Source organism: Alkalimarinus alittae (assembly GCF_026016465.1).
In the GTDB taxonomy this organism is placed as follows: domain Bacteria; phylum Pseudomonadota; class Gammaproteobacteria; order Pseudomonadales; family Oleiphilaceae; genus Alkalimarinus; species Alkalimarinus alittae.
The window spans coordinates 3,652,672-3,820,000 of the sequence record NZ_CP100390.1 but is presented as its reverse complement, the minus strand read 5'-3'; the positions used below and the strand labels follow the sequence as shown (position 1 = coordinate 3,820,000).

The following is a 167,329-nucleotide window of genomic DNA, read 5'->3' as shown; positions in this document are numbered from 1 at the left end:
GGTAGCGCCTCGTGAATTACCATTGGGGGTAGAGCACTGTTTCGGCTAGGGGGTCATCTCGACTTACCAACCCGATGCAAACTCCGAATACCGATGAGTACAATCACGGGAGACACACGGCGGGTGCTAACGTCCGTCGTGGAAAGGGAAACAACCCAGACCGCCAGCTAAGGTCCCAAAGTGTATGTTAAGTGGGAAACGATGTGGGAAGGCACAGACAGCTAGGAGGTTGGCTTAGAAGCAGCCATCCTTTAAAGAAAGCGTAATAGCTCACTAGTCGAGTCGGCCTGCGCGGAAGATGTAACGGGGCTAAAACATACCACCGAAGCTGCGGATGCGTGTTTACACGCATGGTAGAGGAGCGTTCTGTAGGCTGTTGAAGCGGAATTGAGAAGTTCCGTGGAGGTATCAGAAGTGCGAATGCTGACATGAGTAACGATAATGCGGGTGAAAAACCCGCACGCCGGAAGACCAAGGGTTCCTGCGCAACGCTAATCGGCGCAGGGTGAGTCGGCCCCTAAGGCGAGGCTGAAAAGCGTAGTCGATGGGAAACAGGTTAATATTCCTGTACCGCATATAACTGCGATGGGAGGACGGAGAAGGCTAGGCCAGCAACCTATCGGATGGTTGTTTAAGGTCGTAGGCTGGACACTTAGGCAAATCCGGGTGTCCATTAAGGCTGAGAACTGATGACGAGGTCTCTTTTACGAGACTGAAGTGGTTGATGCCATGCTTCCAGGAAAAGTCCCTAAGCTTCAGGTTATATGAGACCGTACCCCAAACCGACACAGGTGGTCAGGTAGAGAATACCAAGGCGCTTGAGAGAACTCGGGTGAAGGAACTAGGCAAAATGGTGCCGTAACTTCGGGAGAAGGCACGCTGTTGAGGGTGATCGGACTTGCTCCGTAAGCTTTTGACAGTCGAAGATACCAGATGGCTGCGACTGTTTATTAAAAACACAGCACTCTGCAAACTCGTAAGAGGACGTATAGGGTGTGACACCTGCCCGGTGCCGGAAGGTTAATTGATGGGGTTAGCTTCGGCGAAGCTCTTGATCGAAGCCCCGGTAAACGGCGGCCGTAACTATAACGGTCCTAAGGTAGCGAAATTCCTTGTCGGGTAAGTTCCGACCTGCACGAATGGTGTAACGATGGCCATGCTGTCTCCACCCGAGACTCAGTGAAATTGAAATCGCTGTTAAGATGCAGTGTATCCGCGGCTAGACGGAAAGACCCCGTGAACCTTTACTATAGCTTCACAGTGAACTTTGAGCCTACTTGTGTAGGATAGGTGGGAGGCTTTGAAACCCGGACGCTAGTTCGGGCGGAGCCACCCTTGAAATACCACCCTGGTATGTTTGAGGTTCTAACTCAGGTCCGTAATCCGGATCGAGGACACTGTGTGGTGGGTAGTTTGACTGGGGCGGTCTCCTCCCAAAGAGTAACGGAGGAGCACGAAGGTGTGCTAAGCATGGTCGGACATCATGCGGTTAGTGTAATGGCATAAGCGCGCTTAACTGCGAGACAGACACGTCGAGCAGGTACGAAAGTAGGTCATAGTGATCCGGTGGTTCTGTATGGAAGGGCCATCGCTCAACGGATAAAAGGTACTCCGGGGATAACAGGCTGATACCGCCCAAGAGTTCACATCGACGGCGGTGTTTGGCACCTCGATGTCGGCTCATCACATCCTGGGGCTGAAGCCGGTCCCAAGGGTATGGCTGTTCGCCATTTAAAGTGGTACGCGAGCTGGGTTTAGAACGTCGTGAGACAGTTCGGTCCCTATCTGCCGTGGACGTTGGAAATTTGAGAAGAGTTGCTCCTAGTACGAGAGGACCGGAGTGAACGAACCTCTGGTGTTCGGGTTGTTACGCCAGTAGCATTGCCCGGTAGCTATGTTCGGACAGGATAACCGCTGAAAGCATCTAAGCGGGAAGCCCCCTTCAAGATAAGATTTCCCTGGAGCTTCGAGCTCCCTAAAGGGCCCTTAAAGACTATGAGGTTGATAGGCTGGGTGTGTAAGCGTTGTGAGGCGTTGAGCTAACCAGTACTAATTGCCCGTGAGGCTTGACTATATAACGCCCAAATAGTTTTGAGTCTGAAACGATCAAAACGAAAATATTTACCGGATAATGTGATTATGATCCGATATGTTATAAAACTTAATTTACTTGCTAAATGTTAAAGACATTGCGAAATTGTTGTTAACTGATCAAAAAGATAAATCATCTTCGATCAGCTAGCCAAGGTTTTGCCTGATGACAATAGCGAACTGGAACCACCTGATCCCATCCCGAACTCAGTCGTGAAACGGTTCTGCGCCGATGGTAGTGTGGGGTCTCCCCATGTGAGAGTAGGTCATCGTCAGGCATCTAAATACGAAACCCCGGTAGGTCATCCTACCGGGGTTTTTTATTGTCTGGAAGAAAGTGGCGTGAGATGTAGGCTTAAACTAGTGGGGCTGCGATACGCTAGGGGCACTTCACCGTAGCCTTGATGCTGCGAAGCGGAATAAGGGGGGAGGCTCATGTAGAAGCGTCCCGAGTATAAAGATTAACAGAGGGAGTTTTATAATTGACTATTGGCAGCCTTCATTGCATGCCATTGAGCCATGCGTGTTTTATAACGTTCTATCGAATCTCTAATATCTTGTTCTGTTGCCGTAACTTCGGTTTTAACTAATACGATGATTGCCTTTGCGTTAATCGGACTAGTAGCTATAGGGTTACAGATAACCTCGTTCTCATGGTCTATGTATGCCATAGCAGTACCAAGGTTTGACTGGATTAAGGCACATACGATTTCAGACCAGTTCATCTCTGTGACCTCAACTTCATAACGGTGAGGATGATCGTTTTCATGTGTAAATAGGTCTTCTAGTACCTTTTCACTGCCGGGTGCTATTAACGCTCGGATGATGATTTCTGGGTATGTTCTGACTGGGCGAAGAATGGATTGTGCGCCTAATTTAGCAAGTCGACTACGGTTTTCGTCATCTACGCATTCAACAATGCATCGTTTAGATAAATTGAATTCAGACAAACGGTGCAATGTATCAAAGGTATCACTATCCGATGAAATATCATTCGAGTCTTTTGCTAAGATAATTATATGTTTTGCTTCATGCACATTGACTGCTGACAGGTCATGTAAATTTGTACCAGAGCCGTGAAAATGCGCGACACCTAATTCAGCAAGCTCAGGAGGAATGCTGTCTGAGAAGTCTGTTGTCAGAATCTGTATTGGTGTGCTTTTGTAGTCACTATTTGCTCTCAGTTGTTGCACAAACCGCATGTAATACTGAGTACCTCCATATTTTGGGGCATTAATTAGCAGTATGTGGTTGACCATATTCCATCTCCATCTTCCAGTTCTAATACGTTCTCTACGATAAAAGCGATAATCAACATAGTCACTAAATATTAGCGTAACTAATGTAATGCCTGTTATATACATTAATACAACTGTTGCTATCTGTCCGGCTGGAGTAGTAGCAGAAAGATCGCCGTAGCCAACTGTTGTAATGGTTGTTAATGTAAGCCATGCAGCTTGTTGAAGGCTCATCGACTCGAGGGTTACCATTGCAAATACGTGAAGTAAGAGCAGGCAAAAAAGAATTAAGAATAAACGCTGAATACGCTTTTTTAACTGCCAGTCTGTTTGATATATGGCGCGACGGTGTGGTCGACCGGGTTTATCTCGATAGGGATTCATTATTTAGGATTCATATCAATCATGGGTGACTATTCTAATGCTAATCTTAGATCATTGTTATAGTTTAAATATAGTGTTTTTATACCTATTTGATAGTTTGTGAGGGTGATGTGATTGAGCAGCTAAGAGCACTAATTTCAGTTCAAGAGCCAATATTCCAAGAAAAGCTATTATTAACGTTATCTAACCTTGAGCAAAGCTTAGTCCAGCTAGACTCAGTAGATAGTAAGGCCTGGGATACAGCGGTGCTTACAAGTATCGTGTCTGCTTGGTGTTTAAGTGATTTTGTTGCAAATGCTACGTCCCGTTTCCCATTATTACTTTCAGACTTAATTAATAGTGGTGACCTGTTTTCAAGCTATGATAGTGGTTCAATAAACAATAGATTGGCCGAAGAAATTAAGCATGTTAGCACTGAAGATGAATTAGTCATGACTCTCAGGTTATTTAGACGCCGTGAGATGGTAAGAATAATTTGGAGAGATTTGTTAAAGGTATCCGATTTATCAGAAACAACTCGAGACATGAGCCGTTTAGCGGATGAGACTATTGATCAAACTTTATCATGGCTGCATCAAGATTGTTGTGACAAGTGGGGCGTTCCAGTTGGGCAAAGCTCTGGTACTCCTCAGCAAATGGTTGTGTTGGGAATGGGTAAATTAGGCGCTTTTGAGCTGAATGTATCCTCTGATATCGACCTTATTTTTGCTTACCCTGAGAATGGAGAAACCGCCGGAGCCAAAAGAAGTATTGAAAATCAGGCCTTCTTTATACGGCTAGGTCAACGTCTAGTCAGCGCATTGGATAAGACTACTGCAGACGGGTTAGTATTTCGTACTGATATGCGGCTTCGCCCTTATGGGCAGAGCGGTTCTCTTGCGCTTAGTTTCGCCGCCATGGAAGAATATTACCAAAGCCAAGGGCGAGAATGGGAGCGCTATGCGATGATTAAAGCGCGAGTCGTAGCAGGAGACTTTGAACAAGGGCAAGCGTTGATGCAAAGCCTCAAACCTTTTGTTTATAGGCGTTATATTGATTTCTCTGTATTTCAGTCGCTTCGTGATATGAAAGATATGATTAGCCGAGAAGTTAGGCGTAAAGGCATGGAGTCCAATATAAAGCTTGGGTCCGGCGGCATTAGAGAAGTTGAGTTTATTGTCCAAGCTTTTCAGCTTATTCGCGGAGGCCGAGACACTCGCCTACAGCAACCTGAGCTAATGGCTATCTTGCAAGTATTAGAGGAGGATGGCTTGCTACCCCCTCAAGCTGTTAAAGAGCTTCGAGAGGCATATATATTTCTCCGTAATATTGAGCACTCTATTCAAGGGATTAGCGATCAGCAGACTCAAATGCTGCCTGAAAGTCAAATTGACCAAAGGCGTGTTGCTTTAGCAATGAATTTTGATAATTGGGAGCTGATGTTCGAAAAGCTTAGTGTTCATCGGCAAAATGTGAGTCGACATTTTTCAGATATTATAGCGCCTGAAGAGGATAGGGCGTCTGAGGTTTATGAGTCGAAAGCATTTCTCGGGTTATGGTTAGGAGAGCTTTCAGATGAGGCCGCAGTTGAAACGTTGCAAGAATATGGTTTTGAAGCGCCAGATGACAGTTATCGGTTGCTCGCTAATCTTAGGAAACAGCGAAATGTACAAATGATGCAGACTCAAGGAAGAGAGCGGCTAGATTCTTTCATACCCTTGTTACTAACAGAAATAGCGAGTCAGAAGAATCGTTCGTTAACGCTTCAGCGAATTTTATTGTTAATAGAAGCAGTGCTTCGTCGAACGGCTTATTTTGTTTTACTTAATGAAAATCCAGGTGCTCTAAAACAGCTTGTATGGCTGTGTTCCGAGAGCCCTTGGATTGCCGAGCAGCTTGCCTCAACCCCTTTGCTATTAGACGAACTACTAAACTCTGAAAGTTTATATAGCCCCCCTAAGAAGGAAGCGCTTCAAGACGAATTGAGACAGCAGTTGTTACGTATACCTGAGGAAGACTTTGAAGAACAAATGGAGGTTCTTCGCTATTTTAAGAAAGCGCATGTTTTACGGGTTGCGGCATCAGAAGTGCGCGGTACATTGCCTTTGATGAAAGTAAGTGATTACTTAACTTGGATAGCAGAAGCAGAGCTTGATCAAGTTATAAAAATAGCTTGGCGACATCTAACAGAAAAGCATGGTTTCCCTGTTAAAACGGATGGAAGTATTTGCGATCTAGATTTTGCAATAATTGCTTACGGTAAAATGGGTGGGATTGAGCTAGGTTATACCTCTGACCTTGATCTCGTTTTTTTACACTCCGGTGATGCAAATAAACCTACCACCGGAGAGCGGTCAGTCGATACCGGTGTATTTTTCACTCGTCTCGGGCAGCGGATCATTCATATACTAAACACTCAAACTGCAGGCGGGCAAATTTATGAAGTTGACATGCGCCTTAGGCCATCAGGTAACTCTGGTCTTTTGGTGTGCTCGCTAAATGCTTTTGAAGAGTATCAAAAAAATAATGCATGGACATGGGAGCATCAAGCACTGACTAGAGCTCGTTTTGTGGCGGGCAGTGATTCATTAGGCAAAGATTTTTATGCGGTCCGTAGTCGTATATTAAACCAATTTAGAGGCTTAGAGACTCTTCAGCAGGATGTTATCGTTATGCGAGAGAAGATGAGAGACTCGCTAGGCTCTAAAGCGATGGATGCGGATCAGCATAAAAACTTTCATATAAAGCATGACTCCGGTGGGATCATAGATATTGAATTCCTGTGTCAATTTGCAGTACTTGGTTGGTCACATAAATACCCAGAATTAATGAAGTGGTCAGACAATATACGTATTCTTGAGGAAATGGGACTGTGCGGTTTACTACAAGTAAATGAGGCCGAAAAGTTATCAGAAATATATAAGTTGATGCGCTCTTTGATTCATAAGCGGGCACTGCAAAAACTGAACAGCGAAGTAAGCTCTGAGGTTTTTATAAATGAAAGAGCTTTTGTTGCATCAATGTGGGATAAATTTGTGGTTCGCTGCCAGTAGGGCTAACTCTGAGGGAGCTAAAAAAAATTATAAGTGATGTCTATTTTTAGAAGCCAGCATTAATGGTAAGCTGTCTTCAAATTCAATAATTAAAGCCTGATAGCTGCAGGTTAATTTGATGAAATGGCTAAAATCTTTTTAGTCGGGAGTCTATAAACAATGACTAGAGACTTGTGGGAAATTTGACTACAAAAAAAACACTCATAGTTTGGTTTTTTACGGACGATAAACCAGGGCATTTAAACCAACTAAAGGGTTTAGAGTCGCGTTTATCTGCTCATACTGAAATTAAATCTCGCTGGCTTTCAGTCCCAAGTAAAAACATAAGTTGCTTTAACATTTTGATCAAGCGATTTAGCCTAGAGGGTGATTTCGTGCCTGATCTTGTTGTTGGTGCGGGAAGCAAAACACATAAGTATTTAGTGGCTGCTAAATATAGTTATAATTGTTTTTCGCTTGTTTTGATGAGGCCCTCTTTACCTTTAAGTTTGTTTGATGGAGCTGTGATCCCCGAGCATGATAACCCTCCGGTAAACGATAAAATATTGGTCACATTAGGTGTGCTTAATAATATAGAGCCTAGAGCTCCTCGGTTAAGTGGCGTTACAGAAAACGTACGTGGTTTGATTCTTATTGGCGGAGAGTCTAAGCATTATGTTTGGGATGATACCCTCATATTAAAGCAACTCGAGCAGGTCTTAACCGGTTCAGTAAATGTGAAAGAGTGGGTATTAAGTAACTCTCGTAGAACACCTAGTTCTTTTTTAGTTAAGCTTAAAGAAAGAAATTTTCCAAATATTAGTATTGTTGAGCATCAAGATACTGAAAGCTTATGGTTGCCGGAGCAAATGGCCAAGTCTGAACAGATATGGGTTACACCTGATAGCGTCTCTATGATCTATGAATCTATCACCTCTGGGGCTGCTACATACGCTTTTGATCTTCAGGCAAAGAAAGAATCGAGGGTGGTTAGAGGGATTAAGGTGTTATTAAAAAAGAAACTGCTTTCTCAGTGGCCGGACATAGAACCCAAAAGTCAGCCGTTTGTGTTGTGGGAAGTAGAACGTGTTGTGAATTGGCTTCTTAAACGTATGTCTCTATAGGGTTTGTATGAAAGTTTGTCAGTTTTTAGCTTCAGGTGATTCTGGGGGGTTGGCAAAGCACCTCGTAGATTTAACAAATGGCTTATCTGAGGCTCATGAGGTTTCAGTTATTGCGCCAGAATCTATGAAACCACTCCTAGCGGATAGTATTAATTTTTGCGCAATAGACTTTTCATCTGGTCCGCTAAAATCATTTTTTAGCTTGTTCCAAATGTATCGATTTTTGAAGCTCACTGCTCCTGATGTTGTTTGTGCGCACGGAAGTAAAGCTGCAAAAAAACTCGCCTTTTTAAAGCCTTATATTCAGCCCGCGTGTATCGGTACCCTCCATTGGATAGAAAAGAAAAAGAAATATTTTGAGCGATTAGATGGTGTAATTGGCGTTAGTAATGCGGCCTTGGATGGATTGAAGCTTAATACTCAGAAGGTTATTTATAACGGGGTCAACATTAGTGATAATATTAGGCAGGAGTCGCTTCTGGCTTTTGAGGGGTTAGGGATACAAAAAAATAATCCTACTGTGATAGCAATAGGACGGCTAGTTAAGGTAAAAGGGTTTGATGTTCTGGTAAATGCTTGGCAACAAGTTAATGCGAATTTGTTGCTAGTGGGGGATGGGCCTCTTAAACAAGAGTTGCATGACTCAATTGTAGAAAAAGGTTTAACTCATAAGGTTTTTTTATTGGGTCATGTTGATCAGGCTCATGAGCTAATTAGAAAGGCGGAGCTTGTCGTCATCTCATCACTGCATGAGGGCTTCTGTTACGTTTTGGCTGAGGCTCTACGCTACAGGGTTCCTGTTGTTTCTACGGATGTGGCTGCCGCCAATGAAATTTTACCTAATAAGTTGTTGTGTCCAATTGATGATGCGACGTCTCTGGAACGTAATTTGAATATTCAATTGCAACGCTTGCCTGAGTTGCGTGAAGATTTAGATCGTATATTTGACTGGGCTGAGGTGTCTTTATCTGTAGCGCATATGGCAGAGGAAACCGCCCGATTTTATTCTTTTGTTATTAATGAAAAAATGAATAGTGGCCGAAATACAAAATCTTAGCTTTGTTTTTTGAGTTCGGTTTTTTGTATTATAGTGGTATTGTATTCTTTGACAGAGTGTCTTTATGGCGGTACTAAGTAGGCAAAAATTGCGAATTGTGCAGGTTCTTCCTGAGCTCAATGCAGGAGGGGTTGAAAGGGGAACTGTAGAGTTTGCTCGAGAGTTAGTTAAAGCAGGGCACGAGTCGATTGTTATCTCAAGTGGGGGAAGGCAAGTTCCTAAGCTCGAGTCAGAAGGATCTCGTCATATAACCGCTCTTGTACATAAGAAATCGCTGGCATCTTTTTTCCAAATACGCCCAATGAGACGTCTGTTGGCAGACCTAAAGCCTGATATTGTTCATGTTCGGTCAAGGATGCCTGCTTGGATTGTTTGGCTTGCATGGCGAAAAATGAACCCTGAAATTCGGCCTAAGTTGATTTCTACTTTTCATGGAATGTATTCGGTTAATGCCTATAGTGCGATTATGGCAAAATCTGAACACATTATTTCTATTTCAGATTGCGTGAGTGATTACATTTTCAGGAATTATGCAGTTTCTCCCGACAAGTTAACTAGAATTTACAGGGGCTTGGACCGAAATTCATTTTCTGAAGGTTCAAATATAGATAAATGGAAAGACGAACTGTTTCTTAAGTACCCACAGTTTAAATCTAAAAAATTGATCCTTATGCCTGGCAGGCTTACGCGATGGAAAGGGCAAGAGGCCTTTTTAAGTATGATGAATGTTTTGGTTGGTATTGACCCTCGGTGTCATGGCATTATTGTCGGAGAGGCAGAATCTAACAAAGAACATTATCTTCAAGAGTTAACAGTGCAATGCTCGCGCCTAGGCTTAGATGATAAGGTAACGTTTGTGGGGCATCGTTCAGATATTAATAATTTCTATTCTTTGTCAGCAGTGGCATGTCATATGTCTAATAAAGCTGAACCCTTTGGTCGAACGGTTACCGAGGCGCTTGCATCGGGAGTTCCCGTTGTTGCTTACGATCGGGGAGGTGCCAGCGAGTCTTTAAGGGCTGGATTTCCAGAAGGGCTAGTTGCTGCAGACGATATAGCTGCATTTGCCCATAAAGTTTCGGCTTTATTGGATTCAGAGGCTAATATACAACTACCGGACGAGTTTTATCTGGACTCTCAAGCACGAGAGACACTTAATGTTTATTATCGAGCGCTTGAAAGTTGATTGTTCGTTAAAATTAAAGAGATATTATATTTATGAGAGTTCTTCATGTTGCTTATCAGCAGTTGCGACGATTCGGTAACACTCGTGTTAGTTGGGCGCAGAAATTAACTTTCGGTTTAATAAAAAATGATCACTATGTTTTGAATTTTAGTGATCGCGACATTGCTTCGTATGAGGCTCCTTTTGGTATACGTGAACTTGGTCATGCTAAAGCAAATAAGAGGCTTTTAGAGACTGTTGATGCGATGCAGCCTGATCTCATTATTGCAGGCCATTGTGACATTATCACCAATGATACGTTGTTAGAAATAAAGAGACGATATCCTGCTATAGTTATTGCTCACTGCAATCTAGACCCTTTGTTTATGCCTGATAACGTAGAAAAAATTAAGCAGAGAGCAAAAGTTGTTGACGCTTCATTTGTATCAACAGGTAGGAGAGAGTTAGTGCAGTTTGAGGGCAGTAATGCTCGGATTTATCACTTCCCTAACCCAGTGGAGCCATCAATTGAAACGAGTGACTGTTCAGAGAAGAGCGCTCATGAATTAGATATTGATTTGATATTCTGCAGTAATAGTAATGAGCGTAGTAAGCGTTTAGAGCTCGTTAAATATTTAAAAGGTGCGCTAGAGGGTGACCTTAACTTTAAAACTTTCGGTAGTTTTGGCGAACCCCCTATTTGGGGACGAGATTATGACCAAGCACTACTTCGATCTAAGATGGCGCTTAACCTTAATCGACAAGAAGGTGATTATTGGTATTCGTCAGAGAGGATGATGCAATTAACTGGAAATGGTATTTTAACATTTACTGATGCCGCTAATAAATTTGATGAGCTATTTCCTGACGAAACACTGGTTTACTTTAACAATAAAGAGCATCTTAGGGATTTGATTTTAGAATTTCATAACGATGATGAGAAACGCATGACATGGGCTAAGAACGCTAGGACTTTCGTTCACCAGGAAATGAATACAACGTTGTTTTCTCAATATATAGTTGAAGCTAGTATGAAAATTCCTTTTTCGCATGATTATGTTTGGGCTCGCGATATCAATCTTGATGGAAGCATTAAGTAAATTAATAAAGTAAACAGGTAAGCCTGCAATGACTCTTTTGCTGAAATCAACAAAGCCTTTTGCCCAGGGTGGAAATAGACTTTGTTTCGTTCACCCTAACGACCTAAATCGATGCATAAAGGTTCGGAGGCCTGATTTTACGCTGGAAGACCTTCGGCGTAGAAAAGGCTTCCCAAAAAATATGAAACCCCTTTCCAGTTTTGATGATAATGCTGAAGAGTATAGAGTCATGAGAGGGCTTTATAAGCGGTTTGGTAATCTCCTTCACGAGCACGTTAGTGGCTGTTTTGGTTTTGAAGAAACAGATATGGGTAAAGGGCTAGTTTCTGACTTGATTCGGGATGATAATCAGAGGGTTTCACATACATTGAAGCAGTATATTTGGGATAATGGGTACACCGGAGACTGTAGGCGTGCGGTGGATCGTTTTTGCAGTTACTGGGAGTCTTTGTGTGTACCATCTCGTGATTTGCTTCTCCATAATATTGTGGCTCAAAGAAATGCTGAAGGCTCAATTGTTCGCTTGGTTGTAATTGACGGGTTAGGAAGTTCGAGTTTATTTCCAGCTTGGATGTTACCCCCAATTTTTTTCAAAAAGAAAGCAAAGCGCAAAACTGAAAATTTAAGGCAGCGTATTGAATTGCTCTTAACCGAGCGTGAGAAGGGAGGGGGGTTTCCTGGCTATTATGGTTTGTTAATGCATGACGGCACTTCTTCGGGAAGGGCTCAGAAATAACTGCGCTTAAATTGTATAGACTTTTTTAAATTGGGTTAAGTATGAATGATCAAACTATTCGAATTGCGCAAGTTTTGGCTGGTGCAGAAAGGGGGGGGGCAGAGAATTTCTTTGTTCGTTTGGTTAAGGGGCTTAACCGTAGACCAGAATGTCAGCAAAAAGCTTTTATTCGCGATCATGCTCATCGGGTTGAGGATTTAAGAGGTGCAGGCGTAACTACTCAAGGGTTCAGTTTTGGCGGGAGGTTGGACTATTTTGGGCGTGCGAAGTATCACCGCAGTCTTAAGGACTATAATCCTGATATAGTTTTAACTTGGATGAACCGGGCTAGCGGAAGCACTCCAGCTGGAAAATACATCTTAATCAATCGCCTTGGCCATTATTATAATCTCAAATATTATCGCCATGCTGATTATTGGATTGGTATAAGTAAAGGTATTTGTAAGCATTTGATAGACGGTGGTATGCCTAAGGAAAAAGTGTTTCATATCCCCAACTTTGCAGATGAAAAGCCTGTTAAACCCCTTCCTCGCGATAGCTATAATACGCCACTTGATAAACCGTTGATATTAGCCGCGGGCAGGCTTCATGTGAATAAAGGCTTTGATATATTATTGAAGTCATTGGTAAATATCCCTGATGCAACTTTATGGTTAGCAGGTTCGGGGCCTGAAGAGGATTCCCTAAAGGCGTTATGCTCAAAGTTGGGACTTAACTCGCGAGTAAAATTTTTAGGTTGGCGGGATGACGTGACTGCGCTAATGAGAACTGCAGATGTGTTCGTTTGTCCTTCCAGGCACGAAGGTTTAGGCTCTATTGTTATGGAGTCTTGGGCACATCGCTGCCCTATTATTGCCACTCGATCTCAGGGGCCTGGGGAGGTTATAGAGGATGGTTATAGTGGTTTACTGACCGATATCGATGATGTTAATCAGTTAACTCAAGCGATAACCTCGCTATTAAGCGATGACACGTTAAAGCAGCAGTTGATTGAAAATGCGTCTAAAGTCTACGCTGAGGGTTATAGTGAGGATTATATTGTTAGTGAATATATTAGGCTTTTTAGTTTGATAAAGGCTAATAAAAATTTTAAATAAATTAAGAGTTGGAAGTGGCTCCATGCGTTACTGAGAGTAAAGTCGCTCCAATAAATTATACTTGTCGAATACGGCCTTTATTTTAGGGTCATTACCTTCTTCTCTAGATTTATTTTTTCTTTTTAATGAGTACTTTTGTGACCCTTCAATGATGACATTCCTAGGCTCCCAAGGTCTTTCGTCCAAAACTTTTTGGCAATAAGTCCCTTTTTTGAGTGACATTGCTTTCAACCAAACATCGTCTGAATTTGGGGCAAGCTTTAAAAATTCACCTTTATTAAAAATCTCATCGTCGAAGCAATTTGGGAAGTATAATACACCCCCAACGCCAGTGGGAAATATGTCTAGCGCGGGTGATTTTTCTTGAGTTACTTTCTCCCATTTTTTATAAGGAAGCAATTGACCTGTTTTATCAAGTAGCATTTTATGAGCTCGAAGACAATGGATGGTCTTTGGGTCTTTAAGGTAAGCTCTATAGAGTAAATCGATGGTATCGTTTGCGTATAAAATATCATCATCAACAGTAACTATAAGGCTTTCAGGGTGTTTTTTTAGTGTGTAGAAAAACTTAGTATAAGGTCCCAGATCCTCCTCGCAAAAAGCAATCTCAAGCCCTCTTTTTGCTTGTTTTTTAAGGATGGAGGGGATATCTAGTTCTTTGTTAGGAAAGTCTCGAGTAGATAGCCAGAGAATAATTCGACTAGCTTTAACTGACTGCTGAAATAAACTTTCGATTGTTAGGTGTACATCATTAACCCGATAGCCGAAAGTTGTGAGTGATATAATAATTTCATGCTCGTTGGTGTTGCAAACGCCTAGGGTTTCTTTATTTAATGAAAAGTCCTGATACCTCAGAGCTAAATATAAAGACTTTTGCTTAAGTAATTGTGTGTTTAGAAGTGCTTGCTGTTTCTTTTTGTTTGTTAGTCTTAGCATGATTACATTCAGATTTTATAGTAAAATAAATAAGCTAAGTGTAAGCTTTGTTTTATTCAATATCTATGGGGTATTGAAAGAATATGGGTAATACTTTACTGCTATGAGTGTTATGGTTATTGATATGTAAAAATAAGGTGCCGTTAAGATAGGTAATGTTTGAAGTTATACTATCAGTGTAGTGAATCGGTTGAAGTATAAGGTACGGTATACGGATTAATATGAATTTAGTTGGTTTTTTTCGGGATTCGTCGCTTGAACCTCGCTTCTGGTCTGCATATCTCTTGTATTCCACGTTGATTTTTTTGGTTCTTTCTATAAATCAAAACTATGATGACTTATCTCGGGCGTTTTATTTTATTGGGGTTTTACCAGCCATTTTATTACTGCTCTTAAATGAAGGGAATAGGAGAGTAGTTAAACAAGATATTACTTTCTGGCTAATAGTTTTGCTCCTAACAAGCTTGTATTTGACGGTGTACTGGGGGAGGGAAGAGTTATCTGGGGATGTCATTAGGCGTTATAGTCGGTGGTTTTTTATTACCTTGGTATTTGCTACGGCCATGTATTTTTATGGTTTTCATAAGTTAAATGAATTAAAAGTTCATTATTATATATTACAGTTATCGGCTGCAATTGCTGCGGTTTCTGCAATTGCTATTTATTTTGCTGAGGCACGATATCCACAACGGTTAGTAGGGATGGGGCTACTGGATCACCCGATCCTCGGAAGTGGGGTCTTGATTATGGTTTGGGTCATGTCATTGCTAGGCGCTAACTTGGATAATAAAAAAGATATTATCTCTACTGTTCTAAGCCTAACGGCGGTGTCTTTTTTTGTGTTTCTAAGCCAGAGTCGAGGACCTATAATTGCAACAATTATATTATGGCTAGGCATAATTTGGCTCATCAAAACAATGAAGGCTAGAGTTTTAGTTGGTTTTTTTTCTACTTTTGTCGCTTTGGGCTTATATTTATTTCTTGATTTAGGGTCCGTTATTCAAAGTATGATTGAGAGGGGTAGCTCATACCGATTTGATATATGGTCCGCTACTTTATCCAATATGAATGAGTATTTTTGGTTTGGCATTGGGGTTGCTACGGATTTTTCTCATACTCAGACTGGTATGGCTGTGGCCGCATCTGTGGGTAATATAGTTATAGATCACCCTCATAATTTATTTCTCTCGATGTGGGTTTATGGCGGTATTATACCAGTGCTTTTGTTGAGCTTAGTCTTTTGTTATATTTTTTTTAGAGCACTTCAATTAAGGGGGAAGAAGCGAGACTCGGTGCTAATAATCTTTTTTACTGTATTGGCCCTTTCGATAACTGATACCTATAAACTGATCTCTAGCCCTCAGGAGATATGGTTGATTTTTTGGCTTCCTATTGGGGTATTGTGCGGGTATCTTAATGCTCAGAAACGAGTACTTGTTTAGTGGGGCGAAATTTTTACAGCGTACTCTTTTATTTAATAACTCCATTTATTTTGCTCAGACTTTTGTATCGAGCCTGGAAGGCACCAGCTTATGCTGCACGCTGGCTAGAGCGCTTTGCACTTTTCCCTCAACAATCCCTCAACAAGCCTATTTGGGTACACGCTGTATCAGTGGGGGAAACGATCGCCGCTGCACCTTTGATAAAGTCTCTACAGCAACGCTATCCAGAGCGCGATATTGTTGTCACGACTATGACGCCAACGGGCTCTGAACGCGTGCAGGCGCTTTTTGGCGACTCAGTCTTTCATGTTTATGCGCCTTATGATTTGCCTAGTTCAGTTAAACGTTTTCTCAGAAAGATAAAGCCTGAGATGTTAATCATTATGGAGACTGAACTTTGGCCCAATATTGTGCATTGCACCGCGCGTTCGGGCGCGCCGGTCATTCTCGCCAATGCGAGACTATCTGAACGTTCTGCGCGAGGTTATCAGCGAGTTCGTTTTATTGCACAGCCGATGTTACGAGGGCTAAGTCGTATTGTGGCTCAAAATGCAGCCGATGCTGACCGTTTTAAATTAGCGGGTGCTGAAGAGGGGCGTGTTGTTGTTTCTGGGAGTATCAAGTTTGATTTTTCTATTGATTCAAGTATCACGACTAAAAGTCATGATCTAAAGCTGCAGTGGGGGAAGAATCGACCTGTTTGGATTGCTGCGAGCACGCATCAAGGCGAAGACCAACCTGCATTAGATGCTCACAAGAAACTGCTAAAGCAGTGGCCTGATGCCTTGTTGATTATTGTACCTCGGCACCCAGAGCGCTTTAAAAGTGTTTATCAACTTTGCACCCGTGCGGGTTATAAAACCGCAAAGCGAAGTTCAAAGGATATGCTAGATGAAACGGTGCAAGTCTTGCTGGCTGATACTATGGGTGAGTTGATGCTGTTTTATGCTGCGGCCGATGTGGCGTTTGTTGGGGGTAGTTTAATTGAAAGTGGTGGGCATAACCCCTTGGAGCCGGCTGCGTTAAAAATGCCTGTTATTATGGGGCCTCACATTTTCAACTTTGAAGGAATTTGTCACGAATTATCAGCGGCGGGAGGGCTTAAGTTTGTTGGGTCTGCAGAGCTATTAGCTGATCGGGTCGGTGAGTTTTTTGAAGATGAGCCATATAGGCAAGAAGTTGGATTGGCGGCTAATGTGGTGGTTGAAGCCAACCGAGGTGCGCTTGATCGGTTGTTGAGTGAAATTGACGCCTGTATGTTGCCAAAAACGTAATGTGCAGGAGCGCCACTTTGGCGTTAAAAACTAAAAACGCGCCAAAGTGGCGCTCCTGCAAGGGTTCTAGCGTGATTTATAATGGCTCTTTTAAGGCTGTTTCTGAGTCGTTACCTGTAACCACTTATTCAAGTCAATCAAATCTTGTGGGCTAAGTGTTCCTGCAGCCTGCTTGATTGAAAGGCTATCAATAACGTAGTCAAAGCGCGCATTCGCGTAATCTCGTAATGCTACAAAGTAATTTCTTTCAGCATCCAGAACTTCAACAATATTTCGTGTACCAACACTGTAGCCTGCACGTGTTGCTTCTAAAGCACTTTCACGAGATACGATATTTTGCTTTTGTGATGCAACGGTATCGATATCGGTTTTAATGGCGGTATAGAGGCTGCGGGTGTCTAGTTTTACATTACGTCGAGTGGTTTCAAGAACCTGACGAGACTGTTCAACTAAAAAACGTGACCGGCGAATGCTAGCTGATGTGCCGCCGCCTTGATACAGCGGTAGCTCGAATACCAGTGCAATGCTTGCACTATCCCTAGCAGCGTCGGGTTGAACTGCGCCATCAAAATCATTAACGGTATAGCTAGCAGATAGGTCAAGCGTGGGGTAATGCCCTGACTTTTCCGTTTTAAGCTGTTCATCTAGAGACTGTAAGGTATATTCAGCCGACTTTATTGACCAATTTTGTTGGTATGCTGTGTTAACCCACTCATCTGCATTGCTAGGTGTAGGTTGGGCGATAGGGAAGCCTTCATCTAGGTTGTTAACGTCGTCGTAAACCGCGCCCGTTAGGCGAGATAGCGTTTCCTTTGCAATTTGTAAGTCGCCTTCACTTCTGATTCTAGATGTCTTGATTGAGTCGTATGAGGCTCTGGATTCATGAACCTCTGTTATTGCGATCAAGCCAACATCAAAGCGTTCTTTTGCTTGTTCCCACTGGCGCTTAAAAGCAGCTTCTGCAGAGATGGCTGTGGCTAGGTTTTCTTTTGCTCTCAATACGCCAAAATAAGCAGTTGCTGTCGTAAGAATAAGATCTTGCTGTGCTTTCGCAAAGTCTGCTTCAGCGCGTTGGCTATTATATTGGCTCGACTGATAATTGAACCAAGCATTTGCCCTGAAAATCGGCTGAGTTAACGATACGCCATACTCTGAAGACTTAAAGCTATCATCAATACTTGCGTTATTTTTGTATTCCTGGTCTGTATGAGCAGTGTTTGCACTTGCAATTACATTAGGAAGCAAGAATGCCCTCGCTTGGTAAGCGCTTTCTTGCTCTGCTTGATAAGCCGCTTTTGATGCCGCTATATTTGAATCATATTGCACCGCTTGTTCATAAACAGTGACGAGGTCTACGGCAAAGGCCGAAGAAGACGCTAGTATGGTGCTAATGGCTGTGGCAAGGAGTTGTTTTGTCTGTTTCATTGAAAATCCTGTATTTTGTCCATTTGGACTAAACGGAAGATACTCAGATGTTGACGAGGCAGTTACGATATCTGCCGCGAACTCTCTGTTTATGTTGTGAAATTTTCTATATTTCTTGATTCTAGCAGCATTATGGACAATTTTGCCTTATATCTCTACACTTGACTCGTCTTGTCGGGGTGCTTTTCAAAAAGCTGAGACTGAATACTCAGAACCCGTTGACCTGATCCGGTTAGTACCGGCGTAGGGATTCGAGATCAAATATAATTTGATATCTCTCTCCCCATCTCTTTTATTTAATTCAATGTTCATTTTTTTGGGGTATATCGTATGACTGCTAGTCCAACAAACTTTTTGAGCGACTCAGCTAAAGTTGACCAAGCATCTGTGGCACCGCTACCAAATTCTAAGAAAATTTATATCGAAGGCAGTCGGCCTGACATTCAAGTACCGATGAGAGAGATTAGTCTGGCAGACACACCTACCGATTTGGGTGGAGAGAAAAATGAGCCTGTCACTGTTTATGATACCTCTGGCCCCTATACTGACCCTGCTGCACAAATAGATATCAGAAAAGGGCTTAAGCCTATTCGGTCTGCTTGGATAGAAGAGCGCAACGATACAGAAACCTTAACAGGGTTTACGTCAGAATTTACCAATCGGCGCATGAAAGACCTAACCCTTGATCACATGCGGTTTAACCTATTTAGTGCGCCTAGAAAAGCTAAAGCAGGTAAAAACGTCACGCAATTGCACTATGCGCGACAAGGTATTATTACCCCAGAAATGGAGTTTATCGCTATTCGTGAAAATATGCGCTTAGATGAAGCACGTGAACGAGGCGAGTTAGATCAGCAGCACCCTGGTCAGTCTTTTGGTGCGGCTATTCCACAACAAATTACCCCTGAGTTTGTTCGAGATGAAGTGGCGCGAGGACGTGCAATTATCCCTTGTAATATTAACCACCCAGAACTAGAACCGATGATTATTGGCCGTAACTTCTTAGTGAAAATTAATGGCAATATCGGTAACTCAGCGGTTACGTCGTCAATCGAAGAAGAAGTGGAAAAACTCACATGGGGTGTTCGCTGGGGGTCCGATACGATTATGGATCTTTCAACCGGTAAAAATATTCATGAAACCCGCGAATGGATTGTGCGCAACTCGCCGGTACCTATTGGTACTGTGCCAATTTATCAAGCGCTTGAAAAAGTCGGTGGAGTAGCCGAAGACTTAACCTGGGAGATATTCCGAGATACCTTGATAGAGCAGGCAGAGCAGGGCGTGGATTACTTTACGATTCACGCGGGGGTACTGCTTAGGTATGTTCCGATGACGGCTAAGCGGGTGACGGGCATTGTTTCTCGTGGTGGCTCGATCATGGCTAAATGGTGCTTAGCACATCATAAAGAAAACTTCCTATACACACATTTTGAAGATATCTGTGAAATCATGAAGGCCTATGATGTGTCGTTCTCATTGGGTGATGGCTTGCGCCCAGGCAGTATTGCCGATGCGAATGATGAAGCGCAGTTTGGCGAATTAGAGACATTGGGCGAACTGACCCAGATCGCTTGGAAACATGATGTGCAAACCATCATTGAAGGTCCTGGGCATATCCCCATGCACATGATCAAAGAAAACATGGACAAGCAATTGGTTGAGTGCGGTGAAGCACCTTTCTACACCTTAGGCCCATTAACGACGGATATTGCCCCAGGCTATGACCACATAACTTCGGGTATTGGTGCTGCAATGATCGGTTGGTATGGCTGTGCAATGCTATGTTATGTGACACCTAAAGAGCACTTGGGGCTGCCTAATAAAGACGACGTTAAGACGGGCATTATCACCTATAAGATTGCAGCGCATGCCGCAGACCTTGCGAAAGGGCACCCGGGCGCTCAAATCAGAGATAATGCTATGTCGAAGGCTCGATTTGAGTTCCGCTGGGAAGATCAGTTCAACCTAGGCTTAGACCCTGATACGGCTCGGTCTTACCATGACGAAACATTGCCTAAAGACTCAGCTAAAGTTGCACACTTTTGCTCCATGTGCGGACCTAAATTTTGCTCGATGAAAATCAGCCAAGAGGTTCGTGATTACGCCGCGGATAAAGCGTTATCAGATATTGATAGCGCACTAGAAACGGGCATGAGTGAAATGTCTGAAGAGTTTCGTAAGCAGGGCAGTGAAATTTACAGTAAGGTATAGTTTAAAGGAGAGGCGCGATAATGATGAACGATATTAAACAGCCGTTTGATGAGTCTGACGTTAAGGTTCTTTCGAGAGAACGGGCGTTTAATGGGTTCTTTAAAATAGATCGTTATCGCCTGTCTCACCGGCTGTTTGAAGGTGGCTGGTGCAAAGAGCTACAGCGCGAGTTGTTTGTGCGGGGCGAGTCTACTTGTGTGCTGCCTTATGATGCAAAAACTGATCAAGTGGTGCTGCTTGAACAATTTCGCGTGGGCGCGCTAGATCATGGACAAAGCCCGTGGCTGCTAGAGCTGGTTGCGGGTATTAACGATGAAGGTGAAACACCTGAAACCGTTGCTCGGCGTGAAGGCGTTGAGGAGGCGGGTATCGAGCTGGGTGAGTTACGTCCCATCTGCCAGTACTTGGTTTCCCCTGGCGGTACCAACGAAAAAGTTCATCTGTATTGTGGGCAGGTTGATGTCTCGACGGCTCAAGGCATTCATGGCTTAGAGTATGAAGGTGAAGACATTAAAGTGCATGTGGTTCAAGCGAGTCAGGCGTTTGATTATGTAGCCAGTGGAAAAATTAATAACGCCGCGTCGATTATTGCATTGCAGTGGTTGCAATTGAATCGTGATATATTGAGGGCTGACTGGTCTGAACGCTAGCGTTATGAGTAATAACGGTGAGGTGGACTGTTAGGAGGTCGATGCGCTACGGTTTTTAGTGGGGAATGCATGAATTTTAAACGTCGATATGTTCCAGATATTACGCGTCTTGGGGCTTTGGGTGACGGTAATTACCTACGCTTGTTAAAGCTAATACCTCGTGATTTTGATGATAAGGTCGCGGAATTTCAACTCTCTTCAGATACCCAGTATCTTGGCCGTGTGCGAATTAAGTTAATAGAAACCTGCAAATATACCGACACGGTTTATCTTGAACAGATACACAACTCCGGTAAATGGCTTAATAACCCGCAAATGACCGTGCGACTATATCATGATGTAGGCATGGCCGAAGTTATAAGCTGTCGTCGCCACAGGCGAATTCAGGCGGTGAACGATTACCCCAACCGTTTTATGCATCACCCCGATGAAAAAATTCAAATTAATGCCTTTCTTGCGGAATGGTTAGACTATTGTCTGAAATTTGGGCACGCAATTTGCGACCTGACTAGCAAAATGTGAATGCTACACTGGAAAAGTGTCCTCGCAATTTATAAGGTGATGGTTAAATTCACATCATATCTACGAATGCCGACGCGATCTTAATAATCAATAAGATAAAAAATAATAAAATAAAAATAATAGCGCATCGGATAAGGTTATAGGGGAGGCTGAGCTAGGGTATGAATATTGCCGACGAAGATCATCCAAAGAAACAGAAAATAGCAGAGTGTTCGCCATCTGATGATGCATTATTGATTATTCAGATTACCGACCCTCATTTACGTAAAGAAGAAGACGGTAAGCTGCTGGGCATGAACACGCGCTCTAGTCTTGATGCCGTGCTTCAGCTTGTTAAGCAAAACCATACTACGCCTGATGCTGTCATTGCTACAGGCGACCTTGCGCAAGATGGATCAAGTGAGGCCTATCGTTGCTTTGAAGAAAAATTAAGCGGTTTTGATTGCCCTGTTTATTGGTTTACGGGTAACCACGATAACCGAGAGACAATGAAGGATGTCGCAGGCACTAACGGTGCGCTTGAAAAAGTCGTTCGTATGGGTGAGTGGCAGTTTGTTTTTCTAGACTCATTGCTTGATGGCGAAGTGCATGGCCATCTATCTGATACTGAATTGCAGTTGCTAGATGATGCGCTCTCTGAAAGACCTGATTTGCATAGTCTCGTGAGCTTCCATCACCACCCCGTCGATATTGATTGTAAGTGGCTAGATGCTATAGGCTTAAAAAACAGGGATCAATTATTAAGCATTATTGACCGGCATGCTAACGTAAGAGGATTGGTGTGGGGGCATATCCACCAAGAAATTGATGCTGTCAGAAAAGGGGTTCGGTTGTTAGCTTCGCCGTCTACCTGCGTCCAGTTTTTGCCGAAATCTGAATCATTTGCGGTGGATAATCTGGCGCCAGGCTATCGTTGGCTACAGTTAAAGGCTGATGGCTCGATCAATACTGGTGTGGAGCGCGCGGACCATATTGAGTTTTTGGTAGATTACACCAGCAAAGGGTATTAAAAGGCTTGGCTAGTGTGACCGGGCAAAAGCCTAACGCTCAAAACAATAAGACGCCAACAGCGACCTTAATTTATCTCCATGGATTTAACAGTTCGCCTGAGTCGCATAAGGCTCAGTTTCTAAAAGGCTATCTTAATCAATCAACCTACTCATGCCGTTACTTAGTTCCTCGACTGTCATACTCGCCTGCACAGGTTGAGTGTTCAATATCGGCTCTAATTGAGGAGCAGCTAGCATTAGGGCCGGTTTCGCTGATAGGCAGTTCATTAGGGGGGTATTACGCGATTTATTTTGCAGAGAAATATTCCCTCAAAGCCGCATTAATCAATCCAGCCGTTAAACCTTACCAACTTTTAGCTGATTACCTTGGCGAGAATCAAAACTTGTATAGCGGCGAGCGCTATACGCTTACGACAAGTCATATGGATCAGCTGTTAGCGTTAGATATCGATAAAGTATCGCGACCTAAAAATTTACTGCTTCTAACTCAAACCGCTGATGACACGCTTAATTATCGTGAAGCTTTGCTGAAGCTTGGAGATTCCCCAGCGTGGATTCAAACCGGCGGAAGTCATGAGTTTTCAAGTTTCGAGGTTGTGATTCCGGCGCTGATGGCGTTTCTAGGGATAAAAAAATAAATCTGCTTACCTAAAACCTTGTATTACCAGTCAGTTTTTACCTATTCATTGAACGCACTATATCGGGTATTATAGGCGCCGCTAAATGGCCGTGCCATTTTCATCAATGACAGCTGAAGAGTTGTGATAAAATCGCATTTTTGTGATTCAACAACATTCGATAATTAGCAAAAGGCTTAGTTATGGGAAATAAAACCGCACTTTATGACACTCACGTGGCTTGTGGTGGAAAGATCGTCGACTTTGGTGGTTGGGATATGCCCATTCATTACGGTTCTCAGCTTGAAGAGCATCATATTGTTCGCCAAGCCAGTGGCATGTTTGATGTTTCTCATATGACGATTGTTGATCTTGCTGGTGATGATGCAAAACGCTATTTACAGTACTTGCTAGCGAACGACGTAGACAAGTTAAAAGACGTTGGTAAGGCGCTATACACGGGTATGTTAAACGAGAAAGGTGGCGTTATCGACGACCTAATCGTATATAAAATGCCAGAAGGATACCGTTTGGTTGTTAACTGCGGTACTCGAGAGAAAGACCTCGCTTGGATGGAAAAGCAGGCGTCTGGTTTTGATATTGTTTTGACTGAGCGTCCTGAGTTGGCAATGTTAGCTATTCAAGGTCCAGACGCAATTGCTAAAGCAAAAGAAGTGTTAGCAGGAGAAAAAGCCGATGTTATTTCGACGCTTAAGGTCTTTCAAGGCCTAGAAAGTGGCGGTTGGATGCTGTGTCGAACAGGTTATACCGGCGAAGACGGCTTAGAAATTATTTTACCTGAAGAAAGTGCGGTGTCGTTTTGGCAGCAGCTTCAGACTGCGGGTGTAAAGCCTTGTGGTCTTGGCGCACGCGATACGTTACGACTCGAGGCGGGGATGAATTTATATGGCTCTGAAATGGATGAAGATACGAGCCCGTTGCAAGCGAATATGGCGTGGACCATTGCTTGGCAGCCAGAAGATCGTAAATTCATCGGGCGAGCGGCACTAGAAGCTGAAAAGACTGATGGCGTTAAAACTAAGCTAGTTGGACTTGTTTTAGAAGAGCGCGGTGTTTTACGTGGCCATCAGAAGGTCATTGTTGAGGGCGTCGGAGAAGGTGAAATTACCAGCGGTACCTTTTCGCCAACGTTGGGGTACTCAATAGCTATTGCGCGAGTCCCTATGGAAACAGGGGATAGTTGTTCGGTTGAAATGCGTAAAAAACTACAGACAGTTAAAGTGGTAACGCCACCCTTTGTTCGAAACGGTGCGCGAGTTTATAAATAGTTTGCTATAACGTAGTTTTAGATAATTTGGTTTTAGGCGGCTTAGTTTGCGATAAAATAGTCACAATTTAAGTGGTGTTGAATTTATACTGCTCTAATCAATATTGATAGCGACTCACGAATGATGATTAATGAGCCGCATTAGTGTTGTTTAAAGAGCGAATATTTCAGTTTTTAGTTAATATCGGGGAAGCAAAACGATGAGTAATATTCCAGGCGAATTAAAATATCTTTCGAGCCATGAGTGGGTTCGAGTTGAGGCTGACGGTACTGCAACAATTGGTATTACCGATCATGCTCAAGACCTGTTGGGTGATGTTGTTTTTGTTGAGTTGCCTGAAGTTGGTGCCGAAATTAATGCCGGTGAAGAAGCGGGTGTTGTTGAGTCAGTAAAAGCTGCTTCTGATATTTTTAGTCCGGTTAGTGGTGAAGTATTAGCTATTAACGAAGCACTAGAAGAATCACCAGACCTGGTTAATAACGAGCCGTATGAAGATGGTTGGTTTTTTAAAGTAAAACTGACAGACGAGAGTGATCTTGAGTCATTGCTTGATGCCGAAGCTTATTCCGCGGCTTGCGAAGACGAAGACCACTAATTACTCTGCGTATCAGTAATTGATCTGGGCGTTATATAATAGACTGGGCTGAAACCCAGTCTATATGCGTCCAATAAATATTGACCATTTTTCGCAAGAACAAGCGTTAAACCTGCCTTAGAGAGACGTACATGCCCTTTATTCCACATACTGAAGAAGATATTCGAAAGATGTTGGAGACTATTGGTGCACAATCAATAGATCAACTTTTTGACGAAATCCCCTCACACCTTAGAGCGGGTGCTTTAGATGCCATTCCTCCTGCTAGGAGTGAGATGGAAATAATGCGCTTGATGTCTGATCGAGCAGAGCAAGACAGTGGCGCACTATGCTTTATTGGTGCGGGTGCGTATGAGCATCATATCCCTGCTGCCGTTTGGGATATCGCCGCGCGTGGCGAATTTATGACAGCGTACACCCCTTATCAGGCGGAAGCGAGTCAGGGAACGCTACAGTTGATCTATGAATTTCAATCAATGATCACCGCGTTAACCGGGCTAGATGTCTCCAATGCTTCTCTCTATGACGGTGCATCAGGTTTGGCTGAAGCCGTTCTCATGGCGATCAGAGCTAATAGAAAATCAAAAAGTAAGCGTGTTTTAATTGCAGGAACCGTTCATCCGATCTACAAGAAGGTTGTAAACAGTATTGTTCACAACCAGAAAATAGAGCTGGTTGAAGTGCCGTTCGATCCCTCTTCATTAACCATTGATATGGCAGCGCTTTCTAAGTTTGAAGGTGAGGATTTTGCGGCATTAATTATCGCTCAACCTAACTTTTTTGGCACGCTAGAAGATGTTCACCAGTTGATCAATTGGGGGCATGAACAAAAGATGTTGGTGGTGGGTGTTGTTAACCCCACGGCTGCAACGCTGATATCGCCTCCAGGTGAATGGGGCGAAAATGGTGCTGACATTGCGGTTGGTGAAGGGCAACCGATGGGGATTCCTTTAGCGTCTGGCGGGCCGTATTTTGGTTTTATTTGCTGTAAGCAGGCGTTGGTTAGACAAATGCCAGGCCGTATTATTGGTCGTACTGTAGACCTTGATGGCAAAGAAGGGTTTGCGTTGACGCTACAAGCACGAGAGCAGCATATTCGTCGCTCTAAGGCGACCTCTAACATCTGTACTAACCAAGGGTTAGCGGTAACAGCGGCGACTATTTACATGAGTTTGCTAGGGCACGAGGGTATCGAGCGTGTTGCCCGAGCATGTCATGCTAATACTAATCGCTTAGCTGGGCTGCTGTCGGCGGTATCTGGGGTTGAAGTTGTATCAACAGGACCTCGCTTCCACGAATTTGTCTTACGTTTACCAGCCTCTTCACGCTTGGTTCTAGAGCATATGGAGTTGCAGGGAGTATTAGGGGGGTATGACTTGTCTACCCATTACCCTGAGTTAGAAAACTGCATTCTTGTATGTGCAACAGAAACCAAAACAGAGCAAGACCTCAATGCATATGTGAATGCTTTGGAACTATCGCTTAAAGAGTTGGAGGCAGCTTAATGTTAATTTTTGAACGTGGTGTAAAAGGGCGTACGGCCACCGCTCAGGCTCCTTTAACTAAAGCAGACGTTACCGATATTCCTGATAGCTTGATGCGGAAAAAGAAAGCGGCCATGCCTGAAGTGTCAGAGCTTCAAGTGGTTAGACATTATACTAACTTGTCGCGTAAGAACTTCTCAATTGATACTCAGTTTTACCCGTTAGGGTCTTGTACGATGAAATATAACCCACGCGGCGCGCACAAAGTTGCTAGCTTACCGGGTTTTTTGAATCGTCACCCATTAGCGCCAGAGTCATATAGCCAAGGGTATCTTGCCAGTGTTTTTGACCTGCAAGAAATATTAAAAGAAGTAACGGGAATGGCCGGTGTTTCTTTGAGCCCTATGGCGGGTGCTCAAGGTGAGTTTGCAGGCGTAGCGATGATTCGTGCTTACCATGAAAAGCGTGGTGACCATGAGCGTAGCGAAATTATTGTACCGATTGCGGCTCACGGTACTAACCCTGCCACAGCGGTTATGTGTGGCTATAAGGTAAAAGAAATTCCCGTGCTTAATGACGGCGACGTCGATGTAGAAGCACTAAAAGGAGCCGTTGGCCCGCAAACGGCAGGGATCATGATGACCAACCCTTCTACCTGTGGTGTTTTCGAACGTCAAGTTGAAGTGATTGCTAAGGTTGTGCACGATGCAGGTGGCTTGCTGTACTACGACGGCGCTAACTTGAATGCTATTTTAGGCAAGGTTCGTCCAGGGGATATGGGGTTTGATGTGCTGCATATGAACCTGCATAAAACGTTTGCTACGCCGCATGGTGGCGGTGGTCCAGGTTCTGGCCCTGTTGCTGTCGGTAAACGATTATTGCCATTTCTACCGACCCCTATTGTTGGTATCGAAGACGCCGGTGGTGAGCCAGGTTATTGCTGGTTAGATCAAGATGCTCTGCCTGACAGTATCGGCCGTTTGTCTGCCTTTATGGGAAATGCGGGTATTATCTTACGTGCCTATATTTATGCTCTATTTGTCGGTCGTGATGGGATGCAGCGAGTGAGTGAGTTCTCAACGCTTAATGCCAACTATATGATGAAAAGGTTAGCAGATGCTGGGTTTGATCTCGCATATAAAGATCGAAGAGCGACTCATGAGTTTATCGTTACTTTGAGCAAGCAATCTAAAGAGCTAGGCGTTAACGCAATGGATTTTGCAAAGCGTTTACTTGATTATGGTTATCATGCACCGACGACTTACTTCCCATTGCTAGTGCCAGAGTGTTTGTTGATAGAGCCGACAGAAACTGAATCTATTGATGAAATGGATGGCTTTGTTGATGCGATGATTCAGATCTTGAAAGAAGCTGAAAACTCACCGGACTTGGTAAAAGGCGCGCCTTATAGTCAGCCGGTTAAACGTCTGGATGATGTTAAGGCTGCTCGAGAGCTTGATGTAAGCTATAAGCCCGAGTCGTTTTAAGACAGGGCTACTTTAAGACAGGGCTACTTTAAGACAGGGCTACTTTAAGACTGAGTAGCTCTAAGCGCTATTCATAAACACTAAGTGACAACATAAGCGGCAAGATTAACAGTGTTAACTTGCCGCTTATCATTTAAGTGCCTGCCTAAACGCCGCCCTAGGTGTTAATGATCGTTATATCTTTTCCTGTCTCTGCTGTTCACTGTTATAATCTCGCCTCGATTTATCAGGAGGTTTTTATGTCTAATAAGGTGCTCCAACTTCAAAAAGGTGCAGACCGACGGCTAAAGCAGGGGCATCTGTGGATATATAGCAATGAGGTTGATTCAGTCAATGGCGGACTAAAGCAGTTTCAGCCAGGCGAACAAGTCGCCGTGGTCAGTAATTCCGGCAAGTCCTTAGGGACTGCTTTTGTTAATCCTAATACGTTGATTTGTGCGCGATTAATCAGCCGCTCTACCACTCAGTTTATGGATAAGTCGCTGATTGTTCATCGACTTAAAATAGCGTTGTCATTGCGCCAGCAAGCATTCGAAAAACCATTTTATCGCTTGGTGTTTGGTGACAGTGATGGTCTTTCAGGTTTGGTTATTGATCGTTTTGGTGATACCTGTGTCGCTCAAATATCGACATTCGGTATGGAGTTGCTGAAGGCTGAGCTAATAGAGGCGATTGAGAAAGTGATTAAGCCAGCCACGCTAATTTTCCGCAATGATGGAAAAATGAGAGAAGTTGAAGGGCTTGAGTCTTATACTGAAACGGTCATTGGTGAAGAAGTTGAGTCGGTTCAGCTAGAAGAGAATGGTGTTTTATTTAGTGCGCCAGTACTGAAAGGGCAAAAAACAGGTTGGTTTTACGATCATAGAATGAACAGAGCTCGCTTGGCACCTTATGTTAAAGGCAAGCGTGTACTGGATATATTTAGTTATATTGGCGGTTGGGGGATTCAAGCGGCCGCATTTGGTGCTGAGTCGGTTACCTGCATCGATGCCTCTGACTATGCACTTTCTTATGTCGAAGAAAATGCCAGGCTAAATGGCGTGACGGATAAAGTGAAGTGCATTCAGGGCGACGCATTTGCAGTTTGTAGAGAACTGCGAGATATTCGTGAAAAGTTTGATGTAGTGATTGTTGATCCACCTGCGTTTATCCCAAGAAGACGTGATATAAAGGCTGGTGAACAGGCCTATCAGCGTATTAACCAACTGGCAATGCGGCTGCTTGAGAAGGATGGGGTATTGGTTTCTGCCTCTTGCTCTATGCATCTTCAGCGAGACCGTTTGACGGATATTATACGTTCAACCGGTAGGCAGACAGATCGATTTGTTCAGATCATCGAGCAAGGGCATCAAGGCGCAGATCACCCGATTGTGCCTGCTATTCCAGAAACTGAATACCTGAAAGCATGCTTTGCTCGGGTGTTACCTTCTTTTTAATATCAATGTAGACTAAAGCAAGAGCGCCTTGGCCAGTTGAGTGAGTTTCTGACCGTGCTCTTGCTTGTTACTCGCGTTTTTCCATTCTTTACTCTCTATCAATGCTTTAAGAATTCTGATTTGCGCTTCGGTGTCTTTTTTATCACTACCTGAAAACGCAGAGTGTGGCTCTATTTCGATAACCTCCTCGTTGTTATCGTTGGCCTGCCTTACTTTGGCTGTATTTATCTGCAGGTTTGAGATTAACTGTTCAGTTGCAGCGTTGATGGTGGCATTTTGTTCTTTAGCCGGTAACGCGTGAAGTGCGGTGGCATAGAAGCCTGTGTTGGTGTTCCACGCTTTGCAAAGTGTTGCTAAGTCTTCAGTTAACATGCTTGTGGTGAGTGATAATAGCTGGCTGCGTCGCACCTTAAATACATCGTCACTGTTAACGTCGCTTTCCTGTTGGGTAGGTAAAAATGCGGTGTGTGTTCTGTTATTTTCTCCCCATAAGAGGAACTCTACCGCATGAAAGCCCAATGCAACGTAGGCGCTATCAGCAAACTGGTGTTCTTTGTTGAGTGTTTCTCTGTCTATGGGGAGAGGGGAAAATATGAATCCACTTTTAGGGTAGCCTTCGACTTCATCGATATACCCTGGTAAAAGCGGCGTTTGGTCAATTCTAATCGCGATCGCGTGTTTAACCGGCTTGATTGTAGACTGGTCTAATACCGGGTGATTGATATTAATATTTCGAAAAAGTTGCGTTGAGGTGTACTCGTTGTGACTATTTAGCCAAGCAGACTGTGCTTCTATTAAGCCTTTTTCGGTGGGGGCTGTGACAAACAGTTGGATGGACTTTTGTAGCTGCTCTGCGCTTGAGCAGACGGTAGTAAATTGCTGATTGGCTAAGTCGAGATAAAACACGGTGAGTGGAAGGGGGTGGGGCGTAGAATCTGAGAGGGTAGAGTCCACATTTAGGCTAGCACCTGATTCGGTGTTAGCGGTTGAGGCTTCAGGCTTGGCAACCTGATCGGGCGGCTGAGATGACTCAGGGTCGTTATTACTGCAGGCGCAGACGACTAACCCAATAAGCAAAAAACTCGTTAGCCTGACCCATTTACTGTTTCTGAACGCCATCAGTTATCTACCTTAAAGAGATTATTTTCCAGTTGTTTTGCATCGCGTGAGATGTAAGTTTTTCGTCCGCATCCACAGCTACAGGGGTATCCACGATTTCTAACAATGGTAGATCATTATGAGAATCACTATAGAAGTAGGATCCTTCAAGGCTATATTGCTGTTCTTTTAACCAATTATTCAGGCGTGTTACTTTGCCTTCTTTAAAACTAGGGATGCCTGAAATTGCGCCGGTGTAGCGGTTATCGATTATTTCGGGGTCTGTAGCAATAAGGTGGTCAACCCCTAATAGTTCTGCGATAGGCTCCGTCACAAAACGGTTGGTGGCTGTGATAATCAGAATATAGTGCCCTTGCTCTCTATGGGAGCGAACCAGCGCTTCAGCTTTATTGAGCATGAGAGGTTTGATTCTTTCATTTACAAACTGTTCTCTCCATTGCAGCAGCGATGTCATCGGGTGTGCGGCTAACGGGGCTAAAGAGAACTCGAGGTAGCGCGTCATATCTAGCTTGCCACTTAGGTAATCTTGGTAAAACTGATCATTGGCTTTTTCATACTCTTCAGCGTTAACAATCCCTTTATCAGCCAAAAACTGCCCCCAAGCATGGTCGCTATCACCGGCGATTAGAGTGTTATCGAGATCGAATATTGCGAGGGTCACAGGTGATTCTCCTTAAGGGAAATAGTCAAAAAGTATATTGTTTTCAGTCACGTGAGCTATGCTGACATTAGTATTGTTTATATAGGCGTTACGTAACGCGATAACTGAAGTTAAGTGTCGCTTATTATACGTTAGTCTATTAGATTTAGTTATAACGAATTTATCCGCAGCGGCTAAGGTTTGCTGAAAAGCCGTTTTTCTGGAAGAATGTAGAGAAATAACAGTTAAAGGTATGCAGGTGTGATCGACTCCGACGGTTTTAGGCCGAATGTCGGAATTATTCTTGCCAATCATCAGAATGAGGTATTGTGGGCTAGACGAATAGGACAGGATTCATGGCAGTTCCCCCAAGGCGGGATAAAAAAGAATGAAACACCTGAAGAAGCGTTGTACCGAGAACTTGCTGAAGAAGTTGGACTTACTGCGTCAGATGTTGAAATCGTATCCTGCACGAGAGGATGGCTGCGTTACCGCCTACCTAAAAAAATGATTCGTTATAACTCGCAACCTCTTTGTGTTGGCCAGAAGCAGAAGTGGTATTTACTACGGATGCAAAGTCCCGATTCGACGGTTTGTATGACAAATAGTGACTCTCCCGAGTTTGATGGTTGGGAGTGGGTTAGTTATTGGTATCCACTGGGACAGGTGGTTGCTTTTAAACGAGAAGTTTATCGAAGAGCGATGAAGGAACTAGCGCCTCGGTTGCTTAAAAAATATGTAGTTTAATGACAAAATAAGTTTGGAAATTATATGGCGGAAACTCACTGATGCTCAGTGTTTTACGAAGCATTGTTCAGGAAGTTAATGCAGCTAAAGACCTCCAGCATGCATTAGACATTATTGTATCTCGCGTACAAGATGCAATGGATACAGATGTCTGCTCTGTCTACTTATTTGATCCCGCCTCCAATCGTTATCGGTTGATGGCAACAGAAGGCCTTAATCAAGGCGCTGTAGGTAAGGTTAGCCTTGGTCATTCAGAAGGGTTGGTCGGACTAGTGGGTGTTAGGGAAGAGCCTATCAACCTACAGGACGCCCCCTCACACCCCCGCTATCGCTATTTTCCCGAAACAGGAGAAGAGCGGTATCAGTCGTTTCTGGGGGTGCCTATTATTCATCGGCGTAACGTATTAGGCGTTATCGTTGTCCAACAGCAGAGCCCCAACCGATACTTTGATGAAGGCGAGGAAGCTTTTCTGGTCACCGTATCTGCTCAGCTTGCTGCGATTATTGCGCATAGTGAAGCCACCGATGTTATCGGTAAGCTGAGTCTGGGTGGCGCGGCCGGGAAAGATATTATCTTTAAGGGGGTCGCCGGCGCACATGGTGTTGCTATTGGTCACAGTGTCGTTATTTTCCCCCCTGCTGACTTAGATGCAGTACCCGATAAACTAGCTGAAGATAAAGCGTTTGAAATTCAGCGCTTCAAAGCAGCTATTGCTTCTGTCAGGCAAGATATACAAGAGGTAGGCAAGAAACTATCGGCTCAGTTACGCCCTGAAGAGCAGGCTTTGTTTGATGTTTACCTAGGTATTCTTGATGATAATGCGCTTGCAGGAGAAGTGTTATCACGCATCAATGCGGGTAGTTGGGCTCCGAGTGCTTTAAGGGATGTCATCAAAGAGTATGTCAGTCACTTTGATATGATGGGTGATGCATACTTGAGTGAACGAGCCGTTGATATTAAAGATCTTGGTCGACGCGTGCTGTCTTATTTAGAGGAATCCGATAAGACAGAGAAAGAATATCCCGAAAACACTATCTTAGTGAGCGACGAGTTAACTCCCGCTATGTTGGGCGAAGTGCCTAGAGAAAAACTGATCGGTCTGGTGTCTGTGAAAGGGTCAGGAAACTCTCATGTTGCTATTTTAGCTCGTGCGATGGGGATACCTACCGTGATGGGGTTGGTTGATATTCCCGTCTCACAATTAGGTAGTCGTGAGCTGATTGTTGACGGTTATAATGGACAGATTCATGCGTCACCATCTCAAGAGCTCCGAAACTTTTATAGCACCATAGTTGAAGAGGAAAAAGCTCTCGTTAAAGGGCTTGAAAGTCTTAAAAATCTACCCTGCACCACACTGGATGGTCATCGTGTGTCGGTATGGGTTAATACGGGGTTAATGACCGACGTTGTTCGTTCGTTAAGCAATGGTGCAGAAGGGGTCGGGTTATACCGCACCGAAGTGCCCTTTATGATTAATGAGCGCTTTCCTAGCGAACAAGAGCAGCGAGACTGCTATCGCGAGCAGTTAGAAGCATTTTCACCCAATATTGTTACCATGAGAACGCTCGATATCGGCGGGGATAAGTCGTTATCGTACTTCCCAATACATGAAGAAAACCCCTTTCTAGGTTGGCGTGGCATCAGGGTAACGCTTGATCACCCTGAAATTTTCCTCGTTCAAGTTAGGGCTATGCTTAAGGCGAGTGAAGGGCTTGATAACCTTCGTATTATGCTGCCCATGATTTGTAATGTATCTGAGGTAGAAGAGGCTTTACACCTAATTTACCGAGTTTATCATGAGGTGAGAGAGGAGGGGGTGAACATATCGATGCCTCAGGTTGGCGTCATGATTGAGGTGCCAGGAGCTGTTTATCAAATTAAAGAATTGGCTGAGCGGGTGGATTTTTTGTCCGTTGGTTCTAATGACTTAACACAATATTTACTAGCGGTAGATAGAAATAACCCTCGCGTAGCAGGGCTTTATCAGTCGTTCCATCCCGCCGTTTTACAGGCGCTGGTTAAAATAGCGAAAGATGCACGATCTGCAGGAACCCAGCTTAGTATTTGTGGTGAGCTGGCAGGAGACCCCGCTGGTGCAGTGTTATTGATGGCGATGGGATACGAAGCGCTTTCAATGAATGCCTCTAACCTACCCAAGGTTAAATCGGTTATTCGCAATATCGACCTTGTTTGGGCTAAGCAACTGCTAGATAAAGTTTTATGCCTAGACTCCCCCGATGTCATCAAAAGTACTTTAGATCTTGCTTTAAAAGAAAAGGGGTTTGGTAAGTACGTTCATTCTGGGCGTGTTGTAGATCGGCTTGCTTAAAATATACCTCATTATAGGTATGTTCGACTACAAGGTTATGAAGCTTGAGCTATACTAAATTTTGTAAGTGATGATTAGTGTGAATATTCTAATTTGAGTTGCTAATGTAACTCATAGTACACACCATAATAATCGTTTTTTATCATGATTATAAGTATATAGAGAATAAGACCATCGTCACGGAATGACTCTCGGTGTAGGGCTTGGCACGGGCGTTTAAAATAGCGTTTTTAACTGTGCTGACGCGATAAGTTGTGGGAGGAAGCGGGAGCTTTAATGGTAGCGAATAAATCAGTAACAACGACAAAGCCAAAAATAGGGCTGGCGCTTGGTGGCGGAGGTCCTTTAGGCGGCATCTATGAAATAGGCGCTCTACGGGCTCTTGACGAGTCTCTTGAAGGATTAGATTTTAATGATCTGTATGTCTATGTGGGTGTTAGCTCGGGGGCGTTTGTCGCTGCTAATTTAGCGAATCAGATGACACCCGCACAAATGTGTCGCATTTTTGTCAAAAATGAAGCTGAAGTTCACCCTTTTCATCCAGAGTTTTTTTATCGTCCAGCAATTCGTGAGTATCTAAAGCGAGCGGTTTCTGTGCCTGGCTTAGTCGTTGAAGCTTGTGCTCGGTTTGTCAATAATCCTCATGACCAAAACTTCCTTGAAGCAATGACGGTTTTGGCGCAAGCGCTTCCTGCAGGTATTTTTGATAATGAAGGGTTGCACGAATACCTGCAACGCTCTTATAGCATGTTGGGTAGAACCAACGACTTTAGGCAGTTAAGCCGGCGTTTATATTTGGTTGCGTCAGACCTTGAGAGTAGTGAGTCAGTACGCTTTGGTGCCCCCGGATTTGATCATGTGCCTATTTCGAGAGCAGTACAGGCAAGTGTGGCCTCTCCCGGTCTCTATTGCCCTGTAGATATTGATGGTCGTTACTATATGGATGGAACGCTGCGGAAAGGTATGCATGCCTCAGTGGCGCTTGAAGATGGTGCTGATGTGGTGTTTGCGATAAACCCTGTCGTTCCAGTCGATGTGAGTGCTGCGGTTTCAGCGGGAACCATGAAGCCTGGCATGTTAAGAAATTCAGGCATGCCGCATATATTGTCGCAAACATATCGCACGATGGTGTACTCACGGATGCGTTCAGGTATGGCCATGTATGAGCGAGAATACCCCAATGCCGATGTTGTATTGTTTGAACCCACCCGCGATGACGGCAAGCTATTTTTCTCTAACGTGTTTAGTTTTCAGGCGCGTAGAATGGTGTGCGAACATGCTTACCAGATGACCCGAAAAGACCTTTTAAAACGTTCTGACGAGTTGCAAGAGCAGCTTGCGCCTTATGGCATAACGGTAAGAAAAGATATTTTGGAAGATGATCAGCGCACAATCAGTACCAGCCTATACGGCGAAATGTTACCGCTGTATGTCGCGAAAGAGCGAGAGGTTGAGTCGGGCTTTATTGGCAGAAAATTAAGCAGCGGTTTAGAAAGTGTGGCGGACTTGCTACAGAGCGCTAAGCATATTTTGTAATACTCCCCCCCTTTTTTTAGGGGGGTAGAAACTATCTACTTTCACCTGCAGACTCTAACTGCTGCAAATAACCCTTCCAGTAAGCCTCTTCATTACAGCCAAGGTCATACAAATAATCCCAAGTGTAAAGGCCTGAATCGTGCCCGTCACTGTAGGTAATTTTTAGGGCATAGTTACCCGCAGACTCAATATTGGTGATGGTGACATCTTTTTTGCCTGTTTGCAGAACTGCGCTATCAGGGCCGTGTCCTCGAACTTCAGCAGAGGGTGATAGTACGCGTAAAAACTCAAAGCTCAGTGAATATTTCTCGCTATCAGAATAGCAGAGTTCAAGGCAACGTGATTTTGTTTGAAGCTTTATTTGAGTAGGGCGTGGAGCGGTCGCCATAGGGAGTTCCTTTAGAAATAAATCTCAACTTGGCAGAGGCGTTATCAGCAGGCTCGTAGTGAAACCTGCTGATATGTTTGGGTGCTATAGAATATAACGGCTTAAGTCTTCATCTTCTGAAAGATCATTTAGTTGCTCATTGACGTAGTCAGCGGTAATTTCAAGGCTTTCATTGATGCTGTCGCCGGCCCCGAAAGATGCGCTTTCTAATAGCCTCTCAAGTACAGTGTGTAATCTTCGAGCACCAATGTTCTCTGTCGTTTCGTTAACTTTCCAAGCAATTTCTGCAATTCGGGTTAATGCGTCATCACTAAATTTAAGCGCTAAACCTTCTGTTGCCATGAGCGCTTCATATTGCTCTGTTAGCGAGGCATCTGGTTCAATTAGAATACGCTTAAAGTCTTCAGGTGATAGTGCTTTAAGTTCTACGCGTATGGGTAGTCTACCTTGAAGCTCAGGAATAAGGTCTGAAGGCTTTGATAGGTGGAAGGCACCTGAGGCAATAAATAGGATGTGATCTGTTTTTATCATGCCAAATTTAGTGCTAATGGTACACCCTTCGATCAGCGGAAGAAGGTCACGCTGTACACCCTCTCTTGAAACATCAGAGCTTGAGTTGTCTGCCCTTTTAGCTACCTTATCGATTTCATCAATAAAGACGATGCCGTTTTGTTCAACGAGATGCAGTGCATCTTGCTTAATCTGCTCTTCGTTAACAAAGCGAGCGGCTTCTTCTTCTTGAATCTTTTTAAATGCATCCGCTACTTTCATTTTTTTTGTTTTCTTTTTGTCTCCCGACATATTCGAAAACATACTTTGTAGCTGACTGGTCATTTCTTCCATGCCAGGAGGCGCCATTATTTCTACGCCGACCGGCGTTGCTTTTACTTCTATTTCTATTTCTTTGTCATCTAGCTCGCCTTCACGAAGTTTCTTGCGGAAAATCTGGCGTGCTGACGACTCAGGTGCTTCTGTTTCGGTTTCGTTAAATGTGCGTGCTGGAGGAAGAAGCGCGTCGAGTATGCGCTCTTCTGCTGCATCCATTGCCTGATGAGATACTGTATCCATCGCTTTTTCGCGTAACATCTTCATGGCCATGTCGACCAAGTCACGAATGATTGACTCTACATCACGGCCCACATAGCCCACTTCAGTAAATTTCGTGGCTTCCACTTTTATAAAAGGGGCATCTGCTAGTTTAGCAAGTCGACGGGCTATTTCAGTTTTACCTACGCCCGTTGGTCCAATCATTAGGATGTTCTTAGGCGTGATCTCATTACGCATGCCTTCGTCGAGCTGCATCCGTCTCCAACGGTTTCTAAGCGCGATAGCCACAGCGCGTTTGGCTTCATTCTGGCCAATAATGTGTTTATCTAATTCGTTGACTATTTCTCTAGGGGTCATTCCAGACATGATTTCTTACCAATTTATTGATTCTGCTGACGAGCCGTAATGTAATTGTATCAGCGCTTTACAGCTCATGATGTGTGTTGAACGTTATTCTGAGTCTTTACTATTAAGGTCTTCAATGGTGTGGTTCTGGTTAGTATAAATACAGATATCCGCAGCAATGGTTAAGCCTTTATCTACGATTTCTCGAGCACTGAGCGTTGTGTTTTCAAGTAATGCTCTGGCAGATGCTTGTGCGAAAGGGCCGCCAGACCCAATAGCAATAAGGCTGTCTTCTGGTTCGATTACATCGCCATTACCGGTAATAATGAGTGATGTTTCTTTATCCGCAACCGCGAGTAAGGCTTCTAGTTTTCGCAGGGCCCGATCGGTTCGCCAGTCTTTTGCTAACTCTACCGCAGCTCTTACTAGATGACCTTGATGTTTTTCAAGCTGGGCTTCAAATCGCTCAAATAGGGTGAAGGCATCGGCTGTACCGCCTGCGAAACCGGCGATGACTTTGCCGTGATAAAGGCGTCTAACCTTTTTGGCATTGCCTTTCATGATTGTATTGCCTAGAGAAACCTGACCGTCGCCACCTAAAGAAACTTCTCCGTCGCGACGTACTGATAAGATGGTGGTCATCCCATAACTCCATTATTGATTAGAACATAAGAACCCGTAGTGTTTGTATGTTGAAACTGACGGGTACTTGCAAATTGAACTCAAGCACCGAATTTCAATAGGCGCTTTTAAACAGACAATGAAGAGATATATGGAGACTGCTAAGATTAATTCAAGGGAGGTAGTGAAATAGTATGGGCGAGATGAAAAAATATAGTTGCTGTAGGGGCGGATCGATGCGTCCGCCCAATGAGGTCCTTGCAGAGCTGCGATTAGCGCTTGTTTTTCTTAACAAGAGGCTGAATATTAATGGCAACCAATCGGTCCATTGAGCTATTCATCTTGCTGCGAGAGGTATAGGGCCCTACTTGCACACGGTACCATGTACTATTACTGCTTGTGACGACTTTTTCGATGTTGGCTTTGAGGCCTTGAAAGCCAATCATGGCTTTTTGTCTTTCAGCGTCACTGAGATTTCTAAAAGAGCCGGTTTGCAGGATGTATTCATACTTTATCTGTTTGCCTTTCTCTTTGTATTGGTAGGCGTCAACCTTGGGAGGAATGATCTCCGACTCGGGTAGCAAGTCGTAGAACTTAAAGCGCTCCTTTGTGGTCGAACTAGTGTCAGGTTTTGCTGGCGGTGTTTCTGTTTTTTGGGTGGGCGCTACGGGGAGTGTCGCCTTCGTAGGGGGTACTTTATTTAAATAAACCAACCCTGTGACAAACAAAGACGCAATAACGATGCAGGCAATAATAACCCAAGGTGTGGACTTTGGGCGAGGTGCTGGCGTGTTTTGTTTTTGAGCTCGAGTGTTTGATTTTGCTGCTTTTGGTTTGCTTGAACCCGCGCGCCCTTTCGAGCGCTTACCGGGTTCTTTTGTGGTGCTGGGTTTAGCGTAATCCCGCGTCATGACAGGTACATCCTTTTCCTAACGTTTCGCGTTTCTTACATTTCTTCCGGTGCACTAACACCCAGAAGCTTAAGGCCGTTAGCAATAACTTGTCTAACGGCTAGCCCTAATGCAATACGGGCGTCGCGTAGTTTTTCATCTTCAACCAACATTTTGTGTGCGTTGTAGTAAGTATGAAAGTCTGCCGCTAGCTCTTTCAAATAATGAGTCAGTGTGTGTGGCTCAAGATTGATAGCTGCGTTATTTAGCATCTCTGGGTATTTTGATAGCTTCGATGCTAAGTCACGCTCGTGTTCTAGCGTAAGCAATTCAAGATTGGCTAGGCCATTCTCTTTGTTCCAAGACGTATTTTGCTCGGCTAGCTTTCTTAGTACGCTACAAATCCTAGCGTGAGCATACTGAATATAGTAGACAGGGTTATCTTTACTTTCAGATTTTGCCAGTTCCAAGTCAAAGTCCATGTGCTGCTCAGCTTTGCGAGTCACATAAAAGAAACGGGCAGCATCGTTACTGACTTCTTCGCGTAATTCTCTTAGCGTGACGAATGAGCCGCTACGCGTCGACATCTGCACGCGTTCGGTGCCACGGTAAAGAATGGCAAACTGAACCAGCTTGACGGTTAGTTTTTCTGGGTTAAGGCCTAGCGCCTCTAGTGCGGCTTTAACGCGAGCGATATAGCCGTGGTGGTCTGCGCCCCAGATGTTGATGACTTGCGTAAAGCCACGCTCAAACTTGTTTTTGTGATAAGCGATATCTGACGCGAAGTAGGTCGTCTCGCCATTATCACGCTTAACTACGCGATCTTTATCATCGCCAAATTCAGTAGAGCGGAACCAAATAGCGCCTTCTTTTTCGTATAGATGCCCCGACTTATCGAGCTGCTCTATAACGCCATCAATGCTATCTGCAAGTGACTTTTCAGAAAACCATTTTTGATAGTTAACACCAAATCCGCCTAGGTCATCTTTGATGTCACCGACAATGTTATCAAGGCCTGAGTCAAACACCGCAAGATAGTCGTTTTCGCCTAGTAAAGCTTTGCAGCGAGCAATAAGGGCGTCGATATGAACTTCTTTATCACCACCGGCAGGTTCATCTGCAGGGATGTTTTCGAAGACGGTTTCAGCTGCGTGCTGAAGCTTGTCTCCATACTCATTGCTAAGCCGGCGAGCGATATCATATACATAGTCGCCTTTATAACCGTTGCAAGGGAAGGTGAATGTCTCGCCTTGTAGCTCCAGATATCGTAACCAGATACTGGTCGCTAGAATATTCATTTGGCGCCCGGCATCATTAACGTAGTATTCACGTTGGACGTCAAAGCCGGCGGCTTCAAGTAGGTCTGCTACTGTCGCGCCGTATGCTGCGCCGCGTCCATGACCTACATGAAGAGGCCCTGTTGGGTTTGCAGATACAAATTCAACCTGAACTTTTTGGTTTTTACCGGTATTGCTTCGGCCGTACACTTCGCCGCCGGTTAAAATTTCAGGAACGACCGCAAAACTGCTTGCGTTACTGACAAAAAAGTTAATAAAGCCTGGGCCTGCTATTTCGGCTTTTTCAACGCCTTGGTTATCGGATATGGCCTGTTCGAGAATGATACTGCAGAGACGTTCGGCAATTTGACGCGGCGCTTTTCCGGCGGGCTTGGCAAGCGTTAATGCAACGTTGCTTGCAAAGTCACCGTGACTTTTATCGCGTGTGTTATCGATAGTGATTTTAGGCGAAACCTCTTCTGGTAGTTCACCTGATGCCTTTAGTTTGTCAACTGCGGACTGAATTAATCCTGCGATATATTCTTTCATCTCTACTGGGTTCTGCCATTTAGAATGGAAAATAGGGGGAACCGGCTATTATGGAGGAAGTTGGCATTTGAAACAATTGCCGTTTCGGTCAAAAGCACTAGTTTATTTCAATGGGGTCAACATCGATCATCCAGCGGGTCTTGCCCCAGCGGTTGTCATTTAACCAATGGCAGATGTGTTGAGTGATACGCTGTAATGCAACTCTGTTCTCAGATGAGAGCAATAAATGCGCTCGATGTACGCCGGCTTTTCGGCTCATCGATGCCGGAATCGGGCCTAGCAGTTCGACGGTTTGCTGAGGGTCTAGCGCCATGTCTGCGACCATTTTCTTTGTTTTTTCGAGTAAACCGATGGCGTTGTTTATATGGGGGGCTTCGGCTTTGAGTAAAGACATATAGCTGAAAGGTGGTAGCGCCGCTGATTGTCGTTCATCAATAAGTTCGTCTGCTATTTGAGGGTAGTTGCCGCGCGCTATCTGCTGAAGTATGGGGTGGTCGCCGTGGCTAGTTTGAATCACCACTTGTCCTTTGCTACTGCCTCTGCCAGACCTTCCTGCCACCTGAATGAGTAGTTGGGCCGTTTTTTCAAGTGCTCTAAAGTCTGCGCTAAATAGACCGCCGTCGGCATCGACAACTGCGACCAGCGTTACATTGGCGAAGTCATGGCCTTTTGCTAGCATTTGTGTGCCGACCAGTATGCAAGGGTTGCCTTTATTAACTTCTTCAACCAGGTCTTTCATGGCGTTTTTTTTGCGTGTGCTATCTCGGTCCACTCTAATAATGGGCGTTTCTGGGAAGATCGCCTCGAGTGTTTCTTCGGCTTTCTCGGTACCTGCGCCTAAGGTTTTAATGTTAGTGCTTTGACAATCTGGGCATTGGCTGGGTATTGCTGCGCTGTAGTCGCAGTGGTGGCAGCGAAGGTGTGCCGGGTGTTTGTGAAGTGTCATTCTAGCGTCGCAGTGGCGGCAATCGGCGAGCCAGCCGCAGTCTTCGCAGGTAATGGCGGGCGCAAACCCTCGGCGATTGAGGTAGACAATCACTTGGTGTTGATTGTCGAGATGCTGCTTAATTGTGTCTATTAAGGGCCGAGAAAGCCCTCCTTCGAGTGGGCGGCTTTTAATGTCAAGCAACTCAATGTCAGGAAACGACGCCCCACCGGCTCTGGACGGCAATGCTATCTTTTTGTATTTCCCGTTTAGTACATTGTTGATTGATTCTAGTGAAGGGGTTGCTGAGCCTAAAACGACCGGGCACTTTTCTTTATGACCTCTTGTGACGGCGAGATCTCTAGCAGAATAACGAAACCCTTCTTGTTGTTTAAATGAATTATCGTGCTCTTCATCAACAATAATACAGCCGAGGTTCTTCATTGGTGTGAAAATGGCTGAGCGTGTACCAATAATAATTTTCGCAGCGCCTTGTCTGGCCAGCTCCCAGCTGGTGAGTCGCTCGTTCTGATTAAGGCCCGAGTGTAGCGTTCCGATAGGGCACTTAAAGTGGCGCTGAAAGCGGGCGAGGGTTTGTGGTGTCAGGCTTATTTCAGGTACTAGTATAATCGCTTGTCGTCCGGCGCTAATGACTTGGTCTACTAGGTTCATATAGACCTCCGTTTTGCCGCTACCTGTGACCCCTTGTAATAGCGTGCATTGGAAATTCCCTATGTCGCTTGCAAGCTGTTTAACCGCGACGGTTTGGTCTTCTGATAACGGGAGAGGTGGCGCAGACGCTTGGTATTCTGTTGCGGCTGCGGTCAGGGCGTCTAATTCTTCAGAAACGATTAGCGCTTTATTAAATAGTGACTTTAATTGAGTTGATGTGAAGCCCAGTAGTTTTATGGTCTCTTCAAGTAGGCCGTTGGGTGCGTTTTCAAGGGCTCGATAGAGTTGCAGTTGTTTTTTTGCGTTGGGCTTAATCGCGTTTTCGGCCGGCTCTATATGATCTTTATTGATGGACCAACGTTGAGTGCCTGCAATATTAATAGGCTGGCCCTGCTTGAGGATGGGCGGTAATATTGCAAAAAGAACCTCGCCAATAGGATGGCAGTAGTATTGAGATGCCCACTTGGCCATCGATAAAATAGATGGCGATAAAATAGGTTGCTGGTCAAGTAGCTGCTTAACGGGCTTTAGTTTTTTGATAGGGAAATCGCTATGATCTTTGATCTCTATAATAATGCCCGTTAATGCTCTTCTACCAAATTGTACGGCGACTCGCTGGCCCGGTTCGAGAGTAGCGACATTTATCTCAAGCGGTGGCAAATAGTCAAATGTTCGGTAAAGCGGTATAGGTAGGGCTACGGCGAGAATGGTAATTGAATTGGCTGTAGGGCTAATGCTTGGCACGGCGTAGATTATCCTGGGTGGTTTGTACTGTCGTTTACGATAAATCTTGCTAATCGATCTTTTTTTGGTAAAATGCGCGGTCTGATTTTGGCTTTATGCCACCCCGCAAGATGATTTATCGTCTTATGATGCAATGAAATGCGGTGCCCAGCAACAGATTTGATCGTTGATTGGGTAGCGGCATGAGAAAACCGAGGTTCACAATGAAAGAAGGTATACACCCAAAATACGAAGAAGTGACTGCATCATGTAGTTGCGGAAATGTTATCAAAACACGTTCAACAATGTGTAGAGATATCCATATCGATGTATGTTCATCATGTCACCCTTTTTACACTGGTAAGCAGAAAGGTGTTGAAGCTGGCGGACGTGTTGATAAGTTCAAGCAGCGTTTTGGAAGCCGTATTAACAAAGGTTAATGCGCTATTGTTGCGGTATAAGATGAATCGCGGCGATAAGTTATCACAAAAAAGGGAGTCCATTTTGGGCGCCCTTTTTTTGTGCCTGCTGTTTTTTGGGATTGAGGTCAGCGCGAAACAGTGTGAACAGCCATCTGCAAAGCAAATTTCTGAAATGGAACTTGCTGCGGTTAAGCGGGTGGTTGACGGCGATACGTTGCATTTGAAAGATGGCCGAAAAGTCCGATTGATCGGGGTTAATACCCCGGAATTCGGTAAGAAAAATAAGCCCTCCGAACCTTATGCCAAACAGGCAGCGCAGCGATTGGCGTTACTTGTTGGGACGCCTGCCTTGGTTAGATTGATGGAGGGTGAGGAGGCAAAGGATCGGTACGGTCGTTTACTTGCCTATGCGTTTACCCCGCAAGGTGACAGCATAGAAGCGGCTTTAATTCGAGAGGGATTAGGTTTTGCTATCGCAATTCCTCCGAATATAGCCTACCAAGATTGCTTGCTACAGGCTCAGTTGGCAGCAAGATCGTCTAAATTGGGTGTGTGGGGGGACCATTATTTCTCGCCACGAAGTAGTCGAAAGCTGAAGCGCTCAGATACTGGCTTTCGGTTGGTGTCAGGCCGACTTGAACGCGCTCGCTTGAAAGAAGGGAAGACTTGGTGGTTGCTGTTTGAGGGGCGGTTAGCTCTTATGATACCTAAGGCTTCGCAGAAATATTTTGACCAAAAAAGACTGCAAACTCTGGTGGGGCGAGAGTTAATAGTGAGCGGTTGGTTGATAAAAAAGAATTTAAGTGCAAAAGAGAAAGCAAAAAAATATAAACCGTATATGATGTCGGTTAAGCACCCGGCAGCGTTTATTGACCCAGTTTTATGAGAATAAGACTTTATGAGGTCTTTAAAATATGAGGTAGGTCAAGTGTCTGGCCGGCCTTCCTTTGTTGTTTTGGTCTTACCCTTGTGTGTAAAAGTGAAACAAGGGATAATATCGCGCCCGTGGCTAGGTAATAGTCAGGCTCGCTGAAGAAGGTGAGAGGGAAACATCCCTGATGATTTTCCTGATTTAATTAACGTCAAGACGGAAAAGAAGCAATGTCTGAAGATATGAAGCAAGCTGCACTCGATTACCACGCGAATCCAAGAGCGGGTAAAATTAGTGTAGAAATCAGTAAGCCAACAGAAACTTCCAGAGATTTGTCTTTGGCTTATAGTCCTGGAGTAGCAGAGCCTGTTCGCGAGATCGCTAAAGATCCTGAGAATGCGTACAAATATACGGCTAAAGGTAACTTGGTTGCTGTAATTTCTGATGGTTCTGCGATTCTTGGTCTGGGTAACCTTGGACCTTTGGCTAGTAAGCCTGTAATGGAAGGTAAAGGCGTTCTATTTAAGCGTTTTGCAGGTATTGATGTTTTTGATATCGAAGTAAACTCTGAGAGCCCTCAGGCGTTTATCGATACAGTGCGACGCATCGCCGATACATTTGGCGGCATTAACCTTGAAGATATCAAAGCGCCTGAGTGTTTTGAAATCGAACGTATCTTGATTGAGCAGTGTGATATTCCAGTATTCCATGACGATCAGCATGGTACCGCTATTGTAACGGCTGCAGGTATGTTGAATGCGCTTGAGTTACAAGGTAAGAAAATTGAAGAAGCTAAGATCGTGTGTCTTGGTGCCGGCGCGGCAGCAGTTGCATGTATGAAGCTGCTTATTAGTTGTGGTGCTGCTTCAGAAAATATTTACATGTTGGATCGTAAGGGTGTTATCCACTCCGGTCGTGATGACTTGAATCAGTACAAAGCGATGTTTGCGAATGATACTGATAAGCGTACTTTAGCTGACGCATGTGACGGCGCTGACGTATTTGTTGGTTTATCTGGTCCAAACTTGTTGCCAGCAGAAGCATTAAAATCAATGGCACCAAACCCTGTTGTATTTGCATGTTCTAACCCTGATCCTGAAATTGCGGTAGAGCTTGCATTGGCAACTCGTGATGACTTGATCATGGCGACAGGACGTTCTGATTATCCTAACCAGGTTAACAACGTTCTTGGCTTTCCTTTCATCTTCCGTGGCGCTCTAGATGTGCGTGCTAAGGTTATAAACGAAGAAATGAAAGTTGCTGCAGTTCACGCGATCAGAGAATTGGCAAAAGAGCCAGTGCCACAGGCTGTTATTGATGCATACGGCGGCGAAGCTTTAGAGTATGGTAAGGATAATATTATTCCTAAGCCACTTGATACTCGTTTGTTGACAGTTGTATCTGCCGCTGTTGCTAAGGCTGCTGTTGATTCAGGTGTGGCTAACTTGCCTTACCCTGCGCACTACCCACTTAACTCTATTGACGATATTATCTAAATATCGAAAGTGTTGTGAGTTTAAAAAGCCGCATTTTTAATGCGGCTTTTTTGTGCCTGTAAGATTCTTAAGATAAGATCGCAGGCATAAAAAAACCTCGCAAAATGCGAGGTCTTTTCGTGTTCTTAGCACTTCTGGAGACGGCTGGTTTAAGGCTTTACCCAGAGCAGAGGCCTGATTAATTACTTAATTTTAGCTTCTTTATAAGCGACGTGCTTACGAACAACTGGGTCGAACTTTTTGATTTCCATCTTTTCTGGCATGTTACGCTTGTTCTTGTCGGTCGTGTAGAAGTGACCGGTGCCTGCAGATGAAACTAACTTGATTTTATCGCGCATCTCTAAGCTCCTTAGATTTTCTCGCCACGTGAACGCATATCGGACAACACTTGCTCGATACCTTTCTTGTCGATTATGCGCATTCCTTTAGTAGATACACGCAATTTAACAAAACGCTTTTCGCCTTCAATCCAAAAGCGATGGCTCTGCAAATTAGGCAGAAAACGGCGCTTAGTGTGATTCTTTGCGTGAGAAACGTTATTTCCAGCAACAGGTCTTTTTCCTGTAACCTGACAAACTCTTGACATATCCTGACCTCGTCTCCAACTGTCTGTTGGTAACCATTGAAACTTTTACTTTGGCTTGACTAAATGTTGAGTCATAGCCAAGGAGCCCGCCTTTATACCAGAATCCATTTTTAATGGCAAAAAAAACGTGCTTTAAAGATGAAAAACTGTGTGTCTAGCGCTATGAATTATTATTTATATGACCTGTTACTAAAGTTTTAAATTTTTGGCTTGATTATAGTAAGCCCCTTTCGGCAAAGGATGTAGTCTCTCCATTACCGATAATAATATGGTCTAGCACGCGAACATCAATGAGCGCTAACGCAGAAACGAGGCGTTTTGTGATTTGTTGGTCGGCAATGCTCGGCTCTGCAACCCCTGATGGGTGGTTATGGGCAAAGATAATAGCCGCAGCTTGGTTATCTAAGGTGTTTTTAACCACCTCTCTAGGATAAACGCTAGCGCCATCGATAGTCCCCCTAAATAACTCTTCAAATTTAATGACCCGATGTTGATTGTCTAGGTATAAGCAGCAAAAAACCTCATAAGGGCGGCCAATTAGCTTAGACTTAAGGTAGTTTCGTGTCAGGGTAGGGCTCGTTAGGGCGCTTTCATGCTGAAGTTGTTCTTGCATGTGCCGCTTAGCCATTTCAAGGGTTGCTTGAAGTTGCGTGTATTTAGCGCTACCAAGGCCTGGGGCTGAGCAAAACTCTTCGAGCGACGAAGAGAACATGGCTCTGAGACTTCCAAATCGCACGAGAAGCTCACGAGAGAGGTCTACAGCTGTTTTTCCGGGGATGCCAGTGCGTAAGAATATGGCGAGCAGTTCTGCGTCGCTCAATGCGTGAGGGCCTTTATCGAGCAGTTTTTCTCTGGGACGTTCGTTGACGGGCCAGTCTGAAATAGCCATTTTACTTCCTTGTTTAGTGGTGGGCGTTAAGCCTGAGTGTTGGTTTTCCATAACCAAGTGAAAATTGTAACTTAAGTGGAGAGTTGATGGTAATGATGGAGTGAAAAAAGATCATTCAGATGTTATCTTAGTCCGCAATTTATTATTTTTATTTCTCTGTGTTTGTATGCGAACGTTAAGTCGATATTTTGGTGCGTGGTTTTTATGTTAAATGGTCGTCGAATACTAGTCGGTATCACAGGTGGCATTGCTGCTTATAAAACCGCAGAACTTGCAAGACTTCTGATAAAGTCGGGTGCCAATGTGCGCGTAGTGATGACTGAAGGAGGGAAGGCGTTTATTACGCCCCTTACCCTGCAGGCGCTATCGGGAAACCCTGTCCATTTGAGTTTGCTAGATACGGAAGCAGAAGCAGGAATGGGGCATATAGAACTCGCTAAATGGGCTGAGATGGTTGTTGTTGCGCCTGCGTCGGCCGATTTTATTGCTCGTTTTACTGTGGGCATGGCCAACGACTTGTTAACAACGTTATGCCTTGCTACCGAAGCACCGATTGCTATCGCGCCAGCGATGAATCAGGCGATGTGGAAAAACAGCCGCACCCAACGCAATATAAATGAACTCACCCAAGCGCTAAATGTCTATATTTGGGGTCCAGGTGAAGGTGAGCAGGCATGCGGTGACGTCGGGTTGGGGCGAATGCTTGAGCCTGAGCAGTTGCATGCATGTATTAATAATTATTTTTGTCATGGCCCTTTGCATGGTAAAAGGGTCGTTATTACGGCAGGTCCAACAAGAGAAGCAATTGACCCTGTTAGGTATGTATCTAATCATAGTTCCGGAAAAATGGGCTATGCGTTAGCGGTTGCGGCAAGAGATGCGGGTGCTACCGTTGAGTTGATATCGGGCCCTGTTGCCTTACCAGCACCCAGTGGGGTGAAGTTAACGTCTGTGTCTTCGGCATTAGATATGCTGAATGCGGCGGAAAAAGCGACTGATCAAGGGTGCGATATATTTATTGCGTCTGCGGCCGTGGCAGATTATCGGCCTGAAGCGGTGCCAGAACAGAAAATCAAAAAAAGCCAACGTAAAATGGTTATAGAACTGATCAAAAACCCCGATATTGTGGCATCGATTGCGGCGCGGCCAGATAAACCGTTTACGGTGGGCTTTGCTGCCGAGACTCAAGACGTAATTGCCTATGCAGAAGGGAAACTGAAAAACAAAAAACTCGATATGATCGTCGCTAACGATGTATCGGATCAGCGAATTGGTTTTAACAGTGAAGATAACGCCGTAACCGTACTCTGGGATGGTGGTAGTCAGTCATTTTCTCAGCAAAGTAAATTAATATTGGCGGGAAGTATTGTGGAACTTATCGTTTCAAATATGCAGCCTTAACCGAAAAAATCGGTTTACACATTATTTATAGATAGAAACGTATTGAGAGTTAGGTTATGTCAAAGAAAAGTCTTCAGTTAAAAATTATGGACTCCCGAATAGGGGGAGAGATCCCAATGCCCACCTATGCAACCGAAGGGTCGGCAGGGATTGATCTAAGAGCTTGCGTTGATGAGGCCACTGAGATCCTTCCGGGTGAGACTATTTTGGTCCCGACAGGCATGGCTATTTATATAGAAGATCCAAGTCTGGCTGCCGTTTTACTACCGCGCTCAGGATTAGGGCATAAACATGGCATTGTACTGGGCAATTTAGTGGGGCTTATTGACTCTGATTATCAGGGGCAGTTAATGGTGTCTTGTTGGAATCGAGGGGATAAGCCTTTTACCATTAATGTAGGCGAAAGAATTGCTCAGATGGTTTTGGTTCCTGTTGTTCAGGCTGAATTTGAAATTGTGAGTGAGTTTGGTGATAGCGATAGAGGTGAAGGTGGTTTTGGCTCAACAGGAACACGCTAGCTGAATTTTAGCTGTAAGTATTTATGCAGGGTCGGCGCAATTTTTGATAGCTGATCTACACTTATCGATATATTGATTTATATGACTGAGGTGTTTGTGAGGCGATAGCGTCAGCTAATCGCACAAAAACTTCAGCGGTGATTTGGCATTTTATGCAGAGTTTAATTTCCATAACAGGGAAACCTTATGAAGCTAGGTAAAAAAAATAAACCAGAAGACAACGCTTCGGTGGTTGATGAGAAAGCTAAGGCAAAGGCGCTAAAGAAGAAAGTTGATAAACCTGCAGGGGCTAAATTTAAGCACCTGACTCCTCCGTTATACATTGCGTTAGCGTGCGCTCTATTAACAATAGTCTTGGTGGGTTATTTAATTCAAATGACGGTGATTGGTTCCGCTGAAAAGCGTGTAAGTCAATCTATGTCAGAAATTGCATTATCAAGCGCGCAACTTCAGATCGATCAGCGTGTGAGTTTTATAAAGAGGGAACTTGATAGTATCGCGACCTTAGATACGGTAGCCGCCGCGCTTGACGATACTACGGCGCGAGAGTCGATGGAAAAAGACATTGAAGGATTTTTACCTTATGTATCCAAAGTGTATTTTTTCAAGCGAGGCTTAGCGACGAGGGATGCGGATGCTGAAACCCCCCTAGGTTTTTCAAGTCTTGATCTCATAAAAAGAGCAGAGAAAGATGAGAATCCGCATATAGAGGCTTTTTTGAGGGAGGGCGAATGGCTAGTTCAGGCCGCAGCACCGGTGAAAAACAAGCAGACAGGTAATGTTACGGGTGTATTATTGGTCGTTTTTGAAAAAGGCCTACTATTAGAAAGCTTAAAGCTTGTATCGGGTGTTGAGGCTGGAAAGTTGAGCTTGGTTCAGGTTTTTGGTAGCTCAGAGCAAGTGGTAGCAGCGATGGGGAGTGGTAGCGAAGAAGTGCTTTCCCGTGACACCTCGATACCTCACTGGCAGGTTCGTTTTCAGCCTGCGGTATCTTCTGATGCTTTCGTTGATGTAGGGCTGTTTTGGATGTTAATAGCGGGGTGTGCCGTTTTAGTGTTATTGGTGACAGCGCTACCCTTAATGTCTCTTTTCAAACACCTTAGAGCGGAGTCGATGGCCGTCACTCAGTATGCGCAAAGCCTATTTAATGCAGAAAGAAAAAGAGTTCCAGCCGTTAAGTTTGCCATGTTTCATTCAATGGCTGCAACGATGCAGCGCCTTGCTGTAGCGGCTGACAAAAAAATGGACTCGGTGGCTGAGGCGAAAAAAGCGCAGGCGAAAATAGTTGAAGAGAAAGACCACGCGGACCCACTATTTCAGGGGAATGATGACCTTGATATTGACATGATGGACGGTGACGATGACCTCCTTGGTCTTGGTGCTTCGGATGGCTTAGATCCGCTAGATTCATTAGATGATGACTTGCTGACAGAGTCAGAAGGCGTATTAGTTGATGTGCCTCAGTCGATTTTTCGAGCCTATGATATTCGCGGAATAGTAGGAGATACATTAACACCAGAAATCGTCATGCAAATTGGTTTGGCGATAGGTAGTGAGGCCGCAAAGCGTGGGCAGCCTACTATTTGCGTAGGGTATGATGGTCGACTATCGAGTCCAGAACTGGCAGAAGCGCTGATTAACGGCTTGGTTCAGACTGGGCGACAGGTAATCAATATTGGGCAAGTACCAACCCCCGTGCTTTATTTTGCGACTCATCACCTTAATACGGGTTCTGGTGTCATGATTACAGGTAGTCATAATCCTGCTAATTATAATGGCTTTAAGATGATGTTGGGCGGAGAGACGTTAGCGGGTGATGATGTACAGAAGTTATATGACCGAATTTTAGTTCAGGATTACGCGTCGGGTGCCGGTCAGGTGAGTCAGCAAGATGTTAGCCGGGATTATTTAGATGTTATCCTGAATGATATTGCGGTAGCTGCACCGCTTAAAGTTGTCGTTGACGCGGGTAACGGTGTTGCCGGAGAACTTGGACCAGCGTTAATAGAAGAGTTAGGCTGTGAAGTTATTCCGCTATATTGCGACATTGACGGAACCTTTCCAAATCACCATCCAGACCCAGGTAAGCCTGAAAACCTTCAAGATTTGATTCGAAAAGTTGAAGAAGAGGGGGCTGATCTCGGTATTGCGTTTGATGGCGATGGTGACCGAGTGGGCGTGGTTACCAATACAGGTAAAATTATCTGGCCAGATCGACTATTAATGCTTTTTGCTAAGGATGTTGTATCTCGAAACCCTGGGGCCGATGTTATTTTTGACGTTAAGTGCTCTCGACGCCTTAACGGCCTTATTAGTGGTTATGGCGGGCGTCCTATTATGTGGAAAACGGGACACTCCTTGATAAAAGCAAAAATGAAGGAGACAGGTGCGCTGTTAGCAGGCGAAATGAGCGGGCACATATTCTTCAAAGAGCGATGGTTCGGCTTTGATGATGGGCTATATAGTGCGGCACGCTTATTAGAAGTGTTAGGTATCGATGAGCGGTCATCGAATGACGTATTCGAAAGCTTCCCTGAAGATATCAGTACACCAGAGATTAATATTGCAGTGACGGATGAAGGGAAGTTCAGCTTAATTGAGTCTCTGCATGAACAGGGCCGTTTCGAAGGCGGAAATATATCGACGATTGATGGTGTGCGCGTTGATTATCCTGACGGCTGGGGGTTGTGTCGAGCATCCAATACTACGCCTAGCTTAGTGTTGCGCTTTGAGGCTGATGATGAAGACTCTTTGTCGCGTATTCAGCAAGTATTCCGAGAACAGTTATTAATGATTGACCCAGAGCTAGAGCTGACGTTCTAGTTTGAATAAGAGAAATAGATAGTATGAGTACAAATCGTGAATCAGCAATACATGTCGCATCTGTATTGAGTCAGGCTTTACCCTACATTCAGCGTTTTGCAGGCAAGACCATTGTCATCAAATACGGCGGCAATGCAATGGAGAATGAAGAGCTAAAAAATAGCTTTGCTAGGGATATTGTCTTGATGAAGTCTGTAGGGATTAACCCTATCGTGGTGCATGGCGGCGGCCCACAGATTGGCGAGCTGCTTGCTAAACTAAATATTGAGAGTCACTTTGTAAACGGTATGCGTGTAACCGATAGCGCCACGATGGATGTAGTAGAGATGGTGCTGGGTGGGTTGGTCAACAAGCAAATTGTAGCGTTGATTAACCGCAACGGTGGCAAGGCTATTGGTTTAACGGGTAAAGATGCTAATTTGATTAGGGCGACACAGCTAAAGGTTGATATTTCCCAGCCTGAAATGCAAAAGTCTGAGATTATCGATATTGGCCATGTTGGTGAAGTGTCAGAGGTTAATCAGGACGTTATTAATATGCTCACACAGAGTGATGTCATACCTGTTATCGCACCGATTGGTGTTGGTGATGACGGTCGCTCATACAACATAAATGCTGATTTGGTTGCCGGTAAGGTTGCTGAAAAGCTAAAAGCTGAAAAGCTAATGTTGCTGACGAATATCTCTGGTTTGCAGGATAAAAAAGGCAATGTAATGACTGGATTGACCACAGAACAGGTCGATGGGTTAATTGCAGATGGTACTATTTATGGTGGAATGCTACCTAAAATTGGCTGTGCGCTAAGTGCGGTTAATAATGGTGTGACGAGCGCTCATATCATTGATGGAAGAGTTGCACATGCGACATTGCTAGAGATTTTCACTGATGAAGGAGTGGGCACGCTCATAACCAACGATAAAATATAAAGAGTGACCTGTAGAGGCTGAATCTAGAGGCTTTTGGCCCTTTAGATATCAGCTTCTTAGGTGTATCTTGATATATCTCAGGACTAAATTTTTTGCTCGTTTGAATGCGGCTGTTCTGTAATTTCCTGTTCACCAATGACCCTGTTCCGCCCGTCTCTTTTTGCCTTATATAGACATTGGTCAGCTCGTCTAATAAACTCTTCAGGGCTCTCACCATAGCGGTAGGTCGCAGCCCCAATTGATGCATGAACAGAGCCCAGTTTAATATTAGCCGTACTGTCTGTTAGCATTTGATCTGCAATTCGCGAACGAATATTTTCGGCAACAGAAAGCGCATTGCCATAAGATGTTTCAGGTAATATTACCGCAAATTCTTCGCCTCCAAACCGTGCTACGGTATCGTTTCCTTTAACATTTTTTTGTAATATGGTTGCCACAAAGCGAAGTACTTTGTCACCTGTGATATGTCCAAACTGATCATTGAACTGTTTAAAGTGATCGATATCCAATATTAGAAGCGCTAGCTCGGCTGAATTTATCTTGCTAGCGGATATTGATTTCTCTAAAGCTATATTGAACGCTCGTCGATTTTTAACCCTGGTTAAAGCGTCAATGCTTGCTTCGTCGTTGAGACGTTCAACCTCTTCCCTTAAATTCGTCATCTCCTGAGCCATGTTATCGAGTGTTGCCTGAAGATTATGAGTCGCTTCTTCTCTTTTGCGGGTTTCTGTTAGAAGCTCAGTAATTAAAAGACTAATTGTGTTGGCGTCAGTGTTATCGTTTACTTTTTCAGAAAACGTTTCAAGAGATTTTGCATATTGTCCTAGGCCGCTCTCTTCGTTCGAGACTTGTAATAGAAGCTCATTAATGATTTTTCTAACGTTGTCTCTGATCTCATCAACGGCTATCTGTTGCCCGTTTTCGATGTATTGCGTATATAGATTAGTGTTAATTTCTTCTGAGAAGGGGGTGTTATTTTTGATTAGGCTGTTTATTTTTTGTTTTAGTTCAAAATTAGTGCCGGTCGTAAACTCATACCAGACTGCATAGTTTTCTGGCGTTGTAGGTATTTCCCGTCTGCACATCTCGGGTAGGGTGAGTTTTAAGTATCGAACTGCTTGCGTTAAATCATCGTGGTGATGTGCCATATCCTTTCGCGCCGTAATTATCCTTCTCTTTCCCCTTAGATTGTCAGGGATTAGAGGTTTGCTGTTATAAAAGAAAAAACAGCGGTGCATGATAAACCCTATTAAAGGTCAGTATAGAAAACTCTCAACATATTGCCTAGTTAGATACATAAATACGTAAAAATAACAACGTGATTGCACTTTATTCTGGTTATCCTATGTTCTATATCTCTGATATAGTTTAAGCAACATGTCTATATTAGTATGCTCATCAAGCTTGTTTTGGAGTGACGTATAAAAATGAAAAAAATATTTTGGGGAATCGTTTTTATATCGGTTGCGTTGATAGGCTCATATAAAGGGTACTTATGGTATCAAGTGTATCAGCAACTTTCAGAGGTTAAAGAGCAGGTCGCACCGTTTGCAATGGTTAAATATGGCTGGATATACTCAACCTTTGATGGTGAGGTGGGCGTAAGGGATATCAAAATCACGCCTTACTTGTTAAAGGGGACTATCTCTATTGATGAGCTTAGCCTCAAAGCGAAAGATGCGATGGCGCTGCTCTCGCTAGGTGATAAATTTGCACAGCGTACTCCGCCTGAAGAACTACGCATTAAAACAACCAATATGTCCTTTCCGTTAGATGGTCGCTTTGAAGAACTATTAAACTCGTTAGATGTTAGTTCAGATATAACTCATTCTGGTGATGGGTTTAATCCTTTTGGTGTTTATAGTTGTGGCGATACTGCTTCGGTAAAAGGGCCTGAGTTAATCGCGATGGGGTACGATCGCTTTACGGTAAGCAGCGAAGTAGGCTACCGATTTAACTTTCGAGCTGAGCGCTTAGTGTTTGATGCAACTGTTGACTCCGAAAGCATGGGGCGAAGTGAATTCAGTGTTGATGTTGGGGTTTCTGGGCGGGACATTTACGATGTGGTGCGAAGCAACACACTGCCTGTTATTAATCGTGCAACATGGCGCTTTAATGATAATGGCTTTTACCGACGGTTATCTTTTTATTGCAGTAAAAAAACCGAGACAGAAAGGCCCCGCTATGTTGAACAAGCGGCTCAAGAATGGGATGCAGATTTAAAAGATCACGGCATCACTTTAAACGCATCATTAGTTGATACTTATCGTGATTATATACTAGATGGCGGCTTATTGAATGTTGAGGTGAGTCCTGATCGGGGTATTGATTACTCATCGCTGTCATTGTTCTCGGCTAACGATATTATAAGTATGTTGAATGTGCGCATCATGCTAAATGGCGTGTTACTCCCAGACTTATCGCTAACCATTGATGAACAGCAATTTTCTACTACTACCGATGATGGGCAGCCTTTGACAGGTGGAGACGTTACATCAACAGATAGTGCTGAGGCGTTAGTTGTCGTCAAAAGCTATCAGGAAACCGAAATTGAAGAGGCCGCTGAATTTCTGAAACGACGAGCGTTAATTGAGTTAGACACGGGCAAACGCGTGGAAGGTATGATTATTCTCGTAGATGAACATTTTGTCGAGCTCGAGCAAATCGTCGCGGGTGGTAAAGTGAGCTATCCACTCCGTAAACGCAATATCACGTCTTTTAAAGTGTGGAGATAGGCATTCAAGATGGTTAATGACGCGGTGTTACCTTCATTTGAAAAAATGTTGATGCAGCTTGTATCAGTTCCGTCAGTGAGCAGTCCTTCAGCAACATGGGACCAAAGTAATAGTCAAGTGATCGAATTGCTGGCAAATTGGTTTGGTGCATTGGGCTTCGCTGTTGAACGTATGGATGTTCCTGGCTATCCGGGCAAGCAGAACCTTATAGCGACAATGGGTCAAGGGCCTGGGGGCTTAGTGTTAGCAGGGCATACTGACACCGTGCCTTTTGATCAGGCTAAATGGCGTTCTGACCCTTTTACGCTTAGCTATCGAGATAACCGTTTTTATGGGTTAGGTAGTTGCGATATGAAAGGGTTCTTCCCTGTTATATTAAGTGCTGTTCAAGCATTTTCGGGAGCGGACTTTAGGCAGCCGCTCATTATTATCGCCACCGCCGACGAAGAGAGCTCAATGTCGGGGGCTAGGGCGCTAGCAGAGGCGGGTCGCCCAAAAGCTCGATGTGCGGTAATCGGTGAACCCACTGGATTGAAGCCTATTCGTATGCACAAAGGCATGATGATGGAGTGTATTCGGTTGCAAGGTCGCTCTGGGCATTCATCTAACCCGCTATTGGGACGTAGTGCGCTAGATTGTATGATTGATGTCTTGGCTGACTTGTCACTGTTTAGGCAAGAGCTGCAAGCACAATACCGAAACCCCGCGTTTGAAATTGACATACCGACCATGAATTTTGGGCATATACATGGCGGTGATAACCCCAATCGCATCTGCGGTGCTTGTGAGCTGCAGTTTGATTTACGGCCATTACCAGGTATGGATATTGAGACTCTACAAGGGATTATTCGTCAGCGAGTGAGCCCCATTGCGCAACGGCATCAGGTCGGACTCGAAATAGAACATCTATTTGGTGGTGTGCCTGCATTTGAAACTCCTGCTGAGTCGCCATTTGTCGCGGTGTGTGAGCGCTTGAGTGGGTATACCTCTGAAGCCGTCGCCTTTGCAACCGAAGCACCTTATTTACAGTCATTAGGTATGGAAACTATTGTCATGGGGCCAGGCTCAATTGATCAAGCGCATCAGCCTGATGAGTTTTTGGCGATTGATCAGGTAAAGCCTGCAGTGAAAATACTTGAGGGCCTTATTAAACAATATTGTATCGATGATTTAGCTGCTTTAAGCAGCGATGAAGGAGAACGCGAGGGTGAGTGATAAAGATTGGGTCAATTGGTTTAGACAGTCTTCACCTTATATTAATGCTCATCGTAAAAAAACGGTGGTGCTAACGCTGTGTGGCGAAGCCTTAGCGGATGACAACTTAACGAATATTGTGCATGACATTACATTATTGAATAGCCTTGGTGTGAGGTTAGTCATTGCGTTTGGTGCGCGACCGCAAATTGATTCGCGTTTAGCTGAGGCAGGTATAGAGTCTGAGTTTCACTTAGGGCTACGCGTAACGCATGAATTGATGCTTGAGCATATACTGGAGGTCTCAGGGCGGTTACGCGCGACCCTAGAAGCAAAGCTTTCAATGGGGGTGGTTAACTCTCCTATGCATGGCGCTAAAATTCGTGTTTGCAGCGGCAATTTTGTCATGGCAAGACCTGTCGGCGTGCTTGAGGGTACTGATCTATGCCACACCGGAAAGGTCAGGCGTATTGATAGTGAGGCGATAGAAACACTGCTTGACTCAGGGGCGGTGGTGGTGCTGCCTTCTTTAGGCTACTCAGTGACAGGTGATGCGTTTAATTTAAGTTATGAAGACGTAGCTAGCGCTACAGCTGTAGCATTAAAAGCTGAGAAGTTGATTTTATTAATTGATAAGCCGGGTATTGTTGATAGTGATAACCAGCTTATCCGTGAATTAACTATTGCTGATGGTCGAGCACTGTTAGGTGCGTCGAGTGAGTTAGATGCGCTTGCTGAAGGGCAGCTAAGGGCGGCTTGTGAAGCCTGCGCTAATGGTGTTAAGCGTGCACATATTATTAGCTATAAAAACAATGGCGCAATATTGGAAGAGCTATTCACCCGTGATGGCGGCGGAACAATGGTGAATTCCGATGATTACGAGCAAGTGAGACCTGCTCAAATAGGCGATCTTAACGGGATAATGGAGTTAATAGAGCCTCTAGAAGAGCAGGGCGTGCTAGTGCGCCGTTCTAGAGAGTTAATTGAGACAGAGATCGGTTATTTCACAGTTGATGAAAGAGACGGCGCCATTATCGGTTGTGCTGCGTTGTATCCTTTTCCGGAAGACGGCGCAGGTGAGCTATCCTGTTTTGCGGTACGCGCCGATTATCGCAGGTATGGCAGAGGAGATACCATACTAGAGGTGGTCGAAAAGCGAGCGCGAGCGCAGGGGTTTAGTCGATTATTTGTTTTGACCACCCAAACTGAGCATTGGTTTTTGGAGCGAGGTTTCGAAAAATCATCAAAAGATGACTTACCAGGCCATAAACAATCAAATTACAACCTAAAGAGAAACTCTAAGGTGTTTGTTAAATATTTATAAGTGGTACCTGACCCTTGAACTAAGGCCTCTCAAGCCAGCTAACTAATGTGCTGGCTTGAGTAAGTACCCTTTCAGAATGTTATCTCGCGACGCTTTATCGAGTTTGCTCAGTGCTTTTACCGCTTTGTAAAATTGGGCCATGTCACCCTCTGATTCAGCTATCATTGCTGTAAATGCGGGTACGTAATGGTAATAATTAGAAACGGTGATTAATTTGGCGTTGTTGACCTTATCAAACCAATGGGTGAAGACCCCTGATAAATCACTGTTAATGACGTTTCGCTGATATTCGCTTCTCATTGCGCTAATAATTTTCTGTTTCTGTTGGCGTTTAGTTGTATCACTAAGGCCGGACGCATAAATGGCTTTTAACTTTTCAATCGCATCCGATACGGTCGCTATAAAAAGCTTTTTTTCTTTTAGCCTACGTTGATGGTGGTGTATGAGTGCCGCTTGATTAACGGAAATAAGCCAGCGGCGTAAACCTTCAAGCTCAACGGCCGTCGCAAAGCTTTCATTGAATGCGGTATCATCTTTTATGTAAAGAACCTGATGGCTGAGTTCATGAATCAATAATGCGGCCAGGTCACTATCATCTCTGTATATGAAGGTATTTAAAATAGGGTCATTAAACCAGCCCAATGTTGAATAAGCAGATACACCTCCCACCCAGATATCAAACCCCTGTTGTTGTAATTTATTCGCTTCAACTTCAGCTGTGTGTTGTTGAAAGTAACCACGATAGCTTTGGCACCCGATAACCGGGTAGCACCATTGGTGTGGCGTTAAAGAAAGCTCAGGGGCTGCGGTGATATTCCAGACGACATAATCTCTTTTAGTATCGCTGTATTGAGCATAACTTTTACCAATATTCATCTGCATTTCGGTGGCAGAAAAGGCACGAATATGGCGAACAGTCTCTAGCTTCTGTTTGAGTTCTTTTGGCGTGGCATCGTCGGCGATAAGGGAATCAATATCCTCTCGATCGCTGAGTATAGTATACTGCCCTACGATGGCTTGCTGATAGTATGTCAGTGTACTGCAACCCTGAATAAGAGAGATCAATACGGCTGACAGAGCCATCAATAGTGCAGTGCCGGTGAATAGTGAGGTTCTTATTATCATGATGCTAATTCTTCATATTGCTTGTATCGAATCTTTGTTTACAGAACTTTACGATCAATTTTTTAAAGCAGTCTATACTTTACGTTAGTTATAAATACAAAAAAATATTGTTGGACCATGAATGAATATTGAACTAAGTACTCATGTTTAACCCAGTATAAGAGAATCAAAATAAATGACCATGGAACGGCGTACCAGCCTCCGTCGCCCTATTACGCTAGAAGCGAAATTAACACTAACGGGTGACTGCTTTTGGGCTTGCGAAATTGCTGACTTTTGTGCGGAAGGGTTGTTCATTAAATACGATGACGATGTTTCTTTCTCCATTCGTGAGGCTGTTCAGCAATCACCGGATTTAAAAGTTAAGGTTCTGTTTACTGACCCAACATGTGCCAAAGAGCATACATTGCTAGTGCATCCTGTACGACTTATTCAGGGTGCAATGGGGGTGTGCTTTATTGAAATTGATATGCAAGCTATCGATGCAATGCTGAATTTGTGCGTCGGGCAGGATATCAACAAGCCCACAATGCATGGTGAATCAGATCAAGCATCGTTTATTATTAGACAGTGCAATAAAGCAATTGCGGAACATATTGAGCCGCTACTAGATCGTTATGCTAGCGATGTTGATGCGGCGTTAGTGCATGCGGCTAACAATGCCTCTAGCGATAAGCTGTGCAATGAATTAATGGATGTTGCAGGCACGCTAAAAGAGCATCAATCTAAAATTCGACTACTCACCCTTGCAGGGGTTGCTGCACCTCTAAAGCCTGGACGATCTAATGACCATAAAAGTGCTGATGAAAGCGTCAGTCAGCTCTCGTTAATAGAAAAAAATGAGTTTGAAGATTGGCTCATGTTTAAGGTCATGGTGACAAAAGCAGAGACGCAGTATCGAGGCCTTCTTTTACAGCTAAAGATGCGGCTTGATAAAGTCGGAATAGTTAATCACTTGGGTTATCAGAACCCCTTAGGGCCCGCATTAATTGTGTATGCATTTCGAGATGTTGTGACGCAACTTAACTTTTCGGCTATTGCAGATAAAACGATTTTTAGAACATTTGAAGCAACCGTTATCAAAAATCTTGAAGATTTGTATCAGGGGTTGAATCAGATTCTTATTCGTCACAACGTTTTACCTGACTTGGACCTCAGTAAATATTTAACGGATAGAAAGCCGAGCGACGATCGGACAACATCTAAGCCTGCTAGTGAAAAAGAAAAGCCAGCAAATGAAAACGGGGCATCTCTTCATGCAGATTTGGCTGAGAAAGTATCCGCTAAGCTTGATGAAGGGCTGCACGTAGCCTCCACTGACGCTAATCGCAGTGGGCGGGGTGTCGAGGGTAAGCAGCGCAATTTAAAGAGCAAAAGGGTCAACCTCAAGCCGACGCCAGAAACGCAGAATGTGCAATCGCTTGCGCCGCCTTTTCAGCCTAAAACCCGCCTAAGCAGTGATGACTTATCTCAATTTAGAGCTCATCAGAGAGCTGCACAGAGCGCCTATTCGACGATCAATAACTTATTTTCGATGCTTGAAAAGAATCGTTTAGTAAAAAGTGGTGCGGCGGTAGCTGAAGACGTAAAAAATGAAAAACTGCCTAAATGGAGTCATGACGAAGTTCAGTCAGGCCTCAAAGATATGCAAAGCAGCTCGTCAATTGATAATAGCCCTTCGTCGGCCGAAGTTCCGCCGTTAATTAGACGACTGAAAGAGAAGTTAGAAAGCCGAACGGGTAATAAAAAAGCATTATCGCAGGAGCAAGAAGGTGCTGTTGATGTTGTTGACCGGTTTTTTGATAGCATGAAAACGAGCCAAAAACTCACTGAAGTGACTAAGACGCAATTAACTAAGCTCGAAGTGCCAGTGCTAAAAGTGTTCATGAGAAATAAAGAGTTTTTTGAAGACATCGACAGTCCCGTAAGAGCTGTGCTAAACCGTGTCGCGCAACTCGGTATTAAAGGCGGGCGTCCAAACCCTGCTAATCAAAAGAAAATAGACGGTATTATTCAGCGGATCAACAATGAGTTCGAGCAAGACACCAGTGTTTTTGATGAGGTCTTAGGTGAGTTAGATGAATTAGTTGATCGCCAGAACTTACTGTACCGTCGGAATGTGGAGCGGGTTGCGGCTGCGGCTGAAGGGGCTCAGAAGGTTGTTCAGGCTAAAAAAGTGGTGGCACGACAGATAGAGCGGCGCATCGCCGGTCGAAAGGTGCCTAAAGCGGTAGTGTCGTTGATCAATGGTGGTTGGCAAGACTTATTGTCACTAACGTATATTCGTCAGGGAGATCAAAGTCAGGCGTGGCAAGACTATTTAGGGGTGCTGGATAGCTTGCTGGCTTACGGAGAAGATCCAACCTTAGACATAAACCTAACCGACTTGCTGAAGATTATTCAGGAAGGGTTGTCATCAATATCGAGTAATCACATGCCATCGGGCCATATCCGAGACGAGTTAAAGCGCTTCTTAATCAACTCGAAAGACGCTAAGGCAGAGATGATTGAAATGCCCTTACAACAGTCAATGGATGATCAACCTGATGTTTCGTTATTGACCGAAAGTCGACATAGGGGCATGCAGCGCTGGGTGCTACGGGCTCAAAAGTTAGAGCTTGGAGATTGGTTAAAATATATTAAAGACCCCGCCAATCCTCAATATATGCGATTAGTTTGGGTGGCAAAAGGGTACTCAAAATTTGTCTTTGTTAACCATCAAGGCATGAAGGTTGTAGAGCTTGATTTGATGACTGTCGCGGGATATTTACAAAAAGAAATAGCCATCTTAGAAAAAGATTATGAGGTTCCGATTGTTGATGAGAGCCTCGATAACATGGTTAAACAGGTATATAGCCAGCTGTCATTCGCCACCACACATGATGAGCTAACTGGGCTCGTTAATCGCAAAGAGTTTGAACGCAATATTGAAAACTTGCTTGGGCAAGAAAGTGGCACTGCCGAGTGTTCGTTACTGTATCTCGACCTTCGTCAGTTTAGAATTATTAATGATGCGGCAGGCTATGAAGCGGGCGATGCCATTCTAAAAAGTGTGGCAAGCCTGCTGCTTCAATATGCACCTAATGACACCGTGGTGGCACGGTTAGGTGGTAATGAATTTGGTGTATTAGTAAAGCACTCGAGTGTTGATGGTCTCGCCAAGCAATATGTGCGGCAAATACATGAAAACCAGTTTAAGTGGGCAGGTAAGCTGTATCAGTTAGCTGTGTGTATAGGTGTCGCCTCTGCAAGTGAAGTAGCCTCTAATACCGACCAGTTACTCAAAGTTGCTGAAGCGACATGTCGTAAGGCCAAACGTAGAGGGCCTAATAAAGTCGAGCATTATGTCGCGGATGAATCTAATATTTCTCAGCAAGCACAGATTAAAGCAAAAGTTGCGGGGTTTAGTGACTTGAATAATGAGCGTACCCTGTTGCGCTGCCAGAAAATTATCCCCTTACAGTCCGAAACCCGTGTTAAAACACATTATGAAATATTGCTCAGTGTTTATGATGATAAAGGGCATCTGATCCCAGCTTATGAGTTTGTTCGTACGGCTGAGAAATATAACCGTATGCAAGCTGTTGATCGTTGGGTGGTCGGGCATATGCTTGATTGGATGACTCAGCATAAAGCGGCTCTAGAATCGATGGGGGGGATTTCTATTAATCTATCGGGACATTCTCTTAACGATGAAGAGTTGTTGGAGTTTATCTACCATCGATTAAGTGAGCATGATGCCCCGATTGAAAAGTTGTGGTTCGAAATCACAGAGGCAGCGGCTATCTCTAATATTCATAGCGTTGCTGAGTTTATGAATGAATTGAAAGAGATCGGTTGTCATTTTTGTCTGGGGAATTTTGGTGCAGGCATGTCCTCTTATCATTTTCTTAAAGAGTTGCCGGTGGATATGATCAAGATCGACGGCACATTTATCAAAAATTTAACCACCGATGCCGGTGATAGGGCGATGGTGCGATCAATGACAGAAGTTGTACATTTTATGGGCAAAGAATTGGTGGCAACGCAGGTAGAAGATATGCAGTGCCTTGATTTGTTAACGTCTTTGGGTGTCGATTATGCGCAAGGTTATGTGATCGAGAAACCTCGACTTATCAATAATTTTTGACTTAATAACAGGCAATCTCACTTCGAAACGACTAAAATACCCGAACGTTAAATAACTTCGTTAAGCGGGTGTCAATGTCAGCAAAGTATCCAATCATATCAGTGACCGGCTCTTCAGGCGCAGGCACAACAACTGCGAGCAATATCTTTAGCCGTATCTTTGCTGATGAAGGCATTAACGCAGGAATGATTCAAGGGGATAGTTTCCATAAATATACCCGTGCAGAAATGTCGCGACGTGCAGCGAAAGGGCACTATGGCGCATGGAATCATTTCTCTCTCGAAGCTAACCATGTAGATAAGCTAGAAGCGCTATTTCAAGACTATGCTGCAACAGGTACAGGTCAGTATCGTGAATATGTGCATGATGATGATTTTGAACTGACGAAGCAGGGCTTGCAGCCAGGCACGTTTACGTCTTGGATGGACTTACCTCCCGATACTGATGTGCTTTTTTATGAAGGGTTACATGGTGGGATACTCACTGATCAGGTTAATATTGCGTCTCACGTTGATCTATTAATTGGCGTCGCTCCGATTGTAAATCTAGAGTGGATCCAAAAGGTACACCGTGACACCCAATCAAGAGGCTATTCGAAAGAGGCGGTAGTGAACACCATTGTCAATCGAATGGACGATTATGTTCGCTGCATCGTGCCGCAATTCTCTAACACCCATATTAATTTTCAGCGAGTCCCTACGGTGGATACTTCGAACCCCTTTATGATGGGCAGCGTCCCCTCAGATGACGAAAGTATGGTGGTCATTCATTTTCGTCAATATAGTGAGGTCGATTTTACGTATCTTCTACAAATGATTAATGGGTCATTTATCTCTCGACAAGATACATTGGTGATTCCAGGCAGCAAAATGTCGCTAGCAATGGACTTAATCATAAGGCCCAGAGTGAAAGAGTTAATGGCGCACAGAATATATGGGTAGAAAAAAGGGGAGGAGAGTTGTAAGCGTAGATCGTTGCTTACAACTCGAACTTAGCGTTAACTAAAGGTCGGGCATATTGCGAGAATAGAAAATCTCTTGCATCTCTTTCTTTAGACGCTTGGCAATATCTTTCTGCTCTTCTTCAGTAAAGGCCTCAGTGCCATCACCAAAAAGGTAATTATCCATATCGAACTGCTTCAATAGCATTTTGGTATGAAAGGTACTTTCTTGGTATACATTTACATCAATCATATCGTAAGAGTTTTGAGTGTCTTCACTCAAGTAGCTCTGAATAGAACTAATGTTATGATCGATGTAGTGCTTGGTACCATCGACATCGCGTGTAAAGCCGCGAACGCGGTAATCAACTGTTACGATATCTGAGTCAAAGCTGTGAATAAGGTAGTTCAGTGCTTTCAGCGGAGATATCAGGCCACAAGTCGACACATCGATATCTACTCTGAAAGTGCTAATACCATTATCTGGATGGCTTTCAGGATAAGTATGAACGGTTACGTGGCTCTTATCTAAGTGCGCAACGACTGTTTCAGGTAACGGCCCTGGCGCTTCTGTAATCTCAGAAGGTTCTGGTGGCACTTCGTGTTCAGCGATTAAAAGCGTAACGCTTGCGCCGTGTGGGTCATAATCTTGGCGTGCAATATTAAGAATATTCGCCCCGATAATTTTCACAACATCCGTCAGAATTTGAGTTAATCGCTCGGCATTGTACATTTCATCGATATATTCAATATATGCTCGACGCTGCTTTTCGCTATTGGTATAGCAGATATCATAAATATTAAAACTTAACGATTTTGTTAAGTTATTAAACCCATGAAGTTTGAGTTTTTTGTCCATTACAGACCCTCACCCAGGATAATAAAAAAAGCCCAAATGCCCGATTAACGCATCATCGGATAGATAGAGTGTAGATGTTCTAACAGTATGTCGGAAGGATGCGTATTATGCACATTTTTTAGCCTTTGAGTAGACAAAATTTCATTAAATCTATCAGCGCAATTGAGCGGGTTTAACCGCTCTTGATTGCTCTCCGCTCTGAGGGTTAAGCCGTGGGTACGGATATTGGCGGGTGATAGATGATTTGCACCGAAGTGCCGTCAGGGTCAAAGCAGTAAAAACTTCTTGCGCCATCTCGATGAGTTTTAGGTTGGTTAAGTATTTTAACCTGATGATGGTTAAGAAACTCATACCACGCATCGACCTGATCAATGTCGTCAATAATAAAGCCAATGTGGTCTAATCGCTGAGGGCCTGAAGGTGCGCCTTTGTGGGCTCTGTGAAGCGCTAGGTTGTCATTGCCTGAGCAGAGGTAGACGTTATCATTATCGGGGCGCCACTCAACATTCATTCCAAGTAAATCAACATAAAACCGCTCTGTCTCATCAAACTGAGTGACAAACAATGCGACATGGCGCATGCCTGCCGTTGGTTTAGGCCGTTGCGGGATGGATGGATTTTGCTGAGTGGTCATATCGTACTACGCCTCGATGCTGTAATCGTGAGTGATTTCTACGCCTGCTTTTTCCAACATAATAGAAGCAGAGCAATATTTCTCTGCAGATAACGATACTGCGCGCTTCACAAGGTTCTCTTTAAGATGGTTGCCTTTGACGATGAAGTGAACATGAATTTTAGTGAACACACTTGGGACTTCATCGGCTCGTTCGGCAGTAATTTCGGCCACACAGTCGGTCACATCTTGACGTGACTTTTGAAGAATACTCATTACATCAAATGAGGTGCAACCGCCTAAGCCCAGCAGCAACATTTCCATTGGGCGAGGACCTAAATTTTGGCCGCCATGATCGGGTGGGCCATCCATGGTTACTTGATGCCCTGAACCAGATTCACCCACAAATTTAGCGTTACCGCCCCAACTTACTTTTACGTTCATGTTAACCTCTATTACGACGGGTCTGTTAGCGTGCTTTTGGCCGAACATTATATGGTTTTGGTGTTGATATCAAATGCTCGCTTTATAAAAAAGACAGCGCTCTTATAATTTGCAATGAAGCGTAACATAAAAGCACTTTTTATTATAAAGCTGGTTTTAATATCTTGGGCTATACTCAATTGATGTCGTAATTGTGTGAGTAAGATCAATAGGTTGATGGAAGGCTTTTATCCTGATATAAACGTTAGCGCTTAAGTGAGTGCGAAGCGGTTTTCTGAAAGTGTATTGATAGTTTAAGAATTCTAGGCTTAAGTGTAATAACGATAAGGCTTTGATGATTACCTTTTTGGATAAACAAGGTAGTGAGAATAAGCTGACTTATATAGCCCACGGATAAGGGCAAAACGATAATTAAAAAAGTTGTGTTATGTTCACTGGCGAGTAGGTTAGGTGAAGATGACTAAGTAATAAATTAAGGGACAACAAAAGATGGCAACGATTATTAAACCGGTAGAGAGTAAAACAAAACATCTGGACTTTTTTCTGTCTCAGTGCCACCGGCGTCGTTATCCTGCAAAAAGTACGATTATATATGCAGGGGATAAAAGTGATTCCCTATTCTACATAATCAAGGGGTCTGTGACGGTTATCATTGAGGATGATGATGGTCGAGAAATGATTATGGCTTACTTGAATACGGGCGACTTCTTTGGTGAGATGGGACTGTTCGATAATATGGACTCACGGAGCGCGTGGGTTAAAGCGAAAATTGAGTGTGAAGTTGCAGAAATAAGTTACACCAAATTTCGAGAGATATCGCAGGAAGATCCTCGCATTCTCTATTTTATTGGAGAGCAGATGGCCTCTCGCCTTCGTCAAACGACACGTAAAGTTGGAGACTTGGCGTTTTTAGATGTCACAGGACGAGTCGCTAGAACACTATTGGACTTATGTAAAGAGCCCGATGCAATGACTCACCCAGATGGTATGCAGATAAAAATCACGCGACAGGAAATAGGCCGAATCGTGGGTTGTTCTAGAGAAATGGTGGGACGAGTACTAAAAACACTTGAGGAGCAAGGGCTTGTTCAGGTTAAAGGTAAAACAATGGTTGTGTATGGCACACGTTAAAGGCCAATAAAAAATCAAAAAAAACGGAGCTTGTGCTCCGTTTTTCGTATCTGTAATGTCACATGTTAAAGATTTAACCCGCCAATATTAGATTCTCTACTTTTTCAATTTGCTCCGAGCTACCATGTAGAATAACGGTGTCACCTTCTTGTAATAACGTTGCTGAGGAGGGAGCTGATTCTTGGCCGTTAGCGTGTTTGATAACCTCTACGGGGTCCCCTGCCTTCTCAAGGTTTAGCTCACCCAGTGTTTTGCCTGTGGCGAAACAGTTTGCAGTTAATAACACCGCGTGGAGTTGTTCAAGTGCATTCCCTTTATCATCGATGATTTTAGAGCCCGTACCATGGTAGTAGCCATGTAAAATTTGGTAGCGTTGCTTTCGGGCGTTTTCAATGTGGTCAGTTACATGGTCGGCGGGTGTTCCCATCATTGTTAGTACATGTGACACCAACATCAGGCTTGCTTCCATGGTTTCAGGAACGATTTCTGTGGCACCTGACTGTAAAAGTTCCTCTAGAGCGGAGTCATCACTTGTTCTGACTAGAATAGGAATGGTGTAACCTTGTGCGCGTATGGTGTGAAGGATCTTTTTGGCTACGTCTATTTCTTTATAGCTAATAACGAGCAGTTTTGCCCGCTCCAAACCTAGCGCTTTGAGTATATCTAGTCTAGATGCATCACCGTAGTGGACGTTCTCCCCCGCTATTCCGGCTTCGTTGACTCGAACAGGGTCAATATCCACCGCAATGTAGGGTAAGCTTTCTTTGTTTAAAAACCTTGATATTGATTGTCCTACTCGGCCAAAGCCACAGAGTATGGCATGGTCGCTGAGTGATTCACTGGCTTTGTTAAGTTGGGTTTTATAATCATTTTTAGGGGTAAACTTGGCTTCGCCAAATAGCTTTTTTGAAACATAAGGGGCGATACTAATTAGCCAAGGTGTTAGTGCGATAGAGACGACTATCGTAGGGACTAAAACACCGCTGACAGACTCGCTCATTGTGCCGCTTTTAAACGCAAGGGCAAATAGTGCAAAACCAAATTCGCCGCCTTGTGCGAGGTATAGCCCAGTAGTAATAGAGTCACGTTTGCTATGTTTATTTAATCGCGTTAGCGCAAAGATAAGGCATGTTTTACCGATGATTAACCCTGTGCTGCAGAGAATAATCCAGTGCCAATTTGCCATTAGGGCATTAATATCCAGTGCCATTCCTACCGAGATAAAGAACAGTCCAAGCAAGAGGTCTCTAAAGGGTCTGATATCCGCTTCTATCTGATGCCTATAATTGGTTTCGCTCAGCATCATGCCTGCAATAAACGCACCTAGTGCCATAGATAGACCAAAGTGATGAGTCAGCGCTGCCGCTAGAAGCGCAACTAATAACACTGTCATAACAAACACTTCTTCTGAATGTGTTTTAGCCACTTCATTAAATAGCGGGGGAAGTAACCATCGACCGCAGGCGAGTAGTAACGCAAATAAACCGACACCTTTTAATAGGGTAATGCCTATAGATGTAAATATTTCTTCTTGACCGCTGCCTGCAAATGCAGGAACCAGAATTAAGAATAATACCGCAGCAATATCCTGAAAGAGCAGTATGCCAATCGACAATTGGCCGTGAGGTTTGTTGAGCTCTCTTCGAGATGACAATTCTTTACTAACGACCGCTGTAGAGGATAGCGATAGCGCCCCAGCGATCACAATGGCTTCTTCAATGGAAACACCGGCCGCTAAAGCAACGGCAAATATTACGATACAGCTGATTAAGACTTGTAGTCCACCTAGCCCGAAAACGGTATGTCTAAGCGCCATCATTTTAGCGAGCGAAAATTCTAGCCCTAAAGAAAATAGCAAGAACACCACGCCGAACTCTGCGAGAAAGCGAATTGCTTCAAGGTCTTCGACCACAGCAAAGGCACTAGGCCCCATGATTAGGCCCACACACAAATAAGCAAGGATAGGAGGGATGCGAAGCCGTCTAAGCATGGTGGACGCCATGACGGCGGCCGCAAGCAGTATTAATACTTTTAAAAAAACACCTTCCATAAAAACAGGTTTCCTAGTGGGGCGCTATGGTCAAATAAAGCCGTCGCATTGAAATAAGAGCAATAAAGCGATGACGGCTGGGTGTTAGATACGTTCAGTTTCGTCTTGAGTTTGCTTAGTGTATTAAAGTGCTTATGGTATCTGCCATGACAGAGGTCCATTATTTTAGGCTTTATTCAGTGTTTTTCTTCTATGGGTGTAATACTTCATCAGGTAACTGTCGGATGCAGCCATCTTCATCTATTGCTACAAACACAAATGTCGACTGAGTAACTTTTCTTGGGTGGTGCTCATCAAGATCCTGTGTCCACACTTCTACAGTGAGCTTAATAGAGCTTCGGCCTACGTCAACGAGCTTTGTGTAGCATCTTACTTGTGAACCGACTCTAACGGGGGATATAAACTCCATTCCCTCGATGGCGACAGTCGCCGTTCGCCCTTGAGATAAGCGTCCTGCAGCCGTTGCAGCGGCTAAATCCATTTGGCCTACCAGCCAGCCCGCATGAATGTCACCGTTTGCATTGGTGTCCTTTGGCATGGGTACGATCTGCAGGGTGAGTTCTCCTGCAGGCGTTGGCTTGTGCTCTGAATGTCTCATGGCTCTACCTTTATTTCATTTTCTTGTATTTGTTTTGATAGCAGTATAATTAGAGTTTGCTACTTAGTAAGCGTGATAAGTCAATTTAGCTATAAATTTTATCCGGTAACCAGGTGGCTAATTCGGGCCAAGCGGCTAACAAACCTAACATCAAAAGTTGAATCATAATAAACGGGATGACTCCTTTGTATATGTCAGAGGTTGCAATGCTGTCCGGCGCTACACCTCTGAGATAGAACAGCGAAAAGCCAAACGGCGGCGTAAGGAATGATGTCTGTAGGTTTAGCGCGATCATAATGCCAAACCATACGGGGTCAAGACCCATTGCTAGTAATGCTGGGCCAACAATTGGCACAACCACAAAGGTTATTTCGATAAAGTCTAAGATAAAGCCAAGTAAAAAGATGACCACCATCACCACTAGGGTGGCGGTAAAAACACCGCCGGGCATATCATTAAACAGCGATTGAATTAAGTCATCACCACCGTAACCCCTAAATACCAGTGAAAATATAGAAGCGCCAATCAGGATTAGAAACACCATGCAGGTGACGCGGGTAGTGGTACGGCAAACGTCACGGGCTACTTCAAGAGTGAGTTTTTTACGTAATAGTGCCAGTAACGTCGCCCCAAAAGCCCCCACGCCTGCGGCCTCTGTAGGGGTTGCGATACCACTAAGAATAGAGCCTAGCACTACAACGATCAGTAATAATGGCGGTGTTAAGTCGTGAAGTAGCGATAGTGCTACCGCGCTGGTATCTTCAGGCTTCTCATCTTCAGGTGGAATAAGGTCAGGTCTAAATTTTGCCATTGCAGCGATATAGATAATATATAAAGCCACTAAACAGAGGCCGGGAATGATGGCACCGACAAACAAGTCACCGACTGAGACAGTGTCTGGGCTAAAGATGCCCATGTCGCGCTGAGCTTGCTGGTAAGCACTGGAAAGTACGTCTCCGAGCAACACGAGCGCAATAGAAGGGGGGATGATCTGGCCTAATGTGCCGGTTGCACAAATGGTTCCGGTGGCTATTGATGGAGCATAACCTCGCTTGAGCATCGTAGGAAGTGAAATAAGCCCCATCGTGACCACGGTTGCACCGACAATACCGGTGCTTGCCGCCAATAGCATACCGACAATAGCAACTGATATTCCTAGACCTCCGTTGGAGCCTTTAAACAGTTCGGCCATGCTTTCGAGTAGATTTTCAGCCAGTTTCGAGCGCTGGAGCATACAACCCATAAATACAAAAAGCGGAACAGCAATCAGAGTTTGGTTGGTGATCAATCCATAGAGTCTGTTGGGGGTGGCGAGTAGGAACGCGATATCAAATACACCGGTCGCAATGCCTCCGGCTGCAAAAATAAGGGCTGTGCCGGCGAGAGACAGTGCAACCGGGTAACCAAATAGCAGCACAATGCAGGCGGCTGCAAACATAATTAGGGGTAAGTACTCGGTCATTAGAGCGCTCCTTCATGTTTAGCTGAGTGCTCGACTTCAATGCCGGTGAGTATAGTGATGCTTCTGAGTATTTCGGCTAGCGCCTGAAGTAGCATCACGGCCACCATGGCCAGAATTAATGACTTCAAAAGGTAGACTAAGGGTACGCCTGCCGCTTCTTGAGATGTTTCGTATATACGCCATGAACTTTCAATGTAGGGCCAACTGCTCCATCCTATAAAACCTATCACGGGTATCAATAGTAATATTGTGCCTAGCAAGTTAACTGTGGCTTTAGCTTTAGGAGAGAGGCGGTGGTAAAAAATATCCACTCTTACGTGCTCATCGTGTTTAAGTGTGTACGCGCTGGCAATCAGAAAGATAGACGCATGAAGGTACATGATGCTTTCTTGCGCAATAATAGAGCTATGGTTAAAAACGTACCTCATTATCACTGTTAGACAAGTTAATACCACCATGGCAATATTTAACCATGAAATAGTCCGTCCGGTGTGTTCGGTAAATTGATCTATCGCGTGAATTGTTTTTAAGAGCGTGTTGCTAAAAGCCATTTTATTTTTTGTTCTTCCTTGTAGGTTTGTTTTTCTTTAGGGGGCCTACGTTGGTGACCACATAAATGTGGGTTAATATTATTTTTTGCTCATTATATGCATATTCACCTTTTCAGCCTAATGCTAGTTTCATAAACCTGTATTTAGCAGGCTGGTTTTTAAGATATTTGCTTGTCATTATTCTGAAACAGAGTTGTCACATCGCTGTCATATAGAGTCTCTATAGTGTCTTCAAACCGGATAAATATTGTTATTAAGTTTGTCCTTTAGCGGTTTACTGCAGAGCAAGATACACGGTTTGTTTTGTGAGCAACTATTTTGAATTGGAGATAACGATGAAGATAAAGAAACTATTTGCAGCATTAACGGTGACGGCTGCAGTAGCAGGCGCCACAACAGCTATCAATGCAACAGCGGCTGCAAAGGTTGATGAAAACCTAGCTACCTATGTGAAAGCCAGTGGTGTATCAGGAAACTTGTCTAGCGTAGGGTCTGACACGCTTGCCAACCTAATGACCTTATGGGCAGAAGACTTTAAGCGTAACTACCCTAATGTTAATGTTCAGATTCAGGCTGCTGGCTCTTCTACTGCGCCGCCAGCACTGACAGAAGGTACCTCAAATGTCGGCCCAATGAGTCGAAAAATGAAGGATAAAGAAATAGAAGCCTTTGAGAAAAAGTTTGGTTACAAGCCAACGGCTGTTCCTGTGGCTATTGATGCATTGGCTGTATTTGTAAATAAAGATAATCCTATTCAAGGGCTTACGATCCCTCAAATTGATGCGATTTTCTCATCGACTCGTAAATGTGGGTTTGAGTCGAATGTATCAAAATGGAGTGACTTGGGTTTAGCAGATGGCAATTTAGCGAATAGTAGTGTTCAGCTGTTTGGCCGTAACTCAGTATCAGGTACTTATGGTTACTTTAAAAAGAAAGCGCTGTGTAAAGGTGACTTTAAAAACAACGTGAATGAACAGCCGGGCTCTGCCTCTGTTGTACAAGGGGTATCAGAGTCAATTAATGGTATTGGCTACTCGGGTATTGGCTACAAAACAGCCAGTGTTCGTGCTCTCGCTTTAGCAAAGAAACCCGGTCAGCCTTTTGTTGATGCGACGCCTGAAAACGCCGTTACGGGTAAATACCCTTTGTCTCGTTTCTTGTACGTTTATGTTAATAAAGCGCCTAACAAACCGTTATCACCTTTAGATGGCGAGTTTATTAAGTCGGTATTGTCTAAACAGGGTCAGCAAGTTGTGGTCAAAGATGGCTATGTTCCACTTCCTGCTGCGGTAGCAGACAAAAGCCTTGCGCAGTTAGGGCTTAAATAACGGGTGCACAAAATAAACATTTAGGTTTATGTGTAGTCTGCATTGGTGTGAATACCGACCTACAGGGGAAAATAATACGCCCTAATGTAAGTCGGGATTCATCCCGACACCCAGGTTAAGCAGACGCTCCACACGTATAAACTTAGCCACATATGGTTACCTCTCCTTTTCTCCTGTATTACTACTCGAAATATGACCCCTTTGTAATACAACTGTCACATTAAATTATTATTCTTCTCTCATTATATTTAGATCATGCTTTCGGACTGTATTCATAATGAATGATCAAGTTGTTAAAAAGACCCCTAATGTAGACTTTAATACGCCCCAGTTGCTTCGTTACCGTAAGCTTCGCGCGTTTAAAGACAAGCTCGCTCAGGTTTCAATTGGTATGGGCGGCGTGAGTGTTATCGTCGCGATCACGCTGATCTTCTTCTATTTACTTTATGAAGTGATGCCGTTGTTTCAACCTGCTCATATGAGTCAAGTTGCCCAGTATGAAATGCCGGTCAGCGATAACGGCGTGAAAGCGAATACCGTTTATCTGGCAATGGAAGAGCAAGCCGAAAAAGCAATTCGGGTAACCGATACGGGCGATGTTATATTTTTTAATGTACAAGATGGTAGCGCCAAGACCACTCTGATGTTACCTGTACCGGATGGGGTGAAAGTGACGAGCTTTTCAGAAGCCGCGACAGGTAGTCACCTAGTGATTGCGGGGTTATCTGATGGCACCGCGCTTGTATTTAAACACCGTTATAAAATGACCTTCCCCAATGATGTTCGCGTCATTACGCCTGTTATCGAGTATCCCTACGGTGCCGAGCCTATTGCATTAGACGATAACGGCCGCGCCATAAAAAATGTCGTGTTAAGGGATTCAGAGTCCGCCATGTTGGTGGTGGGGCTAAATGCAGATAACGCGTTATTTTCAAGTTACTTTAGTAAAGAAGAAGATTTCTTGAGTGGTGAAGTGACACTTGAGGCCTCCAGAGTTGCGATGCCAAACCTTAATGGTGATATTGTTGATATGCAGGTAGGACCCGATCTTCGATGGCTTTACTTGGCGACCTCTAAAGGTAAGCTTGACGTGTATGATCTGGTTGACCATGACAGCCCACTGTTAAATAGCCGGGTTGACCTGACGGACGGCAAGCATCAAATAACCTCACTAGAGCTATTATTAGGTGGGATTTCTGTTTTAGCCGCAGACTCCAGCGGTAAAGTATCTCAATGGTTTATGGTGAGGGATGATAGTAATGAGTACTCACTAAAGAAGGTACGACGCTTTGAGCACAGTGATGCGGCGGTGAGTGGCATTGCGCCAGAGCATCGGCGTAAAGGCTTTATTGTGAGTAATGACGAAGGGTATGTTTCGGTTTTTAACGCCACTGCGCATCGGAAGTTACTGGATGAAAAAGTCAGTGATGGGAAAATAAACCATATTTCTATTGCCCCTCGCGCAAACTTCCTAATGTTTGAGGATGCCAACGCGCAGCTAGTGCTATGGCATGTTGAGAATGAGCATCCAGAAGTCTCTTGGCAAGCGTTATGGGAAGAGGTCTGGTACGAGGGTTATCAAGAACCTGATTATATCTGGCAGTCATCTGCGGCTAATAACGATTTTGAACCTAAATATAGTTTAATGCCTCTGGCGTTTGGAACATTAAAAGCCGCTTTCTATGCGATGCTGATCGCGACGCCACTGGCTATTTGTGGTGCACTTTATACCGCTTATTTTATGGCCCCTCGCTTGCGTCGTAAGGTTAAACCCGCGATTGAGCTGATGGAGGCGCTACCGACTGTTATTTTGGGCTTCTTGGCAGGGTTGTTCTTTGCACCTTTTATGGAAGTTCATTTACCCGGTATCTTCAGCTGGTTGCTCATCACTCCTTTATCGATTGTGCTTTTTGGATATGTTTGGGCCAACCTACCTGAGTCTATTCGGCATAAGATTCCTGAGGGCTGGGACCCGCTCTTACTGGTGCCTTGGATTGCACTAGTGAGTTGGTTCTGTTTCGAAATGAGCCCTGTTCTGGAATTGTGGTTTTTTGATGGCGATATGCGTAATTGGTTGACCAACGATCTAGGTATCAACTTTGATCAACGTAATGCCATGGTCGTGGGGGCTGCGATGGGGTTTGCTGTTATCCCGACGATCTTCTCGATCACAGAAGATGCTATTTTTAGCGTACCTAAACATTTGAGTTACGGTTCACTGGCGCTTGGGGCAACCCCTTGGCAGACTATGATTCGAGTCGTACTTCCAACGGCGAGCCCGGGTATCTTCTCAGCCGTAATGATTGGTATGGGGCGGGCAGTGGGTGAAACCATGATTGTGTTAATGGCGACCGGTAATACGCCGATTATGGATGTGAATATCTTTGAAGGGATGAGAACCCTGTCAGCCAATATCGCAGTTGAAATGCCTGAGTCGGAAGTCGGCGGGTCTCACTATCGTATTTTATTCTTAGCGGCGTTTGTTCTGTTCTTATTTACCTTTGTTGTGAATACATTGGCTGAGTATGTAAGGCAACGGCTTCGCAATAAGTACAGCGTGATTTAATCATTTCACCGCATAGATATTACGTCAACAGATGTTAATGAAGAGAAAATATAGCATGCGAGTTTCATTAAAAGATTGGACAACTAAAGGTAGCCCATGGGTTTGGCTGAATGCCGGTGCAGTCGCTATCAGCTTAATTATGGTCGTGGGGTTACTCGGGCTTATCGCTGTTAAAGGGTTGGTTCATTTTTGGCCACACGCGGTACTAGAAGCTGAACATTTAGCGGCTGATGGCACACGCTCTATCATCATTGGGGAAATTGTAGAAACTGAAGAGGTGACTGCTGAGCAGCTCAGAACGGCGGGCGTTCGTGTACCCGAAGGTGTCGATTTTCTAAGTCGAGATTTACTGAAAATTGGTAATCGCGATATTAGTGGGTTTGATTTTCGCTGGGTACTGGATAGAGACTTAAGTAATAAGCATTACCCTGAAGATGTGATGGTCATGGAGCGGTATGAGTGGGGTAACTTTTATGGCTATTTGCTGTCTGTTAAAGAGAACGGTCAAGCCGTTGAGCTCGCTGAAAAAGGCGATTTGTGGGCTGAGTTGCAAGGCCGTATTGAGAGAGCCGAAGGTATTCGTGAGAAGATAGACCATATTGAAAAAGGTGAGATTGGGAGTATCAATAAAGGCCTTGAAAGAATTCGTCTGAAAGAGCGGTCGCTCGCGTTAAAGGGGCAGGCAACCGACGCTAAATTAGCCGATCTTCACGTTGAACGAGCTGAATACGATGCTCGATATGAAGGCCTTCAAACAGAACTTACGACACTCTATGGGTTGATTAACCGAGACAGTTTAGAGGCCACCACAATGGATGGTTCTGTTGTTGAAATATCTTTAGCAAAAGTGGTTAAAGCCTTTCGCCCCAACCAAATGAACTTATTTGAAAAAGTGGTTTTTTATGTCAAACAAATAGGTGCGTTTATTACAGAAGATCCAAGAGAGGCCAATACTGAAGGTGGTATTTTCCCCGCTATTTTTGGCACCGTGATGATGGTTATCTTAATGTCGATATTGGTAACACCCTTAGGTGTTATTACGGCCGTTTATCTTAGAGAGTATGCGCGACAAGGCCCTTTAACGCGGGTTATTCGTATCGCGGTTAATAACCTGGCCGGTGTGCCATCGATTGTTTATGGTGTATTTGGTCTAGGGTTCTTTATTTACTTTATTGGTTCGGGGGTGGATCAGGCGATGTTTCCAGAGGCGCTTCCTTCGCCAACCTTTGGTACGCCTGGATTGCTATGGGCATCCATAACGCTGGCCTTATTAACCTTGCCGGTGGTGATTGTGGCCACTGAAGAAGGGTTGTCTCGAATACCAAGGTCTATTCGTGAAGGTAGTCTCGCATTAGGTGCAACCAAAGCAGAAACGTTATGGCGGGTGGTTATTCCTATGGCGAGCCCGGCTATGATGACAGGGGTTATCTTGGCGATTGCCCGAGCCGCTGGTGAAGTTGCACCGCTAATGTTAGTGGGCGTGGTTAAACTGGCACCCTCATTACCACTAGATGGCAACTATCCTTACCTTCACCTAGACCAAAAGTTTATGCACCTAGGGTTTCATATTTATGATGTTGGCTTTCAAAGCCCCAACGTTGAAGCGGCAAGACCATTGGTATATGCCACATCGTTATTGCTGGTGGTGGTGATTGCACTACTCAATTTATCGGCGGTCTCTATACGTAACCGTCTGCGTGAAAAATACAAAGCGCTAGAAATGTAAATATTGATAACTGTTGAGCGTCCTCGAGGTGTTCAACGTTAACACACAGATTAAGTTTAGAAGAGTACATGACCCATGACTGAAGTAGTAAAGCAGAACCTTGATGCGGTTGCTGATGAATCTCGCAGCCACGCCATAGACATGAGTTCGTTAGGTCGAATCTCCGATACATTAAAGCTAGAGAATGAAAAAACCAGTCTAGAAGTAAAAGACCTTAAGCTGCATTACGGCGAAAAAGAAGCGCTTCATGGCATCAATTTAGTGATTCCACAAAAAAGAGTCACTGCGTTTATCGGCCCATCCGGTTGTGGCAAATCAACGCTGTTACGATGCTTTAACCGTATGAATGACTTGGTCGACGGTTGTCGAATTGATGGCCAGATTCTGCTTGAAAATCAGAATATATATCAACGCGGAGTGGATGTCGCCGATTTGCGTCGAAGGGTGGGGATGGTGTTTCAGAAACCAAATCCATTCCCTAAAAGTATCTATGAAAACGTGGCATATGGCCTTCGTATCCAAGGTATTAATAAAAAACGTGTACTAGATGAGACCGTTGAGTGGGCACTTAAATCGGCTGCGTTGTGGGATGAAGTAAAAGATCGGTTAGATGACAGTGCTTTAGGTTTGTCGGGCGGCCAGCAACAGCGACTGGTGATTGCACGCACGGTAGCGGTAAAGCCTGAGGTATTATTGTTAGATGAACCGGCGTCCGCACTTGATCCGCTATCAACGCTTAAGATTGAAGAGCTGATTCACGAACTAAAGGATGAATACACCATTGTGATCGTCACTCATAATATGCAGCAGGCTGCACGTGTCTCAGATTACACGGCGTTTATGTATATGGGCGATATGATTGAGTTTGGCAATACTAATGAATTGTTTACTAACCCCGCTAAAAAGCAAACAGAAGATTATATTACTGGTCGATATGGCTAGTACGGTTTACATAAACTATTTAGCGATTGGTGCAGTATAAACAGAAGGTGAAGGCATGGGCGTTACAACAAAAGACAGTCATAAGCAGCATATCTCTCAGCAGTTTAATGCAGAATTAAGCGAATTAAAGAACCATCTTCTGGTGATGGGGGGGGTCGTTGAGAAGCAAGTGTCAGAAGCGGTGGAGTCATTGGTAAAGGGTGATGGCGGTCTTGCTGATGCGGTTCTTCAACGTGATGAAGACGTCAATCGTCTAGAATTGATGATTGATGAAGAGTGCACGCAGGTTATTGCCAAGCGACAACCGACTGCTAGCGACCTTCGTTTGGTTATGTCTGTCGCTAAAATAGTCAGCGACCTTGAGCGAATGGGAGACGAAGCGAGTAAGGTCGCCAAAATGGCGCTAGTGCTGTCTGAAGAAGGGGAGGCGCCTCGTGGCTATGTTGAAGTACGGCATATTGGTGAAAATGTTAGTCGTATGGTGCGAGATGCGCTTGATGCATTTGCACGTTTTGATACCGAAAAAGCGATAGCGGTCATTAAAGAGGACGAGTCAGTAGATAATGAGTATCGAACAGCGACCCGGTCGTTAGTGACGTTTATGATGGAAGACCCTAGAAGTATTTCGCAAATACTCAGTGTGATGTGGGTACTCCGTGCATTAGAACGAATTGGTGATCATGCCTGTAATATTGCTGAGCATGTTATTTATATGGTGAAAGGGAAAGATGTCCGCCATATATCGGTAGAGCTGGCTGAAAAAGCCATTAAGGGTAAAAGGTAACGCTTAATCAATGGTTGGATTTAGGCGAAGGCAAGGAAGACATGCCTTCGCCTAACAGCAAGTGGAAGCCTTAGAACTTCGCACTCAGCTGCAACCATACCTTAGTGGTATCGGTAGGTGTTCCAGTATCGCCTTGGCTGTATGCCGCACCTTTAAGCAATACATTATAGCGGTCAGCGAAGTCTTGGCTGATCGCCAAATCGATTTCATCTCCGTAATCTGTGCTACCTTCGTTTGCATCAAACTTGTGGTACGTTAATGCGATAGAAGGGCCAGCCAGTTTGGTTGATACAGTAAGGTATAGGTCTTCTAAGCCGTCATCAGGAGTGGCTAAGAACTTATCAGCCCAACCGTTGAATTTGTGCTTTGTTGCTAATGGAGTGGAAAAACCGTAAGTGCCGTCATCTGAGGCGAGTACTTCATAACCTACTTTTGCGGTTATACCTTCTATATCGGCGCCAAATTCCGCAATATAGTAGTCTGCTTCTTTTGAGGCTGCGTTATCTGTTTCTTGTGTTGCATACTCTAAGGTATAGAGTAGTGAAAGCGAATCTAGATCGGTTTTGCCAGCAAAGCGTGCCCCATAGGTATCACTGATATCTTCAAGTAAATAAGCGTAGGCACTGAATGAGCCAAATGGCAGACTTTTATTGTGGATATTTAATACCTGATGATTTTCTCCATTAATATTGTCACCCAAAATATTATTTACATTCGTAATATTCGTTAATATGACGGTGGTATCTGGAATCGCAGTATTGACCAAGGTGAATGCATCATAAGTCTGCTCATTCTGTCTCCATGCAACGCCACCGACAAAACGTTGGTTGTCGAGGTTTATGCGCTGGCGACCGAAGCGTACTAACGTATCTATAGGTGCTGCGTAATCAACATAGGCTTGGTTTACTTCTGTGTATTTTGGGTCTGCAACTGTAGGTTTACCTGCGTCACCAAAAGAGTAGCCAGAAAGTACTTCAGTATTGTTGTCGAATTCAATAAATGCAGTGGCATTCTGATACTGTTGTGTCTTGTAGTTAAGGCGTGTTTTTAGTGTTGACGAATTAGTGTCTTTGTTAAAACCATCCTGATCAACAAACTCATAACGGTATCTAAAGCTAAGTGATGCCTCTCCACCCGTCATAGCCTCTTCAAATGTAGTGGCCTGTTCTGCTGCAAACGCAGTTGATGTGCTTGCTATGGCAATGGCCAATGCTGATAATGTAAGTTTTTGCTTCATATGTGTACTCCCAATGGAATAGAAAATTTCTTAGCTTGGCTGGTTTTTTTATTATCAAAATAGCCAATTAATTAATGATTTAGGCGTACGGTAATAGGAAACTGAAAGATAATCCTTGATGAGTATCAATATCTATTAATAGGTAGTTTTTTTTGTGGTTGATTCAGAACTAAGAATTCTTGACGATTTAAGGTTGTCAGGTGATAGTGGTGTTCAAGTGAAAAAACAGTCAAACTTAGGTATGCAAAATATATCAATAATGAAAAACGGTGGTTCGGCCATGATGCATCATATAAAAATCTTTATTTTTATGATCTTTACAGCACAGTCTTTTTTCCTGCATGCAGAGAGTAATGAAGGCCTTGCTAATAAAATTATAAATCGCTCGGGTTTATCAGAAATGATCAATCAGTTTCCTGCGCTGCTAAAAGAGGGTGTTAAGCAGGGCGCTCAGCAGTCAGGTGCAAACAACCAAAAGATGGTGATGCAAATTAGCCAGATTATTGATCACGCGTTTGGGGTTAATGAGTCTATCGCCGTCATCCGTAAAGATTTAAGTGAGCAGTTGACTGAACAAGAGCTGCAAACTGTGCTTGAATGGCTAGATTCTCCGCTCGGAAAAAAAATTACCGAAATGGAAGTGGGGGCGATGTCTTCTGAGTCATTTCAAGATATGCAATTACAAATTATGGACTTGCAGAAAAAGTACCGTGGAAGTGAACGAGAAAAGCTGTTTGAGCGGTTTAATAAGTCAACAAACGCAACAGAGGCCTCTTTAGAAACCGCGATAGCGGTTCAGTTAACCCTTGCAAGTGCGATGTCTGCCTCATCTACTAGTCCTCAGATGCCCTCTTATGAATACTTAAAAAAGAGCATAGAAGATAACCGGTTTATGATGAGAGGTGTGATTGGCCAGCAAGTATATTCAAACTACCTCTATACTTACCAAGCACTGACAGATCAAGAGCTTAAGGCGTATGTAGACTTTACGGGTTCTCCTGCAGGGAATCGTTATAGTTTGGTGGTGAATGAGTCGATTAAAAATGTGCTGCTAAAGCCCTCAGAAGTCATCGGTACTAAAATGGCACGGGATATTTCAGGATAATCGTATTATTTTTAAAGGAGAAGCGAGTGTGAGCGATACTATTTTTACTAAAATTATCAACCGAGAAATTCCTGCAGATATCGTCTATGAAGATGAGATGTGTCTTGCCTTTAAAGATGTTAATCCGCAAGCGCCTGTGCACTTATTAATAATACCCAAACAGCCTATCGCGACAATTAACGATATTAAAGCGTCAGATAGAGAGGTAGTGGGTCATTTGTTTTTGACTGCGAGTAATATCGCGAAAGATATGGGCTTTGATGAAGAAGGCTATCGGGTTGTTATGAACTGTAATGAGGCTGCTGGGCAGACCGTGTTTCATATTCATCTTCATCTGCTGGCAGGTAAGCCGTTAGGCTGGCCACCCTATACAGACACACTAAAGGTCTAAGCGTGTTTAACCTAAGCTGGTCTAGCCAGCTTAGGCAAATTCCCCTCAAGCCCCATTGCGTATTTTATAACCTTTTTCTTGCCAAACGGCAGTTTGTCGGCTAACCCTAGTCCTATATTTCTGAGCAATTTTAATGGTGGGTGGTTATTGCTGAATAAGTGGTAAAACAGATCCATTATTTCCATCATTTTTTGGTTTTCAATTTTTCTAAGGCGTTCATATTGGCGCAGGTTTTCAGTTAGCCCGATATCTTTACCCTGGGTATGTGCTGTAGTGATCACTTCTACTAGGGTTGCCGCATCCTGAAACCCTAAGTTAACCCCTTGCCCTGCCAGCGGGTTGATGGTGTGAGCGGCGTCACCTGCTAGTGCAACTCGGTGACTTATATAGTCTTGGGCGTGGCGCTTCACTAATGTAAAGCTGCCTTTTTTTAGCAGTTTGATCAGTGGTGGAAGTTGTGGCGGAAAGTTTTTGGTTACTTCTTCCATAAATGATGGGCTGTCTAGCGCCATAAGCTGCCGAATCTTGTCGGGTTGGTCATACCAAACCAGTGAACCATAGTGTTTTTTATTTACGTCCATTAATGGCAGAAATGCTAGCGGACCAGTACTCGTAAAGGCTTGCCACGTGATATCTTGCTGCTCGCCTTGATACTCTACTGTTGCCACCAGTGCTTGCTGTTCGTATTGGTTGCTATTCATACCAATAGAGGCCCAGTCTCGCACTTTAGACAGCGCGCCATCAGCGCCAATTATTAGTTTAGCCGTTAGCTCAGACAGGTTGTCTTGTAGGCTGTTCTGGGTGTAAGAAACGGTGGGAAGCGGACTGTCAAAATCGATAGATTGAATATTGCTTGGGCATAATATATCGATATTGCTGTATTGTTTCATCGCCTGATGAAGGCCTAACTGTGTGATGTTATTTTCAACGATATGCCCCAAATAAGGGTATCCGATATCGGTGCTATCAAATAGCGTTTGGTTAATCGGTGAGCCGGCAAGAGACATTGGAATAGCTAGTTTTTCTGTGACGCCCATACGCTGATAAGGGCATGTTCTCATTGCACTGATATGCGACCAAGCGCCAATGTTGCGTAGTATTTGTTCGCTTGCATAACTAAGCGCCGACACCCTGATGTCTGGGGTTTGGTTAGCATCAAAGGCGGGTGGTGGCGTGCGGTCGAGTATCGCGATGCGTAGCCCAGTAGGGCCTAAACCGCAGGCAATAGCGGCACCCACCATTCCTGCACCCACTATGGCGATATCATAAGCATTTTGAGTCATCTGAAAAATGTTATCCGGTAGAGATGATTTAGAGCGACTACTATATGAGGTCTGACCTTATCATTCAATATGTGCTGATAATAAGGTCAGTAAAGAGCGATATTTTCGCGGGTTTACTCAGCCATTAGTAGGAGGAGGCTGCAACGGGCCTTTTCTTACATAACCAATCGGGTTTTGGCGTGTCTGGATTAACAAAACCTTCGGAAAGCATAATAGGTTCAACCAATGCTTGGAAGCGTTCAAACTTCATTTTAATGATTTCACTATGTGAACCCGCACTAAATGCAATTTCTTCATTTTTGGCGAGCTCATCATAAAGGTAAACATCCATATCAAAAAGGTTGCCGAAGGGGGGCATAGCACCGACTTCGCAGCCAGGAAAACGATCTTGAAACTCATCTTCATCGGCTAGTTCAATAAAATCAGTATCCATTGATTTAATAAAGCGATCCCAGCGGATTCGGCATGATGCGGGTAAAACGATCATGGCCATGTTGCCATCAATGGTCACGATAACCGTCTTGGCAAGCTGATTACCTTTGATGTGCGCGCGTTTTGCTATTTCTTGTGCGGTATAGGCGGGAGAGTGATTAACGGATACATAATGCACCTTCTCTTGATCGAGGTAGCTTTTTAACTGTTCTACAGGCATATGCTGTGACTCCAACTGTAACGAAAGCCAAGTCACCATAAGGGTGAGCGCTTTCAATGATCAAATGGGCACTCCATGTCTGGCGCAGTTGCGCCTTTTTGTGTCGTGTAATGACGTCCTGTTAATCTCAGCTTAGACCAGTGGTTGAAAAATAGGCAATGAAAAATCTTGTAGAATGGTTAAAGAAGTAATAAATGAGTGGGCGTTCTCTTATGAAGGTTGATGCTTATCTCATCTGATCATTTTTTCATACTTATAAGAAAAGCTGTGCTAGATGCCGTTCTGTTATTCTAGTGGGGGCTGCAATACTTTTTAACGAGTAGGGTGGTTTTATTATGGAGGGAAGAGAAGAGCGTGGCTGCAAAGAAAATGCTTTACAGCCACTGGTAGCAAACGGGTATTAAGCTACCTGATGCATGTGTACATCTTGCTGTGGGAACGGTATAGAAATACCTTCAGCATCAAACGCTTCTTTAACGGCTTCATGAGTGTCAAAGTAAACGCCCCAATAGTCTGCGGTGTTAACCCACAAACGAACGGTAAAGTTCACTGAGCTATCTGCAAGCTCTGACAATACAATTGTTGGCGCAGGGTCTTTAAGCACGCGACTATCGCTATCAGCAATACGCTGTAGTACTTCTTTAGTTTTCTTGATGTCATCACCGTAGCCAATACCGAATACAAAGTCGACACGACGAGTCGGCTCAATATTTACGTTAATTAGGCTGTCATTAGATAAAATACCATTTGGAATGATGACTCGGCGGTTATCACCTGTGGTCAAAATAGTATTGAAAATTTGGATTTCTCTCACCGTCCCCATGTGACCACCACCTTGAATGAAGTCGCCTACTTTGAAGGGCTTAAATATAAGGATGAGAACACCACCTGCAAAGTTAGATAGGCTGCCTTGCAAAGCAAGACCAATGGCTAAGCCTGCAGCACCTAAAACAGCAATAAATGAAGTGGTTGCAATACCCACCATCGAAGCAACCGAAATAAGAAGAAGGCCTTTTAAACCGACAGATACTAAGCTGCCAATAAACTTGTGTAGCGTAGGGTCAACGGTGTTTTCCATTTTGCCTTGCGTTACACTCACGACTTTATTAATGATCCATAGACCAATAAAGAGGGTTGCAAGCGCCAGTAATAATTTAGGTGCGTAAGTTAAGCATAATGTCCATAATGTCTGAATTATTTCATTTGCCTGGTCTGAACTTCCTAATAGGTCATCCATTCAATCATCTCCATTCTGGTTACTGTTACTGTTGTTTGTTATATCAATACTAGATCAAAAATCTGAAACTGTTACTAATAAATTCACTGAGTAAACACGCGCTAATTACATTAGGGTGATTTGCTTGCTCCCTGTACTCGCTTGAGTGATTTCACCAATAACAGCAGCATGAAGATAGCCACTAGAAACCAGTTCGTCAATACATTGGTCGGCCGCTTTTGCTGAAATACCTGCGATAAGACCGCCTGCCGTTTGAGGGTCAAATAAAACCGCTAAATCGGGCAAATCAGTAAATTGATCTAGGTTGCTAATCACATGGCGTATTTTTTCATTTTGAGGTTGTAGTGTGCTCACTATGCCGGCTTTAAAGCAGTCAGAAGCACCTTCGAGCAGTGGCAACTCATTGATCGAGAGTGTCGCATTTACCTCAGAAGCTCTTAACATTTCTACTAAGTGGCCGACTAAACCAAAACCCGTGACATCAGTGCAGGCTTTAGCGCCGTATTTTATTAGACACTCAGCTGCTGACTGGTTTAGCTGAATCATTGATTGGGTGGCTTGTGTTATCCACCGGCCATGAGCTTCGCCTCGCATATCTGCAGCAAATAGGGCGCCGGTGCCAAGCGGTTTAGTTAAGATAATTTTATCGCCAATTTGTAGACCTGATTTTCGTAAGATCGCGCTAGGGTCTGCTAACCCATTGACGACAAATCCAAGAGAGAGTTCAGCGCCCTCAGCGGTATGGCCGCCTACTAACGTCATGCCACATTGATTAAATACCTTGGTTGCACCCTCCATTACATGCAAAAGCTGTTGCTCTACTTTTGACTCTTTTGCAAAGGGTAGCGTGACGATTGCTTGAGCTGAGTGAGGTTTTGCGCCCATTGCAAATACATCGCCCAGTGCATGGTTAGCAGCGATTTGACCAAACAGGTAGTCGTCGTCGATCATGCTTCTAAATGCATCTACAGATTGTATAAGGTATTTGCCTGCCGGTACGGTTAATGCCGCCGCATCGTCAGGAGCATCAAGCCCAAGTTGCACATCATTATTTAGCGGTGTCGTAAGCTGATTAATGACACGTTGTAAAATAGGTTGGCCGACCTTGGCACCACAGCCGCCGCACCTCATTGGTGTGCTTTCGACCGCTGCTGAGGTTGTTTCAATATCCGAATGGCTAGGCTTATTTTGTGGCATGCGGAAGTCGTTTAATTGCGTCATGAAGGCTTGATCAATATAGTTCTTCCAACGCCATACCCATTCGCCCGATACTGACCAGCCACCTCTTGAAGCAACCGCATATTTATCGCCCGTACTGACCAAGCTCAGAAATTTTCGCTGAGGTTTATAGGGTTTTAGCGCTTTGTTTTGCAGCGATAGTAAAATGTTTTCTACTAAGGGTGGGCCTTGCCTGACTGCAAATACTCCAGCTTTTGGGCGGGGGTGATTGACCATATCTGCAATATCACCGGTGGCAAATATATTTGGGTGAGAGAGGGTTTGTAGTGCGTCATTGACGGTAATAAACCCTTGGCTGCTGCAAGAAAGGCCTGCTTTTGAAGGCCATGCAGCGGGCTTTGCGGCAGTTGTCCAGATGACTTCGTCAAGTTCAAGTGTGTGACCCTCAGCTGACTGCAGCTGCTTAGCGTCTGAGCTGGTATTGTTTTCCAAACGCTGAAGTTTGGTCACTCTAAAGTTATTGTGAACAAGGACGCCTCGTTTGTTTAATAGCGCGCTATATTGATTTCGGACTTTTCGGTTATGGCTGGCGAGTATTTGCTCAGCCCCCGAGATAATATGGTATTCAATGTCAGGTAATGAGGTTTTGGTTAGCTCAGGTAAGTTGTTGAGGTGTTGCTGCATGGCTAGCAGTACTTCTACTGCACTGGCCCCGCCGCCGACGGTTCCAATACGGACTTTGTCTTTCTTGGTTGAGTCTATTAGGCGTTGTTGTAGTGTTCGCCAATACTCTAAAAACACAGGAACAGGTTTTACGCCTTGGGCTAGCGAGGTTGCACCTGTAACAGAGGCTATATCTGGCGTTGAGCCTATATCAATAGATAATATATCGTAGCTGAATGAAGGGTGATTTTTACAGTTAATCGTCTGGGTTTCAGTATCTAGCCCTATAACCGTATCTTCAATAAAACGAACACCGCAGGCTCTACATAAACGGCCTAAATCGATATGAGTTTCGTCATAACTATAGTGCCCTGCAATTAACCCAGGTAGCATGCCTGAGTAAGGTGTTTGTACCTCGCTTGAGATAAGCGTTAGTCGGACACCGGGCAGCGACTTCATGGCCAGCATTTTTAACGCGATTGCGTGGGTATGGCCTCCGCCTATAAAAACAACATCGCGAGAAATAGGAGGGTGGGTCTTCATGCGAGCTGCTCCATTAGAGGTGTTCCATAATACTGACAATCTGTTGATGCTAACGTGTTAGTGATTCAATATTGGGCGTAGTTGATAAACGAAGCTTGCGCCTAATTGTACGGGATACAGAGTCTACCAAAATATTAAGCAGTGCTGTGATCAATATTAAAAACAGCGCGCGGTCAAAGCGAAGTTCTTCAAACGCAGAATCAATAAAGAACCCAAGGGTGTGGATGCCCAAAATACCGAGAATAGCGCTCTCCCTCAAAATCACTTCCCAACGATAGAATAGAAAAGCGAGGAAGGGTTTGTAAAGTCGTGGTGTGACTTCGTACGCATATAAATCACCCCCTTTTGGACTATCCACACGTAGGTTGATGATTTCGGTATATCGACCTATCAAGTGGGCTATGATCGCGCCATTATGCCAACTCAACGCAAAGATCGCAGGGATCATTGAGGGGCCGGTAATGAGTAAAATAATAAACGCTAATATTAGCTCGGGTATTGATCGTAAAATAACTAAAAAAAGATGTCCTGCGGTTCTTTTGTTGCGGGTAAAAAACAGCGGTGATATGAGAGGGTAAAGTAGTAATGCGGTAATACCACTGCCGACGAGCGCAATTTGAGTCAGAATAAGTGTGTTCCAGCTACCGATAAGCGCTTGCTGATTAAACAGGGTAATAGACCAGTCTAGCGTTTGTTGCCAGCTTTCGAGATTGAGCAACCCGCCTTGCCGTAATGGTGAAGGTAAGATGTCATGACCAAAAAAACGTAGCACTAAATCAAAATTGATGGTGGTTTGAAAGGGTAGCCAAGCAACAGACATGATCAGTAGTGGGATAATAAATCGTCTTTTGGCCCAAAAACGCATCAGCGCGATAACGGCAATAAACAGATATAGCACGCCCGCTGCTTCAGAGTAATAGCCCTGTTTAAAGTATGATTCAAGATGAAATCCTAGCGTTGGTAGGCCGACAAAACCGAGCACCGAGCTACTACGAATACCGCACTCAAGACGGTATTGAGTGTAATGAATTAGCTGCGGAAGAGCGACCATCAAACGGGCGTAAAGGTGCGAGGACCAGCGCCCAGTGAGAGGGGGGAGTAAGTTATAGGCGGTTTGGTCACTTTCTTCTAGGGTTTCGGCATAGACTTTAGCAAATATGCCCGTATAGGGAATGATAATGGCCAGTAAGCCCGTTAGGGTGCTTAAACCAAAGACTTGTAAAAATAATAGCGCCCAGAATAACTCGTGAATAGAACGAATAAAGGCGGCAATAATCCTTATCAGTCGCCATTCAAAAAGGTGGGCCATGAGCATACCTAATAGGGCGGCCACAGTAACGCCTAGCAGGGCAAAGGCGAGGGTACTCGCTAAACTGGATAGCAGCTCAGGAAAAGATAATACTGACGGCGCCAGCATCCCTAAACCGATGCGCCCGATCTCTTGCCAAGGCTCTGCGGTCTCAATACTTAGGTCGGCTAAAAATAAGCAGACTATCGCAATCATCAGCAAACCTAACGAGAGCTTTTGAACGCCTGTCGACTGGAAACGAGCATTTGAATAGGTATTAGGTGATTGCACGGGGGGCACGTTATTCGTCTCAGTCTTGGTAGAGGGATCTTAGCTGAGAGGCTGAGAGGTCTTGTGTGGCGCAATCGAGTTCTATTTTTCCGTTGCGAATACCAATGATTCTGCTACAAAAACGTAATGCTAGGTCGGCATTGTGTAGCGTTAGGATTGTGGTGTTATGGTGACTCATAATGAGTGCTAATATGTGCTCGGATTGAACCTCGTCGACAGAAGAAATAGGTTCATCACCAATAAAAATGTCTTTGTTTTGAAACAGTGTTCTTGCGAGTGCAACGCGTTGTTGTTGCCCTCCTGATAGTCTTTCCGCAGGGTTAAACAAGTGCGCTTGTAACCCGAGCGTTTCAGCTAAAGGCTGTATCTTTGTGATTTGTGATTTTATTGGACGGAGCAAGTTAACCAGATTATAGGCGAAATGGTGTTGGTCTAACTGGCCCATGTATATGTTATGAAAAACAGACAGAGAAGGGACTAATCCATACTCTTGGCTGCAGTAGGCTATTTTTTCGGGGTGTTGTTGATACAGGGTGTGAATGAGCGTTGATTTTCCCGCGCCACTCTTACCCACAACAGCAACCTTTTCGCCTTCTTCGATCTTGAGATCGAGTGCTTCTAATACTGTTTTTTGACCCCAACCGATAGATTGAGACTTAAGCATAAACAGAGGTTGGCTGGCAGGGGTTATCGCTGCCGATGTGTTTGTTATCGGCATCGTGTTAACCACCTGTGAAGAAGCACTATGAGATCTCGTCACTTAATTGATAATACCCGTTAATCGATAATACCCGTTAATCGATAATACCCGTTAATCGATAATACCCGTTAATCGATAATACCAATGCTTTTAGCCGTATCGAGTATGGGCTGATAGTCATTGTTGGATGCCGGCACAAAGCTTTGACGAGGAAATGCCGCTAACACGTCTGGGTCTTTAATATTAAGTAATGCTTGCTGAACACGTTGGCTGAATCCTTCACCCCATTTTGCGTCAACATCGCCACGAATGGTCCATTGGTAATCGGGGTAGTTAGGTGTTTCCCATATAATGGATACTTTAGAGGTGTCTATTTTTCCGTCTGCTAGGCCTTTTTCCCATACTTTATAGTTGACGGCACCTAATTGGTAAGCGCCAGATTGAACCAGTGCAATAGTACGAGAGTGGTCGCCACTGAAGCCAACACTTTTAAAGAGTTTATCAGGGGACTGCTTGAAGTGTTCACGAATATAAAATTCAGGCATTAAGCGACCAGACGTAGACCCTTTAGAGCCAAAGGTGAAGGTCATATTTGCCAGTTGCTCAGGTAATGATGCTTGGCGTTGTAGCTGAGTGCTGTGATTGGCAATGATATAAGATTTAAAAAACTGATCTTCAAACCCTTGCGCAATAGCGGTTGAGTTAGGCACTAGGCGTCTTGCCTGAACGCCTGATAAACCACCAAACCATGCAAGTTGAACTTGGTCATTTCTAAATGCAGTAACAGCAGAGGTATAAGATTTAACCGGAACGTATTTCACGTCTATCTTGAGTTCTTTTTCAAGGTAAGTGGCGACTTTACCGAAGCGTTCCTGAAGTTGAGTTTCGTCTTGATCAGGAATTGCGGTAAATATAAACGATTGAGCGTTTGACGCTGACGCCATGCTTGCGGTCATGAGAAAAATGGCAACGACTTTAACTAAACGTAATGATGACAATTTATGGGGGATCATGGTTCTGGGCTCTTTCCTTGTTAGTGTCAGTTTATAAAAAGTGTCTGTTGGTGCTGCTTTATTAGTCTTGGCCAATCCATTCTAGAATACTGCTTTGGTCACCCTTAAAAATAATGCGCTCAGCCTTCTTGCTTAGCTGAAAGTCATACATGGGGTCGTAATATTTTGAAAGCAGTATTTGAATCCATTCTTTGTGCGCGTCTAGCGACTTATCGAGTTGCTGTGCTTTGAGAGCTGCCTGCATGAGTGCATGTAGGTGTTGAGTTTGCTCTCCACCCAGTCGTTTTTGGATGCGTGAAACACTGTTTAGGAGGTATTCCGAAAACAGTTTGAAGCCTTCTTCAATACCTGCCTGTTGCTGATAGGCGTTAGTCATATCGATCACATAGTCTTGCAGTACTATGTTTATGCGCTCTTCTAGCGGTGCTTCGAGCACAACAATATCGCTAATAGTGGAGGTATCTCTAAACTCTTGAGGGACAGCGTTCCGGCCAATTAGGCGACTTTCGTCTTCAATATATATGGGCCCGCTACGGAGGTGTCTCGCTTTTAGCAACTCAATGGATAGCCCGTTTTCGAAGTCAATTTGGCTAGGTTGAGGTGTTAGCTGTCTGCCAAAGCTGGAGCCGCGATGATTAGCGAGTCCTTCAAGGTCAACAAAATTAGGGGTGCGCTTTAATAACCGCGTTTTACCTGTGCCTGTTCGACCGCTAATGACGCGATAGTTCTGGGTTTTTGCTGAAATCGCCAGTTCATCGATCAAGAAACGGCGCATAGCCTTGTAGCCACCAGTTACTAGTGGGTATTCGACACAGGCTTCCTTAATCCACTGTTGAGTCGTTCGAGAACGAAGCCCGCCGCGAAAACAGTAGAGGTAGCCTTCGGGGTGTTTTTGGGTAAATGCTATCCATTGCTCAATGCGCTGGGCTTTAATATCACCACAGACCAGTTCATTCCCTAGCTCAATAGCGCTATCTTGCCCTTTTTGTTTATAGCGAATACCGACTAAGTGTCGTTCTTCATCGTTCATTAGCGGCTTATTGACAGTATGAGGAAATGCCCCTTTTTGATATTCAATAGGGGCTCTAACATCCATCATGGGGATATCGTTTAGAAATAGGTCTAAATAATTGTCTGTGTTCGGCCGAGTTGTCATAACTATAAACTGTATTTGAGGTTAGAAATAAGATCGAGCATCATTATTTTAAAACCCCCGATTTTAAAGGAAAAACATAAAGGGGAAGTATAAAGAAAATGAAGGTGATAACCTAGAAGGCTATTCGAATTAAGGCGATTCAGTTTAAAATAACTGATTGCCCAGGCTCACAAAGACGCTTTGCTATCCATATGACCAAAGATAAACTGATTAAAAACATTCAAAAAACTTTATCGAAAGGGGATGTAGCCATCACTCAGCCTGCCGGTTGTAAGGCGCTGTCTCTTTATTTATTTAACCCCGAGGTACTAGAAGGTCCATTAAGTCATGATGAAGCTCAGGCGGTTGTGGCAGAGCCTGCTTATTGGTCTTTTTGTTGGGCGAGCGGGCAAGCGCTGGCCAGTTATATTTTGCAACACCCTGAACTGGTAGCAGGTAAAAATGTACTCGATTTTGGTGCAGGTTCTGCCATCGTCGCTATTGCGGCAGCTAAGGCGGGTGCTAACAAGGCCATTGCTTGTGATATTGACCCCGACGCGCTTGATGCCGCCAACGCTAATGCATCCCTTAATAATGTTGAAGTCGTAGTTTCAGAAGATTTGGAGCAGTGTCTGGGTGATATTGATGTCATCGTTGCGGCTGATGTGCTGTATGACCCTGAGAATATGCCGTTTTTGAAACGGTTTAAACAGGCGGCTTCACTGATTATTTTAGCGGACTCAAGGGTTAAAAATTTGGGCGATGAGGCGTATGAGTTGCAGCAAGTTATTACTTGTAGAACTTGGCCTGACCTAAACGAATTTGAAGAGTTTAATCAGGTTAGAATTTATCATGCGGCAGGTGAACGGTAAGTGTATACGGCGGACAAAATAAAAAGGCCCATCATTTTGATGAGCCCTTATGTCGGAACAGGTCTATTTAATCTTCCATGATATGGCTGACGCCATCATTATTATTAGGATTGTTATATATTTATACCGAGTGACAATACATCCAATGATTCATCACGTATCGGTTAAACTTTCATCCTGAAAGAAACATCAGTCCATTGATGCGCCTATTAAATTCCTTTTAGTCCTTAGCGTCCTGCCCAACCTTGGGTATCCGTAACAAGTAACTTCCGTATTATCCCTAAAGTCCGTTGCCTACCTTGGCTAATTTTGCAATCCTGGCTAGATAAATCCTTTATCGGTCTATCCTTAACTCAATCCTTGAGAGTTCTGCTCTTACCAATTTTGACGGTACTTACTGTACCTATACAAACAAAGCGTCAATGCTTTGTGTCCTTAATTTGAATCCCTTAAGCTGACAGATTCCATCTGCTCCATGCTTCCCTTCGTATCCATACGAAGATGCCTTCCTGGTAGTGTCCGTTTCCCTGTCTGCCTTGACGAAATGAACTATAGCAGTGGAACTGTTACAGGAGTGTGACGGTTATCACAGTTGATTTTTGTTTGTTGGCGGTGTTTTAATTAAATCGATATAAAACAATCTCTTATAAGTGAGTTGGCGTTTTCTTTATTAGGTTTTATGGATAATTAGGGAGATATCCTACACATTTGTGAGATATTTCGCACAAAGCTAATGGGCAATTTCCTACAGGTTTGTTTGCGTACAAACGCATGAGTTATGTTTTTTTTGCATAGTCGAGGGGGGGAAGGCTTAAAAGTGGGGTAAAGAGGGGTTTAAAAATAATCACATAAGCAACGATGCCCAGTAAATCGGTGGCGAGATCGAGTAGAGAAAACGCTCGATGAGGGAGAAAGTACTGTACGAGTTCAATCAATAAGCCATAGCTAAAAAGAGCGATAGCCCAGTGTAACCATGGACGATTTTGAAAGGCTATATGGCTCAGAAATGACAGCACCCCAAACGCTATCAGGTGATTAAACTTATCATTAAAGGTTGACTGTACGGTATGCTCTACTGATGTTGTTGCAAGATAAAATATAGCGATGACAGCCGTCCATAATGCGAGTTTGTGGATAGCCGACCATTTGTGATTAAACAAGGGTTTAAAACTCAGCAGGATATTGGTAAACACAAAATTCCTCCGTTGATGGGTGTTTGAATCCGAGTTCGGATGCATGTAGTAGCATTCTGGGCGATTTTGCTAAGACGTTATCTGATGCATAAAGACTATCACCTAAAATAGCATGACCTAGCGACAACATGTGGACCCTTAGTTGGTGAGAACGGCCAGTAATAGGGGTTAATGAAACACGAGTAGTATTGTTTGAGCGACTAAGAACGTTATAAAATGTTTGGGAGGGCTTGCCCCGTTCAAAGTCGACCATTTGCTTGGGGCGGTTCGGCCAATCACCAATAAGAGGGAGGTTGACTTCACCTTCGTCGTTTTCTAGAACGCCATCTACCACCGCAATATAACGTTTTTGAATTTCTCTATCGTGAAACTGGCGACTCAACTCGCGCTGACTTTCTTTATTGCAGGCGAGTACGACAAGCCCAGAGGTTTCGCAGTCAAGGCGGTGAACTGTCAATGCTTCAGGCCGTGTTTGCTGAATTCGACTGATAAGGCAATCTTTGTGCTCTGGCGCCCGACCAGGAACAGACAGTAGGCCATTGGGTTTAACCGCAACAATGACGTGGTCATCTTGGTAGACAATAGGGATGTGATCTTTATTCATAAATACATTGATTCTTAGGCACTGGGTCAGAGCCTATGTCACTGAGTTTTACCTGCTAAGCATAGACCTTAAAAAGGTGCTTTATACAACGAAATGGCGGCAATTGCTAAATGATTTAAAATCTGACTATTAGAATTATGGTACTTTTCGCTATGATAGTTGTCGTTGAGTGGCTTTATGGGCTGCGACTTAATAGTGATATGGTTTGATCAAAAAAACGTAAAGGTGTTGTGTGAGTCTGTTTTTATATTGCAAGGGGTCGGGGTTGACGTGGTTAAGAGAGGGGAGACTGCCTTTTGTAGATGCTGATACGCTAATAGACCCGTTTGTGGCTAATGCACCAATGAAGCAGCCTGATGGGGTGGCCGCGGTATCGGAGGAAGAGTATCGTGCTGAACTAAAAAGTCAGTATCAAGCGTTGCCTGACGCGTTATCGAGCTTGATGACGTTTGAGTATTTTATTGAGCAGGCTGCACAAAAGCGGGCGTCTATAGAAGCCCAAATACGGCAACGGTCTATACCTGATGCGATTTCGTTATCAGCAAAACAACGCAAATCTCTGACGGTATTGGGGCTATATGAGCGGGGCGATAACACTATGCTTTGGCAATATCATGCAGATAATCACCGAGGGATGGTGATGGAGTTGGATCAAACTCATGAGTTTTTTACTCATAAGCAATATCGAGGAGACCCCCAGCTATTTATACCTGTTAAATATACTCAAGAGCGTCCGCTTAAATTAAAAGAAACGCATCCATTTTCACCTCTTTTTACGCGAGGCGAACACTATCAAAGTGAGCGTGAGTGGCGCATTATAAGGCCTGTCTCAGTGGCTGATAAATCAATGGACTTTGAAGGTCAGAAAGTTTATTTGCATCGCATGCCTACGGCGATTATTAAGTCGGTCACACTCGGCGCGTTGATGAGTGGCGTGCTCAAAAAAAGTATATTAAATCTAATGAAGTCTGATTTGCGGTATCGACATATTCCTGTTTTTGGTAGCTATCTTGATGCTAGCCAGTATCAAATACACCGTATTCAAGAAAACTAAATAAGCATCATAAACGTTATGGATTGATGTTAAATAGAAGGAAAATGAATGAATAACCAACAAGTATCCCAACTAAACTTATCGGGTGGGCTCGCCTATTTCTCTGAGGGGTTTCGGCTTATTAGGCAGCCAGGGTTGCGCCTATTTGTTATCGCTCCGTTAATGATCAATACATTGTTGTTTTACTGGATGGTGACAGCCAGTTATGAGCTTTTTGGTGGCTGGATGGCTGCTTTGATGGAGTGGTTACCGACTTGGTTATCTTTCTTGGAATGGTTGTTCTGGCCGTTATATGCGGTGGCTATTATTATGGTTTTAGCGTATTGCTTTGTGGCAGTTGCAAACTTAATCGGTTCGCCTTTTTATGGGATATTATCTGAAAAGGTTGAACAGCATTTAACAGGTGAAAAACTGGAGGGTGATGATGGCTGGAAGGCTCTTGTCGCCACTATTCCGCGTAGCATCGCTAGAGAATTACACAAGCTAATCTATTATCTTCCACGAGCAATATTGTTGCTGATATTGGGTTTTATTCCTGGCGTGAATTTAATCGCAGGTGTGCTCTGGTTTGGTTTTTCAAGTTGGATGATGACGTTACAGTATGTTGATTACCCAGCAGACAACAACAATATGTCATTTGCTCACCTTAAACGATTTGCGTCTGAAAGACGTTGGCCCTCTTTGTCGTTTGGTATGTTAGTGTATGTGGTCGCGATGATTCCTATCGTCAATTTGATCGCGGTGCCTGCAGCTGTTTGTGGTGCAACGGCCTTTTGGGTAAACGAAAAAAGGCAAAAGATTTCGTGAGGCCTACAGTGCTATTTGCCTGTTGGTAATGATAGTTTTCAACGCAAATTTCGAACAGTCATCTATGCTATGTGTATAGGGTAAAAAAATACTGATAGATATGGCAGATGGATAACGATTCTGGCTGTTGACGGTTTAGCTGCCCGTAACTTAATTTGGAGATCGTATGGCCAATATTAAGGCGTTAGTCGTTGATGACGCCAGTTTTGTTCGTGATTTGGTGAAGCGAACAGTTCGTAATAGTTTCCCTAGCATTGTGATGGAAGAAGCGTCCGATGGGAAAAAAGCTCAAGCCTTGATGGAGCGGGGGGCGTTTGACCTCATCTTATGCGATTGGGAAATGCCTGAAATGAATGGGCTTGAGTTACTTCGTTGGGCAAGACAGCATGATAGTTATGTAAAAACACCTTTTATCATGATTACCAGTCGTGGAGATCGTGACCATGTCATGGAGGCAGTAAAAGAGGGTGTTTCAGGTTATTTGGGAAAGCCCTTCAGTCCAGAGCAACTCTCAGGCCGTATTATTAAAGCGTTGGGGTCAAAATTAAAAAAGTCAGCGCACGTTCAAAGTGCGCCACTGCAAGATGCGTTCAAAAATTCTGCCTCACTTTTAACGGGCGCATCAACAACCGTTAAAGCGCCTGCGTCAGATAACAGTCAGACCGCTTCACTCTTAACGGGTGCTACGTCGGGCATGGAGCAAGTTAAAAAGGCGGCGGTTAAGAATGCGAGCTCAGCAAAAGGCGGAAGTAAGGGCGTCGCAGAAGTCAGGTTTTCTGATAGCACTGTGAAGTGCATAATCAAAGCTATAAGCCTGACCGAAATTAAAGTCATCGCCAAGCGAGAAGAGAAGTTCCCTGGCATTCTTGAGTCAGCGGTTGTAGACCTTGAGCTTGAAGGTGAGGTGGCCCGCTTGAATGGCTATGTGCATCAATTACAAGCGGTTGATAAGCGAATGGATACCGATTTCGTGAGCATTATCATTCGCTTTGTAGATGAAGACCCGCAGAAGATGGAGCATCTTTCGAAGTATATGGCGAGGTTTTAGTGTTTGAATAAGGGCGTAGTTAAATGAAAGGCATCGCGCTACTTTGGCGTGATTGGTGTTGATTTGTAGGCGATTAAATTCACCTACATCGTCAACTCAAACTAACGAAATATAATTACCAATCCCTTTTATTTTATCCTCAGGGTGATGGTTTACATAGATCACCGATATCCCCGTACTGGCACAAATCTTCTCAATCAGGGCGAGCACCATCTGCCGATTCATATCATCAAGCCCTAAACAAGGTTCATCAAGGATCAGCAAGGGCGGATGCTTGACCATCGCGCGTGCAATCAAGAGCAAGCGTTGATCACCATAAGACAGTTTACCAAAAATCTCATCACCTCTATCGCTCATACCCAGTAGCTCTAGCCACTCATTGGCTATGGCTTTTTGCCTATCAGTGCATCGAGTGTATAAACCATTACTATCATGAAACCCAGAAAGGATAACGTTACGCAGGCCGGTGGTGCCTTTGTATTCCCATTGTAGCGCTGTAGAAACATAACCAATAAATTGTTTGATTTGCCAGATACTTTCACCGCTACCGCGCTTAAAGCCAAAGACAAAAATATCGTTAACGTAGCATTGCGGGTGGTCCCCAGTGATGATCGACAGTAAGCCGGTTTTGCCGCTGCCGTTAGGGCCGCTTAATTGCCAGTGTTGGTTGGGCTCAATAGTCCAATTAAGGTTGTCGATGATCTTTTTATTGTCATATTGAATGGTCAAATTTCTTAAGCGCACCAAAGGATCATCGGGATTGAGCGCGGGAATAGCGGTATCAGGGTCGGCAGCAGGAACAGTAAGATCAGTGGTTTTAATGTGTAATAATTTATAAAGCTCCTCGAACGCAGTGGTATCGTCTCGGCTTACTTGTAATTGCAGCTGGCCATGGTCAACGTATGCAATATGGGTAATAAATTCTGGGAATTCATCAAAACGGTTTAGAACCATCACCATGGGGACTGTTTTGATTAGCGTTTGAAGGTGCGCTTGCAGCATCGCTAAGCTGTCAGCATCTAGACCGTCAAAAGGCTCATCGAGCACTAATAGGTCGGGCTTACTTGCCAACGCGCAAATCAACATTACTTTGCGTGATTCACCGGTCGACAGTTTGCGAAACGAGCGATCAAGTAGTTGGGTCAGGTTGAACTTTTCAGCCAGTTCTTTGGCTAGGTCAGGGTCAGCGCAATCTTTGAAAAGAATCTCATGTACTGGTGTGCCTTCGGAGATAACGTCCATAATATCCGCGTCATCTTTCTTACGCTCGGCTTCGATTAATTCAGCCTGAGCTTCAAACGATACCAGACCCACACGCGCAGGCACGCCCTCAAGCTTACCCGATACAGTATCCCCTGCGCCTGCTAAAACGGCTGCTAATGCCGACTTGCCTGCACCGTTAGCACCGGTAATCACCCAGTGTTGCTGGGGTTCAATCTGCCAGTTGATATGATCGAGTTGAAAACGATCATCAAAATTAACCGTTAAATCATCAAAGCGAATAGGGAGGTTGGTTGTCATATGAATCCAGTCTGTTTTTCAGCTAAAAAAAAGGCCAAGATCTTAGGTATAAACCTTCAGTCTTGGCCTTTTCGTTACCTTGCAAAAGCAAGGTAACCGGTCGTGCAATTGCTTATCGTTTTAATTAAACAATTTTCTTCATGTCAGCCATGTGTCCACGAAGAACCGTACCGATTGCCTCAACAGGGTGAGCACGCAATTCAGCATTTACTTCGATCAAGCGAGCGTTATCAACACCTAGGTCGTCTAACTCAAGGCCTTTACCGATTACGTCAGTCTTGATGCCTTTCATGAAGTCAGCCAAAAGAGGTAAACACGCGTGGTTGTATAAGTAGCAACCGTACTCTGCTGTATCAGAAATCGTTGCGTTCATCTCGTACAACTTCTTACGAGCGATCGTGTTAGCGATTAATGGTGTTTCATGTAGTGACTCGTAGTAGGCAGAGTCAGCAACGATACCCGCAGCCGTCATGGTTTCGAATGCTAATTCAACACCGGCTTTAACCATCGCAACCATCAAAATACCGTTATCGAAGTACTCTTGCTCAGAGATCTCAACGTCGCCTGCTGGCGTCTTCTCGAAAGCAGTCTCAGCTGTTTCTGCACGCCATTTTAGAAGGTTAGCATCGTCATTCGCCCAGTCTTCCATCATTACGCGAGAGAAAGTGCCGTCGATGATGTCGTCCTGATGCTTGTTGTATAGCGGACGCATGATCTGCTTAAGCTCTTCCGCTAGATCGAAACACTTGATCTTAGCTGGGTTAGACAAACGATCCAGCATGTTAGTCACGCCGCCGTACTTAAGTGCTTCAGTGATGGTTTCCCAACCGTACTGAATCAACTTAGATGCGTAGCCTGGGTCAATCCCTTCTTCAACCATTTTGTCAAAGCATAGTAGTGAACCGGTTTGCAGCATGCCACAAAGAATCGTTTGCTCACCCATCAAGTCAGACTTAACTTCAGCGATGAAAGAAGACATCAATACGCCTGCTTTATGGCCGCCAGTACCTACTGCGTAAGCTTTAGCTAAGGCAAGACCTTCACCCTTAGGATCGTTATCTTCGTGAACCGCGATGAGTGTTGGTACACCAAAGCCACGAACGTATTCGTTACGAACTTCAGAACCTGGGCACTTAGGCGCAACCATGATAACGGTTAGGTCGTCACGAATTTGCATGCCTTCTTCAACAATGTTGAAACCGTGAGAATAAGAAAGACAAGCGCCTTGCTTCATCAAAGGCATAATAGCGTTAACAACAGATGTGTGCTGCTTATCTGGCGTCAAGTTCAGTACTACATCAGCAGTAGGAATTAGCTCTTCATAAGTGCCAACCGTGAAACCGTTTTCAGTGGCGTTCTTCCAAGATTGACGCTTCTCATCAATGGCTGCCTGACGCAAAGTGTAAGATACGTCACAACCACTGTCACGTAAGTTCATGCCCTGAGCTAGACCCTGAGCACCACAACCGATTACAACGATTTTCTTTCCTTTCAGTGCATCAACACCGTCTGGGAATTCAGAAATGTCCATGAAACGGCACTTAGCCAATTGCTCAAGCTGCTCACGTAGAGGCAGTGTATTAAAATAGTTGTTAGACATTGTGATGCTTCCGTTTGTTAAAATTAAAGAGCTTTCAAATTCAGGGGGACTACTCTATAGAAAAGTATGTCTTTCGTAAATTGAAATAAACGCAACGCAATGTGCCATATTTTGCAATTAAGTGGATGAAGTCGCTATAATCACCTCATGAATATTCGTAGCTTAAAGCATTTTATCGCACTCGCTGACGACCTACATTTTGGTCGAGCGAGCAATGCCTGCAATATCAGCATTTCTGCGCTGTCTCGAAATATTAGGCAGTTAGAAGATGAGTTAGGTGTTGTCTTGTTTAATCGAGACAACCGCACGGTTGTATTGACCGCAGAAGGTCAGAAATTTCAGCAGTATGCTCGTGAAGCCATTGCCGAGTGGAACCTCATTCGTAACGATTTAGTGTCGAATGACGACCAGTTGCACGGCCAAGTCAGTATGTACTGCTCAGTGACCGCGAGTTACAGTATTTTATTTGATCTGCTTAATCGATTTCGGCAGACCAACCCTGGCATTGAAATAAAGCTGCATACGGGAGACCCCGAGCACGCTGTTGCAAGAGTGATTGCCGGTGAAGACGATATTTCTATTGCTGCACATCCACAGACTCTCCCTAGGGGGGTCGCTTTTAAACCTATTATTGTTTCACCGTTATTGTTTATAGCCCCGACCAAACAAAGTGACCCGAATGTACCGCTTATCACACCCACATCCCCCGAAGCCTGGTCAACCGTCCCAATGATCTTATCTGAAGGTGGAATTGCGCGTAACCGAATTGATAGCTGGTTTCGAAAAATGGATGTAAACCCTCGTATTTATGCGCAGGTCGCAGGTAACGAAGCCATCGTTAGTATGGTGAGCTTAGGGTTAGGAATAGGTGTGGTGCCAAAAATAGTACTCGACAATAGCCCATTGGTTGATCGAATAAAAATATTAGACGTACAGCCGGAACTTGAGCCTTATGATGTGGGGCTGTTTACGTTGAAGAAAAGTTTAAAGAACCCATTGGTGAATGCGTTTTGGTCGTTGGTGGGGGCGCGAAGTTCTTAAACAGTACCTCGCTTGTCATTCCCGCGAAGGCGGGAATCATTCAGGGTAGGTTATTTTACGCTTAGCCCCATAACAAACATAGGGTGTGCGAGGCCATTAAACCACTTTGTCAAACTGCTGCTCCATCGACATCAATAATTGTCTAGACGCAACAATATTCTCGCCTTGATGCATAAAATACAAGCCTGACCTATAGCCATCTGCGGTTTTTGCTCGGTTACAAACGAAGCAGTCTACATCGACTGATTGATTAAGTTTGTCAGAAATAATGACTTGTAATTCCTCCCCAATTTTAAAATTATGCTGACTCTCTACGGCCATGCCGAAACAGTTAAAATCGACCATCGATAGCTGTATCGAATTAATATTGTCTGCTTGAGGCTCTATTGATTTAAGAGATATGGAGAGCGAAGGTGCTAAATAGCGGTGATGAGTGCGACGTTCAGTGTTATTCATGTCTGCTGTCAGCCTATATTGTTTTTATTTTATACGTTCAGTTTAGAATAATATGAATGGAAGAGCCATTATTTGCTTTGGGGAAGGACGTTTAAGTGCTAGTTGGAGAGCATCCAGAAACGACTGTCATTGCCGCGAAGGCGGGAATCCATGACTTGAAACTCCGCTAAAACAATGGATCTTCGCATTCGCGAGGATGACAATTACGGTGTTTCAGCATAGGCATTAGTTAGGCGATACTACTCAAACTAATGGGAACGGCTGGGGAAGTGACAAATAAACTCGCTACCAAGCCCTAAGCTGCTCTTTACCTCAAGTTCACCATCATGGTTTCTAAGTACATGTTTTACGATGGCTAAACCAAGCCCTGAGCCGCCAGTATCTTTGTGGCGGCTTGGGTCTGCACGGTAAAACCGCTCGGTTAAGCGAGGTATATGAATCGGGTCAAAGCCTACTCCGGTATCTTTAACCGAAAGGTGAACGCCTTTGTCATCAGACCACCAGTGAATATCAATATTACCTTCGGCTGGCGTGTACTTAACCGCATTGAATATGATATTTGAAAAGGCGCTTCTTAGTTGGTTTTCATCGCCCATCAATAGACTGTCGGTGTTGGTTGTTAGATGTATGTTATGTGCTTGGTTGCCACTAAGTACGAGCGCATCACTTTTTATGCTTTTAAGCAAACGATTGATGTTGACTGCTTGCCTTGCTTGGCTCTGGTCAATCGTTTCAAATTTCGCCAGTAGTAATAAATCACTTATTAGCAGCTCCATTCTTCCTGCCTGCTGAGACATTGTGTTTAATGCTCGACTCCATATAGGCGGCAGCGTGTCAGCATTACCTGAGAGTGTTTCAAGGTAGCCGCTGATGACCGTAAGAGGTGTGCGCAACTCATGAGAAACATTACTCACAAAGTCTTTTCGCATCTGCTCTAAATTGTGTACGCGCGTGATGTCCTGAGCAATGATGAGGCGGTCATCTTCACCAAACAGGGTAATGCGAAAGCGTAGCATGATATGCGGCTTGGCCGGTGAAGACAATTCTATGGGGTCATCGTAGTTTTTTTGTTCAAAATAGGATTTAAAGGCAGGCGTACGAATCAAATTATAGATGGGCTGGCCGTGGTCAGAGCGAGGCATAAACCCTAAGTAGGTGGTGGCAGATTTATTCCACCACTCCATGGCTCCTCGAGCATCGGTCATTATAACGGCATCGTTCAGTGCGTTGGCTGATTCTTGTACACGATTGATCATCGTTCTCAAGCGGTCTTGAACGTTATTATGGTCTTTCTGAAGCGTATGAATGCCATCAAACAGATCGCCCCAAAGGCCGTGGCTTTCAGGTGGCGTGCTTTTAGTGTTAGGTGAATATAGCCACTGATGAAGTTTAATGGCTTGCGTTAGCGTCCAAGTTAGGTAAGCGGCGAGCCCTATTACTAGCGTCCAACTAAGTGAGCCGACCAACAAACCGATGGCTGTTAACCCGATTAGCGAGACAATAATGCGCTGAATGTAGCGTTGCCAGTTTTTTTTCATCGTTTTTAGTCACCGCGACTACATGTCTTAAGCCACTTTTGTAGAAAATCGGTAACCTGCGCCACGTACCGTTTGGATAAGGTATTCGTGTCGGCTTCCGAGTGCTTTTCTTAGTCGCCTAATGTGAACATCGACCGTTCGCTCTTCAACATAAACATTACCACCCCATACGTGGTCGAGCAATTGAGTGCGGGTATAAACTCTGTCTTGGTGCGTCATAAAAAACTGTAAAAGTCGGTATTCGGTCGGCCCCATGGCTAACGGGTGGCTGTCTGAAGTGACTCGATGATCTGCAGGATCAAGAATTAAGTTATCAATATTGATGGGCGTTTCTTTACCCTGAGGTGTTGCTCTTCTGAGTACTGCTTTTAAGCGAGCGACTAATTCGCGAGGTGAAAACGGTTTGGCAATATAGTCGTCGGCCCCCACTTCTAGGCCTTGAATTTTATTGTCTTCTTCTGTTTTTGCTGTGAGCATGATGATAGGGATTTCAGATGTTCCTTCATCTTTTTTTAGTCGGCGTGCCAGCTCTATGCCGCTGGTGCCAGGCAGCATCCAGTCTAACAAAATTAAATCAGGTGCATGATCAATAATCATTGAATGCGCTTCGCGAGCGTCACTGGCTTCAAGGCAATGATAGTCGGCCATTTCAAGTGCGACTGCTATCATTTCTCGGATGGGTGCTTCGTCGTCTACAATGAGTACGGTTTTTCCTGCCATTCCTTTTGACCTATTTTAATGAATCGATGGGCCACTATTACAACGGCAGTATGTTACAAGTATATGACAGAGTGCTTTTTATTTATTAGAAAGCTATGTCCACAAAACTCGGCTCACACATACTCTGCAACAACGCCTACAAAAATAGCCAACCCCACCCAGTGATTGTTTAGAAAGGCTTTAAAGCATTCTGCTCGATCTCTATTACGAATGAGGTGCTGCTGATATACAAATAATGTGGACGCTACGACGACCCCTAAAAAGTAGAATGAGCCTAGCTCTGCTTGTTGACCTACCATACACAGCGCCAGAATCACTAAGGTTTGCAGTCCAGCAATCACCATTCGGTCAGCATTACCGAATAACACAGCGGTAGATTTCACGCCTATCTTGATATCATCATCTCGGTCAACCATTGCGTAAATCGTGTCATAGGCGACGGTCCAGAGTACGGTAATAATATAGAGAAGCCATACTTGCTTTTGGAGCTCTCCGGTTTCTGCGGTATATGCCATAGGTACTGACCAAGCAAAGGCCGCACCTAAAACAACTTGCGGCAAGTAGGTATGGCGTTTCATAAATGGATACGTTGCAGCTAATGCCAATCCACCGAATGACAGGTATACGGTTAGGGTGTTGGTTAACAATACCAGTCCAAATGAAGCTAAACAGAGTACTGCAAATAACGCTAAGGTTTCTGTTGTTGTTACTTTTCCAGCAGGTAGGGGGCGGTCTTTTGTGCGTTCTACATGACCATCTATATCTCGGTCTGCATAGTCATTAATGACGCAGCCTGCAGACCGCATCAAAATAACACCTGCAATAAAAATAAATAGCACCTTTAAAGAAGGAACACCGGATGCTGCAAACCAAAGCGCCCATAGAGTAGGCCAAAGTAATAAATATACACCAATAGGGCGGTCCAGTCGGGTGAGTTGGAGGTAGTAAGGTAGTTGTGTTTTGAAATTATATGTTCGACCAGTGGGGCTATTCATGATTTATTCGGTGTCAGGGTAGTAAACGTTGATTGAAGACCCAGAAGAGTAAAAAACTCTTTTGATGCATGAAATATATAGCGATATCTTACAGATTCTTGTTAAGAATGCTACCGCTATCAATGACTCTATAAGGCGCCTTTACGGCGTTATAGGCTATATTTGAGGCCTATCTTTAAGGATTGAAGGCAAAAAAAGTTCACTGACTAAAAGTGGCTTTCCATGTAAGTAAAAAATAGAACGCCTTCCCCATAGAGGCTCATTGATCGCGCCATCTGTTTGCATTGAAAGTGCTGCCGGAGAGGTTTGGGTGATTTGCAAAGGCCCTCTCACCATCGCTTTGGACTTAAATAAAAATGAACCTAATGAACGATTGCCGAGAGACTTTAATTGGCGCTCTTTGCCGCTAAGCGTGTTGTAAGGAATTATACTGCGTGCGATAACCCACACGTTGCCATGGCATAATAACTCGACTTCACGAATTAAGGCTTTGCTGCTAGCAGGGCAGTTAAGTAAGCGTGCTTCATCATAGTTAGGTTTTAGCCATTGCTGGCGAATGACTCTTACCGAAAAGTTTCCATGGCTCGCATGGATTAATCGCTGTGTTAACGACCCACGATCAAGTACCCAATTGCGCCACTCGTGGGGTAGATAGAAGGAAGGCACTCGTCGAAAAGTGTGCCAGCGATCGTTTAGCGACATCGGTTGAGTCCTGTGCAGAGATCACGAGGGTAAGTTGGAATGTTTTTGAAGGGGCGCATTATAGCCTACAGCTAGCTAATCTGAAATGATCAGCTTGATATTGAACATAAAGGTTGTGAATAAAGTGGAAGTTCAGCGTTAGCTTTGATTTAATTTATCGCAACTATAAATAATAACGGTGATGGGTAAAATTTTTACAGGCATCACGTTATTCAAAGAGGATACGGAATGAAAAAGTGGCAGTGTATTGTATGTGGCTTAATCTATGATGAAGCTGAGGGGTGGCCAGAGGACGGAATAGAAGCAGGCACCACTTGGGATGATGTACCTGAAGATTGGCTCTGCCCTGACTGTGGTGTGGGTAAAGAAGATTTTGAAATGATTGAAATATAGTGCTTGATGCAAACCTGAGATTGCTATCAGTAATTGAAATCAGAGATTGAAGTATGACTAATACAAATCTAACCCATGATAGTGCGCCTATTGTCATTATTGGAACCGGGCTTTCTGGGTATTCATTAGCTCGTGAAGTTAGAAAACTAGACAAAAATGTTCCCTTGCTATTATTAACCGCGGATGACGGACACTCTTACTCTAAGCCAATGTTATCTACTGGCTTTACTAAAGAGAAAACACCTGAGCAATTGTCGATGGCTGACCCGGGTAAAATGGCCGAACAGTTATCTTTAGAGGTAAGGACATTTACTGCTGTAACCGGTATTGATGCGCCGCGCCATATTGTTCGAATCGGTGATGAGGAGCTGAAATATAGCAAGCTTGTGATCGCTTGGGGCGCAAACATTGTTAAGTTGGATATACCCGGGAGCGGAACCGATAAGGTCTTCGCAATTAACGATCTGGCAGATTACCGTCTTTTTAGAGAATCACTTAACGAAAAGAAACGAATTTTGATTATGGGGGCAGGGCTTATCGGATGTGAATTCGCTAACGACCTTAAAATCGGCGGGTATGATGTTGACGTTGTCGCGCCTTCTGATACCGCGCTTCCTAGTCTGTTGCCAACAGCGGCAGGAGAGTCCGTTGCTGAAGGGTTGGCGAATGTCGGCGTTCGGTTCCATTTTGGTCGAGTGGTGACTCAGGTAGACGCTCTGGGTAAGGGCGTGGTAGCTACATTAGATGATGGCTCAACAATAGAAACAGATGTTGTTATCTCCGCTGTTGGGTTAAAGCCACGAACTGCATTGGCAAAAAACTCTGGGCTACAGGTTAATAACGGTATTGTGGTTAATCGTACATTAGAAACCTCTGAGATGGATGTGTTTGCGCTCGGTGATTGTGCTGAAGTGGATGGTCAGGTATTGCTGTATGTCTTGCCGCTTATGGCGTGTGCTCGCGCATTGGCAAAGACGTTGACTGGAACGCCGACAGATGTGAGCTACGGTGTGATGCCTATAATGACTAAAACGCCTGCTTGTCCGGCTGTCGTTTTACCTCCAAGGCCTGATAGCGAAGGTCAGTGGTTAATTGAGCGTAATGGTTCACATGTAAAAGCACTATTTAATGACCATAATGGTTCATTGCAAGGGTTTGCATTAACAGGAGACTTTACGGCTGAAAAACAAGCGCTGTCTAAATTGGTGCCAGGCATTCATTGACGCGAAAGTGAACTCGAAACAATAAGGCTGCATTAAAACGCCGGTCGAATTCGGTGCTATATTTAAATTGGGACGTAAGCGTACAATCCAGTTGATATAAGGTGTAGCTTCTTATGAAGGAATATTCGGAAATTCGTGCTCAATTGCTTACGAGACGATCTGAGCTTGAGAGCCGACTCAGAAGTATTAAAAAGGATATCTCTAAGCCGCTAGATCATGATTTTGCTGAGCAAGCGGTAGAGTTAGAAAATGATGAAGTACTTCAGGCGTTAGGGACGGAAGCTGAGAGCGAAATTAATAAAATTAATAACGCGTTAATTCGCATGGATGAAGATCGATACGGCGAGTGCGTTACTTGTGGAGGGCTTATCCCCGCCGCTAGATTGGCCATTAGGCCGTTTTCATCTCGCTGTATTGATTGTGCCACCAAAGAGGAGCAGCACGAGTAAAGATGAACGGCTAGTTCGTTATGGGGTTGCTATCAATCTGGTGGGTGGCTTATGACTGAGCGCACATTAAAATGTAAGTTCCGCTTCTACATTTACTCGGTAGTTATTCTGATTAAGTGGGTTGTTATCGTAGTTTTTACCCCCTTCTTGCCACATTTGTTGTTCTGACATTTTAACCGACTGACGTTCGTCGGTGAAACTGGGTGCCTTATCTGAAGAAAGTGAGGGCGCTTTGAAGGACCAGCCTTTCACCGGTGTTATATCTTGGTGTTGTGGGTTCAACTTCAGCCGGTTTGTATCGTTTTTAGTCGTAGATTTCCGTTCTTCAGATAGGTGTTTTTGGGTGTTGAACTGACGTGTGCTAGGCATGCCTGTTTTATCTGAACTGGGGGCATCAAACTCAGGGTTATAATTAAGATCTATGGCTGTAACGGTTGATGTAAGCAGCAGGGATGATATGAATGTTGCGGTTAATAAAAACGTTGTACATGTTTGTGGCGGGTGTTGAAATTTCATAACCATTCCTCATGATCTTATTGTGTTAAATACTAGCAGATCGCCATTGTGATGATATGGGTGTTTACCGAAATGACCTATTATTGTGGCGTATTTAGCAATTGAATTATCTTAGCCTGTCCTGTTTACTATAAGCGTGATTCCTAGATAAGTGAGCGGTAAATGACTGAAGTGCTTAAACAATTAGTAGAACTATTACAGCTAGAGCCGTTAAATGAACTTAGCTTTCGGGGTAATAGTGAGAATTTAGGGTTCCGGCATGTTTTTGGTGGGCAGGTGTTGGGTCAAGCGTTAATGGCAGGGTGCAAAACCGTTGAGGAGAAAGATGCTCACTCAATGCATGGTTATTTTTTGCGCCCAGGAGATCATTCGCTACCGATAGACTATGAAGTTCAGGTCGTGCGAGATGGGGCTACTTTTTCGACCCGCAGGGTCATTGCAAGGCAAAGCGGGACAGAAATTTTTGCGATGATGGCGTCTTTTCAGTCTCCAGAGGAAGGTTTTGATCATCAATTCGATATGCCTGATGCGCAAGGCCCAGAGGGTATTTACTCTGAGCTTGAAACAAGGCGAAAGTTTAAAGAATTTATTCCTGAAAAAGTAAGGGAACAATATACGGTTGATCGCCCTATAGAGATCCGTCCGATTGATCCTATCAACTATTTGGCGCCAGAGACTCGTGAACCGTATAAGCAGAACTGGTTTCGAGCGATAGCAGATTTGCCAGATGACCCTGTTATTCATCAATGTATTTTGGCTTATGCTTCAGATTTTGGCCTACTGGGTACGTCTATGCTTCCTCATGGCGTTTCGTTTATGGGGAAGGGCATGCAGGTGGCGAGTTTGGATCACTCAATATGGTTTCATCGCGACTTTAGAGTGGACGATTGGTTGCTATATGACATGGATAGCCCAAGCGCCTCACGAGGGAGAGGGCTTAACCGAGGTAACATATACAATCAGGACGGTATATTAGTGGCTTCTGTTTGCCAAGAAGCATTGATTAGGCAGCGTAAATAAACGCAAAAATAGAGAGGGCTTTGTGGCGGATATAACCGATATTTCTGGTAATCCTTTTGCGGATTTATGGCACCATCAAAATGGTCGCTTTCGATCTCCGCCTGGCTCTCCGTGGATTGATCGTCGGCATTCTACGAAAATGCTGCCGGTGCTTGCGCAGCTTGCAGTCTCAGGGAATAAGCCTTTTGACTATCCAAAAGAACATTGTCTATCGCGAGATTTAGCGCTACAGAAACTAGCGTCAATGGCGCCCACTCCCTCGATTAGTTGGTTGGGGCAAGCTTGTTTTTATATCCAGTTTAAAGGACTTCGAGTTCTGACAGATCCCTTTTTGTCTCAACGAGCGTCCCCTGTTCAGTTTAGTGGCCCTAGGCGATTGGTCGAAACTCCGCTACAAATCAGCGACCTTTCCCCTGATGTCATTATCATTTCACATAATCACTATGATCACCTTGATACACATGCGCTTAAGGCTATTGATGATAAAGCAAGTATTACCCTTATCACCCCCCTGAAGACGGGGGCGTTACTGCGTAAACTAGGCTTTGAGCGGGTAATAGAAATGGATTGGTATCAAGAACTGAAAGAAGGTGAAACGCGATACCAGTGTTTGCCTGCTTATCACTTTTCAGGTAGGCGTTTAACTGATGAAAATCGCTCGTTATGGGGAAGCTTTGCGATTGAACATGATGGGGTGAAGATATTTTTTGCCGGCGATACCGGTTATGGTTCAGAGTTTTCAAGAATTGGCCGCTTAACGGGGCCTTATGATATTGCCTTGGTGCCTATTGGGGCTTATGCGCCCAGATCGGTTTTTGCTGCAGTACATGCCAGCCCAGAAGAAGCGATAAAAATCGGTGAAGATATTGGTGCAAAGCAGCTTATAGGGATGCACTGGGGGACTGTTCGGCTAACGTCCGAACCCATGATGGAGCCCTCTGAACGCTTTTTAGCGGCTCAGTCGCGAGCTCAAAAGTCTATAATGGCTATTGGTGAAACCCGGGCGCTTTACTAGGTTAAGCGAGTGCTGCGTAGCCATCTATGTCAGCAAGCCATTGCTTTAGTTTGTTAATTGGAAGTGGCGGCGATATGTAATAGCCTTGAATAATGTCGCAGTTAAGATCTTTTAAGATGTCTACCACGCGCTGGCTTTCAACGCCCTCCGCCACTAAGGTGAATCCGAGTTGATGGCACATCTCAATGGTTGTTTTGATGATTACTTGGTCGCCTTTGTTACTCGTTAAATCAAAAATGAGCGACTTATCAATCTTAATCTCATTTGCGGGAAGTTTCTTTATATAGGCTAGCGAAGAGTAGCCCGTGCCAAAATCATCTATTGATAAACGAACACCTGTTTGGCTTAGATCTTCTAATACTTGAAGTGCTTTTAATGGGTCTTCCATCATAGATGTTTCTGTGAGTTCTATGGTGATTTTTGGTTTTTTGTTGTTTGTTAAAGCCTCAGAAATAAAGGAGACAAAGTCTTCCTCTCTTAAATTTTTAGCGGATATATTAATGGATATATCGATATCATAGCCTTCACTGAGAAGTTCATGCTGAACGCGTAGCGCCTCTTTAACAACCCACCGAGTGAGAGGTTTTATGATGCCTGTTTGCTCTGCAATCGGGATGAACTCATCAGGGCGTACAAATCCGAAACGTTGGTGATGCCAGCGAATCAGTGCTTCTAACCCCGTTACAGTATTGGTACTCAGGTTTATCTTGGGCTGAAAGTAGAGCGAAAGCTGGTTATTACTGATGGCTTGCTTCAACTCAGACATAAGCGTTAATCGTCGAGCGTTATAGCGATCTTGCTCGGGTTGATAATAGTCTAGTTTACGGTCGCTTTTTTCTGCTGTTTCTAAGGCAACATTTGCGTGACGAATTAAGGTCGATGCTTCTCGGCCGTTCTCCGGAAATGTTGAAACCCCTATTGCAGGGTCGAGTTCAAGCATCATGCCTTTGAATTCTATCGGCTGGTATAAGTTCTTAATAATCTCGTTGGCCGACTCTCTTACTTGCTCAGAGTGTTCTATGTCAATAAGAATACCAAAGGTGGCGCCCTCAAAAGAAAATGCATAAAAAGAATCGCTGTCCTTAATTTCTGCTATTTGAATTCCCGGCAGTTTCTGTACGGTTTTATTAATCAGGCTTGCTGCTTCTTCAATCAGAAGGTCTGCGTTGTTATGGCCAAGTGTTTTGTTTATTTCATGAAATCGAGTTAGGTTGATTAAACAAACTGCAAATCGCCCTTCGTTTCTACGCCGTATGCTATCGCTAATGAGCATCTCAAAACAGGCGCGATTGGGTAATTGGGTGATAGGGTGGTGTAGTGCCTGGTTGACCAGTTTTATTTCTGTCTGTAGGCGCTCTTTGTGTTCTCTAATGGTCGAGTCCTGAGCGGTTAGTTTATCTTCTCGTTCTCGGTATAGTCTTTCAGCAAGGGCTATTGTTAGTAGTATTGCCTCAAGGGCAGAGCCAATTTGCATGCCGTATTCACTAATAAAACTATTGGGGATAACCCCCGCCTTATTAAGTGAGGTCATGGCAGTACCCGCTGTTAAGAGGCCCCACGCTATCGTGTAGTAACGTGCTAAATGAGCGCCTTTTGCCCAGACGATGGGACCAATGGCCAGTAATATTAAATAGCTAGGAATTGAGAGTAGTACTGATATGCGAACTGAGTCTGCATAACTGAGGAAAAAGGAACCCACCATGCAAGCAAATGCGAGAGCTGCAATTACCTTAGTGCATTGATCAAGAAGTTTGCTGTAATCTTTCAGTGAAAGGAATGAACGGGCAAACAACGCTGAAAATAGCATTGTGAAGGGGATTACGATCAAAATGCTTTGGTTATGGATCTCGGGCAGGCTTGGAAATAATACCTGAAACGTCTTGCCGCGCATGGCTGCAAAAAAGAAGGCGTAGCCAAATGTGGCCATTGAGTAATAAAGATATGTTTTCTCACGGAGTGCCAAATAGATAAAAAAGTTAAATAGGGCTAATACCGCTAAGATGCCATAAAAAATGGCGTGTATTTGATCCTCTTTGCCTATTTCAACAAAAAAAGACTGACTGTCCCACAGATGAGCGGGGAGTTGTACTGTACCCCCCGTTTGCACCCTCAGTAGGTACTCAGTAGAAGACTTAGCGGGGAGGTTGGCAGGAAAAAGAAAGTAAGGGTGATCGATTAAGCGTTTCGAAAATGGGTAGCGGTCACCAGTTTGGTATGTATTTACTACTTCGCCATTTTTTATTTCGTAGAAATCGATGTAGTCTAATTGTAGGTAACTAACTTCTAACAGTTTATCAATATCTACGTTGGAAGGGTTGGATACTGTAAATTTAAACCAGTATGGGGAGTCGGTGTAGCCAAAGTTTGCAATTTCCCCATAGACTTCAGTCCATGCGATGGAATCTTCGCTAGCTAGAATCAGGTCTACATTGAGAGCGTTAGACGCGTCTTCAACATAACTCAGGTTTAGAAGCTGCTGAGCAACGCCTGGTTGAACTTCATTTTTTGCTGCAAAAAGCTGAGGGCTTAAAAGCACCGTTGCTAGCAGTAATATCAGTCTTAGTTGCATATAGTCTGTACATCATATTTTATTATTGTTAAGGGTACACTGCTGATAATAGAAACCGTATCAGTTCAAAAAGGCCTATTTATTACTAAGGATATAGGCTTTCGCTGCCCTAATGTAAAGTAATGCTGTGTGCTTTTTTCTCTCCGCTTACGGTGACGAGAAGCTTTTTACCGCAGGCTCAATTCGATTTCTCCCCTTTGACTTTGCTTCGTATAAATTGATATCGGCCTGCTTTAGTAGTTGGTTAATGCTTTCATGTTGGCTAACCGCGCAAACACCCGCACTCATAGTGACAGGGATGACTTCAGATTTATATTTAAAGGTATGTTCAGCTACAGCGACTCTTAGCCTTTCAGCAAGCGTGAGAGCTTGTAAAAGAGACGTATCGGGTAAAAGCATCAGAAACTCCTCACCACCCCAGCGGGATACCACGTCAATCTGTCTTGAAAGCCCCATCAATAATAATGAAAACTCTTGTAATATTGCGTCGCCCGCATCATGACCATAGGTGTCGTTAACACGCTTAAAGTAATCGATGTCTATTAAAATAATCGAAAAGTAACTATTACTACGCTGATGGCGGTAGAACTCCTTATCTAAACATTCTTTCATATCCCTCCGGTTGGAGAGTGAAGTGAGCTCATCTGTTCTCGCTGCATATTCATAGAGTGTTGCCATCTCGATGAGTTCGCTTTTAGCGGATCTTCTTGCATCATCAAGTATATAAGCGAAGGCCGTAACAAACGAAAAGGTCGCAATAAAACGAATTTTAAAGTCTGTGGCATATTCGGTTGTGACAAAGGGGAGTTGAGGAAAAGAAAATATGATCATTACCAATATGACGGCTATGACTGACAAAATGAGTCCAGTTCGGATGCCGAATATATAAAACCCGAGGGGAGGAAACACATAAAACCACAAGGGTCCCGTGTTGCTCTCTCCACCTGATGCGGTTAAATAAAGAAAAAGCACTCCAACCATGGAGATAAATGCGCGATGGTAAAATAGTTTGTTTTGGCTGTAGTGGTAATTGGCCAAATTAGCTATCGTAATGGCACCAAAAAAATACAGCATATAGCCATGAAAGTGGTTGCCCGAAATATGCGATTTACTGCCGATAAGCACTAAAAAGAACAGTGCGCCCAGAGATAGGTTTGTAGAGACGTCAAGTACCCGTTGATCATCTCTTTCTTTTACAGACGAGATCCGAGTGTTTACCCTTTCTTGAATTGAATCCGAGTGGTTATTTCTATGGGTCATTTGAGCTCTGATTGACGTGGACGATTTATTAACTCCATATTTCTTATTCTACTCTTAAGTCATAGCTTATATGTGTTTAATTGTAAACGAATCGTCTTGCTTCTTTCAGTACATATTCTTAGCTAAATAGGTGAAATTGACATTAACGCTCACTTTGTATACCGCAAGGGGAGAAGCCCTTTTGGTGGATTTTTATGCTTAAAAACGGTTCCATTTTTGAGCGTTTCATCCTATAGTGCACCACCTTTAAGTTAACGAAGTTAAAATATAGTTTTGTAACTTAACGGGCAGCCTACAGACTAGGCGGTCACTCGAATATGTTCGGGGTCGAGAGTGTCGCTGGTCGCTATATGCACTGGTTGATAGCAAATATTTAAAAGCTAACGGGTTTCAGTGTGATGGAGTTTTCTAACATTAATCAAATTGAAAAAGCAGCAGCCCCTTATCAAAACGAAATGATGCGTTTGGGAATCGGCCTTTTCTTTATGGTCGGTATCATGTTTTATGTCGCCACAATGACAAGTGGTATCGACGACAACTATCTATTAATTATTGCCGCGATGATTGGCGGCTATATGGCCATGAATATTGGCGCCAATGACGTAGCTAACAATGTAGGCCCTGCCGTTGGCTCCAACGCACTGACATTAACGGGTGCGATACTGATAGCCGCAATATTTGAAGCCGCAGGGGCGTTATTGGCTGGCGGTGAGGTGGTTAGCACCATTAAAAAAGGCATCATTGATCCAACATCGATCACCGATCCTGATGTATTTGTATGGCTGATGATGGCTGCATTGCTAGCGGGTGCTCTCTGGCTTAACTTAGCCACTTGGTTAGGGGCACCTGTTTCTACAACGCACTCTATTGTTGGCGGAGTGTTAGGGGCTGGTGTTGCAGCGGGTGGTTTTGATGTCGCAAACTGGAGCAAAATGGGCGCGATCGCTGCTAGCTGGGTTATATCGCCTGCACTGGGTGGAATAATTGCTGCTGCGTTCCTCTTATTTATAAAGAAAACGATACTTTATAGAGATGATGTAAGTAGCGCGGCAAAACGAATCGTCCCCCTATTAATTGCTTTGATGGCTTGGGCGTTTGTTACTTATTTAGCCCTTAAAGGCCTTAAGAAAATATGGGAGCTTGATTTTTTAACGGCCATTAGCATAGGGTTTGCAGCGGCCATTGTCGTTTTAGTGCTAGTTAAGCCTGCAATCAATCGTCTAGCGAGTAGCATTGAGAACTCTAGAGATGGCGTTAACGCGCTTTTTACCATCCCTCTAATATTTGCGGCTGCAATGCTAAGTTTTGCTCATGGGGCGAACGATGTAGCCAATGCTGTTGGGCCTTTGGCTGCAATAAGTAACTCAATTGTTGATTCTGGTATTTCTGCAAAAGCGAATATTCCGATCTGGGTGATGATGGTTGGCGCTATCGGTATATCGCTTGGGCTGATGCTTTACGGACCAAAGTTAATTAAAACGGTCGGATCTGAAATTACTGAGTTAAACAAAATTCGCGCTTACTGTGTGGCAATGGCTGCAGCGATAACTGTTATTTTTGCTTCTCAGTTAGGGTTGCCTGTGAGTTCTACTCATATTGCCGTTGGAGGCATTTTTGGCGTGGGTTTCTTGAGAGAATATCTAAAGGTTAGCTATGCTAGCCAGCTGCACTCTATTGCAGAGCTTCATGAAGGTAAAGATCGTGAGCAGGTTAAAAAATTCTTAGAAGATTTTAAAAAAGCATCCGTTGATGAAATGGATCAGATGCTGAAAAAACTGAAGAAAAAGACCGCTGAGGTTCACTTGCCGAAAAGTGAGCGAAAACGCTTAAAACTTGTTTATCGTGAAGAGTTGGTAAAACGCTCTCATTTAGCGAAAATTGCCGCAGCGTGGATTATAACGGTGCCCGCTTCGGCACTATTGGCTGCTGTCTTGTTCTTTACTATTAGGGGCATGATGATCCCCTAGTAGCGATATAGTGTATGACAGCAGCTTTGTTTAATGGCTGCTGTCTCATTCCTTCGATTCGTATTTATAATGACACCACCTGTTTCTTTCTCTAGTTTTAACTAATTCCATATATACATTGATAATTTTGGCTATAGTATAAGTAGGTTGATATAGACGTATGTCTTAATATAAGTACGCCTTACTATAAATTAGCCATATTTGATAACTCAATTTTTTGCCGGAAGTTAGATGAATGTATTATTAGTTGAAGATAGTCGAGCTATCCGCGAGCTTGTTACCGCCTACATAGAGGAAATGGGGCATCGCGTGGTAACAGCTGAAACCGGTGAAAGTGCGATGGAGCTGTTTGACAAAAAGCAGATAAACCTCGTCATAATGGATATTCAGCTACCTGGCATCGATGGATTCGAAGTTACGCGGAGGATTAGGGCTAGACTTTTTGGCGACTGGCTACCGATTGTTTTTCTTAGCTCTAACTCTTCAGATGCACACTTTGTAGAAGGTATTAATGCCGGTGGTGATGCCTATCTTGCCAAGCCTGTAAACGGCCCCGTGCTTCAGGCAATGGTTCGGGCAATGGGGCGTATTGTTGAGATACAAGAACAGCTTCAAAAAACGAATGAGAAGTTATCCCAGCTTGCACACATTGATGCTCTGACAGAGTTGAATAACCGCCGTGGATTTGTCCTGCTCTATGGTCGGGAGTGGGCGCGTTCATCTAGAGAGTCTTTGCCGCTTTCAGTAATAATGATTGATATAGACTCGTTTAAAGCTTATAACGATAACTATGGTCATTTGGCAGGGGATGACACATTACGATTGGTAGCAAAAACGTTATTGAGTAGCTTGCTTAGGCCTACTGATATCGTCGCGCGCTACGGCGGCGAAGAGTTTGTTGTGTTACTGCCTAATACAACCTTGGAGGGGTCTATGCGGGTGGCAGAGCGGCTAAGAGGGACGATTGAAAACCAAATGATAAGCCATGAATTTTCGTCTACGGGTAACTATTTGACGATCAGCGCAGGTTGCGCAGAAAAAGTTAAAGATCAAGCCGCTACGCAATTGATCGATAAGGCTGACCAAAACTTATATAAAGCCAAAGAAAATGGGCGTAATCAAGTTTTTGGTGAGTGAGTCTTCAGAATGCTTCTGAGCGAGTTAAATGGTTTAAGGCTGTGCAGCTAAGTTATGCCCGCATGGGTAAAGCGGCTCAACGCTGTGAGGCGATAATAAATTCAATTATGCAGGCGCTTTGTTAACGCCTGTTTTATTATTTCTAGATCTGTGTCTTTGGGAGTGATTTTATGAGTAGTGCAGAAGAAAGTCGTCAGGCTAAGGTTATTTCAGAATTGCGGACCTTTATCAAAAAGGTGCTAAGTGACCCTACTGTTGCTAGTACATGTATGGATATTGCGCGAAACCTTAAGAATGAACCCGATGCGGATGCTAAAATTGCTGAAGCTATTAGTTCTCAGACTATTGTGAGAATTCCTGAGGTTCTTAGTGATGCTGATCGTATTTTTATCGATATTATTAAAGATGTATTAGAGGACGAGAGTGCGCTTTATTAACCTTTTAAAGGTTTAATAAGGTGTTTTATTTCGTTTATGTGTGTTGGATATGAGGATTGCATCAGTTCTATAGATGCGATTTTCATATCGCTATATTCAAAGCCTGGGCAGACGGCCTCACTAACTAGCCCATAACATCCCGTCAATAGTTGACTTGCCTTCCAGTAGCCACCTTTCACAATGAGTTGAAACTCTAGATCCGGCCCCAGTATGTTGGTTGTTAGCTCGCCATTAGGACTAATCATTGTGTATTTAATGGGAGATCCTGAATGAAAATAATGAGCAATGTCTGATTTATTCTGATGGAAAAAGCCTGTAGGGGCGTCATCAGTCAGTAAGTAATATATTGAGCTCATAGCCGATTGGGTGTTTTCGGTTTTGAGCGCTGACTCGTATGTTCTTTTAAAGTAACCGCCTTCGATATGAGGGGTAAGCGCTAAGGACTTGATGATAAAGTCTTTGCTGATCATATGCTTGGCTAGCAGGCTTTAGTTTGAGTGCTATGATGGCTACATAGTTTTTCAAATGCTGCGACTTCACTCGCAATTTTAGGGTGCTTGGCTAGCTCAGCCTGCTCACTAAGGATCTCTTCTAGTATCTCTATCGTTGTGAGCGGATTAGCGAGCACCACTCTAAATACTACGCAGGGCACGGCTTGATACCGCAATGGCTCTAAACAGGTTCTTGATACAAATGCCTTTCCGAGTTCACGTTGAGTTTTTTGAATGAACTTGGTGATTCTATTGAGGTGAGTATTAATCCTCTCCATCTCGTCAGGAGACGCCTGTAAGAGCGCGATTTGTGCCCAGTTGGGACAATAACGATAGGTGAGTATATTTAATTCAGGTTTTGTAATGAGTTCGAACAGCTCATTTTGCTCAATAATATTGGCAAAGGCGCGTGCTTTTTCGATCCCTTGGTTTATTAAGATTTCATAGCCCTCACGGCCAATGATTTTAAGACCTGAGTGAACCAGCATTGCCATGCCCGGTCGTGAGCCCTCTAAGGTTGTGCTGCCAAGGTCTTTTGAGCCTTTACGTATGATGTACTGAGCATGGTGCTCAATCGAATTAAGTTTGGTTGGGTCTTTAAATAATACCAAACCAGCCCCCATTGGTACGTAAAGCTGTTTGTGGGCATCAAGTGTGACTGAGTCTGCTTTTTCTATGCCTTTGAGAAGGTGTTTATTCTGTCTAGAGAAAAGGGTAGGCCCTCCCCATGCAGCGTCGACATGGAAGTGTGCTTTAAACTCTCGTGCGATCTCAGCAAGCTCATCTAGTGGGTCAACATTACCTGTTTCTGTTGTTCCGGCAATACCTACAATAGAAATAATTTTGATTTTTTTGTTTTGTAACTCGATGCATTTTTTTCTTAGTTGGTCGAGTTGAATTCGGTTGTTGTCATCAGTATCAATAGCGATGATGTTTTCGCGGCCAATGCCTAGTAAATCGGCTGTTTTGCTTAGCGAGTAATGCCCACGCTTAGATACTACGATGGCAGCACCTTCGTAGCCGTAATACCGAAGCGCTTTAAAGAAACCTTGCTGGTTAATGCCTTTAAAATTTCCTTCAGGTGGGAACGCTAGGTTTCTTGCCGCCCAAAGAGCGGTAATATTGGCGACAGTACCGCCTGACGCCATAGAGCCCAGTGCATGGTATGCGTCATGCATCCAACGATGATAAAAATCATTATCTTGCTCATATACTAATCGGTGTAGCATCCCCATCACCTGGCGTTCTAGCGGTGTGAAGGCTTTGGATGTTTCGGTTTTTACCAGATTTTGGTTAAGCGCAATCATTATTTTAGAAAGAGGCAGCATAAAATAAGGAAGCGCTGAGGTCATATGACCGACAAAACTAGGTGATGCAGTATGAACAGATTGCGCAACGACTTTATCAAGCAAAAACTGGGTTTGTTCTGAGACAAAGATGGGCTTGTCAGGAATTTTAGGATCAGCGAAGTCTTTTTCCACTTCAGATAAATCTTTTTCAACCGCGACAATATGGTCTTGAAGAAAGCCTGCAAGATTTCGAGAGATGTTTTTGTCAATTTGGCTCAGCGTTGAGTCCGGTGCTTCAGGCACGGTAAAGACTCGATACATGCTTTTTATGCTGGCAAGAGCCAGTTTTTTCTGCTGCGGCATAGGCTTATCTTCGAGTGTTAACGACTGAGTTCTGCTATCGGCTCGATAGGTTCAGTTTGACAGTTTAAAACAGCATCTCAAATGTTTGGGTGCTAACGAATAGAGCGTATAGTAAAGGGGGCGTAGTATAAACTGTCGAGAATAAGATAACCAGAGGTGTGATAAACCATGCCAACTCAGCCGTAAAACCAAGCATAGAAAGGTTTTGTTGCGGTGTTTGTCTTGCTGCCCTTTGCATTTAATGAATATAATTCGAGCATCTTGAAAAAGGAATTTTGTACTATGGGCTGGTCAAGTTTTATTGTTCGAGGCATTCTAGTATCAGTCTTGTTCGCTTTACTGCAGGGGTGCGCCACATCTTCTCTTTTTACAGCATACCCCACTCAAGCGACTGCATTTAAGAAGATTATTTCCACAAATCAAACTGATGCCGGTATCGCGACCACTTTAGCCAAGTTAGACGAAGAGAGAGAGGGTGCGGATGCGATGCTTTACATGATGGAGCGGGGTCGCATTACACAACTCAGTTCTCGTTTTGATGAAAGTAAATCAGATTTCGAGTTTGTTATTTCAAGTTTTGATGAGCAAGATTTAGCATCGACTATTGAGTTATCAAAAGCGGCTGCGCAAGGCTCTTCGTTATTGGTTAATGATAATGCCATTCCTTATAAAGGCGCTGGTTACGAGCGTATTTTTACTCACCATCATCAAGCCTTTAATTATTTAGGTGAAGGGGATCTTGAAGGTGCTTCTGTCGAATTTAGACGGGTTGCTTTAGAGCAGCGCGTCTTACTAGAAAAGCATGAAAAAGAAGTAGCAAATGCTTTTGAGAAAGCGGAAGAAGAAAATATTGACCTGAATGCTTTAACACCTGCATTCTCGGGGTTGGATCCTGTTGTTGGACGTGTAAAAAGTTCATTTCAGAATGCGTATACATTTTATGCTTCAGCTGCTTTTTGGGAGTCAGTAGGAGAGCTTAACTCTGCGTTGGTTGATTATAAAAAAGCGTTAGAGATCAATTCGGGTAGTCAATTACTCAAACAGGATATAGCGAGAGTCACTTATAAGTTAGGTGGGCAGCCTAGTAATACTGACTTCAATCAGGCAAACGATAACCAAGGTGTTGTTGTTGTGTTTTTTGAGGATGGGTTTGTTCCTGCTAAGAGTGAAATAAAAATACCGCTACCGACGTTTGATGGCGGTCTTATCTCTTTGGCATTTCCCTATTACGATATTCAGCACTGGCCTGTGAGTCAGCACTTAAGGGCCTCAGATGAAGACTTTAATGATTTAGGTTGGACTGAAACCGTGGTGGATGTGGGCGCTCTTGCGGTTAAAAGCCTTAAGGAGCAAGTGCCTGCTTTAATGGTACGGCAGGTGTTGAGAGGGTATGCTAAGTATGAACTGCAAAAACAAGCAGAGTCGCATGGCGGCTGGGCTGGTCAGTTGATAGCTACGGCCTATAATATTATATCTGAGAGTGCAGATAGACGTAGTTGGTTGACGCTTCCTCAAACAGGGCAGGTGATGCGGTTTAACCTTAATGAAGGAGAAAGGGTTGTTACCTTTTCTACGCCTTTGGCTCACACCAACGTTTCGCTGGATGTTCAGGCGAAGCGAACGATCTTTGTAAGAATAGTTAATGCAAATAATAGTTTAATTACGCAGGTATACGAACTTTAATCTAAGTAATATAGCGTCACAAGGAGCACGGAAATGCGAAGAGTAGTGTTAAGAACAGTAATGCTTGCAGGGCTGTCTTCTGCCATATTGGGCTGTGCAGTTAATGAAACTGCGACAGTTACGGTTAATGATGATGGTACGACTCAAATTATTGAGTCTAATAGTGGACTACTATCTGATAACTTATCCATAGCCGACACCAAAACGGGGTTTGTCGGCAACTTATTGAAAGCCCAGGTCGCCATAAAAAATGACTCAGGGAGTCAGCTTAACTTTCAGTATAAATTTAAATGGCTAGATAAAAATGGGTTTGAAGTTGCTATTGATAGTCTTCCTTGGTTGCCAATCAGCATCACGCCTCATGAAAGCAAGACCGTTCAAGGGGTTGCACCAAACCCAACGGTAAACTCTTTTAAGATCCTGGTTCAGGACTGAGCTTTTAACTAAAAATGGAGAAAAGAATGAAAATAATGCGAATTTTTGCAGTTGTTTTAGCTGCTCTCATGCTGGCGTCTTGTGCCAGTGGTCCGAAAATACAATATGGCGATGCGACATCGGTTGAAACAACGACATTGGGCTTTGGGTCAACGGACTTGCAGTCTATTGCGGCTAAATTAGTTGATGACTTAGTCACCTTTCCGCCTATTGTTCAGATGACATCCTCCCGCCGTCCTGTGGTGTTTGTTGATAAAATCAAGAACAAAACTACTGAGCATATTGATACGGAATCTATTACCGATACGATTCAAACTAAATTGCTACAATCAGGTAAGTTTCGCTTTGTTGATATGACTGCGGTAAGGGCAGTTCAAGAGCAAATGAAGTTTCAGATGGATAGCGGCATGGTCGACCCTTCTAAAGCGGCTGCATTTGGTAAGCAGACGGGGGCTGAGTTTATGCTATATGGCAACATGTCTAGTATCGTGAAACGAAACAGCGGTGCGCAGGATGTTTATTACAAGTTCACGCTTAAATTAGTCAACCTTGAAAGTGGCATTATGGAGTGGGCTGGAGAAAAAGAAATTCGTAAAACTGGCGAAAAGTCATTTATGTCTCTATAACACGTTCTAAACTACATAAATAAACATAGAAAGGCTGAGATCTGTTTTGAAATAGAGCATTCTCGGCCTTTTTAATACATGAACGATCATTTTAGTGTGAGTTTTAAGGATGAAAAAGCATCTACAGCGATTAGCAATACTGGTTTTTCTGATTCCAATTTGTGTGTGGGCCAAGACTGAACTGGTTGAGAAAACAACGACGGGCTTTGGTGAAAGCTACCAAACGGCTTTAAGTTCAGCCCTGATGGACGCTGTTCGCCAAGTAAGAGGGCTTGAGGTTGGGAGCGAGAAACAGCTTAAGCTTGATTTTAAACACTTGGTAAATGATTCCTTAGAAAAAAAGACCGCTTCGTTTGGGGTTGAAGAGCAGGTATTTACGCAGTCAAAGGGCTGGGTTCAGTCTTATAGTGTAAGCAGCGTAAAGAAACCTAAAGATAATAATGATGTGTGGGAGGTGTCGGTTGTCGCTAAAATCCCAATGCACCATTCTGAAATTAAAGACGATGCTCGCTCAAGCATTGCTGTGATGCCGTTTAGGTTTACTCATGCCACATTTGCTATCGATGATTTAGAAAAGGGTAGTAATGCATTTCAGATGTCGAGCCGAATGAGGGACAAAATACAAACTTCGCTGATGCAAACACAGCAATTCACAGTAGTCAATCGGAACTACGGTAGTGAATACGTTTCAGAAAAGGCACTGCTTTCTTCGAATAATGTGCCGGCTGTAGAAGCGAGTCGTTTAGGGAACTTAGTAGGTGCTGACTTTATGATTGTCGGCAATATACATGATTTATCGACCAAGATTGAACGTCAAACATTCTATGGCATGACCCAAGTGGAGGTGATTGACCGGTTTGACCTTTCATATCAAGTAATTGAAGTTGCGACTCAGAAAATTTTATGGACTGATAACTTAGTAGAAGAGCAAGCGCGGGCAGAAACTGAAAGCACATCCTCAGTATTGGATGATATTGCCGGGCTTGTTGTTAGCAGCATTATGGATGTTATCTACCCGGTAAAAGTGATGGATGTCGTAAGTCCTAGTGAGGTATATCTTAACCAAGGGAAATCAAGAGTAAGTGAAGGCGATAAGTTTGAACTATTGTCGCAAGGCCGAACGTTAAAAGACCCTGATACTGGTATCTCTATTAAAATAGAAGGAAAGAAAGTTGGTGAGCTAACTGTTGATTCTGTTTTACCGAAATATTCGGTTGCCACATTGACTAGTGGTGATGTTAAGGCGGTTAAAAAAGGAGCTGTTGTTCGATTGGTAAAGAAAAGTTCTAGCGTTACCGATATAGAAACGAATAAGCAGGTTAGACCTACTGCTGGCTCAAGTGCAGCACCTATTCAATGGTAAATAGAACAGCCAGCAGCTAAGCTGCTGGCTTTTTTCATAAGGGTTAAAGTAATTCTTTAACCGCTTTAGTGAGCGCTTGCTCTATTTCATGGCCTTCTAGCTTTCTACCGTTAACGAAAATAGCAGGCGTTCCACGGATACCTAAATTAATCGCTTGTAATTCAGAGTCTTTAACTTTCTTAATGGTCTCTGAGGCGCCTATGCATGATTCAAATTGGGCCTTATCCAGCTGTAATTTATTAGCAAATGTTGCTGGTGAATCAAGTGTTAATTGAGCCTGATTGTCGAATGCTAGGCTGTTATATTCCCAGAACTGACCCTGCTGATCGGCACAAACAGCGCCTTCAGCCACTTTTCTCGAAACCCCTGAGCGGTTGATAGGGAAATCCATATAGGTTAGTTGAATATCATCACCATACTGTTCTAGTAAGGTGTGAAGTGTATGGCTCGCCTCTTTACAGTGTGGGCACTGATAGTCAGCAAACTCAACGATCTGTATTTTTCCATCAGGATTGCCGATTGTAGGGTAGCCTTCGGTGTCGATCGAAACAGCAGGTGATTTAGGTGGCTTTACGAGCAGAGCAAAGTCACCTTTTCTTTCTAATTCACCTAACACTGAAAAGCGTTTCTCTCGAACCTTTTGTTGAGTGAGGTACTGAGCAATGTCGCCTTTTATTTCATAAAAGGGTTTGCTTATACGCTCTTTATTAGCTTCAAAAAAACGATTTACGTCATCTTCTGAAGGTGGCGTGATTGAAAGCAACTGCTCTCTAGCGAGTTCTTCGCTGATGTTCTCTTTTGTAGCCAGCTCTGCTGCGACTAGTTGAAGCGCTGCCTCTTCTAAAAAAGCACGCTGTTTTTCATAGTGCTCATGGGCCATCTCGTAGTAAGGCATAGCAACGCTGGTGGGAAGTTCACTGAGTGTAAAGTCTGAGCCTTTGTAAGATATCAAGGCGTCTGGTTGATCTGCTGATGGCGTTTTTGAGGCGTTCATTATGGTTGCTGATATCAGCATGCCAAACGCAAACGCAGCAAATGCGAAGGTGAATTTACTGCGATTTTGTTGTCGTTGGTTTTCGTTCATAGTTTACCTTTTTGTTTTCTGGGGCGCTGATTCAAGCAACGTAAGCGTGTGAATGTTATTCGATTCTAGAGCATCCTAATGATAAGCGATCAGCTTTCAAGTTAAATAAACATTAAGTTAGTGATTGTTAAATCGTTATATAAAAAAAGCGCCCTAAAGCGCTTAACTCAATGAGCGGTTTTGTACTTAGACCGTGAGGTTAGGTCGTGCTCGTTCGATAATGGACGCGCAGTCGCCACTAGCAGGCATGGAACCTATGTTGTGACCCCCGTTATCAGAGAGGCGAGAGGCACAAAACAGGTCGCTTACGGCATGATTTCCACTCTGAACGAGTAAGGCGCTTTGAAAGGCTAACGCTAGCCGATCAACGATATTTCTGGCTCGGTATTCAATATTATTTAGGTCTGTAAACGCTTGCTTGAGACTTCGTACGTATTGATCAAGCATGCTGTTTTCGCCTTTTGCTTTATCGACTTCATTAAAAAAAGCATCTATCGCGGCAGGTGTTTTATACATAACACGCAGCACATCGAGGCACTGTACGTTGCCGCTACCCTCCCAAATAGCATTGATAGGAGACTCCCTAAACATTCTGGGGAATATGCTATTTTCCATCACGCCACTGCCTCCAATGCATTCCATTGCTTCATAAGCGTGGTTGGGGGTGCGTTTGCATATCCAATACTTGCCAACCGCTGTCCCTAGGCGCATGAGCAATTGCTCTGATTCGTCGTGTTGATTGTCGAGTGCTCGTGCCATGCGCATCGTAAATGCGAGAGAGCCTTCTTGCTCGAGTGCTAAATCGGCTAGCACGTTTTGCATCAACGGCTGCTGGTCTAATTTAGCACCAAAAGCACTGCGATAATGGCAGTGGTGAGTCGCATGGGCAACTGCAAGACGTTGACCTGATGACGAGCCCATCATGCAGTCGAAGCGCGTTAAAGAGACCATTTCTATAATGGTTCTAACACCTTGACCTTCTTCACCAACCATCCAACCAAGGGCTCCACGTAACTCAGTTTCACTGGATGCGTTAGCGACATTGCCCATTTTGTCCTTTAATCGTAGTACTTGAAGCGGGTTCTTGCTGCCGTCAGCATTCCAACGAGGTACTAAAAAGCAAGACAGCCCTGAAGGCGCTTGGGCGAGCACTAGAAAAGCATCGCACATAGGCGCAGAAACAAAATACTTATGGCCGACTAATTCATATAGCTCACCGCCGCCCGGTTGGCCAACGGGATAAGCTTTGGTTGAATTGGCCCTTACATCTGATCCGCCTTGTTTTTCTGTCATAGCCATACCAATGGTCACGCCTTCTTTTTGAGAGAAAGGGCGGTTGGTTTCGTCATATTTGCGTGCCGTAATTAGAGGTGTCCATATCTTGTCTAAGTTCGGTTGTCTTCTCAGTGATGGAATGGACGCAAAGGTCATGGTGATAGGGCAGCCGTGCGCTGATTCGACCTGGGTTTGTAGATAACACTTGGCGCTACGGGCAACGTGTGCACCGGCTTTAGGGTCTGTCCAAGGAGACGAGTGCAAGCCGTTTTCAATCGATGTTCTCATTAACTGGTGGTAAGCTGGATGGAATTTAACGTGATCAACTCGATGTCCAAACCTGTCATGAGTATGGAGTACGGGTTTATTTTCGTTTGCCTGAAAGCCCAGTTCTATGTAGCTGGCTTGCCCCACCGCTTGTCCAAATTGTGAAATTTCCTTGGCCGCCCATCCAGCACCTTCGCGCTTAACCGCTTCTTTGAGGGCTGTGTCTTGCTCAAACAGGTTTATGTTTTCAAGCTCTGGTGGTTGATTTTCAACGACGTGAGTGTGTGCAAAGTAGCGGTCATGTTGTGTTTGAGGGTTTTTCATAATGAGTACTCCTGCCCAGTTACGGCCTGAACACAGAAACGAGCAATTGAGTTGATAAGCGCTTCTTTATCTTTGACCGTTACTAAGGGTTTCTTTTTATCAGTGTTTGCTTTGTTGGGTGGAGATAGAGGGCCAACAAGGGATTCAGCCATTGCCCCAACCAGTGCTGCTGCGGAGATAGATTTATGTTGATTAGGTATTTCGCCAGATTGCATACCTGCTGCAATAAGTTGCTCAAAGATATCTGCATAGGCTTGTCGGTAGCGAAGGCGGTCTGCATCTACGATTGGGTCAACGGGTTCAGCTATTAGAGCCCACGCCAGCTGCGGCGCAGTTAACGCTCGCTTAGAAAAGCAGTTAACCGCCGCGATTAATTGCTGAGTAACAGTTGTATTATTCTCGATGGCTTCGGCTACCTTACGAACCTCAATCTCGGTTGCCGTTCGAAATATTTCAGAAAATAGCGCTGATTTAGATGGAAAGTGGCGGTAAAGTGTACCTGTTGCCACATTTGCGTCTTCGGCAATAGCACTTACGGTTGCACCCTTAAAACCAGATTGCTGAACGAGATTACGCGTTGAACGTAATATTTTGACTCTTATTTCAGCTTTTTTCGTGATTGTTTTTGTTGTTTCCCGGTAGGCCAACGTGGTAACTCCAAAGTATTGGTGGCAATAAAGTGAATGTTAATTCATTTGTACGCTATGAAGTGAATCATTATTCATACTATTGTGTCAATTAGTGTAGTGTTTAAGTGCTTAGTGACGAATAATGACGCTATAATATTTTCAAACTGGAACGTATAGATCCCTAAAATTGAGCAAAGACCTTTTGAATATTGAGCACTGCCTACTTGCAATAGATTTGCTAAAACAACAAACAGAGATGTCTCGGCATAGAAGGCTTCTTGTTCTGTCAGGCAGCAGAGCGTGGGCTAACAAGATAGCGTTGGCTGCTATTAGTCGGTTAGGTGTGAGTTCTGCACTGTGGTTAACTGACCAACTAGAAGATCAAGAAATGTCTCTAGTTATTGAATACAGTACGGCTAAAAAAGCAGTGAGACATCTAGGGAGTGAGCGTAAGCTTATTGTCATGGATGCTTATGCGGGGTTTCACCCTGATGGTTTTGGTGCCATTAGTGGCACGCTAGTCGCGGGCGGTTTGTTTATTTTAATAACACCTGAGGCTAATGGTTGGTCAGATTATGATGACCCGGACTATGAGCGTATTACTTCATTGCCATTTGCGCGAGCTGATCTCTCGCGGCGATTTATCTCCCGAATCAATAAGGCCATTGATTCATCCGGTAAGGTGTTGCGTTTATGTGAAAGGGTCACACCCTCGTATGAAGCGTTAAACGAGCCGGCGAATGTTGCTCAAGCTCAATTGCAAGAAGCTCAAACAAAAAAACAGGCATTTGAAACCGCATTATTAGACGGGTGTATAACAGAAGATCAGCAACGAGCCGTTGACGCTATTTGTAAGGTCGTGACCGGTCATCGTCGTCGGCCACTGGTCATTACATCCGACCGTGGGAGAGGCAAGAGTGCAGCATTAGGGTTGGCTGCGGCTAAATTAATTAATAGGGGTATAAGGCGAATCGTGTTAACGGCGCCTTTTATTGAGTCAGTAGAAAGTGCGTTTACAATGCTCGAAGCGCAGTTTCCTCATGGTGTGCGTCATGACTTTAGTTTTACCACGCAGCAGAGCGTGGATCATGAGGTCACCTTTATGGCTCCTGATGAATTGATTGCGGCTTCGCCGGATGCAGATCTTGTGTTAGTCGACGAGGCGGCGGCTATCCCTGCGCCGATGCTTGAGTCATTTTTGTTGCGGTACTCTCGAATTGTATTTGCTTCGACCATTCATGGCTATGAAGGTACGGGCAGAGGGTTTGCTGTACGATTTACAAAAGTATTAGACCGGCAAACGCCTCAATGGAATTCGTTGCACCTTAAATCACCTATTCGTTGGGCAGATAATGACCCACTAGAAACGTTTGTTTTTGATGCTTTATTATTAAATACCTCGCTTAGTGACACCGTTGATACGTCGCAAGTAGACCCGAGCCAACGGCTAATTAAGTGGCTCGATCAAAATACCTTGTCCCAAAATGAATCATTACTTAAACAGGTGTTTGGCTTACTGGTGTTGGCTCATTATAGAACCAGTCCTGATGATTTAAGGATGTTACTCGATGGCCCTTCACTTCGTGTGGCTGCTCTTTTTGATCGGTCAGATATCGTTGCTGTCGCTTTGGTGTTAAGGGAAGGAGGCTTAGATCGGTCGCTAGGTGATGCTATCTGGCAAGGACGACGCAGGCCTCGAGGGCATTTAATCCCACAGGTATTATCTAGCTTTAGTGGTTTTCGAGAGGCGACAGACTTAAAAGGGGATAGGGTGATGCGAATTGCCGTTCACCCCAAGCTGCATCACTTAGGGTTAGGGACTGCTCTGATTGAGGAAGTATATAAAAATAGCCTGAATGAGGGAGTGGATTATTTGGGCGCTAGTTTTGGCGCAACACCCAATCTGCTGGATTTTTGGCAGCGTGCAGGCTTTTATCCAGTGCGTTTAGGTTTGCAGCGCGAAGCGTCTAGCGGCGAGCATTCGGTCGTTGTTATTAAACCGATATCTGATCGCGCGGCAGTGCTTGTCAGTGAGGCCGTTCAACGCTTTAATACGCAGCTTTATTTTGACTTGAGCGATCACTTCAACCAACTTAATGTGGGTATTATCACTCGATTACTCTGTTCGATGGACCCATCAATGTGGGTATTGGGTGGACGAGATATTGAAGATTTAAACGCGTTTACCGTACATCAGAGAGTCTATGAAAGCTGTAGCCATGTGGTGGCAAAGTGCGTGATGTCGTCACTACTTAATGGCGAGATTAGAGAAACCTGTACGACTCAAGAAGTGAATGTTTTATTGAGGCGAGTCATCCAAAAAAATAACTCAGAGGCGGTGATTAATGAGCTTAAACTTAAAGGCAAAAAAGAGTTAGACGAGATATTACGATCAGCGACTCGTAAGTTATATAGGCCTTAAAGGGTTACTTAGAGATCGAGCGCAATAAACTATTGAGTTACACACCATCAAGAAATACTAGCAAAAATAGAACAAATAAATCTCGCCGTTACGCGCACTCACAAAGCGATATTGTGTGTAACAATTTTGCACCTTTAAAACGGGAGGATATCTTGTTTTTCCTAACATGAATCAAGACAAGCAACGTTGCTGTCTGTAAAATAGTAAGGCTATAGTAGTTAGAAGGCAGTGAACGACCATGATTCAGGAAAACACAATGAACGCACCACAAAAACAGACAGTGTGGTTCGTCGTTTCAATTATCCCCGTACTTTTTGTGTCTTTTGGGACGCTTATTACTTATCTCTCATACGCTCAGTTGTGGGGCGGGAGCACTCAGGCATCAACGGTGTTTGGTGTATTCTTTTCTGAGGTAGCCTTAGTGGTTACGGCTTTTGGCTTATTAGGCTATTTACGAACCTATGAAAAAACGGCGTTAGTAAAAAATATTGCACGCTTAAATTGGTGTATAGTGGCTTACGCGGTTACGGCAGCGCTCTATTTCTTTTTATCGTAGCTGGTTGTTCGTAGTGATATCACTATAGTTAAAATGGAGTTCCATCAATCATGCCTTCTGATGAGCTAATCATTGAGCAGACTAAAGCCTGGGTTTCATCCATTGTTGTAGGTGAGAATTTTTGCCCCTTTGCCCGAAAAGAAGTGGAACGCGATACCATTCGATATCGGGTTGTAGGTGATAAGCATGATAAAGAAGCGTTAGAAAATGCACTGGTCGCATTAATAGCAGAGTGCAAGTGCCTTGATGAAAATGACTCGATAGAAACAACGGTAATAATATATTCTGAAGGCTTTTCTGATTTTCAAGCCTTTCTAGAGTTGCTTGAACTGGCCAATAACTTGATGGCTGATAAAGACTATGAAGGTGTTTACCAACTGGCTAGTTTTCACCCCGATTACTGTTTTGCAGACGCTCTAGATGATGACCCTGCCAATTATACTAATCGATCACCGTATCCTGCATTACACTTAATACGAGAAGAAAGCATAGCGTGTGTACTTGAAGGTATTGATGATCCTGAACGTATACCTGCGCGCAATGTTCGGTATGCCCGCGAAAAAGGGTTGGCGTATATGCAAGAAAAATTAAAAGCGTGCTCAGTTAAGCGAGAGCAACGCTAACGTCACTTATCGGCTAATTGAAGCTGAGTCTCAGTATAAAAATCTTTTAGTTAAGATTCATTAATCTCGCTGGATTTGGGCGCTTGAGTTGTGAAATCATAGTGCTCCAAAGGAAAATTCACCCAGGAGTCATGATGTATATAAGAATAGTGGTATTACTCTCTTTAATGGTGTCGGCCTCGTTGGCTAATGCCGATGCGGACAGGCAGCGGTTGTTAGCTGAAGAGATGCTTGAAGTTTCTCAAGCGAGCTCAGTGCTTGATAATATGTCGGCGCAAGTTAATGCTATGTTTTCTCAAACAGTTCAGCAGATGAATCTATCAGAAGAAAAAAAAGCAGAAGCGGCTAAGTACCAGCAGCGACTTAATGAAATAATGGAAGAAGAGCTGTCTTGGAGTAAGTTAAAAGGGCAGTTTGTTGATGTTTATGTTGATGTGTTTAGTGAGGAAGAGCTGAAAGAATTAGTCGCGTTCTATAAGTCTCCATTGGGCAAAAAATTGATTGTTAAAATGCCTCAATTAATGCAAGAGTCAATGGGGTTAGCCCAGAAGCAGATGCAGTCGATTATTCCTAAAATAAAGCAGCTTTCTCAAGAAATGCAGGCTGAGCTTTATCAGCAGCCTAATGGCTAGCGAGAGGCGTAGTGATAGTCGTATATTCAACGAGTGCTTTAAAATAAATGACAATTAAGTCATTTATTACAAGGTCTTATGTTGATATTGTGACTGCTCGCTTTATATAATGACCCCAACGGATTGTTACGTATCAAGAAAGAGATACAAAAAGATACAAACAAATGGTCTGTTTTTTAAGCCATCAGCGGTAAGGTAGGCTATAAATAGAGTGAATTTTATAGCTTAAACGCATTTTGTTGTCATTTAGAGTGGTGGCAGGCGTTCAATAATAAGATCGAAAGTTGGGGTTGCATATGTTTGAAACAGAAGTAGAAACAAACACAAAAAAAACGAAGAAAGAAGAAGCAGAAGCATTGTCATTGCTAGAGCGCGAAGAGGTTCGTACTCAGTTAATGAGTGATGTTGAGGCGTTCTTAAGCAGTGGTGGGCAGGTTACTCAAGTTGATAACAACGTTCGTGCCGATCCTCCTCGAAAACCTACTATGAGTTATGGCTCTGCACCTATTTAGGGTAGTGCGGTAGCGTAAATTTTGTCTTTCTATCCCATAGAACTGACTTCTCAGGGTGCGATAAGCACCCTTTTTTATTTTTAGACTTTCTTTAATTCTTAACACTGCACTTCTATTATCTATTTGGGTGACTCAATATCGTATTGGTTTAAGCAGCATTATGGCGGCTAATAGTGATTTTTTTGGGCGCTTAACGTATGCTTGTTCAAAGCGTTAGCCTCGTCCTATATGGCGCTTCTCGTATTAGGTTTGTCACGCATCAATGATAATCTAAAGGCATGTTTGCTATGCTTTCGGGCAACCCTTATTACTAATGGTATATCAGATTTTGGAGAAAAAGGTGTCTCAAGATAATCAACGGCAGTTTCCTGCAACGCGTATGCGTCGAATGCGTTTTGATGGTTTTTCTCGTCGACTCATGCAAGAAAATAAACTGAGTGTAGATGACTTAATTTACCCTGTTTTTGTGCTTGAGGGAGAACATCAGCGAGAGGCCGTTGCATCAATGCCTGGGGTTGATCGGTTAAGTATTGATTTGCTGCTTAAAGAGGCAGAAGAACTCGTTGCGCTGGGTATTCCTGCTATTGCGCTATTCCCAGTTACGCCTGATGACGTAAAGTCTTTGGACGCTCAGGAGGCGTGGAATCCTGAGGGGTTAGCTCAGAGAGCTGTTCGCGCGTTAAAAGCACACTTTCCTGAACTCGGAGTGATGACTGATGTTGCATTAGACCCCTTTACTACTCATGGGCAAGATGGAATCATCGATGAAAATGGCTATGTGCTAAATGACATAACGGTTGAGGCACTTAAGAAACAGGCATTATCTCACGCTGAAGCGGGTGCTGATATCGTTGCGCCTTCGGATATGATGGATGGACGGATTGGCGAAATACGAGCCTTGTTAGAAGAAAATAAGCATATTAATACGCGTATTTTGTCCTATGCTGCGAAGTATGCCTCAGCGTATTACGGTCCTTTTAGAGATGCCGTCGGCTCGTCTGCCAATTTAGGTAAAGCGGATAAGAAAAGCTATCAGATGGACCCTGCGAATAGTGATGAAGCGCTTCATGAAGTGGCGCTTGATTTAAAAGAAGGTGCTGATATGGTGATGGTGAAGCCCGGTATGCCTTACTTAGATATCGTGCGTAGAGTAAAAACCGAAATGCAGGTACCTACATTTGTTTATCAGGTGAGTGGTGAATACGCCATGCATGTAGCCGCCGCTCAAAATGGCTGGTTAGACCTCGATGCAGTGATGATGGAGTCGTTGCTATGCATCAAGCGTGCGGGCGCTGATGGCATACTGACTTATTTTGCTAAACGGGCTGCACAGATGTTAAACCAATGCGCATAAAATAATATATCTCAGTAGGCCAGTAATGAGATTTGAATAATCGCGATTTAGGCAAGGATTAAACGGAAATGACTAGTGCTAAAGGCAATAAAAAATCTGACAGCAGTCAAATGGAGTCTGATGCCTGCGTAGAAGAGGTACCGGTTGAAATAGATTTAGGTTCCCATGATTACTATATTAATCGTGAGCTTAGTCATCTCCAGTTTAATTACCGCGTGTTGAAGCAATCGATAGATGAAAATCATCCCTTACTTAATCGAATGATGTTTTGCTGTATTTTTAGCAGCAACATGGATGAGTTCTTTGAAATACGTGTGGCAGGGCTTAAACACCAAATTAAGTATGGGCGTGAGACTGTTGGGCCAGACGGACTAACCCCAGAGCAAATATTGGCAGAGCTAGATATTAAAGCTCATGAGGTGGTTGAGGAACAATATCGGATACTCAATGACGTCTTGTTTCCTGAACTGCAGAAACAAAATATCCGATTTCTTCGCCGCCGTGAATGGAACGATATGCAGGCTGAGTGGGTTGCTAACTATTTCGAAGCTGAAATCCTACCTGTTATAAACCCTATAGGGCTTGACCCATCCCACCCATTCCCGCGCCTTGTTAATAAGAGCTTGAATTTTATTGTTCAGTTAGATGGGCAGGATGCATTTGGTCGTGAGACAGGGATGGCAATTGTACCTGCACCTCGCTCGCTACCGAGAATGGTTAGGTTCCCAGACGAAGTCTGTAATGGTGGCGACAACTTAGTATTTTTGTCATCAATGATTCACGAGCACGCCGATAAACTCTTTCCCGGAATGGATGTAAAAGGCTGTTATCAGTTCAGGTTAACCCGTAACGCTGATTTGGTTCTAGCGCACGACGAGATGGAAGATTTAGCCTCAGCACTACGTGGTGAGCTGCTCAGTCGTCGTTTTGGAGAGGCTGTACGCTTAGAAGTTGCAGATAATTGCCCACAAGAGTTAGTGCAGTTTCTGCTGGATGAGTTTAGCTTGTCTGACCGGGAATTATATCGCGTTGAAGGGCCCGTTAACCTCACACGAATGATGAATCTTGAAAAGCTAATAAGCCGCAGCGATTTGCTATACCCCCGCTTTACGCCTGGCTTACCCAAAGCGCTTAATAACAAACAAGATATATTCTCGGCCATTCGTCAAAAAGACATCTTACTACTACATCCTTATCAAAGCTTTACGCCTGTAGTCGACTTACTTCGACAGTCAGCTAAAGACTCTAATGTGGTAGCCATTAAACAAACATTGTATCGCACAGGGGCTGACTCTGAGCTTGTTGCGGCGCTCGTTGATGCCGCAAGGCGGGGTAAAGAAGTCACCGCCGTTATCGAGCTTAGAGCGCGTTTTGATGAGGCGGAGAACCTAGAGCTTGCCAGTCGCTTACAAGAAGCTGGTGTGGTGGTGGTGTATGGTGTTGTAGGCTACAAAACGCACGCAAAGATGATGCTCATCGTGCGGCGTGAAGAAGGTGGGTTTAAGCGTTATGTACACCTAGGTACTGGTAACTATCACGCGGGAAATGCACGGCTATACACTGATTATAGTTTTATGAGTGCGGATGAAGCGCTAGTGAAAGATGTACATAAAATTTTCCAACAATTAACGGGGATGGGGAAGGCGCTCAAAATAAAAAAGCTCTTTCATGCACCGTTTACGTTGCATCGCAAAATGCTTGAGTTGATTGATCGAGAGGCGCAACATGCGTCTGAAGGGAACAGTGCTTATATTCTGATTAAGATAAACTCACTCACTGACCCAAAAGTGATGAAGGCTCTCTTTAAAGCCTCTCAGGCAGGGGTTAAAATTGACCTTATCGTCAGGGGTATTTGTTGTTTGAGGCCTGGAATCCCCGGTGTTTCTGAAAATATTCGGGTGCGATCTATTATTGGCCGGTTTTTAGAACATACTCGCGTCCACTATTTTGAAAATAATGGTCGTCCTGTTGTTTATGCCTCGAGTGCAGACTGGATGGTTAGGAATCTGGTTCACCGTGTTGAAACCTGCTTCCCAATTGAAGATAAAAAACTGGCAGAAAGAGTTAAAGAAGAGTTGGATTACTACCTTCAAGATAACTGCCTTAGTTGGGCGTTACAGCCAGAAGGTGATTACATATTGAACCACCCTGAAGAAGGCGAAGATCGTTTTAGCGTACAACAAAAATTGCTAGAAACACTCTCTGCTGTTTAATAACTCGTTTAGCTGCAAGACTCATTGCAGCGCTGACTTTGTCATACCAGAAGGCTAACTACGGAAAGTATATGCAAGACAATATGGGGTTTTCTAGCGCGTCGCGCGTTATTATAATTTTTGCTGCGTTTGTGGTGGTAGTTGCGGGTATAAAAACAGCAGAATCGTTAATGGTTACGTTTTTGTTGTCTGGCTTTTTTGCCATTATTTGTGCGCCTCCATTTATGTTTATGTTACGTAAGGGCGTACCTGACTGGGCCTCTCTTTTTATTGTTGTTATTGGTATAACGGCTATCCAGTTTTTATTTATTACGATCATTGCCTCTTCTATTTCAGACTTCTCGCGTGACTTACCGCTTTATCAAGAGAGACTGCAAGATTTGTTTATTAGCTTCACGACAACTGTTGAAGGGTGGGGGATTGAAGTACCTAAAACGGTGCTTCAGGAGCACTTTGACCCTGGCGTGATACTTAAGATTGCTGCAAATACCTTGGGCAGTCTGGGAGGTGTTTTATCAAACTCCTTTATGATTATACTGACCGTTATTTTTATGTTGTTCGAGGGTTCAAGTCTACCTAATAAACTGCAATTGGCATTCGGCAAAGATAGCAGTCATATGGCTCATATTGTCCGTTTTCTAGATGATGTGAAAAATTACATGACGATCAAATCAATTATTAGTCTGTTAACAGGCTTAGTTATTTATATTTGGCTGTTGGTCGTAGGGGTGGATTATGCGCTGTTGTGGGGGGTTGTTGCGTTCTTGTTCAACTTTGTCCCTAACATTGGGTCTATTATCGCGGCAGTGCCGGCGGTACTGCTTGCGCTGATACAATTAGGGCCTTTCTCTGCTTTGTTTGCGGGGGCGGGCTTTCTATTCGCCAACATCGTTATGGGTAATATAATTGAACCCCGTTATATGGGCAGGGGTCTTGGGCTTTCTACACTTGTGGTGTTCTTGTCATTAGTTTTTTGGGGATGGGTTATGGGGCCGGTTGGCATGCTTCTGTCGGTTCCATTAACGATGTTGTTGAAAATAGCGTTTGAAAGTAGTGAAGAGACAAAATGGTTGGCCATTATTATGGGGCCGGATGTAAAAGACCCTGTTGAAGAATAGCATTGCTGAAATGCTCACCTTTGATAAAGGAAATCGTTATGATAAAACTATACCGAAAAGAAAGTAGAGGGCTATGTTGGGCTATGCTTGCCGCTATTGCGCTACAATGCATAGCGTTTTCCGTATCTGCTACGCCTATTTATTTAAATGAAACGCTTAATAATTTGGACGTAAAGGTAGAGACAAGCTTGCTTGGGTTAAAGGGAATGGCTTTTATTGAAAATGATGAGTCTGTACCCGTATTATGCGATGTAGTGTTTAAGAATGGCCCTGAACTTCCCGTAAAGCGAAGAGGGACAATTAACCCTGGCGTTAAGAAAGTATTTGAAGCGAATATGAACCGCAGTATTATTAAATTAGTTATTGATGTTAAATGCGAAAAAAGTAAGTGAATGACCACTTGCTAAATTAATCACTGGAGTAGATAGATGAATAAATTGGTTGGTGTCGGACTAGTAGGTCTGGGGGTAATCGCATTAAGCGGGCCATATATCAGCGGTACTCAGGCAGAGAGTCAGTATCATCAGGCAATTGAAGCACTTAATGCTCAGGCAGGGGTAGAAGCGGTTAGTGAGAGCTACGAGAAAGGGTATTTTGGCGCAGACTCGGTGACAAGAATTAAGTTTGATAGATCAGAGCTTGATGACGAGATGCCTCAAGAGGTTCGTTTTAAAACTCATTTTTCACATGGTATTTATTCTGTTAAAGCGGTATCTCATCTGGCTTTAGATGAAGAAACAACGGCGTCATTAAAAGATATTTTGGGTGATAAGCCTCCTGTTGAAATAGTAACAACGGTTAATGTGTTTGGTGATGCTTCAGTGGTAGCAACAACGCCTAATATTGATTTTACTGACCCTGAAATGGGCGATAAGATTTCAATTTCAGTGTTTGAAATGACGGTTGATGTTCCATCTGATTACAAGCAGGTAACCGCGAGTATTAATTGGCCTGGCATGAAAATGACTGGGGCAGACGGAAAGGACCTTGCTATCGGCCAGCTTTCTATGACCCAAACAGGCAGCCAGTTAACTGACTATTTGTGGACGAGCGATATGGTGCTCACCTTGGACTCTATTTCTGGCTTGGATTCTGAACAGCGGTTTGATCTTATAAATCTTAAAATGACCTCGATTACAGAAGAGGCGTCGAAAGGAAGAATTGATTCTGGCTTCGAAATGTCTATTGATAGCGTTAAGTTAAATGAAGAAGAATTTAAGAATCAAAAATTGGTCTTTAGCTTAAAGGATTTAGCGATTGTAGAGTTTGATACGCTAATGGGGACATTCGACAAGCTCGAAGAAACGTCTCAAATTACGGACCCTCAGCAGCAAGCGATGGCGCAAATGGAGCAGTTTGCGCGTATCGGCCAAGATGTAACGGCGTTATTCAATAAGGGATTAAAAATAGATATTTCTGAGCTGTTTGTAAATACACCTAAAGGTGATGTGACCGGTGTATTGCATATAGAGCAGCCTGAGTCAGATACTGCCGCTAACGCAGGTCCTGGGGCATTGCTGCAAACAACTAAGGGGCATTTATCGTTGGCTGTTCCTGTTCAGTTATTAGCGCTTGCAGGCCCCCAAATACAGCAGCAACTAGAAGGCCTGCTCGCTCAAAACTTGATAGTTAAAGACGGCGACGTTTATAAAACGGAAGCCAAGTTAGAGAGCATGGTGATTAATATTAACGGTACCGAAATGCCACTGCCGCCGTTGATGTAAGTCGCGATCATAAAAAAGCGGAGCGCGTATTAACGGCTCCGCTTTTTTTGTGTGAACGTTAACTTATTTGCACGTTTGGCGTTGCTTAAAAGTCTGGTTCAATCAGGGGTTCGCCCGTTTGTAATCGCTTAAGATCTCGCTCTCGTTGCTGGCTCAGGGAAACCGCTGAGTTCATCTGTTCGGTGTACAGCTCCAACCATGTTCTTGAGCCTGGTACCATATGAGCTAAATCGTACATACCTGATTTCATCGATTTTATGAACTCTTGATAACTTTTTTCCTGCTGCAGTAAAATTCGCTGAAACGTTGGCGCACTGCTGTTATCTAGCAGCCCTTTTAGCGCTGCGTAAGCTTGTTCAGATTTTGTGATGGTCGCTTGTTGAGCGGCGACTTGCTCTTTAAGCGTTGTCAGTTCTAGTTGTATTTGAATAAAGGCTTCTTGCTCACCCAGAGCTCCATCTTCGCTCATGCTAGAGATGATCATTGTGGTGAGGGTGACCGAGATGGCTATGATGAGCGTTAGCGCGAGTATCAGTAGCACAACTTTGTTTGCGGTAACGCTTTTCTCAAGCATCGAAATTCGCTGCTCTTCTGACAGCTCCTCTTGCTCTTCGGCTTTATCTTTTTCTGCCATTTATAGGTTGCTCCAATGGGTTCATTTCTGCGCTAAAGATAGGCATATTGAATACAGTGTAGACAAGAATAAACAGTTTTAAAAATAAAGAGATAGGAAGGTGTGTTTTGATAGTGCTTGAATATCTTAATGTAAGCGTCTGTCTAGCAGAATTTTAACGCACAATGGCTTGACCACTCCCAGCTGAACCTGATGATGCTTCAATGTTTCCTGTCATCTTATCTGTGCGAATAACCTGTATGTCTGTGGGGTTGAACTGCCGTGACTCAAGGCTATGGCCCAGATTGTTAAGGGTGTTTTGTTCTAAATCTGAGAGCGTTGAAGGCGCTAGTTCGAGATGACCGGATTGAGCGTTGTAGTGGTACTTGAGCCCTCGACTCCAGCGATTAATGGGCTCATTGTTCATATAGTCTAACACTGTAAATATGAGCGCTGTAAGTGTTTGGTTGCCACTAGAGACACCTATGATGGCGCTTGAGTTAGCCGTCTCAACTAATGTCGGGGTCATAAAAGATAAAGGTCGTTTGCTTGGTGCTGGTGCGTTGCTGCTGGGTGCGAGGAAGCCCTTATTGCGTATTGTTTTGGTGCCGTTGGTGCTCAGTGGGCTGTTGGTTGGCCGACTGTTAGTGCTGAAATTCGCCAGGCTGTTATTAAGTAGTACGCCGGTAGTCTGTGATGTGAAGGTAGAGCCAAAAGACATGTTCATACTTAATGAAAGTGATGCTTTGTTACCCCACTTATCCACGATCGATATGTGTGGAGTGAAGACTTCGCCATCGCTCAGAGGCTTGGAAGGCGGGGTGTTTATGTCTATCGTTTTATTTTCGGCAATATTGCCTGCAAGATAGCTAAGGTAAGAGCCTGAAGTGAGTTGCTCAATAGGCTGTTTTGAGAACTCAGGGTCACCAAGCCATGTGGCAGTGCTTGGGTTGGTCCAGCGCATTATAGGAGAGAGTAGGTCTATTTGTTCTACTCGGGTCATCTGATCGGTATCAAATCGCTCTAGGATTTTAAGTGTTTGTTGTAATGCGATGCCGCCATAAGAGGGGGGTGGAGAAGTGGTGATAATAGCCTCTTTATAAGCAAACGAAATCGCTGGGCGCTCGACAATAGCGTAACTTTGGAGGTCCTGAAGGGTCCAAGTACCGCCGGCACGCGTTATGTCAGAAACAAGTCTGTTGGCAACATCGCCTTGGTAAAAGCCGTTATGCCCTTTTCTTCCTAGCTGAATTAAGGTCTCGGCCAGTTCGGGTTGTTTTATAATGGTGCCTTTATTAGGGATGCTGCCTTGGTTTAGATAAAGTGAATTAGGCTGGTTTCTTAAGGCGTTTAAGCGTAAAGATGCATAGCGTTCATATTGTTTGTCTACGCGAAATCCTCGAGTTGCAAGGTGCAGTGCATCGGAGAGGTTGGCGGCTAAAGGGCGGATACCGTAATGTTTAGATACGTGTGCAAGCGCTGCGGGCTGACCGGGTATTGCTGCTGACAGAGGGTGTTCTAAAAAAGAGTGGGCATTAAGGTCTGTGAAGGAGATGCCTTGCTGTGGTGAGACCTCTCTGGCATCAATAAATGTAGTGCTGCCGTTTCTCTTTTGAAGCAACCAAAAACTACCGCCCCCGAGGCCCGCTGCATAGGGTGAAACCACCGAAAGAACTGAGGATGCCGCTACCGCAGCATCAAAAGCGTTCCCTCCTTGGTCTAGAGCTCTAAAGCCTGCTTGCGTGGCTAACGGGTGTGATGTTGCAATCGCCGCCTTGCTTGAAGTGGGTTGGTTGCTAGCGCAACCCACCATTAATGCAGATACGAAAAAGGTATTTATAATGAGTAATAATCTAGCCTTCATCATTCTAATCCTTGGCTGACAACATTATTAATATTGAGACCTTAGCCTGTAAGTTTGTGGTATTTTTCCATTAACTCTTCTTCGGTTTCTATTTTGGCTGGATCAACAGGAATACAGTCTACAGGGCAGACTTGCTGGCACTGAGGCTCATCATAGTGACCTACACACTCTGTGCATTTGTCAGGGTCAATCTCGTATATTTCTTCCCCTGGGGTGATTGCTTCGTTAGGGCATTCAGGTTCGCAAACATCACAGTTAATGCAATCATCAGTAATAATTAATGCCATTTTGAGTACCTCATTTACGTCTAATCACGGTTGGCGTGATTGAGAGCGGCGTTAATAGTGTTAAGAATTATTTAAAGTGTTCGTTTAGTGCCTGAACGACAATTGGGCTTACAAACTCCGAAACATCACCACCCAGTGCGGAAATCTCACGAATAAGCGTCGACGAGATATATGAAAGGTGATTGGCTGGGGTGAGGAAAACACTTTCAACGTTGGGGGCTAAACGGCGGTTCATATCGGCTAATTGAAATTCATATTCAAAATCCGAAACGGCTCGAATTCCCCGTAAAATTATATTGGCATCATGTTGTTTGGTGAACTCAGCCAAAAGATTATTAAAGCCTACCACTTCAATATTATCGAGATGACTTAAGCATTCTTGCGCAAGCGTTACTCGTTTTTCTAACGAAAGAAGAGGGCTTTTTTTAGGGCTTTCTGCAACAGCCAGAATAACTTTATCAAACATTTTTGATGCCCGCTCAACAAGGTCGGTATGACCGTTGGTGATGGGATCGAAAGTACCAGGATAAACAACAATATTCATGTGGCGATGGCCCAAAGAGATATTCCTAAATTGGGCAGAATCTTAACCAAATTAAGGCGCTAGTACAAATTCTAAGAGGTAAAATTAAAAAGGCTGTCACGTAGACAGCCTTTTAAAAGTGATAACCCGCTTAGTAAGCTTGGTTATTAGCGAATAAAGAGTGAATAAATCGCTTTGTGAAGTACTGACCCGTGAGGCGGGTGTATCGCTTTGCCACTATTGATGCGTTGCTTGGCAAATACACCTTTCGCACTAGAGAATGTTCGGAAGCCTTCTTCGCCGTGATAATGACCCATGCCCGATGTACCCACGCCGCCAAAAGGCATGTCATCTTGCGCAACATGCATAAGGGTGTCATTGATGCAGACACCGCCAGAATGGGTGTGATCAAGAATATGCTGTTGGGCGTTCTTGTCGTATCCAAAGTAATAAAGCGCTAGTGGGTGAGGGCGGTCATTTATAAACTCAATTGCTTCATCTATTTGGTTGTATGAAACAATCGGTAAAATAGGACCAAAAATTTCTTCCTGCATGACTAACATTGAGTCATTTGCGTTTAACACTAAATGGATAGGCAGTTTGCGAGTGCCTTGTTTGAAGTCTTCATTAGCTGGGTTTACTTCAATAACGGTGGCACCTTTATTGATAGCGTCATCAATATAGTGTTTTAAGCGATCGCGTTGGCGCTCATCGATAATACTACTGTAATCATTATTCTCTTTTAGTGTTGGGTACATGGTTGCAAAACGAGATTTAAATGACTCAACAAACTGTTCGACTCGGTCAGAAGGGCATAGCACGTAATCAGGTGCAACACAGGTTTGACCAACGTTAAATGCCTTACCAAAAGCAATGCGCTCTGCCGCATCGTTCATCGGAACATCCGGAGAGATGATAGCAGGAGACTTGCCGCCTAATTCGAGTGTTACGGGTGTTAAGTTTTCAGCTGCAGCACGCATTACATGTCTACCGACAGCGGTAGAGCCTGTGAAGAGTAAGTGCCCCCATGGTTTTTTAGAAAACTCTATCGCGACATCTGCATCACCAGTGGTAACGCTGACTAGGTTTTCAGGGAAAATGTCTTCAATGATCTCTTTAAATAGCTTTGATGTTTCCGGTGTATATTCTGACATTTTGATCATTACCCGGTTACCTGCCGCTAAAGCACCTGTAAGAGGCCCAACAGCAAGGAATAGAGGGTAGTTCCAAGGCACTATTACGCCCACCACACCTAGTGGTTGATAATAAACTTTATTAGTTGCAGGCTGGAAAACTAAGCTGACATGACGCTTAGATGGTTTCATCCACTTGGATAAGTTCTTGAGCGCATAATTAATACCTTGAATGGCCGGCATTATTTCAGCCAAGAGTGTTTCATCTTCTGAACGGCTGCTGAAGTCTTTGTTGATGGCAGTAATAAAGCGATCTTGGTTCTTTAGTAAAACACTCTTAAGCGTTTTTAAATGATCTTTGCGCTGCTCCAGTGTCGGCATCGGATTATTACGGAAAGCATTTCGTTGATCATCAAATGCTCGATTCAAATGCTGTATGTGTTTTTTACTCTCGGTAAGTTGAACAACATTAGTGACCATTATTTGCCTCCAAAATCCAGTTATTGACTGGATGCGATTTTAAATTAAGTAATTAGTTCGTTAGGTTATGGTTTCTATTATTAGAGTATATACTCTAACTGTCAACTATTTTTAGTTGAAATAATGATCAGGGGCATATTTATGAACTGAGATAGGGTCAATAAGTTTCTGGCTATATGTTTTTCGGTCGGTGTTCTTATGATGTATTATAGGTTGCTAGCCTCTTCTGGCATCCGTATGTTGTAGCATCAGGTCATGCAGTGCTTAATGACGGTAGCGGAACAGGAATTAGGTTGAATATTAAAGACGGGATACTTGGTTAATCGTATATGAAAACTAGAGATAAAATTATTTTAGCGAGCCTTGAACTCTTTAATGAGAAAGGGGAGCGAAACGTTACGACCAACCATATTGCCGCCAACCTGAATATGTCTCCCGGTAATCTTTATTACCATTTTCGCAATAAGTCAGACATTATTTATGAGATTTTTATTCAGTATGAAATGCTGGTTGATCACTACCTCCAGATTCCAGAAGATCGCCCGCTAGACCTTAATGATCTTGTTTACTATCTTGAGTCGGTTTTTGGTGGCTTATGGAGTTATCGCTTTTTTCATCGAGACTTGGAGTTTTTGCTAGATAGCGATGAGCGATTAAGAAAGGATTATCGTGCGTTTACCGTTCGTTGCCTAAATGCGATTAAAAAAATTCTAAAAGGACTGCAGAAAGGGTTGGATGGGGTGTTAAAAGACTTAGATGATGAGCACATTGAGTCCATGGCGCTGAATGTTTGGCTAGTCGTGACCAATTGGATGGCATACCTAAAAACAGCGCATGCGGGTGAAGGTAATACGGGCATTAATAAAGACATGTTAAAGCAAGGTATCTATCAGGTGCTGTCATTTACCGTGCCGTATTTAACGGCTTCTTATGTTGCAGAAATTAAAAGCTTGCAGGTGCGATATAGGTCTAGTGACGCAGGGTTGGCTGAAGACGCTTAAAGTTTCAGGGCAATGTGATGTTTCTGATTGCCCTGAATGTTCTGAATGTTTAAAAAGTATTAAGGCTCTTCAGTGGCGTTGTCAGACTGAGCGTCGGCTACTGAATTGCCTTCCATTAACCAGTTGTCGAGTTGCGTTCTTGCATTTTCGACACCTGATTTCTTCAGGCTAGAGAATAAAACGACAGAGGCTAAGTACTCAACATCTTTTAAATCTGACTTTATTTTTGCCAGCATATTCTTTGCAGCACCAGGGCGAAGTTTGTCTGCTTTTGTTAGTAGTATTGATATAGGGAGTTTGCTCGCTTCAGCCCACTCAAGCATCATTGTGTCGAAGTCAGAAAGCGGCTTTCGAATATCCATTACAAGCACTAAGCCTTTCAGGCTCTGGCGTGCGTGCAGGTACTCATCCATGTGTTCTTGCCACTCTGTTTTAACTTCTTTAGAAACTTTAGCGTAGCCATAGCCTGGCAAATCTACTAAACGGCATCCTGGCACGTTTAGTGTGAAAAAATTAATGAGCTGTGTTCGGCCGGGCGTTTTACTTGTTCGAGCTAGCTTAGAATTATTAGTAATGGTGTTGATGGCAGAAGACTTACCTGCATTGGACCTACCTGCAAACGCGACTTCACTACCGCTGTCTGTAGGACATTGCATTATAGTCGGCGCACTCAATAAAAATCTTGCGCTGTTGTATGAGATTTTTGGCTGCTGTTCGCTCATTAAAATGGACATCTCTTGCTTATATAAAGCGTTAACGGGTATACAATGTGACTAGTTAGCCGGTTAAGGCTGTCTTAATCTAAGGTTTACGTTAGCGAACTAGCAAACCTTGTTGGCGTCGTAGTCTTATTGAAGAATTCAGGTTCGTTATTATAGCTGTCTTTACCTGTTGCTTCGAGTAAGTACCGTTATAATTCTGATTTACAGTCTGTTTGTATTTTATATGAATGTATACTTGATATGTGCATATAGGGTTTAATCAGTTTTTTCATAGTGTATAATGCCGAATCGTTTTTGCTGCGTCATGCTGCGTCATGCAGGGTAAGGCGTTGTAAGAGCTTTACAATCGGTCGTTCATTAGCCGATAAAAGTAGTCATAACATTGCGACAGATCAATTAATAGGGTTTTGCGCAGGTACTATTGCTGATAATTTGTCGACGACAAAATTAAGCGTAATAAATTTAAGACATAATGAGAGAGTGGGCTGACATGAAAAATTTTATAGCAGGTCTTGTTTTGGCCATAGGCTTTACTGGGGTGGCTCAAGCTGAAGGGGATGCGACTGCCGGTCAGCAAAAAACAGCCGTTTGTGCTGGGTGTCACGGTGTTGATGGTAATAGCTTGGTACCGACTTTCCCAAAACTGGCTGCTCAGGGAGAAAAATACCTCGTTAAGCAGATGAACGATATTAAAAGTGGCGCTCGGCCGGTTCCTGAAATGACTGGTTTACTAGATAATTTGACCGATCAAGATATGCTGGATATTGCTGCCTACTTTGCAACGCAAAAAACATCAACGAGTCAGGCTAAAGCTGACTTAGTGGAAAAAGGTCAGTCATTGTACCGTGCAGGCAATTTGGCAACAGGTGCTGCGGCATGTACAGCGTGCCACGGTCCAAGTGGTAAGGGTAATGGTCCTGCGGCGTTCCCCGCTCTTTCTGGTCAGTACTCCGTATATGTTGCTGCTCAGCTTAAGAAGTTCCGTTCTGGTGAGCGAACAAATGATGGTGATTCACGAATGATGCGTGATGTTGCTGCAAAACTAAGTGACGCTGAAATTGAAGCGGTTGCGAGTTATGTGAGTGGCTTACACTAAGCACTTTTAGTGTTTTAAAAACCCCTTTTAAGGGGTTTTTTTATGCCTGAATATTGCAAAAGTTTAATTGTGTGCGTTAATAATGATGCTAATATGCTGACTCTATTATATAAAATACTCGACGTTAATCTGTCGTTTAAAGCGTTAAAACTAGAGGGGATAATAATGAAGCAAGTGTGGGCTAAGTTTATTTTGGTGATGGTTTTGTTGCCGTTCTCATGGGTAGTGAGTGCTGCCAGTGCTGAGAGCGCTGATAAGGCAGAATGGATTGCAGGTAAGCATTATAAAATCCTTCCATACCCTGTACGTACGCGGGATGCTAGTAAGGTCGAGGTGGTTGAGCTTTTTTGGTACGGCTGCCCTCATTGCTATAAATTCAATCCAATCGTGCATCACTGGTCTGAAGGGTTGGCTGATGATGTGGATTTCTGGCTGTCTCCGGCTACCTTTGGCCCTGTATGGACAATTCATGCACAGGCGTTTTATGCTGCAGAGGTGCTGGGTGTACAAGAAAAAATGCACCAGCCATTATTTGATGCCATAGTGAGAGATAGAAAACCGTTAAGTAGTGAGGCTGAATTGGCACGGTTTTTTGCTGGTTTTGGAATTGAAGAAGCAAAATTCAAAAAAGCATTTAAATCGTTCAGTGTGAAGTCAAAAGTGGATCAAGCTAATGCTCGTGCGATTAGCTATCGTGCGACGGGTGTTCCTGCGCTTATTGTGAATGGCAAATACCGTATCAGCTCGTCAGAAGCAGGAAGTAATGAAAATATGCTAAAGGTTGCTGACTTTCTTATTGAAAAAGAGCGAGCAACTTTAGGGCAGTAGCGAGAAAGGTCTTAGATTTACAGTTAGATTAATATGTTGGTGCGATTACATATAGGGTGTTCTCGCACCCATAAAGGGCAGATTAACCGCTATGTATCGAGAGATAAAGTCCAAAATAAATAGTTATCGACACAACGAGGTGACTAAGGTACATGGGCGGAGCTCGGGCTTGGAGTGTGGCGGATCTTTTGAGGCTCAAAAGCATATTCGTCTATTAACATTTAATATCCAGGTTGGCATTTCAACGTTCTCTTATAGACACTACCTTACGCGTAGTTGGCAGCATTTTTTACCTAATCGTTCGCGTATTGAAAACCTCAATAAAATATCGATGTTACTTCAACACTATGATGCTGTCGCGTTGCAAGAAGTTGACGGAGGCAGTATTCGAAGTGGCTTTGTAAATCAGGTTCAATATTTGGCGGAGGCGGGAGGCTTTCCATATTGGTACCAACAATTAAATCGAAACCTAGGGCGGGTTGCGCAACACAGTAATGGCTTTCTTAGTCGAATACAGCCGCTAAGCGTGGATGAATACCGGCTGCCTGGAATTATCCCAGGTAGGGGGGCGATTGTGGTTAAGTACGGAAAAGCAAGCGACCCTTTGGTGCTGGTTGTTATGCATTTATCGCTCAGTGCTAAAGCTCAAAATAAGCAGTTGGGATTTATTCGGGATGTCATTTCTGAGTACCGGCATGTTGTCTTGATGGGGGATATGAATACTCACGCTGAGCGTTTGCTCGAAGAGTCACCTCTAAAAGGGTTGAGTTTGGTATCGTTGCCTGGGGCGGCTCATAGTTTTCCGAGTTGGAGACCTGGCAAGGCATTGGACCACATTCTAGTTAGCCCTTCATTGAAGATTGCCAAAGCGGGGGTTGTGATGTACCCCGTTTCAGATCACTTGCCTGTAGCGCTGGATATTATGCTCCCTGATGGGTGTTAGGGAGCATAAGTCTAAATGCTGTTTTGGTTGCTATGAGTTAAAATATATCTTCTGCGGTAATAATGTCATCAACGGCTGAAGGTTGTTCTACTGACTGATTGCCTGCCGGTGTATGCTCAGGTTGCGGGGCGTTTTCCTTTCGGAATATCTCAAAGATAGTATTCTTCTCTCCCGCCTTGGCAAGCGCGCCTGTTTCTGTGTTTATCTTCACTGTAACAATGCCTTCTGGTTGTTTCATGTTCGCGCTTGGAGTATTAGCCAAGGCAACTCGCATGTAGTCAATCCAGATAGGGAGTGCCGCGGTCGCACCGTACTCTCTTCTGCCCAGCGTTGTAGGTTGGTCAAACCCAACCCAAACGGTTGTTTGGGTTTCTGTATTGAAGCCCGAAAACCATGCGTCCTTTTGATCGTTGGTGGTGCCGGTTTTGCCAGTTAGATCTGATCGCCTAAGGGCTTGAGCTCTGCGGCCTGTACCACGGATGATTACGTCTTTTAAAATGCTGTGCATAATATAAATAGTGCGTTCATCGATAATGCTTTTAGCTTCTTTGTAGCTAGGCGTAAGTACGCTTGGGTCGGTAGAGAGCCCTTCTCGGAATGCGATGTTATCCAGCTGTACGACGTCTGGCTCTTGTAGGTTGTTATCTATGTCTGCGATTGTTCTTATAGGCTCCGCTGGGGGGCTTAGTGCTAGTTCTTTAATTGCGTTCGGTGTTAATGTTGGGGTTGCCTGAAATACGATATCCCCTTTGCTGTTTTCTATTTTCTCGATGAAATAAGGTTGTGACTCGTAACCACCGTTAGCGATAGTACTATAGCCTGTCGCCACTTGTAGTGGTGTCATAACTGCGCTTCCAAGTGCTAGCGAAAGATCATTGGGTAGGGCGTCACTATTAAAGCCAAAGCGACTGACGAAATTTCGTGTGGTTCTGACACCTGTTTTCTTAAGCAGTCTTATCGATACAAGGTTTCGGGATTTGTAGAGTGCTGTTCTTAACCGAGTTGGGCCGAAAAACTTTCCGCTAGAGTTTTCGGGTCGCCAAGAGGCTTCTAGGTTTTTATCTTCAAAAACGATAGGGGCGTCATTAATGAGTGTGGCGGCCGTTGATCCATGCTCTAGGGCCGCTAAATAAACAAAAGGCTTAAAGTTGGAGCCAGCCTGGCGTTCTGCTTGTAGGGCTCTGTTATATTTACTTTGTGCGAAATCGTAACCTCCAACTAAGGCTTTTATTGCGCCGGTAGAAGGGGCGATTGATACTAAAGTGCCTTGAACCTTGGGTGTCTGCGCAAGCTTCCAGTTTTTGTTGTCTTGCGTTTTTTTAATTCTAATAATATCGCCCGGCTGTAAAACGTCCGATATTTTTTTAGGGGTTGTGCCCCGTCTGTTCACGCTGATAAACGGTCTTGCCCATTTGACGCCTTCGTAATCTAATATTATCTCACCGTAGTCCTGGGTAAACAGCGTTGCCTCGTTATCTTTGATGCCTGTAACGACTGCAATGACAAGTTCGCCATAGTTGGTCATGTTATTGATCTTGGCGCTGATGCTTTCGGCAGAGAATGGATTATCAAGTAAGATTTTGCTTTCTGGGCCTCGATATCCGTGACGCTCATCGTAGTCCTCTAAACCTTTTCTAACGGCTTTATTCGCAGCTTCTTGTAGCACGCTGTTTACGGTCAGGTAAACGTTAAAGCCTTCAGAGTAAGCTTCTTCGCCATACTTATCGACGAGCTCTTTTCTGGCCATTTCTGCTAAGTAAGGTGCTTCCGTCTCTGGGCTAGATCCGTGATATACCGCTGTGATGGGTGTTTCTTGAGCTGCTGCGTGTTGGTTAGGGTCAATATAGCCAAGGTCGAGCATCCGATCGAGTATCCAATTTCGTCTAATAAGCGCACGGGATGGGTTGGCAATAGGGTTATATCGAGAAGGTGCTTTAGGTAGTCCGGCAATCATCGCCATTTCAGCAAGTGTTAATTTTGCGACAGACTTCCCATAATAGACTTGTGATGCTGCCTCGATGCCGTAGGCTCGATTACCTAAATAAATCTTATTAAAATATAACTCTAAAATTTCGTCTTTAGATAGTTCTTGTTCTATTTGAAGAGCAAGCAAAATCTCGTTGAACTTACGAGTAAATGTTTTTTCTCGTGACAAAAAGAAATTTTTTGCAACCTGCATGGTGATGGTGCTGCCGCCAGATTGTATCCTTCCGCTTGTTGCAAGCTGAGTTACAGCTCGTAAAAGTCCTTTAATATCAACGCCATGGTGTTCGTAAAAGCGATTATCTTCCGCCGCAATAAATGCTTGGGAGAGTTTTTCAGGAACTTGGTCTATGGTTATAGGGGACCTACGCTTTTCGCCAAACTCTGCTATTAATTTATCGTCAGACGAAAAAATACGTAGCGGAATTTGAAGTTGGGTATGCCTGAGCTGTTCGACATCAGGTAGATTTGGGGTAAGATAAAGGTAGAATGACGCAATTAATATACCTGCGCCGCAAAGCCCTGTAACAAAAGACCAGCCTAAAAATCGATAAAAACTCACAAAACGCAACATGTTTTTCCTGACAAGTGATGAATATATGTCTATTATTTAAGAAATTGCTTTAAATTGGTTTTATTATACGTGTTTTTTATTAACGGTATTAGTTAAGAATTGTTTAACTCTGCAGCGCTTCTTCATGTGTTGCGCTAATAACTAAATATAACTGTTTAGAACTTATAGGGTTTACTAGTGTTTGGGTTAATTGGAAAAAAAGCAAATACGCTACTTGGGATTGATATCAGCTCAACTTCGGTTAAGTTGCTTGAAATCGGAAAAAACGGTAATCGCTATAGGGTTGAAAGCTATGCTGTTGAACCGTTGCCGCCCAATGCTGTCGTAGAAAAAAATATCAATGATGCTGAAGCTGTTGGTGAAGTGATTAAGCGCGTTGTCGCTAAATCCAGAACAAGTTCCAAGCAAGCTGCTGTTGCAGTGGCTGGATCTGCTGTTATTACCAAGGTTATTCAAATGGCTGCTGGGCTTAGTGAGCAGGAGCTTGAAAACCAGATAACAGTTGAAGCTGATCAGTATATTCCTTATCCGCTCGATGAAGTGTCAATCGACTTTGAAGTTCAAGGGCCGTCAGAACAAAATCCAGACCAAGTGGATGTTTTGCTTGCTGCATGCAGAAAGGAAAACGTTGAGCTTAGGGAGGATTCACTGGAAATTGGCGGACTTGAAGCGAAGGTCGTTGATGTTGAAGCTTATGCGATGGAGCGTGCATTTGAGCTAATCGATGCTCAAATGGATGCCGACGCAGATGAGCGCACGGTTGCGGTTGTTGATATTGGTGCAACGATGACAACATTGAGTGTGCTTGCAGATGGCAAAACCATCTACACTCGAGAGCAGTTATTCGGTGGCAAGCAACTGACAGAAGAGATACAACGGCGATATGGTTTGTCTCAAGAAGAAGCGGGCTTAGCCAAAAAACAAGGGGGGCTTCCGGATGATTATGATATGGAAGTGCTAGAGCCCTTTAAAGAAGCTGTTGTTCAACAAGTTGCGCGCTCGTTACAGTTTTTCTTTTCGTCAAGCCAGTATAATGAGGTTGATGTAGTGGTTCTTGCCGGTGGTACGGCTTCCACAAGTGGAATTGCGGAGTTGGTGCAAGACAAAGTAGGCACGACAACGATTGTCGCAAATCCGTTTGCAGATATGGCGTTAAACTCAAGAGTTAATGCGTCTGCCCTAAGTAATGATGCGCCATCGTTGATGATCGCGTGTGGATTGGCGATGAGGAGTTTTGATTAATGGCAAAGATTAACCTCCGGCCTTGGCGAGAGGAACTTCGGGCCGAACGACAGAAACAATTTATTGCAATGCTAGTTGGTGTGCTCATTATTGCTATTGGCGTTGTTTTTCTCTGGCAAGGGCATATGGCCTCAGAGATTGAGTATCAGCAGTCTCGAAATAATTATCTTCAGACCTCAATGGTTGTTCTAGACAAAAAGATCAAAGAAATTGAAGGTCTCAAGAAAAAGAAAAAAGAACTGCTAGCTAGAATGAAAGTTATACAAGATTTGCAGGGTACTCGGCCTGTTATTGTCAGAGTCTTTGATGAGCTTGTTAGAACGCTACCTGATGGACTTTACTATAGTAAGGTAACCAAAAAAGGTGATCAGTTGAGCATTGTCGGTTTGGCAGAGTCAAATAACCGAATTGCAGGGTTAATGCGAAATTTTGAGGCGTCTGAGTGGTTTGGTGAGCCTAATTTAACTGCTGTTAAGGCGGTAGCAAAGGGTGAACCGGCGAGTCAATTTAATATGACTGTGGCTCAGAAAACTCCGGAAGATAAAAAGGAGACAAAGAAGTGAGTTTTGCAGAATCACTCGAAAGCCTAAAGAATTTCGATGTCAATGACCTCGATTTTAATAATGCCGGCTCGTGGCCTGGCCCAATCAAAGCAATTGTTAGTTTTATTGTTGTTGCACTTGTTGTGGGGGGAGGTTATTGGTTTTTAATTCAAGATCAAATAACCCAGTTAGACCAGGTGGCGAGCAAAGAAGCTGAACTTAAGCAGCAGTTTGAAACTAAAGCGTATAAAGTGGCAAATTTAGCTGCCTACAAGTTGCAAATGCTTGAAATGGAAGAATCGTTTGGTGCGCTTCTTAAGCAGTTGCCGACGGATACTGAAGTTCCAGGTTTATTGGAGGATATAACCAATACTGGGTTAGGTAGCGGCTTGGAGTTTAAAGAAATCAAGCTAAAGCCTGAAACTAAAAAAGAATTTTATATTGAACTTCCGATACAAATTGCTGTAAAAGGCACCTACCATGACATCGCATCCTTTGTTAGTGGTGTGGCGAGCTTGCCTCGAATTGTAACGTTGCATGATTTCTCCATAACCCCTGAAAAAGGCGGTGAGGGAATAATGTCTATGAGTATAGAAGCGAAAACCTACCGTTATAAAGCAGGGAGGAAAGGTAAGTGAATATTAGAAACCTGCTGACAATATTAGGTGTTTCCTTTGTTATTTCTGGCTGTACTGGTGGGGACGGGTTTGCAGATCTTGACCAGTTTATGGATGAGACTAAGGCTAAACCAAGAGGGAAGGTTGAACCGTTACCTGAGTTTAAAGCCTACCAGTCGTTTACGTACAGTGCAGCTAATCGACGAGACCCGTTTTCAAGACCCATTGATGTAGTATTGAGCTCAGTGGTGGAAGAAAAGACTGAAAGTAACGTTAAGCCTAACGTGGATCGACCGAAAGAATTACTCGAAACGTTTGGGTTGGGCTCATTAAAAATGGTCGGAACGTTACAGCGACAAGAGGCAAATACTTTATGGGCACTCATTAGTGATAATGAAGGCGGTATACATAGGGTTAAGGCCGGACAGTATCTAGGAAAAAATCATGGGCGCATCGTCGCCATTGAAGAAAGTCAGCTTGAATTGATAGAAATTGTACCAAATGGTCGTGGCGGCTGGTTGGAAAGACCCCGTTCTATCGCTCTGGATGATCAGTAATTGGAAGGGGGTAAAATGAATATTTTATATGCTGAAATCGATAATAAACAATTGAGGTTGAAGAATAATATGTATTATCGGGCGTTAATGCTGTTAGGTGCACTCTGCTTTTCTCTATTTTCAATTCAGGCTAACGCTGTTGTATTGAAAGATATTAGTTTTGCTTCGTTAGCTGGAGACAGAACTGAAATTACATTGGCTTTTGACGGTACCCCGCCTGAACCAAAGGGATACACAATTGAAAAGCCAGCTCGCATCGCGCTGGACTTAGCTGGCGTTACTAACGCTTTAAGCGCTAAATACCATAGTTTGGGTGTGGGTAATGCGCAGGGACTAACGGTTATAGGGGCTAAAGATAGAACGCGTCTTATCGTGAATCTTGTGGAGCTAGTGCCGTATGCATCAACAGTTGATGGTAATAATATTATTTTAATGGTTGGCTCAGCTGATGCGCCTAAGGCGTCTTCAACTGGAACAATGGCTAGCAAGCCTTCAAAGGCTCGAGCAGCAGCTAAGGCCGCGGTGACTGATGTTGATTTTAGACGCGGTGAGAAAGGCGATGGACAGATTGTTTTAACCCTGTCTTCACCTAAAATTGACGTTGATATGTCTGAAGAAGGTGGACTGATTAAGTTGTCACTAGCAGGTGTTGATCTTCCTGAAGGGCTACAGCGTCGTCTAGATGTTGCTGACTTTGCCACACCGGTAAAGAGAATTGACTCAAAACTAGGTGATAATGGCGTTGAAATTACAATTAAGTCTGAAGGTAATTATGACTACCTCGCTTACCAAGCAGACAACCAGTTCACCATCAGTGTCGAAGAGTTAACCGCTCAAGAAGTGGATCAGCGTAAAAAGGATAAATTCCCTTATACCGGTGAAAAGCTATCGCTTAACTTTCAAAACATTGAAGTTCGGTCTGTATTACAGTTGATTGCTGACTTTACTGGTCTTAACTTAGTAGCAAGTGACACTGTCGGCGGTCAAATTACATTAAGACTTCAAAATGTGCCTTGGGATCAGGCGCTTGAGTTAGTGCTTAAAACCAAGGGGCTTGATAAGCGTAAGATTGGTAACGTGCTGTTGGTGGCGCCTGCTGATGAAATCGCAGCAAGAGAAAAGCTAGAGCTAGAAACTAACAAGCAAGTAGCAGCCCTTGCGCCAGTTAGACTTGAAGTGGTGCAAATTAATTATGCAAAAGCTCAAGATATTGTTGCGCTTTTACAGGCAGATAAAGAGCTGATCTCGGGTCGAGGTTTTATCTCTTCTGACGAACGAACTAATACAATAAGTGTGCGAGAAACTGCAGATAAGCAAGAACAAATCCGACGCTTAATAGCAACTTGGGATATTCCGGTTCGCCAAGTGCTTATTGAGGCGCGCATCGTTAAGGCAAGGACCAATATTGCCAGTGATCTAGGAATTCAGTGGGGGGGCGCTGTTGTGGACTCAGGCTCTAACCATCTTGGTTTTGGTGGTGGCAGTTATGAAACTACATCTCAGGTATCTCAAGGCCAAGCTATAACGTTCCCTGGTGCCAATATGGTTGATTTGGGAGTGACTAAAGCAGGTGCATCTTCATTTGCTTTAGGCTTTACAAATGATCACGTGCTGCTTCAAATGGAATTGTCGGCTCTTGAGTCGGATGGCCGTGGAGAGGTGGTTGCACAGCCTAAAATTGTTACCGCAGATCGTCAGACAGCTACGATTAAATCGGGTGAAGAGATACCTTACCAAGAAGCTTCGTCAAGTGGTGCAACTTCAGTTTCTTTTAAGGAGGCTGTGTTGAGTCTTGAGGTTACGCCTCAAATTACCCCAGACGGTAAAGTAATCATGGATTTAAAGATTAATCAAGATAACCGTGGTGAAGTGACTGCAGGGATACCGAGTATTGAAACCAATGAGATCACGACTCAAGTATTAGTTGGCAATGGTGAAACGGTTGTTCTTGGCGGCATCTTTCAGACGGAAGTTGGGACGACTATAACCAAGACTCCATTTTTAGGGGATATTCCTTACTTAGGCACGTTGTTTAGGCGCACAGAGAATATTGATGAAAGAGCTGAGCTGCTAATATTTATCACGCCTAAGCTGTTGAATAGAGGGTTGGTTGATAACTAACGCCATATGAGATAAGTGGTCACTTAAATATAAACCTCATAGACTATGAGGTTTATATTTAAGTTTTTTGTAAGGTTGTAGTTGTCAAGTTATTTTGAACGCGCTTTTATAGTATTTTTAATACCTGGCTTCTGGATGCGTTTGGAGTCACCTTGCGATTGAATGATAGTGTTCTGATATGAGTGGTACATGCTTTATAGGTGATTTATTGAATTAATTAAATAAAGGAAGTACTTTCTAGTGTTAGGCTGTAACTAGCTAACCACATAATTTATCAAAAGAATGACCTCAATACAGACTAATTTTCTAGGAAACTGTCAGCAACATAAGCGTATAAGTACTTAAATATATACCGCGAACAACTACAGTTTATTTAACTTACTAACGAGTGACTCTTTGTCAAATAAGGCTATGCTGACTTAGCATAGACAAAGAGGTTATCTGTGATCAGAACCACATTCTATGATTCTTGTCAAAAGATCTTGAGCCAAACAGCGACCAATACAGTTGTAGAAGGCTTAGTGGAAGCCTTCTCATCAGCTAGGCCCATTCGCTGAATGGGTAAGCATTTTCTCAACTGATTGGAAGGTATACGCCGCCTTACTGCAAGTAAAAAACGAAAAGTTTGGCTCGTATGGTGGGTGGCAATTGCTATGCCGGATACGCCAGAAAATCAGGGAGGATTTCCACGGTAAAGGGTTTAAAAACTAAGTTAAGCTTTACACTATGTAAGTCAGTTTGAATTACTTGCTTAGTTAGCGACCATATTAAATTTAGCTACGGGGGCGAGCAAACATTGTTATGAACAGCAATGGAAACTATTGTAATGAGGGGGCTTTTTGAAACTTTCTTTTTTGTTGTCGAATGCAAGTCAGGTCCGTTTATATTTTAATGGGGCTGTATAGTTTCTGAAGGCGCTCAACAGACTTTAAGAAAGGCAAGCATTTAGGTTGTCGTGATCGTTTCTTCACGATAGTTTGGCCAATATTGGAGGGAGTAAGTGGTGAGCGATATTTCAGGTCTTAAATAGATGATTCTTGTTCAGTGTAAACTATAATTAAGTGACTAGGAAATAAATAATAATATATGAGGCAATTGAGAATTACATTCCTGTAGATCTTAAGAATATGTACCCGCCTATTCATGATATTTGCGTGTGGTGGCGATTCAGTTACTGCATGATATATCTATGGAGTAGGTTGGTCGATCTAAAAACGCTGTTCGGGGCTCACCAAAGGGCTGATGGTGACCGAGGCTGATTATACGGTTCTAATGCTTTTTTAATGGTGATAACTGACTGGAGAGTATGCTGGGTATTTTAGCTATTCACTAACATTGAATAAGGCTTATTGTCATTTTATATGACTTAGGTAGCTACAATTTCCTAAAACTGGGTAACTTAAGCTCTTATGAGCACTCCAGTCCTAACAACTTCCTCAGTTATTCATGCTTTGTGATAATCAATATGGCCTCTGCAGATCAAGCTACTTTTTATGCTCACTTCTCTGGAGCTTTGTATAAGGGCTTAAGTGATGGTGACCTTAAGATGAGTTTAAAGAATTATAGGGTTATTCTTATGTTCGGTTGCCCGACCTTAATAGTCTATCAGACTCTAATTTCAGGATGGCCGACCAAAGCGAAAGGATGATAGGTAATAAAGTCCTATCATCCAAGGTCTTGTTAGTCAGTTACCTCTATAAAACCGAATGTTTCAGTTCTATCGGCATTAGTAACTTTAATAGTTATTTGTCCAGTGCTAGGCGAATCGTCAGCTTTCATTATGAAGGAGTGTGTGAATCCGGTTTTTTTGCACTCGTTAGGTATATTTATGGTTCCTCCGCTAACAAAGGCGCCATTGTCCGTTGTTAGGGATATGGATGTTGTGCTTGAGGGGGTTAGCCCATTGTTGTCAGCAAAGGTAATGGAGTGCGAAGTCGGAGTTCCGCTAAGGGATATGGTGGTAGGGCTGCTTAATATATTTGTTTTGTCACCAGACATACATAGGTTAACTTGCTCTCTTACCTCAATAAGTGAGGCGCAGTGACCTTCGCTTTTAGCTGGCTCACTGCAAGAAGCTCCTTGATATTTGCTTGGGTCTGCTTTTGGAGTAAATGAGCTATCATTATTGAAGTCAGAAAAAAACTCATCTGGATCCCAGGCTTCATTATCATTAAGATCTAAAAATGCTTCATCAAGAGAAGTTATAATAGTTTCTCCGATATCGTAAATCCCGTTGCTGTTGCTGTCAGTGTAATTCTCTTGGCCTGTTGAGCGAATTAGAATTCTTACAATACCATCTGTTGGTCTGGGGTCTTGGCTTGTCCATATTGCAGAGCATCCGCCATTAGAAATTGTGCAAGAGCCTTCAATTGCGCCCCCTACTGTAATAAAGGATACATTGGTTCCATCTGGAGCAAGGTTTCCAAATTGATCGGCTGCTCGTATGTTTATTCGCACATTTGTCCCATCAACATCAAAGCCGCGAGGGTTGTGTAAGTCAGCTGAGTCAGAGAAGTGATTTTGGGTAGGGAGCCCCGAGTACATGACTATCGGGTCAGAGGAAGAAGAAAAAGCAGTATCCTCAAGGTTGGCAAGAACCCTAACGGTTGTGTTTACAGAGCCTGAGTTTACAGTTGTTTCAACCTCTCCATTAATATCACTAATGTCTGATGTGGGTGTTAAAGAAATCCCCCCTAATGTTGATGATGGGGTGAAGTTAACGCTTTGACCTTCGACTGGATTTCCGTTTTCGTCCACAAGTTTAAAAACAACTTTGCTGGATGATGGAAGAGAGCTTGTACCAAAACCTTTAAGTGCAATGATTGCAGGAGTCACTGAGGTGAAGTCAACGCCTCCTATAACTGGTAATTCAACCGTAATAATTCCTGTTGCTTTCGAGGTGCTTTCAGCTAAAGTTGCGGTGATAATATCTTGTCCAGTGCAACCTTTTGCTTGGTATGTTGTTGTGGCGACGCCTCCAGAAGCAGTTATAGGCGTGTCTATCGTAGCTTTTGCAGGAGATTGTCCTGCACAAGTAGAGGTAAACTCAATAGTAGACTCTTTTGTAGATAGCGCGTGAGTATTGCTATCTACAATATTTAATTTTATTGTTGCTTTGCCTCCGGCTAAAAGGTTAGAAGGGCTTATGGTCAATACACCTTCCTGAAAGGCTGCTCCTGAACCAGAACCAATCGAATTCACAGTCTCTTCTTCTATTGGGCCATCTACGCCTGAACCATCACCCGAAGAACCTCCGGTGCAGCCAGTACTGTTTTCTGCACACAGACTCCTGTCATTGGAGTCACCGCCGCCGCAAGCAGATAAGAAAAACGCAGCAGTGAAGGGAATTAATACTTTTGAAAAATGCATGCAATTAAATCCTTAGGAAAAGTTCCTTAAACAAAATGAAGGCTCTAAACGAATAGCTAAGTGTTTCTAAGCTTATCGTATAAATAAATACCAGATTAAAAACGAGTTTTTCTATTATTGTTCAATAGTTATAAAAAATTATAGCACAACTATCTGTTTTGCAATAAATATGGTGGATGAGCATTTTGTTGGCTTTTTGTATCAACAATTATCATAAATTTTAATATAATATATCTAATGGCTAACTTTTTATTAAATGACAAAAAACGATATATGGTATGCTCTTTCTCAACCTCTACCCCTAACATGGGTTAGAGTCCTTGATTGGACCAAAAAGCAGGTTTACATGGTTAATGTATTAAAGCATGGCGCAAAAAGAGTTGTGCTGGTGGGACCTATGGGCGCCGGAAAAACAACTATAGGTAGGTTGTTATCCCGTGAACTGGGGTTCTCCTTTTGTGATTCAGATAGCGAAATAGAGGCCCGCTGTGGTGCTGATATACCGTGGATATTTGATGTAGAAGGTGAGAGCGGGTTTCGTGAGCGAGAATGTGGCGTAATTCGAGACCTAAGCCAAACTAATGGCATTGTGTTGGCTACAGGTGGTGGTGCTGTTCTTAATGAAGGTAATCGTGCAAACCTTAAAGCGGGCGCGCAAGTGGTGTACCTTAAAACATCGGTTGAGCAGCAGTTTGAGCGCACTCGAAGAGATAGAAATAGACCGCTGCTTCAGAATGATGAGCCCTTAAAAGTGTTAACAGAAATCTTTAAGATTAGAGACCCTCTTTACTCTGAAATTGCTGATGCGGTCATTTTGACCGATAAAAAAAATCCAAAAGCGGTTGTTAGACAGATCTTGGAACAGATACTGGACGCGCATTGAGTGTTTTACGAGTGTAAGGTTCAGCCTTTATCATAATGATTGACCCTTTAAGTGAAAATAGAAATGGGTGTTTAGATGCCCAAAATTGAGGTTGTATAAGTAAAAATGAAGCAGCTAACAGTAGAGCTAGGTGAAAGAAGTTACCCGATTTATATAGGTCAGGGGCTGCTTGACCGACCAGCGCTCGTGGTGCCTTACGTGGCGGGTAGTCAAGTCATGATTGTCACTAATGAAACGGTCGCGCCGCTCTATCTTGAGCGAACTAAAGCCTTGTTTGCTTCTTTTAAAGTGTCAGTTACCGTCTTGCCTGACGGAGAACAATACAAAAATTTAGATACAATTAACCTTATTTTTGATCAGCTACTTGATCAGCGCCACAGTCGTAAAACTACGTTGGTCGCGCTAGGTGGCGGTGTTATAGGTGATATGACGGGGTTTGCTGCCGCTTGCTATCAACGAGGTGTAGAGTTTATACAAATACCTACAACGTTACTGTCTCAGGTCGACTCATCAGTGGGGGGGAAAACGGGTGTTAATCATCCTTTAGGTAAAAATATGATCGGTGCTTTTCATCAGCCAAATGCCGTGATCATTGATACAGATACATTAAATACCTTACCAATACGAGAAGTCGCAGCGGGAATTGCAGAAGTTGTTAAGTACGGTCTTATTCGAGATATAGCCTTTTTTGAATGGCTTGAAGAAAATATAGATAAATTGATGGCGCTGGATTCGGAAGCCGTGGCTTATGCTATTGAAGTATCTTGCCAGTGCAAGGCATTGGTCGTGAGTGAAGATGAGCGAGAGGGAGGGGTTCGAGCTATCCTAAACTTAGGTCATACTTTTGGTCATGCAATAGAAACACATATGGGGTATGGCGAGTGGTTGCATGGTGAGGCGGTTGCAGCGGGTATGGTGATGGCTGCAGACCTATCATGTCGGCAGGGTTGGTTGACGGCTGAGGATGTTGATCGAATTGCAGCGTTACTTCGAAAAGCAGATCTGCCAGTGTTGCCGCCTAAAGAAGTAAGTGTAGATCGATTTAAGGCATTAATGTCTGTAGATAAAAAAGTACTCGATGGAACTTTGCGTTTAGTCTTGATGAGCAAAGTTGGTGATGCTTTTGTAACGGATGAGTTCGATGCTTCAAATTTTGAGGCAACCCTCAGCGGTAAGACTTTATTAGCAGATGGTGCCTAAATAACTGAGTGCCTAGCATTATCAGGCCTATTAGCCCGCGTTGGAACGTTTAAATACTATGAATGCTGCCGTAACGGAAAGTGATCACAAGCTGTCTTTGAATGATCAGTTAAGGGATAAGTACCAGCTGAAGACTGAGCCTTTTGGTGAGGCGACATCTTTATTTTTTCAAGGGGCTCAGCGACAGCATAATCTTGAAACCTTGAGACATCTAGTAAGTTACGGTGACATGGTGCTAGTGCTGACAGGGGCGTCTGGTAGTGGAAAATCAACGTTAATCTCTGAATTGGGTCGGCATATTGTAGATGGTATTCGGGTGATCGCGCTAAATCCGACATTGATTGCGAGTCCTCGAAAGTTAACATTTGAGCTCTGTAAAAGACTTGACTTGCAACTGGTTGAAGGTGAACCCGTCTCTAGGACGATGGCGCGAGTGCTTGATGCGTGTGCGCATAACGCGGCTAAGAGTGAGCGCTTATTGCTGGTGGTCGATGATGCACATAAAATCAATAAAGACAGTTTTAAGTTACTATTATCGACGTTTAGAGATTTAGGGAGTGACTCCGGAATCTGTTTGTTGGTCTCTGGGCGGCAGGAAATATTGCAGTCGATTACTCAAGAGGGCGTAGATCCCACAACCTGTAGTTGGATACATCAAATACATCTTAAACCATTCTCTCAAGACGACGCTGAAACCTATGTAAGGCTGAGGCTTGCAAGAGCGGGGTCTAAGGTAGAGCCCGTTTTAACAGATGTACAGAAAAAAGCGCTAAGTGTTTTAGGTAAAGGGTGCCCAGGAAGAATCAATAGAATTGCTCCCGCGGTATTGCTCGATTCATTTGAACTCGCCAGCCCGAAAAAAAGTTCGCCTAAAGGACTGAGTTGGTTGCTGGTAGGCATAGTTGCTTCATTGCTTGTGTCGTTTGCTGTCATTGGCCATCAATATAACTTGTTTTCTTCCTCTGATGTTGAGCGCGTCACGACAGGTGAAGTCGTTAGAGTTGAAAGTCGCGTGGCTAATGATGCCCAGGGTGACTTGTTAGCCAAAAGTAGAGAAGAGATAGATATAAAGCTTAAGCAGGCAGAAATAAAGGCGGGTAGCCTGCCTGCTATTGCGGAACTTATTGACGTGGGGGCGGTCGAAGGTAACGTAGGTGATGATTTAGCGGTTGCGGCAACAGAGGCGCAGACAGTTTCGTCTAGTATAAGTAAGCCAACAGTTGATGTTGCAGGGGAGCCGGTTTATACCGCAGAGGGCGTGATTCAGGCTAGCCCTATCGTAGAAGATATCGCGAAACCTGAAAAGGTAGAAAAAGCCCCCACCACTAAGCCTGTAGCGCCAGAAGTGTCAGCCGAAAAAGTAGAGCTTTCTGCAAAAACAGAAAAACTTAATCGCGAGGGTGAAGCTAATGCTATTGTGAATAATGCCACTGTGTCGACTAGGCACTCCCGTTTTAGGGGGGGCGATTGGGTTTCTACTCAGAGTAAAGGCTCATATACTATTCAGGTGTTAGGTAGTCGCAATGAACAAACGGCAACAAAATATATTGATAGCGAGCGTGCATCTAAAGAATTACTGTATATCGAGTCCACTTATAAAGAAAAACCATGGTTTGTTGTGCTTCTAGGTGTCTATCCAAATAAGGCGGCTGCAAAGGCAGAAATGGCTCGGTTGCCCCGGTCTATTAAGAAGCAAAAACCTTGGGTGAGGAGCCTAGAGGGCCTTTAATAGGCCCGGTTTCTACCCAGAAAGGCTAAAAAACGGAGTTTTTCTTAAATAACCGTATCGCTGCTTACCTTTTGAAATAATTAGAATTAATTAAATTATTCACCCTAAACAACCCCTATTAATGTTCAATAAATTTGTGCGCTCCTCTGTAGCCATGTAAAATAGCCTCCCCAAATTTTGAGGATCTCAAACTTATTTTGGTTTGTTTGGTTATAAGTTTTTGATTTGCAAAGAATAAAACGCGAGAGTGTGAAATATGATGACAGGTTTATATCATCCTGACGATTTCAAGGATAACTGTGGATTTGGCTTGATTGCCCATATGGAAGGTCAAGCAAGTCACGAATTACTAGTGACGGCCATAGAGTCTTTGACCTGTATGACCCATCGTGGCGGTATCGCTGCTGATGGCAAAACTGGTGACGGTTGTGGTTTATTACTGCAAAAGCCGGATACATTCCTGCGTCATGTTGCTAAAGAGACTTTCGGTGTAGAGCTTGGTCATCGTTACGGCGTTGGCATGGTTTTTTTGAATACCGATTCAGCTAAAGCTGAAGCCTCTAAGAAAATCTTTGATGAGTGCCTTAGTAAAGAGGGCCTTGACGTGATTGGTTGGCGCACCGTAGCGACTGATAATGCTTGCTTGGGCCCTATGGCGCTCGACTGCTTGCCAGGCATCGAACAAGTGTTTATCGGCGGTGGGGAGCTGTCAGAAAAAGATTTCGCAATAAAGCTATTTCTAGCACGTAAAAAAGCTGAAATTCAACTAGCGTCAGATAAAGAATTCTACGTTTGTTCGCTTTCCGAGAAGGTTCTGTCTTACAAGGGCTTAATGATGCCGGTGGACCTTCCTAGCTTTTACTTAGATTTGAAAGACGAGCTTTTTGAAACCGCTATCTGCGTATTTCACCAACGATTCTCTACAAATACAATGCCTCGCTGGCCGCTGGCTCAGCCATTTAGAATGCTGGCACATAATGGTGAGATAAATACCGTAGAAGGTAACCGTAACTGGGCGCTAGCGCGTGCGTCAAAGTTCAAATCAGATGCTCTGCCAGACCTGCAGTCACTTCAGCCACTCGTCAATACGACTGGTTCAGATTCTTCAAGTATGGATAACATGCTAGAGGTGTTGTTAGCCGGTGGTGTTGATCTATTCCGTGCAGTCAGAATGATGATTCCACCTGCATGGCAAAATGTTTACACCATGGACGCAGATCTTCGTGCGTTTCATGATTACAACTCCATGCATATGGAGCCTTGGGATGGGCCTGCCGGCGTAGTGATGTCAGACGGCCGTTATGCTGTTTGTTTGCTAGACCGAAACGGTCTGCGTCCAGCTAGATGGGTTATTACCAAGAATGGCTTTATCACGCTAGCGTCTGAGATTGGTACCTATGGCTACCAACCAGAAGATGTTGTTGCAAAAGGGCGTGTTGGGCCAGGACAAATATTAGCGGTAGATACACATACCGGTAAGGTTCTTCATACTGATGATGTTGATGAAATACTCAAAACAGCTCACCCGTATAAGCAGTGGTTAAGAGAGAATGCGATTCGTCTTGAGGCAACACTGAATACGACTACGCCTGACTTTAAAGTGATGGAACAAGATGAGTTAAAGACTCAGATGAAAATGTTCCAGGTGACATTTGAAGAACGCGATCAAATTTTGCGCCCTCTAGGTGAGGATGGGCAAGAAGCCGTTGGTTCTATGGGTGATGATACGCCGATGGCCGTGCTTTCTGAGCGAGTGAGGTCGGTGGCTGATTACTTCAGACAGAAGTTTGCTCAAGTCACTAACCCGCCGATAGATCCATTGCGTGAAGCGATTGTCATGTCACTGGAAACCTGTATTGGTGCTGAACAGAATATTTTTGAAGAAACCCCTGAGCATGCTAGACGGGTTATTCTTACGACGCCTGTTTTATCACCTGCCAAGTTTTTCAGTTTGTCTGATAACACCATATCCGGCTTTAATGCTGGTCGCATAGAGTTAAGCTATAGCCCAGAACAAGGGTTGGAGCAGGCGATTAAATCGGTTTGTGACCAGGCTGAAGAGGCGGTGCGTTCGGGCACTGTTATCTTGATCTTAAGTGATAAGAATATTGAAGAAGGAAAACTACCCGTAAACGCCTTTATGGCAACGGGTGCTGTACACCATCGATTGGTAGAAAAAGGCTTACGTTGTGATTCTAATATTGTTGTTGAGAGTGGTTTTGTAAGAGACCCTCATCACTTTGCAGTATTAATTGGCTTTGGTGCAACGGCCGTATACCCATACCTTGCTTATCAAGTACTAAACGACTTGATCAGTTCTGGTGAAATGTTGATTGACCCGATTGAAGCGAAGAACAACTATCGAGCGGGGATTGGTAAAGGGTTAATGAAAATCCTCTCTAAGATGGGGATTTCAACGATTGCTTCGTACCGTGGAGCACAGTTATTCGAAGCTGTTGGTATCGCAGACGAAGTCGTTGACCTTTGTTTTAAAGGTGTTGTTAGCCGAATTCAGGGTGCTTCATATAGCGATTTTCAGTTCGAGCAGCAATTATTAGCGAATGATGCATGGAAAAAGCGAAAGCCTATTTCTCAAGGTGGTTTGCTCAAGTTTGTTCATGGTAGCGAATACCATGCATACAACCCTGATGTTGTTCAAACGATACAGAAGGCGGTACAGACCGGTGATTATGGTGTTTATCGCGAATATGCATCCTTGGTTAATGACCGTCCAGTCGCCACAATACGTGACTTATTTAAACTTTCGGATAAGCAGAAGCCTATCGATTTAGCTGATGTAGAGCCGATGGAAAAAATAGTTGCACGATTTGACTCTGCCGCGATGTCGCTAGGGGCGTTATCGCCAGAGGCGCATGAAGCATTGGCTGTTGCCATGAATACGCTAGGTGGACGTTCTAACTCGGGTGAGGGGGGTGAAGATCCGCTTCGTTACGGTACCAATAAGCGTTCTAAAATCAAGCAGGTGGCATCAGGTCGATTTGGTGTGACTCCGCATTACCTTAGCAGTGCCGATGTTATTCAGATTAAAGTTGCTCAAGGTGCTAAGCCTGGTGAAGGTGGACAGCTTCCGGGTGGTAAGGTTAATAAGCTTATTGCGACATTAAGATATTCAGTGCCAGGTGTAACATTGATATCACCGCCTCCGCATCATGATATCTATTCAATCGAAGATTTAGCACAGCTAATTTTTGATTTGAAGCAGGTTAATCCATCAGCATTGGTTTCAGTTAAATTAGTATCAGAGCCAGGAGTAGGCACCATTGCAGCAGGTGTTGCAAAAGCCTATGCCGATTTGATTACGATTTCTGGCTACGATGGTGGTACAGCCGCGAGCCCGCTAACCTCTGTTCGTTATGCAGGCTCACCTTGGGAACTTGGTTTGAGCGAAGCTCAGCAAGCGCTTAGAGGTAATGATCTTCGAGGTAAGGTAAGACTGCAAACTGACGGCGGACTTAAGACCGGGCTTGATGTTATCAAAGGCGCCATCCTTGGGGCTGAGAGCTTTGGCTTCGGAACCATGCCAATGGTTGCGCTAGGG

General features: G+C 43.9%; 139 protein-coding genes, 2 rRNA genes and 1 riboswitch (2 of these 142 running past the window's edge). Of the genes, 84 read left to right on the top strand and 57 right to left on the bottom strand.

Annotated features, from left to right (window positions below):
- Both NKI27_RS17185 and rrf read left to right on the top strand, forming a co-directional pair.
- A 23S ribosomal RNA gene (locus NKI27_RS17185) occupies positions 1-2,074 on the top strand (it extends 819 nt beyond the left edge of the window).
- Positions 2,075-2,253: 179 nt separating this feature from the next.
- A 5S ribosomal RNA gene (gene rrf / locus NKI27_RS17180) occupies positions 2,254-2,369 on the top strand.
- Between the two features lie 198 nt (positions 2,370-2,567).
- On the opposite strand, the gene NKI27_RS17175 is transcribed toward rrf, so the two are convergent.
- Entirely contained in the window at positions 2,568-3,713 is a 1,146-nt protein-coding gene (locus NKI27_RS17175; RefSeq protein ID WP_265047256.1) for a potassium channel protein, read from the bottom strand.
- A gap of 110 nt (positions 3,714-3,823) precedes the next feature.
- Here NKI27_RS17175 and glnE point away from each other — a divergent pair, with 110 nt between their 5' ends.
- The 7 genes from glnE (at position 3,824) to NKI27_RS17140 (ending at position 13,003) form a co-directional block, all read left to right on the top strand.
- Positions 3,824-6,745 (top strand): bifunctional [glutamate--ammonia ligase]-adenylyl-L-tyrosine phosphorylase/[glutamate--ammonia-ligase] adenylyltransferase, encoded by a 2,922-nt coding sequence (gene glnE, locus NKI27_RS17170; RefSeq protein ID WP_265047255.1) that lies wholly within the window; start codon positions 3,824-3,826, stop codon positions 6,743-6,745.
- A 173-nt stretch (positions 6,746-6,918) separates the two neighbouring features.
- Positions 6,919-7,848 carry a mitochondrial fission ELM1 family protein gene (locus tag NKI27_RS17165; RefSeq protein ID WP_265047254.1) on the top strand — a complete coding sequence of 310 codons (930 nt, stop codon included), beginning with the start codon at positions 6,919-6,921 and terminating at the stop codon, positions 7,846-7,848.
- Positions 7,849-7,855: 7 nt separating this feature from the next.
- Positions 7,856-8,905, top strand: coding sequence for a glycosyltransferase (locus NKI27_RS17160; RefSeq protein WP_265047253.1), 1,050 nt, complete (start codon positions 7,856-7,858; stop codon positions 8,903-8,905).
- A 64-nt stretch (positions 8,906-8,969) separates the two neighbouring features.
- Complete coding sequence (locus tag NKI27_RS17155) at positions 8,970-10,091, top strand: glycosyltransferase family 4 protein (protein ID WP_265047252.1); 1,122 nt, start codon at positions 8,970-8,972, stop codon at positions 10,089-10,091.
- Between the two features lie 32 nt (positions 10,092-10,123).
- Complete coding sequence (locus tag NKI27_RS17150; protein WP_265047251.1) at positions 10,124-11,170, top strand: glycosyltransferase family protein; 1,047 nt, start codon at positions 10,124-10,126, stop codon at positions 11,168-11,170.
- A 28-nt stretch (positions 11,171-11,198) separates the two neighbouring features.
- Positions 11,199-11,906 carry a PhoP regulatory network YrbL family protein gene (locus NKI27_RS17145; protein ID WP_265047250.1) on the top strand — a complete coding sequence of 236 codons (708 nt, stop codon included), beginning with the start codon at positions 11,199-11,201 and terminating at the stop codon, positions 11,904-11,906.
- Positions 11,907-11,947: 41 nt separating this feature from the next.
- On the top strand, positions 11,948-13,003 hold the full coding sequence (locus NKI27_RS17140) for a glycosyltransferase (protein WP_265047249.1): 1,056 nt from the start codon (positions 11,948-11,950) through the stop codon (positions 13,001-13,003).
- A gap of 27 nt (positions 13,004-13,030) precedes the next feature.
- Here the strand turns inward: NKI27_RS17140 and NKI27_RS17135 are convergent, their stop codons facing one another.
- Complete coding sequence (locus NKI27_RS17135) at positions 13,031-13,939, bottom strand: glycosyl transferase (protein WP_265047248.1); 909 nt, start codon at positions 13,937-13,939, stop codon at positions 13,031-13,033.
- A 221-nt stretch (positions 13,940-14,160) separates the two neighbouring features.
- Here NKI27_RS17135 and NKI27_RS17130 point away from each other — a divergent pair, with 221 nt between their 5' ends.
- Both NKI27_RS17130 and waaA read left to right on the top strand, forming a co-directional pair.
- The gene (locus NKI27_RS17130; protein WP_265047247.1) at positions 14,161-15,381 is read left to right on the top strand and encodes an O-antigen ligase family protein; all 1,221 of its coding nucleotides are present in this window, start codon (positions 14,161-14,163) and stop codon (positions 15,379-15,381) included.
- Positions 15,381-16,655, top strand: coding sequence for a lipid IV(A) 3-deoxy-D-manno-octulosonic acid transferase (gene waaA, locus NKI27_RS17125; protein WP_265047246.1), 1,275 nt, complete (start codon positions 15,381-15,383; stop codon positions 16,653-16,655). The genes NKI27_RS17130 and waaA overlap by 1 nt, the downstream gene beginning before the upstream one ends.
- A 90-nt stretch (positions 16,656-16,745) precedes the next feature.
- Here the strand turns inward: waaA and NKI27_RS17120 are convergent, their stop codons facing one another.
- Positions 16,746-18,080, bottom strand: a complete 1,335-nt coding sequence (locus tag NKI27_RS17120; RefSeq protein ID WP_265047245.1) for a TolC family outer membrane protein — start codon at positions 18,078-18,080, stop codon at positions 16,746-16,748.
- A gap of 165 nt (positions 18,081-18,245) precedes the next feature.
- Positions 18,246-18,348, top strand: a riboswitch (TPP riboswitch).
- Positions 18,349-18,410: 62 nt separating this feature from the next.
- On the opposite strand from NKI27_RS17120, the gene thiC reads away from it, so the two are divergent.
- The 10 genes from thiC to NKI27_RS17070 all read left to right on the top strand — a co-directional run bounded on the left by thiC (position 18,411) and on the right by NKI27_RS17070 (position 29,384).
- On the top strand, positions 18,411-20,294 hold the full coding sequence (thiC, locus tag NKI27_RS17115) for a phosphomethylpyrimidine synthase ThiC (protein ID WP_265047244.1): 1,884 nt from the start codon (positions 18,411-18,413) through the stop codon (positions 20,292-20,294).
- Positions 20,295-20,314: 20 nt separating this feature from the next.
- The gene (gene nudF / locus NKI27_RS17110) at positions 20,315-20,944 is read left to right on the top strand and encodes an ADP-ribose diphosphatase (protein ID WP_265047243.1); all 630 of its coding nucleotides are present in this window, start codon (positions 20,315-20,317) and stop codon (positions 20,942-20,944) included.
- Between the two features lie 69 nt (positions 20,945-21,013).
- Positions 21,014-21,466 (top strand): DUF1249 domain-containing protein, encoded by a 453-nt coding sequence (locus NKI27_RS17105; protein WP_265047242.1) that lies wholly within the window; start codon positions 21,014-21,016, stop codon positions 21,464-21,466.
- Positions 21,467-21,627: 161 nt separating this feature from the next.
- Positions 21,628-22,476 carry a 3',5'-cyclic-AMP phosphodiesterase gene (gene cpdA, locus NKI27_RS17100; RefSeq protein WP_265047241.1) on the top strand — a complete coding sequence of 283 codons (849 nt, stop codon included), beginning with the start codon at positions 21,628-21,630 and terminating at the stop codon, positions 22,474-22,476.
- Between the two features lie 14 nt (positions 22,477-22,490).
- Positions 22,491-23,114 carry a YqiA/YcfP family alpha/beta fold hydrolase gene (locus NKI27_RS17095; RefSeq protein ID WP_265047240.1) on the top strand — a complete coding sequence of 208 codons (624 nt, stop codon included), beginning with the start codon at positions 22,491-22,493 and terminating at the stop codon, positions 23,112-23,114.
- 182 nt (positions 23,115-23,296) lie between these two features.
- Entirely contained in the window at positions 23,297-24,382 is a 1,086-nt protein-coding gene (gene gcvT / locus NKI27_RS17090) for a glycine cleavage system aminomethyltransferase GcvT (RefSeq protein WP_265047239.1), read from the top strand.
- 199 nt (positions 24,383-24,581) lie between these two features.
- Positions 24,582-24,977 (top strand): glycine cleavage system protein GcvH, encoded by a 396-nt coding sequence (gene gcvH, locus NKI27_RS17085; RefSeq protein WP_265047238.1) that lies wholly within the window; start codon positions 24,582-24,584, stop codon positions 24,975-24,977.
- Between the two features lie 131 nt (positions 24,978-25,108).
- Positions 25,109-26,482, top strand: a complete 1,374-nt coding sequence (gcvPA, locus tag NKI27_RS17080; RefSeq protein WP_265047237.1) for an aminomethyl-transferring glycine dehydrogenase subunit GcvPA — start codon at positions 25,109-25,111, stop codon at positions 26,480-26,482.
- Positions 26,482-27,948 carry an aminomethyl-transferring glycine dehydrogenase subunit GcvPB gene (gene gcvPB, locus NKI27_RS17075; protein ID WP_265047236.1) on the top strand — a complete coding sequence of 489 codons (1,467 nt, stop codon included), beginning with the start codon at positions 26,482-26,484 and terminating at the stop codon, positions 27,946-27,948. The genes gcvPA and gcvPB overlap by 1 nt, the downstream gene beginning before the upstream one ends.
- A 239-nt stretch (positions 27,949-28,187) precedes the next feature.
- A complete protein-coding gene (locus NKI27_RS17070; RefSeq protein WP_265047235.1) occupies positions 28,188-29,384 on the top strand; it encodes a class I SAM-dependent rRNA methyltransferase in 1,197 nt (398 codons plus the stop codon).
- A gap of 12 nt (positions 29,385-29,396) precedes the next feature.
- Here NKI27_RS17070 and NKI27_RS17065 read toward each other — a convergent pair whose 3' ends face one another.
- Together NKI27_RS17065 and NKI27_RS17060 are read right to left on the bottom strand one after the other, a co-directional pair.
- Positions 29,397-30,503 (bottom strand): imelysin family protein, encoded by a 1,107-nt coding sequence (locus tag NKI27_RS17065; protein WP_265047234.1) that lies wholly within the window; start codon positions 30,501-30,503, stop codon positions 29,397-29,399.
- 7 nt (positions 30,504-30,510) lie between these two features.
- Positions 30,511-31,164, bottom strand: a complete 654-nt coding sequence (locus NKI27_RS17060; protein WP_265047233.1) for a histidinol-phosphatase — start codon at positions 31,162-31,164, stop codon at positions 30,511-30,513.
- Between the two features lie 240 nt (positions 31,165-31,404).
- Here NKI27_RS17060 and NKI27_RS17055 point away from each other — a divergent pair, with 240 nt between their 5' ends.
- The 3 genes from NKI27_RS17055 to NKI27_RS17045 all read left to right on the top strand — a co-directional run bounded on the left by NKI27_RS17055 (position 31,405) and on the right by NKI27_RS17045 (position 35,756).
- Positions 31,405-31,890: an RNA pyrophosphohydrolase gene (locus NKI27_RS17055; protein WP_265047232.1), complete on the top strand. Its 486-nt coding sequence runs from the start codon at positions 31,405-31,407 to the stop codon at positions 31,888-31,890.
- A gap of 41 nt (positions 31,891-31,931) precedes the next feature.
- Complete coding sequence (gene ptsP / locus NKI27_RS17050; protein WP_265047231.1) at positions 31,932-34,220, top strand: phosphoenolpyruvate--protein phosphotransferase; 2,289 nt, start codon at positions 31,932-31,934, stop codon at positions 34,218-34,220.
- Between the two features lie 276 nt (positions 34,221-34,496).
- Positions 34,497-35,756 (top strand): patatin-like phospholipase family protein, encoded by a 1,260-nt coding sequence (locus NKI27_RS17045; protein WP_265047230.1) that lies wholly within the window; start codon positions 34,497-34,499, stop codon positions 35,754-35,756.
- Between the two features lie 31 nt (positions 35,757-35,787).
- Here NKI27_RS17045 and NKI27_RS17040 read toward each other — a convergent pair whose 3' ends face one another.
- From NKI27_RS17040 to NKI27_RS17015, 6 genes are all read right to left on the bottom strand, one after another.
- Positions 35,788-36,144 (bottom strand): DUF971 domain-containing protein, encoded by a 357-nt coding sequence (locus NKI27_RS17040; RefSeq protein WP_265047229.1) that lies wholly within the window; start codon positions 36,142-36,144, stop codon positions 35,788-35,790.
- Between the two features lie 84 nt (positions 36,145-36,228).
- Positions 36,229-37,557, bottom strand: a complete 1,329-nt coding sequence (hslU, locus tag NKI27_RS17035; protein ID WP_265047228.1) for an HslU--HslV peptidase ATPase subunit — start codon at positions 37,555-37,557, stop codon at positions 36,229-36,231.
- Positions 37,558-37,641: 84 nt separating this feature from the next.
- Positions 37,642-38,178: an ATP-dependent protease subunit HslV gene (gene hslV / locus NKI27_RS17030; protein WP_265047227.1), complete on the bottom strand. Its 537-nt coding sequence runs from the start codon at positions 38,176-38,178 to the stop codon at positions 37,642-37,644.
- Between the two features lie 251 nt (positions 38,179-38,429).
- Positions 38,430-39,068, bottom strand: a complete 639-nt coding sequence (locus NKI27_RS17025) for an SPOR domain-containing protein (protein ID WP_265047226.1) — start codon at positions 39,066-39,068, stop codon at positions 38,430-38,432.
- Between the two features lie 35 nt (positions 39,069-39,103).
- Entirely contained in the window at positions 39,104-40,873 is a 1,770-nt protein-coding gene (gene argS / locus NKI27_RS17020) for an arginine--tRNA ligase (RefSeq protein WP_265047225.1), read from the bottom strand.
- A 97-nt stretch (positions 40,874-40,970) separates the two neighbouring features.
- The gene (locus tag NKI27_RS17015) at positions 40,971-43,214 is read right to left on the bottom strand and encodes a primosomal protein N' (protein ID WP_265047224.1); all 2,244 of its coding nucleotides are present in this window, start codon (positions 43,212-43,214) and stop codon (positions 40,971-40,973) included.
- 203 nt (positions 43,215-43,417) lie between these two features.
- Between NKI27_RS17015 and rpmE the strand changes: the two genes are divergently transcribed.
- The 3 genes from rpmE to NKI27_RS17000 all read left to right on the top strand — a co-directional run bounded on the left by rpmE (position 43,418) and on the right by NKI27_RS17000 (position 45,982).
- Positions 43,418-43,633: a 50S ribosomal protein L31 gene (gene rpmE / locus NKI27_RS17010; RefSeq protein ID WP_265047223.1), complete on the top strand. Its 216-nt coding sequence runs from the start codon at positions 43,418-43,420 to the stop codon at positions 43,631-43,633.
- A 64-nt stretch (positions 43,634-43,697) separates the two neighbouring features.
- Positions 43,698-44,501 carry a thermonuclease family protein gene (locus NKI27_RS17005; protein ID WP_265047222.1) on the top strand — a complete coding sequence of 268 codons (804 nt, stop codon included), beginning with the start codon at positions 43,698-43,700 and terminating at the stop codon, positions 44,499-44,501.
- 215 nt (positions 44,502-44,716) lie between these two features.
- Complete coding sequence (locus tag NKI27_RS17000) at positions 44,717-45,982, top strand: malic enzyme-like NAD(P)-binding protein (RefSeq protein ID WP_265047221.1); 1,266 nt, start codon at positions 44,717-44,719, stop codon at positions 45,980-45,982.
- A gap of 182 nt (positions 45,983-46,164) precedes the next feature.
- Here the strand turns inward: NKI27_RS17000 and rpmG are convergent, their stop codons facing one another.
- The 3 genes from rpmG to radC form a co-directional block, all read right to left on the bottom strand.
- Positions 46,165-46,320: a 50S ribosomal protein L33 gene (rpmG, locus tag NKI27_RS16995; RefSeq protein ID WP_265047220.1), complete on the bottom strand. Its 156-nt coding sequence runs from the start codon at positions 46,318-46,320 to the stop codon at positions 46,165-46,167.
- Positions 46,321-46,331: 11 nt separating this feature from the next.
- The gene (gene rpmB / locus NKI27_RS16990; protein WP_265047219.1) at positions 46,332-46,568 is read right to left on the bottom strand and encodes a 50S ribosomal protein L28; all 237 of its coding nucleotides are present in this window, start codon (positions 46,566-46,568) and stop codon (positions 46,332-46,334) included.
- A gap of 214 nt (positions 46,569-46,782) precedes the next feature.
- Positions 46,783-47,457 (bottom strand): RadC family protein, encoded by a 675-nt coding sequence (radC, locus tag NKI27_RS16985; protein WP_265047218.1) that lies wholly within the window; start codon positions 47,455-47,457, stop codon positions 46,783-46,785.
- Between the two features lie 204 nt (positions 47,458-47,661).
- Between radC and coaBC the strand changes: the two genes are divergently transcribed.
- The 4 genes from coaBC to argB all read left to right on the top strand — a co-directional run bounded on the left by coaBC (position 47,662) and on the right by argB (position 53,125).
- Positions 47,662-48,858, top strand: a complete 1,197-nt coding sequence (gene coaBC, locus NKI27_RS16980) for a bifunctional phosphopantothenoylcysteine decarboxylase/phosphopantothenate--cysteine ligase CoaBC (protein WP_265047217.1) — start codon at positions 47,662-47,664, stop codon at positions 48,856-48,858.
- 56 nt (positions 48,859-48,914) lie between these two features.
- Complete coding sequence (gene dut / locus NKI27_RS16975; protein WP_265047216.1) at positions 48,915-49,376, top strand: dUTP diphosphatase; 462 nt, start codon at positions 48,915-48,917, stop codon at positions 49,374-49,376.
- Positions 49,377-49,562: 186 nt separating this feature from the next.
- Entirely contained in the window at positions 49,563-52,199 is a 2,637-nt protein-coding gene (locus tag NKI27_RS19360) for a phosphomannomutase/phosphoglucomutase (protein ID WP_320109434.1), read from the top strand.
- 23 nt (positions 52,200-52,222) lie between these two features.
- Positions 52,223-53,125, top strand: a complete 903-nt coding sequence (gene argB / locus NKI27_RS16965; RefSeq protein ID WP_265047215.1) for an acetylglutamate kinase — start codon at positions 52,223-52,225, stop codon at positions 53,123-53,125.
- A gap of 83 nt (positions 53,126-53,208) precedes the next feature.
- On the opposite strand, the gene NKI27_RS16960 is transcribed toward argB, so the two are convergent.
- A complete protein-coding gene (locus tag NKI27_RS16960) occupies positions 53,209-54,273 on the bottom strand; it encodes a GGDEF domain-containing protein (protein WP_265047214.1) in 1,065 nt (354 codons plus the stop codon).
- Positions 54,274-54,552: 279 nt separating this feature from the next.
- Here NKI27_RS16960 and NKI27_RS16955 point away from each other — a divergent pair, with 279 nt between their 5' ends.
- The 3 genes from NKI27_RS16955 to argA are packed head-to-tail and all read left to right on the top strand — an operon-like array spanning position 54,553 to position 58,378.
- A complete protein-coding gene (locus tag NKI27_RS16955) occupies positions 54,553-55,860 on the top strand; it encodes a hypothetical protein (protein ID WP_265047213.1) in 1,308 nt (435 codons plus the stop codon).
- A 9-nt stretch (positions 55,861-55,869) separates the two neighbouring features.
- Positions 55,870-57,075 (top strand): acetylornithine deacetylase, encoded by a 1,206-nt coding sequence (argE, locus tag NKI27_RS16950; protein ID WP_265047212.1) that lies wholly within the window; start codon positions 55,870-55,872, stop codon positions 57,073-57,075.
- The gene (argA, locus tag NKI27_RS16945; RefSeq protein WP_265047211.1) at positions 57,068-58,378 is read left to right on the top strand and encodes an amino-acid N-acetyltransferase; all 1,311 of its coding nucleotides are present in this window, start codon (positions 57,068-57,070) and stop codon (positions 58,376-58,378) included. Before argE ends, argA begins: the two co-directional genes overlap by 8 nt.
- Before the next feature lie 42 nt (positions 58,379-58,420).
- Here argA and NKI27_RS16940 read toward each other — a convergent pair whose 3' ends face one another.
- Entirely contained in the window at positions 58,421-59,503 is a 1,083-nt protein-coding gene (locus tag NKI27_RS16940; RefSeq protein ID WP_265047210.1) for an aminopeptidase, read from the bottom strand.
- A 175-nt stretch (positions 59,504-59,678) separates the two neighbouring features.
- Between NKI27_RS16940 and NKI27_RS16935 the strand changes: the two genes are divergently transcribed.
- Positions 59,679-63,632 (top strand): DUF1631 family protein, encoded by a 3,954-nt coding sequence (locus tag NKI27_RS16935; protein ID WP_265047209.1) that lies wholly within the window; start codon positions 59,679-59,681, stop codon positions 63,630-63,632.
- A 74-nt stretch (positions 63,633-63,706) separates the two neighbouring features.
- Positions 63,707-64,573 (top strand): phosphoribulokinase, encoded by an 867-nt coding sequence (locus NKI27_RS16930; protein WP_265047208.1) that lies wholly within the window; start codon positions 63,707-63,709, stop codon positions 64,571-64,573.
- 60 nt (positions 64,574-64,633) lie between these two features.
- On the opposite strand, the gene speD is transcribed toward NKI27_RS16930, so the two are convergent.
- The 3 genes from speD to NKI27_RS16915 all read right to left on the bottom strand — a co-directional run bounded on the left by speD (position 64,634) and on the right by NKI27_RS16915 (position 66,488).
- Positions 64,634-65,431 (bottom strand): adenosylmethionine decarboxylase, encoded by a 798-nt coding sequence (gene speD / locus NKI27_RS16925; protein WP_265047207.1) that lies wholly within the window; start codon positions 65,429-65,431, stop codon positions 64,634-64,636.
- A gap of 205 nt (positions 65,432-65,636) precedes the next feature.
- The gene (locus NKI27_RS16920; protein ID WP_265047206.1) at positions 65,637-66,065 is read right to left on the bottom strand and encodes a VOC family protein; all 429 of its coding nucleotides are present in this window, start codon (positions 66,063-66,065) and stop codon (positions 65,637-65,639) included.
- Positions 66,066-66,071: 6 nt separating this feature from the next.
- Entirely contained in the window at positions 66,072-66,488 is a 417-nt protein-coding gene (locus NKI27_RS16915) for an OsmC family protein (RefSeq protein ID WP_265047205.1), read from the bottom strand.
- A gap of 489 nt (positions 66,489-66,977) precedes the next feature.
- Between NKI27_RS16915 and crp the strand changes: the two genes are divergently transcribed.
- Positions 66,978-67,619 (top strand): cAMP-activated global transcriptional regulator CRP, encoded by a 642-nt coding sequence (gene crp, locus NKI27_RS16910; RefSeq protein ID WP_265047204.1) that lies wholly within the window; start codon positions 66,978-66,980, stop codon positions 67,617-67,619.
- Positions 67,620-67,692: 73 nt separating this feature from the next.
- Here the strand turns inward: crp and NKI27_RS16905 are convergent, their stop codons facing one another.
- The 4 genes from NKI27_RS16905 to NKI27_RS16890 form a co-directional block, all read right to left on the bottom strand.
- Positions 67,693-69,669 (bottom strand): monovalent cation:proton antiporter family protein, encoded by a 1,977-nt coding sequence (locus NKI27_RS16905; protein ID WP_265047203.1) that lies wholly within the window; start codon positions 69,667-69,669, stop codon positions 67,693-67,695.
- Positions 69,670-69,859: 190 nt separating this feature from the next.
- Positions 69,860-70,267, bottom strand: a complete 408-nt coding sequence (locus tag NKI27_RS16900; RefSeq protein ID WP_265047202.1) for an acyl-CoA thioesterase — start codon at positions 70,265-70,267, stop codon at positions 69,860-69,862.
- 85 nt (positions 70,268-70,352) lie between these two features.
- The gene (locus tag NKI27_RS16895; protein ID WP_265047201.1) at positions 70,353-71,729 is read right to left on the bottom strand and encodes a TRAP transporter large permease; all 1,377 of its coding nucleotides are present in this window, start codon (positions 71,727-71,729) and stop codon (positions 70,353-70,355) included.
- Positions 71,729-72,280, bottom strand: coding sequence for a TRAP transporter small permease subunit (locus NKI27_RS16890; protein ID WP_265047200.1), 552 nt, complete (start codon positions 72,278-72,280; stop codon positions 71,729-71,731). The genes NKI27_RS16895 and NKI27_RS16890 overlap by 1 nt, the downstream gene beginning before the upstream one ends.
- A 335-nt stretch (positions 72,281-72,615) precedes the next feature.
- Between NKI27_RS16890 and NKI27_RS16885 the strand changes: the two genes are divergently transcribed.
- The 5 genes from NKI27_RS16885 (at position 72,616) to phoU (ending at position 79,626) form a co-directional block, all read left to right on the top strand.
- A complete protein-coding gene (locus NKI27_RS16885; RefSeq protein ID WP_265047199.1) occupies positions 72,616-73,608 on the top strand; it encodes a PstS family phosphate ABC transporter substrate-binding protein in 993 nt (330 codons plus the stop codon).
- A gap of 277 nt (positions 73,609-73,885) precedes the next feature.
- Positions 73,886-76,174 (top strand): ABC transporter permease subunit, encoded by a 2,289-nt coding sequence (locus NKI27_RS16880; RefSeq protein WP_265047198.1) that lies wholly within the window; start codon positions 73,886-73,888, stop codon positions 76,172-76,174.
- A 55-nt stretch (positions 76,175-76,229) separates the two neighbouring features.
- Positions 76,230-77,900 (top strand): phosphate ABC transporter permease PstA, encoded by a 1,671-nt coding sequence (gene pstA / locus NKI27_RS16875; RefSeq protein WP_265047197.1) that lies wholly within the window; start codon positions 76,230-76,232, stop codon positions 77,898-77,900.
- A 141-nt stretch (positions 77,901-78,041) separates the two neighbouring features.
- On the top strand, positions 78,042-78,842 hold the full coding sequence (pstB, locus tag NKI27_RS16870) for a phosphate ABC transporter ATP-binding protein PstB (RefSeq protein WP_265049548.1): 801 nt from the start codon (positions 78,042-78,044) through the stop codon (positions 78,840-78,842).
- Between the two features lie 55 nt (positions 78,843-78,897).
- Positions 78,898-79,626, top strand: coding sequence for a phosphate signaling complex protein PhoU (gene phoU, locus NKI27_RS16865; RefSeq protein ID WP_265047196.1), 729 nt, complete (start codon positions 78,898-78,900; stop codon positions 79,624-79,626).
- 70 nt (positions 79,627-79,696) lie between these two features.
- Here the strand turns inward: phoU and NKI27_RS16860 are convergent, their stop codons facing one another.
- On the bottom strand, positions 79,697-80,863 hold the full coding sequence (locus NKI27_RS16860; RefSeq protein ID WP_265047195.1) for an alginate export family protein: 1,167 nt from the start codon (positions 80,861-80,863) through the stop codon (positions 79,697-79,699).
- 154 nt (positions 80,864-81,017) lie between these two features.
- Here NKI27_RS16860 and NKI27_RS16855 point away from each other — a divergent pair, with 154 nt between their 5' ends.
- Complete coding sequence (locus NKI27_RS16855; protein WP_265047194.1) at positions 81,018-81,968, top strand: DUF2059 domain-containing protein; 951 nt, start codon at positions 81,018-81,020, stop codon at positions 81,966-81,968.
- 28 nt (positions 81,969-81,996) lie between these two features.
- Positions 81,997-82,359: a histidine triad nucleotide-binding protein gene (locus NKI27_RS16850; protein WP_265047193.1), complete on the top strand. Its 363-nt coding sequence runs from the start codon at positions 81,997-81,999 to the stop codon at positions 82,357-82,359.
- 11 nt (positions 82,360-82,370) lie between these two features.
- Here the strand turns inward: NKI27_RS16850 and NKI27_RS16845 are convergent, their stop codons facing one another.
- The 8 genes from NKI27_RS16845 to mnmH all read right to left on the bottom strand — a co-directional run bounded on the left by NKI27_RS16845 (position 82,371) and on the right by mnmH (position 92,364).
- Positions 82,371-83,642 (bottom strand): FAD-dependent monooxygenase, encoded by a 1,272-nt coding sequence (locus tag NKI27_RS16845; RefSeq protein ID WP_265047192.1) that lies wholly within the window; start codon positions 83,640-83,642, stop codon positions 82,371-82,373.
- A 124-nt stretch (positions 83,643-83,766) separates the two neighbouring features.
- The gene (locus tag NKI27_RS16840) at positions 83,767-84,294 is read right to left on the bottom strand and encodes an aminoacyl-tRNA deacylase (RefSeq protein ID WP_265047191.1); all 528 of its coding nucleotides are present in this window, start codon (positions 84,292-84,294) and stop codon (positions 83,767-83,769) included.
- Positions 84,295-84,694: 400 nt separating this feature from the next.
- Positions 84,695-85,531: a mechanosensitive ion channel family protein gene (locus NKI27_RS16835; RefSeq protein ID WP_265047190.1), complete on the bottom strand. Its 837-nt coding sequence runs from the start codon at positions 85,529-85,531 to the stop codon at positions 84,695-84,697.
- Positions 85,532-85,636: 105 nt separating this feature from the next.
- A complete protein-coding gene (selD, locus tag NKI27_RS16830) occupies positions 85,637-87,916 on the bottom strand; it encodes a selenide, water dikinase SelD (RefSeq protein WP_265047189.1) in 2,280 nt (759 codons plus the stop codon).
- A 49-nt stretch (positions 87,917-87,965) separates the two neighbouring features.
- Positions 87,966-89,495 (bottom strand): PhnE/PtxC family ABC transporter permease, encoded by a 1,530-nt coding sequence (locus NKI27_RS16825; RefSeq protein WP_265047188.1) that lies wholly within the window; start codon positions 89,493-89,495, stop codon positions 87,966-87,968.
- Positions 89,496-89,514: 19 nt separating this feature from the next.
- Complete coding sequence (locus NKI27_RS16820) at positions 89,515-90,213, bottom strand: ATP-binding cassette domain-containing protein (RefSeq protein WP_265047187.1); 699 nt, start codon at positions 90,211-90,213, stop codon at positions 89,515-89,517.
- 110 nt (positions 90,214-90,323) lie between these two features.
- The gene (locus tag NKI27_RS16815; protein ID WP_265047186.1) at positions 90,324-91,208 is read right to left on the bottom strand and encodes a putative selenate ABC transporter substrate-binding protein; all 885 of its coding nucleotides are present in this window, start codon (positions 91,206-91,208) and stop codon (positions 90,324-90,326) included.
- A 61-nt stretch (positions 91,209-91,269) separates the two neighbouring features.
- A complete protein-coding gene (mnmH, locus tag NKI27_RS16810; protein ID WP_265047185.1) occupies positions 91,270-92,364 on the bottom strand; it encodes a tRNA 2-selenouridine(34) synthase MnmH in 1,095 nt (364 codons plus the stop codon).
- A 191-nt stretch (positions 92,365-92,555) separates the two neighbouring features.
- On the opposite strand from mnmH, the gene NKI27_RS16805 reads away from it, so the two are divergent.
- Complete coding sequence (locus NKI27_RS16805; protein ID WP_265047184.1) at positions 92,556-93,215, top strand: 50S ribosomal protein L11 methyltransferase; 660 nt, start codon at positions 92,556-92,558, stop codon at positions 93,213-93,215.
- A 776-nt stretch (positions 93,216-93,991) separates the two neighbouring features.
- Here the strand turns inward: NKI27_RS16805 and NKI27_RS16800 are convergent.
- Complete coding sequence (locus NKI27_RS16800) at positions 93,992-94,408, bottom strand: VanZ family protein (protein WP_265047183.1); 417 nt, start codon at positions 94,406-94,408, stop codon at positions 93,992-93,994.
- Positions 94,380-95,012: a pseudouridine synthase gene (locus tag NKI27_RS16795; protein ID WP_265047182.1), complete on the bottom strand. Its 633-nt coding sequence runs from the start codon at positions 95,010-95,012 to the stop codon at positions 94,380-94,382. The genes NKI27_RS16800 and NKI27_RS16795 overlap by 29 nt, the downstream gene beginning before the upstream one ends.
- 232 nt (positions 95,013-95,244) lie before the next feature.
- Here NKI27_RS16795 and NKI27_RS16790 point away from each other — a divergent pair, with 232 nt between their 5' ends.
- The 3 genes from NKI27_RS16790 (at position 95,245) to NKI27_RS16780 (ending at position 97,921) form a co-directional block, all read left to right on the top strand.
- Positions 95,245-96,066, top strand: a complete 822-nt coding sequence (locus NKI27_RS16790) for a hypothetical protein (protein WP_265047181.1) — start codon at positions 95,245-95,247, stop codon at positions 96,064-96,066.
- Positions 96,067-96,114: 48 nt separating this feature from the next.
- Positions 96,115-96,873, top strand: coding sequence for a sulfate transporter CysZ (gene cysZ / locus NKI27_RS16785; RefSeq protein WP_265047180.1), 759 nt, complete (start codon positions 96,115-96,117; stop codon positions 96,871-96,873).
- A 166-nt stretch (positions 96,874-97,039) separates the two neighbouring features.
- Entirely contained in the window at positions 97,040-97,921 is an 882-nt protein-coding gene (locus NKI27_RS16780; RefSeq protein ID WP_265047179.1) for a response regulator, read from the top strand.
- Between the two features lie 96 nt (positions 97,922-98,017).
- On the opposite strand, the gene modF is transcribed toward NKI27_RS16780, so the two are convergent.
- Positions 98,018-99,442: a molybdate ABC transporter ATP-binding protein ModF gene (gene modF / locus NKI27_RS16775; protein ID WP_265047178.1), complete on the bottom strand. Its 1,425-nt coding sequence runs from the start codon at positions 99,440-99,442 to the stop codon at positions 98,018-98,020.
- A 124-nt stretch (positions 99,443-99,566) separates the two neighbouring features.
- The gene (gene ilvC, locus NKI27_RS16770) at positions 99,567-101,042 is read right to left on the bottom strand and encodes a ketol-acid reductoisomerase (RefSeq protein WP_265047177.1); all 1,476 of its coding nucleotides are present in this window, start codon (positions 101,040-101,042) and stop codon (positions 99,567-99,569) included.
- A gap of 147 nt (positions 101,043-101,189) precedes the next feature.
- Between ilvC and ilvY the strand changes: the two genes are divergently transcribed.
- A complete protein-coding gene (ilvY, locus tag NKI27_RS16765) occupies positions 101,190-102,083 on the top strand; it encodes an HTH-type transcriptional activator IlvY (RefSeq protein ID WP_265047176.1) in 894 nt (297 codons plus the stop codon).
- A gap of 96 nt (positions 102,084-102,179) precedes the next feature.
- Here the strand turns inward: ilvY and NKI27_RS16760 are convergent, their stop codons facing one another.
- The 5 genes from NKI27_RS16760 to NKI27_RS16740 form a co-directional block, all read right to left on the bottom strand.
- Positions 102,180-102,539: a PilZ domain-containing protein gene (locus NKI27_RS16760; protein ID WP_265047175.1), complete on the bottom strand. Its 360-nt coding sequence runs from the start codon at positions 102,537-102,539 to the stop codon at positions 102,180-102,182.
- 248 nt (positions 102,540-102,787) lie between these two features.
- Positions 102,788-104,077: a phosphate regulon sensor histidine kinase PhoR gene (phoR, locus tag NKI27_RS16755; RefSeq protein WP_265047174.1), complete on the bottom strand. Its 1,290-nt coding sequence runs from the start codon at positions 104,075-104,077 to the stop codon at positions 102,788-102,790.
- A 27-nt stretch (positions 104,078-104,104) separates the two neighbouring features.
- Complete coding sequence (gene phoB / locus NKI27_RS16750) at positions 104,105-104,797, bottom strand: phosphate regulon transcriptional regulator PhoB (RefSeq protein ID WP_265047173.1); 693 nt, start codon at positions 104,795-104,797, stop codon at positions 104,105-104,107.
- A gap of 113 nt (positions 104,798-104,910) precedes the next feature.
- Complete coding sequence (gene ubiA / locus NKI27_RS16745) at positions 104,911-105,792, bottom strand: 4-hydroxybenzoate octaprenyltransferase (protein WP_265047172.1); 882 nt, start codon at positions 105,790-105,792, stop codon at positions 104,911-104,913.
- A 156-nt stretch (positions 105,793-105,948) separates the two neighbouring features.
- Positions 105,949-106,494, bottom strand: coding sequence for a chorismate--pyruvate lyase family protein (locus tag NKI27_RS16740; RefSeq protein ID WP_265047171.1), 546 nt, complete (start codon positions 106,492-106,494; stop codon positions 105,949-105,951).
- Between the two features lie 228 nt (positions 106,495-106,722).
- On the opposite strand from NKI27_RS16740, the gene NKI27_RS16735 reads away from it, so the two are divergent.
- The 3 genes from NKI27_RS16735 (at position 106,723) to NKI27_RS16725 (ending at position 108,559) form a co-directional block, all read left to right on the top strand.
- Complete coding sequence (locus NKI27_RS16735; RefSeq protein WP_265047170.1) at positions 106,723-106,887, top strand: rubredoxin; 165 nt, start codon at positions 106,723-106,725, stop codon at positions 106,885-106,887.
- Between the two features lie 53 nt (positions 106,888-106,940).
- The gene (locus NKI27_RS16730) at positions 106,941-108,110 is read left to right on the top strand and encodes an NAD(P)/FAD-dependent oxidoreductase (protein ID WP_265047169.1); all 1,170 of its coding nucleotides are present in this window, start codon (positions 106,941-106,943) and stop codon (positions 108,108-108,110) included.
- A 113-nt stretch (positions 108,111-108,223) separates the two neighbouring features.
- Positions 108,224-108,559 carry a TraR/DksA family transcriptional regulator gene (locus NKI27_RS16725; RefSeq protein ID WP_265047168.1) on the top strand — a complete coding sequence of 112 codons (336 nt, stop codon included), beginning with the start codon at positions 108,224-108,226 and terminating at the stop codon, positions 108,557-108,559.
- Between the two features lie 66 nt (positions 108,560-108,625).
- Here the strand turns inward: NKI27_RS16725 and NKI27_RS16720 are convergent, their stop codons facing one another.
- Positions 108,626-109,075, bottom strand: a complete 450-nt coding sequence (locus NKI27_RS16720) for a hypothetical protein (RefSeq protein WP_265047167.1) — start codon at positions 109,073-109,075, stop codon at positions 108,626-108,628.
- 162 nt (positions 109,076-109,237) lie between these two features.
- Between NKI27_RS16720 and NKI27_RS16715 the strand changes: the two genes are divergently transcribed.
- Together NKI27_RS16715 and NKI27_RS16710 are read left to right on the top strand one after the other, a co-directional pair.
- Positions 109,238-110,095 (top strand): acyl-CoA thioesterase, encoded by an 858-nt coding sequence (locus NKI27_RS16715; RefSeq protein ID WP_265047166.1) that lies wholly within the window; start codon positions 109,238-109,240, stop codon positions 110,093-110,095.
- A 22-nt stretch (positions 110,096-110,117) separates the two neighbouring features.
- Positions 110,118-111,110 (top strand): MBL fold metallo-hydrolase, encoded by a 993-nt coding sequence (locus NKI27_RS16710; protein WP_265047165.1) that lies wholly within the window; start codon positions 110,118-110,120, stop codon positions 111,108-111,110.
- Position 111,111: 1 nt separating this feature from the next.
- On the opposite strand, the gene NKI27_RS16705 is transcribed toward NKI27_RS16710, so the two are convergent.
- Positions 111,112-113,679 (bottom strand): EAL domain-containing protein, encoded by a 2,568-nt coding sequence (locus NKI27_RS16705; RefSeq protein WP_265047164.1) that lies wholly within the window; start codon positions 113,677-113,679, stop codon positions 111,112-111,114.
- Positions 113,680-113,826: 147 nt separating this feature from the next.
- The gene (locus tag NKI27_RS16700; RefSeq protein WP_265047163.1) at positions 113,827-114,939 is read right to left on the bottom strand and encodes a GGDEF domain-containing protein; all 1,113 of its coding nucleotides are present in this window, start codon (positions 114,937-114,939) and stop codon (positions 113,827-113,829) included.
- A gap of 398 nt (positions 114,940-115,337) precedes the next feature.
- Here NKI27_RS16700 and NKI27_RS16695 point away from each other — a divergent pair, with 398 nt between their 5' ends.
- The 3 genes from NKI27_RS16695 (at position 115,338) to NKI27_RS16685 (ending at position 118,480) form a co-directional block, all read left to right on the top strand.
- Complete coding sequence (locus tag NKI27_RS16695; protein WP_265047162.1) at positions 115,338-116,906, top strand: inorganic phosphate transporter; 1,569 nt, start codon at positions 115,338-115,340, stop codon at positions 116,904-116,906.
- Positions 116,907-117,137: 231 nt separating this feature from the next.
- The gene (locus NKI27_RS16690; protein WP_265047161.1) at positions 117,138-118,043 is read left to right on the top strand and encodes a GGDEF domain-containing response regulator; all 906 of its coding nucleotides are present in this window, start codon (positions 117,138-117,140) and stop codon (positions 118,041-118,043) included.
- Between the two features lie 170 nt (positions 118,044-118,213).
- On the top strand, positions 118,214-118,480 hold the full coding sequence (locus NKI27_RS16685; protein ID WP_265047160.1) for a hypothetical protein: 267 nt from the start codon (positions 118,214-118,216) through the stop codon (positions 118,478-118,480).
- Here the strand turns inward: NKI27_RS16685 and NKI27_RS16680 are convergent.
- Entirely contained in the window at positions 118,477-118,950 is a 474-nt protein-coding gene (locus NKI27_RS16680) for a cupin domain-containing protein (protein WP_265047159.1), read from the bottom strand. The genes NKI27_RS16685 and NKI27_RS16680 overlap by 4 nt on opposite strands.
- 8 nt (positions 118,951-118,958) lie before the next feature.
- On the bottom strand, positions 118,959-120,623 hold the full coding sequence (gene panP / locus NKI27_RS16675) for a pyridoxal-dependent aspartate 1-decarboxylase PanP (protein ID WP_265047158.1): 1,665 nt from the start codon (positions 120,621-120,623) through the stop codon (positions 118,959-118,961).
- Positions 120,624-120,905: 282 nt separating this feature from the next.
- On the opposite strand from panP, the gene NKI27_RS16670 reads away from it, so the two are divergent.
- The 4 genes from NKI27_RS16670 to NKI27_RS16655 all read left to right on the top strand — a co-directional run bounded on the left by NKI27_RS16670 (position 120,906) and on the right by NKI27_RS16655 (position 124,730).
- Entirely contained in the window at positions 120,906-122,306 is a 1,401-nt protein-coding gene (locus NKI27_RS16670; protein ID WP_265047157.1) for a COG3014 family protein, read from the top strand.
- Positions 122,307-122,339: 33 nt separating this feature from the next.
- Positions 122,340-122,741: a YcfL family protein gene (locus NKI27_RS16665; protein ID WP_265047156.1), complete on the top strand. Its 402-nt coding sequence runs from the start codon at positions 122,340-122,342 to the stop codon at positions 122,739-122,741.
- 26 nt (positions 122,742-122,767) lie between these two features.
- Entirely contained in the window at positions 122,768-123,367 is a 600-nt protein-coding gene (gene lpoB / locus NKI27_RS16660) for a penicillin-binding protein activator LpoB (protein ID WP_265047155.1), read from the top strand.
- Between the two features lie 109 nt (positions 123,368-123,476).
- Positions 123,477-124,730, top strand: a complete 1,254-nt coding sequence (locus NKI27_RS16655) for a penicillin-binding protein activator LpoB (RefSeq protein WP_265047154.1) — start codon at positions 123,477-123,479, stop codon at positions 124,728-124,730.
- A gap of 43 nt (positions 124,731-124,773) precedes the next feature.
- Here the strand turns inward: NKI27_RS16655 and NKI27_RS16650 are convergent, their stop codons facing one another.
- The 3 genes from NKI27_RS16650 to NKI27_RS16640 all read right to left on the bottom strand — a co-directional run bounded on the left by NKI27_RS16650 (position 124,774) and on the right by NKI27_RS16640 (position 128,327).
- Positions 124,774-125,814 (bottom strand): DsbA family protein, encoded by a 1,041-nt coding sequence (locus tag NKI27_RS16650; RefSeq protein ID WP_265047153.1) that lies wholly within the window; start codon positions 125,812-125,814, stop codon positions 124,774-124,776.
- Positions 125,815-126,000: 186 nt separating this feature from the next.
- Complete coding sequence (locus tag NKI27_RS16645) at positions 126,001-127,680, bottom strand: acyl-CoA dehydrogenase family protein (RefSeq protein ID WP_265047152.1); 1,680 nt, start codon at positions 127,678-127,680, stop codon at positions 126,001-126,003.
- Positions 127,677-128,327 carry a TetR/AcrR family transcriptional regulator gene (locus NKI27_RS16640; RefSeq protein ID WP_406802579.1) on the bottom strand — a complete coding sequence of 217 codons (651 nt, stop codon included), beginning with the start codon at positions 128,325-128,327 and terminating at the stop codon, positions 127,677-127,679. Before NKI27_RS16640 ends, NKI27_RS16645 begins: the two co-directional genes overlap by 4 nt.
- A gap of 169 nt (positions 128,328-128,496) precedes the next feature.
- On the opposite strand from NKI27_RS16640, the gene NKI27_RS16635 reads away from it, so the two are divergent.
- From NKI27_RS16635 to NKI27_RS16590, 10 genes are all read left to right on the top strand, one after another.
- Positions 128,497-130,731, top strand: a complete 2,235-nt coding sequence (locus NKI27_RS16635) for a tRNA(Met) cytidine acetyltransferase TmcA (RefSeq protein ID WP_265047151.1) — start codon at positions 128,497-128,499, stop codon at positions 130,729-130,731.
- A 256-nt stretch (positions 130,732-130,987) separates the two neighbouring features.
- Entirely contained in the window at positions 130,988-131,287 is a 300-nt protein-coding gene (locus tag NKI27_RS16630; RefSeq protein WP_265047150.1) for a hypothetical protein, read from the top strand.
- A 50-nt stretch (positions 131,288-131,337) separates the two neighbouring features.
- Entirely contained in the window at positions 131,338-131,910 is a 573-nt protein-coding gene (locus tag NKI27_RS16625) for a DUF1415 domain-containing protein (protein ID WP_265047149.1), read from the top strand.
- Between the two features lie 131 nt (positions 131,911-132,041).
- A complete protein-coding gene (locus NKI27_RS16620; RefSeq protein ID WP_265047148.1) occupies positions 132,042-132,542 on the top strand; it encodes a DUF2059 domain-containing protein in 501 nt (166 codons plus the stop codon).
- A gap of 296 nt (positions 132,543-132,838) precedes the next feature.
- Complete coding sequence (locus NKI27_RS16615) at positions 132,839-133,054, top strand: hypothetical protein (protein WP_265047147.1); 216 nt, start codon at positions 132,839-132,841, stop codon at positions 133,052-133,054.
- A 340-nt stretch (positions 133,055-133,394) separates the two neighbouring features.
- Positions 133,395-134,408, top strand: a complete 1,014-nt coding sequence (hemB, locus tag NKI27_RS16610; protein ID WP_265047146.1) for a porphobilinogen synthase — start codon at positions 133,395-133,397, stop codon at positions 134,406-134,408.
- Positions 134,409-134,476: 68 nt separating this feature from the next.
- On the top strand, positions 134,477-136,621 hold the full coding sequence (gene ppk1 / locus NKI27_RS16605) for a polyphosphate kinase 1 (protein WP_265047145.1): 2,145 nt from the start codon (positions 134,477-134,479) through the stop codon (positions 136,619-136,621).
- A 71-nt stretch (positions 136,622-136,692) separates the two neighbouring features.
- Positions 136,693-137,739 (top strand): AI-2E family transporter, encoded by a 1,047-nt coding sequence (locus NKI27_RS16600; RefSeq protein WP_265047144.1) that lies wholly within the window; start codon positions 136,693-136,695, stop codon positions 137,737-137,739.
- A gap of 38 nt (positions 137,740-137,777) precedes the next feature.
- Complete coding sequence (locus NKI27_RS16595; protein ID WP_265047143.1) at positions 137,778-138,131, top strand: hypothetical protein; 354 nt, start codon at positions 137,778-137,780, stop codon at positions 138,129-138,131.
- A gap of 36 nt (positions 138,132-138,167) precedes the next feature.
- Positions 138,168-139,463, top strand: coding sequence for a YdgA family protein (locus NKI27_RS16590; RefSeq protein WP_265047142.1), 1,296 nt, complete (start codon positions 138,168-138,170; stop codon positions 139,461-139,463).
- A gap of 85 nt (positions 139,464-139,548) precedes the next feature.
- Here the strand turns inward: NKI27_RS16590 and NKI27_RS16585 are convergent, their stop codons facing one another.
- The 5 genes from NKI27_RS16585 to NKI27_RS16565 form a co-directional block, all read right to left on the bottom strand.
- Positions 139,549-140,097 carry a hypothetical protein gene (locus NKI27_RS16585; protein ID WP_265047141.1) on the bottom strand — a complete coding sequence of 183 codons (549 nt, stop codon included), beginning with the start codon at positions 140,095-140,097 and terminating at the stop codon, positions 139,549-139,551.
- Positions 140,098-140,251: 154 nt separating this feature from the next.
- Positions 140,252-141,943, bottom strand: coding sequence for a gamma-glutamyltransferase family protein (locus tag NKI27_RS16580; RefSeq protein ID WP_265047140.1), 1,692 nt, complete (start codon positions 141,941-141,943; stop codon positions 140,252-140,254).
- Positions 141,944-141,981: 38 nt separating this feature from the next.
- On the bottom strand, positions 141,982-142,227 hold the full coding sequence (locus NKI27_RS16575) for a YfhL family 4Fe-4S dicluster ferredoxin (RefSeq protein ID WP_265047139.1): 246 nt from the start codon (positions 142,225-142,227) through the stop codon (positions 141,982-141,984).
- 67 nt (positions 142,228-142,294) lie between these two features.
- Entirely contained in the window at positions 142,295-142,771 is a 477-nt protein-coding gene (coaD, locus tag NKI27_RS16570; RefSeq protein ID WP_265047138.1) for a pantetheine-phosphate adenylyltransferase, read from the bottom strand.
- Positions 142,772-142,917: 146 nt separating this feature from the next.
- Positions 142,918-144,363, bottom strand: a complete 1,446-nt coding sequence (locus NKI27_RS16565) for a coniferyl aldehyde dehydrogenase (protein WP_265047137.1) — start codon at positions 144,361-144,363, stop codon at positions 142,918-142,920.
- A 329-nt stretch (positions 144,364-144,692) separates the two neighbouring features.
- Between NKI27_RS16565 and NKI27_RS16560 the strand changes: the two genes are divergently transcribed.
- The gene (locus NKI27_RS16560) at positions 144,693-145,364 is read left to right on the top strand and encodes a TetR/AcrR family transcriptional regulator (RefSeq protein ID WP_265047136.1); all 672 of its coding nucleotides are present in this window, start codon (positions 144,693-144,695) and stop codon (positions 145,362-145,364) included.
- Between the two features lie 59 nt (positions 145,365-145,423).
- Here the strand turns inward: NKI27_RS16560 and yihA are convergent, their stop codons facing one another.
- Positions 145,424-146,086, bottom strand: coding sequence for a ribosome biogenesis GTP-binding protein YihA/YsxC (gene yihA, locus NKI27_RS16555; RefSeq protein WP_265047135.1), 663 nt, complete (start codon positions 146,084-146,086; stop codon positions 145,424-145,426).
- 490 nt (positions 146,087-146,576) lie between these two features.
- Here yihA and NKI27_RS16550 point away from each other — a divergent pair, with 490 nt between their 5' ends.
- From NKI27_RS16550 to NKI27_RS16540, 3 genes are all read left to right on the top strand, one after another.
- Positions 146,577-147,182 (top strand): c-type cytochrome, encoded by a 606-nt coding sequence (locus NKI27_RS16550; protein ID WP_265047134.1) that lies wholly within the window; start codon positions 146,577-146,579, stop codon positions 147,180-147,182.
- 93 nt (positions 147,183-147,275) lie between these two features.
- Entirely contained in the window at positions 147,276-148,010 is a 735-nt protein-coding gene (locus NKI27_RS16545) for a thiol:disulfide interchange protein DsbA/DsbL (protein ID WP_265047133.1), read from the top strand.
- A gap of 139 nt (positions 148,011-148,149) precedes the next feature.
- Positions 148,150-148,953, top strand: a complete 804-nt coding sequence (locus NKI27_RS16540; protein WP_265047132.1) for an endonuclease/exonuclease/phosphatase family protein — start codon at positions 148,150-148,152, stop codon at positions 148,951-148,953.
- Positions 148,954-148,990: 37 nt separating this feature from the next.
- Here NKI27_RS16540 and NKI27_RS16535 read toward each other — a convergent pair whose 3' ends face one another.
- Positions 148,991-151,510 (bottom strand): penicillin-binding protein 1A, encoded by a 2,520-nt coding sequence (locus NKI27_RS16535; RefSeq protein WP_265047131.1) that lies wholly within the window; start codon positions 151,508-151,510, stop codon positions 148,991-148,993.
- 177 nt (positions 151,511-151,687) lie between these two features.
- Here NKI27_RS16535 and NKI27_RS16530 point away from each other — a divergent pair, with 177 nt between their 5' ends.
- From NKI27_RS16530 to pilQ, 5 genes are read left to right on the top strand one after another with little or no spacing between them, the layout of a single operon-like run.
- Entirely contained in the window at positions 151,688-152,752 is a 1,065-nt protein-coding gene (locus NKI27_RS16530) for a pilus assembly protein PilM (RefSeq protein WP_265047130.1), read from the top strand.
- Positions 152,752-153,315 carry a PilN domain-containing protein gene (locus NKI27_RS16525; protein ID WP_265047129.1) on the top strand — a complete coding sequence of 188 codons (564 nt, stop codon included), beginning with the start codon at positions 152,752-152,754 and terminating at the stop codon, positions 153,313-153,315. Before NKI27_RS16530 ends, NKI27_RS16525 begins: the two co-directional genes overlap by 1 nt.
- On the top strand, positions 153,312-153,932 hold the full coding sequence (gene pilO / locus NKI27_RS16520; RefSeq protein ID WP_265047128.1) for a type IV pilus inner membrane component PilO: 621 nt from the start codon (positions 153,312-153,314) through the stop codon (positions 153,930-153,932). The genes NKI27_RS16525 and pilO overlap by 4 nt, the downstream gene beginning before the upstream one ends.
- Complete coding sequence (locus NKI27_RS16515) at positions 153,929-154,468, top strand: pilus assembly protein PilP (protein WP_265047127.1); 540 nt, start codon at positions 153,929-153,931, stop codon at positions 154,466-154,468. Before pilO ends, NKI27_RS16515 begins: the two co-directional genes overlap by 4 nt.
- 15 nt (positions 154,469-154,483) lie before the next feature.
- On the top strand, positions 154,484-156,589 hold the full coding sequence (pilQ, locus tag NKI27_RS16510) for a type IV pilus secretin PilQ (RefSeq protein ID WP_265047126.1): 2,106 nt from the start codon (positions 154,484-154,486) through the stop codon (positions 156,587-156,589).
- Positions 156,590-158,269: 1,680 nt separating this feature from the next.
- On the opposite strand, the gene NKI27_RS16505 is transcribed toward pilQ, so the two are convergent.
- Positions 158,270-159,958, bottom strand: coding sequence for an Ig-like domain-containing protein (locus NKI27_RS16505; protein ID WP_265047125.1), 1,689 nt, complete (start codon positions 159,956-159,958; stop codon positions 158,270-158,272).
- A gap of 346 nt (positions 159,959-160,304) precedes the next feature.
- Here NKI27_RS16505 and aroK point away from each other — a divergent pair, with 346 nt between their 5' ends.
- From aroK to gltB, 4 genes are all read left to right on the top strand, one after another.
- Positions 160,305-160,841, top strand: a complete 537-nt coding sequence (gene aroK / locus NKI27_RS16500; protein ID WP_265047124.1) for a shikimate kinase AroK — start codon at positions 160,305-160,307, stop codon at positions 160,839-160,841.
- Between the two features lie 105 nt (positions 160,842-160,946).
- Positions 160,947-162,041 carry a 3-dehydroquinate synthase gene (gene aroB / locus NKI27_RS16495; RefSeq protein ID WP_265047123.1) on the top strand — a complete coding sequence of 365 codons (1,095 nt, stop codon included), beginning with the start codon at positions 160,947-160,949 and terminating at the stop codon, positions 162,039-162,041.
- A 58-nt stretch (positions 162,042-162,099) separates the two neighbouring features.
- The gene (locus NKI27_RS16490) at positions 162,100-163,770 is read left to right on the top strand and encodes an AAA family ATPase (RefSeq protein WP_265047122.1); all 1,671 of its coding nucleotides are present in this window, start codon (positions 162,100-162,102) and stop codon (positions 163,768-163,770) included.
- Positions 163,771-164,026: 256 nt separating this feature from the next.
- Positions 164,027-167,329 carry the 5' portion of a glutamate synthase large subunit gene (gltB, locus tag NKI27_RS16485; RefSeq protein WP_265047121.1) on the top strand. Its footprint extends 1,146 nt past the window's final position, so only the first 3,303 of its 4,449 coding nucleotides appear in the window; its start codon is at positions 164,027-164,029; its stop codon lies off the right edge, out of view.

Bases quoted from the DNA above. Each gene is read 5' to 3' on its own strand.
- thiC (WP_265047244.1), top strand. From the start codon at position 18,411: ATGACTGCTAGTCCAACAAACTTTTTGAGCGACTCAGCTAAAGTTGAC.
- NKI27_RS16625 (WP_265047149.1), top strand. From the start codon at position 131,338: ATGCCTTCTGATGAGCTAATCATTGAGCAGACTAAAGCCTGGGTTTCA.
- NKI27_RS17000 (WP_265047221.1), top strand. From the start codon at position 44,717: ATGTCTGAAGATATGAAGCAAGCTGCACTCGATTACCACGCGAATCCA.
- NKI27_RS16680 (WP_265047159.1), bottom strand. From the start codon at position 118,950: ATGATCAGCAAAGACTTTATCATCAAGTCCTTAGCGCTTACCCCTCAT.
- mnmH (WP_265047185.1), bottom strand. From the start codon at position 92,364: ATGACAACTCGGCCGAACACAGACAATTATTTAGACCTATTTCTAAAC.
- NKI27_RS19360 (WP_320109434.1), top strand. From the start codon at position 49,563: ATGAAGCTAGGTAAAAAAAATAAACCAGAAGACAACGCTTCGGTGGTT.
- NKI27_RS16895 (WP_265047201.1), bottom strand. From the start codon at position 71,729: ATGACCGAGTACTTACCCCTAATTATGTTTGCAGCCGCCTGCATTGTG.
- NKI27_RS16655 (WP_265047154.1), top strand. From the start codon at position 123,477: ATGAAAAAGCATCTACAGCGATTAGCAATACTGGTTTTTCTGATTCCA.
- NKI27_RS16650 (WP_265047153.1), bottom strand. From the start codon at position 125,814: ATGAACGAAAACCAACGACAACAAAATCGCAGTAAATTCACCTTCGCA.
- phoB (WP_265047173.1), bottom strand. From the start codon at position 104,797: ATGGCAGGAAAAACCGTACTCATTGTAGACGACGAAGCACCCATCCGA.
- pstB (WP_265049548.1), top strand. From the start codon at position 78,042: ATGAGTTCGTTAGGTCGAATCTCCGATACATTAAAGCTAGAGAATGAA.
- NKI27_RS16490 (WP_265047122.1), top strand. From the start codon at position 162,100: ATGAATGCTGCCGTAACGGAAAGTGATCACAAGCTGTCTTTGAATGAT.
- ppk1 (WP_265047145.1), top strand. From the start codon at position 134,477: ATGACTAGTGCTAAAGGCAATAAAAAATCTGACAGCAGTCAAATGGAG.
- cysZ (WP_265047180.1), top strand. From the start codon at position 96,115: ATGAATAACCAACAAGTATCCCAACTAAACTTATCGGGTGGGCTCGCC.
- coaBC (WP_265047217.1), top strand. From the start codon at position 47,662: ATGTTAAATGGTCGTCGAATACTAGTCGGTATCACAGGTGGCATTGCT.
- rpmE (WP_265047223.1), top strand. From the start codon at position 43,418: ATGAAAGAAGGTATACACCCAAAATACGAAGAAGTGACTGCATCATGT.
- NKI27_RS16920 (WP_265047206.1), bottom strand. From the start codon at position 66,065: ATGACCACTCAGCAAAATCCATCCATCCCGCAACGGCCTAAACCAACG.
- rpmB (WP_265047219.1), bottom strand. From the start codon at position 46,568: ATGTCAAGAGTTTGTCAGGTTACAGGAAAAAGACCTGTTGCTGGAAAT.
- NKI27_RS16940 (WP_265047210.1), bottom strand. From the start codon at position 59,503: ATGATAATAAGAACCTCACTATTCACCGGCACTGCACTATTGATGGCT.
- gcvPB (WP_265047236.1), top strand. From the start codon at position 26,482: ATGTTAATTTTTGAACGTGGTGTAAAAGGGCGTACGGCCACCGCTCAG.
- NKI27_RS16615 (WP_265047147.1), top strand. From the start codon at position 132,839: ATGTTTGAAACAGAAGTAGAAACAAACACAAAAAAAACGAAGAAAGAA.
- NKI27_RS16820 (WP_265047187.1), bottom strand. From the start codon at position 90,213: ATGCCGATAACAAACACATCGGCAGCGATAACCCCTGCCAGCCAACCT.
- NKI27_RS16815 (WP_265047186.1), bottom strand. From the start codon at position 91,208: ATGATCCCCCATAAATTGTCATCATTACGTTTAGTTAAAGTCGTTGCC.
- NKI27_RS16955 (WP_265047213.1), top strand. From the start codon at position 54,553: ATGAAAAAAATATTTTGGGGAATCGTTTTTATATCGGTTGCGTTGATA.
- NKI27_RS16630 (WP_265047150.1), top strand. From the start codon at position 130,988: ATGAACGCACCACAAAAACAGACAGTGTGGTTCGTCGTTTCAATTATC.
- gcvPA (WP_265047237.1), top strand. From the start codon at position 25,109: ATGCCCTTTATTCCACATACTGAAGAAGATATTCGAAAGATGTTGGAG.
- NKI27_RS16880 (WP_265047198.1), top strand. From the start codon at position 73,886: ATGAATGATCAAGTTGTTAAAAAGACCCCTAATGTAGACTTTAATACG.
- ptsP (WP_265047231.1), top strand. From the start codon at position 31,932: ATGCTCAGTGTTTTACGAAGCATTGTTCAGGAAGTTAATGCAGCTAAA.
- NKI27_RS16620 (WP_265047148.1), top strand. From the start codon at position 132,042: ATGATGTATATAAGAATAGTGGTATTACTCTCTTTAATGGTGTCGGCC.
- NKI27_RS16740 (WP_265047171.1), bottom strand. From the start codon at position 106,494: ATGTCGCTAAACGATCGCTGGCACACTTTTCGACGAGTGCCTTCCTTC.
- ilvY (WP_265047176.1), top strand. From the start codon at position 101,190: ATGAATATTCGTAGCTTAAAGCATTTTATCGCACTCGCTGACGACCTA.
- NKI27_RS16805 (WP_265047184.1), top strand. From the start codon at position 92,556: ATGACCAAAGATAAACTGATTAAAAACATTCAAAAAACTTTATCGAAA.
- NKI27_RS16890 (WP_265047200.1), bottom strand. From the start codon at position 72,280: ATGGCTTTTAGCAACACGCTCTTAAAAACAATTCACGCGATAGATCAA.
- NKI27_RS16575 (WP_265047139.1), bottom strand. From the start codon at position 142,227: ATGGCATTAATTATTACTGATGATTGCATTAACTGTGATGTTTGCGAA.
- hslV (WP_265047227.1), bottom strand. From the start codon at position 38,178: ATGACCACCATCTTATCAGTACGTCGCGACGGAGAAGTTTCTTTAGGT.
- NKI27_RS16845 (WP_265047192.1), bottom strand. From the start codon at position 83,642: ATGACTCAAAATGCTTATGATATCGCCATAGTGGGTGCAGGAATGGTG.
- NKI27_RS17135 (WP_265047248.1), bottom strand. From the start codon at position 13,939: ATGCTAAGACTAACAAACAAAAAGAAACAGCAAGCACTTCTAAACACA.
- NKI27_RS17105 (WP_265047242.1), top strand. From the start codon at position 21,014: ATGAATTTTAAACGTCGATATGTTCCAGATATTACGCGTCTTGGGGCT.
- aroB (WP_265047123.1), top strand. From the start codon at position 160,947: ATGAAGCAGCTAACAGTAGAGCTAGGTGAAAGAAGTTACCCGATTTAT.
- yihA (WP_265047135.1), bottom strand. From the start codon at position 146,086: ATGAGCGAACAGCAGCCAAAAATCTCATACAACAGCGCAAGATTTTTA.
- nudF (WP_265047243.1), top strand. From the start codon at position 20,315: ATGATGAACGATATTAAACAGCCGTTTGATGAGTCTGACGTTAAGGTT.
- coaD (WP_265047138.1), bottom strand. From the start codon at position 142,771: ATGAATATTGTTGTTTATCCTGGTACTTTCGATCCCATCACCAACGGT.
- NKI27_RS16580 (WP_265047140.1), bottom strand. From the start codon at position 141,943: ATGATGAAGGCTAGATTATTACTCATTATAAATACCTTTTTCGTATCT.
- NKI27_RS16535 (WP_265047131.1), bottom strand. From the start codon at position 151,510: ATGTTGCGTTTTGTGAGTTTTTATCGATTTTTAGGCTGGTCTTTTGTT.
- NKI27_RS17120 (WP_265047245.1), bottom strand. From the start codon at position 18,080: ATGAAACAGACAAAACAACTCCTTGCCACAGCCATTAGCACCATACTA.
- NKI27_RS17040 (WP_265047229.1), bottom strand. From the start codon at position 36,144: ATGGCGACCGCTCCACGCCCTACTCAAATAAAGCTTCAAACAAAATCA.
- NKI27_RS16905 (WP_265047203.1), bottom strand. From the start codon at position 69,669: ATGGAAGGTGTTTTTTTAAAAGTATTAATACTGCTTGCGGCCGCCGTC.
- NKI27_RS16930 (WP_265047208.1), top strand. From the start codon at position 63,707: ATGTCAGCAAAGTATCCAATCATATCAGTGACCGGCTCTTCAGGCGCA.
- NKI27_RS16505 (WP_265047125.1), bottom strand. From the start codon at position 159,958: ATGCATTTTTCAAAAGTATTAATTCCCTTCACTGCTGCGTTTTTCTTA.
- NKI27_RS16700 (WP_265047163.1), bottom strand. From the start codon at position 114,939: ATGACCCATAGAAATAACCACTCGGATTCAATTCAAGAAAGGGTAAAC.
- NKI27_RS16835 (WP_265047190.1), bottom strand. From the start codon at position 85,531: ATGGATGACCTATTAGGAAGTTCAGACCAGGCAAATGAAATAATTCAG.
- NKI27_RS16885 (WP_265047199.1), top strand. From the start codon at position 72,616: ATGAAGATAAAGAAACTATTTGCAGCATTAACGGTGACGGCTGCAGTA.
- panP (WP_265047158.1), bottom strand. From the start codon at position 120,623: ATGCCGCAGCAGAAAAAACTGGCTCTTGCCAGCATAAAAAGCATGTAT.
- NKI27_RS16690 (WP_265047161.1), top strand. From the start codon at position 117,138: ATGAATGTATTATTAGTTGAAGATAGTCGAGCTATCCGCGAGCTTGTT.
- phoU (WP_265047196.1), top strand. From the start codon at position 78,898: ATGGGCGTTACAACAAAAGACAGTCATAAGCAGCATATCTCTCAGCAG.
- speD (WP_265047207.1), bottom strand. From the start codon at position 65,431: ATGGACAAAAAACTCAAACTTCATGGGTTTAATAACTTAACAAAATCG.
- NKI27_RS17065 (WP_265047234.1), bottom strand. From the start codon at position 30,503: ATGGCGTTCAGAAACAGTAAATGGGTCAGGCTAACGAGTTTTTTGCTT.
- argS (WP_265047225.1), bottom strand. From the start codon at position 40,873: ATGAAAGAATATATCGCAGGATTAATTCAGTCCGCAGTTGACAAACTA.
- NKI27_RS16545 (WP_265047133.1), top strand. From the start codon at position 147,276: ATGCTGACTCTATTATATAAAATACTCGACGTTAATCTGTCGTTTAAA.
- NKI27_RS16715 (WP_265047166.1), top strand. From the start codon at position 109,238: ATGACTGAAGTGCTTAAACAATTAGTAGAACTATTACAGCTAGAGCCG.
- NKI27_RS17150 (WP_265047251.1), top strand. From the start codon at position 10,124: ATGAGAGTTCTTCATGTTGCTTATCAGCAGTTGCGACGATTCGGTAAC.
- NKI27_RS16840 (WP_265047191.1), bottom strand. From the start codon at position 84,294: ATGCCTGTAGAACAGTTAAAAAGCTACCTCGATCAAGAGAAGGTGCAT.
- cpdA (WP_265047241.1), top strand. From the start codon at position 21,628: ATGAATATTGCCGACGAAGATCATCCAAAGAAACAGAAAATAGCAGAG.
- NKI27_RS16900 (WP_265047202.1), bottom strand. From the start codon at position 70,267: ATGAGACATTCAGAGCACAAGCCAACGCCTGCAGGAGAACTCACCCTG.
- NKI27_RS16525 (WP_265047129.1), top strand. From the start codon at position 152,752: ATGGCAAAGATTAACCTCCGGCCTTGGCGAGAGGAACTTCGGGCCGAA.
- gcvT (WP_265047239.1), top strand. From the start codon at position 23,297: ATGGGAAATAAAACCGCACTTTATGACACTCACGTGGCTTGTGGTGGA.
- NKI27_RS16960 (WP_265047214.1), bottom strand. From the start codon at position 54,273: ATGGCACATCACCACGATGATTTAACGCAAGCAGTTCGATACTTAAAA.
- NKI27_RS16550 (WP_265047134.1), top strand. From the start codon at position 146,577: ATGAAAAATTTTATAGCAGGTCTTGTTTTGGCCATAGGCTTTACTGGG.
- lpoB (WP_265047155.1), top strand. From the start codon at position 122,768: ATGAAAATAATGCGAATTTTTGCAGTTGTTTTAGCTGCTCTCATGCTG.
- NKI27_RS16590 (WP_265047142.1), top strand. From the start codon at position 138,168: ATGAATAAATTGGTTGGTGTCGGACTAGTAGGTCTGGGGGTAATCGCA.
- NKI27_RS16735 (WP_265047170.1), top strand. From the start codon at position 106,723: ATGAAAAAGTGGCAGTGTATTGTATGTGGCTTAATCTATGATGAAGCT.
- NKI27_RS16705 (WP_265047164.1), bottom strand. From the start codon at position 113,679: ATGCAACTAAGACTGATATTACTGCTAGCAACGGTGCTTTTAAGCCCT.
- aroK (WP_265047124.1), top strand. From the start codon at position 160,305: ATGGTTAATGTATTAAAGCATGGCGCAAAAAGAGTTGTGCTGGTGGGA.
- NKI27_RS16670 (WP_265047157.1), top strand. From the start codon at position 120,906: ATGGGCTGGTCAAGTTTTATTGTTCGAGGCATTCTAGTATCAGTCTTG.
- NKI27_RS16720 (WP_265047167.1), bottom strand. From the start codon at position 109,075: ATGAAATTTCAACACCCGCCACAAACATGTACAACGTTTTTATTAACC.
- NKI27_RS16915 (WP_265047205.1), bottom strand. From the start codon at position 66,488: ATGAACGTAAAAGTAAGTTGGGGCGGTAACGCTAAATTTGTGGGTGAA.
- hslU (WP_265047228.1), bottom strand. From the start codon at position 37,557: ATGTCTGGAATGACCCCTAGAGAAATAGTCAACGAATTAGATAAACAC.
- NKI27_RS16860 (WP_265047195.1), bottom strand. From the start codon at position 80,863: ATGAAGCAAAAACTTACATTATCAGCATTGGCCATTGCCATAGCAAGC.
- NKI27_RS16585 (WP_265047141.1), bottom strand. From the start codon at position 140,097: ATGGCAGAAAAAGATAAAGCCGAAGAGCAAGAGGAGCTGTCAGAAGAG.
- NKI27_RS17140 (WP_265047249.1), top strand. From the start codon at position 11,948: ATGAATGATCAAACTATTCGAATTGCGCAAGTTTTGGCTGGTGCAGAA.
- radC (WP_265047218.1), bottom strand. From the start codon at position 47,457: ATGGCTATTTCAGACTGGCCCGTCAACGAACGTCCCAGAGAAAAACTG.
- NKI27_RS16935 (WP_265047209.1), top strand. From the start codon at position 59,679: ATGACCATGGAACGGCGTACCAGCCTCCGTCGCCCTATTACGCTAGAA.
- NKI27_RS17025 (WP_265047226.1), bottom strand. From the start codon at position 39,068: ATGACGCGGGATTACGCTAAACCCAGCACCACAAAAGAACCCGGTAAG.
- NKI27_RS16595 (WP_265047143.1), top strand. From the start codon at position 137,778: ATGATAAAACTATACCGAAAAGAAAGTAGAGGGCTATGTTGGGCTATG.
- NKI27_RS16795 (WP_265047182.1), bottom strand. From the start codon at position 95,012: ATGAATAAAGATCACATCCCTATTGTCTACCAAGATGACCACGTCATT.
- NKI27_RS16685 (WP_265047160.1), top strand. From the start codon at position 118,214: ATGAGTAGTGCAGAAGAAAGTCGTCAGGCTAAGGTTATTTCAGAATTG.
- NKI27_RS16760 (WP_265047175.1), bottom strand. From the start codon at position 102,539: ATGAATAACACTGAACGTCGCACTCATCACCGCTATTTAGCACCTTCG.
- selD (WP_265047189.1), bottom strand. From the start codon at position 87,916: ATGAAGACCCACCCTCCTATTTCTCGCGATGTTGTTTTTATAGGCGGA.
- NKI27_RS17045 (WP_265047230.1), top strand. From the start codon at position 34,497: ATGGTAGCGAATAAATCAGTAACAACGACAAAGCCAAAAATAGGGCTG.
- argB (WP_265047215.1), top strand. From the start codon at position 52,223: ATGAGTACAAATCGTGAATCAGCAATACATGTCGCATCTGTATTGAGT.
- phoR (WP_265047174.1), bottom strand. From the start codon at position 104,077: ATGAAAAAAAACTGGCAACGCTACATTCAGCGCATTATTGTCTCGCTA.
- NKI27_RS17160 (WP_265047253.1), top strand. From the start codon at position 7,856: ATGAAAGTTTGTCAGTTTTTAGCTTCAGGTGATTCTGGGGGGTTGGCA.
- NKI27_RS17145 (WP_265047250.1), top strand. From the start codon at position 11,199: ATGACTCTTTTGCTGAAATCAACAAAGCCTTTTGCCCAGGGTGGAAAT.
- rpmG (WP_265047220.1), bottom strand. From the start codon at position 46,320: ATGCGCGATAAAATCAAGTTAGTTTCATCTGCAGGCACCGGTCACTTC.
- ubiA (WP_265047172.1), bottom strand. From the start codon at position 105,792: ATGAATAGCCCCACTGGTCGAACATATAATTTCAAAACACAACTACCT.
- NKI27_RS17155 (WP_265047252.1), top strand. From the start codon at position 8,970: ATGGCGGTACTAAGTAGGCAAAAATTGCGAATTGTGCAGGTTCTTCCT.
- NKI27_RS16600 (WP_265047144.1), top strand. From the start codon at position 136,693: ATGCAAGACAATATGGGGTTTTCTAGCGCGTCGCGCGTTATTATAATT.
- NKI27_RS16645 (WP_265047152.1), bottom strand. From the start codon at position 127,680: ATGAAAAACCCTCAAACACAACATGACCGCTACTTTGCACACACTCAC.
- argE (WP_265047212.1), top strand. From the start codon at position 55,870: ATGGTTAATGACGCGGTGTTACCTTCATTTGAAAAAATGTTGATGCAG.
- pstA (WP_265047197.1), top strand. From the start codon at position 76,230: ATGCGAGTTTCATTAAAAGATTGGACAACTAAAGGTAGCCCATGGGTT.
- NKI27_RS17175 (WP_265047256.1), bottom strand. From the start codon at position 3,713: ATGAATCCCTATCGAGATAAACCCGGTCGACCACACCGTCGCGCCATA.
- pilQ (WP_265047126.1), top strand. From the start codon at position 154,484: ATGAATATTTTATATGCTGAAATCGATAATAAACAATTGAGGTTGAAG.
- crp (WP_265047204.1), top strand. From the start codon at position 66,978: ATGGCAACGATTATTAAACCGGTAGAGAGTAAAACAAAACATCTGGAC.
- dut (WP_265047216.1), top strand. From the start codon at position 48,915: ATGTCAAAGAAAAGTCTTCAGTTAAAAATTATGGACTCCCGAATAGGG.
- NKI27_RS16730 (WP_265047169.1), top strand. From the start codon at position 106,941: ATGACTAATACAAATCTAACCCATGATAGTGCGCCTATTGTCATTATT.
- NKI27_RS16725 (WP_265047168.1), top strand. From the start codon at position 108,224: ATGAAGGAATATTCGGAAATTCGTGCTCAATTGCTTACGAGACGATCT.
- NKI27_RS16560 (WP_265047136.1), top strand. From the start codon at position 144,693: ATGAAAACTAGAGATAAAATTATTTTAGCGAGCCTTGAACTCTTTAAT.
- modF (WP_265047178.1), bottom strand. From the start codon at position 99,442: ATGACAACCAACCTCCCTATTCGCTTTGATGATTTAACGGTTAATTTT.
- ilvC (WP_265047177.1), bottom strand. From the start codon at position 101,042: ATGTCTAACAACTATTTTAATACACTGCCTCTACGTGAGCAGCTTGAG.
- gcvH (WP_265047238.1), top strand. From the start codon at position 24,582: ATGAGTAATATTCCAGGCGAATTAAAATATCTTTCGAGCCATGAGTGG.
- NKI27_RS16780 (WP_265047179.1), top strand. From the start codon at position 97,040: ATGGCCAATATTAAGGCGTTAGTCGTTGATGACGCCAGTTTTGTTCGT.
- NKI27_RS16665 (WP_265047156.1), top strand. From the start codon at position 122,340: ATGCGAAGAGTAGTGTTAAGAACAGTAATGCTTGCAGGGCTGTCTTCT.
- NKI27_RS16565 (WP_265047137.1), bottom strand. From the start codon at position 144,363: ATGGTCACTAATGTTGTTCAACTTACCGAGAGTAAAAAACACATACAG.
- NKI27_RS16695 (WP_265047162.1), top strand. From the start codon at position 115,338: ATGGAGTTTTCTAACATTAATCAAATTGAAAAAGCAGCAGCCCCTTAT.
- NKI27_RS17070 (WP_265047235.1), top strand. From the start codon at position 28,188: ATGTCTAATAAGGTGCTCCAACTTCAAAAAGGTGCAGACCGACGGCTA.
- NKI27_RS17130 (WP_265047247.1), top strand. From the start codon at position 14,161: ATGAATTTAGTTGGTTTTTTTCGGGATTCGTCGCTTGAACCTCGCTTC.